Origin of the sequence: Enterocloster sp. OA13 (assembly GCF_022440595.1) — a bacterium.
GTDB lineage: Bacteria > Bacillota > Clostridia > Lachnospirales > Lachnospiraceae > Enterocloster > Enterocloster hominis.
Map to the genome: position 1 here is coordinate 2,306,862 of NZ_JAKNTF010000001.1, position 230,686 is coordinate 2,537,547.

General features: G+C 50.5%; 212 protein-coding genes, 4 tRNA genes, 6 pseudogenes and 2 riboswitches (2 of these 224 only partly in view). Of the genes and pseudogenes, 59 read left to right on the plus strand and 163 right to left on the minus strand.

Annotated features, from left to right (window positions below; genetic code table 11):
* From MCJ35_RS10225 to upp, 3 genes are all read left to right on the plus strand, one after another.
* Window positions 1–15 carry the end of a YczE/YyaS/YitT family protein gene (locus MCJ35_RS10225; protein ID WP_008716146.1) on the plus strand. Its footprint begins 630 nt before the window's first position, so the window shows 15 of its 645 coding nt (coding positions 631–645); its start codon lies beyond the left edge, outside the window; its stop codon occupies window positions 13–15.
* Window positions 16–94: 79 nt separating this feature from the next.
* The gene (locus MCJ35_RS10230) at window positions 95–913 is read left to right on the plus strand and encodes a hypothetical protein (protein WP_025487230.1); all 819 of its coding nucleotides are present in this window, start codon (window positions 95–97) and stop codon (window positions 911–913) included.
* 86 nt (window positions 914–999) lie between these two features.
* Complete coding sequence (gene upp / locus MCJ35_RS10235; RefSeq protein ID WP_008716151.1) at window positions 1,000–1,629, plus strand: uracil phosphoribosyltransferase; 630 nt, start codon at window positions 1,000–1,002, stop codon at window positions 1,627–1,629.
* A gap of 160 nt (window positions 1,630–1,789) precedes the next feature.
* On the opposite strand, the gene licT is transcribed toward upp, so the two are convergent.
* The 10 genes from licT to MCJ35_RS10285 form a co-directional block, all read right to left on the minus strand.
* Window positions 1,790–2,620, minus strand: coding sequence for a BglG family transcription antiterminator LicT (licT, locus tag MCJ35_RS10240; RefSeq protein WP_008716153.1), 831 nt, complete (start codon window positions 2,618–2,620; stop codon window positions 1,790–1,792).
* Between the two features lie 40 nt (window positions 2,621–2,660).
* Window positions 2,661–4,076, minus strand: coding sequence for a glycoside hydrolase family 1 protein (locus tag MCJ35_RS10245; RefSeq protein ID WP_025487229.1), 1,416 nt, complete (start codon window positions 4,074–4,076; stop codon window positions 2,661–2,663).
* Window positions 4,077–4,217, minus strand: coding sequence for a hypothetical protein (locus MCJ35_RS10250; protein WP_155858526.1), 141 nt, complete (start codon window positions 4,215–4,217; stop codon window positions 4,077–4,079).
* The gene (locus MCJ35_RS10255; protein WP_025487228.1) at window positions 4,217–6,106 is read right to left on the minus strand and encodes a beta-glucoside-specific PTS transporter subunit IIABC; all 1,890 of its coding nucleotides are present in this window, start codon (window positions 6,104–6,106) and stop codon (window positions 4,217–4,219) included. The genes MCJ35_RS10250 and MCJ35_RS10255 overlap by 1 nt, the downstream gene beginning before the upstream one ends.
* Before the next feature lie 271 nt (window positions 6,107–6,377).
* A complete protein-coding gene (locus MCJ35_RS10260) occupies window positions 6,378–7,118 on the minus strand; it encodes an LbetaH domain-containing protein (protein WP_008716159.1) in 741 nt (246 codons plus the stop codon).
* A 3-nt stretch (window positions 7,119–7,121) separates the two neighbouring features.
* Window positions 7,122–9,227: a DNA topoisomerase gene (locus tag MCJ35_RS10265; protein ID WP_025487227.1), complete on the minus strand. Its 2,106-nt coding sequence runs from the start codon at window positions 9,225–9,227 to the stop codon at window positions 7,122–7,124.
* A 199-nt stretch (window positions 9,228–9,426) separates the two neighbouring features.
* Window positions 9,427–10,485 (minus strand): aldose epimerase family protein, encoded by a 1,059-nt coding sequence (locus MCJ35_RS10270; protein WP_025487226.1) that lies wholly within the window; start codon window positions 10,483–10,485, stop codon window positions 9,427–9,429.
* Between the two features lie 19 nt (window positions 10,486–10,504).
* Window positions 10,505–11,590, minus strand: a complete 1,086-nt coding sequence (asd, locus tag MCJ35_RS10275) for an aspartate-semialdehyde dehydrogenase (protein ID WP_025487225.1) — start codon at window positions 11,588–11,590, stop codon at window positions 10,505–10,507.
* A 224-nt stretch (window positions 11,591–11,814) separates the two neighbouring features.
* Window positions 11,815–14,049: a DNA gyrase/topoisomerase IV subunit A gene (locus tag MCJ35_RS10280; protein WP_025487224.1), complete on the minus strand. Its 2,235-nt coding sequence runs from the start codon at window positions 14,047–14,049 to the stop codon at window positions 11,815–11,817.
* A 38-nt stretch (window positions 14,050–14,087) separates the two neighbouring features.
* Window positions 14,088–16,007 carry a DNA gyrase/topoisomerase IV subunit B gene (locus MCJ35_RS10285; protein WP_008716168.1) on the minus strand — a complete coding sequence of 640 codons (1,920 nt, stop codon included), beginning with the start codon at window positions 16,005–16,007 and terminating at the stop codon, window positions 14,088–14,090.
* A gap of 207 nt (window positions 16,008–16,214) precedes the next feature.
* On the opposite strand from MCJ35_RS10285, the gene MCJ35_RS10290 reads away from it, so the two are divergent.
* Window positions 16,215–18,545 (plus strand): InlB B-repeat-containing protein, encoded by a 2,331-nt coding sequence (locus MCJ35_RS10290; protein WP_240299469.1) that lies wholly within the window; start codon window positions 16,215–16,217, stop codon window positions 18,543–18,545.
* Window positions 18,546–18,651: 106 nt separating this feature from the next.
* Here MCJ35_RS10290 and MCJ35_RS10295 read toward each other — a convergent pair.
* The 6 genes from MCJ35_RS10295 to MCJ35_RS10320 form a co-directional block, all read right to left on the minus strand.
* Window positions 18,652–18,722, minus strand: a tRNA-Gly gene (locus MCJ35_RS10295).
* A gap of 184 nt (window positions 18,723–18,906) precedes the next feature.
* The gene (locus MCJ35_RS10300; protein ID WP_025487220.1) at window positions 18,907–19,638 is read right to left on the minus strand and encodes an amino acid ABC transporter ATP-binding protein; all 732 of its coding nucleotides are present in this window, start codon (window positions 19,636–19,638) and stop codon (window positions 18,907–18,909) included.
* Complete coding sequence (locus tag MCJ35_RS10305; RefSeq protein WP_025487219.1) at window positions 19,628–20,308, minus strand: amino acid ABC transporter permease; 681 nt, start codon at window positions 20,306–20,308, stop codon at window positions 19,628–19,630. The genes MCJ35_RS10300 and MCJ35_RS10305 overlap by 11 nt, the downstream gene beginning before the upstream one ends.
* Window positions 20,309–20,575: 267 nt before the next feature.
* Window positions 20,576–21,421 carry a transporter substrate-binding domain-containing protein gene (locus MCJ35_RS10310; protein WP_025487218.1) on the minus strand — a complete coding sequence of 282 codons (846 nt, stop codon included), beginning with the start codon at window positions 21,419–21,421 and terminating at the stop codon, window positions 20,576–20,578.
* 224 nt (window positions 21,422–21,645) lie between these two features.
* Window positions 21,646–23,613: a fructose-bisphosphatase class III gene (locus MCJ35_RS10315; protein WP_025487217.1), complete on the minus strand. Its 1,968-nt coding sequence runs from the start codon at window positions 23,611–23,613 to the stop codon at window positions 21,646–21,648.
* 94 nt (window positions 23,614–23,707) lie between these two features.
* On the minus strand, window positions 23,708–24,955 hold the full coding sequence (locus MCJ35_RS10320) for an AI-2E family transporter (RefSeq protein WP_025487216.1): 1,248 nt from the start codon (window positions 24,953–24,955) through the stop codon (window positions 23,708–23,710).
* Between the two features lie 253 nt (window positions 24,956–25,208).
* Here MCJ35_RS10320 and MCJ35_RS10325 point away from each other — a divergent pair, with 253 nt between their 5' ends.
* From MCJ35_RS10325 to MCJ35_RS32010, 3 genes and pseudogenes are all read left to right on the plus strand, one after another.
* A complete protein-coding gene (locus MCJ35_RS10325) occupies window positions 25,209–25,517 on the plus strand; it encodes a DUF3837 family protein (protein ID WP_008716175.1) in 309 nt (102 codons plus the stop codon).
* Window positions 25,518–25,538: 21 nt separating this feature from the next.
* Window positions 25,539–25,904 carry a DsrE family protein gene (locus MCJ35_RS10330; protein ID WP_008716177.1) on the plus strand — a complete coding sequence of 122 codons (366 nt, stop codon included), beginning with the start codon at window positions 25,539–25,541 and terminating at the stop codon, window positions 25,902–25,904.
* Window positions 25,885–25,956: pseudogene (locus tag MCJ35_RS32010) on the plus strand (hypothetical protein); the annotation flags it as partial. The gene MCJ35_RS10330 and the pseudogene MCJ35_RS32010, both read left to right, overlap by 20 nt.
* Before the next feature lie 3 nt (window positions 25,957–25,959).
* On the opposite strand, the pseudogene MCJ35_RS32015 reads toward MCJ35_RS32010, so the two are convergent.
* The 24 genes and pseudogenes from MCJ35_RS32015 to MCJ35_RS10445 form a co-directional block, all read right to left on the minus strand.
* Window positions 25,960–26,013: pseudogene (locus MCJ35_RS32015) on the minus strand (hypothetical protein); the annotation flags it as partial.
* 49 nt (window positions 26,014–26,062) lie between these two features.
* Window positions 26,063–26,344 carry a DUF503 domain-containing protein gene (locus MCJ35_RS10335; RefSeq protein ID WP_240299470.1) on the minus strand — a complete coding sequence of 94 codons (282 nt, stop codon included), beginning with the start codon at window positions 26,342–26,344 and terminating at the stop codon, window positions 26,063–26,065.
* On the minus strand, window positions 26,341–27,039 hold the full coding sequence (locus tag MCJ35_RS10340) for a helix-turn-helix domain-containing protein (RefSeq protein ID WP_240299471.1): 699 nt from the start codon (window positions 27,037–27,039) through the stop codon (window positions 26,341–26,343). The genes MCJ35_RS10335 and MCJ35_RS10340 overlap by 4 nt, the downstream gene beginning before the upstream one ends.
* Before the next feature lie 95 nt (window positions 27,040–27,134).
* Window positions 27,135–27,761 (minus strand): DNA-3-methyladenine glycosylase I, encoded by a 627-nt coding sequence (locus tag MCJ35_RS10345; RefSeq protein ID WP_488473296.1) that lies wholly within the window; start codon window positions 27,759–27,761, stop codon window positions 27,135–27,137.
* A 278-nt stretch (window positions 27,762–28,039) separates the two neighbouring features.
* Complete coding sequence (locus MCJ35_RS10350; RefSeq protein WP_025487214.1) at window positions 28,040–28,480, minus strand: zinc ribbon domain-containing protein; 441 nt, start codon at window positions 28,478–28,480, stop codon at window positions 28,040–28,042.
* Between the two features lie 143 nt (window positions 28,481–28,623).
* A tRNA-Thr gene (locus tag MCJ35_RS10355) sits at window positions 28,624–28,696 on the minus strand.
* Window positions 28,697–28,762: 66 nt separating this feature from the next.
* Window positions 28,763–28,834: transfer RNA gene (locus MCJ35_RS10360), tRNA-Glu, on the minus strand.
* Between the two features lie 9 nt (window positions 28,835–28,843).
* A tRNA-Pro gene (locus MCJ35_RS10365) sits at window positions 28,844–28,917 on the minus strand.
* 114 nt (window positions 28,918–29,031) lie between these two features.
* Window positions 29,032–30,129: a hypothetical protein gene (locus MCJ35_RS10370; protein WP_155858525.1), complete on the minus strand. Its 1,098-nt coding sequence runs from the start codon at window positions 30,127–30,129 to the stop codon at window positions 29,032–29,034.
* 39 nt (window positions 30,130–30,168) lie between these two features.
* A complete protein-coding gene (locus tag MCJ35_RS10375) occupies window positions 30,169–31,566 on the minus strand; it encodes an MBOAT family O-acyltransferase (protein ID WP_331472308.1) in 1,398 nt (465 codons plus the stop codon).
* Window positions 31,567–31,668: 102 nt separating this feature from the next.
* Window positions 31,669–34,041, minus strand: coding sequence for a heavy metal translocating P-type ATPase (locus MCJ35_RS10380; protein WP_240299472.1), 2,373 nt, complete (start codon window positions 34,039–34,041; stop codon window positions 31,669–31,671).
* Window positions 34,042–34,209: 168 nt separating this feature from the next.
* Complete coding sequence (locus MCJ35_RS10385) at window positions 34,210–35,682, minus strand: serine hydrolase domain-containing protein (RefSeq protein ID WP_025487212.1); 1,473 nt, start codon at window positions 35,680–35,682, stop codon at window positions 34,210–34,212.
* Between the two features lie 11 nt (window positions 35,683–35,693).
* Window positions 35,694–36,167: a PTS sugar transporter subunit IIA gene (locus tag MCJ35_RS10390; RefSeq protein ID WP_155858524.1), complete on the minus strand. Its 474-nt coding sequence runs from the start codon at window positions 36,165–36,167 to the stop codon at window positions 35,694–35,696.
* Between the two features lie 29 nt (window positions 36,168–36,196).
* Window positions 36,197–37,522, minus strand: coding sequence for a 6-phospho-alpha-glucosidase (locus MCJ35_RS10395; protein ID WP_025487210.1), 1,326 nt, complete (start codon window positions 37,520–37,522; stop codon window positions 36,197–36,199).
* A gap of 14 nt (window positions 37,523–37,536) precedes the next feature.
* A complete protein-coding gene (locus tag MCJ35_RS10400; RefSeq protein ID WP_025487209.1) occupies window positions 37,537–39,147 on the minus strand; it encodes a PTS transporter subunit EIIC in 1,611 nt (536 codons plus the stop codon).
* 256 nt (window positions 39,148–39,403) lie between these two features.
* Window positions 39,404–40,081 carry a MurR/RpiR family transcriptional regulator gene (locus MCJ35_RS10405; RefSeq protein ID WP_025487208.1) on the minus strand — a complete coding sequence of 226 codons (678 nt, stop codon included), beginning with the start codon at window positions 40,079–40,081 and terminating at the stop codon, window positions 39,404–39,406.
* A gap of 198 nt (window positions 40,082–40,279) precedes the next feature.
* Window positions 40,280–42,247, minus strand: coding sequence for a PTS sucrose transporter subunit IIABC (locus MCJ35_RS10410; RefSeq protein ID WP_240299473.1), 1,968 nt, complete (start codon window positions 42,245–42,247; stop codon window positions 40,280–40,282).
* A 103-nt stretch (window positions 42,248–42,350) separates the two neighbouring features.
* On the minus strand, window positions 42,351–44,051 hold the full coding sequence (locus tag MCJ35_RS10415; protein ID WP_025487207.1) for an alpha-glucosidase: 1,701 nt from the start codon (window positions 44,049–44,051) through the stop codon (window positions 42,351–42,353).
* Window positions 44,051–45,016 carry an HAD-IIB family hydrolase gene (locus tag MCJ35_RS10420; protein ID WP_025487206.1) on the minus strand — a complete coding sequence of 322 codons (966 nt, stop codon included), beginning with the start codon at window positions 45,014–45,016 and terminating at the stop codon, window positions 44,051–44,053. Before MCJ35_RS10420 ends, MCJ35_RS10415 begins: the two co-directional genes overlap by 1 nt.
* A gap of 155 nt (window positions 45,017–45,171) precedes the next feature.
* On the minus strand, window positions 45,172–45,927 hold the full coding sequence (locus MCJ35_RS10425; RefSeq protein ID WP_025487205.1) for a MurR/RpiR family transcriptional regulator: 756 nt from the start codon (window positions 45,925–45,927) through the stop codon (window positions 45,172–45,174).
* The gene (locus MCJ35_RS10430; protein ID WP_025487204.1) at window positions 45,905–46,687 is read right to left on the minus strand and encodes a MurR/RpiR family transcriptional regulator; all 783 of its coding nucleotides are present in this window, start codon (window positions 46,685–46,687) and stop codon (window positions 45,905–45,907) included. The genes MCJ35_RS10425 and MCJ35_RS10430 overlap by 23 nt, the downstream gene beginning before the upstream one ends.
* A 15-nt stretch (window positions 46,688–46,702) precedes the next feature.
* Window positions 46,703–47,191 carry a hypothetical protein gene (locus MCJ35_RS10435; RefSeq protein ID WP_025487203.1) on the minus strand — a complete coding sequence of 163 codons (489 nt, stop codon included), beginning with the start codon at window positions 47,189–47,191 and terminating at the stop codon, window positions 46,703–46,705.
* Between the two features lie 2 nt (window positions 47,192–47,193).
* Complete coding sequence (locus tag MCJ35_RS10440; RefSeq protein ID WP_008716207.1) at window positions 47,194–47,391, minus strand: helix-turn-helix transcriptional regulator; 198 nt, start codon at window positions 47,389–47,391, stop codon at window positions 47,194–47,196.
* 257 nt (window positions 47,392–47,648) lie between these two features.
* Window positions 47,649–48,155, minus strand: a complete 507-nt coding sequence (locus MCJ35_RS10445; protein WP_025487202.1) for a cysteine hydrolase family protein — start codon at window positions 48,153–48,155, stop codon at window positions 47,649–47,651.
* Window positions 48,156–48,260: 105 nt separating this feature from the next.
* Between MCJ35_RS10445 and MCJ35_RS10450 the strand changes: the two genes are divergently transcribed.
* Window positions 48,261–49,193 carry a helix-turn-helix transcriptional regulator gene (locus MCJ35_RS10450; RefSeq protein WP_025487201.1) on the plus strand — a complete coding sequence of 311 codons (933 nt, stop codon included), beginning with the start codon at window positions 48,261–48,263 and terminating at the stop codon, window positions 49,191–49,193.
* A gap of 100 nt (window positions 49,194–49,293) precedes the next feature.
* Here the strand turns inward: MCJ35_RS10450 and MCJ35_RS10455 are convergent, their stop codons facing one another.
* Together MCJ35_RS10455 and MCJ35_RS10460 are read right to left on the minus strand one after the other, a co-directional pair.
* A complete protein-coding gene (locus MCJ35_RS10455) occupies window positions 49,294–50,664 on the minus strand; it encodes a sodium-dependent transporter (protein WP_025487200.1) in 1,371 nt (456 codons plus the stop codon).
* Window positions 50,654–50,959, minus strand: a complete 306-nt coding sequence (locus tag MCJ35_RS10460; RefSeq protein ID WP_150825016.1) for a hypothetical protein — start codon at window positions 50,957–50,959, stop codon at window positions 50,654–50,656. The genes MCJ35_RS10455 and MCJ35_RS10460 overlap by 11 nt, the downstream gene beginning before the upstream one ends.
* Before the next feature lie 211 nt (window positions 50,960–51,170).
* Between MCJ35_RS10460 and MCJ35_RS10465 the strand changes: the two genes are divergently transcribed.
* Window positions 51,171–51,392 (plus strand): helix-turn-helix domain-containing protein, encoded by a 222-nt coding sequence (locus MCJ35_RS10465; protein WP_025487198.1) that lies wholly within the window; start codon window positions 51,171–51,173, stop codon window positions 51,390–51,392.
* An 818-nt stretch (window positions 51,393–52,210) separates the two neighbouring features.
* On the opposite strand, the gene MCJ35_RS10470 is transcribed toward MCJ35_RS10465, so the two are convergent.
* From MCJ35_RS10470 to pyrH, 13 genes and pseudogenes are all read right to left on the minus strand, one after another.
* Window positions 52,211–53,164 carry an ABC transporter permease gene (locus tag MCJ35_RS10470; RefSeq protein ID WP_025487196.1) on the minus strand — a complete coding sequence of 318 codons (954 nt, stop codon included), beginning with the start codon at window positions 53,162–53,164 and terminating at the stop codon, window positions 52,211–52,213.
* Entirely contained in the window at window positions 53,161–54,258 is a 1,098-nt protein-coding gene (locus MCJ35_RS10475; protein ID WP_488473318.1) for an ABC transporter permease, read from the minus strand. The genes MCJ35_RS10470 and MCJ35_RS10475 overlap by 4 nt, the downstream gene beginning before the upstream one ends.
* Before the next feature lie 179 nt (window positions 54,259–54,437).
* A pseudogene (locus MCJ35_RS10480) lies at window positions 54,438–55,964 on the minus strand (ABC transporter ATP-binding protein); the annotation flags it as partial.
* A 133-nt stretch (window positions 55,965–56,097) separates the two neighbouring features.
* Window positions 56,098–57,282, minus strand: coding sequence for a BMP family lipoprotein (locus tag MCJ35_RS10485; protein ID WP_025487194.1), 1,185 nt, complete (start codon window positions 57,280–57,282; stop codon window positions 56,098–56,100).
* A gap of 151 nt (window positions 57,283–57,433) precedes the next feature.
* Window positions 57,434–62,098, minus strand: coding sequence for a PolC-type DNA polymerase III (locus tag MCJ35_RS10490; RefSeq protein ID WP_025487193.1), 4,665 nt, complete (start codon window positions 62,096–62,098; stop codon window positions 57,434–57,436).
* A gap of 23 nt (window positions 62,099–62,121) precedes the next feature.
* Window positions 62,122–63,207 (minus strand): flavodoxin-dependent (E)-4-hydroxy-3-methylbut-2-enyl-diphosphate synthase, encoded by a 1,086-nt coding sequence (gene ispG, locus MCJ35_RS10495; protein ID WP_268886805.1) that lies wholly within the window; start codon window positions 63,205–63,207, stop codon window positions 62,122–62,124.
* Window positions 63,208–63,218: 11 nt separating this feature from the next.
* The gene (gene rseP, locus MCJ35_RS10500) at window positions 63,219–64,268 is read right to left on the minus strand and encodes an RIP metalloprotease RseP (RefSeq protein WP_025487192.1); all 1,050 of its coding nucleotides are present in this window, start codon (window positions 64,266–64,268) and stop codon (window positions 63,219–63,221) included.
* 40 nt (window positions 64,269–64,308) lie between these two features.
* Entirely contained in the window at window positions 64,309–65,460 is a 1,152-nt protein-coding gene (gene dxr / locus MCJ35_RS10505; protein WP_025487191.1) for a 1-deoxy-D-xylulose-5-phosphate reductoisomerase, read from the minus strand.
* 44 nt (window positions 65,461–65,504) lie between these two features.
* Window positions 65,505–66,305 (minus strand): phosphatidate cytidylyltransferase, encoded by an 801-nt coding sequence (locus MCJ35_RS10510; RefSeq protein ID WP_025487190.1) that lies wholly within the window; start codon window positions 66,303–66,305, stop codon window positions 65,505–65,507.
* Between the two features lie 92 nt (window positions 66,306–66,397).
* On the minus strand, window positions 66,398–67,117 hold the full coding sequence (uppS, locus tag MCJ35_RS10515; RefSeq protein ID WP_008716234.1) for an undecaprenyl pyrophosphate synthase: 720 nt from the start codon (window positions 67,115–67,117) through the stop codon (window positions 66,398–66,400).
* A 2-nt stretch (window positions 67,118–67,119) separates the two neighbouring features.
* Window positions 67,120–67,296 (minus strand): hypothetical protein, encoded by a 177-nt coding sequence (locus MCJ35_RS10520; RefSeq protein ID WP_155858523.1) that lies wholly within the window; start codon window positions 67,294–67,296, stop codon window positions 67,120–67,122.
* 125 nt (window positions 67,297–67,421) lie between these two features.
* Complete coding sequence (gene frr / locus MCJ35_RS10525; RefSeq protein WP_008716239.1) at window positions 67,422–67,973, minus strand: ribosome recycling factor; 552 nt, start codon at window positions 67,971–67,973, stop codon at window positions 67,422–67,424.
* Between the two features lie 67 nt (window positions 67,974–68,040).
* A complete protein-coding gene (gene pyrH, locus MCJ35_RS10530) occupies window positions 68,041–68,742 on the minus strand; it encodes a UMP kinase (RefSeq protein WP_240299474.1) in 702 nt (233 codons plus the stop codon).
* Between the two features lie 206 nt (window positions 68,743–68,948).
* Here pyrH and MCJ35_RS10535 point away from each other — a divergent pair, with 206 nt between their 5' ends.
* Window positions 68,949–70,322 carry a bifunctional diguanylate cyclase/phosphodiesterase gene (locus MCJ35_RS10535; protein WP_025487188.1) on the plus strand — a complete coding sequence of 458 codons (1,374 nt, stop codon included), beginning with the start codon at window positions 68,949–68,951 and terminating at the stop codon, window positions 70,320–70,322.
* 258 nt (window positions 70,323–70,580) lie between these two features.
* Here the strand turns inward: MCJ35_RS10535 and MCJ35_RS10540 are convergent, their stop codons facing one another.
* The 6 genes from MCJ35_RS10540 to MCJ35_RS10565 form a co-directional block, all read right to left on the minus strand.
* Window positions 70,581–71,390: a mechanosensitive ion channel family protein gene (locus MCJ35_RS10540; RefSeq protein WP_025487187.1), complete on the minus strand. Its 810-nt coding sequence runs from the start codon at window positions 71,388–71,390 to the stop codon at window positions 70,581–70,583.
* Between the two features lie 105 nt (window positions 71,391–71,495).
* A complete protein-coding gene (locus MCJ35_RS10545; RefSeq protein WP_155858522.1) occupies window positions 71,496–72,017 on the minus strand; it encodes a hypothetical protein in 522 nt (173 codons plus the stop codon).
* 24 nt (window positions 72,018–72,041) lie between these two features.
* Entirely contained in the window at window positions 72,042–73,955 is a 1,914-nt protein-coding gene (locus MCJ35_RS10550) for an ABC-F family ATP-binding cassette domain-containing protein (protein WP_025487185.1), read from the minus strand.
* 19 nt (window positions 73,956–73,974) lie between these two features.
* Entirely contained in the window at window positions 73,975–74,790 is an 816-nt protein-coding gene (locus tag MCJ35_RS10555; protein ID WP_025487184.1) for a hypothetical protein, read from the minus strand.
* A gap of 522 nt (window positions 74,791–75,312) precedes the next feature.
* Window positions 75,313–75,630, minus strand: coding sequence for a hypothetical protein (locus MCJ35_RS10560; protein WP_025487182.1), 318 nt, complete (start codon window positions 75,628–75,630; stop codon window positions 75,313–75,315).
* A 183-nt stretch (window positions 75,631–75,813) separates the two neighbouring features.
* Entirely contained in the window at window positions 75,814–76,311 is a 498-nt protein-coding gene (locus tag MCJ35_RS10565) for a GNAT family N-acetyltransferase (protein ID WP_025487181.1), read from the minus strand.
* Between the two features lie 392 nt (window positions 76,312–76,703).
* On the opposite strand from MCJ35_RS10565, the gene MCJ35_RS10570 reads away from it, so the two are divergent.
* Window positions 76,704–76,898, plus strand: a complete 195-nt coding sequence (locus MCJ35_RS10570) for a hypothetical protein (RefSeq protein ID WP_081739293.1) — start codon at window positions 76,704–76,706, stop codon at window positions 76,896–76,898.
* A gap of 136 nt (window positions 76,899–77,034) precedes the next feature.
* Window positions 77,035–77,496: a hypothetical protein gene (locus MCJ35_RS10575; protein ID WP_025487180.1), complete on the plus strand. Its 462-nt coding sequence runs from the start codon at window positions 77,035–77,037 to the stop codon at window positions 77,494–77,496.
* A 76-nt stretch (window positions 77,497–77,572) separates the two neighbouring features.
* On the opposite strand, the gene MCJ35_RS10580 is transcribed toward MCJ35_RS10575, so the two are convergent.
* Window positions 77,573–78,091: a hypothetical protein gene (locus MCJ35_RS10580; RefSeq protein ID WP_025487179.1), complete on the minus strand. Its 519-nt coding sequence runs from the start codon at window positions 78,089–78,091 to the stop codon at window positions 77,573–77,575.
* A gap of 216 nt (window positions 78,092–78,307) precedes the next feature.
* Entirely contained in the window at window positions 78,308–78,907 is a 600-nt protein-coding gene (locus MCJ35_RS10585; protein ID WP_155858521.1) for a hypothetical protein, read from the minus strand.
* Between the two features lie 412 nt (window positions 78,908–79,319).
* Here MCJ35_RS10585 and MCJ35_RS10590 point away from each other — a divergent pair, with 412 nt between their 5' ends.
* The 3 genes from MCJ35_RS10590 to MCJ35_RS10600 all read left to right on the plus strand — a co-directional run bounded on the left by MCJ35_RS10590 (window position 79,320) and on the right by MCJ35_RS10600 (window position 80,764).
* Window positions 79,320–79,751 carry a hypothetical protein gene (locus tag MCJ35_RS10590; protein WP_025487177.1) on the plus strand — a complete coding sequence of 144 codons (432 nt, stop codon included), beginning with the start codon at window positions 79,320–79,322 and terminating at the stop codon, window positions 79,749–79,751.
* 162 nt (window positions 79,752–79,913) lie between these two features.
* Window positions 79,914–80,324, plus strand: a complete 411-nt coding sequence (locus tag MCJ35_RS10595; protein WP_025487176.1) for an SRPBCC family protein — start codon at window positions 79,914–79,916, stop codon at window positions 80,322–80,324.
* A 107-nt stretch (window positions 80,325–80,431) separates the two neighbouring features.
* On the plus strand, window positions 80,432–80,764 hold the full coding sequence (locus MCJ35_RS10600) for an antibiotic biosynthesis monooxygenase family protein (protein ID WP_025487175.1): 333 nt from the start codon (window positions 80,432–80,434) through the stop codon (window positions 80,762–80,764).
* Window positions 80,765–80,811: 47 nt separating this feature from the next.
* Here MCJ35_RS10600 and MCJ35_RS10605 read toward each other — a convergent pair whose 3' ends face one another.
* Both MCJ35_RS10605 and MCJ35_RS10610 read right to left on the minus strand, forming a co-directional pair.
* Window positions 80,812–81,054 carry a hypothetical protein gene (locus MCJ35_RS10605; RefSeq protein ID WP_025487174.1) on the minus strand — a complete coding sequence of 81 codons (243 nt, stop codon included), beginning with the start codon at window positions 81,052–81,054 and terminating at the stop codon, window positions 80,812–80,814.
* Window positions 81,055–81,148: 94 nt separating this feature from the next.
* Window positions 81,149–81,616, minus strand: a complete 468-nt coding sequence (locus tag MCJ35_RS10610) for a pyridoxamine 5'-phosphate oxidase (RefSeq protein WP_034578467.1) — start codon at window positions 81,614–81,616, stop codon at window positions 81,149–81,151.
* A gap of 840 nt (window positions 81,617–82,456) precedes the next feature.
* On the opposite strand from MCJ35_RS10610, the gene MCJ35_RS10615 reads away from it, so the two are divergent.
* From MCJ35_RS10615 to MCJ35_RS10635, 5 genes are all read left to right on the plus strand, one after another.
* Entirely contained in the window at window positions 82,457–82,906 is a 450-nt protein-coding gene (locus tag MCJ35_RS10615) for a hypothetical protein (protein WP_025487173.1), read from the plus strand.
* An 11-nt stretch (window positions 82,907–82,917) separates the two neighbouring features.
* A complete protein-coding gene (locus MCJ35_RS10620; RefSeq protein ID WP_008716268.1) occupies window positions 82,918–83,259 on the plus strand; it encodes a hypothetical protein in 342 nt (113 codons plus the stop codon).
* A gap of 269 nt (window positions 83,260–83,528) precedes the next feature.
* On the plus strand, window positions 83,529–83,873 hold the full coding sequence (locus MCJ35_RS10625; protein WP_025487172.1) for a hypothetical protein: 345 nt from the start codon (window positions 83,529–83,531) through the stop codon (window positions 83,871–83,873).
* A gap of 73 nt (window positions 83,874–83,946) precedes the next feature.
* Entirely contained in the window at window positions 83,947–84,690 is a 744-nt protein-coding gene (locus MCJ35_RS10630) for a GNAT family N-acetyltransferase (RefSeq protein WP_034578454.1), read from the plus strand.
* Between the two features lie 88 nt (window positions 84,691–84,778).
* Window positions 84,779–85,180 carry a DUF6896 domain-containing protein gene (locus tag MCJ35_RS10635; RefSeq protein ID WP_025487170.1) on the plus strand — a complete coding sequence of 134 codons (402 nt, stop codon included), beginning with the start codon at window positions 84,779–84,781 and terminating at the stop codon, window positions 85,178–85,180.
* Between the two features lie 56 nt (window positions 85,181–85,236).
* On the opposite strand, the gene MCJ35_RS10640 is transcribed toward MCJ35_RS10635, so the two are convergent.
* Complete coding sequence (locus tag MCJ35_RS10640) at window positions 85,237–85,746, minus strand: hypothetical protein (protein WP_155858520.1); 510 nt, start codon at window positions 85,744–85,746, stop codon at window positions 85,237–85,239.
* Window positions 85,747–85,764: 18 nt separating this feature from the next.
* Here MCJ35_RS10640 and MCJ35_RS10645 point away from each other — a divergent pair, with 18 nt between their 5' ends.
* The 15 genes and pseudogenes from MCJ35_RS10645 (at window position 85,765) to MCJ35_RS10715 (ending at window position 95,081) form a co-directional block, all read left to right on the plus strand.
* Window positions 85,765–86,364, plus strand: coding sequence for a hypothetical protein (locus tag MCJ35_RS10645; RefSeq protein WP_025487168.1), 600 nt, complete (start codon window positions 85,765–85,767; stop codon window positions 86,362–86,364).
* 397 nt (window positions 86,365–86,761) lie between these two features.
* The gene (locus tag MCJ35_RS10650) at window positions 86,762–87,202 is read left to right on the plus strand and encodes an SMI1/KNR4 family protein (RefSeq protein ID WP_008716286.1); all 441 of its coding nucleotides are present in this window, start codon (window positions 86,762–86,764) and stop codon (window positions 87,200–87,202) included.
* A gap of 37 nt (window positions 87,203–87,239) precedes the next feature.
* The gene (locus MCJ35_RS10655) at window positions 87,240–87,569 is read left to right on the plus strand and encodes a hypothetical protein (RefSeq protein ID WP_025487167.1); all 330 of its coding nucleotides are present in this window, start codon (window positions 87,240–87,242) and stop codon (window positions 87,567–87,569) included.
* A gap of 160 nt (window positions 87,570–87,729) precedes the next feature.
* Window positions 87,730–88,473: a hypothetical protein gene (locus MCJ35_RS10660; protein WP_240299475.1), complete on the plus strand. Its 744-nt coding sequence runs from the start codon at window positions 87,730–87,732 to the stop codon at window positions 88,471–88,473.
* Between the two features lie 183 nt (window positions 88,474–88,656).
* Window positions 88,657–89,037, plus strand: coding sequence for a hypothetical protein (locus tag MCJ35_RS10665; protein WP_008716291.1), 381 nt, complete (start codon window positions 88,657–88,659; stop codon window positions 89,035–89,037).
* A 163-nt stretch (window positions 89,038–89,200) separates the two neighbouring features.
* The gene (locus MCJ35_RS10670; RefSeq protein WP_025487166.1) at window positions 89,201–89,437 is read left to right on the plus strand and encodes a hypothetical protein; all 237 of its coding nucleotides are present in this window, start codon (window positions 89,201–89,203) and stop codon (window positions 89,435–89,437) included.
* 34 nt (window positions 89,438–89,471) lie between these two features.
* Window positions 89,472–89,999, plus strand: a complete 528-nt coding sequence (locus tag MCJ35_RS10675) for a YgjV family protein (RefSeq protein WP_008716299.1) — start codon at window positions 89,472–89,474, stop codon at window positions 89,997–89,999.
* Window positions 90,000–90,262: 263 nt separating this feature from the next.
* Window positions 90,263–90,700, plus strand: a complete 438-nt coding sequence (locus MCJ35_RS10680; protein ID WP_025487165.1) for a hypothetical protein — start codon at window positions 90,263–90,265, stop codon at window positions 90,698–90,700.
* A 101-nt stretch (window positions 90,701–90,801) separates the two neighbouring features.
* Complete coding sequence (locus MCJ35_RS10685) at window positions 90,802–91,338, plus strand: hypothetical protein (protein WP_025487164.1); 537 nt, start codon at window positions 90,802–90,804, stop codon at window positions 91,336–91,338.
* A 442-nt stretch (window positions 91,339–91,780) separates the two neighbouring features.
* Window positions 91,781–92,056: pseudogene (locus tag MCJ35_RS10690) on the plus strand (GNAT family N-acetyltransferase); the annotation flags it as partial.
* A gap of 70 nt (window positions 92,057–92,126) precedes the next feature.
* Window positions 92,127–92,474, plus strand: a complete 348-nt coding sequence (locus MCJ35_RS10695) for a hypothetical protein (protein WP_025487163.1) — start codon at window positions 92,127–92,129, stop codon at window positions 92,472–92,474.
* Between the two features lie 127 nt (window positions 92,475–92,601).
* Window positions 92,602–92,793, plus strand: coding sequence for a hypothetical protein (locus tag MCJ35_RS10700; RefSeq protein WP_025487162.1), 192 nt, complete (start codon window positions 92,602–92,604; stop codon window positions 92,791–92,793).
* Between the two features lie 30 nt (window positions 92,794–92,823).
* Complete coding sequence (locus MCJ35_RS10705) at window positions 92,824–93,609, plus strand: CPBP family intramembrane glutamic endopeptidase (RefSeq protein WP_025487161.1); 786 nt, start codon at window positions 92,824–92,826, stop codon at window positions 93,607–93,609.
* A gap of 36 nt (window positions 93,610–93,645) precedes the next feature.
* Window positions 93,646–94,014 (plus strand): hypothetical protein, encoded by a 369-nt coding sequence (locus tag MCJ35_RS10710; protein ID WP_025487160.1) that lies wholly within the window; start codon window positions 93,646–93,648, stop codon window positions 94,012–94,014.
* A gap of 302 nt (window positions 94,015–94,316) precedes the next feature.
* Complete coding sequence (locus MCJ35_RS10715; protein WP_240299476.1) at window positions 94,317–95,081, plus strand: hypothetical protein; 765 nt, start codon at window positions 94,317–94,319, stop codon at window positions 95,079–95,081.
* Between the two features lie 230 nt (window positions 95,082–95,311).
* Here the strand turns inward: MCJ35_RS10715 and MCJ35_RS10720 are convergent, their stop codons facing one another.
* The 6 genes from MCJ35_RS10720 to MCJ35_RS10745 all read right to left on the minus strand — a co-directional run bounded on the left by MCJ35_RS10720 (window position 95,312) and on the right by MCJ35_RS10745 (window position 98,216).
* On the minus strand, window positions 95,312–96,001 hold the full coding sequence (locus MCJ35_RS10720) for a single stranded DNA-binding domain-containing protein (protein WP_025487159.1): 690 nt from the start codon (window positions 95,999–96,001) through the stop codon (window positions 95,312–95,314).
* Between the two features lie 121 nt (window positions 96,002–96,122).
* Complete coding sequence (locus MCJ35_RS10725; RefSeq protein ID WP_025487158.1) at window positions 96,123–96,347, minus strand: PF20097 family protein; 225 nt, start codon at window positions 96,345–96,347, stop codon at window positions 96,123–96,125.
* Window positions 96,348–96,379: 32 nt separating this feature from the next.
* On the minus strand, window positions 96,380–96,940 hold the full coding sequence (locus tag MCJ35_RS10730; RefSeq protein WP_227797193.1) for a GNAT family N-acetyltransferase: 561 nt from the start codon (window positions 96,938–96,940) through the stop codon (window positions 96,380–96,382).
* 19 nt (window positions 96,941–96,959) lie between these two features.
* Window positions 96,960–97,484, minus strand: coding sequence for an AAA family ATPase (locus MCJ35_RS10735; protein WP_025487157.1), 525 nt, complete (start codon window positions 97,482–97,484; stop codon window positions 96,960–96,962).
* 98 nt (window positions 97,485–97,582) lie between these two features.
* Window positions 97,583–97,993 carry a VOC family protein gene (locus tag MCJ35_RS10740; protein ID WP_008716319.1) on the minus strand — a complete coding sequence of 137 codons (411 nt, stop codon included), beginning with the start codon at window positions 97,991–97,993 and terminating at the stop codon, window positions 97,583–97,585.
* Window positions 97,994–98,042: 49 nt separating this feature from the next.
* Window positions 98,043–98,216: a hypothetical protein gene (locus MCJ35_RS10745; protein WP_227797194.1), complete on the minus strand. Its 174-nt coding sequence runs from the start codon at window positions 98,214–98,216 to the stop codon at window positions 98,043–98,045.
* Window positions 98,217–98,400: 184 nt separating this feature from the next.
* On the opposite strand from MCJ35_RS10745, the gene MCJ35_RS10750 reads away from it, so the two are divergent.
* Window positions 98,401–98,628: a hypothetical protein gene (locus tag MCJ35_RS10750; RefSeq protein ID WP_008716323.1), complete on the plus strand. Its 228-nt coding sequence runs from the start codon at window positions 98,401–98,403 to the stop codon at window positions 98,626–98,628.
* A 50-nt stretch (window positions 98,629–98,678) separates the two neighbouring features.
* On the opposite strand, the gene MCJ35_RS10755 is transcribed toward MCJ35_RS10750, so the two are convergent.
* Window positions 98,679–100,469 carry an AAA family ATPase gene (locus MCJ35_RS10755; RefSeq protein WP_025487156.1) on the minus strand — a complete coding sequence of 597 codons (1,791 nt, stop codon included), beginning with the start codon at window positions 100,467–100,469 and terminating at the stop codon, window positions 98,679–98,681.
* Between the two features lie 100 nt (window positions 100,470–100,569).
* On the opposite strand from MCJ35_RS10755, the gene MCJ35_RS10760 reads away from it, so the two are divergent.
* From MCJ35_RS10760 to MCJ35_RS10815, 12 genes are all read left to right on the plus strand, one after another.
* Complete coding sequence (locus MCJ35_RS10760; protein ID WP_025487155.1) at window positions 100,570–100,983, plus strand: hypothetical protein; 414 nt, start codon at window positions 100,570–100,572, stop codon at window positions 100,981–100,983.
* 57 nt (window positions 100,984–101,040) lie between these two features.
* Entirely contained in the window at window positions 101,041–104,049 is a 3,009-nt protein-coding gene (locus MCJ35_RS10765) for a hypothetical protein (protein WP_025487154.1), read from the plus strand.
* A 577-nt stretch (window positions 104,050–104,626) separates the two neighbouring features.
* Window positions 104,627–104,836, plus strand: a complete 210-nt coding sequence (gene dmpI, locus MCJ35_RS10770) for a 4-oxalocrotonate tautomerase DmpI (protein ID WP_008716329.1) — start codon at window positions 104,627–104,629, stop codon at window positions 104,834–104,836.
* 60 nt (window positions 104,837–104,896) lie between these two features.
* The gene (locus tag MCJ35_RS10775) at window positions 104,897–105,376 is read left to right on the plus strand and encodes an imm68 putative immunity domain-containing protein (protein ID WP_008716330.1); all 480 of its coding nucleotides are present in this window, start codon (window positions 104,897–104,899) and stop codon (window positions 105,374–105,376) included.
* 356 nt (window positions 105,377–105,732) lie between these two features.
* Window positions 105,733–106,041, plus strand: coding sequence for a hypothetical protein (locus MCJ35_RS10780; RefSeq protein WP_025487152.1), 309 nt, complete (start codon window positions 105,733–105,735; stop codon window positions 106,039–106,041).
* A 75-nt stretch (window positions 106,042–106,116) separates the two neighbouring features.
* Window positions 106,117–106,530 carry a hypothetical protein gene (locus MCJ35_RS10785; RefSeq protein WP_025487151.1) on the plus strand — a complete coding sequence of 138 codons (414 nt, stop codon included), beginning with the start codon at window positions 106,117–106,119 and terminating at the stop codon, window positions 106,528–106,530.
* A 146-nt stretch (window positions 106,531–106,676) separates the two neighbouring features.
* Window positions 106,677–107,078: a DUF5301 domain-containing protein gene (locus tag MCJ35_RS10790; protein WP_008716334.1), complete on the plus strand. Its 402-nt coding sequence runs from the start codon at window positions 106,677–106,679 to the stop codon at window positions 107,076–107,078.
* Between the two features lie 78 nt (window positions 107,079–107,156).
* Complete coding sequence (locus MCJ35_RS10795) at window positions 107,157–107,588, plus strand: hypothetical protein (protein ID WP_025487150.1); 432 nt, start codon at window positions 107,157–107,159, stop codon at window positions 107,586–107,588.
* Between the two features lie 28 nt (window positions 107,589–107,616).
* On the plus strand, window positions 107,617–107,826 hold the full coding sequence (locus tag MCJ35_RS10800) for a hypothetical protein (RefSeq protein ID WP_008716336.1): 210 nt from the start codon (window positions 107,617–107,619) through the stop codon (window positions 107,824–107,826).
* Window positions 107,827–107,873: 47 nt separating this feature from the next.
* Window positions 107,874–108,452 (plus strand): DUF1989 domain-containing protein, encoded by a 579-nt coding sequence (locus MCJ35_RS10805; protein ID WP_025487149.1) that lies wholly within the window; start codon window positions 107,874–107,876, stop codon window positions 108,450–108,452.
* Window positions 108,453–108,604: 152 nt separating this feature from the next.
* Window positions 108,605–109,024 carry a DMP19 family protein gene (locus MCJ35_RS10810; RefSeq protein WP_008716338.1) on the plus strand — a complete coding sequence of 140 codons (420 nt, stop codon included), beginning with the start codon at window positions 108,605–108,607 and terminating at the stop codon, window positions 109,022–109,024.
* An 84-nt stretch (window positions 109,025–109,108) separates the two neighbouring features.
* Window positions 109,109–110,101 carry a hypothetical protein gene (locus MCJ35_RS10815; protein WP_155858519.1) on the plus strand — a complete coding sequence of 331 codons (993 nt, stop codon included), beginning with the start codon at window positions 109,109–109,111 and terminating at the stop codon, window positions 110,099–110,101.
* On the opposite strand, the gene MCJ35_RS10820 is transcribed toward MCJ35_RS10815, so the two are convergent.
* The 17 genes from MCJ35_RS10820 to MCJ35_RS10900 form a co-directional block, all read right to left on the minus strand.
* Window positions 110,076–111,329, minus strand: a complete 1,254-nt coding sequence (locus MCJ35_RS10820) for a TniQ family protein (RefSeq protein WP_025487146.1) — start codon at window positions 111,327–111,329, stop codon at window positions 110,076–110,078. The two genes, MCJ35_RS10815 and MCJ35_RS10820, sit on opposite strands and share 26 nt — an antisense overlap.
* A complete protein-coding gene (locus MCJ35_RS10825) occupies window positions 111,323–112,441 on the minus strand; it encodes an AAA family ATPase (RefSeq protein WP_162158559.1) in 1,119 nt (372 codons plus the stop codon). Before MCJ35_RS10825 ends, MCJ35_RS10820 begins: the two co-directional genes overlap by 7 nt.
* A 321-nt stretch (window positions 112,442–112,762) precedes the next feature.
* Entirely contained in the window at window positions 112,763–114,556 is a 1,794-nt protein-coding gene (locus MCJ35_RS10830) for a Mu transposase C-terminal domain-containing protein (RefSeq protein WP_051400718.1), read from the minus strand.
* Window positions 114,546–114,953 (minus strand): hypothetical protein, encoded by a 408-nt coding sequence (locus MCJ35_RS10835; RefSeq protein WP_025487144.1) that lies wholly within the window; start codon window positions 114,951–114,953, stop codon window positions 114,546–114,548. The genes MCJ35_RS10830 and MCJ35_RS10835 overlap by 11 nt, the downstream gene beginning before the upstream one ends.
* A gap of 9 nt (window positions 114,954–114,962) precedes the next feature.
* Complete coding sequence (locus tag MCJ35_RS10840; RefSeq protein WP_025487143.1) at window positions 114,963–115,505, minus strand: hypothetical protein; 543 nt, start codon at window positions 115,503–115,505, stop codon at window positions 114,963–114,965.
* Between the two features lie 670 nt (window positions 115,506–116,175).
* The gene (gene tsf, locus MCJ35_RS10845) at window positions 116,176–117,111 is read right to left on the minus strand and encodes a translation elongation factor Ts (protein WP_008716349.1); all 936 of its coding nucleotides are present in this window, start codon (window positions 117,109–117,111) and stop codon (window positions 116,176–116,178) included.
* Window positions 117,112–117,147: 36 nt separating this feature from the next.
* A complete protein-coding gene (rpsB, locus tag MCJ35_RS10850; RefSeq protein WP_025487141.1) occupies window positions 117,148–117,894 on the minus strand; it encodes a 30S ribosomal protein S2 in 747 nt (248 codons plus the stop codon).
* Window positions 117,895–118,199: 305 nt separating this feature from the next.
* Window positions 118,200–118,988: a GTP-sensing pleiotropic transcriptional regulator CodY gene (gene codY / locus MCJ35_RS10855; RefSeq protein WP_008716353.1), complete on the minus strand. Its 789-nt coding sequence runs from the start codon at window positions 118,986–118,988 to the stop codon at window positions 118,200–118,202.
* A 154-nt stretch (window positions 118,989–119,142) separates the two neighbouring features.
* Window positions 119,143–121,248, minus strand: a complete 2,106-nt coding sequence (gene topA / locus MCJ35_RS10860; RefSeq protein WP_025487140.1) for a type I DNA topoisomerase — start codon at window positions 121,246–121,248, stop codon at window positions 119,143–119,145.
* Between the two features lie 50 nt (window positions 121,249–121,298).
* Entirely contained in the window at window positions 121,299–122,453 is a 1,155-nt protein-coding gene (gene dprA, locus MCJ35_RS10865) for a DNA-processing protein DprA (RefSeq protein ID WP_025487139.1), read from the minus strand.
* Window positions 122,444–123,973, minus strand: coding sequence for a YifB family Mg chelatase-like AAA ATPase (locus tag MCJ35_RS10870; protein WP_120055813.1), 1,530 nt, complete (start codon window positions 123,971–123,973; stop codon window positions 122,444–122,446). Before MCJ35_RS10870 ends, dprA begins: the two co-directional genes overlap by 10 nt.
* Before the next feature lie 182 nt (window positions 123,974–124,155).
* Window positions 124,156–124,941, minus strand: a complete 786-nt coding sequence (locus tag MCJ35_RS10875; protein WP_008716360.1) for a TIGR03915 family putative DNA repair protein — start codon at window positions 124,939–124,941, stop codon at window positions 124,156–124,158.
* A gap of 19 nt (window positions 124,942–124,960) precedes the next feature.
* The gene (locus MCJ35_RS10880) at window positions 124,961–126,571 is read right to left on the minus strand and encodes a putative DNA modification/repair radical SAM protein (protein WP_025487138.1); all 1,611 of its coding nucleotides are present in this window, start codon (window positions 126,569–126,571) and stop codon (window positions 124,961–124,963) included.
* Between the two features lie 169 nt (window positions 126,572–126,740).
* A complete protein-coding gene (gene galE, locus MCJ35_RS10885) occupies window positions 126,741–127,757 on the minus strand; it encodes a UDP-glucose 4-epimerase GalE (protein WP_025487137.1) in 1,017 nt (338 codons plus the stop codon).
* A 131-nt stretch (window positions 127,758–127,888) separates the two neighbouring features.
* Window positions 127,889–129,334 (minus strand): glycoside hydrolase family 3 protein, encoded by a 1,446-nt coding sequence (locus MCJ35_RS10890; RefSeq protein ID WP_025487136.1) that lies wholly within the window; start codon window positions 129,332–129,334, stop codon window positions 127,889–127,891.
* A 169-nt stretch (window positions 129,335–129,503) separates the two neighbouring features.
* A complete protein-coding gene (gene sigK / locus MCJ35_RS10895; protein ID WP_008716368.1) occupies window positions 129,504–130,133 on the minus strand; it encodes an RNA polymerase sporulation sigma factor SigK in 630 nt (209 codons plus the stop codon).
* An 83-nt stretch (window positions 130,134–130,216) separates the two neighbouring features.
* Window positions 130,217–132,079: an LTA synthase family protein gene (locus MCJ35_RS10900; RefSeq protein WP_008716370.1), complete on the minus strand. Its 1,863-nt coding sequence runs from the start codon at window positions 132,077–132,079 to the stop codon at window positions 130,217–130,219.
* Window positions 132,080–132,190: 111 nt separating this feature from the next.
* Between MCJ35_RS10900 and MCJ35_RS32025 the strand changes: the two genes are divergently transcribed.
* Window positions 132,191–132,367 (plus strand): hypothetical protein, encoded by a 177-nt coding sequence (locus tag MCJ35_RS32025; RefSeq protein WP_155858517.1) that lies wholly within the window; start codon window positions 132,191–132,193, stop codon window positions 132,365–132,367.
* 135 nt (window positions 132,368–132,502) lie between these two features.
* Here the strand turns inward: MCJ35_RS32025 and MCJ35_RS10910 are convergent, their stop codons facing one another.
* From MCJ35_RS10910 to MCJ35_RS10935, 6 genes are all read right to left on the minus strand, one after another.
* Window positions 132,503–133,840 carry an MATE family efflux transporter gene (locus tag MCJ35_RS10910; RefSeq protein ID WP_025487134.1) on the minus strand — a complete coding sequence of 446 codons (1,338 nt, stop codon included), beginning with the start codon at window positions 133,838–133,840 and terminating at the stop codon, window positions 132,503–132,505.
* 162 nt (window positions 133,841–134,002) lie between these two features.
* Window positions 134,003–135,181: a phosphoribosylaminoimidazolecarboxamide formyltransferase gene (locus MCJ35_RS10915; protein ID WP_008716378.1), complete on the minus strand. Its 1,179-nt coding sequence runs from the start codon at window positions 135,179–135,181 to the stop codon at window positions 134,003–134,005.
* Window positions 135,182–135,200: 19 nt separating this feature from the next.
* Entirely contained in the window at window positions 135,201–135,914 is a 714-nt protein-coding gene (locus tag MCJ35_RS10920; RefSeq protein WP_008716380.1) for an IMP cyclohydrolase, read from the minus strand.
* A 77-nt stretch (window positions 135,915–135,991) separates the two neighbouring features.
* A riboswitch (ZMP/ZTP riboswitch) is annotated at window positions 135,992–136,082 on the minus strand.
* Window positions 136,083–136,149: 67 nt separating this feature from the next.
* Complete coding sequence (locus tag MCJ35_RS10925) at window positions 136,150–137,556, minus strand: ABC transporter permease (RefSeq protein WP_025487133.1); 1,407 nt, start codon at window positions 137,554–137,556, stop codon at window positions 136,150–136,152.
* Complete coding sequence (locus MCJ35_RS10930; protein WP_025487132.1) at window positions 137,543–139,381, minus strand: COG1361 S-layer family protein; 1,839 nt, start codon at window positions 139,379–139,381, stop codon at window positions 137,543–137,545. Before MCJ35_RS10930 ends, MCJ35_RS10925 begins: the two co-directional genes overlap by 14 nt.
* Window positions 139,359–140,057 (minus strand): ABC transporter ATP-binding protein, encoded by a 699-nt coding sequence (locus MCJ35_RS10935; RefSeq protein WP_050927287.1) that lies wholly within the window; start codon window positions 140,055–140,057, stop codon window positions 139,359–139,361. The genes MCJ35_RS10930 and MCJ35_RS10935 overlap by 23 nt, the downstream gene beginning before the upstream one ends.
* A 517-nt stretch (window positions 140,058–140,574) precedes the next feature.
* Between MCJ35_RS10935 and pyrB the strand changes: the two genes are divergently transcribed.
* Window positions 140,575–141,498, plus strand: a complete 924-nt coding sequence (gene pyrB, locus MCJ35_RS10940; protein WP_008716388.1) for an aspartate carbamoyltransferase — start codon at window positions 140,575–140,577, stop codon at window positions 141,496–141,498.
* Window positions 141,492–141,923, plus strand: coding sequence for an aspartate carbamoyltransferase regulatory subunit (locus MCJ35_RS10945; RefSeq protein ID WP_008716389.1), 432 nt, complete (start codon window positions 141,492–141,494; stop codon window positions 141,921–141,923). Before pyrB ends, MCJ35_RS10945 begins: the two co-directional genes overlap by 7 nt.
* Before the next feature lie 156 nt (window positions 141,924–142,079).
* On the opposite strand, the gene MCJ35_RS10950 is transcribed toward MCJ35_RS10945, so the two are convergent.
* The 31 genes from MCJ35_RS10950 to MCJ35_RS11100 all read right to left on the minus strand — a co-directional run bounded on the left by MCJ35_RS10950 (window position 142,080) and on the right by MCJ35_RS11100 (window position 178,186).
* Complete coding sequence (locus MCJ35_RS10950; RefSeq protein ID WP_025487130.1) at window positions 142,080–142,523, minus strand: GNAT family N-acetyltransferase; 444 nt, start codon at window positions 142,521–142,523, stop codon at window positions 142,080–142,082.
* A gap of 10 nt (window positions 142,524–142,533) precedes the next feature.
* Window positions 142,534–142,995, minus strand: coding sequence for a DUF5684 domain-containing protein (locus MCJ35_RS10955; protein ID WP_025487129.1), 462 nt, complete (start codon window positions 142,993–142,995; stop codon window positions 142,534–142,536).
* Window positions 142,996–143,006: 11 nt separating this feature from the next.
* Window positions 143,007–143,375 carry a VOC family protein gene (locus MCJ35_RS10960; protein WP_008716394.1) on the minus strand — a complete coding sequence of 123 codons (369 nt, stop codon included), beginning with the start codon at window positions 143,373–143,375 and terminating at the stop codon, window positions 143,007–143,009.
* A 162-nt stretch (window positions 143,376–143,537) separates the two neighbouring features.
* Window positions 143,538–144,827: a serine--tRNA ligase gene (gene serS, locus MCJ35_RS10965; RefSeq protein WP_008716396.1), complete on the minus strand. Its 1,290-nt coding sequence runs from the start codon at window positions 144,825–144,827 to the stop codon at window positions 143,538–143,540.
* A gap of 144 nt (window positions 144,828–144,971) precedes the next feature.
* Window positions 144,972–146,594, minus strand: a complete 1,623-nt coding sequence (locus MCJ35_RS10970; RefSeq protein ID WP_025487128.1) for an amidohydrolase — start codon at window positions 146,592–146,594, stop codon at window positions 144,972–144,974.
* Window positions 146,595–146,605: 11 nt separating this feature from the next.
* Window positions 146,606–148,069, minus strand: a complete 1,464-nt coding sequence (locus MCJ35_RS10975) for an alanine/glycine:cation symporter family protein (protein WP_008716399.1) — start codon at window positions 148,067–148,069, stop codon at window positions 146,606–146,608.
* A gap of 106 nt (window positions 148,070–148,175) precedes the next feature.
* Window positions 148,176–148,381, minus strand: a riboswitch (Lysine riboswitch).
* Between the two features lie 48 nt (window positions 148,382–148,429).
* On the minus strand, window positions 148,430–149,296 hold the full coding sequence (locus MCJ35_RS10980) for a pyridoxamine kinase (RefSeq protein ID WP_008716403.1): 867 nt from the start codon (window positions 149,294–149,296) through the stop codon (window positions 148,430–148,432).
* Between the two features lie 13 nt (window positions 149,297–149,309).
* Window positions 149,310–149,930, minus strand: a complete 621-nt coding sequence (locus tag MCJ35_RS10985; RefSeq protein WP_008716404.1) for an ECF transporter S component — start codon at window positions 149,928–149,930, stop codon at window positions 149,310–149,312.
* 155 nt (window positions 149,931–150,085) lie between these two features.
* Window positions 150,086–150,736 (minus strand): thiamine diphosphokinase, encoded by a 651-nt coding sequence (locus MCJ35_RS10990; protein ID WP_008716406.1) that lies wholly within the window; start codon window positions 150,734–150,736, stop codon window positions 150,086–150,088.
* Between the two features lie 64 nt (window positions 150,737–150,800).
* A complete protein-coding gene (rpe, locus tag MCJ35_RS10995) occupies window positions 150,801–151,463 on the minus strand; it encodes a ribulose-phosphate 3-epimerase (protein WP_025487127.1) in 663 nt (220 codons plus the stop codon).
* 2 nt (window positions 151,464–151,465) lie between these two features.
* Window positions 151,466–152,344 carry a ribosome small subunit-dependent GTPase A gene (gene rsgA, locus MCJ35_RS11000; protein WP_025487126.1) on the minus strand — a complete coding sequence of 293 codons (879 nt, stop codon included), beginning with the start codon at window positions 152,342–152,344 and terminating at the stop codon, window positions 151,466–151,468.
* 9 nt (window positions 152,345–152,353) lie between these two features.
* Window positions 152,354–154,513: a Stk1 family PASTA domain-containing Ser/Thr kinase gene (pknB, locus tag MCJ35_RS11005; protein ID WP_025487125.1), complete on the minus strand. Its 2,160-nt coding sequence runs from the start codon at window positions 154,511–154,513 to the stop codon at window positions 152,354–152,356.
* Window positions 154,507–155,253: a Stp1/IreP family PP2C-type Ser/Thr phosphatase gene (locus tag MCJ35_RS11010; protein ID WP_008716414.1), complete on the minus strand. Its 747-nt coding sequence runs from the start codon at window positions 155,251–155,253 to the stop codon at window positions 154,507–154,509. The genes pknB and MCJ35_RS11010 overlap by 7 nt, the downstream gene beginning before the upstream one ends.
* A gap of 2 nt (window positions 155,254–155,255) precedes the next feature.
* Window positions 155,256–156,320 carry a dual-specificity RNA methyltransferase RlmN gene (rlmN, locus tag MCJ35_RS11015; RefSeq protein ID WP_025487124.1) on the minus strand — a complete coding sequence of 355 codons (1,065 nt, stop codon included), beginning with the start codon at window positions 156,318–156,320 and terminating at the stop codon, window positions 155,256–155,258.
* A gap of 78 nt (window positions 156,321–156,398) precedes the next feature.
* Window positions 156,399–157,739: a 16S rRNA (cytosine(967)-C(5))-methyltransferase RsmB gene (gene rsmB / locus MCJ35_RS11020; protein ID WP_025487123.1), complete on the minus strand. Its 1,341-nt coding sequence runs from the start codon at window positions 157,737–157,739 to the stop codon at window positions 156,399–156,401.
* Window positions 157,739–158,434 carry a zinc metallopeptidase gene (locus tag MCJ35_RS11025; RefSeq protein ID WP_008716420.1) on the minus strand — a complete coding sequence of 232 codons (696 nt, stop codon included), beginning with the start codon at window positions 158,432–158,434 and terminating at the stop codon, window positions 157,739–157,741. The genes rsmB and MCJ35_RS11025 overlap by 1 nt, the downstream gene beginning before the upstream one ends.
* 32 nt (window positions 158,435–158,466) lie before the next feature.
* The gene (gene fmt / locus MCJ35_RS11030; protein ID WP_025487122.1) at window positions 158,467–159,420 is read right to left on the minus strand and encodes a methionyl-tRNA formyltransferase; all 954 of its coding nucleotides are present in this window, start codon (window positions 159,418–159,420) and stop codon (window positions 158,467–158,469) included.
* A 52-nt stretch (window positions 159,421–159,472) separates the two neighbouring features.
* Window positions 159,473–159,961 (minus strand): peptide deformylase, encoded by a 489-nt coding sequence (gene def / locus MCJ35_RS11035; RefSeq protein WP_025487121.1) that lies wholly within the window; start codon window positions 159,959–159,961, stop codon window positions 159,473–159,475.
* A gap of 20 nt (window positions 159,962–159,981) precedes the next feature.
* Window positions 159,982–162,285, minus strand: a complete 2,304-nt coding sequence (gene priA, locus MCJ35_RS11040; RefSeq protein WP_240299478.1) for a replication restart helicase PriA — start codon at window positions 162,283–162,285, stop codon at window positions 159,982–159,984.
* An 89-nt stretch (window positions 162,286–162,374) separates the two neighbouring features.
* Window positions 162,375–164,399 carry a hybrid sensor histidine kinase/response regulator gene (locus MCJ35_RS11045; RefSeq protein ID WP_025487120.1) on the minus strand — a complete coding sequence of 675 codons (2,025 nt, stop codon included), beginning with the start codon at window positions 164,397–164,399 and terminating at the stop codon, window positions 162,375–162,377.
* A gap of 32 nt (window positions 164,400–164,431) precedes the next feature.
* Entirely contained in the window at window positions 164,432–165,751 is a 1,320-nt protein-coding gene (locus tag MCJ35_RS11050) for an MATE family efflux transporter (protein WP_025487119.1), read from the minus strand.
* Between the two features lie 12 nt (window positions 165,752–165,763).
* Window positions 165,764–167,092: a M18 family aminopeptidase gene (locus tag MCJ35_RS11055; RefSeq protein ID WP_025487118.1), complete on the minus strand. Its 1,329-nt coding sequence runs from the start codon at window positions 167,090–167,092 to the stop codon at window positions 165,764–165,766.
* A gap of 79 nt (window positions 167,093–167,171) precedes the next feature.
* Window positions 167,172–168,575: an APC family permease gene (locus MCJ35_RS11060; protein WP_240299479.1), complete on the minus strand. Its 1,404-nt coding sequence runs from the start codon at window positions 168,573–168,575 to the stop codon at window positions 167,172–167,174.
* 170 nt (window positions 168,576–168,745) lie between these two features.
* Window positions 168,746–169,723, minus strand: a complete 978-nt coding sequence (locus MCJ35_RS11065; RefSeq protein WP_162158558.1) for an ornithine cyclodeaminase family protein — start codon at window positions 169,721–169,723, stop codon at window positions 168,746–168,748.
* 35 nt (window positions 169,724–169,758) lie between these two features.
* On the minus strand, window positions 169,759–170,280 hold the full coding sequence (locus MCJ35_RS11070; RefSeq protein WP_025487115.1) for a 4Fe-4S dicluster domain-containing protein: 522 nt from the start codon (window positions 170,278–170,280) through the stop codon (window positions 169,759–169,761).
* The gene (locus tag MCJ35_RS11075) at window positions 170,280–172,436 is read right to left on the minus strand and encodes a molybdopterin-containing oxidoreductase family protein (RefSeq protein ID WP_025487114.1); all 2,157 of its coding nucleotides are present in this window, start codon (window positions 172,434–172,436) and stop codon (window positions 170,280–170,282) included. The genes MCJ35_RS11070 and MCJ35_RS11075 overlap by 1 nt, the downstream gene beginning before the upstream one ends.
* A complete protein-coding gene (locus tag MCJ35_RS11080; RefSeq protein ID WP_025487113.1) occupies window positions 172,429–173,706 on the minus strand; it encodes an NAD(P)/FAD-dependent oxidoreductase in 1,278 nt (425 codons plus the stop codon). Before MCJ35_RS11080 ends, MCJ35_RS11075 begins: the two co-directional genes overlap by 8 nt.
* A 12-nt stretch (window positions 173,707–173,718) precedes the next feature.
* The gene (locus MCJ35_RS11085) at window positions 173,719–175,191 is read right to left on the minus strand and encodes an MmgE/PrpD family protein (protein WP_120055767.1); all 1,473 of its coding nucleotides are present in this window, start codon (window positions 175,189–175,191) and stop codon (window positions 173,719–173,721) included.
* A gap of 154 nt (window positions 175,192–175,345) precedes the next feature.
* Entirely contained in the window at window positions 175,346–176,725 is a 1,380-nt protein-coding gene (locus MCJ35_RS11090; RefSeq protein WP_240299480.1) for an MmgE/PrpD family protein, read from the minus strand.
* A 19-nt stretch (window positions 176,726–176,744) separates the two neighbouring features.
* Window positions 176,745–177,452: a maleate cis-trans isomerase family protein gene (locus MCJ35_RS11095; RefSeq protein ID WP_008716448.1), complete on the minus strand. Its 708-nt coding sequence runs from the start codon at window positions 177,450–177,452 to the stop codon at window positions 176,745–176,747.
* Window positions 177,453–177,466: 14 nt separating this feature from the next.
* Window positions 177,467–178,186, minus strand: coding sequence for a maleate cis-trans isomerase family protein (locus MCJ35_RS11100; protein ID WP_008716450.1), 720 nt, complete (start codon window positions 178,184–178,186; stop codon window positions 177,467–177,469).
* A gap of 290 nt (window positions 178,187–178,476) precedes the next feature.
* Between MCJ35_RS11100 and MCJ35_RS11105 the strand changes: the two genes are divergently transcribed.
* Together MCJ35_RS11105 and MCJ35_RS11110 are read left to right on the plus strand one after the other, a co-directional pair.
* On the plus strand, window positions 178,477–179,937 hold the full coding sequence (locus MCJ35_RS11105; RefSeq protein WP_008716452.1) for an SLC13 family permease: 1,461 nt from the start codon (window positions 178,477–178,479) through the stop codon (window positions 179,935–179,937).
* Window positions 179,938–179,972: 35 nt separating this feature from the next.
* Window positions 179,973–181,040 carry an NAD/NADP octopine/nopaline dehydrogenase family protein gene (locus tag MCJ35_RS11110; RefSeq protein ID WP_008716454.1) on the plus strand — a complete coding sequence of 356 codons (1,068 nt, stop codon included), beginning with the start codon at window positions 179,973–179,975 and terminating at the stop codon, window positions 181,038–181,040.
* 75 nt (window positions 181,041–181,115) lie between these two features.
* Here the strand turns inward: MCJ35_RS11110 and MCJ35_RS11115 are convergent, their stop codons facing one another.
* From MCJ35_RS11115 to MCJ35_RS11130, 4 genes are read right to left on the minus strand one after another with little or no spacing between them, the layout of a single operon-like run.
* Window positions 181,116–181,352 (minus strand): 4Fe-4S dicluster domain-containing protein, encoded by a 237-nt coding sequence (locus tag MCJ35_RS11115; protein WP_025487110.1) that lies wholly within the window; start codon window positions 181,350–181,352, stop codon window positions 181,116–181,118.
* A 15-nt stretch (window positions 181,353–181,367) separates the two neighbouring features.
* Complete coding sequence (locus MCJ35_RS11120) at window positions 181,368–183,056, minus strand: FAD-binding protein (protein WP_025487109.1); 1,689 nt, start codon at window positions 183,054–183,056, stop codon at window positions 181,368–181,370.
* Window positions 183,057–183,111: 55 nt separating this feature from the next.
* Window positions 183,112–184,512 (minus strand): MmgE/PrpD family protein, encoded by a 1,401-nt coding sequence (locus MCJ35_RS11125; RefSeq protein WP_227797052.1) that lies wholly within the window; start codon window positions 184,510–184,512, stop codon window positions 183,112–183,114.
* Between the two features lie 30 nt (window positions 184,513–184,542).
* Window positions 184,543–185,301: a maleate cis-trans isomerase family protein gene (locus MCJ35_RS11130; protein WP_025487106.1), complete on the minus strand. Its 759-nt coding sequence runs from the start codon at window positions 185,299–185,301 to the stop codon at window positions 184,543–184,545.
* A gap of 97 nt (window positions 185,302–185,398) precedes the next feature.
* Here MCJ35_RS11130 and MCJ35_RS11135 point away from each other — a divergent pair, with 97 nt between their 5' ends.
* Window positions 185,399–186,313, plus strand: a complete 915-nt coding sequence (locus MCJ35_RS11135) for a LysR family transcriptional regulator (RefSeq protein ID WP_025487105.1) — start codon at window positions 185,399–185,401, stop codon at window positions 186,311–186,313.
* Here MCJ35_RS11135 and MCJ35_RS11140 read toward each other — a convergent pair.
* Complete coding sequence (locus MCJ35_RS11140) at window positions 186,310–187,773, minus strand: SLC13 family permease (protein WP_025487104.1); 1,464 nt, start codon at window positions 187,771–187,773, stop codon at window positions 186,310–186,312. The genes MCJ35_RS11135 and MCJ35_RS11140 overlap by 4 nt on opposite strands.
* A gap of 65 nt (window positions 187,774–187,838) precedes the next feature.
* Entirely contained in the window at window positions 187,839–188,918 is a 1,080-nt protein-coding gene (locus MCJ35_RS11145; protein ID WP_025487103.1) for an NAD/NADP-dependent octopine/nopaline dehydrogenase family protein, read from the minus strand.
* 367 nt (window positions 188,919–189,285) lie between these two features.
* On the opposite strand from MCJ35_RS11145, the gene MCJ35_RS11150 reads away from it, so the two are divergent.
* Both MCJ35_RS11150 and MCJ35_RS11155 read left to right on the plus strand, forming a co-directional pair.
* Entirely contained in the window at window positions 189,286–190,245 is a 960-nt protein-coding gene (locus tag MCJ35_RS11150) for a LysR family transcriptional regulator (RefSeq protein ID WP_025487102.1), read from the plus strand.
* On the plus strand, window positions 190,235–191,197 hold the full coding sequence (locus MCJ35_RS11155; protein WP_025487101.1) for a LysR family transcriptional regulator: 963 nt from the start codon (window positions 190,235–190,237) through the stop codon (window positions 191,195–191,197). The genes MCJ35_RS11150 and MCJ35_RS11155 overlap by 11 nt, the downstream gene beginning before the upstream one ends.
* Here the strand turns inward: MCJ35_RS11155 and MCJ35_RS11160 are convergent.
* The 28 genes from MCJ35_RS11160 to MCJ35_RS11295 all read right to left on the minus strand — a co-directional run bounded on the left by MCJ35_RS11160 (window position 191,157) and on the right by MCJ35_RS11295 (window position 228,753).
* On the minus strand, window positions 191,157–192,614 hold the full coding sequence (locus MCJ35_RS11160) for a UDP-N-acetylmuramoyl-tripeptide--D-alanyl-D-alanine ligase (RefSeq protein ID WP_025487100.1): 1,458 nt from the start codon (window positions 192,612–192,614) through the stop codon (window positions 191,157–191,159). The two genes, MCJ35_RS11155 and MCJ35_RS11160, sit on opposite strands and share 41 nt — an antisense overlap.
* 2 nt (window positions 192,615–192,616) lie before the next feature.
* Window positions 192,617–194,164, minus strand: a complete 1,548-nt coding sequence (locus tag MCJ35_RS11165; RefSeq protein ID WP_025487099.1) for a UDP-N-acetylmuramoyl-L-alanyl-D-glutamate--2,6-diaminopimelate ligase — start codon at window positions 194,162–194,164, stop codon at window positions 192,617–192,619.
* A gap of 63 nt (window positions 194,165–194,227) precedes the next feature.
* On the minus strand, window positions 194,228–195,898 hold the full coding sequence (locus MCJ35_RS11170) for a formate--tetrahydrofolate ligase (protein ID WP_025487098.1): 1,671 nt from the start codon (window positions 195,896–195,898) through the stop codon (window positions 194,228–194,230).
* A 35-nt stretch (window positions 195,899–195,933) separates the two neighbouring features.
* Window positions 195,934–198,900, minus strand: a complete 2,967-nt coding sequence (locus MCJ35_RS11175) for a DNA translocase FtsK (RefSeq protein ID WP_025487097.1) — start codon at window positions 198,898–198,900, stop codon at window positions 195,934–195,936.
* Window positions 198,901–199,085: 185 nt separating this feature from the next.
* Window positions 199,086–199,844 (minus strand): ClpP family protease, encoded by a 759-nt coding sequence (locus MCJ35_RS11180; protein WP_008716466.1) that lies wholly within the window; start codon window positions 199,842–199,844, stop codon window positions 199,086–199,088.
* A gap of 190 nt (window positions 199,845–200,034) precedes the next feature.
* Entirely contained in the window at window positions 200,035–201,663 is a 1,629-nt protein-coding gene (locus MCJ35_RS11185) for a C40 family peptidase (protein WP_008716468.1), read from the minus strand.
* A gap of 112 nt (window positions 201,664–201,775) precedes the next feature.
* On the minus strand, window positions 201,776–202,573 hold the full coding sequence (locus MCJ35_RS11190; RefSeq protein WP_008716470.1) for an ABC transporter ATP-binding protein: 798 nt from the start codon (window positions 202,571–202,573) through the stop codon (window positions 201,776–201,778).
* Window positions 202,573–203,532 carry an ABC transporter permease gene (locus tag MCJ35_RS11195; RefSeq protein ID WP_008716472.1) on the minus strand — a complete coding sequence of 320 codons (960 nt, stop codon included), beginning with the start codon at window positions 203,530–203,532 and terminating at the stop codon, window positions 202,573–202,575. The genes MCJ35_RS11190 and MCJ35_RS11195 overlap by 1 nt, the downstream gene beginning before the upstream one ends.
* 238 nt (window positions 203,533–203,770) lie before the next feature.
* A complete protein-coding gene (locus MCJ35_RS11200) occupies window positions 203,771–204,838 on the minus strand; it encodes an ABC transporter substrate-binding protein (protein WP_240299481.1) in 1,068 nt (355 codons plus the stop codon).
* Between the two features lie 155 nt (window positions 204,839–204,993).
* Window positions 204,994–206,394 (minus strand): sensor histidine kinase, encoded by a 1,401-nt coding sequence (locus tag MCJ35_RS11205; RefSeq protein WP_040379421.1) that lies wholly within the window; start codon window positions 206,392–206,394, stop codon window positions 204,994–204,996.
* 25 nt (window positions 206,395–206,419) lie between these two features.
* Window positions 206,420–207,106, minus strand: coding sequence for a response regulator transcription factor (locus tag MCJ35_RS11210; RefSeq protein ID WP_025487096.1), 687 nt, complete (start codon window positions 207,104–207,106; stop codon window positions 206,420–206,422).
* A 111-nt stretch (window positions 207,107–207,217) separates the two neighbouring features.
* Window positions 207,218–208,213: a dipeptidase gene (locus tag MCJ35_RS11215; RefSeq protein WP_025487095.1), complete on the minus strand. Its 996-nt coding sequence runs from the start codon at window positions 208,211–208,213 to the stop codon at window positions 207,218–207,220.
* A 103-nt stretch (window positions 208,214–208,316) separates the two neighbouring features.
* Window positions 208,317–209,978, minus strand: coding sequence for a SulP family inorganic anion transporter (locus MCJ35_RS11220; RefSeq protein WP_025487094.1), 1,662 nt, complete (start codon window positions 209,976–209,978; stop codon window positions 208,317–208,319).
* A gap of 115 nt (window positions 209,979–210,093) precedes the next feature.
* The gene (locus MCJ35_RS11225) at window positions 210,094–211,272 is read right to left on the minus strand and encodes an ABC transporter permease (RefSeq protein ID WP_130790097.1); all 1,179 of its coding nucleotides are present in this window, start codon (window positions 211,270–211,272) and stop codon (window positions 210,094–210,096) included.
* Window positions 211,244–211,978: an ABC transporter ATP-binding protein gene (locus tag MCJ35_RS11230; protein WP_025487093.1), complete on the minus strand. Its 735-nt coding sequence runs from the start codon at window positions 211,976–211,978 to the stop codon at window positions 211,244–211,246. The genes MCJ35_RS11225 and MCJ35_RS11230 overlap by 29 nt, the downstream gene beginning before the upstream one ends.
* Before the next feature lie 80 nt (window positions 211,979–212,058).
* A complete protein-coding gene (locus MCJ35_RS11235) occupies window positions 212,059–213,702 on the minus strand; it encodes an efflux RND transporter periplasmic adaptor subunit (protein ID WP_488473319.1) in 1,644 nt (547 codons plus the stop codon).
* A 210-nt stretch (window positions 213,703–213,912) separates the two neighbouring features.
* Window positions 213,913–215,079: an S-layer homology domain-containing protein gene (locus MCJ35_RS11240; RefSeq protein ID WP_008716497.1), complete on the minus strand. Its 1,167-nt coding sequence runs from the start codon at window positions 215,077–215,079 to the stop codon at window positions 213,913–213,915.
* Between the two features lie 997 nt (window positions 215,080–216,076).
* Window positions 216,077–217,627 carry a cardiolipin synthase gene (cls, locus tag MCJ35_RS11245; RefSeq protein WP_025487091.1) on the minus strand — a complete coding sequence of 517 codons (1,551 nt, stop codon included), beginning with the start codon at window positions 217,625–217,627 and terminating at the stop codon, window positions 216,077–216,079.
* A 254-nt stretch (window positions 217,628–217,881) separates the two neighbouring features.
* Window positions 217,882–218,316 carry an RrF2 family transcriptional regulator gene (locus MCJ35_RS11250; RefSeq protein WP_025487090.1) on the minus strand — a complete coding sequence of 145 codons (435 nt, stop codon included), beginning with the start codon at window positions 218,314–218,316 and terminating at the stop codon, window positions 217,882–217,884.
* 109 nt (window positions 218,317–218,425) lie between these two features.
* The gene (locus MCJ35_RS11255; protein WP_025487089.1) at window positions 218,426–219,970 is read right to left on the minus strand and encodes a VanW family protein; all 1,545 of its coding nucleotides are present in this window, start codon (window positions 219,968–219,970) and stop codon (window positions 218,426–218,428) included.
* 4 nt (window positions 219,971–219,974) lie between these two features.
* Window positions 219,975–221,435, minus strand: a complete 1,461-nt coding sequence (locus MCJ35_RS11260) for a redoxin domain-containing protein (protein ID WP_240299482.1) — start codon at window positions 221,433–221,435, stop codon at window positions 219,975–219,977.
* A gap of 25 nt (window positions 221,436–221,460) precedes the next feature.
* Window positions 221,461–222,837: an FAD-dependent oxidoreductase gene (locus MCJ35_RS11265; RefSeq protein ID WP_025487088.1), complete on the minus strand. Its 1,377-nt coding sequence runs from the start codon at window positions 222,835–222,837 to the stop codon at window positions 221,461–221,463.
* A gap of 178 nt (window positions 222,838–223,015) precedes the next feature.
* Entirely contained in the window at window positions 223,016–224,752 is a 1,737-nt protein-coding gene (locus MCJ35_RS11270) for a hypothetical protein (protein WP_025487087.1), read from the minus strand.
* Between the two features lie 123 nt (window positions 224,753–224,875).
* Entirely contained in the window at window positions 224,876–225,778 is a 903-nt protein-coding gene (locus MCJ35_RS11275; protein ID WP_025487086.1) for a hypothetical protein, read from the minus strand.
* Window positions 225,779–225,811: 33 nt separating this feature from the next.
* Complete coding sequence (locus tag MCJ35_RS11280) at window positions 225,812–226,186, minus strand: hypothetical protein (RefSeq protein ID WP_081739281.1); 375 nt, start codon at window positions 226,184–226,186, stop codon at window positions 225,812–225,814.
* Window positions 226,159–227,220, minus strand: a complete 1,062-nt coding sequence (locus tag MCJ35_RS11285) for an MFS transporter (RefSeq protein WP_240299483.1) — start codon at window positions 227,218–227,220, stop codon at window positions 226,159–226,161. The genes MCJ35_RS11280 and MCJ35_RS11285 overlap by 28 nt, the downstream gene beginning before the upstream one ends.
* 146 nt (window positions 227,221–227,366) lie before the next feature.
* Window positions 227,367–228,149: a nucleoside phosphorylase gene (locus MCJ35_RS11290; RefSeq protein WP_025487084.1), complete on the minus strand. Its 783-nt coding sequence runs from the start codon at window positions 228,147–228,149 to the stop codon at window positions 227,367–227,369.
* A gap of 1 nt (window position 228,150) precedes the next feature.
* The gene (locus tag MCJ35_RS11295) at window positions 228,151–228,753 is read right to left on the minus strand and encodes a TetR/AcrR family transcriptional regulator (protein ID WP_025487083.1); all 603 of its coding nucleotides are present in this window, start codon (window positions 228,751–228,753) and stop codon (window positions 228,151–228,153) included.
* 230 nt (window positions 228,754–228,983) lie between these two features.
* Here MCJ35_RS11295 and MCJ35_RS11300 point away from each other — a divergent pair, with 230 nt between their 5' ends.
* The 3 genes and pseudogenes from MCJ35_RS11300 to MCJ35_RS32545 all read left to right on the plus strand — a co-directional run.
* Window positions 228,984–229,244, plus strand: a complete 261-nt coding sequence (locus MCJ35_RS11300) for a helix-turn-helix transcriptional regulator (RefSeq protein ID WP_008716520.1) — start codon at window positions 228,984–228,986, stop codon at window positions 229,242–229,244.
* Window positions 229,219–229,680, plus strand: a complete 462-nt coding sequence (gene def / locus MCJ35_RS11305; RefSeq protein WP_008716522.1) for a peptide deformylase — start codon at window positions 229,219–229,221, stop codon at window positions 229,678–229,680. Before MCJ35_RS11300 ends, def (MCJ35_RS11305) begins: the two co-directional genes overlap by 26 nt.
* Window positions 229,681–229,720: 40 nt before the next feature.
* Window positions 229,721–229,915 (plus strand): annotated as a pseudogene (locus MCJ35_RS32545) (hypothetical protein); the annotation flags it as partial.
* Here the strand turns inward: MCJ35_RS32545 and MCJ35_RS32035 are convergent.
* Together MCJ35_RS32035 and MCJ35_RS11310 are read right to left on the minus strand one after the other, a co-directional pair.
* Window positions 229,868–230,020, minus strand: a pseudogene (locus MCJ35_RS32035) (DUF6783 domain-containing protein); the annotation flags it as partial. The pseudogenes MCJ35_RS32545 and MCJ35_RS32035 overlap by 48 nt on opposite strands.
* A gap of 80 nt (window positions 230,021–230,100) precedes the next feature.
* Window positions 230,101–230,686: the end of an O-acetylhomoserine aminocarboxypropyltransferase/cysteine synthase family protein gene (locus MCJ35_RS11310; protein ID WP_008716524.1), read on the minus strand. Its footprint extends 695 nt past the window's final position; the window shows 586 of its 1,281 coding nt (coding positions 696–1,281); the start codon falls outside the window, past its right edge; its stop codon occupies window positions 230,101–230,103.

Here is a 230,686-nt window from a genome sequence, read left to right on the forward strand (position 1 = left end):
TCCGTACTTCAATAATTTGTAAGTTTTTCTTCAAACCCCGTCCATGAATATCATGTATAATTATTTAGCATCGGAATACAAAGGAGGAATCATGATGGATACAAACAAGAAAATATTAATCGGCGCAATCAGTGCTGCCGTGGTAATCGGAGGGGTCGCCATCGGCCTGATCTTAAGCCGGACACCGGAGAAGGCAGACCTTACAACCATACACACGGAGGCGGCCACTGAACCGCCCAGGGAAACCCTGCCCCCCACCACCACGGAGGCAGAGACAGCCCCCACTTCTGAGCGCACGGATGCCGCTTCCAGCGTGACAGCGGATATAGGGACCTACACCTCAGGCAAGGTTTCAATCCAGTACCCCATCCTGACCATGGATGATACTCAGAATCAGGATAAGATCAACGCACTGTTAAAATCCAATGCCCTTTCCGTCATCAAGGCCAATGATATTGATGAGGCAAAGGACACCCTTTCCGTCAAATGCAAAATCATATCCGTTGACCGCAAGCGTGTCACCGCCACCTATACAGGCAGTGTTTCAAGGGATGGCGGAGCCTATCCGGTCAACCTGTTCTATGCCAACACGGTGAACCTCCTGCAGGTCCAGGATCTTGGGTTTGATGATTTTACCGATGCCTATACCATGGCAGGATATGTGCTTAGCGACGATGTGAAGTTCAACGGTATCTCCGCCGATGTGGAAGCCGCAGTACTGGAATACAGAAGTTCCCTGGATATCGACACACTGACAACGGTGTTTGACGGCGCGGATTTCCCCCTGTCATCTGACACCCAGTGGCCGGAGTCCTTCAGCTATGAGAAGCAGGGAACCATCTACTTCTCCATGCCGGTCCCCCATGCCCTGGGAGATTATGTCATAGTTGCATTTGACCCGTCAACCAAATAACCGTGGTAAAACATTCTGGTTGATATCATAAGATATTTGATATATAATTATCATTAATTCTAATAGATAAAGGAGCAGCTACAACTATGGATAACGTAATGATTTTTGACCACCCGTTGATTCAGCACAAGATTTCCATACTGCGCAACAAAGCTACAGGAACCAACGAGTTCCGCGCCCTCATTGAGGAGATTGCCATGCTCATGGGTTATGAGGCCCTGCGCGACCTTCCCCTGGAGGATGTGGAGGTTGAAACCCCCATTGAGACGTGTATGACGCCTATGATTTCCGGACGTAAGCTGGCCGTGGTACCCATACTCCGTGCAGGACTTGGCATGGTGAACGGTATCCTTGCACTGGTTCCCAGCGCCAAGGTAGGCCATATCGGTCTGTACCGCGACGAGGTGACACATGAACCTCACGAATATTATTGCAAGCTTCCCAACCCTATTGAGGAGCGCACCATCATTGTGACAGACCCCATGCTGGCAACCGGCGGTTCCGGTGTGGCTGCAGTGGATTTCATCAAGGAGCACGGCGGCAAAAAGATTAAATTCATGGCAATCATCGCTGCCCCTGAAGGACTTGAACGTCTCCACAAGGCACATCCTGATATTCAGGTTTATGTGGGCCATCTGGACCGCTGCCTGAACGAGAACGCTTATATCTGTCCCGGACTGGGCGATGCCGGGGATCGGATTTTCGGAACCAAGTAGGTTTAAGAAATTTTAAGGAATTACAATAGAAAAAATGAAATAAAAGATATAATGCCAAAAGGCAGAAGGATGCAACATAGGTTGCACATCCTCTGCCTTAATTGTTTCACTGAAATACAGCTGTTTCATCGGAATACAGTTTCACTGGAATACAGCTGTTTCACCGGAACACCCTCGTGATATGGATGGTCAGATACAGGATTTCCTCCCGGGTAATAAGGGTCTTCGTGGACTTTTCCACATATCCGCTGATTTTCATGGCGGCCTCCAGTTCATTGGGGTACTGGCGGCTGATCTGCTCATAGAGGAAGGAATCCGTCTCCTCCAGCATACGGCCTTCTAAAAGCCTTTGGACAAAAAACTGCAGATGGGTCACAAACCGTGAGAAGTACAGGCTTTCCGTATCCAGTTCCTTTTTCATGTGGAACTGGACCACGGTCAGGATGTCCTTTACCATTTTCACCGATGACATGGTGCGTTCCATGGTCATGCCTTCTGTCTGGGCATTGACAAGATGGAAGGCAATGTTGCCCGCTTCCTCTTCCGGAAGCTTAAGCCCCAGACGCTGGTTCAGATAGTCCACCGCATCTTTTCCGGCCCTGTATTCCCTGGGATAGAATTTCTTCACCTCCCAGAGAAGGCGGTTCTGGAGAACGATGCCCTTTTGACAGCGCTCCATGGCGTAGATAAGGTGGTCCAGAAGGGTAAAGAACGCCTGGCTGTCCAGGGGACAGGAAAGGCTGCTCCCCGCAGCGTCCACTGCCTCCTGTACGGCCTCCAGGGTTTCCTGGGGAATCTCTTCTATCATCCGGCTGTAATCCTTAAGGATTCCTCCCTGACCGGACACAAAGCGGCGCTCCACATCCTTTTCTTCCAATCTGCCTCCAACCTGGGTCTTGAAACGCAGGCCGCGTCCCATGACGATTTCCTCCTGGCCTTTTGCATTTTCAACCAATATGAAATTATTATTCAGTATTTTCAGGACCTTCACAATCCCACCCCCTTTGCAGATATGATTGTAACGGATATTTTTATTTCACACAAGCCCCATTTGTGGCAATCACGTCCCTGTACCAGTAAAAACTGTCTTTTTTATATCGTTTCATTTCCCTTAAATCAAACTCACCCCTGTCAACATAGATGAATCCATACCGCTTCCCATAGCCCTGATGGGTGCTTACCAGGTCAATGGCAGACCATGGACAGTATCCCATGACCTCCACGCCGTCCGTCACTGCCAGTCTCAACTGGTTTATGTGGGCGGCCAGATATTCAATGCGGTAAGAGTCGTGGATGGATTTATCCTCCTCCAGCACATCCGGAGCGCCGATGCCGTTTTCCGTTATGAGCACCGGCAGATGATATCGCTCATATACCTTGCGCAGGGTAAGGCGCAGTCCTTCAGGATCCACCACCCAGCCGTATTCTGTTTTTCCCACATAGGGGTTTTCCTCCGGGCGGTACACGCCCTGCTCCCCCAGCATGATCTGCTGGTCCCCTGCCCTTGGCGCCACATCAGAACCATCTCCCCTGCTGGCTCCGATGGTGGCTGTGGAGTAATAGTTCATTGCAATGAAATCCGGTCTGGCGCCGGACAGGATTTCCATGTCCCCGTCCATGATGGAAGGCGCGATTCCCCTGTCCTCCAGGTAGCAAAACGCCAGGCTGTTGTATCTCCCGTACATGGCAGCGTCCAGGAAATTCCAGCACCGGATGGATTCCCAGTTATGGGCTGCAATGGAGTCCCCAGGGCTGCACGTGAAAGGATACATGGCCGTTATATTTAAAGCCGGGCCGATTTTGGCGCCGGGACACATCTGATGCAGCAGCTTCATGGCCCGGGCCTGGGCCAGAAGCATGTGGTGGTTCTGCTGATACAGTGTTTTTTTGTCAGGAAGCCCCTTTCCCTTAGGAACCCCGATGGCTCCCGGATGGAGGATCATGGTGTTCTGCTCATTGATGGTAAGCCAGTATTTTACCCTGGAACCAAAGTGGGTATACAGTACCTTTGCATATTGGACAAATGCCTCAATGGTATCCCGGCTGCTCCAGCCGCCCTTTTCCTCCAGCACATAAGGCAGGTCGAAGTGGTACATGGTAATCACAGGTTCAATCCCGTGCTTCATGCACGCTTCAATCACATGGTCATAAAAGGCAATACCTTTCCGGTTCACCGTCCCCGTGCCTTCAGGCAGTATCCTGGTCCATGCCACGGAAAAGCGGTATGCCTTAAGTCCCATCTCCCCCATGAGCGCAATGTCCTCCTCCCAGTGGTGGTAGTGATTGCTTGCCACTTTAAAATCCGCTGTTCCGGACGGATGTTCACACATATCGATGATGGATGGCGATTTCCCATCCTCGTCCCATGCACCCTCCACCTGATAGGCTGAGGTGGAGGCGCCCCACAAAAAATCCTCTGGAAACTCTTTTATTCTCTGATAAATCATCTAATCTCCTGCTTCCTTTCCTGCATCCAAATTCATGCGTCTGCCAAAACCTGCGCCCGGACAGCTCCGGGAAAGCGGCTCCGGCCCATTGGTTCCTGCCAGAGCCTTCTTCCCATACCGTTTCCCTGGCATGTCTTTCATCAGCAGAGTTTCATCAGTTCCATCCCTGCTTCCACGTCCCGCGGCTGTGTCGTAAGCACCTCGGACAGGCTGCCATTGTTCACCACAAGGACGGGCGTGACCAGATCGTATCCCAAATCCAGGATTGCCTGGCGCTCAATCTTCACCAGGGGGGTCCCTGGCTCCACCAGGTCATCCACACTGGCAAGGGCGGTAAAATGTTTTCCCTGGAGATTCACCGTATCAATGCCGATATGGATCAGCACCTCCACGCCGTTTTCGCATGTGATGCCGATGGCGTGCTTTGTCTCAAAGAAAGCGGTTATCCGTCCTTTCACCGGCGATACGATGGTATCTCCTGTCGGTATGACCGCCATGCCCTTTCCAAGGACACCGCTGGAGAACACGGCGTCCCTGACCTCTGAAAGGGGAACCGCACGGCCGCTTACAGGGGATTGGATGGAAAATGCCTTCTGTCCGGCTGCGGCCTTTACGGACGGGCTTTCCTCTGTGCCGCCTTTTCCTTCCTTACCATTCCCTTCCGGCTCCTCAAATCCCATCACCCAGGCCGCTGCAAAAGCCGCCGCAAAGGCAATGACACAAGTAATGACCGCATGGACAATATTCATGGGATTCTCGCCGATGAAGGCGGGAAGCGCCGCCAGGCCAGGGGACACGAAGGCATACCGCACCAATCCGGACAGACCCGCATAGATTCCCGCAATGCCGCCGCCGATCATGGATGCAATCAAGGGGCGTTTTAACTTCAGTGTGACGCCGTACAGGGACGGCTCCGTGATACCCAGGACAGCAGTGATGCCTGTGGAGGTTGCCAGCTGTTTTAATTCCTGGTTCTTTGTCTTTAAGGCCACCGCCAGGGTTGCCCCGCCCTGGGCCACATTGGAGGCCAGCATGCCAGGTCCGTTAATCATCTCAGAACCCGTCTTGGTAAGCTGCATGGTGGCAATGGGTGTCATGGCCCAGGCTGTGCCGGATACCACCAGCACGGGCTGCAGCGCGCCCATAAGCGCGGGAATCAGCCAGCTGGCCTTTCCGTTGATGAACTCAGCTCCGGCTGCAATGACGTCATTCAGGAATACCCCGATAGGGCCTACCAGCAGGAATGCAATGGGCGCTGTCACAAATAATGTAATCAACGGCTTAGTGAAAAACTTTATCATGGAAGGGGATACCTTTTCCGCGAACCGCTCCACATGGGACATGATCCAAACCGTAAAGATGATGGGAAGCACGCTGTAGGAATAATCCGATAGGATGACCGGTATCCCAAAAAACGTAATGGGCGCCCCGGCTGACAGCATGCCGCTCCAGGTGGGATGCAGCAGGGTGCAGGCCAGCGTCATGGCCAGGATGGGACTGCACTCAAACTTAATTGCGGCGCCGTAAGCTAAAAGCACGGGCATGAAGTAAAATGCGCCGTCTGAAATCATGTTCAGCATCTGGTAGGTACTTCCGTCCGTGTTCACCAGGTTCATAAGGGTGAGCACTGCCAGCACCGCCTTGATCATACCTCCGCCCACCAGCGCAGGTATCACAGGTGTAAAGGTAGTGGAAATGATGCTGATGATCCTTGTGAGCCACTTCTCTTTTTCCGCGGATCCGCCTGCATGGGAACCGTCCGGCTGGGAACCGCCGCCCTGTCCTTCGCCGGTAATTTCCTTGATGGCCCTGTAAGCTGTCTGTACCTCATTGCCAATCACAACCTGGAACTGTCCCCCTTTGTCAACCACACTGATGACCCCTGGTATTGCCTCCACCCGTTCCCGGTCCACCTTCCCTTTGTCCCTGAACCCAAACCTGAGCCTGGTTGCGCAATGGGTCAGCATTGCCACATTATCCTTTCCTCCAACTGCCTCCAGGACCTCCAGCCCTGTTTTCCTGTAATCCATACCAATCTCTCCTCTCGCGGTTCTCAGATAAACTCATAAAAAGTGCACAAAAAAAGACCAAACATAACAGACACTATATGTGTCCATATGATTTGGTCTTGCCTGCATTACCAGTAACAGCCTCATTCACTGTTATTCAATTGATTGTCTTAAGACGTAATTAAGTTTATCAGACTGTCTTTGACATTGCAATATTAAATTCTGCCAAAATAGATAGGGCAAATTCGGTTAATATGCACAAGGGCAGGAATGCATTTTCAAACACGGCCTATTACTTAACGACCTTCAGTCCGCCTTTTCCCGGCTCGGCAGCGGGCTCAGCTGCTTCCTCTGTCTCCCTGGCTTCTTTGATTACGATGTTCTCCTGGTTCTTGTAGATGGAATCAGCAGGCACACAGCCCCTTACGCTGGACAGGGGATATACATTGGAATTCCTTCCGATGATGGTTCCCGGATTCAGCACGCTGTTGCAGCCAACCTCCACATGGTCACCCAGGATTGCGCCGAATTTCTTAAAGCCCGTGGTCACATCCCCATCCTCGGCATGGACCTTGACTAAGGACTTGTCAGACTTGACATTGGAGGTAACTGCGCCGGCGCCCATATGCGCCTTGTAGCCCATGATGGTGTCCCCGATATAGTTGAAATGAGGCACCTGTGCGCCGTCAAAGATGATGGAGTTCTTAATCTCACAGGAGTTGCCGATAACAGCGCCCTCGCCGATGATGACACGGCCTCTTAAAAATGCACTCTGGCGCACTTCTGCCTTGGCACAGATAATCATAGGTCCGCCCATGGCAATGGTAGGGGCAATCTTGGCAGATCTGTGGATCCAGATGTTCTTGCCCACCTTCTTATACTCGGTCTCCGGCAGGTTTGGCCCTATCTCCTCAATGAATGCCCCGATATTGGGAAGCACTTCCCACGGATATACCTGTCCTTCAAACAGCTTCTCTGCAATTGTATGGCTTGTGTCCAAAAGTTCTTTGATTGTCATCTGTTCCAGTTTCATAAATTAGTTCTCCTTTTTATTAGATTCCTGTCTTTTATAGTGTGCGGCAGCCGAATCAAAAAACCTGCGCATATCGTACTGGTTATTCATCCGGATTACATTCACTGTCCTGCCTGCCACAAAACGCTCCAGCTTCTCCATGTATTCATCTGAAGTGATGGAGCCCTCTGACACATAGGTAAGTCCCTTTTCCCAGCTGGCTGTCAGATCCGGGTTCAGAAGCTGGTGGATGGAATGTTCCACCACATCGAACACCATCTCGCCTAACAGGGCCGGGGTAATGACCTGGGTTTTCTTGTTAAGGCTCAGATACTTGATGTTAAACAGCTTTTTCAGTATCTCGGCCCTGGTTGCGCTGGTCCCGATACCGCTTCCCTTAATCTGGGCGCGCAGTTCCTCATCCTCTATGAGCTGGCCCGCATTCTCCATGGCCAGGATGATGGAACCAGAGGTGTACCGCTTGGGCGGGGATGTCTCCCCTTCTTTTATATTCAGATCCACAAGAGTAAGTATATCATTTTTTTTCAGATCTGCAAGCATTTGCAGCAATACTGTCCTGTCAACTTTTGGAGACTGTACCTCCGCCTCCCCGGTGTTTTCCTGGTTCTGGGCATCGTCCCCGGCCTTGCCGGACTGGCCCTCCTCAAAGGTTTCCTCCACGCCGGTCTTCTTAGCCAGGTTCACATCCGCCACCTTCAGGTATCCAGGCTCGGCCAGCACCTTGAAGCTGGCAAAGAAATGTTCCTTCATCCGCTCCAGCTCCAGGCTGTACTTCTGGTAGACGGCAGCCGGATAAAAGATGCTTAAGAACCTTCTGCATATGACCTGATATACTTTTTCTGAAAGCGGCGGCAGGTTCCTTGCCGACCCGGCTCCCTGTCCCGTGGGCACGATGGCGTAGTGGTCCGTAATCTGTTTGTCATTCACATACCTGGTTTTGGCTATTCCCTTAAATGAACCGCCATCCAGGATTTCCTGGGCAAATTCCGCCATGGGGCCGTAATTCTTAAGGCCGCCGATGTTCTTATATATCTCCTTGGAGACAGCGGTGGACAGCACCCTGGCATCGGTTCTTGGATAGGTGACCATCTTCTTCTCATAAAGCTCCTGGACCACCTTAAGGGTCTCATCCGGGCTGATCTTAAACATCTTGGAACAATCGTTCTGCAGCTCTGCCAGGTTGTAGAGAAGGGGCGGATTCTTTGTCTCCTTCTTCTTCTCCTTGGAAACCACCACTGCTTCCATGGGCGGTTCTTCCCTTAACATGGCAATCAGTTCTTCTGCGTGCTCCCTGTCCTTGAATCCATTATCCTTGTACAGATGTGGGGTGCCGAAATACCTGGAACCTTCCACTGCCTTCCACTCCGCGTCAAATGGGACAGGCGCCCCATCCTTTCCCGGTGACTCAAAGTTTCCGATGACACGGTAAAAAGGAGTCTTTACGAAATTGCGGATTTCCCGTTCCCTGCGCACCACCATGCCCAGCACGCAGGTCATGACGCGGCCCACGGACAGGACCGTGAACCTGGTCCCCAGGTAATTGGAAAGGGCCGGACCGTACTTCAGTGTAAGGGCCCTGGAAAAATTGATTCCCATCAGGTAATCTTCCTTTGCCCTTAAGTAGGCCGAGGCCGACAGGTTATCATATTCGGCTTCATCCTTAGCCTCCCGGATTCCCCTTAATATTTCTTCCTCTGTCTGGGAATCAATCCACACCCGCTTCTGCTTCTTATCCTTCACATCAGCCAGCTGGGCAACCAGCCGGTATATATATTCCCCCTCGCGCCCCGAGTCCGTGCACACATAGATTGTATCCACATCCGGGCGGTTTAAGAGACCTTTGACAATTTCAAACTGCTTTGCAACATTTCCAATGACCTCGTACTTGAATTCCTTGGGAAGGAACGGCAGGGTCTGAAAGCTCCAGCGCTTGTATTTCGTGTCATAGGCTTCCGGATAACTCATGGTCACCAGATGGCCCACACACCATGTGACAACCGCTGTATCCGATTCAATATACCCATCCTGACGCCTGCCCTTTATCTTAAGGGCTTCTGCAAACTGCTGCGCCACACTGGGTTTTTCCGCTATGTATAATGACTTTGACATCCAATCCCTCTTTTGCTTTCTCTGCTATACGCGGCGCAAAATGGGCAGATTTTCCAGTGCCCGTCACAGCGCGTATTCGTATAGTATACCATTAAATCCGGTCCGTGGCAATGATGGGAGGAATTAATTCATACTTTAGTTACATATTTGTAATAAATACAGGGGCGCCGGATTATCCATCAGCGCCCCTGCCATTGTCTTATACGGTCAGGAATTTATAGATTGTAGTGGTCTTATATTCCTGCCCCGCCTTTAAGATAGGGGAAGGAAATTCCGGCTTATGCACTGCGTCCGGGTAGTACTGTGTCTCGAAACAGAATGCATGGCGGTAATCATAGTGGGCATTGCCCTTTCCCGGCAGTTCATCATTCAGAAAATTGGCTGTATAGAACTGGATGCCCGGAAGGTCCGTATAACACTCCATCACGCGTCCGCTGGCAGGATCCATGGCCTTTGCAGCCAGGGCCAGCTCGCCTTCCGGGTGGTCCAGCACCCAGTTGTGGTCATAACCTTTTCCGAACACCAGGGCCTCGAAATCCTGGCCAATATCCCGTCCAATGGGCTTCATCTGCGTAAAATCCATGGGTGTGCCGGCTACCGGGACAATCTCCCCGGTGGGAATGGACACCTGGTCCGCAGGCGTGTAATGGCTGGCATTCAGCCATACCTCCTGGCCCAGCACATCCCCGCTGTCATGGCCCGCCATGTTAAAATAGCTATGGTTGGTAAAGTTGGCCACCGTGTCGGCATCGCACACCATATGATAATCCAGTACAAGACTGTTGTCATCCGTCAAGGTATAGCTCACGGTAATCTTTGCATTGCCCGGATACCCCTGGTCCCCGTCCGGGCTGTCCAGATAGAAATCCAGCCTGCTGCCCTTCCCTGTCTCAGAGGCATTGCACGCCCACACCCTGTCATGATACAGGTCCGGGCCGCTGTGCAGGTTATTGGGTCCGTCATTGGCAGCCAGGGGATAATCCTTGCCATCAATGGTAACAACAGCGCCTCCGATGCGGTTGGCATTGCGCCCTACCGGCGCGCCGAAATGGGGCGGGTTCTTCCTGTAGCTGTCCAAATCATCATATCCCAGTACCACATCCCCCAGTCTTCCATCCCTGTCCGGCACCATCATGGACACCCACACGCCTCCAAGGGTAATGAAGGAAGCCGATACCTTGTTCTTATTTACCAGCGTGTACTTGTAAACCTCAGTGCCGTCCGGCATTGTCCCGAATAGTTCCTTTGCGATTGCCATATGTTCCTCCTCCTGGTAATTATTTTGCCTGGATATAGCCCTTTGCAGTCAGCAGTTCCGCACAGAGCACAGCGCCTCCGGCCGCCCCGCGGACCGTGTTGTGGGACAGGCCCACGAACTTGTAGTCATATACCTTGTCTTCCCTTAAACGGCCAATGGAGATACCCATTCCATTCTCAAAATCCACGTCCGCCGTTACCTGGGGACGGTTATCCTCATTCAGATACTGGATGAACTGCTTTGGGGCGCTGGGAAGTCCAAGTTCCTGGGGAAGTCCCTTAAAGCTTACCAGCTTCTCAATCAGCTGTTCCTTTGTCACTTTCTTCCTGAACTTGACAAATGCCGCCGCCGTATGTCCGTTCAGCACAGGAACACGGATGCACTGGCAGGTGATGACAGGGCTTTCAGCCTTTACGATCACGCCGTCCTCCACCTTGCCCCACAGGCGCAGCGGCTCCTGTTCGCTCTTCTCTTCCTCCCCGCCGATGTAGGGAATGATATTGCCCTCCATCTCAGGCCAGTCCTTAAAGGTCTTGCCTGCGCCGGAGATGGCCTGGTATGTAGTTGCAACCACCTCGTATGGTTCAAATTCCTTCCACGCGGTCAGGGCCGGTGCATAGCTCTGGATGGAGCAGTTGGGCTTCACCGCAATGAATCCGCTCTTTGTGCCAAGGCGCTTTTTCTGGAACGGAATCACGTCAAAATGTTCCGGATTGATTTCCGGCACCACCATGGGGACATCCGGGGTCCAGCGGTGGGCGCTGTTGTTGGAAACAACCGGGGTCTCGGTCTTTGCGTATGCCTCTTCGATGGTCTTGATTTCTTCTTTGGTCATATCCACTGCGCTGAACACGAAGTCCACGCCTGCCGCAACCTTCTCCACCTCGTTCACATTCATGACAACCAGCTGCCTCACAGCCTCCGGCATGGGGGTGGCCATCTTCCAGCGGTCTCCCACCGCATCCTCATAGGTCCTGCCTGCGGAACGCGGGCTGGCGGCCACTGTCACCACCTCATACCATGGGTGGTTCTCCAGCAGGGAAATAAACCGCTGGCCAACCATACCCGTTGCACCTAATACGCCGACTCTTAATTTCTTTTCCATAGTCCCTTCATTCTCCTCATTGTCCATTTTTCATCCGCCAGTGGAGGAACCCTTCCTTAATCTGTGGGGGAATTATTCCTGTATCGGGGAATCTTTCCCTATCCTATACCAAATCCAGTAAAAATGCAACAGGAAATTCGTCTTTTGCGCACATTTGTATCCCGTATGCGGACACGTCCTGCCATTTGTATGCGGACAGGCCAATACAGGGGATAGGAAAATGCCTACAGGCGCACCTTGCTCCCTTTTCCGTCCCTCCTGGCCAGTTTCAGCCGGTTCATGTGGACTTCCTTGCCCTTATAATCAATGACAGGGTTATCCCCAATCAGGTATAATTTCTCCAGTTCCTCATTCTTGGCCAGCTTAATGCCCCTCACGCCCCTGGACGCCTTCTTTAAGACGGATATCTCCTCCAGCGGGAACCGCAGGAACACGCCGCTTGTGGTCTGCAGCACCACTTCCTCCTGTCCCTCCACCGGGAGGATGGATATGACCTGGTCGCCCTCCTGCAGCTTGGTGGCCGCAACCATCCGGTTATTGGTTTCAAACTCTTCTGCCGGGACCTGTTTCACCATGGCCATCTTAGTTGCAAACACAAGGGTGGCGCCCTTTAAATCCTGGGCGCATGTAAGATAGACAATGGAGTCCTTGGCGCCGTCATACTTGCTCAGGTTCTCAATGGGCACGCCCTTGTCCCTCAGCTTGCCGGCAGGCACATCCATGACCTTAATCTGATACAGGTTTCCGCTGGCGGCAAACAGGCAGATCTTGTCCGTGTTCAGGCAGCGGACTACATGGACCTGTTCCGTATCAACGGTTTCCTGGTTCCTCTCATAGGTGGACTTGTCAAGGAGTTTGCAGTATCCGAACCGGTCAAGGACAAAGACCACTTCCTGGACCTGGACCGCGCTCTCATCGTACACGGCTTCCGGGCCATCCTCAATAAGGGTGCGCCTTGGAACGGAGAATTCCTCCTTGATGGCGGCCAGGTCATCCTTAATGACCCGGTTCATCTCTCCCCTGCTGCCAAGGATCTTCTTATATCCAGCAATCTTCCTTAAGGTTTCTTTGTGTTCCTTCTCCAGGGCCAGGATTTCCAGGCCGATTAACTTGTAGAGCCGCATCTCCAGGATGGCGGAAGCCTGGCGCTCCGTGAAATGCAGTTTCTTCGCATCCTCCTCAAATCCCTGCACCTTAAACCGGATGTTGGACACATCGCCGGTTGTCAGGCATGCCTTGGCGTCCTTCAGGTTCTTGGAACCCCTGAGGATGGCAATAATCAGGTCAATGCAGTCGCATGCCGTAATCAGGCCCTCCTGCACTTCCTTCTTATCCATCTCCTTCTGAAGCAGGACATTGTACTTGCGCTCCGTGTTCTCATACTGGAAATCCAGGAAATTGCGCAGGATTCCCTTGAGGCTCAGTGTCTCCGGACGCCCGCCTGCAATGGCCAGCATGTTGACCCCGAAGGTATCCTCAAACTTAGTCTTCTTATAAAGGATGTTCTTAATCTTTTCAATGTCCGCGTCCTTGCGCAGCTCCAGCACGATGCGGATGCCTTCCTTGTTGGACTGGTTGGAGATATCCACCACGTCGGTCAGCTTCTTGCTCTCCACAAGATCTGCGATGTCCACCAGGAACTTATTGATCCCGGCCCCTATCATGGTATAGGGAATCTCGGTGATGACAAGCTTGTCCTTATCCGCCTTTCGCTTTCCAAGCTCCACCTCGAACTTGCCGCGCAGCTTGATTTTTCCTGCCCCGGTCTCATAGATGACCGGAAGCTCGCTTTTATTGGCAATGATCCCGCCTGTTGGGAAGTCCGGCCCGGGCATGTATTCCATGAGCTGTTCCGTGGAAATATCCGGGTCATCGATGTACGCCCTGACCGCATCCACCACCTCCCCCAGGTTATGGGGCGGGATGCTGGTGCTCATGCCCACCGCGATGCCTTCCGCCCCGTTAATCAGAAGGTTGGGCACCCTGACCGGAAGGACCTCCGGCTCCTTTTCCGTCTCATCGTAGTTGGGTATGAAGTTCACGGTCTTATCCAGGTCCTTCAGATACACTTCCTGGGCAAATTTCTCCAGACGCGCCTCCGTGTACCTCATGGCCGCAGCCCCGTCCCCTTCAATGGAACCGAAGTTACCGTGTCCGTCCACCAATGCCATTCCCTTTTTGAACTCCTGGCTCATGACAACCAGTGTCTCGTAAATGGAGCTGTCGCCGTGGGGATGATATTTACCCATGGTATCGCCCACGATACGCGCCGACTTCCTGTGGGGCTTATCGTGGTCCAGGCGCAGCTCGCTCATATCGTAGAGGACCCGGCGCTGTACCGGCTTTAGTCCATCCCTGGCATCCGGTATGGCCCTTGCAGTAATGACGCTCATGGAGTAATTCATGTAGCTCTTCTGCATTTCCTCGCTATATTCTGTCCTTATTATCTTTTCAGCCATGTTATTGTCTTCTCCTTGTCCTATGCGCTTGGAATGCTTTACGCATCAATCTCCGCCTCGTCCGCGTGCTCGTAGATGAAGGTACGGCGGGGAGCCACTTCGCTTCCCATGAGCATCTCCGTTATCTCAGAAGCCATCCTGGCGTCCTCAATCTCCACCCGCTTCAATACCCGGCGTTCCGGGTCCAGGGTGGTTTCCCACAGCTGCTCCGCGTCCATTTCACCAAGACCCTTGTACCGCTGGAGGGTGAAATCCCCGGTGTGGGTCTTGCGGTAGCGTTCCAGTTCTTTCTCGTCATACAGGTACTGCTCCTCGCCCCGCTTGGGAATCACCTTGAACAGGGGCGGCATGGCAATATATACGTGACCGTCATAAATCAGTTCCGGCATGAACCTGTATAAAAATGTAAGGAGAAGGGTGTCAATATGGCTTCCGTCCACATCGGCATCCGTCATCAGTATGATTTTATTGTAACGCAGCTTCGTGATGTCAAAGTCATTGCCATAGCCCTCTGAGAACCCGCAGCCGAAGGTATTGATCATGGTCTTGATTTCCGCATTGGCAAGGACCTTATCCATGGAGGCTTTTTCCACGTTGAGGATTTTTCCCCTGATGGGCAGGATGGCCTGATACCGGCGGTTCCTGGCTGTTTTTGCGGAACCTCCGGCAGAATCTCCCTCTACAATGAAAATCTCGCATTTATCCGCGTCCCTGCTCTCACAGTTGGCCAGCTTGCCGTTGCTGTCAAATGAGAACTTGGATTTGGTCAGCATATTGGTCTTGGCCTTTTCCTCGGCGCGGCGTATCCTGGCAGACTTTTCCGCACAGGCAATCACGCCCTTAAGGACTTCCACGTTGCGGTCAAAATACAGCTGCAGTTCGTCCCCTGTCACGGTGAACACGGCCTTGGTAGCGTCCGCACTGGCCATCTTGGTCTTTGTCTGTCCCTCGAATATGGGGTCCGGGTGCTTGATTGCCACCACTGCCGTCATGCCGTTGCGGGTGTCCGCTCCCGTAAAGTTGGTATCTTTTTCTTTTAATATCCCAAGCTCCCTGGCATAGCTGTTGATTAATGCGGTGAACTTGGTCTTAAACCCAGCCAGATGGGTACCGCCTTCCTGTGTGAAGATGTTGTTGCAGAAGCCCAGGATATTCTCCTCAAAGGTATCCACAAACTGGATGGCCGCTTCCACCTCAATCCTGTCCACCGTGCCCTTAAAATAAATGGGGTCATGTACCGCAGCCTTGCCCGTATTCAGTTCCTTTACATAGGCAATGATGCCCTCCGGCTCATGGTAGGTGATCTTCTCATTCTCGCCCGCCCGCTTATTCTCATAGCAGATGGTCAGCATGGGATTCAGGTAGGCAGTCTCATGAAGGCGGCTTTTCAGCCATTCGGCCTTGAACCTGGTCTTCTCAAAAATATCCCCGTCCGGAAGGAAATTAATCCGGGTGCCTGTCTCCCTGGTCTTGCCCACAACGGGAAGCAGCCCATTCTCAAGTTTGATGATGGGCTTTCCCTTTTCGTATTCGTCATGGTAGATATAACCGTCCCTGTACACCTTTACGTCCATGTGCTCTGACAGGGCATTAACTACGGAGGAGCCCACACCGTGAAGTCCTCCGCTGGTCTTATAAGCGTCATTATCGAATTTACCGCCTGCATGCAGGGTGGAAAGTACAATCCTGGCAGCTGAAAGCCCCTTTTTGTGCATCCCCACCGGGATGCCCCGCCCATTATCCCGCACCGTGCAGGAACCGTCTGCCTCCAGGGTTACCCAGACACTGCTGCAGTAACCGGCCAGATGCTCGTCCACCGCGTTATCCACGATTTCATAAATCAGATGGTTCAAGCCCTTTGAGCCAACACCTCCTATATACATGCCCGGACGCTTACGTACTGCTTCCAATCCTTCCAATACCGTAATACTGTCCGCATTATACTGTTCCTTTGCCATTGCAATCCTCCATATCCAATAAGTACATACGTACGTTTCATCTTATAGTATTAAAACATATTTAGTTTGTTTTGGCAAGTTTTGGGCGGAGAATTTTTCTCCATCCGGTTTTTGAAGGCGGCGCATACCCGCGCCGGTGCTGATAACAGACCCATTTTCACCAATGTCCATCCACGGACATACCTTAGGGTAAAAGGAGGTAAAACCATGAGCAACATGCCTTATGCCAATCCCATCCAGGGAAACCTGACCATCGGTAATTCCCTGATCATCTACGACGGAGGATACTATTCGCTGGACGGCGGCAGCACCGTCTCTTCCGACACCATCGGGCCGGATACCCTGATTACCGCCCCTTCCGTCAGCGCCGTGTCCATCCGGCTTCAGAACACACAGCCGGTCCGTGCAAAAATGATTTCAATCCCTAACGGCAGCCTGGAAATCACAGGCCCCGGAACCATACAGACAGATAACCAGGATACGCCTGTCCTAAGCCGCGCCAGCGGTATCCGCTCCTACGGCAGCCTCACGGTCAGCGGCGGCGCGTCCGTTGAAGCCGTGGGCCTGAATGACGGCATCTACTGCGCAGGACTCTCCAACACCCTCACTGTAACCGGAGGCAGTTCCATCTACGGAAAAACCACAGGAATGAATACTTCCATTCTCGGCGCCTCCAAATACGGGGTTTACTGCGGCGGCAATATCGTGGTCACGGAAAACAGCCGGATTTCCGGTGAAGGGGCCATGGACTCTTACAGTACCTACGGCGTTTTCTGCGATGCCGGACACGCCATGGCCACCGCCATGTCGGTCTCAGCCGGAAGCTCTGTCAGCGGCACCGCTGCGGTGGGGGTCTATCTTGGCGGCCCGGCGGTTGTGGACGGTTCCCTCTCAGGCACTGGCGGCGGGCTGAACATATCCCATGGGATCCAGGGCGATAAGGCCAGCATTGCCGTGGGACCCCTGGCAGATGTTACCGCAACAGCCCAGTCCGGCGCATATGCCGGTATCATCATGGTTTATGGATATGAAATCAACGGCGGGACCCTCACTGCGTCCGGCGGTATCTACGGCCTGCGCAGCATTTCCTCCGGCCCGGTCCGCGTCACGGACGGAACCCTTACCGCCACAGGCAGCCCCACCGCCGGCAGTTATGGGATTTATGTGGAAAATGAGGGGCTGGCTGCCGTAAACAGCCAGATACGCGGTGAAGGCAGCCGCTGCGGTATCTATACCGGAGGCAGCCTGACAGCCCGGAGCAGCACGGCGGACGGCTATACCTATGCCTACGGCGCCGATTCCCAGGGCAGCTACGGCGCCATTATAGCCGCAGGGAGCATAACGGCTGTGGATTCCCGTATCATAGAGAATTATTCCAGGACGGAATATTTCGACGAAGCATACCAGATTCCATATGAAACAGGAAAAAACATTACAGATTACAGGAACTACACCTGGAGCATCACCTCTGGATCCGGTGCAGTTGCCAGTTCTCCTGACGGCCAGGGTATCCATGCAGTTTTAAGCGGTTCCGGCATACTGACAGCCTTCCGCCAGGGTCCTATGGACAGCGGGATTGTGTCTTTGGATTCTGAGAGTACCCACACAATCCATATTCCGGTGGAACTGACAGCCGCTCCCCTTCCCGAATATACCGTAACATATGATGGGAACGGCGCTACCGGAGGCAGTATTCCTATGGATTCCGGCAATCCCTATTATGCAGGCAGCCTTGTGACGGTTTTAGGCAACACAGGGAACCTGGTGCGCGCGGGATACAGGTTCATTGGCTGGACCCTCACTCCCGATGGAAACGGAACCGTCTATCAGGGAGGGGACACCTTCCTGATGCCTGAAAACAATGTGGTCCTATACGCGCTGTGGGAAGCCGTCCCTCCCGTCTCCTACACGGTGGTGTATGATGGAAACGGGGCTGAAAGCGGCACAATCCCGGCCGGACCGGAAGCCTATGAGGCGGGCGATACCGTGATTGTCCTTGGGAATACAGGAAATCTCTCCAGATCCGGTTATGTGTTTGCCGGCTGGTCCATGGATCCGGACGGTTCCGGGCCTGTATACCAGGACGGGGATACGTTCCTGATGCCTGCAACAGATGTAACCCTTTATGCTGTGTGGGAGCCCTTTAATCCACCGGTTCCTCCGCCGGTCCCGCCTTGCTGCTGTCACTGCTGCCATCCCTGCTGTTATCCGTCCGGTTGCCGCCCTTCCCGGTACTGCTGCCCTGCTCAAGGCAACTGTACTCCATGGTGTGGCTGTACTCCCTGGTGCGGCTGCACTTCCAGGCACGGCTGTCCGGCTCAGTATGGGTGCACCCTCCGGTGCGGCTGTCCGGCTCAATATGGCTGCACTCTTCGATGCGGCCGTCCTGCCCACTCCGGCTGCCCTGCCCAGTACGGATGGTCACCTTGGTATGGCTGTCCTTCCCGGTATGGATGTCCTTCCCAGTATGAATGTCCTCCCCAGGGCTATCCTCTTCCGAACAGCCCTATGCCAACATACAATCATCCTATGCCATAAATGATATATGGGCCGATGATGGTTCCCGCTTTCCGGGCATAAACGCAAAAATAGCTTTCCATATCGGAAAGCTATTTTGCATTCAGGTCTGTTCTCAGACACTTTAAGCAGATGACGGGAATCGAACCCGCCTCCCCAGCTTGGGAAGCTGGTGTTCTACCGATGAACTACATCTGCGCAACAAGGATATTATACCATATATTTCTAGTATTTCAAGTATATTTTTAAATTTTCCTAATTTTCCTAAATTTTTCTTATTTTCTAATTGTCCGGAACAGGTCCGGAGCCAGTTTATCCTGCTCCAAACCCGTCCAGACCTGTCCACATCTTCTGTTCCCAGACCTAATCCGGTTCCTGTCTTCTATAATACCTTATCCAGGAAACTCCTGGTACGCTCTTCCCTGGGGTTACCGAACACTTCCTCCGGCGTGCCCTGCTCCACAATATAACCGTCATCCATGAAAATCACACGGTCGGCCACTTCCCTGGCAAATCCCATCTCATGGGTCACCACAACCATGGTCATTCCATCCGCCGCCAGCTGCTTCATGACCTCCAGTACCTCACCAACCATCTCAGGGTCCAGGGCGGAGGTGGGTTCATCAAACAGCATGATATCCGGGTTCATGGCCAGGGAGCGGGCAATCGCCACACGCTGCTTCTGTCCGCCGGACAACTGGCCCGGGTACACATCCGCCTTGTCCGACAGTCCCACCCGTCCCAAAAGCTCCAGCGCCTTTTTATCCGCCTCAGCCTTGTTCATAAGCTTCAGCTGGGTAGGCGCCAGCGTTATGTTGTCGCGGACCGTCAGATGGGGAAACAGGTTGAAATGCTGGAACACCATACCGATGTTCTCACGCACCTTATTGATATTGGTATTGGGGTCGGATATGGGGTGTCCATCCACCACCACTTCCCCGGACGTTATTTTCTCCAGCCGGTTTAAACACCTTAAGAACGTACTTTTACCGGAACCGGAAGGCCCTATCATGCACACGACCTCCCCTTCCCTTATCTCAATGCTGATGTCCTTTAAGACTTCCAGGTCACCAAAATTCTTCTTCAGCTGCTTTACAGAAATCTTATTTTCCATAGGACACTCTCCTCTCCACATATTTTGCCACCCTGGACAGGATGGTACAGATGACCAGGTAGAATATGGCCACCGACAGGTATATAGGCATGACCATGGAGGATGCGTTGGCAGCTATGATCTTACTGTTCTGCGTCAGCTCCCTTGGTCCGATGACCGATATTAAGGATGTGTCCTTTAAGGAAATGATGAACTGGTTGATGATTGTAGGCAGCATGGTACGGAACGCCTGGGGCAGGATTACCTTGCACATGGCCTTGCCATAGGAAAGGCCAAGGCTTCTGGCCGCCTCCATCTGTCCTTTGTCCACGGCTTCAATACCGCCTCTGATTATCTCCGCCATGTAGGCGCCGGCATTCAGGCTCAGGGTCACGCAGCCCGCCGAGAATGCCCCTCCTATCATGTTCCACTGGAATCCATACGGGCGCAGCATGCTTCCCACGCCATAGTACATGATGAAGACCTGTACCAGCAGCGGCGTCCCCCTTATGATGTCAATATAAATATTGGCAATGAATTTCAGCGCCTTAAAGTCAGATACCTTGAACAATCCGAAGATGACGCCAAGAATCGTGGCAAAAAAAAGCGAAATAACCGTCATCTGCAGCGTAACGCCAAGCGCTTTGAAAAATGACGGGTAATACTGGGTTAAAACGTTAATAATCTGCATACTATCATCCTTTTCTTTTTTTAATCTGCTGTCTGCAGGCTCCGGCCCCGGGAATCCTGTAAACCAATCCCCATCCCGCACCGGATTGTTATAGCCAAATTTAAAGCACTTAAGCCCGGCTTTCTGAATAACTGCTTTAAATTTATCCATAACCTTTCCGCACATTCAGGCGCCGGCCCCTGCTTCCAGGACACGTCTTAAGCGGCGTGCCCTGACAGAAACCGGCGTCCTCCTGCCGCCTGGCGGCGGCAGACATGATTCCATCAATTATTTCGCGATGTAGGTACTTAAGATTTCATCGTATTTGCCGCTGGCCTTGATGTTCTCCAGTCCCTTGTTGAACATCTCAACCAGTTCAGGATTGGCGCCCTTAAGGGTTGCAAAGCCATAGGAGGAACCTTTCTCCATAGGTGTGGGAAGGGTCAGGCCAAGTCCTCTGGAAATCTCATATCCGATAACAGGATAATCCTCAAAGCAGGCAACTGCCTCCCCGCCAAGCACTGCCTGGTACATATCGGAAGAACTCTCAAACTGGGTTACCTCAAAACCATACTGGTCTGCGATGGATTCGGCAAAGGTGCAGCCCTCCGTACCAATCTTAGCAGCAACGTTCTGCCCCTTTAACTGGTCATAGGACGTGATATCGGAACCCTGAAGCACCGCCATTCCAACACCGGAATCATAGTAAGGCTCGGAAAAGTCATACTTTGCAGCCCTCTCGTCGGTAATGGACATGCCTGCGATGACACCGTCGCACTCACCGGCCTCCAGAGCTGTTACTGCTGCGGAAAAACCAACCGGGATGACTTCATACTCAAAGCCCTGGTCCTCGGCAACCGCCTTCAGGATATCCAGGTCGATTCCCACCATCTCGCCCTTATCATTCTCAAACTCAAACGGTGCGAAGGTGGTATCTGTGTTGATCACATACTTCTTGCCAGCTGCTGATGCAGCCGCCTCTGATTCCGCAGCCGTGGTATCCTCTGCCTGCGCAGCCGTGGTGTCTGCAGACGCCTCGGTCGCGGCAGCGGTATCTGCCGCTGGTTTGGAGCCGCATCCCGCCATTGAAAGGGCCATAACTGCTGCCATTGATAATGCCATGATTTTTTTCATGAATATTTCCTCCTCTTACAATTAAAATAAGGGTGACTTTAATACATCATGTCGCCCTTGACTTGTGATGCACGTGCATCATGTTGTTTTACTATACCACAAAGGAGAAACAAAGTCAACTTATTGTGATTGCCACAGCAGAAAAGCTGTAGCATCACATTAAGATTCATTCATATCATTCCTTAAACTGTCCCCTGCCCTGGGAATGACGGATCTGGTGGATATCAGATTCCCCTGACAGGGAATTTTTCAACAATCCGACCTGTGTGGTACGCCTCCAGGAGCATTTCCAAATCCACGATTTTCGCCCTGAGCCGGCATCCGATATCCGTATCGCCCACAAGCTTACGGTTGGAGACACGCTTGATGATGATACTCTCCGAATGGATATCGCTCTCCTTCTCAATGGCTGCCTCCGTTGACTCAAAGGGTTCATGGGCGGCCAGGATCAGTCCATAGGAATTATAAATCAGCGTATAGCCTGCAATCCCTGTTTCTTTCTGATACGCCTTTGAGAATCCTCCGTCAATGACCAGGACCTTGCCGTTGCATTTGACCGGATTTTCCCCATTCTTCGACTTAACCGGCACATGTCCGTTGATGATATGCCCGTCCTCCTCGGACAGGCCGAATTCCCTGAGGATCCCCCGCGCCGTATCTTCCTCCTCCAGCAGGCTGTAATAAGGATTCTTCTTCTCCCTGTGTGTCTCCTTGTCCGCCAGGAAATACCGCTCAAAGGTAGCCATTTTATCCTTTCCAAACAAAGGGGAATTTTCATGGAGCCAGATATACCAGCAGATATCCCGGCCCTTTTTCCTTTCCTCGCAGTCAATGGCCACAAAGGCCTGCCGCACATAGCTGTCAAGACACTCATAAAGCGCTTTCCCCTTGCATTTCCTTCCATATATCTCCACTTCCCTGAAACTTCCGTCCTCGTTCAGCGGAATACAGCCATGATAGAGAAGGTTTCCGTTATATACCTTGTACAGGCTTCCCTTGGCCAGCAGGAAACGCATGTGCTGCTGCAGTTTTTCACAGTTCCTGAAGGCATTGACAAGACGTTCCATGATAAGCGCTTCCTCCGGCGTCAGACGGTAAGGGTCCTGAGGATCCACGGTGGGGAAATGACTGTCCAGCATTTCATATACCGTACCGTTGATGCAGATACTGCCGGTTTTGCAATCCACCAGGTGAAGCAGGTTCCTGTTTTCCAACTGGAACCCGGGATGCTCCTTTGCCAATTGTCCCTCCACCTTGAACTGGATGATGGAGATGGCCTTGTGCATCTTCATGTTCAGTTCCGTCTCGCTGGGGCTGCATGTATTGGTTCCTTTAAGCGCAAAACAGGCGCAGGGGTCATCCCCGTACATGTCCAGGGAAAATGTGGCCAGGGGCAGCAGGTTGATTCCATAGCCTTCCTCCAGGATATCCAGGTTGCCGTATCTTGCGCAGATACGGATCACATTGGCAATACACCCCTTCTGGCCCGCAGCGGCGCCCATCCAGAGCACATCATGGTTTCCCCACTGGATATCCAGGGAGTGGTAGGACATCAGTTTATCCATGATGATATGCGGGCCAGGCCCCCTGTCATAGATATCCCCCAGGATGTGGAGATGGTCCACAATCAGCCGCTGGATCAGTTCGCTGAGCGCCACAATGAATTCCTTTGCCCTTCCCACCCGTATGATGGTTGCGACAATGGCGCTGTAATACGATTCCTTATCCCTCACATCCACCTTTTCCGTAATCAGCTCCTCAATCACATAGGCAAACTCCGGCGGCAGGGCCTTGCGCACTTTGGAGCGGGTATACTTGCTGGCCGCCCGCTTGCTCACCTCAATCAGACGGTACAGGGTAATCTTGTACCAGTCCTCCCTGTTATGTACCTGCTTTAAGATCTGGTCCATTTTCTCCCTTGGATAATAGATAAGGGTCGCAAGGGTCTGCTTGTCCTGGCTGCTCAATGTGTTGCCGAACACATCGTTGACCTTGCGCCGTACTGCGCCGGAACCATTTTTCAATACATGGGAAAATGCTTCATACTCCCCATGGATATCCGTCAGGAAATGTTCCGTGCCCTTTGGAAGGTTCAGTATTGCCTCCAGGTTGATTACCTCCGTGGAAGCAGCCGCAATGGTAGGATACAGCTCGGACAGCCGCTCCAGATATCTTGTCTCAAGGTCGCTCATATGTTTTTCCTCCTCCCCGTCAAAAAGAGCCTGCCCCCATGGCAGGAGGGCAGGCCCTCAGGATAATCCGCACCTGACACGGACGGTCCGGCTGTTACTCAGCCCCGTCCCGGTCAACGTATATCTTCTCTTCCTCATCGATATGGTCCAGTTCCATATAATCCTCTGTCCGCGGGGACAGATCCTTCTTTTTCAGGTTATTGCTCACATAGGCGGATACCAGCCTGTATATGACTGCAAATGCAGGCACGCCGATGATCATTCCCACAAAGCCGAGAAGCCCCCCGAAGAGCAGGATGGAAAACAGGACCCAGAAGCTGGGCAGGCCCGTGGAATCCCCCAGGATCTTCGGGCCCAGGATATTGCCGTCAAACTGCTGTAATATCAGGATGAATATGAGGAAATACAGGCACTTCATGGGGCTGATCATCAAGATCAGGAAGGCGCTTGGAACCGCGCCGATGAAGGGACCGAAAAACGGTATGACATTGGTCACGCCGATGATTACACTGATAAGCAGCACATAGGGCATATCCATGAACTGCAGGGCAAAAAAGCACATGATTCCGATGATCAGGGAATCCAGCAGCTTCCCCGTGATGAATCCGCCGAATATGCCGTGGGCAAAACGCACCTCGCTCACAAGGCGGTTGGCATCCTTAAGCTTGAGTATGCTGTATACAATCTTCTTGGACTGGGCTGCCAGGGTATCCTTGATATTCAGGAAATACACCATGACAATCACGCCAATGAGTATGTTCTTAACCACGGTAACCACACTTAAAAGCCCGGTGGACAGCTGTCCTATGATCATGGACATGTTGGGAACCAGCTTTTCAGTCAGCCACTTCTGGAATTCAGATACCCCCTGCTCATAATAGGGCATGACAAACTTTTCAAAATCCTGGTTATCCTCAAACATCTTGTTCATCCACATGGTAAGGTTGTTGATGTACTCGCCAATGCTCTCCTGCAGCCGGATGATACTGTTGTAAATCTCCGGAATGATCATCCGGAACAGGCCTGCCACAATGGCAACCAGCACAACCAGGCTGACCAGGGTTCCGGCCGCCTTGGCAAGACGGTCCACAATGGACTGGTCCTTGATTGCCTTGCTAAGCTTCAGGGTTGTGTATGCCCTGGTTTTATTGTAGATGGGCAGCATCAGATATGCCAGCACCGCCCCATATATGATGGGCATTAAGATAGATGCAATCTTTCCAAGCGCACCGGACACCAGTTCGAACCGGGACAGGAAAAATCCAAATGCCACACTGAGGGCAATCACTGCCAGGGCCGTTGTCCCCCAGTAAATATAATTTTTGAATCTTGGGTTTTTCATGTATTCTGCTCCTATGTTTAAAGTATACCGTCATTTTTCCAGGTCATACACCCGGACTCAAGATTCAGTATAACATAAGCAGATGGTTCCAGCAATTGTGTTTTGACAAACCCGCGTATTCCGGGGGAATTTTTACACAATTTTAACACGCAGGCAGGAATACCGGCATCGGGAACAGGTGTGAAAGGAACTATACACAAACATCCGTTTTTGTGGTATGATAAGGAATACCAATCAATCGAGGTGTTAGAACATGTCTTATATAATTAAAATGGCCCTGGACATCAAAGCACGTTTTGAACCGCCTGCGCCCATAACCTCCCCCCTGGAAGCATACTGCGCCATCGGCACCATTGCAAAAGCCATGAAACTGGATATGCCTGCCAGGAAGGACACGCTCTTTGATATGCGGGCCCAGTTAGATACCGATATAGGCGGCGAGCCTGCGGATGAACGCATCGGCAAATTATACCGCATCCTGATGAATTTCATCCGCAACGATGAGACCACGGACCAGATGATGGAATATGTTACATATGGATATGAAAATGAAAAAGAATGAAATCAGAAGGAGGTAATGAAGATGGAATATAAAGTAATCTTCCATATTGATGAGAATGCCAGGTGGCAGATGCTCTTAGGAAACGTGGAAAACCTTCTTGCTGCTTCGGAATCCGGGCACATGACCGTGGAGGTCCTGGCCAACGGCGAGGCCGTGCAGAAGTACGCTTCCTCCATTTTGGGAAACGGCAATGAATCAGACCAAAGCCTTACCGCAAAGATGGCATCCCTGCACCGGGAAGGCGTCACCTTCGCCGCATGCAGGAATGCCATGAGGGCCAGCCATCTCACAGAAGAGGACCTACAGTCCTTTGTTGTCACGGTTCCTGCCGGAGTCATGGAACTTGTGACGCGGCAGTCCCAGGGATATGCTTATATCAGGCCCTAGGGCGTGTTTGAAAATTGCTTTCCGTCGGCTGTGCGTCCCACTTTGTGGGAGATTTGGTTCCGATGATGGAGGCGTAGCGGGCTACGCTGACTGAATCGGGGCCAAATATACCGCGAAGTGGGGCGTGCAGACGGCGGGAATGAATTTTCAAACACGCCCTAGTAAATTTCCCTTTCAATATCCAGTATCTCAGCTTCCGTGTTCTGTGCCACAAACTTTTCAATCTCTTCCTGGATACTGTCTGCCTGTGCCTGATGGGCAGCCACGGCCGCCAGTCCTATGACGATGATCTGATGGATATCCTGCTCACCCACTTCCGCTGCAGAAACATTGAATTTGTTCTGCAGCTTTGCAAGCAGGCTTTTTACAACCATCCTTTTTTCCTTCAGCGAATGCACCCATGGTGCATGAAGCCTGATCCTCAATGCTAATATTGTCATCCCTTATCCCCTTTCATTCCAAGAAATATGCCGGCTGCTGATACAAAGAACAAAGGCGGCACCTTTGCCAGCCGGTAACCTAAAAGCAGGCTGATATGGTTCAGTCCCATGAACAATTCATCAAACAGATGCACATCTGGCAACAGCAGCGGCAGAAGTACGCCCGATGCCGCTATGAAATAAAAAACCAGAATTCCGATGGATATCCCCAATACCGTCCTCCTCACCCATGCCTGTCTTATCCTGATATCCCCCAACAGTCCCATTATATTCATGAAGGTAACCGTTCCTGCAAAGAAACAGGCCGGACACAGGATGAGAACGGACAGGAAGCGCGGCAGACCGTCATAATAGTGCTGGGCCATCCTTTCCGTCCAGTCCTTTGTGAATACATAAATCAAGGTCCCTGTCAACGTTAATGCCCCCCACAAAAGGGCATTCCTGATACACTGTTTTTTCCGTGCCTGTCTTGTCTCTGCATCCGCCTCCTCCTGGCGGCGCCCGTATAAGACCATGAGGATATCCGTGTCAAAAGCTCCTGCAATGGCTTCCAGCGTTTCAATATCCGGCTGGGTTCTGCCGGTCTCCCAGTTGGAGACAGCCTGCCTTGTCACATGCAGAAGCCCTGCAAGCTGTTCCTGGGACATCTTCTTCTGTTTTCTCAGGTTCCTGATATTTTTCCCTATGCTGCTCATCCCAATTCCTCCCGGCACACTGTTTTATAGATTAAACATACCACAGAATGCCGGATTTGGTCACGCAACAATTCATTGCAGGCCCGAAATCCTCATTATTTGATGTTGTTATAGAGGAAACAGCCTGTGACATGGTCATTAACCATTCCAACGGCCTGCATAAAGGCATATATGGTCGTTGAACCGACAAACTTAAAACCAAGTTTTTTCAGGTCCTTGCTGATCCGGTCTGACAGCGCGGTTGTGGCTGGCAGATCCTTGATATTTTCACAGTGGCCCACAATGGGCGTATTGTCCACATACCCCCATATCATCTGGTCAAAACTGCCGTACCGGGCCTGGACTGCGAGGAATGCCCTGGCATTACTTATGGCCGCGTTGATTTTCAGGCGGTTTCTTATGATGCCCTCATCTGCCATAAGTTCCTCAATCTTCTTATCGTCATAACAGGCCACCAGTTCTGGCTTGAATCCATCAAAAGCTTTGCGGAATGCCTCCCTTTTCTTCAGGACCGTTATCCATGAAAGCCCTGCCTGCATGGTTTCTAATATCAGCATTTCGAACAGCCTGTCATCATCATGTACGGGGCGGCCCCATTCATTATCATGATAATCAATGTATATTTGGGAGTCTCCCGCCCAGGCGCATCTTACCTTTTCATCCATTCCTTTTCCTCCAATCGGTGTTTTGAACCCGGCTGTTCCATCCATGCTGTTTTCCATAAACAACCTGCTTTTTTCCGGATTGCTGCTTTCTGTACAAATCCATTATAACATGGAATAGTGACGGTTTCTGCCATTATTTTGTTTCCGCCCGTTACATGGACCATTTGCCCATATCAACGTTTAAATGTCAGGAAATCAAAAGAACCGCCCATGACCAGACGGTTCTTTTGATTTCCTGCTCAGCAGTGCTGCTGTAAGGATAGCGGTTATTCAGTTTTCAATGACTGTGTTACGCAATCGAAGCCTCAAAACGTCTACCGTGTAACAAAGATACATTATTTCCAGTGTTTCAATTTAGGAAGCTGTTCAGAAAAATATGCCCTTGCCTGTTCTGGAGTAAAATTGCCATCCGACATATGGCTTACCAAAAATTCAAGCAATCTGTCCATACTCTCATATGCAAACTGCCCGTCTGTATAACACCATTTGCAATAGTCCTCATTAAAGCTGTTATCTGTTTCCCGGCTGATAACACTATCATCTTCCAATGGCATACCGCAACACTGGCAAATGAGTTTTCTTGGACTTCCCAGTAATGTATTGATAGAAACATCAAATGCTATGGAAATCTGTTTTAATGTTTCTATATTCGGCGTTGAGTCACCGTTTTCCCAACGTGAAACGGCCTGACGTGTAACAGATAACCTTTCAGCCATTTCATCCTGGGTCAGCTTGTTTTTAACACGGATGTTTTTCAATACATCCTTTGTATCCATACTTTCACCCTCCCTCTATGGAATGAATCTATTATAGCGTATGTATGTTTTCCTTTCAAGCAATCGTCTATTGCTATTCCAATCGATAAATGGCAGCATATATATCAAAAAAAATCCCTTGATTTCTCAAGGGATTTTCGATAAGCCACTGGCCGGACTCGAACCGGCGACCCACGCATTACGAATGCGTTGCGCTACCAACTGCGCTACAGTGGCATCCGGACAGTCATGCTGTCCCTTAGATGAAACAAGACTGTCGCTCACGCAACAGCCTCTTCATCATGACCTGACCGGGAATCGAACCCGGGTTTACGCCGTGAGAGGGCGTCGTCTTAGCCGCTTGACCATCAGGCCTTAGGTGAATCGAGGCGACGTGATTCGAACACGCGGCCTCTGCGTCCCGAACGCAGCGCTCTACCAAACTGAGCCACGCCTCGATACCTTTGGTAGTATAATACAAATATGGCAGAATGTCAACCATAAATTGTCAAAGTTTTTAAAAAAACTCAGAATTTTATTTTGATGTAATCCTGCCCCATCCTGCATTCCCATTAATCGTAAATCCTGCCATAATCGTAGCTCCCATAAAAATCCCTGATTGTCTCAAAATACCGGTCCACATTATCACGGGTCAGCCTGTGCTCCCCTGCTGCCATCCACTCCAGTATCCGGTCCCCCACCTGCTCGGAGTAATGGATGACATCCATATAATTATCAAGGTCGCAGATGATGTCAAACTGGTCATCAAACCCAAACAGCCGGATATTGTCACAGGTAAGGAGCATATCCGCCATCAGGCGGAGCGCCGTAAGCTGGCGTTCAAAATCCCCCTTTGCCACAAGCTCGCTGTCCCAATACGCAATGCTGTAGGGAGGGATAAAGCAATAGAATGTAATATCAGGGTTAGCCCTTGCAACGGCCAGTATATTCTGTTCCACATTACCTTCAACCATCTGCCTGTCTTCCATGGTAAACGGTACCGGCTCCATGTTCCCTTCCGGGCGCACGAAGGTCTTAAGCACAGCCTCCCTGCCCCACTCCTTATCAGGCGCCCAGTGCATATATCCGTCAAAGGTGGTCATATCTGCCCCTGCCTTTGTCCGGTTCAATATGCTGCGTATATTGCCGAAAATCACTTCTTTATTCCATATGTAATCCACATCGTTCCACGGATTCCTGTCAAACAGGTAATCCGGCGCCGGCGCCGTGGGATTCCACTCATCCTTGTCATACATGAGGAAGCTTTTATCCAGGCTCCTGAACACCATCTTAATCTGCGGATGATAGGAAATGGCCCGCCACACCGCTTCATCCACTTCCTTATAATATCCCCCGCCGTACGGGATCTTGATTGCATCCACCCCGAACAGCTGATTAAACAGGGATACCTTGAAGTTCTCCGTCATGGATGTGCCTGTGAGCACCGCATCGTATGTAAAATGCCGGCTGATGCCATCGTTCTGGTAACGCTCGCTGTCCAATGTATATGCCAGCCCTTTCACTGGCCCATGATAATGGAAAAAGGGGTCCACCACTGCCACAAGCCCTCCCAGGGCAGCCAGCCCCAAAACGGTAAGCCCCAGCGTAAGGCCCAGCCATCTTCCCCAGTATTTCTTCTGTCCATCCCTGCTATCTGTCTGTATATCCAATGCTGTATCTCCTGTCAATACCGATAAAATTAAACATCCTTAAAATTGGAAATAAATAAAAGTGGTAATCCCGGCCAGCGATATGATTGACCACACAAGCATAACCGCTGTCCCGGCGGCCCTTTGCACCGTGGGCTTAAGCCCTGCCTCCGCCATGTTCCTGGTGTTCATCACCAGATGGATTGCAATGCCGTAAATCAGGAATATGGTCATGATCCTGTGATTTAAGAAAACCTGGGGCAGCTCCACCATCTTAAAACTTTCTATGAACCCCGGATTTATCTGCATGTTCCCAAAGCACACCAGTCTCTTAAAAAACTGTTTTGCCTGGGAAATGCTGTCAGCCCTGAATATGACCCAGCCCAGGTTCACGAACAGGAAGGTGGCCATCCACTGGAACGCAATGTGAAGCCTGTTCCACTGCCTGTCAAACATACGGTTAAGGCATTGTGCCGCCCCGTGGATCATACCCCACAGGATAAATGTCCAGTTGGCCCCATGCCACAGGCCGCTGGCCAGGAATACAGCCATCACATTCACATAAGTGCGCACCTTTCCCTTCCTGCTTCCGCCCAGGGGAAAATATATGTAATTGCGCAGGAACCGTGTCAAAGTCATATGCCACCGTTTCCAAAAATCCACCGGGGAAAGCGCCTTGTAGGGAGAATTGAAATTCTGGGGCAGTTCCAGATTGAACATCTGTGAAATCCCTACCGCCATGTCGCAGTACCCGCTGAAGTCAAAATACAGCTGGAAGGTATAGGCCAGCATCACAAGGAATGCATCGGCAGCGCTCAACAGTCCCACCTGTGAAAATCCCCAGGCCACCGGGCCTGCAAAAAACTCCGCAAGTATTACCTTCTTAAAAAGACCTGCGGCAAACACCATGAGTCCCTTGGACATATTCTCCGAATCCATCCTCCGGCGCGCCTCTTCCGTTAGCTGCGGAATGAACTCCCTGTGCAAAAGAATCGGGCCCATGGCAATCTTGGGGAAATACACCGTGAAAATGGCGTAATCAAGGAAACCGTACCCTCCTGTTTCACCTCTATAGGAATCCACCAGCCATGCAACCTGCTGGAACGTAAAAAAGCTGATGCCCACAGGCAGGAGGATCCTTGTCAGCAATAAATCCTGTTTCAGGAACAGGTTCAGGTTCTCCAAGAAAAAGTTGAAGTATTTATAATAGAAAAGAAGTCCCAGGTTGGCTCCGATGCCCAGTATGAGGATGGCCTTCCTTTTGCCTCCATCCCGGCCCGGGGAGGGGGCGGAACCGGCCTCCTTTACATTTTCCAGAAGCATCCGTGAAATTCCCCAGTTGAACCCGGTGCTGGCTAAGAGCAGAAGCAGGTACCATGGATTGCCATAAGCAAAAAACAGAAGGGACATGGCGGCCAGGAACAGCCTGGCCCCTGTCTTCCTTCCCAAGTGCTGCAATCCGAAATACCCTCCAATACAGGACGGGAGAAATAACATTATGAACAGATATGAATTAAACTGCATGATCCTTGTATCCTTTTTCATTTGTGATTTTTATGATCAGAGCGTCAGATTCCTGAGCCTGAGCGCGTTGCCCACCACACATACGGAACTTAGGGACATGGCCAACCCTCCCAGCATGGGACTTAAAAGCGGGCCGCCTAACAGATACAGGGCGCCTGCCGCCACAGGGATTCCCAGCGTGTTGTAGAAGAATGCCCAGAACAGATTCTGTTTAATATTGCGTATGGTTGCTTTGCTGAGTCTGATGGCACGGTACACATCCATCAGATCGGATTTCATCAGCACCACATCCCCGGATTCCAGGGCAATGTCACTGCCGCTGCCAATGGCGCAGCCCACATCCGCCTGGACAAGGGCTGGCGCATCGTTGATTCCATCACCTACCATCATAACTGTTTTTCCCTGTTTCTGCAACCGGTTTACCACATCTGCCTTATCTTCCGGCAATACCTCCGCCACCACCTTGTCCACATGGGCCAGGCGTCCAATATACTGGGCCGTCTTCTCATTATCTCCTGTTACCATATAGACCTGCACACCCAGTTTTTTAATCTTCCCCACCGCCTCCACGCTGGTCTCTTTGATGGTGTCCGCAACGCAGATCAGTCCGGCCAGACGGCCGTCCACCACAACATACATGGGGGTCTTGCCAATGCCTGCATATTCCGACGCCTGCTTTTTTGTTTCATCCGATACAGGGACATTCAGATGCTTCAGAAGGCGGCGGTTGCCAACAGCCACCTTCCAGCCGTTTAAGGAGGTCAGGATACCTGCGCCGGTCACGCTCTCAAACGACTCCGGCATGACCAGTTCCATCTGCTTCTCCCTGGCCGCCTGGACAATGGCCTGGCCCAGGGGATGTTCTGACATCTGTTCACAGGATGCTGCCAGGAATAGAAGGTGTTCTTTTTTCTCCGCATCGGAAGGCGCTGCTGCCTTTGTACTGTCTTTGAGGGTTCCGTCCTCCGTCTCATTGGGCGGTGTGACACCTGGCAGGGCCGCACTCTCCAGTTTCCACACCTGCTCCACCACCGAATCGCTGATTACGCTTACATCCGTCACCTTGGGCCGGCCCTCCGTGATGGTTCCTGTCTTATCCAGGATTACGGCGTCCACCTTATGACAGACCTCCAGGGCCTCCCCGCTTTTTATGAGGATGCCGTGTCCGGCCCCCACCCCGGTCCCCACCATGATGGCCGTCGGCGTGGCAAGCCCCAGCGCACAGGGACAGGCAATCACAAGGACAGCCACGAATATGGTAAGCACAAAGGACAGGTCCCTGCCTCCCACTATCCACCACATAAGGGCGGCTGCCAGGGCGATAACCATCACAGCCGGCACAAAATACCCGGCCACCGTGTCAGCCAGTTTGGATATGGGGGCTTTCCTGCCCTGGGCATCCTCTATCATCCGGATGATTTTAGACAGTGTGGTATCGCTGCCCACATGGGTGACCTCCACTTCCATTGCTCCGTTGTAATTCATGCTGCCCCCAATCACACGGTCCCCTGTCTGTTTCTCTACCGGAATACTCTCGCCCGTCAGCATGGATTCATCCACGGTACTGCTTCCCTGTACCAGGACCCCGTCCAGAGGAATCCTGCTGCCAGGCTTGATTAGTATATGCTGCCCCGCCTCCACCTGCCCGGTTTCCACCTCACGCTCCACACCATTTTCGTAAAGAAGGGCTGTGTCAGGCGCCAGTTCCATCAGCTTGCGGATGGCCTCCGAGGTCTTTCCCTTACTCCGGCTCTCCATGTACTTGCCAAGCATCACCAGGGTTACGACCACGGCGGCCGACTCATAGTACAGCTGGTGCGCCTTCATATGGTCGGCCGGGATTCCCAGGGTCATCACAAGGCTGTAGGCAAATGCGCTTCCCGTGCCGATGGCCACCAGGGAATCCATGTTGGGGCTTCCCTTTATGAGGGAACGGATGCCCACCACATAGAACCGGTAACCGCAGACCAGGATTGGCACGGTAAGGATCAGCTGCGCCAGGGCAAAGTTCAGCGGATTCCTGTCCATTTCCAAGAATGCAGGCAGGGGAAGGGAAAACGGAAGCATATGTCCCATGGAAATGTAGAGCAGCGGGATGGAAAAGCAGACAGCCGTAATCACACGGTTCCTGGCAGACTGCAGATGTTCCTCCTGCTGCTGCCATTCCTCTTCCTTCATTTTCCTGTCCGGCTCCTCCGCCACAAGGCTGGCGCCGTATCCGGCTTTGGATATGGCCTCACGTATCATGCCGGAAGTCACCTGATCCTCATCATAGGTTATCACCATCCGGCTGGTGGTCAGGTTCACATGGCTGTCCTCCACCCCTCCCAGTTTTTTCGTCACACGCTCCACCGCGCTGCTGCAGGCCGCGCAGGACATGCCATCTATGCGGTACTGTTCTGTCCTCATATCTTCTGCTCCTCTCATACCAGGATGTGTTTGGATTTTCCAACACGCTCCCGTATCAGTATGCCCTGCATGAAGCCGGTTTATCAATTTATAAATAAAAGGAACCTGCTGTTAAAAGCCATGTGTCATCTGGCTTTCCAGCAGGTTTCCCTTATTACCCTGTTGTTTTTATGGCATCAGCAGGATATTCTGCGTATGATAATCGTATCCTTCAATCAGATACTTAAAATTCTCATCCAGCCTTGCCATATAGCTGTCAAAATAAATGTCCCATTCATTGTATGAGGTATGGTCATTTAACAGGACCCGGATCCTCATATGGGAAGCCCCCAGCCAGGCATAGGAACCATAGGCTGACGGGGCATGGCTCCTGGGCTTTGCTGTCTGCATATAGCTTCCGTAGCGCATCAGATACTGGTCCAGGTCGGTTGCCCCGGCCCTGTATTCCTGTTTTCCCAGACAGCAGGAAAAGGTGCGGTCCCCTTCCCCGATTTCAAAACTGCAGTCATCTGAAAGAAAGGTAAGACGTATGTACTTATCCGCATCCCGGAAACGTATCTTCCTGCCATTGATGGAATCCTGGTAAGCAGGAATGGCGTTGCCCGTAACCGGCTGTGCGTCCAGGATATGGCTCAGCTCCAGGATTCTTTGCACATTTTCAGGACACTCTTTTAGCGGTTCATTCCCGATACACGGATATACGGTTTCAAAAAATGTATCCAGAAGAGGCTGCGAGCCTGCCGTGGATGAATTCATCACAAACGTGGTGTCACAATCCGGCAGCACCACGCACATCTGCCCAAATAATCCGGACGCACGGTATCCGTTGTGCGTACACCGCCACATCTGAAAACCATATCCCTGGGTGCTTTCTGTTTTATAGGCCGGATAACCGGGCGCGGTGTCTATCTGCTTAGAGGCTGCAAGCGCACACCATTCCTCTGACAGGATCCGGTGTCCATTCAGTACACCCCTGTTCAGGAACAGCTGCCCCAGCTTAATCAAGTCCGTTCCCTTCATGTAAAGGCCAACCCCGCCGATGGAATATCCGGAAGGGTCTTCCAGCCAGTCATAATCCTGAATCCCGCACAAATCAAAAAAGTTTTCTTTCAGGAATCCACATTGGCTTTTGCCTGTTATCTTTGTCACGATTGCCGACAGCATATGGGAGGCCATGGAATTATAGTAAAAACGGCTTCCGGGCAGATCCGTTACGCGTCGGTCAAATATACTTTCACACCAGTCCCTGCTGTCATCCCCTGCCGCAAACATATCAGGCCCATCCTGTCCCATGGCCATGGTCAGCAGATGCCGGATGGTAAGGGTTCCCAATCCATTTTCTGCATAAGAAGGATTGGAAAAATAGGGATGCACCGGTTCATCCAGGCGTAACAGCCCTCTGTCATGAAGGATGCCCACAGCCACGCATGTGAATGTCTTGGTAACCGAATTCTCCACATGCCTGCATGTATTCTTATATGGAAATGCATTAACCTGGGCAATCAGCTTCCCATGCCGTGCCATTGTGAACGTATGTAAATGGATATCACGTTCTTTTAATCTGCGAATAAAGGCTAGTATCCCCCGCGAATCCACCCCTTCCTTTTCACAGGTAGATTGCTCTAATTCATATGTTGGCACCGTACCCCCTCCTATTTCCTGACAACAGAGAAAATGGGTTCTCCTGCTGTCACTTCTTTTCCCAGCTGTTTGTTGACAACTGAAAACTTATCGGAGTCCAAAACCAGTATCGGGGATGTCAGGTCAACGCCCTGTTTTTTGAAATAGTCCATATCAGCATGGCATAACAGGTCCCCAACCTGGACCTGCTGTCCCACGGCTGCCTTCATATCAAATCCTTCTCCTCCATATTTTACGGTATCAATGCCATAGTGGATCATAAGCTCAAGCCCTTCATCCGTCTTCAGGCATATGGCGTGCCGTGTCCCTGCAATCAGTTCCACCCGTCCCGGCACAGGCGCGAACACATCTCCCGATGCCGGTATGATGGCGCATCCATCCCCCATCATAAGCTGTGCAAAGACAGGATCCCTGACCTCGGTCATATCCATGGTCCTTCCGTCAAAAGGAGCGCAGACACTGATTTTCTTTTTAAATATCCCCAACACCTTATCACCTTCCTACTTCATCCTCATTATTTCAGTTCCGGCCAGTATTCCTTGTTGGCTTCAATATAATCGTCCAGAAGCGCCTTGGCAACCGTGGCGCTGGGCACGCATCTGGACAGCGTGTATGCCTGCCACATCTTATGGTAAGAGCCTTCCTCCCATGCATCCACCACCAGCTTTTCCACTGCCACCTGCTGTTCCATCAATCCCTTTTGGAACGTGGGTATCCTTCCGATGGATAACGGCTCATAGCCATCCTTTCCCACCAGGCATGGTATCTCCACCATGGCATCATCATCAAAGTTAACAATAGCACCATTATTGGGAACAATCAACAGCATTCTTTCATGGGTGTTAAGGGCCAGGGCAATGCACAGGTCAACGATAAATGTCGCATGATTCGTCACCTCCAGATAGCTGCCCTTTGCAGTGCCCTTTTCGGCAATTTCCTTACAGGCCGTGAAAACCTCTGTCTCCCTTCCTTCCATGACCTCATTGGCCCGTGTATGGCCGGGGTCTGAGTGCGCAACCACGTAATCCGGGAAAAGGTAATACTTGAAATAACTGTTGGGAATCATGGTGGGGTCCAGGCTCAGGACATCCTTTGCCTTGTAATAGGTATCCTTCCAGCTGTATTCCTGCTGGTTGGATGTCATGGCCGGTGACACAAATCCCTTTTCCAGCATGTAATCCCTGACCTTTGGCAGCAAATCATTGCCGGCCTTGTCCCTGATATCACACCACCATCCAAAGTGGTTCAGCCCAAAATAGCGCACATCCATTTCCTTGCGGTCATTAAGCCCTGCAATGCTGGCTATGCTGTCCTCCAGGCCAATGGGCATGTCACAGATGTTGATGACCTTTGAATCAGGACGGAACCGCCTGGTGGCCTCTGCCACAATGGCCGCTGGATTGGAATAGTTGAGCATCCAGGCATCCGGGGAATATTTTTCCATATAATCAATGTTTTCCAGCACACCTGCAATGGATCGCATCCCATATGTAATCCCGCCAGGACCGCATGTCTCCTGTCCCACGCATCCATGCTTTAATGCAATCTTCTCATCTTTTTCACGCATGGGCAGTTTCCCTACCCGGATATGTGCCAGGCAGAAATCGATGTCCGTGTAAGCCTCTTCCGGGTCCACGGTTGCCAGGAACTCAATCTCAGGGTCCTTTTCCATGACCAGGATCCTGCATGCCTCTGCCAGCTGGCTCTGTCTTTCCTCATCATTATCATACAGTTTAATCTTCCTTAACGGGAACCTGTCAAGATGTGCAAGCAATGTGCATACAATCTCAGGTGTGTAAGTGCTTCCGCCGCCCGCAATCACTACTGAATACTTTTTCATTTTACATTCTCTCCTTAACTATTTTCCATTACCTTGTCAACCGTCTTCTTGATTAATGTCACGGTTGTCCCGTAAACAATCTGGATTTCATTGCCGCTTACTTTTACAATCCCGTTGCATCCCGTCTTCTTGAGGATTGCTTCATCAATCAGGGAGTAGTCCTTCACAACCACGCGGAGCCGTGACATACATGCTTCCGTCTCCATGATATTATCTTTACCGCCAAGACCCCTTACAATCAGCTGTGCCTTCAGCATCTCGGGATTCCTGGTATCCAGTCCGGCCGGTTCCCCTGTTTTTGCTGCCGGCATTTCAATATTGGCAATCTCAGCTGCAAATGCCAGTGAATCGTCATAATCTCCCCCTCGCCCCGGTGTCTTTACATCAAAATGTATGATCCACCACCGGAAGGTGACATAGCAGAGTATGAATTCCAGAACGGTAACCACGCAGACCACCCAAACATTGGAGCCGGGCCGCAAGAATCCATTGGTAAACAACCCGATGATGCTGGAATTAGCGCCGCCCACACCGCTGCCCAGGATAAAGCACAGAAACCAGCTTAATCCGGTATAGAGGCTGTAAACCACATAGAGAAGCGGTGCCGCAAACAGGAAGATGAACTCAATCGGCTCTGAGATGGCTGCGAATATGGCTGTCAGCGCCCCGGCTACCACCAGAGGCTTGATGCTCTCCCTCTTATCCGCATCCGCACATTTGTAGATAGCCAGTGCGATTGCCGGAAGCCCGCCCAGCATCATGGGAATCTGCGGCCCGAAATAATAGGAAACCAGCTGTGCCAGCGATGCGTTGGTGGGCACTCCTTCCACCAGATACTGTGCATATCCGGCAACCGTGCCTTCAGCCACTGCCCCGGAAGCAAAGGTATATACACCTGACACGGAGGTATTCCTTACAATCGTATTCCATATCTGATGCAGGCCCGTGGGAATCAGCGCCCTCTCCCCAAGCGCATAGACAAAGGGACCGAAGATGCCCAGACTGCCTAACACCTTTGCGAATGCATCAATCGCCCTCTGCACATATACCCAGAGGAACGGCAGCAGCTGTCCGACAAGACTGAGTACGATTAAAGATATGATTGGAACAAATCTTGTACCCTGATAAAAGGAAAATGCCATTGGCAGCTTGATATCCTTAAATTTGTTATGCAGGTTTGCAACGATAACACCTACCAGGATGCCTCCCATGATTCCTACATTGACGGTTTCCACCCCCAGAACCGTCGTGATGCCCGTCTCAGGGAACATGGCCCTTACGGTGGGGAAGGTCGTGATTAACAGGTTCATTGATTTAAGCAGGGCGAAATAACCGATAAACGCGCCCAGCGCCGCATACTCTTTCTTTTCCGCCGCCAGGCCGAAGGCCAGCGCCATGGCGTAAACCAATGCCAGGTTATGAAGGACCTGCACGCCTGTGGTTACCATCCAGTTCCCCAGATATTGAATGGGTGTACTGGCAAAAAACGGGACCATCTTAATAATCGCCGCATCAGTGAAAATACAGCCAATGGCCATGATAAGCGATGCTACACCTATCAGGGATACTGGAATTAAAAATGCTCTTGCTAACTTTTGGAAAAAAGCTTTCATACCATTAGACATGAATGATACCCCTCCTTATACATTACAAAGTGTCAATACATTTACCTGCGCAGGCTGTATTTTTTGTATTTTCAGTATAGTGACTCAGACTTTTAAAAGCAATACTTCCAGGGCATCCGTGAAACTCTTCATACTGAGTAAAATAGTTCACGTTTTCAGATAATTCATGGCGTGAAAAAACCGTTTATCCATTCAGTATCATGAATAAACGGTTTCCGGCAGTCATACAGCCACATCTGTATTATATTTTAAAACTTCATAATTGGGAAAACAGTAATTGAAATGCAATGATGGTATTAGATACAAACGTATTAATCTGCAGTTCATCCTCCCACTCCTCTTTAGGGATGATGACAGGCAGATCCACCATCTTCCTCAGGCGGCTGTTCCCGTTGCGCAGGAATGCAATGGTAAAATATCCATGCTGCCTGCATTTTTCCGCTTCATCTATCACCAGCTGGGTTTCCCCTGACTCTGATACCATAATGCCCACGTTATCCTTGAACTCAGACAATTCCCCCAGGCTTTCCGTATATATCAGCCGGTAGCCGTCCCTGACACACTTACGGCTGATATAATCAATAGCCACCATGGAGTATCCAACTCCCATGGCATATACGTATTTTTCCTTAGCCCCCTTCATGTGCCAGATGAAGGTATCCACCAGTTCTTCCGAATAGTTACTGATGATGGTGTTCCTGATTCCAGCCAGATTGCGGTCCTGGGCAGCAGGCGGGGATTTGTGGTCGGATTTGATGGAGAATATCAATTCCCTGTAACCGGAATACCCAAGTTTTTTTGACAGGTTCACCAGGAATGCCGGGGATATGTAGTGTCTCTTCGCAAAATCCTTAATGGACATATCGCTGTTTTTCTTGATGTCTTCTTTTATTTCGTCTAAAATCTGCCGCTGCAGACCATTCAGCTCATTCATCTGACCTACTCTCCCCTCAACACGGTTTGAGTCTATTATAGCATAAACTTTTAATTACAAAAGAAAAAAGTACGATTTCCCGGACAGGGGACGCCCATCCCCGGAAACCGTACTTCCCAAATGCCTGCCTTCCCAAATGCCTGCAGGGCCTGTCATAATGCTTCCGGGCGTTTATCGCCGGACGGCCCTGAACACTCCCTAGCCGTTCACCAGGCAGTCCAGCCTTTCCCCCGCCGTCACTTTCCCGTATTCCTTTAAAGCCACCGCTTCACCGGAAGTAAACAGCACGATGGTAGTCAGGTCCTTGCCTTTTCCCTTCACATAATCCATATCCACTTCCACCATCAGGTCCCCGCGTTTTACGTTCTGTCCCTGCTCCACACAGAGGCGGAACCCCTGGCCGCCCAGTTCAACGGTATCGATTCCGATATGGACCAGGATTTCCTGTCCTTCCTCCGTGCGGATGCCCACTGCGTGCCCCGTATCAAAGGCCGCGGCAACGGTTCCGTCCACAGGGGCCAGGATCCTTCCATCCGTAATATCAACAGCAAAACCATCGCCCAGGACTTTATTGGCAAACACCTCGTCCCTGACCTCATTGAGGGGAACCAGGGTGCCTGTGGCCGGAGAGGTTATTTCAGGCATTTCCCTTTGCATTGACTTCTGCATTGTCTCCTGCATTGTCTCCTGCATTGTCTCCTGCACTGGTTTTCCAGAATCCGATTCCACAGGAATGCCCCCCTTAACGTCCTCATCCTCCTGAAGCACTTCCTTCGGAATCCCAAAAAGGCAGGTCAGTACAAAACAGCACGCCACGGAGCACACGGAAATGATGAAATACCACAGCAGCTGGCTCCCTTTATAAATATACATAAGATAGGATGGCAGCACCGCCAGTCCATAGGAATTGGACTGGATTCCGAGCACGGACAGCAGCGCGGCCCCCATGCCTGAGGTGAACAGCATAATGAGCAGCGGCCTTAAATTATAACGCAGCTGGATACCGAACAGGACAGGCTCACTGATACCAAACAGCTGTGAAAGCATGGCGCCGATACTTGTTGACCGCACACTCTGCTTTTTGGACTTCACAAAAAATGCAAGACAGGTGCCCACATTGGCAAACCCGTACATGGCGCAGAGGGTGATGACAGGATTAAACCCTGTATTGGCCAAAAGGGATGTTTCTATCATGGTGTACGTATGGTGAAGCCCTGTAATCACAAGCAGGGGATACGTGGCGCCAATGAGGAACCCGCCGATTCCAAAGGGTAGATGGACCAGGTGCTCCACCACGGTCACCAGCTCAAGCTCCACCACATGCATGATTGGACCGATTCCCAGCATGACCACCAGGAAGGTCCCCAGCATGACCAGGAATGGGGTCATGATTAAATCCAGGGCATTGGGCATTATCTTCCTCAGCTTCTTCTCCATGGAAGCGCCCACGAACGCTGCCAGGATTGCCGTCAGCACACTTCCCTGGCAGCCCACGATGGGAATGCGTGAAAATGCCATGACCGCGCTGACGCCGCTGCCAGGGTCAGCCACCGCGTAGGCATTGGGCAGGCTGGGTGATACCAGCATCAGCCCGATGACCAGGCCGATGACCGGCATCCCTCCAAACACCTTGAACGCGGACCAGCAGATAAGTGCGGGCAGGAAGGCAAATGCTGTCTCCGTAAGGACATTTACCAGAATCACCACATAGTCCGGGATAATGGATGAGGACAGGCCAAAAAGCCCCAGCACATTGTCATTGAACACGCAGCCCTTTAATCCCAGGAACAGGCCGGTGGCCGCAATCACGGGAATGATAGGGATGAATATGTCCCCCAGCATACGCATCATGCGTTTTACGCCCGTTTGCTGGCTTTTAACAATTTCATCCTGTTCCTGTTTGGACAGTACGTTAAGCCCCATGTCCTGCATTTCCCCATAAACCTTATTGACAATGCCGGTACCCAGGATGATCTGATACTGTCCCGCGTTGAAAAACGTCCCTTTCACCAGCCCGATGGCTAAAAGGGCCTTTTCATCTATCCCATCCTTATCCTTCACAATCAGCCTGAGCCTGGTTGCACAGTGTGTTGCCGAAATAATGTTATCCTTCCCGACCGCATTTACGATTGCCCCGGCCGCCTGCCGGTACTGATTCCCTTCCATCCTGATTCCCTCCCGATTATATGAAAATGACTTCGCGTATATGTGAAAATGGTACTGGGCCTGTTTGAAAACTGCTTTCCGTCAGCAGTGCATCCCATTTCTATCAGCTGTGCGTCCCGCTTTGTGGAACATCCTGCTTCAGCAATATGGCCTGGAACGGTTTCAGGCATAGCATGCCGTCCCTTATCTCAGCATCCGTATCATTTCCCCAGATGCCCACCGCCCCTGCCGCGTCATCCGGCAGCCTCTCCTGTGTCCCTGTATGACTGAAATTGTAATAACACCAGATGGTCACATCATCCATCTGCCTCTCATAGGCGATTACATTCCCGCTGCTTTCGATGGGCCGTATGCTGCCGTATATGAGGCAGTCCCTGTACGGACCGTGCTGGCGGAATTGTATCATGGACTTGTAAAATTCCAGCACACTGTCCTGTACGCCTGACTGTGCCTCAGCATGGATGACAGGATATTCCATGGTCATCGGCAGCCAGGGCTGGGACTGGGAAAAACCTCCGTACCGGCTTCCATCCCATGGAAAAGGCGTCCTTGCATTGTCCCGGCTTCTCAGGTTCACGATTCTCAGCGCCTCATCCGGGTCCAGCCCTTCCTCCAGCGAACGCTGGTACTGGTCAATACTGGAAATATCGTTAAACAGCTCCGGAGACTGCCGCTCAAAGTTCACCATCCCCAGTTCCTGACCCTGATAGATAAAAGGTGTTCCCCTCAGGAAGAAATACATGGCGGCCAGCATCTTCACTGCCTGCGGATCATCCTGTGCCTCCTTAAGATACTTTGTGGCTGCACGGGGCTGGTCGTGATTTTCTATGAAATTGGCGCTCCAGCCATATTTCTGCACCGCCATCTGGCTGTCCATGATCTTCCCGCCCAGTTCCCTTACGTTCCAGCTGCGCCGTTTAAACCACTCGCTGCCTGACGCGATATCCAGGTCCGCATACCGGAAATCAAATATCATGGAAAAATAGCCGTCCGGTCCAATGAACTCATCCAAATCCTCATAAGGCACCCCCGGCGCCTCAGCCACAGTCACACAGCCGTGTTTATCAAAGGTTTCCTGTTTCAGTTCCTTGAGGAATGCCCCAATCCCGGGCTGGTTCCTGGAACCCTTGGTACATTTAGCCAGTCCGTCCACCCCGTCCGGTTCCCGGTCTGCAAAGGACAGGTCTTTTTTTATGAACGTGATGGCGTCAATCCTGAATCCCGCAATTCCTTTTTCAAGCCACCCGTTGACCATATTGTAAAGCTGTCTGCGCAGTTTTTCATTTTCCCAGTTCAGGTCCGGCTGCTTTTTGCCAAAGGCGTGGAAATAGTACTCATCCCTTCCCTCCACCTTTTCCCAGACGCTTCCGCCGAATATGGAGCGCCAGTTGCAGGGCGGTTTACTGCCTTCCCTGAAAATATAGTAATCATGGAACCCGCTGTCCGGGTGTTCGAGGGCTTCCCTGAACCACTGGTGTTCGTCAGACGTATGGTTGATGACCAGGTCCAGGATGATTTTAATCCCTTTCCTTCCTGCTTCTGCAATCAGTTCATCCAAATCCTCCATGGTTCCGAATTCCGGCGCCAGCGCACAGTAATCGGATATGTCGTAACCATTGTCATCCATGGGCGACTGATAGATGGGACAGATCCAGAGCATGGTTATCCCCAGTTCCTTCAGATAATCCAGCTTTTCCGTGATACCCCGTATATCGCCGATCCCGTCATTGTTGCTGTCCTTGAAGCTTCTGGGATAAATCTGGTATACTACTTCTTCCTTCCACCAAGTTCCTGAACCTGCCATTATTTTTCCCTCCTAAGATTTTCCTGATACTGCGTCCTACGCTGGTATTGTTTTTCCATATCTGCCCTGCGTTCCATACTGGCTCCATGCCTCATGCCGGCCCTGTTTTCCACACCGTACGGTTCCATGGAAATGATGCCTCTCCTCACCAGCTCCCGGTATATCCCATCCTCCATGGCCGTCCCGCACACAGCGTCTGCACGCTTCCTCAGTTCGGGATCCCCATCTGCCATTGCCACGCCGATGCCCGTGGACAGGATCATTTCGATATCATTCCTGCCATCCCCAAAGCTGATGGTGTCAGACGGGCTGACCGCCTTCATCCTGCACCATTCACGGATGGCCTCCCCCTTTGTGCATCCTGGGGGAAGGACCTCCAGATACCACCGCCCGTCCAGTCCTCCCTGCTGGACAATGGTTCCTGCCCGGGACGCCATACCCTCCATTTCCTCACGCTCATCCATGGGACTCCAGATACAGACCTTGTGGATGGCATCATGCCCTGGACGGTACCATGCCATGTTGTCCTCATAGCGGATTCCATTTTCCTCCCTTCGCCTCTGCCTTTCCCATGGCTCCAGCCCTTCCAGCTTCCTCTCAAAATCCTTCCTGAACCACAGGCTGGCAGCTTTGTTCATGAATATCCCCTGCTGGCTTTCCAGTGCAAAGGGTACTTCTTTCCGGACCAGGACGTGAATCATTTCCTTTATTTCCTCATATTGAAAAAACAGATTCTTCCGCACCCGGCCTTCCTCAAGTATAAGACATCCGCCCCCTGCAATGATTCCGTCCACGGTCAGCGCCTTTACATCGGGCTGGATGGAAGCCAGGTTCCGTCCGGTGCAGATGACAACCTGGATTCCCGACTCCCTGCACATCCCAATGGCCTGTACCGCACTTGCCGGAATCCCATGCCGTTCATCCCGCAGCGTCCCGTCTATGTCTAAAAAGACTGCCTTTATCATCCTTCCCTCCAATCAGTCCTGACTCCTTCCTTTGTTCTGAACCCATTCTATCACACAAAAAAAGCCCCATCAATAGGATGGGACCTCTTAAAACTTTTGTACACTTATAGTACATATTTTCCATAAATGAATATCTGTACACATCAATATGACCGTTATGGCAATTTCATGCAGAGGTAATCCTGATAGGCCAGGTACAGATACTCAATCAGGATGAAGTATGGGGTGGATATCTCATACTCAATGCCGTAACTGGCCGGGAGGGTAATGGAGTGGATATACAGGTTCTCATCACAGACAGATGCCAGTGTATTGTTCCCCATCCTTGTGATGGACAGCATGGGAACCTGTCTGAGCCTCAGCTCCTCTGCCAGGCCCACCGTTGCCCCGGATTCCCCGGACAGGGAGATGATTACCGCCATGTCCCTTGCCGTCACCACCCTGGAAAGGGCGCCCCGCATGTCGTGTCCGTTAATATGGAACATCTCCTTCACCGGAAGGAAGATGCGTTTCATTTCACTGGCAGCCCTGGTCTGCGCGGAACCGCTGCCATACAGGAATACACGTCTGGCCCTGTGCAGCTTTTCAAACAGGGAGGTCATATCCCTGCGCATCAGCTCATCCATCATCTTGTGATAACTGTCCGTCACAAGATCAAGCAGTTCCCCTTCCCGCCTGTCCCCGGTATCCTGCTCAAGCCTGAACCTGGCCTTTAATTCCCCGTATCCGGAGAGTCCGTTCTTCTTGGCAAAACGGACCAGCATGGACTCCGACACGTGGCACATTCCCGCAAACTCTGTTATGCTGAGCCTGATGCAGCTGTCCTTGTGCTCCAGCAGATACCTGCATATATATTGTTCATTTTCCGTAAACCTGTGATAATTCTCATTAAATCGTTCTTCCAGTCCCATGGCTTTCCCTCATATATTCCAGATAATTAACAGACAGGATGTCCAAGAGGATGTAAAATGCCGCCACCATCTCATATCCGGCGCCCTGCTTAACGCCCTCTCCCCCGCCTATCATCTTTGTCCCTGCATACAGGTTATACCGGCACATCCTGGCCATGGTGTTATTGGTCCAGCGGGTGATGGACAGGGTGCGTATATCCCTGCACTGGACAAACCGCAGCACATCGATGCCACTTTGTGATTCTCCTGACAGTGAAACCGCAATGAACAGGTCCTTCGCCTTAAAATTCCTGGAGGCATACTCCACCTCGCCGTAATCAAACAGGTCAATGCAGCATTTCCCGAACATCAGGAATATCCGCTTAAATTCCTCTCCAATCGCCTTCTGCTCATTGCCCGTGCCAAAGAGGTATATGGTGTCCGCCTCGTGGATTACCTGGCACACCGTATCATAATCATATGCCTTCAGGTCATCCACCATCCTGTGATAACCGGATAGGATTTCCTGCATATCCAGCCGGGATGCCGGGCCGCCGCCGGACTTCTCCTGTAAAAGCAGCCTGAACTCCGCAAACGTGGCAATTCCCAGCTTCTTAAACAGCCTTACCAGGGTGGTCCTGGATACATGGCAGTGGGCGGCCAGTTCCGGGCTGTTCATCTGTGTGGTCCTGTCCTTATCCCTCAGGATCAGGTTCAGCACTTCACGGTCATTGGCCGTCAGACGCTCATAATTCTCATTTATCCTTTTTTCCAGATCCATATCTGAGGGTTCCTCCTACATGGCCTTCTGAAGCAGCCGCCTGAACACAAACAGCACAACCGCGTAAAAGGCCGTCACTATCATAAGTGTCTTGGATACGGTCAGGCTGATGAACCCGCTGACCAGGATACCGATATAAAGGGTAAGCATCATGGTATATCCCGTATATGCCCAGCATCGCAGCCCCAGCATCCGGTTCCTCTCATCCGTCTCATAAATCTTCTGCTTCTTCCCCAGCTCCGGATTCTTCAGGTACTTCACATTCCTGATGATGGAAATGACGCCCGCCGCCACAAGCCCGGCCCCTGTCCCTCCGTAAAACCCCGGGATATAATCCGTATATCCCGGCTCCAGGTACATTACCATCACCCGGTTCCTGGCCACAAAGGACAGCACCAGGGCCGCCGCCCCCAATACCAGGAACATGACACCAATCCACACCCGGTTCCTGCATCTCTTCTCAAAATCAATAGGACTCTCAATAAATAACCGGTTCAGCCACATAATCATTCCTCCTCATATAAAAATATTTCTTCTATGCTTCGTTCAAAAAACCTGGCAATCTTAAACGCCAGCTGCAGTGATGCATTATACTTGCCGTTCTCCAGGGAAATGATGGTCTGCCGGGTCACTCCCAGCGCGGCCGCCAGTTCCTCCTGGGTTACCTTGTTCTGTTTGCGCAGTTCCTGTATTTTAGTCTTCAATCCCACCACCCTTTCATCCTTAAAACCTGGAGGCAAAAAATGTAAAGTAACTTTTACTTTTTTAGTATAGTTTACTTTACATTAAATGTCAAGCTTATTTTACATACTTGTTTAAAAAAGGAACTGCCACAGTGTAGCAGCTACTTATAACCCCCTTATCATCACATTTTGCTTTCAATATATTAAACAAACCCGATTCATTTTCCTGTTCCCGAATGTATCCAATCTTATCTATCGGCCATTCCATATCTTTTGATCTAATAATTTTCTCCTTGAATTAAAATATCATTTAAAGTAATGATTTTACTGCCCTTACTTTCATAATAGCGCAGCATTTCGTCAATTTTTCTTTTGTCATAACTGGTAATGCAATCTGATAAGACATTAACCTTATAATTGGCTTTACGTAAGTTATAACAGGTTGATTTTACACAAGCGGCGGCGTCTGCTCCCGCTATATAAAAATCACATATATCATTTTTACTAATAAAAGCTGCAAATCCTTCACTGGTTAATGCATTTCCTTTGCATTTCGTAAAAACATTTTTTGACACTATTTTCAGGTCTGAAACCAATTCAGCTCCCGGTGTGCCGGGCTTAAATGTCCTTGTTCCGGCTGATAAGTTTTCATGCCTTATATAAATAACATGAATCTTATTATCGACCGCCCAATCAACCGCCTGATTGATATTGCCAATCACATCTTTGTAATTCTTTGTTATGTCGTTTTGAATATCTATTATTACTAAAGCTTTTTTCTGCATACTGTTTCCTCCAAATGGCAGATTGATTTGTTTTCTTTTTTATTATACAATGTAATCGTTGACAACAGTATGGCAACAATTAAAAAATCAAACGGCGGTGGGCAGATGAAAATAGACAGGCTTGTTAGCATTATCATGATACTCCTTGATAAAAGGCGTATCGGCGCACAGGAGTTAGCAGATATGTTTGAAGTTTCACCCCGCACGATTTACCGCGATATAGACGCCATCAACATGGCGGGTATTCCTGTCCGCGGGGCATCAGGAGCAGGCGGCGGCTTTGAAATCATGCCGGAATACAAGATTGATAAAAAGGTATTTTCGGCCGCCGACCTTTCCGTTCTCTTGATGGGTCTTTCCAGTCTTTCTAACATGATACGGGGCGATGAACTGGTATGCGCTCTTGCCAAAGTTAAAAGTTTCATCCCCGCCGACAGGGCAAAAGACATTGAACTAAAGGTAAATCAGATATGCATAGATTTAAGTCCGTGGACAGGCAACAGAAACATACAACCATATTTGGAAATCATCAAAGCAGCTTTGCAGGAAAGCAGGCTGCTGACCTTTGAATATATAGCCCACCATGGAAATAAAACCGAGCGGACAGCCGAGCCATATCAGCTTGTATTGAAAAGCAGTCATTGGTATTTGCAAGGATATTGCCATAAAAGGAATGCTTTCCGCTTATTCAGACTATCCCGTATGTCAAACCTGCAAATACAGGAGGAAACTTTTACACCCCGGGATTATCAAAAACCAACTTTAAACTTTGCGGAAATGTGGGAAACAATGCAGACAAGAATCAAAATCCGTATCCATAAATCTGTCATGGACAGGGTGCTCGACTACTGTACTTATGATGATTTTTCACCAGATGGGAATGAGCATTATATTGTCAGCTTTCCTTTCATTGAAAACGGATACCACTACGATATCCTTTTAGGTTTTGGAAATAAATGTGAATGTTTGGAACCGTTACATATCCGTACGGAAATGAAGCGCAGAATCCATGATATAGCTGCCATGTATGAAAGTTGATACACGGAGAAACGGCATAGCCGAAGCTACGCCGTTTCCCGAAAATATTCCGATGCTGTTTTATCAGTGCCGCCTTTGTGACGGCGCCTTTTTACACATACTAGCCCACAAATTTGGAAGCATATCCCTGGATGAAGATACCCAGTACAATCAGAGGCAGGATATAACTCACATAAATCCTTGCCCAGGCAGGAAAATGGATTCCCTCCCCTTCATTGGCCTCCGCCATGAACTTCTTAAATCCCCAACCATACCGGCTGGTGCAGAATAAAAGATACAGCATGCTTCCGATGGGAAGCAGGTTATTGCTGAGGATGAAATCCTCCAGGTCCAGGACCGTGCTTCCTTCGCCCAGCGGAGCAAAACCGCTCCACAGGTTGAATCCCAGCACACACGGGATGGACAGGATGATGATTACCACGATGTTCCATACAACCGCCTTTCTGATGGAACAGCCGGTCAGGTCCGTTGCAAAGGATATGATATTCTGGAACACCGCGATGATGGTTGAAAATGCCGCAAAGGACATGAACAGGAAAAACATGGTCCCCCATATCCTCCCGCCTGCCATATGGTTGAATACATTGGGCAGGGTGATGAAAATCAAGGCAGGCCCTGATTTGGACTCAATGTTATAGGCAAAGCAGGCAGGGAAGATAATGAGTCCCGCCATAAATGCAACCATGGTGTCTAAAAGCGCAACACTGACCGCCTCCCCTGTCAGGGACCGCTCCTTGCCGATATAGCTTCCAAAGATAGCCAGGGCGCCGATTCCAATACTCAGCGTAAAAAAGGACTGTCCCAGGGCCGCGAACACGGCTTCCCCCACCCCGGCTTCCTTCATCTTGCCGAAATCAGGCTTTAGGTAGAACTCCAGCCCCGGACCTCCGCCCGGAAGGATCATGGAATGGACAGCCAGCACAATCATCAGCCCCAAAAGGCACACCATCATGACCTTGGTAATGCGCTCCACCCCCTGCTGAAGGCCCATGGCACACACGCCGAAACACAGCAATACCACGACCACCATAAAGCTTCCCATCAATGCGGGGTTTCCCAGCATGGTGTTAAATTCCCCTGCCACGGCCTCTGCCTCAAGGCCGGCAAAGTCACCCATGAGCATTTTGAAAAAATAGAGGACCATCCAACCGCCAACCGTGGTGTAAAACATCATCAGGATATAGTTGCCTGCCATGGCAGGATACTTTGTCAGATGCCATTTACTCCCTTTTGGTTCCAGCACATCAAAGGACAGGGCCGCGCTTTTCCTGCTGGCCCGTCCAACCGCAAACTCCATTACTACAATCGGCAGTCCCAATATCAGAAGGAATGCAAGGTAGACCAGCACGAATGCCGCGCCTCCGTATTCACCTACGATATATGGGAAACGCCATACATTGCCAAGGCCAATGGCACATCCTGCGGATATAAGGATGAAGCCAAGCCTGGACGAAAATTTTTCACGTTCCATGATTATATATCCCCCATCTCGTAATAAAAGCGCCTTCTACCAGAGCAGCTTCTAAACATGCTCTCAGGGCGCTTTCATATATTACCATATTATCACATAAATAGCAACCATATGAAACCACCCAAACCACTTTACTAGAGCCTGTTTGATTAGGGTTTATCAAGTAAAGTGTGTAAATTTTTAAATTTTCTGCCAGAGGTCTTATGACCTCCGATGTATAGATGTATATTATGGCTTTTGATTCCTTTGGCAGAGAATGGCTTTGTGGTGCTGCTCGGTCTGCTCCATCTGGCATTTGGTACCTTCTGGGCGATGGCTGTCTTTGCAAACTCAATGGTTAATACTCCATCGATTACCTCAACTGCCCTTTCACCCCCTGCTCTCATTCTCTGTCATTGCCGTGTCCTCCTTGATTTATTGTATCAACCTTATGTACTTATTATATACCCGATTTGAGTTGATACAATTAGTAAGAGGTGCTATAGTAGAAACAGAGTTAAAACTATATGCTAAAATACAAAATTGACATTCTTGCTGCATTAAAAGAAAATGAATATACTACTTATCACATACGACATGAGAAACTTATTGGCGAAGCACAAATGCAAAAAATCCGTAACGGTGAAATTGCAAGCAAGGAAACGCTTAATAAACCATGTGAATCGCTCAACTGTCAACCAGGAGATTTGTTGGAGTATATAGAGGAAGACCATTCAGCAAAAACATAATGAAATAAGCCCCGAGACTCAATTCGGGACAGCAGAATGACAATATAATATACTTACCAAGGGAACCGATGGGGCGATATGTCCAGCCACCTACTTATACAAAAGAAAGGGGCTGGTGCTCATGTATGTTACATATGGCGATTTATTCACCTTTGTAATTATGCTATGCGCAGTTATAACTCTTGTTTATCTGCATAAAAAATAGCGCCCCCACCTGGACAGTGTAGCGCTATTTAAGTAATTATACACCGAGGTGGCTAGGCTATATCTAGTCATCGGTTCTCTTGTTAAGTATATTATATCGGTTCGCCAAACTATTGTCAACACATTTTTGACTGGCTACCTAACCGTAACGGCTATGATACGACAGTTGGCTTTCCAGGCTCTATCTGTTATCCTAAAAGCTGCTACCCGACGCACAAAACCGCAACCTTTTGAGGGCTGCGGTTCTTGTTTTTTAGTGGGCAGGTATAAGGTAAGTATATCCATATAGAAGGATCTCGGGATTTTGTCATGACTGCCAGCATTTTCTCCAGTTCATTAATCTTTATATCCCCAAAAATCTTGGCATATAGCAATTTTTGCCTGTCCTTTCGGAGCTGACCTGACATAATCCGAAGCATGGTCTGAACCATTATCTTTTTCCAGCCCGTGCAAACATAATAGCCTGCTGACAGATATGTCTGACGTGTATCTCTAAAAGTGTCACAAAACCTCTCCCATGAAAAATATATCCAACATCAGAGCCTGTTTACAAACTGGCATTTTACAAAAAGAGAACATCCACTACGATTGATTTTAAAATCTAAATCGAACTCCTATCTCTGTCCCTTATCATACGGCACGCCGGATGCCCGCGGCGCCTGGGAATTCCTGGAGGTGAATACAAGTACAATCAGGGTGGCCAGATAGGGAATCATCTTATACACATAACTTGGTATACCCGTGGCTGCAAGGAAGGGGATACCGGAATAAGCCGCCGCCACCGCCTTCATAAGGCCGAAGAACAGGGATGCCCACATGATCCTCACCGGCTTCCATTGCCCGAATATAAGCACGGCCAATGCCAGGAAACCATATCCGGCCACGTCCGCATTAAAGTTGGTGGAGGTCGGGACCACGAACACCAGACCGCCCAGGCCGCCCAGCACACCGGATATCAGGACTCCCGCATACTGCATCCTGTACACATTGATTCCCGCCGCGTCCGCTGCCTGGGGATGTTCACCGCAGGAACGCAGGCGCAGGCCGAACCTGGTGCGGTACAGCACAAGGGTCGAAACAATCAGGATCAGGATGCCCAGATAGGTGGTGATATACGTATTCTGGAACAGCAACGGTCCTAAGAAGGGAATCCTTCCAAGCACCGGAACCGACTCAATGCGGAATGTATTATTGAACTGTATCTGCTGGACTCCCTGGATGACCCTTGCCACAAAGATGGCGAATGCAGGCGCAAACATGTTAAGCGCCGTTCCGCTGATGGTCTGGTTGGCCTTCATATTGATGGAGGCATATGCGTGGAAAAACGCAAAAGCCGCGCCTGTGGCCGTTGAAATCAGGATGGCCAGGAACAGCTGGAGCTGCCCGCCCATCTTTCCTCCGGTCATGTTCAGGAACAGGATTCCCGTAAATGCCCCCATGGTCATGATACCTTCCAGGGCAATGTTCACAACGCCGCTGCGCTCGGAAAACATGCCGCCCAGCGCCACAATCATCAGGGGAATCGTAAACAGCATGGTCTGCTGGAAAATAAAGTATACAACACTCATGACTGCCCGCCTCCTTTCTCCCTGTTCTTGTTGACACGGGTCAGGATGGTCTTCACAATCAGTGCAAATGCGCTGAAATAAATGATGACTGCAACGATGATATCAATGATTTCCGTGGAAAATTCAAAAAGCTGCAGATAGAATCCGCCCGCCGTCAGGTAGGCGATAAAAATACCCGAGAACAGTACGCCGATGGGATGGCTCAGTCCCAGAAGGGCCACGGAGATTCCCGTAAAGCCTTCGGACGCCAGCACATCCTTTATCTCAATGTGCTTCCCTGTCCCGGCCAGGTACAAAAGCCCGCCCGCCATACCGGCTATGGCGCCTGCAATCACCATGCTCATGATGATGCTTTTCTTCTCATTAATGCCCGCATACTTACTGGCATCCCGGTTAAAACCAACCGCCTTCAGTTCATATCCGAAGGTGGTCCTGTTCAGGATGACCCAGATAAGGATCACGGTTGCAATGGCAATCAGGATTCCCCCGTTCACACTGGATTCCGGGAACAGGCGGTCCATGCCCATCTTGGGAATCTGGGCCGTGGAAGCCACGTTCCTGGATTCATTCCTCAAGTTATTAAACAGGGGTTTATAGCTCTTCACAATCCAGTTAACCATATACATGCCGATGTAATTCATCATGATGGAGGCAATTACCTCATTTACATTAAAATATGCCTTCAAAAGCCCCGGAACCATACCCCACAGCGCGCCGCCAAGGACCGCCGCCAGAAGGGCCGCTGCCCAGTGGACAGGCCCCAGCCCCTTCCACATGATGCCCACATAGACCGCCGCAAATGCGCCCACAATGAACTGCCCCGGCGTACCGATATTGAACAGCCCTGTCTTAAACGCAAATCCCACGGAAAGACCGGTAAGGATAATGGGCGTTGCATAATAGAACACCTGCCCCACGCCCTTTAAGCCGTGGGTCAATGCGCCTGTAAGTATGGTAATGAATCCCGGCACTGCCTGGGAAGGATTACTGAAAAGCAGTATGGCAAATCCCACCAGCAGTCCGATGATGATTGCAAATACGGAGGATAATACCCCAACATAATCGCGCTTTTTCCGTGTCTTAGGCCTGCTCATCATGCATCACCTGCCTTTCCTGGAGTATCGCTGCCTTCTGCATCTTCTCCCTGTACATCCTGGCTCTCCGCGCCATTTCCCTGTACATCCCGGCCTTCCGCGCCATTTCCCTGTACATCCCGGCCTTCTGCGCCATTTCCCTGTACATCCTGGCCTTCTTCATCACGCCCGGCCGTCATATCCTGCCGCTTGGAACCAGCCATGTAAAGCCCCAGTTCCTGGACCGTGACCTCGCCCGGGTCAAGGTCCGCCACAATCCCGCCTTCAAACATCACAAGGATACGGTCGCTTAAGTTCATGACCTCATCCAGTTCCAGGGATATGAGAAGGATGGCAGCGCCCTCATCCCGCTGCTTCACAAGCATCTGGTGGATATATTCGATGGCGCCCACATCCAGGCCCCTGGTCGGCTGCACTGCCAGAAGGATATCGTGGTCCCTGGAAATCTCCCTTGCCACGATTGCCTTCTGCTGGTTGCCGCCGGACATGCTCCGCGTGACCGTTTCCGCGCCTTCACCGCTCCGGATATCAAAGTCGGCAATCAGCCGGTCCGCATATCTGTATATCTCATCATCCTGCAGGAAACCCGCCTTCTGGAACCCAGGTTCAAAATACTGCTGCAGGACCAGGTTATATGCCAGATTATAATCCAGCACCAGGCCGTGTTTGTGCCTGTCCTCAGGGATATGGCTCAGACCGGACGTGTTCCTGTGCCGTATGCTCTTCTTCGTCACATCCTCGCCGTTTAACAGGATCCGGCCCCGGGCAGCTTCCCCAAGCCCGGTGATGGCATGGACCAGCTCGGTCTGCCCATTGCCGTCGATTCCCGCAATACAGACAATCTCACCGCTGCGCACCTCAAAGCTTACATCGTTGACCAGGAGCTTGGTATGTCCCTCTATGTGGGACTGCACCGATACATGCTCCACTTCCAGTATAGACCTGCCGGGGGACGCCGGGGTCTTCTCAACCGTAAGGCTTACCTTGCGGCCCACCATCATCTCCGACATTTCCTCCTTGGAAATGGAGGCCACATCAACGGTACCTATGTATTTACCGCGGCGCAGCACGGAACACCGGTCTGCCACCGCCTTGATTTCATCCAGCTTATGGGTGATGAACAGGATGGACTTGCCTTCGGCCACTAAGCTTTGCATGATCTCCATGAGCTCGTCAATCTCCTGTGGCGTAAGCACGGCAGTGGGTTCGTCAAAAATCATGATTTCATTGTCCCGGTAAAGCATTTTCAGGATTTCCACCCTCTGCTGCATCCCCACCGTGATATCCTGGATCAGGGCGTCCGGGTCAATGTACAGGCCGTACCGCTCACTGAGTCCCACTACCTTTTTCCTTGCATCATCCATTTTCAAAAATCCATGCCTGACCGTCTCCATGCCCAGGACGATATTCTGCAGGACCGTAAAATTATGCACCAGCTTAAAATGCTGGTGTACCATGCCGATGCCCAGGGCATTGGCATCCAGGGGGCCTTTGATTTTCACTTCCTGTCCCCTGACCTTAATCACACCCTTTTCTGGCTGGTAAAGCCCGAACAGCACGCTCATCAGCGTGGACTTACCCGCTCCGTTCTCACCCAGCAGGGCGTGGATTTCCCCCTTCTTAAGCTGAAGGGTGATATTGTCATTCGCTATAATACCGGGAAATTCCTTTGTGATGCCCAGCATCTCAATAATATAATCGTCCATGCGGTTCCCCCTCGCAACAAACCAGCCTGTGCGGCCTTGCCTTCACCGCCCGGCGGGATGAAGGCCTGAAAATACCACAGGGCGCCGTTGTTATCCGGCACCCTGTGTGTCAATGAAGCTTCAGCCGCCTCTCCTACTCTACATATGTGACTTTGGTGTTGGTCAATCCCGTCAGATCCTTTGTCGGGTCATTGTTGTCCTCTGAGAACTGTACCAGCGTTATATCGCCGTCAGCCAGCTTCTTATATATGGCATCATACTGCTCCTGTGAGAACTTCTCAAACTTGGAGGTCTCCATGGGAAGTCCGACGCCGTTATTCCCAACCGTGAACACGGAGGTCTTGCCGCCCGGGAACCTGCCATCGTAGAAATCCTTTACCCCGTCATATACGGAGTTGGAAAGCAGCTTCATGGCAGAGGTGATGACCGTGTCGGATTCACTGCTCTGGTCAACGTCCACGCCAATGGTTTTGGCATTCTTCTCCTGGGCCGCCGCCATCACGGAATTGCCCACGGCGCCTCCGCAGCCGAATATGACCTCGGTGCCGTTCTGATACCAGGAAGCAGCCATGGACTGAGCCTCCGGGGTAGCTGCAAATCCGCCGGTATAATTGTACATGACCTCAACGCCTGTGATGCCGTCTTCCTCGGCAGCAAACTCAGCGCCCTGGACAAATCCGTAGCCGAAACGGATGACGGCCGGAACCGCCATGCCGCCCATGAAGCCCAGCTTTGTATAGCCGTCCTTCACAGCCGCATATCCGGCCAGGAAGCCTGCCTGGTCCTCCTGGAACAGGATGGGCATGACATTATCGCCTGTCTTGTAATTATATTCCGCATCATGAGGCTCCCCGTCCAGCAGGATGAAGTGGACGTCCGGATACTTATCCTGGGCAATGTAAATCGGCTCCTCAAACAGGAAACCGGGGCATACCACCAGCTTCGCGCCGCCCTCTATGGCCAGTCCGATGGTTTCCAGGTAGGCGTCCGTGGTGCCTTCCTGGGGCTGGTAATACTTATATGTGATACTGTTCTCTTCCGCATACTTCTTAAGGCCTTCCCAGGCTCCCTGGTTAAAGGACTTATCGTCAATGGTGCCAAGGTCGGTGACCAGGGCCAGCTCATAGCCGCCTGACTGGGATGCAGCTGCCTCCGTGGCCGCCTCACCCTCCGTCTTGCCCTCGTCCTTGCTCTCAGCAGCCGGTGCTTCTGTCCCGGCAGGCGCCTGTGTCGGCTCTGTCTTCGGTGAACCGCCGCATGCTGCCAGGGAACCGGCCATCACTGCCGCCAGCGCCATTGCCAATATTCTTTTTTTCATAAGCTTGATTCCTCCTCTTCGATTCCAGATGAATAGTGTCCAAGTACATTTCTAATTTACCATAAATTACAAATTATTGCAATATTTTAAGGAATTATTTGTAAATTATGCCGAACATGTTGAAAAATGCACATACACATCCCAATGTCCATTACAAATCAAACAGGGACAGCTGGTTGGAACGGGGCAGGTCCTTCAGCAGCCCCATATCCGCCATCAGGGTGCACAGGGTGCCGTTTACCTTGGCCCTGCTGCTGAAATCCTCAATGGACAGGAAGATGCCGTCCTTTACCGCATCCACCACTGCGTCCGCAGCTTTCTCGCCCAGTCCGTCAATACTGCTGAGGGAAGGCATCAGCTTGCCGTCTATGATCTGGAAATGCCTTGCCTTGGCCCTGTAGATATCCAGGGGCATGAAGTCATACCCCCTTGCATACATTTCCTGGACAATACGCATGTCCCTGAGGGTGTCCTGCTCCTTTTTAGAAAGGGTATCCGCCCGCTTCTTATAGTCAGCCAGATAATATTCCAGCTTATCCCTGCCCTGGCACATGATTTCATAGGAAAATGCGCTGGCGCGGATACTGAAGAACGCGGCATAATAGGCCAGTGGATAAAATATCTTACAGTAAGCAATACGCCACGCCATCATTACGTAGGCAGCCGCATGGGCCTTGGGAAACATGTATTTGATTTTCTTACAGGACCAGATATACCAGTCCGGCACGCCGTGGGCCGTCATCTCCTCCTCCCACTCAGGCTTCAGCCCCTTGCCCTTACGCACGCTCTCCATGATGGTGAAGGACAGGCCCTCTTCCAGGCCTTGGGCAATCAGGTAAACCATGATGTCATCACGCGTACAGATGGCTGTCTGGATGGTGGCCTTTCCTTCTTGGATCAGGGTCTGGGCATTGCCCAGCCATACGTCCGTACCATGGGCAAGCCCGGCAATACGCACCAGGTCCGAAAAATACTTGGGCTTGGTGTCCAGAAGCATCTGCATGGCAAAATCCGTGCCGAACTCAGGCACCCCAAGGGCGCCCAGTGGACACCCGCCGATGTCATCGGGCAGTATCCCAAGGGCCGAGGTGTCCTGGAACAGGCTCATGACCTCCCGGCTGTCCAAAGGAATATCCTTAACCGGGTCAATGCCGATCAGGTCCTGAAGCATACGTATCATGGTAGGATCATCGTGTCCCAGGATATCCAGCTTCAGCAGGTTATGGTCAATGGAGTGATAGTCAAAGTGTGTGGTCACCGTGGAGGTGGTCATATCATTGGCCGGGTGCTGGACCGGGGTAAAGGAATAAATCTCCTCCCCCAGGGGAAGCACGATAATGCCCCCGGGGTGCTGTCCCGTGGTACGGCGCACGCCCACGCAGCCCTGCACGATCCGGTTAATCTCACAGTTGCGCTTGCGTGTGCCCCGCTCCTCGTAGTACTTCTTCACGTAACCGAAGGCCGTCTTATCCGCCAGGGTGCCGATGGTGCCAGCGCGGAAGGTCTGCCCCTTTCCAAAGATGACCTCGGTGTAATCATGGGCCTTACTCTGGTACTCACCGGAGAAGTTAAGGTCGATATCCGGCTCCTTATCCCCCTTAAACCCAAGGAATGTCTCAAAGGGGATGTCAAATCCGTCCTTCTCAAGAGGGGTCCCGCACACGGGACAGGACTTATCCGGCATATCGCAGCCCGCCATACCGGAGAACTTCCTTACCTCCTCGGAATCAAAATCATAATAACGGCAGTTGGGACAGTGGTAATGGGGGCTTAAGGGATTCACCTCCGTGATACCGGACATGGTCGCCACGAAGGAGGAACCGACCGAACCTCGTGAACCGACCAGGTAACCGTCCTCATTGGACTTCCACACCAGCTTCTGGGCGATGATGTACATAACCGCGAACCCGTTGGTGATGATGGAGTGAAGCTCCCGTTCCAGACGGTCCACAACAATCTTTGGCAGGTTCTCGCCGTACATCTCATGGGCCCTGTCATAGCAGATCTTGGTCAGGGTCTTATCTGAATCCTCAATCACGGGCGGGCACTTGTCCGGGCGCACAGGCGCGATTTTCTCACACATGTCCGCAACCTTCCTGGTATTGGTCACAACCACCTCATGTGCCTTATCCGGTCCCAGATAGGAAAATTCCTTTATCATCTCCTCCGTGGTCCGCAGATACAGGGGCGCCTGGTCATCGGAATCCTTAAAGCCCTGTCCCGCCATGATGATCCTGCGGTACACCTCGTCCTGGGGATCCAGGAAATGCACGTCGCAGGTAGCGCATACCAGCTTATTGAACTGCATGCCAAGTTCCACGATTTTCTTATTGATTTCAATCAGGTCGGCTTCCGATTTCACCGTGCTCTTCTCATCCCGGAGCATGAAGGAGTTGTTGCCAAGAGGCTGTATCTCCAGATAATCATAGAAATTCACAAGCCTTGCAATCTCCGCGTCCGGCGCGCCGCGCAGCAGCGCCTGGTACAGTTCCCCGGCCTCGCAGGCAGAACCGATGATCAGGCCTTCCCGGTACTTATCCAGGATACTCTTTGGTATCCTGGGCCTTCTGGCATAATACTCCAGGTGGGACCAGCTCACCAGGCGGTACAGGTTGACACGGCCGATATCATTCTTGGCAAGGATGATCACGTGGTATGTAGGCAGCTTGCGGATGGTATTCGTATCCATGGTGCTCATTCCGTTGAGGGCTTCCAAATCAGTCACTCCCCGGTCCCGGAGCATCCTGACAAACGCTGCAAATATCTCAGCCGTTGCACCTGCATCGTCCACCGCCCGGTGATGGTTGGCCAGGGAGATATTCAGCGCCTTTGCCACTGTATCCAGCTTAAAGCGGTTCAGGTTGGGAAGGAGCAGCCTTGCAATGGTCACGGTATCCAATACCGTAGGATTAAAATGCAGTCCCTGTTCCTCTGCAAAATGGCTGATGAACCCCACGTCAAAGCTGGCGTTATGGGCCACCAGGACGGCATCCCCCACAAAATCCAGGAACTGCGGCAGGATCACATCGATTTTGGGGTACGGAAGCACCATGGAATCGTTGATGCCCGTCAGCTTCTCTATGTCAAAGGGGATGGGCACATCCGGATTGACGAAGGAGGAAAAACGGTCTGTTATCTTTCCGTCCACCACCTTCACGGCGCCTATCTCGATAATCCTGTTCTTCTTGGGGCTGAAACCCGTGGTTTCTATATCAAACACCACAAAGGTATCCTCAAAGCCCTGCCCCCCCGGATTCTCCACCAGCTGCTTCGTATCATCCACCAGGTAGCCTTCCACCCCGTATATGATTTTAAACGTGTCCCCCTTATCCAGGGCATGGTTGGCATCCGGGAAGGCCTGGACACATCCGTGGTCCGTCACCGCAATGGCCGGCATGCCCCACTGTTTGGCCCTCTTGATGATGCTCTTGACCTCGGACACGCCATCCATATCGCTCATCTTGGTATGGCAGTGAAGCTCAATCCTCTTATCCAGGCTGTTGTCCATGCGCTTGCTGGTAAAATCATCTGTTTTCTTGATTCCCACAATGGATCCCAGGGTCAGTTCGCCGTCAAACTTGTCAATGGTGGTCACACCCTTGACCTTGATGAAGATGCCGGGACTGATAACCGCCTTGACCTCGTCAAAAAGCTCGGGACGGATGAACATCTTCACGGTTATGGTATCCGTAAAGTCGCTGACATCAAAGGTCAGGATGAACTTGCCGCTGCGCAGCTCCCTGTTCTCACAGGTAAGCACCTTGCCCCTTAAGGTAACCTCCCCAATCTCCCCGTCAATCTTCTCAATCTCCATGGGTTCGTCCTCAAAGTCACGGCCATAGAGCACATCCGGGTTATTGGAACGTTTGACCGAATACTTCTTATCCTCGCCAAACCCATTATCCCTGTCCTTGCCCCAGCCCTTCCGGCCCTTGTTAAGCTGCGGCTTGTCCTTTTGCCCGCCTGCCTGTTTCAGGCCGGACGCCTGGGCAGCGCCCTTTGATGAGGTCCCGTCAAAGCCTGCTGCATTTCCCTGTCCTGTATCTCCATCGCTTCCCACGTCGCCTGCCGAGGCCTGGGCCATGAGCATGTCCCAGGGCGCGCTTTCAGGCACGCCTGCGCCTGGATCCATGAAGCCATTGCCTGCATTTCCCTGTCCTCCGGTTCCCTGGACCAGCTCCTGTCCCTCCAGGCCTTCCGTTGAAAAGGAACCGCCCATGGCAGCCAGTTCCTCCTTGTGGTTCTGCCAGTAGATGGCCTGGGCTTCCCGCTCCATCTTCAGTTCAATCTGCCTTCTGCGGTCATTGCCCTGGGGCGGCACAAAGGTAAATCCCACCTCAACCGGAAGGCCGCAGCGCTCCGTAAACACCTTCTCGATGACGCGCTTTAGCTCCCCTGTCCTGTCCCGGTTCACCATGGTGTCCTCCACGGACAGGACCATCAGGTCTTCCTTGTCAAAGTTAATCTGTGCCTTCCGGAACATGGTGTACTCAATGATGCTGTAGTTCTTAAGTTCCAGCAGTAGGCTCTCCTTATACATGTCCAGCAGCTTTTTAGGGGTATACTGGTCGGACAGCCTGTATTTTTCCTGAATCTTGATGGCCACCTGTTTGTCCGGGAACAGCTGGTCCTTAATCCCCTTTTCCAAATCATATATATTCTGTTTATGTATGAGCCTGGGGCTTTTCAGATAAATGCGGATAGAGCTTCTATCCCTGGTGGTGGTCACCTTTTCCACCTGCACCAGACCTAAAAGCTCTTTTAAGGGTTCCGCAATCTTTAAAGTTGGAAATACTTCCAGAAAACACTTTGCCATATATCCCTGCTTCTTTCTATAACTTAAACCTGTTTTTGCATGGCTTCCAGTTCCGCGCGCAGCACGGCCAGCAGATGTTCCTCCGGCACCTTGCGTATGATTTCGCCTTTTTTTATCAGAAGGCCCTCTCCCACGCCGCCTGCAATCCCGATATCCGCTTCCTTTGCCTCACCCGGGCCATTGACCACACAGCCCATGACAGCCACCTTCACATCCAGGTCATCAAACTCCGATACCATGGTTTCCACCTGGTTTGCAAGCCCGATCAAATCAATGCGGGTCCTTCCGCAGGTCGGACAGGATACCACCTCAATACCGCCTTTCCTCAGACCCAGCGTGCGCAGGATTAGCTTTGCCGTCTTAACCTCCTCCACCGGGTCGCCGGTCAGGGATACCCTGATGGTGTCCCCAATGCCCTGGTGCAGGATGATTCCCAGTCCCACCGAGGACTTGATATTGCCCGAATAAAGGGTTCCGGCCTCCGTGATACCCACGTGAAGGGGATATCCGGTCCTGGCTGCAATCAGTTCATGGGCTTTGACACACATCATCACATCCGAGGACTTGATGCTGATGACCAGGTTGTCATACCCCATGTCCTCTATTAATTTCACCTTGTCAAGGGCGCTTTCCACAATACCATCCGCTGTCACGCCTCCGTACTTTTCCAGCAGCGGTTTCTCCAGTGAACCGCTGTTCACCCCCACGCGGATGGGGATATCCCGCGCCTTAGCCGCATCCACCACTGCCTTCACCTTATGATGGTCACCGATATTGCCCGGGTTGATGCGGATCTTGTCAGCCCCATGCTCCATGGCCCCGATGGCCAGGCGGTAATCAAAATGGATATCCGCCACCAGCGGTATGTGTATCTCCTTTTTTATGCCGGAAAGGGCAATGGCGGCTTCCATGGTGGGCACCGCCACCCGGATGATGTCGCAGCCCGCCTGTTCCAGACGGTGGATCTGCTCCACCGTCGCCCTTACATCTTCTGTTTTTGTATTGCACATGGACTGGATCAGGATGGGATTCCCGCCGCCAATGACACGGCTTCCAATCCGTATTGTCTTTGTATGGTTCCTGTACATGTTTCTCCCTTCCTTTTGCATCTTGCTGCCGGTCAGAACAGCTTCCTCACATCGTTAAACAGGATAAGCACCATAAGGGCCAGCAACAGCATCATTCCGGCCATATGGACCATGCCTTCCTTTTCCTTGTCAATGGGTTTACCTCTCAGGGCTTCTATGATAAGGAACACAAGGCGCCCGCCGTCCAGCGCAGGTATGGGGAGAAGGTTCATCACCCCCAGGTTGGCGCTGAGCAGTACGGTCAGCTGCACCACCATGAGGATAATGGCCATGGCACCTGCAGGCGCCACCGCATCCACCGTCTTGTCAATCTCCACCACGATTCCCACAGGACCGCTGATATCATTGAGGCTTACCATGCCCCGGACCATCATGGACAGGGTGTCAAATACATATTGTATCTGGAACCGCACCTGATACAGTCCCTGTACCAGCAGTTCGCCCGGATTCTGCACAGCCCTCGGCATTGCATCAAATCCCACGCCTATGACGTAGCTGCCGCTGTCCTTAACGTAGATTGGCGTAACCCTGGCGCTGTGGGATTCCTCCTTGCCTGACGGGTCCGTCCTGTGCCAGGTCAGGTCAAGGTCCTTCTGAGGATGGGTAAACAGATACGCCTTGAACTCATCAAAGGAATGGACCTTCCTGCCATTGACGGATGTTATCACATCCCCTGCCTGGAGTCCCGCCAGCTGGGCCGGATACCCCTCGGTCACGCTGAGGAGCTTCGTGGTATTGTAACCCAGCGCGCCTACCAGGACCAGGGACAGGAGAAATGCGAGAATGAAATTAAAAACAGGCCCTGCTGCCACCACGGATATCCTGGTCCACACGGACTTGTTGTTAAATGCATGTTCATCCGAATCATTTTCATCCTCTCCCAGCATCATACAGGAGCCGCCGAAGGGCAGCGCCTTAAACGAATATCTGGTGCCGCCTTTTTCACAGCTCCATATCCTGGGGCCCATCCCCAGTGAAAATTCAATCACACCAATTCCGTTCAGCTTTGCAAATAAAAAATGGCCAAATTCGTGAATCATTATAATGATTCCCAGCATCAGCACCGCTATAATCAGACTCATCCGGCAATAACCTTTCTGTCTTAATCACTGTTTTTACATTCTATGCGTTCCATCTGTCCTTTATAAACCCATATGTCTCCTGTTCCGCTTTAAGGATTCCCTCCACATCCGGATCAGCCTGCACCTTATGGACGGCCATGGCTTCCCCGATTATGTCCACGATGTCCAGATATCCAATCCTGCCATCTAAAAACAGGGAGACCGCCATCTCATTGGCGGCATTGAATACCGTGGGCATGGAGCCGCCCTTCCGTCCGGCCTCATAGGCCAGTTTAAGCCCGCGGAAATTCTCCATGTCCGGGACTGAGAATTCAATCTGCCTGAGTTTTGTAAAATCCAGCCTGCCGCCAGGAAGATGGCGCCGCTGGGGATAATAGAGGGCGTACTGGATGGGAAGCTTCATATCCGGGGTCCCGAGCTGGGCAATTACTGCCCCGTCCTCAAACTCCACCATGGAATGGATGACGCTGGTGGGCTGTACCACCACCTGCACCTGGTCAAGGTCCACATCAAAGAGCCAGCGGGCCTCCATGACCTCCAGCCCCTTATTCACCATGCTTGAGGAATCAATGGTAATCTTATGGCCCATGGACCAGTTGGGGTGCTTTAAGGCATCCTCCACCTTAACTCCAGCCATCTGCTCCCTGGTCCATCCCCGGAACGGGCCGCCGGAAGCAGTCAGAAGAATCTTATGGACAGGATTGCCCGCCGCCCCCTGAAGGCATTGGAAAATGGCGGAATGCTCAGAATCCACAGGGAGTATCCTGACACCGGCCTTCTCTGCCAGGGGCATGATGATATGGCCCGCTGTCACCAGTGTTTCCTTGTTGGCCAGGGCAATGTCCTTGCCGGCTTCCATGGCCGCGATGGTCGGACGGATTCCAATCATGCCCACCACGGCAGTGACCACCATCTCAGCAGAGTCCTCCACCGCTGCCTCAATCAGGCCTTCCATCCCGCTTACCACCTTCACATCCAGGTCCGCCACCAGGGTCCTTAGAAGGGATGCCTTTTCCTCTTCCCACAGACAGGCCAGCCTTGGCCTGAACTCCCGTATCTGCTGTTCCATCAGACGTACATTACTGCCCGCTGCCAGGGCAGTGACGCGCAGGTCCTGATTGTATCTCACAATATCCAATGTCTGGGTGCCGATGGAACCAGTGGAACCCAGGATTGCAATGTTCTTCATCATAACTTATATTCTCCCTATCCTGAAGAAATACTCTTCTTATTCATTTATTTTAAGAATGTAAGGGCAAAATAAATGGCAGGCGCAGTGAATATCATGCTGTCAAACCGGTCCAGGATACCTCCGTGCCCCGGAATCAGCCGTCCGTAATCCTTGATTCCATGGTTCCTCTTAATGGCGGACGCAGCCAGGTCCCCAATCTGGGATATGACGGCCGCAATGGCGCATGCAACGGCACAGACAAGCTGGGGGTTATCCACCCCGGACATGTTCCTGCCGAAAAAAGCCGCATAGATGAACCCAAGAAGCGCGGCGCCCGCTGCTCCCCCCACGGCCCCCTCAATGGATTTCTTCGGACTCAGGACAGGGGCCAGCTTATGGCGGCCCAGCAGCATGCCGCTGCAGTAGGCGCATGTGTCACATCCCCATGAGCTTAAGAAAATCAGCCAGACCAGATAGGCCCCGTCATTCATGACCCTTGTCTGGTAGAGGAAGGACAGCATCACAGGCACATAACACACGCCGAAAAAGGCGGCCGTCACTTCTTCTGTCTTATACTTTGGAAATGTAAACACGTAAAGCGCCATCATCACCATCAGTGATGCAATGATCATTAATGTGATGTACTTCTGTCCCTCAAACCACAGGATCCCGTAATAGGAACACGCCGTGGCGTACCCCACGGCCGCCAGGGATTTCCGCTCAATGCCAAGCACCCGGTATAGTTCAAACAGGCCTATGGCGGAAATCAATGCTGTGACGCCGAACAGAAGGGCGCCGCCCTGTCCGACAACCACAACGGACAGAAGCACCAGTATGATTCCGCTTATCAATCGGGTCGTAAACATGGCCCTCTCCTTTCCCACATCCCAACACATCTTTGCTCAGGACCTTCCGCTAATACATACGGAAAATCAGCGCCTGCGCAAACATGGACTGGTTATTTTACCGTACCGAACCGCCGGTCTCTTTTATTATACTGCACGATGGCTTTTTCTAATTCCTCCTGATTGAAATCAGGCCACAGGCAGTCGGTGACAACAATCTCCGTATAGGCCAGCTGCCACAGCAGGTAATTGGAAAGCCTGAGTTCCCCGCTGGTCCGGATTAAAAGATCCGGGTCCGGCATACCGGCCGTGTCCAGATAAGATGAAAAGAGGGACTCGTCAATCTGGTCCGTATCCACCTTCCCATCCGCACAGTCCTTTGCCAGCCTGGCCGCCGCCCTGCGTATCTCGTCGCGCCCGCCGTAGTTAACCGCAATCACAAAGGTCAGTCCCGTATTATCCTTTGTCTGGCTTTCCAGACGGTTGATACCCTCTATGATGTCCGCCGCAAACCTGCTCCTGTCGCCAATCATCCTGACACGCACATTATTGGCAGATGCAATCTTCAGAAGACGCACCATATAATACCGGAAAAGCTGCATCAATGCCCCCACCTCTTCGGCGGAACGCTTCCAGTTCTCCGTGGAAAAACCATATACGGTCAAATAGCGGATTCCCATCCTCGCAGCTATCTCCACCGTCTTCTCCACCGTGACGCAACCTTCCTTGTGGCCCATGGTCCGGGGAAGCCCCCGCCTTTTCGCCCATCTTCCATTGCCGTCCAGTATGAGGGCCACATGCCCCGGTATCACCATATTTTCATCTAATGCCATACTTATCCGCCTTTCCTGTGTACTTTCCCGGCAGGTCCTTCCCTACTTCCCAACCGTTCCTGCCATACTTCCTGACAGGTCCATCTGTACTCCTCAACCGGTTCCTGCCATACTTCCCGACAGGTCCTTCTGTAATCCTCAACCGTTCCTGCCGCACTTCCCGGCAAGTCCTGCCACATTTTTCCTGAAACATCCTGCCTGTCCTGCCATTCATGTGAAGCTGCCGCCAGCCGGCTGTGCCGCGGCCCATTACATAGAACAGGAGGCAGGAGTCCCTCCTGCCCCCTGTATTCACTTATATGGATTAAACTGTCATGATTTCCTTTGTCTTCTCTTCAACAGCCTTGTCTACTTTCTCCACCATCTTATCAGTCAGCTTCTGCATCTTCTCAGTTGCCTCCTTCAGGTCGTCCTCCGACATATCCCCTGCCTTCTCTGCTTTCTTAAAAGCTTCATTGGCATCACGGCGGATATTGCGCAGCGCTACCTTGGCGCCCTCACCCTTTTTCTTTACATCCTTGGAAACTTCTTTTCTGCGGTCCTCTGTCATCTCAGGGAATACAAGTCGGATGCAGTTACCGTCATTGGTTGGGTTGATTCCAAGTTCAGAGGTCAGGATAGCCTTCTCAATGGGTTTTAAGAGGCTCTTCTCCCATGGCTGGATTACAATCATGCGGGCCTCAGGAACAGAGACATTGCCCACCTGCTGGAGAGGGGTCGGCGTCCCGTAATAGTCCACCTTAAGCTTATCCAACACATGGGGATTGGCACGTCCTGCCCGGATGGTTCCGAAGTCAGATAACAGCACATCCAGCGTCTTATTCATCTTGTCCTCATAAATTTTCAGTTCTTCCATAAGTTCCTCCTGTTAATGCAGTCTTGCCTGCTGCTTAATATTGTTCCTTCCCACTTTCAAATACACCCTAAGCCGTCACAATGGTGCCGTTGATACGCCCCTGCATTGCATTGGCAATTCCATCCTGCTCATTGAGACTGAATACCGCCATCGGCATCCTGTGCTCCATACACATGATGGATGCAGTAAGGTCCACCACGGCCAGCTGCCTGTCAATCACTTCCTGTATGGAGATGGTATCGTACTTCTTAGCCTGCGGATTAATCTTCGGGTCACTGTCATATACCCCGTCAATGGCCTTAGCCAGAAGGATACAGTCCGCGTCCATCTCAATGGCCCTCAGCGCAATGCCGGTATCCGTTGAAAAATACGGATGGCCTGTCCCGCCTGCAAAGAAAACCACCATGCCCTTCTCAAAGTACTTATTGGCCCTGTCCTTGGAAAACAGTTTAGTCATGGAGCCGCACTCAAAGGGGGTCAGTATCTGTGTCATCATCCCTGCGCCCCGGAATATTTCCGACACATAGATGCAGTTCATCACCGTGGCCAGCATTCCAATCTGATCTGCCTTTGTCCGGTCAATGGCCTCGCTGGTACGTCCCCTCCAGAAATTACCTCCGCCAATCACAATACCTACCTGTATACCTGCGTCTACAGAGAGCTTTACCTGCCTGGCCACTTCCTTAACCGTCCCTTCATCAAAACCGGTTTTTTTAGGTCCTGCCAGGGCCTCTCCGCTTAATTTTAAAAACACGCGATTCATCTTCATAAAGCCTTTTCTCCTTGTTGCAATATCTGTCGCTATTATAACATAGTTAGGTCAATTTGCAAAGAAAAAGAAATTATTTCTGTTTTTTTCCTTTTCGTCTCACATTTCATAAATAAAAATTGAGATTTTCTGGCTTTTATATTATAATGGAAGAAATGCAATTGCAGGCAGTCTGCTGTCTGTGAATTAAAAAGGAGGAAACAATCATGGGTTTGTTTCAGCACAAAAAAGATAAAACCACGGCAGAACTGCCGCCCACACCACCTGCATTCACTCCTGCGGAGCCAGCTGGGGAAGGAAGGGCCCTCTGTCTGCAAAGGCTGGAGGAAGTCTTGGGAGCCCCCTCTTCCAAGGGCGTTGTCCTGAAACTTTATTTGGAAAACTTTAAAAGCCTGAACAAGACCTTCGGTTATGACTACTGTGAAGAACTTCTTTCACAGATAAAGGGATACCTGGGTGAGATGGCCGAGGGTAACATATACCGCTACATAGGCGTTGAGTTCATCATCATCCTGGAACAATACAGCGAAGGCCAGGCTTCTGATTTGGCGGATGAGATACTGGAACGTTTTGAGAATGTATGGAAGATACGCGGCGTGGACTGCCTGTGCTCTGCACAGATAGGTCTCTGTTCCTATCCGGGCCATGCGGCTAACGTGGACGAGCTTCTTAAGCGGCTGGACCTTGCCGTTGCTTCTGCCGCCGAATGCGGCCCCAACCAGATGTCCGTGTATGACAGCAACATGCATACGCAGTTTGTGCGCCGCCAGTCCATTGCCATGTATCTGCAGACCGCACTGGAGAAGCACGAACTGGAAGTCCGCTACCGTCCCACCTACTGTCTGAAGGAAGGCCGGTTCACAAGGGCTGATTCCTACATGCGGATATTCATCCAGGGAATCGGTCTTGTGGGCGCCGCTGAATTCCTGCCGATTGCAGAAGACTCAGGACAGATCCGTGCCATTGGATACTATGCCCTGGACCACGCGGGAAAGAGCATTGCAGAGCTGCTTGCCTCGGGCAGTGAATTTGATTCCATCTGCATCCCGGTCTCCCCTATCCTTCTGGTACAGGAGGATTTCATAGACCAGGTAAAGCGGGTAATCGAGACCTACCAGATTCCGGAAGGCAAGCTGGCGCTGGAGGTGGATGACACCGCCCTGTCCAGTGTATACCTGAATGTGAACATCACCATGCAGGAGCTGTACGATATGGGCGTGGAACTGGTCATGAACAACTTCGGTTCAGGCTGCGCACCTGTGACCAGTATCCTGGACCTTCCGGTCAACACAGTCAAGCTGGAGCGCATGTTCGTATGGCAGCTGGAAACCAATCCAAAGTCCGCGTCCATTGCAGGCGGATTGATTCAGATTGCAAAGGAGCTGGGCATACATATCATTGCCGAGGGCGTGGAGACAGAAAACCAGCTGAATGCGCTCAACAGCTACGAATGTGAATACCAGCAGGGCTTCTACTACGCCCCTACCATGGAATTCGATGTACTTAAAAAGGTACTTGGAACCACATTGGATGAGTCACGGGTAACGATTGAGGAAGAAAAGCTGAAGATGAAGAGATAGGCAGGATTGACGGTTGATATGTAAAATGAATATATGATTATATAATGCAGGCTGCCCGGTAAATGAGTACCGGACAGCCTGTGTCTGTGTCTGAATCTGCAGTTCTGAATCTGTGTCTTCGGCCCTGCATCTATGTCTTCGGCCCTGCATCTATGTCTTCGGCCCTGCACCTGTGTCTTCGGTTTTGTATCTGTATCTTCGGTTTTGCATCTGTGTCTTCGGTTTTGTATCTGTGTCTTCGGTTTTGTATCAGCTTCATCAATTCCCATCTTCCGTATCCGTCACGACATGTACATGCCGGTACGGGATGGAAATGCCTTTTGCATCAAAATTCTTCTTAATCAGCCTCCTGATATCGCTGCAGGCTGCGAAATTATCGTCAAGATTCCTGGTCCATACCGTGGCCTTCAGGATGATTCCATCATCTCCCAGCTCCTTGACAGCCACGTTCACCTTATTCCCTTCGGTCTGGTCCGTCCGGATATCCGTCACCAGGGGATGGGATGCAATGGTATCACGCATGACTTCCATGGCTAGTTCCAGGTTACTTTCATAGCTGACCGCTATTTCCATATAATTACCGATATAATCATTGTTATAATTACTGTTTTCTATGATTGCCTTGTTAATCACGCTGTTGGGTATGATCATCCGGCTGTTGTGATATGTGCGGATGACCGTATGGCGCACCGTCATGTCCTCCACAATCCCCGATATCCCCAGACTGCTGATATTAACCTTCTCCCCCAGGTTAAAGGGCCTGGACCAGCTGAGCATGATGCCGCTGATCACATCGGCCAATACCTGCTGGGCCGCAAAACCCACGATGGCGACCAGGAGGGAAGAACTGGTCAGCAGGGTTGCGCTCAGCGCCTTTGTGGTGGTAAACAGGCCGCTGATACAGATACATGCCACAATGGACAATAAGACCTTTGACATGCTTCTTAAGAATTTGATGTGAATCTGTTCCTTGCGTTTCAGGATAATCCCGAATATTTTGTTAATAGCAAACATGCCGGCGCTCCAAAGTCCGCCAATGACTGCTATCTTAATGAGAAGTATTTCCATTCAGACATCCTTTCCTTTTATGACTGCCGCCTATCAGTCTATCATAAAGACCGGGAATTGACAATCCTGGCTTTCTTTAAGCCGGCATCCATATTCTTCCATCCCTCACCGTCTCAATCCAATTTTTCCCATTAATCCCCGTGCTAAACCACAAAGCTTTCCACCCCTTTTATCAGAATGGGGAATTACAACCATCTGCCCTGTCTTAACCTCTTCCCCGCAGAGCAGTTTATATTCATTCAGCCAGCCATCATTCCATAAATGGAACATCTGTCCGCCAAATCTGTCATAAAGCGCGCTCCTCCGCTGTTCCCTGGAAGCATAATACTTAAAATGCAGTCCGGCCCCATGCTCCAGAAAAGCGGCCAGTCCCCTGTCCGCCGTATGGCTTATGAGCATTTCCTCTTTGGTAAAATAGGTGAACAGCTCCATTCCCCGGATGTCAGTGAGAACCCATACCACATCATTGCCGGATACATTCGGTAAAAAATGTCCGCTCAGCATGACCGACATAAATCCTCCCCAGTCCAGCGTCCCGTCCAACATGAAATCCCGGCTGTTGTCAAAGCAGTCATCCCCCATGCATACGCTGTCGCGTGTCACATGAACCGATACCATAGATACCATACCAGCCATCACCCCCATACACATCTAATCAATCCCATCACCGATATCCATACAGTACACGCCGGTCTCCCCGGCCGTGTCCAGCCACTCCATACATGCTTCATGCCATCCCCTGAATGCTTCCTCATACTGTCCGGCAAGTTCCTGGTAGAGTCCCATCTCAGGCCAGTCCCCTCCTGCCCAGAAGGCCTCTGAGTCCAGCCAGCGCCCATATAATTCCTGCATCCGTATCTGCGCCGCTTCTGCCTTTTCCCCTGCCGCGGCAAGACGTTCCAGGGCCAGGTTCATTTTCCAGTCCGCATAAGCTGACTCAGTAGAAATTTCCCGGAGACGGTGGCGCTCTGCCTTTGGCACCGCACGCATACCGGCAATCAGGGCCTGCTCCTCGGCCTTAATCTGGGCCCCGATGGCGGCTCCCTCCTCCTGCTTCTTCTTCCGTTCCAGATAATGTTCGTATCCAAACGGATAATACATCACGGCCTGGTTTTCAAATATCAGCACGGCATCCGCTATCTGCCGTATGAAGTACCGGTCATGGGACACAAAAAGTATGGTTCCTTTATAAGCACGGAATGCGGATTCCAGGTTCTCCTTTGCCCGTATATCCATGTGGTTGGTAGGCTCGTCCAGGACCAGGAAATTCGGGCGGCTCTGCAGCAGTTCAGCCAGGACCAGCCTTGCCTTTTCCCCGCCGGACAGGGAAGACACCTTCTTCTCCGCCTCCCGGCCTCCGAACAGATAGGCGCCCAGAATGCTCCTGGCGTCCTTCTGCGTAAGGGAGGGAAATACACCTGTAAAATGTTCAAATACGGTTTTCCCTGACTGAAGTCCCGCGCTGTGCTGGTCAAAATATCCGATAGTGGTATGGTTCCCCAGTGAGAATTCCCCATCCACAGGCGGAAGGAAGCCTGCCACGGTCTTTAAGAACGTTGTCTTCCCTGCCCCGTTGGAACCAAGAATTGCTATTTTCTGCCCCTTGCGTATGCGCATTGTTATTTCCAGCAGCGCCTTGTCATAACCGACCTTCAGATGTTCAGAAGTGAACACCCACTTGCTCCCTGGGACCTCCGGTATTATCTCTCCAGTGAAGATATGGCTGTCATCCTCCTGGGGCCTGTCCACCCGCTCCATACGCTCCATGGCCTTGCGCTTTGCCCGTGCAAAGGATGCCTTATTGGGCTTATGCTTAAAACGCTCCACCAGGCCGCCCAGACGCTCCAGTTCCTCCTGCTGCCGCTCATAAGCCTTTTTCTGGATTTGTATCTTCTTAAGCTTCTCTTCCCTGTAATGCGTGTAATTTCCCGGATACCTTGTAAGCCTGCCCTCCGACAGTTCATAGACCACATCCGTCGTGCGGTCCAGAAAAAAGCGGTCGTGGGAAACCATCACAACCGCCCTGCCGTACTGTCCCATATAACCCTCCAGCCATTCACAGGTCTCCGTGTCCAGATGGTTGGTAGGTTCATCCAGCAGAAGGATATCCGGTTTTTCAAGCAGGAGGCGGATTAAGGCAATCTTGGTCTGTTCCCCTCCTGAAAACCGGGATATGGGCTTTTTCTTGTCCTCTTTTGCAAATCCAAGGCCGGTAAACAGCCTGTCATATTCCCGTTCATACTCAAACCGCTCCCGTTCAAAGCTGTCCCTAAAGGGGCAGGACCACAAAAGCAGTTCCTCCACGGTCCGGTGTTCATCCGCAAACGCCTGCTGGGACAGCATTCCGGTCATCACCTTCCTGGAACACAAAATCCCCGGCCCCATCCTTTTATCATCACGGTCCAGAGGGATTGCCCCTGCAATCACATTCAATAAGGTGGTCTTACCCGCCCCATTTTTCCCAACCACTGCAATCTTCTCTGTTCCGTGTATCTCAAAATCAATGTGGGACAGGATGACCTTTCCCCCTGCCGACACAGTTCCGTCCTTTATCTGGTATAACATATCGTTATCCTGCTCTTTCTTATACGCCGTCTGCCGGCATGATGCTTTCAATAAAATGCATGACCTTTTCTTCAGACTCCGGTCTGTCAGGATAGGAAAATGTCATATCCATAACCATATCATCCACTTTTCTTTTAAATTGGATATGACCATAACCCCAGCCGTAAAACCTGGTTGCGCTGAATCCATGTCCTCCTACCGTCAGTTCCATCTCCACAAACGGTTCCGGGTAATTGTACCGGTGTATCAAATCATAATTGTGTTTCCTCATCTGACTGGCTGCCGGTATCCCGGGTTCACTATCCTTATAATACCAGATGAACATGGAAAAGCTGCCCTGCTCATCCGTTGTAAGCATATTGAGGTCATAATGCTCCGGGTCCGCCTCCGTGGCCTCCATGTATGCCACCGTATCCTTCATATCACTGCCCGGAGGGATGACAATGCGGTAATCCGACCATTCATTGGAAAGGACGCTGCCATTTAAGGATGCCATGCCAAATGGCCTGCCTGTCCCATCCCGCTGGATTGTCCGGGTCTGCAGGACGCCATCCTCAACCCATGCCCCGGAGGAATCCACTGTATATCCATCGGGTGTAACCGTGTTCTGGTACATGCTGCCCTGTGCATCAAAACAATAGCATTCAGCCGTCCCATCCAGATTCCCGTCAATCCAGTACCAGTTGTCCTTTAACAAATCCCCGTCATGATACCTGTAACTCCAGATTCCCAGATTATCCTGCTCCCACTGCCCTGCCAGGGAAACCATCCCTGTCAAAGGAAGCATGATACATACAAGCAATGACATGATAACATTTTTAATTGCATTCCTCAAAACAATACACCTCCCTTTAAGGGGAATTATACCATAAATGATTATATTTCCACATCATATTTCATTTACAAACTTCTTACAATCTGTTCATATTTCATCTATAATCTGCTCATATTTGATGGATATACTAGAAAACATAAAGAACATTGCTTTATATGACATTGCTTATAAGACTTTTTTTCATAATACAGCCGGAGGGAGTAATCCCTGCCGGCTCCTCCCTTTTTATGGAGGCTTTCAAGTACATGGTATCCGCTAACCTGCCGGACTGCCTTTCCGCCGGACTTCTGTTCCGCCAGACTGCTTTTCCACCAGACTGCTTTTCCGCCAGACCGCTTTTCCGCCAGACCGCTAAGCCTCATCAAAACAGATATTGCCTTTCATACATTGTCGTGGTAAAATTATCCCATCACACCAGTTCCGGGAGGAGTGCGGTTCTGCCCGTATCGCAGGTGTCCGGTCTCACACTGAAAATCCCGGGAACACGCTGCGGCTGGTGTGATTTTTGTCTGCGCAGCCTGCTCAAAAAGTGTCTTTAATATGTTTTTCTATGAACCCATCCAAATCCCTGACAGGAATCCCCAAAGCCTCAGATAGTTGACCATACAGCAGTTCCCTGGCCCTGCCCGCTGATTCCATTTCCGCTTCATCCGGATATCGCCTTGCCGCCCTGTCGTTCTGCCGGATGTAGTTGGTTTTTATCACTTTAATCCATTCTACCGGGTCATTGGATGCCAAGGCACCCTGATACAGTTCCAGACGCAGTTTGTCATTTGCCACCATGATTGTCCTTATATACGGCATCCTCTCCACTAATTCCAATGCTTCTTCCCTGGTCATATCCTACCTCCATTATCCATTGCTTCAACTGACAGATACAAAAAACGGGCAGCCTGACAACTGGACTTACGCTGTCAGGCTACTCGCTGTGTTTATATTATAGTGGAGATTTCTGGATTTTTCCAGTCTTTTCTCAATTCAGCCATGCATTCCATGGTGCTTTACAGCAGGATCTGAAAATTTTCATATAATGGACAAGTTATGGTCCATTGATAACTCCAAGCACTTCCATTCCTCATTCATCACACGGTATGTTTCCACATGATTGGAAATCATATCCTGGAAGCCTACCGCTTTGTAACAATGATAGGCTGACGGATTATTCTCGAAGACCCCCAACGAAACCCTTCTGGCGCCATATATCTGAAATGCAAACTTTAATCCCTGCCGTATCATTGCCTTTCCGTATCCCTTGCCGCGCTTTTGCGGGTCTACAATCACAAACCCAAACCGCAGTTCATTTACTGATTTACCTGGATTCCGCAAAGTAAAAAAGCCGACTATACCAGACTCATCAAATGCTGTAAAGGGTATCAATGATTTAACAAAATCAAATTCCTTCCTCGTAATAGGATAAGTTCCAAGCACCCCGGCTGTCCATTTATAAAAATCCTCTTCATTATTGCACCAGGATAGGATTATATCAGCGTCTTCATCTTTATAAGGTCTTAATCGAACCATCTGCACTCCTCCCAATTCCGCTTCTTTATAACCACTTTCCTTGACACTGCAAAAACTTCTCTTTCTCTTTGCATTTTTTCTTTCTTAACCTGTCATGTACAGACAGTTTATCCCTATGCCAATCATAAAGCGGTATAAAACAAGCCAATCACACAAGCCTCTCCTGTCTCAGCCCTAATTAAGCAAAGTATAACAAATACGTCATTAAAAGTGAAGCATTTCATTTTCTGCAGGCTGGAAGCCAAGGTAAATGCCATGGTTTGACATTTTCCACATCTTTGTCATCCCGCTTGTCCATATCAGCAGAGACCATGGGCAGCCTGATTATCCATACTCCCCCACCCTGTAACAGAAGGATAAAAAGAACATAGAAAGATAGAACGAAAATGCGGATGGCAACATGGACGGTTTTTCCGCATTATGGTAAAATAGAAACAGGATGCCCATGGAAGAACCGGAAGGCTTACCGTGGCAAGATAGATGAATTAGATAAAATGGCGCAGATCAGAGACATCCATCTGTTCCGTCCATCTTATCCAAAAGCAATTGCAGATAGTTGGAACCATTCAAATCCATTGGCAATCTGATTGCTGGAATTATCCGGGCTATATCGGAACCTGTAATCGTATCAAGGCATCTTATAGCTTATACGGATATTGATCAGGACATAAAATCAATATTTACGTATAACCATATTCTTTATCTTAAAGGAGGAATTCATATATGCAGGATTTTTTTGAAGCCCTGAGGAGTGAAGGAAAAAATACAGCGCTGCCCGAAGAGTTTGATTATTTTGGAAAACTGATTGGCAGTTGGCAGATTGACTATGTTGAGAGTAACAGTTCCCGCACAATCAGAGGCGAATGGCATTTTTCATGGGTTCTTGAAGGAATGGCCATACAGGACGTCATCATCCTGCCTGATTATGAATACGGAACATCACTGCGGATCTTCAATCCTGATACACAGGCATGGGATGTCGCTTATGGTTATACGGGGAAGATAATACGGCTTGAAGCAAGAAAACAGGGAGAAATGATAGTCCTTACATATATCAGTGACCAAAATAGAAAGTGGGTTTTTGTCAAGATTGATGAGGATAAATTCCATTGGCAGAATGTTACTGTCAAAGATGATGGCGAATGGCATATAAATGCAGATATATACGCCGAACGTATCAAATAAGCATGTCTGAACGTGCAGGGTAATCCTCATGCGGCCAACAATATTACCATCCCACTCATTTTTACTTTCTGTTATATCATTTCCGTAAAAATAAAAGGCCCTTCCTCCCCTTAACCATATGCCGGATATCATATATGGAATCCTCATGGCTGATTCCCATATCCTCCACAATGGCAAAGGGGCAGGTATGCGGGCATCCGCCTCCAGCTAATTTTGTAAGGCTGGCTGACCCGTCATTGCCTTCCAGGCCTGTCTGTATGGCCTTGACAGGTAAAAACTGCCATATACACCTGGAAAGTCCCAGAAGCTCCCCAATCTTATCTTCTTTAAATCCAGCTGATTCCCCTTCTTCCAACACATCTGATTCCGGTATGATGATTTCATAGGTAAACGCCCCATCCTCCGGGTAATTGTTCATCCAAAAGCCCCGCACCTCAGAATAACCGCCGAACCCATATATCACCTGTTTATAATCATGTGAATGATGTTCCGTGAACCCAAGGTTAAAATCGCCTTCCAGCTTCCTTTGGTTCCATTCAATGTTTTCCTCCAGGGTATCATTTTCAAAACCCCAGTAACCTGATTGGAAGGCCATGCCGTCCTTACAGTATCCGTCGCTGCAATTTTATCCATGCTGCTGGCTGTGATGAGAAACCGGGCTGCGGTGTAAAGAAAGCTTGATTTCGCGGTGGACGGTTTACTGGCGGAAACGCGTTCTTCTCCCCATTGGGATGGCGGACAGGGGGAATGGGTGTTTTATGACACCGTCTATCAGGTGTATAATGACATTCTGCTCCATACTTAATCCCATCTATTCTTTTAGTTTTTTCCGTATAAAGAGCGCCGTTAAAAGGTCTAACCCAATAACTACAGAGAAAATCAGGCCGAAAATTGTCTCCGATAATCCTAGTTTCTGTGTTTTCCTCAAATGAAGGATTAACGGTATTGCATAAAATGCACCTGATAGATTTAGGGCGGGCAGGGAAAGTAAGATTGAAAGAAATATATGCTCATTCCTGCTTGGCCCCAATAAAAAGAATATTCCCAGAATCATCCCCCAGAATAATGCAGGATAAAGCAGAATGGACATGAAACGGATTCTGTAAAATGCGGATTGTAAATCCGCAATTCTTTTTTTGAGGGACAGGGAGACAGCATTCCCAAGATTTACAAGCACTGCCATCACAAGCATACTATAAAGCAGGAAAGGTATGTCCTCAAGAATCAGATCCATCAAATCATCATATAAAGCTATCTGGAAAAATGCCTCAATCCAAGCAAAAGGCAACATTATCAGGGTAAAAGGCGGGATAAAGAGAACCAAAAAAAGCATTGGACAGATGATGACCAAATCAGGAAATAACAGGTTCCATTTTTCTGTGTTAGTATTCATCATCATTTCCCTCTTCACACATGCAGGACACCTCTCCGTATTTAAATATGGCTTTTATGGAATCCTCATCTTATATACTGTAGTCAAAATAGTTTAGAAAAATCCATTCAAACAAAGTATAACAAAGAAGGGTTTAAAAGTGAAGCATTACCTTTGCCATATATGCAGCTTATCCTTCCTCCCCTCTCCCACTGACAAATCTCCTTTCCTGCAGAAGGTAAAAAGCGCGGGCGGCATAGACGGATTTACCGTATTATGGTAAAATATTTATGATAGAAACAGCTTCGTGACAAAGTATCTGGCCCTTTGGGGCTATCTTCTTAAACTTGAATAAGTGGATCAGTTGATTCAGATATGCGAAAGGAGGCCCCCTTGGATACACATAATACATTGGAACAAAGAAAATGTCTATACCGGTTAAGGGGGATTCATGCTATATCAGCTCATATTGACAGACCTGGAATTATCTTATGACAATTTCTCAGAAGATTTTCATATCGGTTTATTCGAAACTGAAAGACAGGCTGAGGATACGGCCCTGTATTATCTTAAAAACATAAAAGGCTTTTGCGATTTTCCCTGTACATACCGCATTGTAAAAAAGGAGGTGGTTGGCGGCTTCAACAATCGTAACCCTGATTTTATATGGATGGTGCAAGGATGGAACCTGAATGAAAATCTCGATGAAATAGATATAATAGAAAGTCCATGTTTTCTGACAGAAGAGCAGGCTGGTTCTGAACTCCAGGTTTTAAAGGGAAAATATCAACGGGCGGAATGGTCTTTAGACAAATACAGAATAGGCGCATTGGAATGGTGTGACGGATTTGTCAGGATGGCTGGTGGTGTGCCCGCCAATTAGGTTTTAGTTTATAGGGATATTAAAGGATATGCCCTGGGGATGCCATGCCACCAGAGAACATCCTAAAGACGATTGGATTATCAGGAAACGGTAATTCCCTGTTTACGGAAATATTGGACAGGGAGCAGCATAGACATTTTAACTCAGAAGGAGGATCTGAATATGACTACATACAATGTAAAGACTATGATTCAATGTGATATTCATAAAGTCTGGGAAACCATATCGGCAGTAGGGCGTTATCATGAATGGCGGAGTGATGTAAGCAAAACAGAATTGACAGATGGGAAACAGTTTATAGAATATACCCAAAATGGCTATTCAACTATGTTTACAATTACCAAGGCTGAACCGCCCAGACGTTGGGAGCTTGATGTGGAAAACAGCCATGCAAAGGGACACTGGAGTATCGAATTTACGTCCAAAGGCAGTGAAACACAAATCGACTTTACAGCGTCCGTGGAAGCGAAACAGCTTTCTACGAGACCGGTTGGTAAAAGTGTATTTGAACAAACGTATTTGAAAAAGGCGCAGACACAATTTGTAACGGATTTAAAGAAGGCTCTTGCTTAACAACTTCCAGGAGCCATATTGATTTGCCATAAAAGGAAATTTGATTCCAGCTTAATTTACAAGTATTGAATCGAGCGTGACATCGGGATTTCAAGGAGGATAACAACATGAGCATTACTGTAAACATATATTATACAGGTGTAAATGGAAATGCGCATAAATTTGCTGAAGAAATGCGGACAAGCGGAACCGTTTCTAAAATCCGCAGGGAAGATGGAAACCTACGATATGAATATTTCTTCCCCATGGATGACGCAGAGACAGTGTTGTTAATTGATTCCTGGGAAAACCAACAGGCACTCGACAGGCACCACGCCTCTCCCATGATGGAAACAATCACCGGACTTAGAATGAAATACGATTTGCATATGAAGGTTGAACGATATTTATCAGACACGGACAAGATACCCGAAACAGACAGGAAATTCATAAAAGAATAGCACCAACACGCCCTACGGCGGAATTAACAGTAAAAAAACAGTCCTGTTTAATTGAATATGTATGGAATCGTCGGAAAAAGTAATTTAGTATTCTGCATTGGGATAATCCGCATAGTCTGTCCCGGCACGACCAGCTGCCATGAGCAGCTGCCACGGCCGGCTGCCACAGTCAGGACCATCACATTGTCACGGGGATGGAATTTATGAATCACGGTGCCAACCTGCTTTACCTTGTTGATGGTCTCTTCTTCTGCTTGTTTTGCTACAATAACATCCTGATGATTCATCATGATAGGGTAACCGGAATTGTAAGTGCTCCTTATCCCAATGGAGTATTCATTAGATAGCGTTTAACACCTTATTTATTTGATAAACTTATTTAACCTATACCTTATTTACAAAATCCAAATTATATTGCACAGCACCGTGGTTTCTAAATATCGTTGCACTTGTAATACGGATTGCCAAAATAACGCAGTTTTCATCCTGTTCATTATTTGCATCGTCATACCAGTCTGCAAATACTTCACGAAGTTTTGTTCTTAGCGCAGCGTTTTTGGGTTCTAAAACCCAGCCCAGGTTTTCTCCAATGCCATGTCCGTATATCCCCTCAAAGTTAACTGAAAATGCAACTTCTTTATTTTGGGTTATCTGCTGTATTTTATTTGATTTTGCTGACGTTGTAACATAAAACACACCATCTTCATAATAAGCGCTTACATCACGGACACTAGGACGAGGAAAACCATCAGCACCCGGTTCCGTAGCAATAGTTGAGAGCGCGATGACATTATCTTTCTTGTTGCCACAACTTTCTTCGATTAATTTCATTCCTTCTTCATACCTGTTCATTGTCCATTCCTCCATCAATTCCGATTTTGCAGACTGATAAATAAAATTAATGCCTATTACTGCCTATCCAATAGCATCCGGCTGCCAATACAGAAGCCAATAACTCCGTTGCACGGGCATTGATATCATAACCCCCGGAACCCATAAGATAGGGCGAACCCCAGAATACAATAGCAAAAAGCATGAGTGCAATAACAATCCGCTTAATTTCTTCCTTCGTCGCAAAACACCTCCATTCAATTCCAATTAAACAAAGTATAGCAAAGAAGCCTTTGAAAGTGAAGTAAAACCCTCCAGGTAAGCGAAAAGTCTGGTATCAGCCGTGGCTTTTTGTATCTTCTAATCTTGACTATGATTTCCAGCGTTTATATACTTATCCATATATGAAAAAATGGAGGGGTTAAATGTATCGCAAAAGAAAAGAATTGACCAGCTTTTAGACGAATACAATCAGGAGCAGGAATGGGGGTCCTGCCTTGATTGTGGCGATGATGCATTCTGCGTGTACGATGAATATGACAAAGGCTATTCATTTAGCTGTCACAATGAAGACTGTCCGCACCATTGGCCCCAAAAAAATTGCAAAGAACAAAGAGGATGTACCTGATTGGTTTGCATGGCCATTACCATAAATATAGTATAAGACAGAATGCCCCGGCATCAGCCAGGGCTTCCATGAAAATCAGAATGTAATAATCTTCGCCTCGCCGCTCACGGCAGATGCCTTTGCCGCCCGTTCCAGGCTTTCATTGGCGCTGGCGGCGGTTTCCTGGACGAAATATCCGCATTATGGTAGAATGAAATTAATATAAGAATCGGAATTTGACAAGGAGAACGTATATGAGAGAGATTTTAAATTATCCACCTATTGAGAAGACGGAACTTGAAACAGTTAAGGCTTTGATAAATAGGATTGCAGAAGCAACATCTGATGAAAATTGCAGCAGGGAATTAAGTGAATTAAACCGTATTACTGGAAAGCTGCATGAAGCGATAGAGTTTGCAGAGTATTGGGGATGGACAGACTTAGATACATTAGCAGAAAAAGTCCTGACAGCAGAGCCACCCTATATCAATGACTTAACGAAAGATGAAATTGCTGAAATTGTATCAATGACAAAAACATGCTTATTGTCAGGAGAGGACAATAAGGCAGACTATTATATGGAACTGCTTCATAAATCTTTGCCATTAACAGATGTAATGCGTTATATCATGTCAGAAAAGGATGAGGAAACAATAGTAAATGACATGATTAAAGCCGCTTCAAATTCAGTCATTGCTTTATAAATGGAGGAAAAATGATTTTATACAGGCCTGTAGGCACAAAAGAATTGGAATTAATAAAGAAAAGCAATTATCGTAGCTTTCCACCCAGATTACCGGAACAGCCTATTTTTTATCCTGTCCTGAATGAACAGTACGCAACAGAGATTGCTTCCGGCTGGAATGTGAAATATAATGATGACCATAAAGGTTACGTCACAAAGTTTGAAGTTGACGATAGTTATTGTGGACAGTTTGAGGTCCATCAGGTTGGGGGCGCACATCATAAGGAACTATGGGTCCCGGCAGAAAAGTTAGAGGAATTTAATGAACATATTGTTGGAGAAATACAAATCATCAGCGAATTTTCAGAGTGAGGGATTTTTTTGGATACACATGATGCCTTGGAACAAATCCAATTGCTGGATACGGAAAGCCAGGACAGGCGCAAGCTCCTGCTGGGAAAACCGGATAAACAACAGGCTGCTCTCCTACCAACCAAAGGGCAGCCTGTTGTTTTTCTTCATACCCTGCCCTGCGGCAGGTAAAAAGTATGGATGACAACATGGACTGATTTTCCGTATTATGGTAGAATATTTGACATAATGATTGGTTTGGCTATTTAGACAAGGCGCAAAAACTGGAATTGAAAGATGATTTTGAAATCATGTTACAGTTTTCTAATGGAGTATTATCAAAACAACGTATTGAGCTGTTAAAACATGTATTACAATATTATGAAAATTACACATCCATAGCAATTAAACCATTGAAATCATTCAATATTGATATGGGAGATGATTACTTTTCCTATTGTGTTTATATTGGAGAATATAGTTTTGGAACTCACGTCTTTCATATATTTGATGGCTTCACAGTTAGCTTAAAAAGGGAAATGGGGGAAGCCGATGATTATCTTAATATGAGAGTGTATACGGTTCAGTTCAAAAATGATGGTCGGCCGCTAGGTATTGATTTGTGGTTTGAATGATAATTTATTGGACGGTTAAACAGAACATAAAATCGGAATTGATTGAGTAAAATAAAGATTGATGGTGTAGATTATGAAAGAGATTATTAAGAATAGAGTTGAAGAATTACTGGAAAAGGAATATTATTGTAGTTCAAAAGAACTGAACGCTGACGATATTGTTTATTCCATTAACACAACAGCGACTAAACCGTATATAAAAATAATGGCATATAGGAATAGTGTGGTTATATGTACATCAAAAGATATATCTGCAAAAATACAATCACTTTTATTTAACAAAAACAGGGATGAAATTTTTGAATTACCATTTGTTTATGGTCAGACAATCCATTATGTGCCAGATAACGATTATAAGGATATTAAAGCCACATTTTTAGGCTACGAATTTCAATTTCTTTTCGATAAGGACATTTTAACACTTAAAGGATTAAAGGGATTTGAAAATTCTTTAGCATTTAATGATAATGGTTTTACGCCAACAAGAGCCATTTGCATTGCAAGAAATCGAAAACAGATTGTCGGAATTTCAGGTGCAGCTTTGTCATCAGTAGATGGTCTATGGGAAATAGGGGTAGATGTTTTTCCAGTATACAGAAACTCAGGAATTGCGACATACTTAGTAAAGAGATTGACGCAAGAATTGTTGACACAAAATATAGTTCCATTTTATTCGGCCTCTGTTACAAACATTGGTTCTCAGATGGTGGCAAGCAGATGCGGCTATATTCCTACATGGATTGATACATTTGGAACTGTTTTTGATGGAAGCTGCGCGTATAGCGATATTACAAATGCTTTAGTTAGGGGATTTTAATATAACAAATACCAGTTTAAATAATTTACACAATTCCAACCTTTCTTTAATATAAATAGCAATTAAATAATGCTTGGAGGAATTAACAATGGATGAAATATTAAAACAATTAACAATCGAGTATTTAGAGGCTGTTGAAAATAGGTGTAGTCTTCTTTTTCAAGCATTAAACGTAAAGAATAAGTTTGAATTAGGTCCTATTATGAGGCAGTGTCAAGAACCGCGAAAAGAGTTTTTTGTGAACGGAAAACGGTATGAAGCTTATTTGCATGGTAGAGGGTGTAATGTATTTGATGGACAAATAAATATTGATTGGGATTTTGATGCTGTGGGTTATGGTATCAACCCACATATGCTATCGTATTATATTGAGCAAAGTGCACCTGAGTTAAATGAGTTATATCCTGAAGAAAGAATAAAAAATGAGTTTGAAAAGGCATTAGCCACTGGAGAATTAGTCAAGAGATGTTTTCTTTATTATTTTGCATAAATTTATGACAAAGTTCAGGTAGCTCCTGAGCTTTTCAGACTGTAGACAAAGCGGCTCTAGGATTTGTATCCCAGAGCCATTTTTCTATTATTATCCGAATTGTGTATAAAACAGCAATTTCGCTTAAAATGCCAGCCAATGCCACAAACAACGCCTATCATATCGGGATGATTACTGGGAGAAACCTGTTCCCCATAAATATGTTTGGGCGGCTCTGGTAATTCCCGGATATGTTTAATGTCCGGACTGCAGGCAGTTTTAGGCAACGTAATTACCACTTTACCGTTTTCATCTGTTTCGTATTGGATAACCTTTTGAAATAATCCATCTTGTATGACTTCACTGTCAAGGCATATCCCCCACATACAGGCTTCCTCCTGAATACTTTTCCTCTGTAAAAATCCAACTAAACAAAGTATAGCAAAGAAGCCTTTGAAAATGAAGTAAAATTCTCCAGTTAAGCAGAAAGCCCCAGCATCAGTCAAGGCTTCCATGAAAATCAGAATGTAATAATATTTGCCTCGCCGCTCGCGGCCCACGCCTTTGCCGTCCAGATTATCCAGCATGAGGATGAGGAACATCTGGTGGACCTGGTGGAAGCCATCTGCGAGGGTGACTGGGATTCCGTGGGGAACATGCTCATGGACAGCTACTTTGACAAAATCGAAGCCCAGCTCTCCCCTATTGAACATGTGGCGGATTATCTGAACGACAGGTTCGACTCTGAATGGCAGGCGGATTCCGAGGCCATCAAGAAGTCCATCTGTGAACGCCTGGAGGGGATATCCAATGTTTCCTTTATAGACCGTGTCTGCGACATCGCGGAAACCCTGAGCAACATCTTCCATGGGTTTGACGTCACCCTTGCCCAAATCGGTAAATCCTATGCTGGCCAGGATGTTGACCGCTTTGAGGCGGAACCCCAGAACATTGAGGTTCCTGAAGCAGACACTGCGGTTGACCGGCATATCAGCGATGCGGCGCCGGACATCCCAACCAGCCTGGATATGGAAACGGATGATTTTGATATGGACATGGAGCTTTCCTCCCAGGTTGAGAGCCCACGGGACTTCTTCGCAGACGTGGAAGGCATCACAGCCGGGGCTGAATCCGCCACCACGGCCGAGGAGCTGGAAGCCTCCTGGGGTCATCAAACGCCGTTCGCGCAAAGAGTCCAAACCTAAGCGCCCCAGGAAAACCGGCAGGAAGCTGCACAGCAAAATCCATAGGCAGGAAGGAGAATCCTTTTCCGAGTTCCGCTGCCATGAGACCTCTCAGGACCATACGGATACGGCTGTAAAGGCTATGGGCAGCCAGGACAACTCCTACAGCTATATAGCCAACCATACACAAACATAAAGCTACAGGCTGCTCTCCTATCGACCAGAGGGCAGCCTATAGTTATTTACATCGCCACTGTCAAAGTCTTTGTGTCCTGTGATGGGATGACATGGACGAAATATCTGTATTATGGTAAAATGATATTGCTATAAGAACCGGTTTCTGATGGTTCAAAACGAAATCGACATCATTATGTTGGATACACACCAGCACGAATCGGAAGTTGATGGAGGGAAAACAATGTTTACAAATGAAATACTGTCTACCTGCGAAAAAGCTTGCGCAGACGATTTGTCAGAACTTGAAGAGGTATACGGTTTCAAATTCCCTAATGAAATGAAATTGTTTTATCTTCAATATAATGGCGGTAATCTGAAGCGAAGGGAAGTTTGCCTGCAAAAGGAGGATTGGAAAAGCAGCACAAGTTTCCATAAATTCTATACGGTAAAGGGCGAATTTGAAAACATATTAAAAGAAGTCTATTTTGAAGATTGGTGGATAAAATGGTTGATTCCATTTGGACACGATGATGGCGGAGAACACTTCTGCTTTAGCACCAGGGATTGTGATTATGGCAGTATCTACTATTTTGTAAGCGAGTGTATTGATGATGAAAACCCAGAGAATGCATTAGTAAAAGTGGGCGGTAATCTTATCGAATTTATTAACAATATGAAATAGAAAATATAAGCAATCGGAATTTGACGGAGGCTTCATTGTGTTAGAAACTTTTGATAAAATGGGTTATGAAGAATGGGACAAACAAGGATTTGTAACACCTAAAGACATTTTACTTGATGAGAATAACAAATTGCACGAAGCGATAGATGTATTTTACATTGCCGGAGGGTACGACTTCTTTAAGGTTATAAATCCGGCAAAATATGCTTCAAACTGGTTGGACTTTGTTGGAAACCTATATTCTGAAATTGTAGATGGAAAATACAAACCAGATGGTAAATATCATAAAAATCCACTAACAGAAAAACAGAGAAATTCACTTATCGAACAAGGCGTGCCGGAAATATTTACAACTGATATAGAATAAATTCCGGTTTGTATCGGTGGGTTAAACAGAGCGAAGAAATCAGGATTTGTTTAATAGAAAATGGAGTGATTATATGAAAGAGGGCTTTTATTGTTATAGAAACAATATATACTACGGTTCTTACGATGAGAAGCAAGTTTCAGGACGGATGCGTATTTCAATGATTTCAACGAACAAATCTGAACGGATTCGGACAAATCATCCGATATCCGAAGATGACTGGGCCGTCCGGTTATGGGACAATCACAGCCTGCTTGAACCGGAGTATGCGGATTTGCAGGAAATGTTCTTGAAAATGAGGGCGTTCATGAACCTCAGCACAGACCAGGAGGTTGATTTTTCTGCTGTGGAGAATCGGCTTGATATTTCTTTTCCCAGGGAACTAAAGCAAGTCTATCAGGCCATTCAGAACCAGGAGGAGTATTTTACAGGCACGGAACATTTCCTGCCCCTGGATGAAATATATGTGGAGCAGGGAATCATCGTCTTCTTCAAAAAGAAACGGACGCCCATTGCAGGTTATGATATAGAGAATGGATGCCTTGCAGAGTACTACAAAAAAGATTGGCATATAGAAAGGGGCGGAATCTGCTGTTATCAGTTCTGTGCGGGCAGAATGCTTACAATCGCCATTGAGAATAAGCCCGTTTTCAAAAAGGGACGATGTAAGGGTAAATTTGTGACAACACTCAACATTAAACAGGAATTAGAAAATTTCTGCAATGAGAATTATCACCTTTTGTCAGAGTTCCATGTGTATGGGATTGCCGTGATGTATTCAGACAATGGGCTCATCGCCTGGATTCGGAGCAATGGATTTTATGCGGATATCCATGCAGGGGCAATGGATGAGGCCCAGCTGGAAGCACTTGCTGAACATCTGGGCGCTATGGAGTGGAAATAAAAATGATTGTGTCGGTTCCGCCATCATGGTGTCTGAGGAATGAGCCCACAGGCATAAGGAATATATAACAAAAGTCTGCCTGGATTTGATTAATGACAAAGGATACAAATTATGTTGAGGATATCGGTTACATTTTTAACAGCTTGAATTGCATGAGAACCCGGAATTGAAAGGATAGACAGTATGATTACAACAAAAAAATTTCCACTAAACCGTTTCAATTTTTCAAATCTCATTGAACAGATTAGAACAGACGTGTTGATACCAAATATAATTACTGATAGTGAAACAGGAATAGAATTTTATGGTGCGGATACCATTTCAAAAAAAGCACTGATAGATTTGCTTGAAAATTTTAATATGATTGATAACCTTGCTCAACAAGACAACAGACATGAATATGAAAAGCACACACAACTTGATATTAAAAATTTTCAATTTGAACCGTCATGGGTAGAGATTACTCCTAACAATATTACCGTTGGATATGTTGGCATTTATATCAACTCTGATTTCAGTTTAACCTTTTCAAAAATCAACGATGGATGGGTTTTGATAAAATAACAATGCAACAGAGATTGCTTGAAGCGCAGGGATGTGCGGAAGCAGTTTTTGGAATTCATCCTGAAAAGGGGGCTGAATTACACTGGAAAATGCCATCCACGCCTGTGAAACGCTGCCGTAGGGAAGGCCCCGGCGCATTGAGGTCTCGGCGGTGTCTTCCCCTATGTTCTGTGCCGAGTTTGCCAACACCTGTGACGGGACTGTGGTATTTGACAGCGACGGCCTCCCCACCTCCTCCGAGCCGGAGCACGACGTGGGCACCCGCAGCATGACCGTCTTTTTCACAAAGCACACGGCGGTATACCAGTACAGCGTGACGGAAGACGGGATGTTCCAGCTCCGGTTTCTTATTAACCGCTCCCATGAACAGGATGGAGGGGCGTCTGGCGTGAAGACATAAAAGTTCAATAGGGATTTGTGGGAGGAAGTTTAAGTTGACAAAATCATACATAGTTATTCAAATTATAGGCTTCATTGGAGCCATATTGTTCTTTGTATCGTTCCAGTGCCGAAACAATAAAACATTATTCCGATTTCAATTTCTATCTTACTTGTTATATACAATTCATTTACTTCTTTTAGGAGCTATAACTGGGGGAGTAAGTTATATTATAAACGCCATTCGTTCATTTTGCTTAAGCAGCAGGTGGGACTTTGGCAGAAGCCAAAAAATGTGCATAATTCTCTGCTTTATGCAGGTTGCTGCCTTGATATTTACCTGGGTCGGATGGATTAGTATATTACCTGTTGCAGCAAATATAGCAGTTACCATTGGAGCATATACTTATAATGCGAGAACAATACGGTTGGTGACCATGCTAATTAATTCACCCCTTTGGATTATTTATAATATTATTGTTGGAACGTGGGCGGGAATAATTGATGAAGCGGTAAGCGAAATTTCCATCGGAATTTCTATTGCCAGGTATGGCTGGAAAAATCTCGGAAGTGAACAGGAATAAATTCCCATTTATCGGGCTGATAAATCGGGAATCATGGGTCCCAGATAAAACAACAGGCTGCTCTTCCACCAACCAGAGGGCAGCCTGTTGTTTTTCTTCATCCCCGCTCTGCGGCAGGTAAAAGTGTGAATGGTAACATAGACGGATTTACCGTATTATGGTAGAATATTTGTTATAGAAACAGCTTCGCAACAAAGTATCTAGCACTTTGGAGCAGACTTGAATAAATGGAATAGAAGTCGGTATTTTTTGAGGTATATGCCATGGAACTGATAAAAGAAGAAAAACCAGCTGAGCAGGAATGGCAATGGTGTCTTGTCGGCAATATCGTTGGGGAGCATATATCTGGGGAAAGCCACGAATTAAAGTATGGGAATAAACAGTTCCGTCCACATGCGAAGGTATATATAAATCTAATCTATGCTGGAATGGGCCATGAAAGCATACTTGTCTTGGGTATTCCCAGACATTCCTCCAGATACATAGAAATTGTAATCGCAAGAAAGTATGTAGAGAACTTCCGTCTGCAAAAAGTTTTCAAACCAGTCGTATTAAAACAAATGCACCAGTCGAAATGGAATTGGTGGGGAAATACCGATTCAGCCCGAGACCGCTTGATTCAGTTTCTTGAATGGATAAATCCAGGCGAAGCAGAAAAAGCAAAAAGTAAGTATATAAAACCTGGCTTACCAGAATGCTGAACCGGACCTCGGCCTTATAGCTGGATGGCTGGTTAAATGTTTCCAACGGTTATGCAGAACTGTTTGATAAGATTAGCTTAACTTTATGGGGGTAAAACAGTATGCTGCCACAGAACACAAAAGAATCTGTAAAAGAGAGACGCATCTTCCGATATACCCTGGCTGATGCATGGGAATATACAATATCACAAGTGGATGTGTTGGAAGGTGTGGAAAAAGGAAATGTTCGATGCCTATATTTTAATACGCCCGGGATGCATGCTGACACAAACGTTGATTCCCTTATCATTACGATTAGCCAAAACTATATAGACATGATTAAGAACGCCATGCTCTCCCACTTGGATGTCTGCAGATACAAGGAAATTGAATTTCCGATGGTGCTGGACGGGTTCATCAATACGTTTGAATTTGCGCCCAAGGAATCCTTTTCCAACATAATTACTGTTTTCAACATTTTCGCATTCAGGGATGCGGCTAATGTGGGCATAGTGGGTAATCCGCCATATAAAGGGAAAGAGGTTCTGAAATTGTATGATGATATTTCTAAAATACTGTCGGATAATGGAGTGGACCAAAAATATCTGTCGTTGGATTACCAACTGCCGCGACGACCAGAGGAGAGATTGAAGAAATAGAATATGGAAAAAATCTGATAAATTTAAAAACTCATTCCTTACTTCGTATAAGCATTGACTGGCAGGATAGGTGCAACCCCCTGCTGGAAAGCCGGATAAAACAACAGGCTGCTCTCCTATCAACCAGAGGGCAGCCTGTATTTTTTCTTCATCCCCTGCCCTGTGGCAGATAAAAAGTGTGGATAATGACATGGACGGCTTTTCCGTATTATAATTGTAAGATAATTTTAACTTTCTTCGTACCATATTTCTCCATCTTATATCTTATAATAAAGTATACTAACCGCATGTTTTGATGTTACTATAATTAATGCAAAACAGGGGGGCTTTTGATGAAAATCAAATACTTTATAGCAGGTGTGGCCGTATATTTCTTTTTTAGTTTGCTTAAGGCTATATTATAGCCACAAATCAAACATGCTAAGGTACATTTCCGTAATCAAATGCACTATCAAAAACGTTAAACATAAGCGCCTATGAAAATGAAACGCTGGTGGGCTGCCTGCGGATTCTTTCAGATGACTATTTCTTTGGAACTATTACAGAACTGCTTGTTCTTCCTGAATATCAGAAACAGGGAATCGGCAGCAAACTCCTCCAACTTGCCAAAGACAATACACCGACCTTGCTATATTTTGTCGCACAACCAGATGCGGAACAATTTTACGAAAAAAATGGATGCCACAAGAGCCTACAATCCTACCAAATAGAAAAATAGCGATAGTTATTTAGTTTTCTGTTTACTGTGAAGTTACCCGAAGGACAAATTGGGCATTGAGGAGGGAAAGATGAAAAGAAAATCTTTTATCTATACAATCATAAGCATATTCGTAATGATTAGTTTGGGAATACTTTTGAGTCTTTTTGTTATAGGAGAATCGATTGATGGAAAACAACTATACTGCACTACTTCCCTGAACGGACAAACTTTAAACTTACGAGTAGAGCCTGTAGAGTCAGGCGTTGCGCTTCGAGGCTGGAAATTCAGGAAAGATAATAATATTTTATATATCAGCGCAAGAAAAGTATTGGTATCCCCACTCTTTCATGAAGGAACTTACGAAACATCGATTGATTTAGAGCCGATTGAAAGTGTTATGGTTGGTGGTCAAACAATTTGGTCATATGCAGATTAAACCGTAGAAGGATGGAAAAATATGAATGGATTCCCAATGACTATACCGGACGTGATTAGGAATAGCCTGATGAAATAGTTTGACAACGTGGGTACAAAACCTACATCATAGAAAAAAGGAGAGTTTTATGAAGCGATTTATGCTACTTGCACTTATGAAAGCACTTGTCCTTACAATAGGGACCGGTTTTTTATATGTTCTATATGGTTTAATATTTGAAAACCATTTTGAAATAAACTTAAAAATTGAAATAATACTTTTCCTGGTAATATTCTTTGTTAGTTTAATTGAATATGCATGGAAAAACCGAAAGAAGTAACGTTATGCCACAACGTTAGGAAGTGAATTCATGATAGACAAAAAGATTGCAGGTCAATTTACTGTAGTAACATTCGTCCTTGCTTATGCAACAGCAGGTATACTGTTTTTCTTTGGACAGTTTGGTTATAGAGTCTATAACTTTACAAACACATTTAAGCAGTTTGCAGCGAATATTCCTTTTGCCATCTACATTCTGTCGCCAGCGATTGCTTCTTACTTTGTTCTGAAGAAAAATAAAAGAATCACTTGCCTTATAGAATGGCTGAAAAATGTATTTTATGTGAAAAGCAACTGCTTTCCCTATTTATTTATTGTATTAGGGTTAGTGATGTATTTTGGCATACACCTTGTTGTTTCGGGCCATGCATTAACAGAGTTTCCATTTTATATATTTTTACTTTCTTTGCCGGGCAATCTTATTATCGGCGGTTTAGAAGAATCGGGCTGGATGTATGTATTACAACCACTGCTTGATAAAAAGTACGGATATATTCTGTCATCTGTTTTTACCGGGGTCATTTGGATTTTTTGGCATATTCCTCTTTTCTTTATCCCTGGGACAAATCATGAATATGGGCTAATTAATTTGGGGATGTTTGCTGTTCAGTGTATAGCTTTGCGATTTTTCTTTGGAGCAGTCTACAAAGTATCAGGGAAAAGCTACATATTTATGTGTGTGCTGTTTCACACAATGTTTAATGCAGCATCCACTATCTTTGGAACGATAACGATGAACTGGACAGGTACGATTGTTGCAAATGCCGCGATTATTTTTGTTTCTATTACAACCATTAAGATATTATCGGACGGTTAAACAGAGCAAAAATCGGAATTTGAAAGGAGTACCACTATGAAAAAGAAACTCAAAATATCTTTGGGAATAATATTAGTTCTTGCATTAGCAATAGTATCTTATAAGCTCATCGCTAGTAATAGTATCAAAGACAAAACCTATTCACATTTAGAAACTATTGGATATACTCAAAATGATATTGACAATGTAGAGATAAAACATTCCTTTCTCAATAAATTATTAGGATATAACGAATGGCGAATTTTTGTTGAGTTTGAAAGCGAACCTGATATTATTTTTGCTTTTACATATCGAGATAAGCAAATTATAAGACAGGGTATAACAAGCAAAGTTACTCAATTAGACATAGCTGAAATTGAAGAATATGACAGTAAGTTTGATAATGGGGAATTAAAGAACAATTAGTAACTTCATGTTTATCGGGGAGCTAAGTAGAACGCAAAATCGATATTTACGGAGGGAGGCCATCTACCGGACTTGTTCCTTATGATAAAGCGGTAGCTGAATATCAGTTTGTAACCGGATTGGGGGACTTATACAGACAGCGCCCTTGCTTACAAGAGATAAAATGAGAAGGGGGATATGTTGTGAGTAAAATAATCTGTATGTTTGTTTGTATCTCTTTGTTGCTTAATCTAAGCTTTACATCATATGCATCGAAACGCTTGATACCTTCAGAGGGAAACGAGTATCAGGAGATTCTTTCTATGAAGGATGATGTTTTATATCATATCAATTATGGAGGAGCACGTACAGAACTCAACCGGGATGTGGAAGCGGATGAGGTGAAAATGGAAGGCGCATATAAAGTTTATGCCAATTCTGAGCTGTTAGAAACAAAAGATATTAAGAAATCATTGGAAACCAGTTATTATAAATGGCAAATTCCCGTATACATAGACGGTTTTACGATTTTGGTTGATATAACCAAGGTAACATCCATTCCTGATGATATTCCGGAAGATGCAAAAGAAACGCTCAGACAGAAATTAAATATTTGGACTGTGGGAGCTGTCTATGTATACGATGCAGAAACGATTGATTATGACAGTACTGTAGCAACTTCTCTTGACAAGGCGGGGTACAACAGTGATGAATATTCATACGAAGTTGTTTCAGGACTTCCCGGAATCAGATATCCTGTAGCCATCATATTTAATGCTGATGAAAAACCTGAATTCGTGATTCCTGCGCAGAAGTCTACTACACATGCATTTATTGGGGAATGGCCCACAGCAGCAAAAAACAGGGAAAAGACAACTGCATCTTCAAATACGCAGAATATTAATAATGATAACACAAACGGTTTCTCCGTTTATTATTATGATGATGTTGTAAGGACATCAAATTCCTACAATCAGTCAGGAATAGGACTTTCTTACAAAAAGGATATCTTTAAAAAAAATGCCATAGCAGTGTTGATATTCGGAGCTGCCGGAATCTTAATGATTATAGGAAAAAAAAAGAAATAAGAAGAGTGGTATATGAACTGGAAAAATGAGCTATTACCATTTTAAGTGCCATACTAACATTGTCTATCGTGAGGTGGTATCTGAAAGAGAGATAAATCTGTAAAATTATGATTTATAAAGGCAGTCATATTCCCTGTAACTTTGTAGTTGACGTATATGCTGACTAATATGAAACAGCCGATTTCACCGTAGGCGTTTGGCTGCGCTACGAGTGATAGGACCAGCAAAAATCAACTTCCGGTTTGTCGGACTGTTGAATGGCCTATCATCGTTTCATAGCGCTGCGTCTTCCCATCGGGTCCCTCCCTGCGCTTGGTCTGGATGGAAGCCGCGATGCAGACGCAATCATTTTCGGCAAGCTTCGCTGCCTCCTGGCCGACCAGCCCAAAGCAGGTCAGCCTTGGGAAATTCACCCTGCCGTTATCAACCGTCCTGAGAGTCACGATGGTCCCAATCGGGGAACAGCCGTTGGAAGGGATTTCATATATGCCGATTACCTTTCCAAGGATGCACACCTCATTGCAGCCTTCCAGCTTACGGGCTCCGATATTCTTTTTTCCTGTCAGGTACTCAAGGTTTGTGGGCGCCCTGCTCAACGTATGGCCAACAATGTTCTGATAATACTGTGTCTGGCCGTTCATAGTGCGGCGCGTGGTCTGGACCATCCCTTCGATGCACACCCTGGGATAGTTCCCCGGGGCTACTTCAATCGTTTTGTCAATAATTTCAGCTACTTCCCCGTAAAACACCACATTGGGGTAATCTGCATGGTCTGTTCCGGCACGTCCTGCTGCCACGGTTAAGACCATCCCATTGTCACGGGGACGGAATTTATGGACCACGCTGCCAACCAGCTTTACCTTGTTGATGGTCTCTTCTTCTGCTTGTTTTGCTACGATAACATCCTGATGATTCATCATGATAGGGTCCTCCTTCATTTAATTGGGGGTGTTTCGATATAACAGTATGTCAGAACCCTATTGAGAATTGAAAAAGCCCCGGATTACACCGGAGCTATGATATAGACAATATACTTTCCTTTTATTTTTCCTCGTAATCAGATGTTGAATAATCAAGGAGCACTTTTTTACATGACTTACAAATATATGCCTCAAAGGAAAGGCCCTCAAAATCGTTATTTTCCAATAATACTTCACATTTTTTTGTAAGCAATGATATTTTGTGTGGAGTTTTTATCCAAACCATTCGTTGACCACTTTGTAAAAAACCCGGTTCCATCTCTTCTCCACATACGGGACACCGCATATTGCACCTCCTCCCTACAAACATGAAGTTGTCTAATACTTATTGTATGTGTATACATCAACAGTTACAATTTCTTGACCTCCCCAATTTTTTTCTTGCACAGTAAAATCCTCTTTTACAAAGCCATTGTTTAATAGCACTTTTGATGAATATAAATTTTCTGGCATAACAAATGCATGAAGTGTTGTAATATTAACTTCATTTACTAAATATTCAACCATCAATTTCAAAACATTTGTTGCAATTTTCTTATTCCAATAATCCTCATTTAGACGATAACCCACTGTTATTTTATTTTCTCTCTTTTTATAGTCAAACATTTCTGCTAAACCTACAAGCCTATTAGGATTATCTTTTAAATAAACTCCTGCAATTATATACTTTTTCTTTTCAAAATCTCTTCCACCAAGATTTTTGATTGCATTCTCTAATGCTTTGTTACTTTTCTTATATAAGAATGGCGATATATACTTATAAACATTCTCGTTCTTGCTTATCTCGGACAAGGCTACAACGTCATTTAATTCCATTTTTTTTATAATAATTTTTTCGTTTTCTAAATATGGAAATACACCAAATAATTCTGTCATCATAACCTCCATAAATTCTAATTCAGAGTCTTATTTGCTCCATAATAAGATTTGTATTTTCTCCGATGGACTTTGTTCCATCCACTCGTATAACAGGACAGCTTAAAGATTGCAGCCATTCCTCAACATCATTTTCAGCTCTGGATTGAACACGATGAAAGAAGTTTTTTTCCTGCTCATATAAATCTCCACCCGGCAGCATTCTATTACCGAATTTCTGAAAAGAACGGTTTTTAACGCGTTGTATCCGAACATCTCTCGGAACATCAATCAAAACGGCATACTGAAAACAGGGATAGAGCCATTCTCCGTAATCCCCTTTTACGGAAGCAAAAACAAAATTTTCATACATTTTAATTTCATTGAAAAGGAGTTTTGCCGCTTCTTCATGGGTGCGCGGATAAGCATAACTATAAAGAGGGTCCGCCGTAAGAAAATACAGACTCTCGCTGTCAATAAAATGAAAATTTAATCTCTCTGCCAAAACTTTTCCCAACGTACTCTTTCCAGTCCCGTTTAGACCACATACAATTATTCCTGTTCCCACAAATTTCTCCCCCCTAAACAGCGGTCTGCCGCGCTGTTCAGTTCTCCGACAAATTCTAATTTTTCAGTTTGACAAACATGAATTATAGAGTTTCTGGCCTATGTTTCACTTGTACTTCCAATTTCAAGCAAATTCCCCTCTGGGTCAGCTACATAAAAATTGCGGATACCGAAAGGATAAGTGATGGGTTCTCCCGTGGGAAACTGCACACCCAACTTTGACAGACGCTCATACTCCAAATCTACCTCAGCAAAATTGGATAGCCAAAGGGCGATTTCAAATGTCTGATTGATACCCTTTGGAAGTACATAGTCTTCTCCTATTGCCTTTACAAATTCTTTCCTGCTATACATAAATAAGGATAGTTCTCCACTTGCAGTTTCAAAATCCGCAAAAGGTCCACCATTCCATTGAGTTTGAAAACCTAGTGTATCTCTATAAAATCGAACCATATTTTCCATATCACTGACCAGCAAACTCACACCGATACGTACATCTTTTCCATTCATTATCAATACCTCCTCTACAACTTCCGATTTCATAGACTGATAAATAAAATTAATGCCTATTACTGCCTATCCAATAACATCCGGCTGCCAATACAGAAGCCAATAACTCCGTTGCACGGGCATTGATATCATAAACCCTGGAGCCCATAAGATAGGGCGAACCCCAGAATACAACCGCAAAAATCATGAGTGCAATAACAATCCGCTTAATTTCTTCCTTCATCGCAAGACACCTCCATCCAATTCTAATTAAACAAAGTATAGCAAAGAAGCTTTTGAAAGTGAAGCGGAACTCTCCAGGTAAGAGGAAAGTCTGGAATCTGCCATGGCTTTTTGTATCTTTAAATCTTGACTATAATTTCCAGCGTTTATATACTTATCCATATACGAAAAAATGGAGGGCTTATATGTATCGCAAAAAGAAAAGAATTGACCAGCTTTTAGACGAATACAATCAGGAACAGGAATGGGGGTCCTGCCTTGATTGTGGCGATGATGCATTCTGCGAGTACGATGAATATGACAAAGGCTATTCATTTAGCTGCCATAATGAAGACTGTCCGCACCACTGGCCACCACAGATTGTAAAGAACAAAGAGGAGGTACCTGATTGGTTTGCATGGCCGTTACCATAAATATAGTAAAATGCGGAAAGCCCCGGCATCAGCCAGGGCTTTCTTGAAAATCAGAATGTAATAATCTTCGCCTCTCCGCTCACGGCCGACGCCTTTGCCGCCCGTTCCAGGCTTTCATTGGCGCTGGCCAGGAACACATGGTCATAATCCTCCAGGTCTCTTTCTATGAGTCCAAACAGCATCTGGCACGAGGTATCATCCAGGCCGTCCAGGTTATCCAGCATGAGGATGCGGAACTGGTTCAGGGCGTTGAACATGCTCATGAGCACATAGGCTGCACGGAGCTGTTCTCCTTTGCTCAGGGATTTATAGTTTATCATCCCTCCGCTTTCCTTATCTGCAAAGAGAACCCGGAACCCGTCGCTGGTATCCAGCACCATATCATACTTGGGAAGCACATCCTGCATTTTCTCATTGCAGTAATCCTGCAGCGGCCGGATGTGGTATTCCAGGACCTTCTGCCGGACGCCCCCTTTGGGGGACAACTGTTCCACCAGCTCCTGCTGGATGGCGGTACTCTTACGCAGCTTAACACTGCGCTTCTCCGCCTCCTGCGCCCTGGCATATTTCGTTGCGTCATTCAGTTCATTCTTCAGTTCCATCTCCCTGGCCTGAAGTTCTGTCAAAAGCCCCAGGTCCGGTTTCACAGGCGCTGTAAGGCTGACCTTCTGCTCTTTCTCGTACTGCTCCAGGTAGACAAGCTTTGACTGATAGTCCCGCTCCTGCTTTGCAATCGCCTCCCTTTTCTTTTCCAGTTCGGCCAGTTCCTTTTCCAGGCGTGCCTTCTTCATGCGGCCACAGGCGGCAATTTCCTCCTTCTGCTCCACGCCGTCCTCCAGCTCCGAGCGGATGCCGGTCTTATCCGTGGAACACACCAGCTTATTGCTGATAGGGCAGACAGGTTTGGCCAATGCATCCAGGACCTTTCCCATGAAGGCAATGTCCTTCTCCGCAACCTGGATGCTGGACTGTACTTCCTGGAGCACATCCCGCTTGTTCTTAATCTCTTTCTTCACGGATTCCTGCCCTGTCTTCGGCGGGGCCTTGACTTCCTTATACGCCTCCAGCTTTTCCGCAAGGGATTCCATTGCCTTTGTGTATGCGTCATAGGCAGCCTTCAGTTTTGTATAGGAAGCAGATTCCGCTGATAACCGGCCGATTTGCTGGGAGACAGATTGCTTCTCCGTGTTGATGTCCTCCACAGAGCGGGTCGGGACAGGGCCGGCATATTTGGCTGCAGCCTCTGCCTCCACAAGGGACTTCTTGCGTTCCGCCCTCGCCGCAAAACACATATCGTAGGCTTCCTGGATATCCCCAAGGGTAATCTTCTCCGGGGCCTCCGGCAGGAGCATCCGGAGTTCATCTTCCGCGTCCTTTGAGAGGGAACACAGGGACAGGAGCTTTTCTATATCCATATCATTTTCCAGAAATCCCTCGTTCAGCAGGTATTCCGCCAGGTCCGCGCCCATCATCTGCTCCATGAGCTCTGACGAGAACATCATGTTCATTGTCCTGCCTGAGCACCCAAGGATATCCCCCAGGTCCCTTGCGACGTCCTTTGCCGTCGTGGCCTTGCCGCACATCAGGGTCTTTGATTTTGAAGGGGTATACCTCCGCTCAATGGTGCCCAGCTTTTCAAGCTCCACGGCAACAGAGCTTTTGGAAGCCCCCATCGCCATATAGTCGTCCGGGGTTTTGCCGGTGATGGCGCAGCGTATCCCTTCCAGCATGCTCGTCTTCCCCATCCCATTGGGTCCGGACAGGATGTTGATTCTTGCCGGCTTTACCTCCAGATTTTCAATTCCTTTAAAATTCATAATTTTAATATTACTGATTTTCATAAGGTACTCTTCTCCTTTCATCGTTAAGCACTGCAAATGAGTATGTCAGATTCCCGCGCCTGGAGAACTTCGTACATACTGGACAAAAGGAGGTGCTGATATGGACGAATCAACCAATCTAAACGAAATTAAGGCTGAACCGGAAAGCGACGCCATTGTAGATACACCCGATGAGGCAGCAATAGAGCCTACGGCTAACGAAGGTGCTGAACAGACCACAGCTGATGATAACCACGATGCGGATATACCCGAGGAAGATAAGGAACTTTTCACAGAGTTCGGGGAGGTCATCAGTGAAGCCATTGTAGACGCCCTGAAGGAGGTTTACGGTGAGGAAACCGCCGATGAACTTTGTACCGGCATTGCCCAGGAAGCACGGGATTCTGAGCAGCCCATCCAGGAAATCATCAGTGAGAAGGTCGCCGAGCTTGCCGGCATAGATTTGGAGGCGCGGGTAGACACCCCCTCAATGGATATAGAGCCCCCTGCCGAACCGGAGATAAGCCGCTATTAGTCCCTGAAGGAATGCTATGATTCGGATAAGGACAAATATCTGTTCCGCAATACCTTCGTGGTCCTGGAGCGCCTGGAGCTGAACATCGAGGCCTATAAGACCGGCGAGGATGGCGACAAAGGGCGGCCTGTCTCCGGCGGCGACATCGCCATGAACATCATAGAGCTGACGCGGAGCAATGTGTGGGAATCCATGGTGGAGATTGCAGTCCGCACCTATTTCGACGAACATTTCCCGGCAAAGGTGGATACCGGGACCACCGTGGAGGAAAAACTGGATATAGAAGCTGAACCGCCCAAGGTGGACCGCCCCGACCTGGTAAGGGACGCAAGCGGCACTGTCCGGGATGACGGCCTTGTCTATGGGCGCAACGTGGACTTAAAAGAACTCGGGATTGACAGCAAAAACCCCCTGGCCGGACACTACATGGGCGTGGACATGACCAAGGCCCCGGACCCGAAGATGTCCGATATCAGCATGGACGTCTGGAAAACCGGCCGTGGCGTCACGGATACCGTGACCATTGACAGTGAGGCAAGCACCCTGCGCATCCCGGATATCCGGCTGGTGGAATTCAACGATGACCACTATCTCGTAGACCCCTTCGGCAAGGTGGTAGCCAGCGATGTTGACCCCACGGAAAAAGAGCCCACAAACTACTTCAGGAGCCTTGATATCTCCAGCTTCCGGTATAATACGCCCATGGTTGAGGCCGCTGCCCAGGGCAAAGGCATTACTGTAGAGGAATACAAGGAACTGGTTTCGGATAAGGTCAAGGCGGATTTCACGGAACGCACCCTGGCAGGTTTTGACGCGCATGCGGCATACCTGAAGGACCAGATACCTGATATCAAAGGAACCATTGAAGCGTATACAGAAAAAATCGAAGCCCTCCCTGCAAAGGAAGAAGAACTGAAGGCCGGCATTGAGCGCATTGACAGCCTCCCGGCCGAATCCATGACCCCAAAGGATGTCAGCACCCGGGAATCGTACGAAAAGAACCTGGTGGACATTGTGGAGGCAAAGGAAAAACTGGCCTCTGCCGTTGAAAAAATGGACGCCCGGGCCGAAAAGCTGGAGGCTACCATTGAGGGATACTCACAGGCGAAGGCCGTCTGTTCCTCAGGGGCCACGGATGTGGACTCCTCCCTGGCCGTCGTGCTCCGGGCAGACATGGATGCCGGCGGCCGGACCGGCAACGAGGATTATGGCCTAAGCGTAGAGGATATTGAGAAAATCAGCAGCGCCCTCTCCTCCCTGGAAGCCGGAGCCCCGGATGATGTAGAGGTCAAACCAGAGGACTTGGAAGCCAATCCGGACAGCCAGGAGGATAACGTGGGCACCCAAGAGGATAAGCCTCTGGATTTAGACACCGGCGCCGCCGATATGGAATCTTCCAGGGAACCAGATGCCCAAACTGCCCAGGCTGACACAGACGCACAGGTAATTGCTGATACCGAAAAAATAGATACACAGACGGAACCTGATATTGAGGATGAAGATATCGGCATAGAACTTCCCCCGTCCCCCTTTGATGAGGAAATCATTGAGGAAGCACAGGGCTATCCCTATGTTGACATAGATACTTATCAAGATGAGGTCCTGGGGCCGGATGAGGATTATATCTCTGCTGATATGGACGCCTATAAGCCGCTCCCCTACGATGGTCCTACGCCCGTGACTGAGGAAGACTGGAAATCCGCACAGCTGGAACATATTCAGGAATCCATCTATGGACTCCAGACAGAGGGCTATTACCAGAAAATCAACATCACCAATGATATCCAGTACCTTGGGTATCAGGAATTCGACCTGCAGCCGGACTGGCTCTATGAAAACCTTGGGGACGATGTGGCGGATGTCCTGGCTGACTATAATGGGATGAAGGCAACCATTGAATCCATTGACCAGCGCATGGAGACGACCGACACTTATTTAGCGCTCCTGAGTAACCCGGATGTCAGCGACGACGATAAGCTGGCAGCCTTTGACCGTATGGCCGGGAAGATGGGATTCACAGAGGAAATGCTGGAAACCGTGTACATCAGCCGGCCGGAAGAAACCCCGGATGTGGATATCCAGACAGATGATAATGTGGATACACACGAACCTGACGCCATAGCTGCAGACGACATACCGGATATGGCAGGAACAGTACCGGATTCACCCCCTGATGAAGATGACGCCGTCATTGTGGCCTCTGAGGAGGAATCTGTGGGTTATGAGGAAATCCGGGAAGCCCTGGACCGGTTCATTGACCAGGGGCCTGATGGCACGTTCTCCCTGAAGGAAGATTTCCTGGACAAATATGCAGGGGAAATCCCGGAACAGGACTTCTTCTCCGCCTTTGCCGATAAGGTCAAGGAGATTGAGGATGAGGCAAAGGACGAGGATAAGGATGTAGACGCCAATGCCATTGAGCGCCTGGCCGATGCCTTCAGCGACATTGAAGACGCCGCCATCAGCAGCATAACTTACCAGGCGGAACATCTGGTGGACCTGGTGGAAGCCATCTGTGAGGGAGATTGGGATTTCGTGGGGAACATGCTCATGGACAGCTACTTTGACAAAATCAAATCCCAGCTCTCCCCCATTGAGCATGTAGCAGATTACCTGAATGACAGGTTTGACCCTGAATGGCAGGCAGATTCCGAGGCCATCAAAGAGTCTATCTGTGAACGCCTGGAGGGGATATCCAATGATTCCTTTGTGGACCGTATCTGCGACATCGCGGAAACCCTGAGCGACATCTTCCATGGGTTTGACGTCACCCTTGCCCAAATCGGCGAATCCTACGCTGGCCAGGATGTTGACCGCTTTGAGACGGAACCCCAGGACATTGAGATTCCTGAAGCAGACAATGCGGTTGACCAGCATATCAGCGATGCGGCGCCGGATATCCAAACCAGCCTGGATATGGAAACTGACGACTTTGATATGGACATGGAACTTTCCTCCCAGGTCGAGAGCCTGAGGGACTTCTTCGCTGACGTGGAAGGCATCACAGCCGGGGCAGAATCCGCCACCACGGCCGAGGAGCTGGAAGCTGCTATTGCCGCCGTATAGGAAGGAGGACAACATGGTCACAGGATATACCGTCACACTCTTCACTCTGCTCCTGCTGGGCTGCCTCATCGGGATTGCTGCTGGTTTCCACATGGCGTACACGGTGCCGATACGGATGGCCCGGCGGACCGGAAGCCTCCTGGGGTCATCAAACGCCGCTCGCGTAAAGAGCTCAAACCTAAGCGCCCCAGGAAAACCGGCAGGAAGCTGCACAGCAAAATCCACAGGCAGGAAGGAGAATCCTTTTCCGAGTTCCGCTGCCATGAGACCTCCCAGGACCATGAGGAAACGGTCTCAAAGGCCATGGGCAGCCAGGACGACTCCTACAGCTACATAGCCAATCATACGCAAACATAAAGCAACAGGCTGCTCTCCTATCAACATGAGGGCAGCCTATTGCTTTTTTCATATCCCACTGTCAAAGTCTTTGTTCTGTGGTGGGATGACATGGACGAAATATCCGTATTATGGTAGAATGAACTTAATATAAGAACCTGTTTCTGATGGTTCAAAACGGAATCGACATCATTGCGTTGGATACCTGCCAGCACAAATCGGAATTTGAGAGGAGAACAAAATGCCTTATATTACAGTGGAAAGTGGAGCTTTATCTGATGAACAAAAGGAACAGTTGATAAAGCGTTTAACAGAGGTATCTTCTGAAATCATGAAAGTACCAAAAGAATTTTTTACAATTACCATTAAAGAATTACCAGATAAAAATTTTGGCATTGGCGGTAAAACGATTGATAAAGTAAAGGCTGAATATATGCAGACGCATAAGTAACTTCCCATTTATCGGGGAGTTGAACAGAGAGAAAAATCGGTATTGAAGGAGAAATACAAAATGTATATTGAAAAATACTGGGGTAATTATATCGGGGGTACGGATGACAGCCTAACATTGCTGGATTATTTAATTGATAAACAGAAAGCCGAAATACCTCTCAGCGAAATATTTGCGGACACTGGCTTAGATAAGCTAAACTGGAACTTTCACACAACAGACGTAGAACTTGAGTACAAAGGCCATGACGGCAGAGCACATGAGTTTGACTTTGCTATTGATTTGTTTACTGATTTGGCAGCCCTAATGCTGGAGTGCTCTATGAATGGCAGCGTGTCTTTGGGGGAACTATTGAATGATGAGAATGGCAATATTGTCCGTATTACTTTCACCCAAGAAGAAAAAAAAGCTATAAACAAGGCACTGGCTGACTTTGCTAAAGACCCGCTGACTTATGACCTCCATGAGATGGTACCGGACGAGGATATGCAAGAAATGGCACAGGACTGTGAAAGTCTCCGTAAAGAACTGTGTGAATAATTCTCCGTTTCAACTTCCAGTTTGTCAAGGAGCTAAGTAGAACGATTACCGGAACAGCCCATTTTTTATCCTGTCCTGAATGAACAGTACGCAATAGAGATTGCTTCCGGCTGGAATGTGAAATATAACGAGGACCACAGAGGTTATGTCACAAAGTTTGAGGTAGACGACCAATATTGCAGACAGTTTGAAGTCCATCAGGTCGGGGGCGCGCAACATAAGGAGTTATGGGTCCCAGCCGAAAAGCTAGATGAATTTAATGAGCATATTATTGGGGAAATACATATTATTAAAGAATTTCCAGATAAATAGCACCTTATCGTGTTGACTGGCAGCCGAAAAATATGGTGGATAAAATGACCAATTACACATTTGAGGATATAAAGGGATTGTTACTAATAAGCATCCAAGAGTATGGTTTTGAATCAGAATTACGCTTATGCTTTCATGACAACCCGAATGAATACATGATTATAATTTATGATGACCATTGCTCTTTCCAACGATGCGGCAATCCAAAAAAAGCAAGCGGCGAATATAATTATGAATCATTGGATGAGCTGTATAAAGCCCAACAGGTTGATGGGATTGTTTTAGAAAGGGACTGGGGAAAGATTAAGGACTTAGAGTGTACCGATTTTGACATATTGGACCTATGGGACTAATGGCGGATTGAACACCCTCTCCCCTCTCTGCCGGATGTGAATGAAATAGAATTTATCAGGAGATGAAAATAAGCCATGGAAAAATATGTCCCTTTTTCAGAAGTCAGCATTGTACTAGAGCAATTAAAACACGCCCCCTTTCTCTGCAAACTGGAGGAAGCAGATGATAATGAACTGCACATCACCATCATGAGCGCCACAACAGGTGGCTGCGCAGACGTGCATGAAGTCTGTGAAAACACAGCTTTAGAACAAATACTGTCCCACTGCAAACCAATCGAAGCCAACCCAGAACAGAGTTTTGAAATCATTTTTGAAAATTACATCCTGTATCAAGTGCGCAATGAATCATTCTGTTCCTATGATGCGGATGAAATACGTTCGGGAAAATTCATGATTGTTTTTGAAAAGTCGAAATTACTGGATTATCTTATGGTTTCAACGGACGCCTGCCAGCTTGACGATGGGATGTTCTATCCCGGAGAATGAAAGCATTACGGCATATACACGCAAAGCCACATAATTGATGTGGTAGCGTTGGATGAGCCTAAGGTGTTTTGCAGGGTTCAATAGCCTGTCGCACGTAGATACCCTTACCACAAAGTAGCGGCTAAAACATAAAAAAGAGGTAATATATGAATAGAAAGCTTGTAAAATTACTTATCGCCATTACCAGTGCTTTTCTCTGTCTTACAGGTTGCAGAAGAAACACGGCTGAACCGATTATTCTTCCCACTGTTGATGATATCTGCTCCATAAATATCGAACTGATTGATGGGAGGCAGATGTCTTACGAAAATTCCGAAAGCATCAAACAGATTATTTCAGCCATCTCCATAGGAAAAGCAACCAACAAGGAATCCGTGCAGGATTTTCCGTCAGAAGATGAATATGGAACGATAAACATAGAAAGTAATGATGGGACAACCACTGTTTTTTATTATGTTAATAGCGGAAAATACTTTGTGGAACAGCCATATCAAGGTATTTACGAAGCAGTGGGCAACCTTGAAAATTCCCTCATAAATGTCAAATAACAGGAATATATAATGGATACTGCTCTCTGACTGGTAAATTCCATAAAGAAATCTATATCGCTTTAAAAAGGAGCTCTTATGCTATTTCTGCTGATATTGACTGACCCGGAATTATCTTATGATAATTACTCAGAGGATTTTTATATTGGCCTATTTGAAACTGAACAACAGGCTGAGGATACTGCCCAGCATTATCTTAAAAATATAAAAGGGTTCTGCGATTTCCCCTGTACATACCGTATCGCGAAGAAGAACGTTATTGGCGATTTTAACAGCAGGACATCTGATTTCCTATGGACTGTTCAAGGGTGGAACACAAATGAAGACCTAGATGAGATAGACATAATCGAAAGCCCATGCTTCCTCACAGAAAAACAAGCAGACGCTGAGCTTCTGGTCATGAAAAAGAAATACCAACGGGCAGAATGGACTGTAACCAGATGGAAATTAGGCGCATTGAAATGGCATGATAGATTTGTCAGAATGGTTTATGGTGAGCCTGTAAACTAATCGTTATATTAAAAGTAGACAAAGAACAATGAGCAAATATAATGCCCTATGGGAATATGTACAGAAAAACGGAAGCCAATCTATTAAATTGACTTTTGATGAAATTGCTGATATTGCAGGCATAGCCATAAACCATTCATTTTTGAAATATAAAAAAGAACTAACGGAGTATGGTTATCAAGTTGGTAAAATATCTATGAAAGAGCAAACGGTCATTTTTAATAAAGTCGAAGAGTAATTTCAGTTTGTCAAACTGGAAAATTGGAATTGATGGAGGCGAGAATAATGAGCAAAGAGTATATAATACCAGCGTGTTCAGGAATAAAAATTGATGTTCAGCAAGGACAAAATATTACAGTGGTTGACATTGAGGGCGGTCAAGTGGTTGATTTTTTTGCAGAAGTGACGGATAAACCAAATGAATTTCTTTCAACCGGAGTGACGATTGACTGTAATGAATCTTTGAAATTAAAAATTGGGGATACTATTTATACAAACTTATATACACCTATGATGGAAGTCCTTTCTGATGATGTTGGCGAACATGATTTATTACACCCATGTTGCCGACCAGAAATGTATGATTATTTCTACCATAATGGTAAAGGACATCGAAACTGTTTCGATAATATCAATAATGCCCTTAAAGAACAACGGCCAATTATTACACCTGTCAATCTATTTATGCACACGAAAATCAATACTAACGGCAATATCTCAGTAGAAAAGCCTATTTCTGAAGCTGGAGATAAAATTATATTAAAAGCATTGTTGAATATCACATTGGGAATTGCTGCTTGCAGTGTTTCTGAAAGCCAATGCAATAGTGGCAAATGTTCATCTGTAAAAGTAATCATTGACTAACGCAAATTTCCATTTGCAAGCTGACGATTTAAACATAAGGAGAATAGAATCCTAAATGAAAACTATATATAACTGAACGGGTTTATAATATTTTATTTTGCAAACGGTAGAGTGAAGTAAAGGACAAATCGGGATTACAAGGAGATTAAATAGTGAATTTCATTGATAGGGCATTTAAACAAAATTTATCAGGCGATGACTTCTTACAGGCTATGGCAGATATTTATTCAGAGCCAGAAGTTTATAGAATTTTAAACCAATATCCACCCTTTGTAGCAGATGTGATTTCGATTATTGATTATGATACCGCTTTACAGATGGATGGATTAGACGATATTATAAGCGGCAATTTAAGTAGCAGGTATGCAGAAATCCTAAATGCTCTTAAACAATGTGGTGCCGAACAGGAAGCTGATATCTTAAAGCACGCGAAGGAATTATACGATTCAGACGAAGATGGTTACAATGAGGAATACGATAACCTGAATAGCCAGATTGCCTTACATAATGATTATAATGGATTTTGGGACATTGTCCGGGCATATATTGATAAAAATTTGAATTTAATCTAATCTGCACAGGTAGGTCCTTTCCATCCTGTAAAAGGGCCGCCGCCCTCATCCTGACATACTGGATGAAAGGCGGTGATTTTTTTTATGCGTGATTTTATACGGAACCCTAAAAACTGGATGGCCCTCTGTGTTGTGCTGGCTGTCCTCTTTGCGTTGATATACTCCTTCCTTTCCTCCACCAATGCAAACCTACCCTCCTACGTGGAGCCCCCTGCCACACCAGCCGAGCAGACGCCGGCCGTTGACATTGAGACCGTGCAGTTTGCGGCCGAGGGCATCAATCTTACCATGTCGGCCCCGGCCAAATGGACCCATGTGATACGGCAGGGGGCGGATGCCTACATAAACCCGGCCGACGGCGCCACCCTCTTCTTCCATATCAGCGGCTACGACCCGGGCGTCAACATGGTGACCGAGGAGATTATTGCCTCGGAGCTCTCTGCCTCCGGCGGCCTCCTGGGCGGCTTTTCCAGGAACGGCAATAGCGCTTACCTGGCTATTTACGAGCAGGGGGCTGTAGATTGCTTTGAATACACCACATGGGATTTATCAACCCTGGTACGCATCTCCCTGCAGGTCCCTGCCGAGCGGTATACGGACTACTATGACACGGCAATCTTCCTGTTCGACACCCTCAAATGGGAAAAGGAGAACCCCATTCCGGAGGGATTCTCCTTGTTCTACAGTTCCTATGGGAATTTTGAGTTCGGCGTCCTTGATGGGTGGAATGCCGCGATTGACAACGGGGCTTATATTGCCACGGCTGCCAGCGGCTCCTGCCTAACGGCCTCCGTCACCCAGTCCGGCCTGGACCTCTCCTCCCTCAGCCAGCTGGATTACGTGGGCGCCGCAAGCCAGGGGAAACAGAACTACCTCCTGTCCACCTATTCCAACGCCGGTTCCACGCTCATTGCAGAAGCCACTTATACCAAGGATGGTGAGACCTGGGTCAACGTGAACAACATACTTGCCACAGGTTCCTATCTGTACGAGTTTTCCTTTGACTGTAAGCAAAGCGAGTATGAGACCGACGGCCCCAGCTTTTTAACCGCTATGAAGCTGTTCCGGGTGTTTTAGGCTCATCCAGTTCCATTATCCGGTCCAGGGCGTAACGCACAAACTCCGATGTGGCATGGAACCCCTTCTTTTTTGCATACTGGTCAACGCAGGTTTTCCCCGCCTGGTCATAATAGGCCTTGACGTATTTATTCATAGACCCGGTACCGTCATTCCCCTTTTTTGCATTGGACCAGAAAGGTTCCATGCCATACCTGCCCAGGAGGAAGTCCAGCTGGTGGGGCTTTACGTTCATCTGTTCTGCTATTCCCTTTTTTGTAGGGGGTACTTCCTGTAAGGATAGCTTCACCAGCCTCTCCTCTATCCTGTCCGGTATTGGCTTTGCGCTGAAGGTCGTCCTGGGTGCCTGCCCTATCATGGTTGCAAGCAGGGCATAACGTTCCGGGGAAAGGACCGTCCAGTTTCCTATCCTGCGCAGCTGATAAGGCTTGACCTTCTCCCCAAAGCAGCGCCGGACCAGTTCCGGCCCATAGAACCCCTCAAGCGCCTTCTTTACCATATCGGAATCAAGGATGGTGTTGAACCGTTTCGCTATCGTCATATACCCCTTGTTGCAGAAGGCCTGCACAAGGTTATTCACCCCCTCTGTGGGACCAACCCCAAGGGGCATGTCCAGGTAGGCCAACAGGGTCTTTGCCAACGGCATCTCATATTTTTCTATATGAGCATTTGGCTCTATATCCTTACAGTACTCGTTTGGTATAAAGAACTTTTCGTTGACCTGTCCCCGGTTGAACGGTATCCGCTCCAGGCGGCATCCATGCTTCGGGCAGACAGACATAAAAGGAATCTGATGGACGGTATGCCAGTAAGTTTCCCCATACAGGCTTACGTCCTCCTGCCGGCACAGGGGACAGTACCGTAATTCAGACGTACCGTTGGCACTGCTGTCCGTCTTCCAGAGCCATGTAGGCGTTATTGCTGTCCCCTCACACAGCTCCTTTAACGCCTGTTCCTTCTTTTCTACCGGGTTGATACGGTAAAAGTAGGGAAACAACGTATGGTTCAGAATGATATCCCTGATATCCAGCAATCCGGGCGGAAGCTGCCCGAGGATATCGTTTATGGCCTTGGTCGGGTAGAATGTCCCCATGGCCGCGTGCAGCCTGCCGTCAAACAGCTCCTGTATTGTAGTGGCGGATTTCGTATGGCCTGTCCTCATGTGGTAGCGGCACAGCACGCTGTACCAGAGTTCGCCCGGATAAGGCGTAGGAAAGAAATTCAGCACTTCACCACCTCCAGCATGTTGTATTTGTCCAGGGCCGACATCATTGCTTCCGGGGACCTGGCCAGCTTCAGCAGCTCCAATAAGTCCATGGGGTCACGCTGCGCCTTCTTCCTCCCCCTGGGCTTTGCATAGAGGCGTGGGACGGTCCCTTCCAAGGCTTCCGGGCCATCCGTATCAGCAATGGCCTTAATGCCCCCATTCATCCCCTCTGCAGGCCCTTTTACTTCCTCCACATCATCAACCGGCTCATATCCGGCCTCATCCGTGAAATCGGATATATAGGAGCCTTTGGCATACTTCTTCGGTATCTCGATGGACAGCAGCCTGACCGCCCTCATGATGACCGGCTCGTCTATAATCTCCTTCCCGGTCAGGATTGCCTGCACCTGTGCCTCCTGGAATATCTTGCAGATATAAGCCGGGATGCCCCCAGAATAGTCATATATGAGGTTTGCAAGCCGGTCCGTCAGCCCTGCCCTTTTCCGGGTGAACTGATAGGCCCATATGATTTTAAGGAAATCCCGGTATAATCCCCCTGGCTTCAATGGAAGCAGCCGCAGGCCCCTGGTACGCCGCTTCAGATGCTCCTGGGAAATAAACAGTTCCTCGGCCATCGGGGTGCCCACGAAATAGATACTGGTGCTTGTATCGTTGGTCAGCTCCACCAGGAACTTAACCAGCGGCTTGACCTGCTTATTCCTCTGTGCCGTGGCCACGGCGTTCTGTATCTCGTCAATGACCAGTAGCCCGATATGGTGGTTCAGGCAGATGATTTTGACCTGTGTGGCCAGGGCGCTGGCGGATGTGCTCCGTATCCTTGTGGATGCCTCATAATACTGGGACCCCATGGCCCGGTCCACGGCCTCAATGATGTTGAATGCCAGGGTCTTCACGGAACAGTCGCTGGGGCATTCCACCACCAGGTGGGTTATCTGTTTCTCGTAAAACGGCCTCCCGTTGTATTTGGTATGTATAATGACCTGGGGTATGAGGTCCAGGCACCGCCGGATGGTCGAGGTCTTCCCAATCCCCGGCACGCCGAGGATGGACCCGCTTTCCCCCTGGGTGGCAAAGGAAGGGCCGTTTCCCCGGGTCCCCCCTGAAATCCTCATGGATGGCATTCAGCTGCCTGACTGATTCCATGGTGGTCCTGGTCGTATAGGTAGTGGTGACTGCCCGGTATAGTGTATCATAGATGTTATACATATAGTCCATAGGGTAATAGACGCTCTGGAGGACCGGCAGATGCCTCCTCCGTTCCTCCCCACTGAGTTCCGCCAGGTCATAGGGCATCGGCGGCAGGCTTGCAATCTTCTCAAAGAACCTCCCCTTATCCATCAGTTCCGGCATCGCTTCCAGGAAAGGGTTCAACACCTGGCCTCCGGAGCCGACCTTATCATATATGGCTGATACCACTGTCTTTTCCTGATATTTCATGTCAATTTCCCCCTTTCATCCGCACGGTTCTCCCTTATCTCCGCGCCCTTCTGCCTTGGCTTCTCAACACCGTCAATCTCGTCCACTATCTCCTGGATGCTCTTGATGACCGCGACCCTGGCCTCCGTATCCTGCTGTTCCAGCTCCTTCTTCTGCCCCTTCACCTTGTCCCTGGCCATTTCATACTCCATCTGGGAAAGACCGTTAAACTGGGCGGAGGACAATGCCAGCGGGAACTGAACATACTTCCCATCCCTCACCCAGTACACGGCGTCAATTCTGGACGGGTCATAGGCAACCGTAATCTCCTTATCCATCCCGACCTCCTGTAAATACCGCCTGTATTCATTGTTCATATAGCTGATTCCATCACGCACAATCCCCTTGCGCGTGAACTTCGTAACTATCCGTGGAAGGGTCATCCGGTACAGGTCCTCCCCGCCTGCAGGGATGATGTCCGCCTTCCCCTGCCTCTCATGCCACTGCCAAAGGGCTGCGGGTATCGGCTCCACCCGGTCCGCGCACATCTCCGGCGTAGGTATGAAGTTCTTCAGTATCCTGTGCGAATTGATATAGATGACGCAGTGCAGGATGACCCTGGTAAACTCCGTCAGGTTCAGAAGGGCCTGCGACCGGTAGTCCGTAGCCCAGCGCTCCTGGGCATCCCCCTCAATGACCCCCTTGCCGCGCAGGAGGGGCTTGTACTTCTGCTGCAGCACATCGAACGTCTTTTCCACCAGCCCCTTCTCGTCCGGCCGGAACGGCGGCAGGGCCTCTCGCTCCATGCCGTATATGGTACACAGCTCCCCCACCCTTGAGGTGATGAACTCCTTCCCCTGGTCCGTTATGATTTCCCCGGGCAGCCCCATGTTCGGCCACTGCTCCGGGGTTATTTCAATCCCAAAGCGCCTGCAATACTGCACCTTGTCGGAGGCAGCGTTTGCCAGGCAGGCCATGACTGCGGTCTCCCCGGCATCAAGCCCTATGTTGATGCCGGCAATCAGCTGCGTGGCCGTGTCCACTGCCATGTAGATGTTGGGGCGCCCCACCACGGCCGTGCGGTCAAAGCGGGACACCAGGTAGATATCCGCCTCTGTCGCATCCATCTGGAAGGCCCCTATCCTGTCCTTCCACTGCATGGTGGCGCCGTACAGGGGCCGCTCATTCCTCTGGTAGTTTGACAGGCCACCCCGCGATACAGAGCATTTGATGGAGCGGTTATACCCATGCCGGTAGTAATAGTGGCGGAACCTGTCCCATGAAGGGGCTGAATCCATCAACTTCCCCTCTGGCGTCATATACCGGCTTGCCAGCATATGGTCATAGGTATCCCTAAGGGACATCCGTTTGGCGCTGAAGTAGAACTTCCGGATGGCCCAGGCAAAGTTTTTCTCGTCTACCCCAGGTTTCCTGTCCCGGCTCCCTTTCTCCATAAGGGTGTTCCTTGCCATATACCGGTAATATATGCGAAGCACCCTCTTTTTTGTTGTCCCGTTCTCTTTCGCTATTTTCTTGGCCATATCCAGCCGGAATTTTTTGTCCGTAATGCAGCTGGAATCCTCCAAAAGTGGTTCAATCAGGGCAAGGCGCTTTATCCCGGCCTTTGTCAGATACTTTGCCTGCTCCAGGGCAATCCTGTAATCCTCCGGCATATCCGCTTTCTCACAGGACTCCAAGAGGCTGTTTTCAATATAGCGCGGCGGCCCCGGTTCATCATATGAAATAACCCAGGCCCCACGGTCCAGGGCAAGCAGCCGTCTGAATACTTCACCATTTATCCTATAGAACATAGCCATCCCCTCCCCTGGCCATTACCACGACCTTCCAATCATCTACATCAAGGCGTTTCCAGTACCGCCTTGAAAGCTCCAGCTTCTCAATGGATGCCCTCCTGGTCAGATATTCCGCTGGAACCACTTCCCTTATACTGATGCTGCCATCTGCATTTTCTATCCTAAAGTCAGACGCCCAGGCTGCCTCAAAGTAATCCGGACGTATTTCCAGCCTGGAGATTTCCCCTAAGAATGCTGGGTCTAACGGCTGGAGGCATTGATATCCTGCCACATTTGGGCTGTCCTCCAGGATATCAGCATATGTTTTTGCATCACGGGTATGTACTGATATCAACATCTGGTTCTTCTCACTGTAAAACTGTATATCCCTGTATTTTGACTCCGTCTTATCCATATGTACTCCTTACTCCCGTCCTGGCCATTCAATGACCTCATAATCTCGGAAGGCGCCGCACCTCGGGCATGGGGCGCTTCCCCTCTGAATCATCTCCTCGGTCACCTCGCATATCTCCCTCTGACAGCAATCCACCCTGACTTTGGGGAACCGTCTCCCCTCCAGCACCTCCGGCCGAAAACGCCTGTTGAAGCGGAGATAATCAACCCAGCCCTCGCTGTCAAATATCCGGTTGCTGTGCAGCTCCAGGGCCATCTTGTGCACATCAAAACCATGCCTTGGGTAATGCTTCATCTCCCGGTACCACGTCTCCAATGCCTCAAGCAGCCATGTCTCACCATGCAGCCCAATCACCTGCTCCGCCAGCTGATACCAGACGTCCTCCCTGATATCACCGATTTCTGTCTGCACCCCCTTACGGAAGAATTTCTCCTTGTCCCTTCCCCTGCCTTTGGTCATTCCCATCCCAGTCCCGAACATGAACTGGATATCCTCCAAGCTAATAGAAGGGATGTCGATATCCGTAAGCGCATTAATTTGCCGTCTGTCCATCCTTGAATTCCTCCTTTCCGGAATTAATCCGAGTTTTTGCAATTAATCCGAGTTTTTGCATGAATTAATTTGAGTTTCTGCAATTAATCCGAGTTTTTGCACCTATTAATTTGAGTTTTTGCCGAAAAGACCCCTTTTTCATGCAAAAACTCGGATTAATTCTAATTCTAAGTGCAAAAACTCGGATTAATTCTATTTAATTAGAGGGTCTATGTTGTTGTGCCAAGTAAAACAGGCACTTTCTGCCACAAAATGGACATATATGACAGAATTTCAGCCTCCCGGCCCCCTGCCGCCCATCTCCCGACCCAGGGCTTCTGCCTCATATCCAACATATTCCCTCTTCCTTTGGTTCCTTTTTCCTCCCCTTCCCTCCGGCCCCAGGCAGTCCCGTAACTGCCAGAAAGCCTTTGTTTATGCGGGTTTTCAGCCTTTGCCTCCCTCTTTTTCTCCCTATTATAAACGGCATATGGCCCGGTGCCAGGCTTGACGGCCGATGGCCCCGGTGGGTGCCGGAAACAGGGGGCCAGGGGGTGGTTTTGCACACGAAAAAAGGACCCAAAGTATGGTTTTACATACCTTAGGTCCTTATTTTATCCTTTTTTTTGCCTCAAAAATGGTCCATTTTGTGGCATAAAGTGACTATTTTAGGTGGCAGGATGACAATCAATTACATCCCCATCTGCTTCGCTACTTCTGCTGCAAAGTCCTCATTCTTTTTCTCCAGGCCTTCTCCGGTCTCGAAACGGATGAACTTCTTAACCTTGATGTTAGCGCTGTTAGCCTTAGCTACAGAAGCAACATACTGGGAAACGCTCTGCTTGCCGTCTTCTGCCTTAACATAAACCTGATCCAGCAGACAGGTCTCTTTCAGCTCTTTGTTGATACGGCCCTTAACCATGCCTTCGATAATCTTGTCATTGGCATCCGGCTTCTCGTTCTTAGCTGCTGCTGTAAGGATTTCAGTCTCTTTTGCAATATATTCATCGCTAACTTCATCCCTGCTGGTGAACATTGGCTTTAATGCAGCTGCCTGCATAGCTACGTTCTTAGACATATCTTTGATTTCGTCATTGATAACGTCTGTCTCAACATCAATCAGAACACCAATCTTACCGCCTGCATGGATGTAGGAAGCAACAAAACCATTTGCCTCTTCAACCTGCTCAAAGCGGCGGATGTTCATGTTCTCGCCGATAATTGCAATCTGGGATGCCAGGGCTTCCTTCACAGTCAGTGTCTCATCCTTAGCCCACTTCTCTTCCAGGAACGCATCCAGGTCCTTAGCGCTTGTAACAAGTGCCTGTGCTGCCACATCAGCAACATAGGTCTGGAACTTCTCATTCTTAGCAACGAAATCAGTCTCAGCGTTAACTTCAACTACAACTGCTTTCTTATGGTCATCGGTTAATGCGGTAGCCACGATACCTTCAGCCGCAATACGGCCAGCCTTCTTAGCTGCTCCGGCAAGTCCTTTTTCCCTCAGGAACTCAACGGCCTTATCCATATCGCCGTCAGTAGCTGCAAGTGCCTTCTTGCAGTCCATCATTCCGGCACCGGTCATTTCCCTTAAATCTTTTACCATTGCTGCGGTTACTGCTGCCATTTCATTTTCCTCCAATTATAAGTTTTAGTTTTTTAATTAAGCTTCTGCTGCCTCAAATGCTTCTGCAGAAATCTCAATCTCCATTGCACCTTCTAAAACTTCGCCCTGCTTCGCCTCAATTACAGCGTCAGCCATCTTGGAAACAATCAGCTTAACAGCCCTGATGGCATCATCATTGCCAGGGATGACGTAATCCAGTTCTTCCGGATCACAGTTGGTATCAACGATACCGATTAACGGAATACCCAGGGTGTGTGCTTCCTGTACGCAGATATGCTCTTTCTTAGGATCTACAACGAAGATAGCATCTGGCAGTTTCTTCATATCCTTGATTCCGCCAAGGTTTCTCTCTAACTTATCCCACTCTTTTCTTAACTCAATGACTTCCTTCTTCGGAAGGACATCAAAGGTTCCGTCCTCTGACATGGTCTCAATCTGTTTCAGTCTTGCAATACGGCTCTGGATGGTCTTGAAGTTGGTCAGCATGCCGCCCAGCCATCTCTCATTAACATAGTACATACCGCAACGCTCAGCCTCAGCCTTGATTGCTTCCTGGGCCTGCTTCTTGGTACCAACAAACAGGATGGTGCCTCCCTCAGCAGCGATATCGGATACTGCCTTGTAAGCCTCGTCTACTTTGCCCACGGACTTCTGTAAGTCGATGATGTAGATACCGTTTCTCTCGGTATAGATGTATGGAGCCATCTTAGGGTTCCATCTTCTTGTCTGGTGACCGAAATGTACACCAGCTTCCAGTAACTGCTTCATTGAAATAACGCTCATGTTCTTTACCTCCATTTGGTTTTAGCCTGCTACGTTTCACGTAAGTTCAGGCACTTCCGTCCGCTTCTCATGTTTCCCGGAAGACCTGTCCGGATATTGATTCCCAGTTAAATGATGGTTTCCAATATACTTCAAGGCACCGTCCCGTAGAATCCACAGACGTGTTTTTTGTCAGCCTTATCAATATATCACAAAAAACAGCAGCTTGCAAGCACTTTTACGTGTTTTTTGCAAACTGCCGTTCTGTTTTGGCTTTTTATGTTATATAATGTGGTCTGACCTGACATTACTGTATCATGGGGGTGCTATTTCAGATTTGTGTTGGAGGCCTTAATTGCCTTCAATTCGTCAAATACCACATCATTCAGAACCTTGATATATGTTCCCTTCATTCCGGAAGAACGTGACTCAATCACACCGGCACTTTCGAACTTGCGAAGGGCATTCACAATGACGGAACGGGTGATTCCCACCCGGTCAGCAATCTTGCTGGCTACCAGGATACCCTCGTTTCCATCCAGTTCCTCAAAAATATGGATGATTGCTTCCAGTTCAGAGAATGACAGGGTACTGATGGCTGATTTAACAATCTGCACCTTCCTTGTCTCTTCCGCATTCTCTTCATTCACGGAACGCATCATCTCCAGCCCCACAACCGTGGTTCCGTATTCGCTTAAGATGATATCATCAATATCATACTGGGAGTCTGACTTGTAAATAAACAGGGTGCCCAGGCGTTCTCCTGCAATATCAATAGGGGTGATGATGGCCTGATACTTCCTTACATTCTCTTCTGCAAAGCCCAGGGTAGCCAGATTCACATTCTCCTTTGTCGATAGCACGCTGAGGAGGCGTTCATTCAGCATCTTATCCACGTACCCTCCAACCTGGTCTTCTATCAGTTCCTCTATCTCATCCACATCGGAGTTGATACTTACACCCAGAACCTTTCCCTTCTTACTGATAACAAGTATATTGGATAACAATATCTCACTTAAAACCTTACATATATCGTTAAATACCACTTTATGAGAATTGTTGTTATGCAATAGCTTGTTGATTTTTCTGGTTTTGTCCAACAATTGAACACTCATAATCGAAAACCTCCTTATCCAATTTGTATAACGCCCCAAAATACTCTACTAATAATTGAATTTTAACACAATTTTTAAGCAATAACAAGAGTTTTTTGAAGTTTTCGATTATTTTAAGATTTTAATAATTTTCGGTTCTGTTTTACAATTTTTTCTATTTATCCGTGCTATCCGGCTGATCCTTCTTATCCGTGCGGTATCCGCAGGTCTCGCTGGAACAGAGCAGTTTATTTCCCTTTTCCACCATGTAGGAACCACAGTTGGGACACTTCTGGGTGGACGGCTTTTGCCAGGACATGAAATCACATTCCGGATTATCCTCACATCCATAATACAGGCGGCCCTTCTTGGTCTTCTTAAGGACCACTTCCTTACCGCACTTGGGACAGGGTACCCCAATCTTCTCGAAATAGGGCTTTGTATTCTTACAGTCCGGGAAACCGGGGCAGGCAAGGAACTTTCCATGGGGGCCATACTTTATGACCATCTGGCGGCCGCAGAGGTCGCAGACCTCATCCGACACCTCATCTGCAATCTTGACGGATTCCAGTTCCTGTTCTGCAATCTTGACAGCCTCATCCAGGTCCGGATAAAAATTGCTGACCACTGTTTTCCATGCAACGGTCCCGTCTGCCACCTTGTCTAACAGGGATTCCATATTGGCCGTGAAATTCGGATCCACAATGCTTGGGAAGGAACGTTTCATGATGCGGTTCACCACATCACCAAGTTCCGTGACATAAAGGTTTTTGCTTTCTTTTACAACATACCGCCTGGCAATGATGGTGGTGATGGTCGGGGCGTACGTACTTGGACGGCCGATTCCCTGCTCTTCCAGTGCCTTTACCAGGGAAGCCTCCGTATAGTGGGCAGGGGGCTGGGTAAAATGCTGGCTTGGCTTAAGTTCTTCCAGCTTAAGCATAATTCCTTTTTCCAGGTTCCCAAGGACCTGGTTCTTTTCCTCTTCATCGTCAGCTTCCACATACACTGACATGAATCCTTCAAAAGTCAGTCTGGAAGCAGATGTTGTGAATATGTGGCTGCCTGCCTCAATTTTCACGGAAGTGGTCTCATATACAGCAGAAGCCATCCTGCTTGCGGTGAAACGTTTCCAAATCAACTGGTACAGGCGGAACAGGTCACGCTGAAGGGATTCCTTAACAATGGTAGGTGTCAACGTAATGTCAGTTGGACGGATTGCCTCATGGGCATCCTGTATCTTACCATTTTCCTTCTTCACCTGGTTACCCTGGGCCACGTAGTCCGCCCCATAATGTCCCTTGACAAATTCCCTTGCGGCCGCATCTGCCTCATCCGCAATACGGGTGGAATCCGTTCGCAGGTATGTGATAAGACCCAGTGTCCCATGTCCCTTTACCTCAACGCCTTCATAAAGCTGCTGGGCAAGACGCATGGTCTTCTGTGTGGAAAAGTTCAGCGCCTTGGATGCTTCCTGCTGCAGGGTACTGGTGGTGAAGGGGATTGGTGCCTTCTTGATACGCTCTCCCTTTTTCACTTCCTCTACCTGATAGGTGCAGCCTTCCAGTTCTTTCAGGATATGGTCCAGTTCCTCCTTATTGCGGATAGTGGCCTTTCCTCCTTTTGTATCCCTAGAACCATAATACTTGGCTGCCAGAGGCTTCTTGCTTCCCTTCATCAGAAGGTCGGCCTCCAGGTTCCAGTACTCCTCCGGGATGAATGCGTTAATCTCATCTTCCCGGTCACAGATCATCCTGAGGGCAACAGACTGTACGCGTCCCGCACTTAAGCCTCTTTTTACCTTTGCCCAAAGCAGGGGACTGATTCTGTAACCAACCATGCGGTCCAGCATCCTTCTGGTCTGCTGTGCGTTCACCAGGTTCATATCCAGGGTTCTGGGGGTTTTAAAGGAAGCCTTCACCGCATTCTTGGTGATTTCGTTAAAACTGATACGGTAAACATCTTTTCCCTTCTGCTCATCCAGCTTCAGCGCTTTCATGAGATGCCAGGAAATGGCCTCTCCTTCACGGTCAGGGTCAGTGGCCAGATAAATCTTATCAGCCTTTTTCACTTCCTTGCGCAGCTTGGCAAGCACATCCCCTTTTCCCCTGATGGTGATATACTTGGGTTCATAGTCATGTTCCGCATCAAATCCAAGCTGGCTTTTGGGAAGGTCCCTTACGTGGCCTCCGGAGGCATCCACCTCATAGTTATTGCCCAGAAACTTCTTGATGGTCTTTACTTTTGCTGGTGACTCCACAATTACCAGATAATTTGCCATTGTAAAACTCCTTATTCCCTCTTCATATATTGATAAATACGTAATAATGCTTATGGTTGTGTCATCCGCCGGATATAACACTGACCGTTGGTCCGCAGTGCAAATCCACCCAGTTCCAGTTCACAAAGCGTGCTCATGCACTGGCTTACAGGAATCCCTGTCTGCATGGCAATCTGTTCCAGGTGCCTGGGTTCGGAATCTAGGCAACTATACACCATTTTTTCAAACTTGGCAAGTCCCTTATCTGCTTTTTCGTAAGAAAACATTGGTTTTTCGTAAAAAATGCCCATAGATTCCAGCACATCAACTGGTGATGTGAGTATCCCTGCACCGGCCCTTATCAGATAATTGCAGCCTTCGCTCAGGGCATCGGTTATCCGTCCCGGAAGGGCAAATATCTCTTTTCCCTGCTCCAGCCCCAGCTGGGCTGTTATCAGTGAACCGCTCTTCTGCCTAGCTTCCATCACAAGGATGACGTCCGACAATCCGCTAATGATTCGGTTCCTTGCAGGAAAATTACGCGCCCGCGGTTCTTCATCCGGTGGGTATTCAGACAGGATACCTCCATTTTCCAGTATCTGCTCAAATAATCTGTAATTGGTTCTTGGATAACAGATATTGACGCCGCAGCCCAATACTGCAAATGTCTTTCCCCTGCCTTTTACAGCACCTTCGTGGCCAGCCCCGTCTATCCCCAGTGCCAGCCCGCTGATAATCTGTACGCCTTGTGCGGCCAGTTCCCTGCCCATGTATTCGGCGGATTGCTTTCCATATGACGTACAGTTCCTTGCTCCTATGACAGCGGCCGACGGATATCCGTCCCCGGGCAGTTCCCCTTTTACATAGAGTCCCATGGGATAGTCATAGATATGCCGGAGCCGCTCCGGATATTCCGTGTCCAGGGGTGTAATATACCGGATTCCCTTTTCACCAAGGGTATGATACTCTTGCCGCATTGGCTCCAGCTGTTTCTTCCAGGCATCAAATTCCGGGCATTGTTTTGCACTGTAAAGGATTCCCATACGGTATAATTCCATTCCTTCTATATAATATACGGACTCAAAACTTTCTGCCTGCTTCCATATCTTTTGTACCGTAACCGCGCCAAAACCAGGGCACCTGGTCAGCCAGTAAAGGAACTCCCTTTCCCTCTCTGTCCTGGCTGCGGTATACTCCATCCCATCCCATCGCTGTGCTATCCCCATAACCGTTCCTCCAGCATTCCATAGCCCAATGCTTCTGATAAATGTTTCCTGCTGATCAAACCGCATCCATCCAGGTCCGCTATGGTCCTTGCTACCTTTAATATCTTGTGGTACCGCCTGGCGCTGAGCTGCTTTGTCTCATAAACCGTTTTCAGGAAAGAACCTTCTTCCTGACCCAATGTACAGTATTCCTGCGTTTCTTTCATCCCCATCCTGCTGTTAAACCGTATCCTTGTGCCGCTGAACCTCTCTGCCTGGATATTCCTGGCCCTCTCTACCCTGCGCCTGATGGATGCGGAGTCTTCCCCGGTTCCTCCTGCCCCATTCAACTCCTCATATGTCACAGGCGAGGCATCCACACATATATCAAACCGCTCCAGGACAGGCCTTGGTATATGGTCCAGATATCTCTGGATCTGCAGTTCTGAGCAGCTGCATCTTGACCTGTCGGGGTAAAAACCGCATGGACACGGATTAGTAGCAGCCACCAGCATAAAGTCGGCCGGGAACTCATAACTGCCATGGACCCTGGTAACCGTAACCTTATGTTCTTCCAGGGGCTGTCTCAGAATATCAATTGCACCCCTGCTGAAATGCGGAAGTTCATCCAGGAACAGGATTCCGCCGGATGCAAGGGAAAGCTCCCCTGGACGCGCCTGGGCTCCGCCGCCAGTCAACGCCAGCGGTGTGATGGTATGATGGGGACTCCTGAAAGGACGGCGGGATAAAAGCGGCCGGTCAGGAGGAAGAAGGCCGCAGATACTATATATCTTTGATATCTCGATATCTTCCTCCCTGGTCAGGGAGGGCATGATGGTGGGAAGTCTTTTGGCAACCATTGTCTTACCGGTTCCGGCGCTTCCGTTCATAAGAAGCCCATGCATACCGGCGGCGGCAATTTCAGCGGCCCGCCTCAGTACCAGCTGGCCTCGTATATCCCTGAAATCCACATCATAAGTCTCTTCCAATACTCCTTCTTCCATCGATGGTGTGCATTGCCCTATGGATGACGGCTGTCTGAGCATGGCGGCCATCTGGCCCAATGATTCCACCCCGATGATTGACATGCCCTCAATCATCATTCCTTCCCTGACATTAGCCGCGGGCAGGAAGCAGCGTTTCAGCCCATATTCCCTGGCTGCATCCACCAGAGGCAGTACGCCGCTTATAGGTTTCACGCAGCCGTCCAATCCCAGTTCCCCGATGACCAGGCTGTCCTTAAGTTCCCGGGTGTCAGCCTGTTCAAAAGCGCCCAGTACTGCAATTGCTATGGGCAGGTCATAAGCAGTCCCTCCTTTGTGTATGCCTGCCGGTGACAGGTTAACCGTTATTTTCTTTGCCTGAAACCGGAACCCGGAATTGCGCAGCGCCGTGCGCACCCTTTCCTGGGATTCCCTTACCTCGGAAGCCAGCTGGCCTGAAATGGAAAATCCCGGCAGACCGTTGGAAACGTCCGCTTCCACGGAGACGACATAGCCCCGGACAGCCCGTATGCCTCCGCTGTTGATTTGTGTAAACATCCATATGCCCCCTTCTCTTTGATTGGTCTTACATACTTACATACAAACAGTTTGGAATGTGGCGTAAATACCCGCCGGATGACTTCTTGACAGAACAGGAAGATACCTGTTCCAATGAAATACAGATAGTATTACTATACTAAAAGAACAACAAAAAGACAAGGGGCATGATTGGATTCATTTTAACGTTCTCTTTGGAACTCTGTCATATAGGCCCTGTAACGCAGGGGCAGGTGGTTTCTCTGGCAGATTGGATTTGTCCTTTCTTTAATTGCAATGGTATGGAAAAAGGAAATCCACAAATCCTCGTATTCCCGCTCATCCGTTTCCTGCTCCAGGCACAGCTGCCATATATTGTCCCCATCCGGCTGTTCCAATGGATGATTAACCAGAATCCACGGTTTTCCCTTGGGGTGGACAGCTGCCTTCTCCCGGTTAACGTCATAAATAATCCAATTTTCTTCCGGCAGCCGGTCTGCAAAATGAGGCGCAAGAAGGGTCATCACATCGTTTTTCGGTCCAATCCTTGACACCAGCACACCGCCCGCTGCCTGGGAAAACCGCAGGAATTCCACCAGAAGATGGTTCTCATTATAAACATTGCGGCACAGTTCAAATATATCACAGTTCTCAGGAATCTGAAGCTGGTCCAGTATCCCCGGTCCAATGCCAAATGCCTGTACAAGGAAACGGTATATCTTGTCCGCCCTCTCCGTATCCTGGCTTAAGGATGCAACATATATCTTCTTATATACTTCCTGGGAAAGCTTACTGCACACAGACTTAATTACCTTATGGGCCTTCTCATGGGTGGATTCCGGCTCCACATACTCGCTGAACAGTTCCAGTTCATGGTACGTCCCCTTTAACTCCAGGCGTACATTGTCGTGGCCTTTCCGGCTCATCCATGCATCATATATGCCGCAAAGGATTCCCTCAAAATCCGGCACGCATAAATATATGGTCATTCCCTATCCCTCCCTTATCCTAAAAATGCCCGGCTGCCGCGGCATAGTGGTCATCTCTGGTTACAGGCATCTCCATATGCATATCGTCAAACAGGGAAAGCTGCCTGAAACTGTCCCTGTGTTCTATATCCCATCTGGCCCGCTGCTCATCGCCCACAAGGCAATTGGTAATATAATCCTGGTCCAGCCTTGCCCCCTCCATCATGCGCCCGGAACAGGTAATGAAATATCTGGCCCTCTTCAAGACCACACCCATCTTCTTCAAATCCTCAAACCCAAGTCTTCCGCTTCTTCTGGCAGCAACAATCCTGGAAGCTGACTTGACCCCCATCCCCGGTACCCTGAGAAGTTCATCATAAGGTGCCAGGTTCACTTCTACCGGAAAGCCTTCCAGATGGCGCAGGGCCCAGTCACACTTAGGATCCAGAAATACGTTGAAATTCGGCCTGTCCTCCGACAGCAGTTCCTCAGCCCTGAAGCCGTAAAAACGCAGAAGCCAGTCCGCCTGATACAGCCTGTGTTCCCTGAGAAGGGGCGGGCCTCCTGGAAGGCTTGGCAGACAGCTGTCCTCATTCACAGGAATATAGGCAGAATAGAACACCCGCTTCAGTCCAAAGTTCTGGTACAATGCCTGGGTAACCGACATCATCTGATAATCATTCTCCGGCGTGGCTCCCACAATCATCTGGGTACTCTGCCCAGCCGGTACGAATGCTGACTTCTTATATTGGGAAGCAGGAAGCACAAGACGGCTTTTAATGCATCCGGGGCGGGCATCCGGTTGGGTGGTATACATATCGTTATGTGAATCTCCCCCCGGCACGCCCTGGTCCGTTCCTGCCAGTCCTTGGGACTCTCCCTGCCCAGTAACCTTCGCGGATATCTTCCTGTCCAGTGCAGCACCCGGCGCCTCAGCCAGTTCCGGGCGTATCAGGGCAGCGCCTCCTGCAAAGCCGGCGCGCTCCGTGCTGTAAGGCTTCTTATATCCCCTGTCATATCCCAGTAAATGGCTGGACACGGAAATCCCCTGCTGAATCTGCCGCATGGGTGCAAGTATCTTATCCCGGGTCTTGCCCGGAGCCAGGTCCTTAAGCCCCTGAGCGGTTGGAAGTTCCAGATTGATGCTCATCCTGTCTGCCAGGAATCCGGTGCGCTCCACCAGTTCTGCATCCGTTCCCGGTATGGCCTTTACATGGATGTAACCGTTAAAGTTCCATTGGTTCCGTAGTTTATATAAAGTCTCGTATATCAGTTCCATGGTGTGATTGGCATTATAGAGGATTCCGGAACTTAAGAACAGTCCCTCAATATAATTCCTCCTGTAAAACTCAATGGTCAGTTTACACACCTCGTCCGGCGTGAATGCCGTCCTGACCACATCATTGGAACATCGGTTGACACAATACTTGCAGTCATAGATACACTGATTGGTAAAAAGTATCTTCAAAAGGGATATACATCTCCCATCCGCGGCAAAGCTGTGGCAGATTCCGGCCTCCGATGTATTCCCAATGCTTCCCGCCTTTCCCTTCCGCTTCACGCCGCTGGAAGTACAGGCCACATCGTACTTGGCTGCATCTGTAAGTATCTTCAGTTTTTCCTGTATGGACAGATTCTCCTGTATTAACATGGCACCGCCTCTTTCGAACATATGTTTGTTCATACAGTTTATCATATCCGGACACTTAAATCAAGGAGAAATCAGAACATTCGTTCTTTTTGCACAAAATCTTTTTGAACAGAAAGCCTGCGGCCGGAATCATGTTCCAGCCGCAGGCCATCCTGTTATCTGTATTTAATTAATCCCTGTATCCGTCCGGGTTCATGGACTGCCATTTCCAGGAATCAGCACACATTTCCTCGATTCCCTTTTCAGCAACCCAGCCCAGTTCCTTCTTTGCCTTGGCGCAATCAGAGTAACATACGGCCACATCCCCGTCCCTGCGCGGCTTGATTTCATACTTCAGTGTCTTACCGCAGGCTTTCTCATATGCATGAAACACATCCAGCACACTGTATCCAACGCCTGTTCCCAGGTTGTAGATGCTGACGCCCTCCCTGTCAGTAAGCTTCTTCACAGCCTTTACATGGCCCTTTGCCAGGTCAACCACATGGATGTAATCACGCACACCAGTGCCATCGGGGGTATCATAGTCGTTACCGAATACATTCAGGTATTCAAGTTTCCCAACAGCAACCTGCGCAATATAGGGAACCAGGTTGTTGGGGATTCCCTTGGGGTCTTCCCCAATCAGGCCGCTTTCATGGGCGCCGATGGGATTGAAATAGCGCAGAAGCACCACATTCCACCCGGCATCCGCTGTATGTAAGTCCGTAAGAATCTGCTCCAGCATGCCTTTGGTACGTCCGTATGGATTGGTAATCTCACCCTTGGGGCAGTTCTCGGTAATGGGTATCTCAGCAGGGTCGCCGTATACGGTTGCGGAGGAACTGAACACGATATCCTTTACCCCATGCTTCCTCATCTCATCACAGAGGATCAGGGTTCCTGTTATATTATTATGATAGTATTCAAGAGGCTTATGCACGGACTCCCCCACTGCCTTAAGTCCTGCAAAATGAATGACGGACTCTATTGTTTCCTTATCAAACACGTCCTTTAGCGCAGGCTGGTCTAACAGGTCCACCTCATAGAACTTAACCTTCTTACCTGTAATCTGCTCCACCCTCTGAAGCGCCTTCTCACTGGAATTGTAAAGGTTGTCTACTACTACTACATCATAACCTGCATTTAAAAGCTCCACACAGGTGTGGCTTCCGATATAACCGGCGCCTCCAGTCACTAAAATCGCCATTGTTTTTCCTCCTTCATGAACACTTGGTTGCAGCAAGAAAGGCAGAACAGGTGCTGAACCGCCGGTTCTGCCTGCTATGAATAGTATAAGGGCATTGCTTCGATAAAACAATGCACAATTCTTCTATCTTTTTATAATATTTTTCGAATTTCAGCTTTCAGGCTTAAAATGCGCAGGACCGATGCATCCAGACGATCCAGCGGTATTTCCCCATTCCCGGCCCCTTCCACCACAGCTTCGTAGGCAGACGGAAAATCCGCCGGCATCAGAAGCATGTCCACACCAGCCTGCAGCGCCATCACCGCCGCCTGACCGGAGGGGTAGTGGTCCTCAATGGCCCCCATGTTCAATGCGTCCGTGATGATGATGCCTTCATATCCCATCCTGTCCCTGAGATATCCCTGGATTACCTGGCCCGAAAGGGAACAGGGAAGGTCCCCGCCTGTGATTGCAGGCAGCGAGATATGACCTGCCATGATAAAAGGCACCTGGTTCCCCACCATGGCATAAAATGGTTTCAACTCAGCCTCCTCAAGCTCTTCCCATGTTTTATCCGTATATGCAAACCCTTCATGGCTGTCCCCCTTTGTGGCTCCATGTCCAGGAAAATGTTTTGGCGCCCCATAAACCCCCTGTTTCCAAAGCCCCTCAAGGTATGCCAGGGACATCTCTGTAACCAGCTGTGGATCCCGGCCAAAGGAGCGCGTCTTTACCACTGTATTGTCCGGGTTGGTCAGAACATCCGCATCCGGTGCAAAATCCAGATTCAATCCATATTCATGAAGATATGCACCAATGGTACTGCCCGCCCGATATGCCTGAACACGGTCCCCGGACGCACCGATTACATCCATGGACGGCACCTGCGCTACCCGGAAGCCATCATGCTTCCCAATCCTGGCAATATCCCCTCCCTCTTCATCAATGGAGAGGAACAGCGGTATCCCGATCTCCTCCATAGCCATCTTCTGGGTATCTCCGGTCATTGTCTTTAACTGGCCGGCATCCTCCAGATTATTGGAAAAATAGATAAGGCCTCCAACCGGATACTGTCTCAGCGCTTCCCTGGTAACCTCCCCGGCCTGGGTAACCTGGCCGCAGCCTGTAAGCTGTTCCGGCGTGATGATGAATAGCTGCGCCGCCTTTTCCTCCAGGGACATACCCTCCAGCTGTTTCCTTGCCCATTCCTCCTGGCTGCTTATTCCGCCTATTCTTATGCCTCCCCCATCATCCCTGTCTCCCATCCCATATTCCCTGTCTTTCTCCTTATCGTTCCTGTCTTTTGCCCCATATTCCCTGTCTTTCTCCTTATCGTTCCTGTCTTTTGCCCCATATTTCCTGTCTTTCTCCTTATCGTTCCCATCTTTTGCCTCATCACTCCTGCCTTTTGCCTCATCACTCCTGGTTTCCACCCCATTTATCCCTGCTTGCGGTCCACGGCCCCCATTTGCCCTGACTGGAAGCCGGTCTGCGGAGTAAAGGGCCGCCACAAGTAACAATGTAACCGCAGACACCCCGGCCAGACGGTTTTTCCACACTTTTTTGCTGTCTTTTCTTCCAGAACGCCCTTTTCCCATGAACTGCTTGTCTCCTTTTGCCTTCTTAATCAAGATGCCGGCTTTATTTTATATAGTATAAATGATTCAGCCCCTCAGGGTAAAGGGGGAATTCACGACAAAAGACAGCATAAAACAGCATCGGAACCATAATCAGTCCCGATGCTCCGTATTTTCCAACCTTCATTGCTTATCCATGTCTTGAAAACTCCGCCCGTATCTTCTCAATCGCCTTCTTCTCAATCCGGCTCACATAGGAGCGGGAAATGCCCAGATTGCCTGCAATCTCCCGCTGGGTATGTTCCTTGCCCCTGTACAGCCCGTAACGCATTCCCAATACGGTTTTTTCTGTCTCCGTCAGACAGGATTCAAAGGCCTCATACAGTTCTTTCACATCCTGCTTCAGTATCATGGTATCCAAAGTTTCTTTATTGTCCATCTCGATGACATCTACCAGGCTCACGGTCTCGCCGTCCTTGTCTACCCCGATGGGCTCAAAAAGCGATACTTCTTTGGAAAATTTCTTGCTGGCACGAAGGAGCATCAGTATTTCATTTTCCACGCATCTGGCTGCATAGGTGGCCAGTCGCGATCCTTTATCGGCATTAAACGTATTCACGGCCTTGATAAGGCCGATGGTCCCAACAGACAGCAGGTCCTCCATATCATAATCAGAGCCCTGGTACTTCTTTACCACATGGGCTACCAGACGCATATTATGCTCAATCAGCATATCCCTTGCTGACTGGTCGCCCTCTTTGCAGCGCTCCAGATACTCTTTTTCCTCTCCTGCTGATAATGGTTTTGGAAAAGTCTTCAAAGAAAGCCACCCTGCACATTCTTAATTTCATTCTATGCGAGGGCAGCTTGCCAAGTGCTTTTACAATTTTTTCGGGGCTTATACTATTTTACGACAAACATGTCTTTATACTTTTTCCGGTCCAGACTGTGGTTGTACACCAGCGCTTCATAGTCCAGGACCATGTCCTGGTACGGGCAGCGCTCCGACTCAGCCTTGGGCCAGTAATAATAATTGCCTTCCCTGTCGTAACAGCCAAGGAAATGCACCACTGGCAGGACTTCCTCCAGCTGGAGAAGGAAACGGTTATATGGCGTCATGTCCAGGTTTGCTCTTTTCAATACCTCCGTGGAAAGGTAGACGGCGCCCAGTTTCCCCATGTCCTCAGAAGGCATGTCATAATTGGTCCAGATAATGAAAGGCGTCTCATACCACATCAGACGGTCCTGGACCGGCACCTGGCTGCTGGGCATGCCCGCGATGGCGTCATAGAACTCATCCTCCACGCTGGGCTGATGGTCGCCAAACATGACAATCATGGTTGGTTCATCCACCTGGGAAAAATATTCCAGCAGGTACTGGAATGCCTCGTCTGATTTTTTCATCAGGGACAGATACTGGTCCGTCTTGGGGTATTGGCCCTCATATTTACCGGTAAGCCATACCTCCTGTTGGAAATTATCATATTCGCCTTCATAGCCCCCATGGTTCTGCATGGTGACATTGAAGATGAACAGCCTGTCATCCGGTGATTCCTTGCCCTCCACCACATCAATCAGCCTGTCATAATCCGCCTTATCGCTGACATAATTGCGCAGCTGTTCACTTTCCTCATAAAATTCCTCATCCAGGAATTCATCAAATCCCATATTCTGGTAACACTCCACACGGTTCCAGTTCTCCCCAGGATAAGGATGCATGGCCACCGCAGAGTAGCCCTGGGACTTTAATGTGCTTACCAGGGAATAGGTATCAGGCTTTACATTAAATTGGTATGCAATGGAATTGGCAGGCAGAAGGGCCATGGAATCCCCTGTAAGGAACTCGTACTCCGAATTGCTTGTCATGGAACCGAACACAGGCACGGTCAGGCTGCCCTTCACCGTATTCTCCTTAAGGCTGTTAATGAATGGGAAATACTCCACATTCGTGGTAAAATCCCCTGCCGTCCTAAGGTCTGACAGACTTTCATTCATGATACATATCAGGTTCACAGGCGTGATATCCCCGCTATTGTCAGTCTGTACATTGTCCAGGGATGCAAGCTGCACCTGCCCTTCTTCCTCCAGACGGCCATGAATCTCCTTCAGCCGCGCGGTGCTGTAGCCATGGGGCGGCTTCTTAACCACATACTGCATGGAAACCGCAGTGGACAGCACATATCCATATTCCTTATAGGAGTCATTGACCTCCCACATATTGATGCCCCATCCACGCCCCGGCACCAGGGAAATAAAAAACCACGCAGCAAAACCGCCTGTGAGGGCAGCCACCGCACCTCCAGCCGCCAGACGCTGTCTCCATCCCCTGACCCGCCGCGGGGCAAACCACAGGCCTGCGTTCATCAGCACAACTGCCATGCACGCAAGCTTCATTTCATGCGAAACCACGAAGGCATAATTCCCCGCCACCGTGGCCGCGGTCTTGAAAGCCATCACATCCCAAAGCATGATGGGCCTTCCCCTGAACTCCACCACAAACGCCTCTGCCATGGATATGATAAGCAGTGCCGCGGAAATAACCGGAACAGCAATCCGGCTGGTCCCGCTGACAGCAAAAGCGGCAAGATAAAGCACATACATCCATGCGATATTCCACACCGCCATATCACCTGGAACCGTGGCCAGATTACCTGTCACATATTCAAACAGGACATACGATACACAGGGTACCAGTATAAGGCACACGGTTCCAAACACATTCCATATGGTTTTTATATATTGTTGCAGCTTTTCCTTTGTCACCAATCCCGTCCCTCTGCAGCGTTTGCCCGATTTTCAGGGCATGTCCCACTCGCTGCATTCCTCTCTGACTGAGTCTTTTTCAGTGCGGCTCTTTCGGAGGCATCTCTTTCCAACATGCCTCTTTCCAATGCGTTTCTTCCGAACGCATCTCTTCCAAACACATGTCTTCCAAACGCATGTCTTCCAAGCACATCTCTTCCAAGCACATGTCTTCCAAGCACATGTCTTCCAAACACATCCCTTCCAAATGCATCCCTTCCCCGCACGTCTTCATTAACAAACATATCCTAGCACAAACATTTTTCAGGTTCAAGAGACAAATGCTTCCATTGGGGCGAATTCACAAAAGCTTCACATTTCCAGAACGGTCTTGATACGCCGTAGATGCCCGGCTGAAAATAACAGGACAAAAACAGATGATTCCAACTACAATCGGATACAATACTTCCCGGTAACAATCCTCCTGTAAAACACAACCGTCAGCACAGTAGCCGCAATCCATCCAAAAGGCCAGGCCATCCAGATACCCATGCTGCCAAAGTATCCTGTGAGGATATTGGCCACGATGATGCGCAGGATCAAATCCGGCACCGTGGCCAGCACAAAGTATGCCATTGCCCCGGAACCCCTGATGATCCCATCCGTCATAAGCTTGATGGATATCATGAAGTACATGGGGCTTACAATGCGCAGGAAGCCCACGCCGGAGCGGATTGCCTCCTCACTCCCGTCCCCCAGGAACAGTCCCATCATCTGTCTGCTGAAGCCAAAGTACAGTACAAAGAAGGGAATGGTCGCAAGGATGGACAGCCTGACGCCTGTCTTAAAGCCAAGGGGAAGCCGCTCCTTTTTACCGGCTCCCAGGTTCTGGGCCGTGTAGCTGGACAGGCAGCCGCCTAAGGACATGAAGGCGTTGATTGCAAATGTATTCAGTTTGATTGCGCCGGAATAGCCCGCTATGACGGCGGAGCCGTAACGGTTCACGATTTCCTGGACAAACATGTTCCCAACGGAAAGCACGCTCTGCTGCATGATGCTGGGGACAGCGATGGCAGCAATCTGGGACAGCAGCAGAAGGTCAAAAAGCACCACCTTCCGGCTGGTCTTTATCCCCTTAAGCCTCAGGGCCAGGGTGACAAGGGCCAGTCCAGCCGATATGCCCTGGGCAATGAAGGTGGCCCAGGCAACGCCTGCCACGCCCCAGTGGAACCCTGCAACGAACCAGTAATCCAGCAGGATATTGCCGATGGACGAGCCGATCAGGAAGTACAGGGGCGTCCTGGAGTCCCCTAAAGCAGTGAAAATCCCGGTACACACATTGTAAAGGAACAGAAAGGTAAGGCCGAACACATAAATCTTCAGGTACAGTTCCCCATCCCCGAATATATTGGACGGCGTATGTATCAGACGCATCATGCTGCCGCAGTACACATATCCCAGCGCGGTGAGGATCAGACTCATGACGCCGCAGGCAATGAATGCGGTGTAAACAGCGGATTTCATTTTCCCAATGTCCCTTGCGCCAAAAAGCCGGGATACCACCACGGACGCGCCCAGGTTGCTGCCCACTGCAAATGCCATGAAAATCACCGTGATGGGATAGGAAGCCCCCACGGCCGCCAGCGCGTCCTCTCCGGCAAACCGTCCGGCAATGCTGCTGTCCGCAATGTTGTAAAGCTGCTGGAACATGACGCTTACAAACATGGGCAGCACAAACCGCCACAATGTATTTTTAGGATGTCCCACTGTTAAGTCCGTTATCATACAACATATCTCCTCATTCAAGACACTTGCTTCATTATACCCCTGTGCATGGATGAAGGCAACTGTTTTTATACAAGGGATAAGGCATGGAAAAAGGCCGGAAGTCCTGAAACTTAAGCCTTCCCGCCTTTTCCCTGTATACCAGAAAATGTCTGTAAACGATTAGTGGTGGAACAATCTGATTCCTGTGAATGCCATGACCATGCCGTACTGGTTGCAGGTTTCAATTACCTGGTCATCCCGCACGGAACCTCCTGGCTGGGCCACGTACTTCACGCCGCTTTTATAAGCCCTGTCAATGTTATCGCCAAATGGGAAGAAAGCGTCCGAGCCAAGGGACACGCCGGACATGGTATCCAGCCAGGCCCTCTTCTCCTCCCTGGTGAACACAGGCGGTTTTACCTTAAATGTCTTTTCCCATCTGCCGTCGGCCAGCACATCCATGTAATCCTCACCGATATAGACATCGATCGCATTGTCCCTGTCCGCGCGTCTGATGCTGTCCACAAAGGGAAGGTTAAGGACCTGTGGGGCCTGGCGCAGATACCAGTTGTCGGCCTTGCTGCCGGCCAGGCGGGTACAGTGTACCCTGGACTGCTGTCCGGCGCCAATGCCAATGGCCTGTCCGTCTTTTACGTAGCAGACAGAGTTGGACTGGGTGTATTTGAGGGTAATCAATGAAATCATAAGGTCAACCTTGGCCTGTTCCGTCAGCTCCCGGTTCTCTGTCACGATATCCTGAAGGAGCTCCTTGTTAATCTCCAGGTTATTGTGGCCCTGCTCAAAGGTAACGCCGAATATCTGCTTGCGCTCAATGGCAGCCGGTTCATAATCCGGGTCAATCTGGATGACATTATAATTGCCGTTCTTCTTGGACCTGAGGATTTCCAGGGCTTCCGGCTCATATCCAGGAGCAATGACGCCGTCTGACACCTCCCTCTTGATGATCCTGGCCGTAGCCGTGTCACACACATCGGACAGGGAAATGAAATCGCCAAATGAAGACATCCTGTCAGCGCCCCTTGCCCTTGCATAGGCGCTGGCCAGGGGTGACAGTTCCCCCATGTCATCCACCCAGTATATTTTCTTCAGTACATCATCCAATGGCAGGCCCACTGCGGCCCCTGCCGGTGAGACATGTTTAAAGGAAGCAGCCGCAGGAAGCCCGGTTGCCTTCTTAAGTTCCTTCACCAGCTGCCAGCCGTTTAACGCGTCCATGAAGTTGATATAGCCCGGCCTGCCGCTGAGGACAGTGATGGGAAGCTCCTTATCCCCTTCCATAAAGATTCTGGATGGTTTCTGATTGGGGTTACAGCCATACTTCAGTTCCAGTTCTTTCATAACAAATCCCTCTCTCTTTTTATTTGTTCTTATTGACAATCCTTGTCTCATAGGTTCCTGATGCTATATCAATGAAGCGGACAAACAGGGATACCTTGTTATCCTCATTCAGGCTGTTCCATACCATGTCCGTAAATCCGTCAATGGTGCCGGATATGCCCACCGGCTTTGGTTCGCCCTCAAAACTTGGAAGGGGGGTCCCGTCATGCATATAGGTATGGATGAAACGTCCTTCCCCCGGAGCCGGGTTCTCATAGGCGTATGTAAAACGCAGGCATGAGTCAGGATTTCCATGATTGCTCTTTAAAATGGACATGGCATAATTATAGCCGCTGTTTTCAATGTGCATGATACCGGAAATACGCGGTGTGTAATTGGGGGCATCCGGTTCAAACTCCCTGGACCTTAAGGACTGCTCAAAGGTCATCTGATGGTCCATCCCTTCGTAGACCGTATCGGTCTGGTCGCCGTTGGTCACAATTGTCTTATTGCCAAGAACCCTCACAGGAGCATAAATAATGAGGCTGGGGTCCTCCAGCTTTGCCGGGTCAAATGCCTGGGTGCGGATGCCCTGTCCGTCCTCCACGAACACGCGGTTGCGGCTGTTGGCGCTCCTTCCCATGATGAAATAGGCGGTCACTGCCTTGGTCCCGTCCTCAGAACGTCCTATGACAATTCCACGTCCGGGATATGCATTGCTTCTCAATTCCTGTTCCAGCGACATCTGCTTCATAGTGTTTCCTCCATTTGCTGTGATTGTTTATTCCTCTGTAAATATAAAAAGAGCCGGCCCGCCGGGCACGCTAAAAACACACGTGCCCAGGCGGTCGGCCAAATCTCCGTAATACGGTCCGCGTGCTCCCTGTGGTTCATCCACTATCCGCCAGTCACACGCCCTGTTATTACTATATATCATTTATTCTAATATTGCAATAGTTTATTAGAAGTTTTACTACTGAATTATCCAATCAGTCATTGCGGATGGCTGCCAGCGGGCTCAGCTTCATGGCCCTCATGGCCGGCATGAATCCTGCCGCCATGCCCACAAAGATGGCAAACCCAATGGCGGATATGGAAAGCCAGGGCGGAATCCTGGAAAGGTTGCCCACCAGCCCATTGGTTTCTTCCAGACTGACAAACTTATTGATGATGCCTGAAATCCCGTAACTCAGGCCGATGCCGATCACGCCTCCCATGAATCCGATAAAACCGGACTCAATAAGGAACATGTTGCGGATGTTGCCCATGTCACAGCCCAGGACCTTCATGACGCCGATTTCCTTTGTCCGTTCATAGATGGACATCATCATGGTGTTGGCGATGCCGATGGCCGCCACAAACAGGGACACGGCGCCGATTCCGCCAAGTACTGCCTGTATCATCTGGGACTGCTGCTTGGAACTTTCCATCCAGTCCATCCTGCTGCTCACCTGAAAGCCCATATCAGCCACCTGGGCCTGGACATCCTTTACATATTCCATATCGTCCACATAAATCTGCGCCCGGCTGTATACCAGGTAGGGCAGCGCTTTTCCCTTTTTGTTGGTGGGCTGTCCCGGGATGACGGTTCCCTTCTTGAAGGCCTTGCGGAGCTGTGCCTTCAGTCCGTCTATATCGGTAAACACACCATAGGAATACGTGCCGTAATCCTGTGGGCCACCCTCCACCAGCCCGATTCCGTCCATCATATACTTCTTGGGAGGCTTGACCCGGGTCTGGCTGTCATCTGAATCGCCAAAACTGCCCGAATTGTTCCTGGACTGGAAGTATGCATCCATATCAAAGATTATGAAAAGGGGCTTGTTAAGGAAGTCCACGTCCGGAAGTTCACCGGTATCCCAGTATCCCCTTCCGGTCTTGGAGTTATAAAAATCCTGCTGTACCGTATTGCCAAAAACCAGCCCTGTCTCCCCCGGTCCCGGCAGGCGGCCTTCTCCCAGAGGAATCTGTTCCAGGAACTTCTGTCCCACTCCCCTCAGGGTCATGTACTGCGCCTCATAGGCGCCCTGGCGGATGACCACGTTCATGTCCAGGATGGGCGAGACACCGGACACATGGTTCAGGCGTCCGAATTTCTCCATCACCTCATCCGTAATATAGGTGGGGTCTGATGACTTGCCGCTGCCGCCGCCTCCCACCATGACGGCCCCGCCGCCGTAATATGAACCGCCGGAACCGCCATACACATCAATGGTGGTCAGGCTTCCCCAGGAGGACAGCTGCTCCATGAACATCTGGTCCAGGCCGATTCCCAGGGATACCATTACCACGATGGAGGCAGTGCCGATGATGACCCCCAGCACGGTAAGGACCGTCCTGAGTTTCCTCCGCCTTAAATTGTTAATGCTCATGATCAGAAGATCAGGAAATCTCATCGTCCACATCCTCTTCCCTGGCTGCCTTGCGTTTCTTCTTAATAACCATGGCAACAGCTGCAATAACAGCCACTGCCGCCACTGCTCCGGCAATCACCAGAACTTTATACTTGCCCCAGAAGGAAGGCGGCTCTGCCTCCACGTCCATGGCGCCCGCCTCCATACCGGCATCCATGCCAAAGGGATCTTCCATCTCCTCTGTCACAAAGAGGGTCAGTTCCTTTTCCACAGGCTCTGCGGCCACGCCGTTTTCATCTTCATAGGTAATCGTTATCTTTATGGTCCCGTCATCCATGGTGGGTGCCACGCCCGTTAGCATGATGTCCACATTGCCCGTGTCGCCCGGTTTGATATTGCCCACATAGGCGTCCGTGGTTTTAATGGAATCCCCTTCAAATGCAGCCGTCACATTATAAAGGATGACTTTTCCCGTGTTATTGATGCCAAACATCACATTGGACTCAGAGCCAACCGTCATGCTGTCCGGCATCACGTCTATGGTACTGGTGCTCAGCTTGGCATACTGCTTCACCGGTATGTCCACCACGATACTTTCTTCCGCGTTCTTAAACTCAGGGCTGTCATATTTTTCCTTGATGGTGATTGCATAGGAGCGCTGGTCCACGCCTGCCCTGGCCGTGAACCTGACCCGCACCTCGGTGCTCTGTCCCGAACCCAGGTCATTGACCACCATGGAGGAGGACCCTGACTTGGTTGTGAATACCGCGCTGTCCGATACCTTTTCAGATTCCAGGTTAAACAGGATATTGCTGGCAGGAACCGAGGTGGACGCATTCTTCATGTTCAGCACCAGTTCGAATTCATTGCCGGCATAGACCTGCTCAGGAACCGTATAATAGCTGTCCACGATGAGTCTTGCCCTGGTCCTGTCATTAGCGTCAAAATCGCCCAGATTGTCCTCTTTGTCCTTGGACACGATATGTACGTAAAAGGTCCCCTCTTCCGTGTGCAGGTCGCCTTCCGAACTCAGGCGGAAGGTAATGGTATACTTTATGGGATAATAGCCGGTGTAGGAGTCCTTGCGTATGGCCATGCTGTACGGGGCCGAAACGGTTTCACCTGACTGCACCCGCTCAAAGGTCCTGTCATAATTGCCGTCATTAATCTCAAACGGGAACTTGGTGTCATCCTCTGACAGCTGCATGCTGATGGTTACATCCTGGGCCGTGGTATTGCGCTTGTTGCGGAAATTAACCGTATAGTCCATCACATTGGGATACACGCCCCGGGGGGTTGCCTGATTCTCTCCGATGACAAAGTAATTGCCTTCTTTTTTATCCTCCTCATCGTCTGTCCCGGATGATGTGTCCGTTGAAATCCAGATATTGATATAGTCGATATCCGTACCGCCGTCCCACTCCAGAAGTATGGGGATGCTGTAATAGCCCTGCTGTGCGTCCCTGCGCACATTGGCCGACAGGGATACGCTCTTAATATTGCCCTTCTTGATATTGCCCACATTCTTAGCCAGGAACGTGGTTTCCATGATTTCAAAGGGATAGTAGTCAACCGTATAATCCCCGTTGCCCCGCTCTTCAATCTGCTGGAAGTCATTGGTCTGAAGAAGGCTTATCTTCAGGTTGTCCATATCCTCATCCGTGGCCCTTACCCGGAAGGAAATGGACATGGACTTGCCAATCCTTCCCCTTGGCGCCTTGGTTGTGGAAATATAATCATTGTCACTGGCGTTGGTGTTATAGCCCAGCTGATAGCTGCTGGCCATCACGCCGGACGGACGTGCCCCGGCCATCAGGAATACCATTGATACCAGTATAAGACCTTTACGAATTTTCATTGGTTTCATTCTCACATACTCCCTTTTCTATATGGGTCTCCTCAGCCAGCCTGCCGCCGGTCTCTATGCCCACGATTTTCCCATCCACGATCCGGATCCTCCGGTCCGCATAGGAAGCCAGGTTGTTGTCATGTGTAACCATGACCAGCGTCTGCCCCTGCTCCCTGACAATCTTCTGCATCAGCCGCAGCACCTCCATGGTGGTCCTGGAATCCAGGTTTCCCGTTGGCTCGTCCGCAAATATGATCTGCGGGTTCACCACCAGGGCCCTTGCTATACCCACCCTCTGCTGCTGTCCGCCTGACATCTGGTTTGGCATATGCCTTGCCTGGTCCCCCACGCCTACCAGGTCCATGAACTTCCTGGCCTGCTTCAGCCTGTTCCGTTTTGACACACCCCTAAACGAAAGGGGAAGGGCCACATTCTCAACTGCATTCATGGTGTTCAGCAGATTGTAGGACTGGAAAATGAATCCTACCTTTTCACGGCGGAAGGTCACCAGCTGCTTTTCCGTCATCTTTTCTATATGAGTGCTGCCTATCTCTATCTCGCCCCTGGTGGGCTTCTCAAGACCGGCCAGCATGTTTAAAAGTGTCGACTTGCCTGATCCGGAGGTTCCCACAATCGCCACGAACTCCCCCTTATATATCTCAAAATCCACACCGTCAAGGGCACGGACCTTCATCTCACCCACACGGTAAATCTTGTACAGGTTCTTCACGCTTATGGCCACTTTCCTGCTGTCCGCTGCCGTCAATGCCTCTGCCGCCTCCTGCTTTCCCGTCACCGGCAGTTCCCTTTTATCCGCTTCTGACGTACCTGTCTGTCCTGCCAAAGCAATGCTCCTTTCCTGCATATTCCTGTGCCATAGTGTACATTTCCCTATTTTTGTACAGTATAGCACAGGCTCAAGTTCCTGTTCTTCTGTATTTTCCTTAAAGTTCCTTAATAATTCCTTACACGGGCCCATGTCCCCATGCCTCCCGGTCACATTTCCATGGAATTCCCTGCTGTGACAGTATATCATAAAATTTTAAAAAAGCCACGAAAAATTACTTGACTTATATTGCATTCTATGTAAGAATATGACGAGGCACAAATCAGTGCCATATCTGGCAGGTTCCGGCTATCGCACTGGTAGGGTGCGAAGTATTTCCCAAAATCAAGATTTTAATAAATTCATAAAGGCAAAGGAGAATCCCATGAGACATTTATTGAATCCCTTAGACTTCTCTGTGGAAGAAATCGATGACCTTCTGGCTCTTGCAAGGGACATTGAGCAGAATCTTCCCCAGTACGCCCATGTGTGTGACGGCAAGAAACTGGCCACCCTTTTTTATGAGCCAAGCACAAGGACACGTTTAAGCTTTGAGGCTGCCATGCTGAATCTGGGCGGCAATGTATTAGGCTTTTCATCCGCCAATTCCAGTTCTGCTGCCAAGGGCGAAAGCGTTGCCGATACCATCCGCATGATTTCCTGCTATTCCGATATCTGTGCCATGCGTCATCCAAAGGAAGGCGCCGCATTCGTGGCAGCACAGAAGGCCCAGATCCCTGTCATCAACGCAGGCGACGGCGGCCATCAGCATCCTACCCAGACCTTAACCGATCTTATGACAATCCGTTCCATGAAGGGACGCCTTGACAACCTGACCATCGGCCTTTGCGGCGACCTGAAATTCGGACGCACCGTACACTCCCTCATCAACGCCATGGTCCGATACCCCAACATCAAATTCATCCTTATATCCCCGCCTGAGCTTCGTATCCCGGATAATATCCGCGAGGACGTGCTCACTGCCAACAACGTGGAATTCGAGGAAGTAGGCAACCTGGACGAAGCCATCGGCAAGCTGGACATCCTTTACATGACACGTGTGCAGAAGGAGCGTTTCTTCAACGAGGAAGATTATATCCGTTTAAAAGACTGCTATATCCTGGACAAGAAAAAGATGAAACTGGCCAAGGAAGACATGTATGTACTCCATCCCCTCCCAAGGGTAAATGAGATTTCCGTGGAAGTGGACGACGACCCAAGGGCCGCTTACTTTAAGCAGGCACAGTATGGGGTATATGTGCGTATGGCCTTAATCATGAGATTACTGGAGGTGGAAAAGCCATGTTAAATATCAGCGGATTAAAGGAAGGCATTGTTTTAGACCACATCGAGGCAGGAAAAAGCCTGGATATCTATTATCACCTGGGCCTGGACAAGCTGGAATGCCAGGTGGCCATCATCAAGAATGCGCGCAGCAACAAGATGGGCCGCAAGGATATCATCAAGATTGAAGGCGGGCTGGATACCCTGGACCTTAAGGTCCTTGGCTACATCGACCACACCATCACGGTCAACATCATTAAGAATGACAAGATTGTTGAAAAGCGCTTATTAAAGCTTCCTAAAAAGATTACCAATGTAATCCAGTGCAAGAACCCGCGCTGCATTACTTCCATCGAGCAGGAGCTTCCCCATATATTCTATCTGGCTGACGAGAAGACCGAGACATACAGGTGCCAGTACTGCGAGGAAAAGTACAGCGAATTCAAGTAGGATACTGGATTTAGAAGGATACGGCTTCAGCAAATATAAGGCTTTAAAAGTATAAGGCTTTAAAAAAGATAAGAAAAAAGCCCGCCGGGATACATGGATATGTATTCCGATGGGCTTTTCTATTACGCGGTACCACGGCAGGCAGATACAGGACAATCACGCCCTTCTCCTCATATGGAGGATGGGGAACGGGTTCCCCTGCCCGTCCAGTCCATCCCTTTTATAGACCTGGAATCCCATATGTTCATAGAATCCCCTGGCGCCGGGATTCTGCTCATTCACGCAGACCTCTGTCACGGAAAAATCCCTGAACATGGATTGGACCATTGCCTTGCCAATCCCCTGATTCCTGAAGTCAGGCGAGATAAACAGCATTTCCAGCTGCTCCTTGTCAATACCTGCAAACCCGGTGATGACACCCTGATCCTCCGCCACCAAGAGCACCGGGATGCTTCTGAGCGCATCGGGAACATAGGCTGCAATCATGTCGATGTCTGCCGGCGTCAGGAATGTGTGGGTGGCTGAAACGGAATCCCTCCAGATACGCATCAGTCCGCTGATCATCTCCGGGCTGCGCTCCGTACATATTCTTATCTCCATGTCATGTTCCCTAATCCCATCCCTGTCCCACTGACTGCGGGCGCTTTCCCTCCGGCCCGATGTAGATGGAGCCGTCAAAGGCCAGGATCAGCAGGAAGATGGGATTCAGCAGGATAAGGCCGATTGCGAATCCCGTTCCGTGGCCAAAGGACATGGACATCTTGACACAGGCAATGATGTTCATCACAATCGTCCCGATGGATGCGGCATAATACAGGAACAGCATCCCGTCCATATTCTCAAGGATGGCCGTGGCAACGGCAAATGCCATGAACACGGCAAACATCTTCGTATTCCAGACCAGCTTATATTCGGTATAGGTGCTGTAGATGGGAATCAAGGCTTTCCAGCCCGGCTCCCCTGCCTTGTTGAATATCATCCAGTAGGCAAGGATATAGATGATGAGCAGGACCACACCTATAAAGAACAGTAAAACCCCAAAACCCAGAAGCAGCATGACAAGTTCTTCCATTGTGTCTCCTCCTATCCTCTGGCCGGGACAATCTCAAGCCAGTAGCCGTCTGGATCCGTGATGAAATAAATACCCATGCCAGGGTTCTCATAGCAGATGCATCCCATCTCTTCATGATGCTTGTGGATATCATCAAAGTCATCCACGTGGAACGCAAGATGGAATTCACATTCCCCCAGGTTGTAGGCTTCGGTCCTGTCCCTTAACCAGGTCAGTTCAAGGGTGAAGTCAGTTTTACCGTCACCCAGGTACACCAGCTTAAAGGATCCGTCAGAAGCTTCTTTTTCCCTTACCGGCACCAGTCCCAGGGCTTCCTTATAAAAAGCAAGGCTCTTATCCAGGTTCAGTACATTAAAATTAAAATGGTTAAATGTTATCATAGAATTCCCTCCTTATCGTGAAATAGTAAATCCGCATTGACACGTTGTTATTATAGCACATGGTTACCTGAATTACCATATGCAGGAAAAAAGCAGACCGGCTCCACATATATGGGCCGGTCAGGCTGGTTCATATGAAATCCGTCAGGCGGAAACCACCCATCACTTCTTCGGGACCATGACTTCCATTCCGCCCATGTAGGGACGCAGCGCCTCCGGAATCTTCACGCTGCCGTCAGCCTGCAGGTTGTTCTCCAGGAAGGCAATCAACATACGCGGCGGTGCAACCACGGTATTGTTCAGGGTATGGGCCAGGTACTTGCTTCCATCCTCTCCCTGTACACGGATCTTCAGGCGGCGGGCCTGGGCATCCCCAAGGTTGGAACAGCTTCCCACCTCAAAGTACTTCTTCTGTCTCGGGGACCATGCCTCCACGTCCACGGACTTAACCTTAAGGTCGGCCAGGTCACCGGAACAGCACTCCAGGGTACGTACCGGGATATCCAGGGTCCGGAACAGGTCAACGGTGTTCTGCCACAGCCTGTCGTACCACATGGGGCTTTCCTCCGGCTTGCAGACAACAATCATCTCCTGCTTCTCAAACTGATGGATACGGTAAACGCCCCTCTCCTCAATGCCATGGGCACCCTTCTCCTTACGGAAGCATGGGGAGTAGCTGGTCAGGGTCTGAGGAAGCTGGGCTTCCGGCGTGATTGTATCGATGAATTTACCAATCATGGAGTGTTCGCTGGTACCGATCAGATACAGGTCCTCCCCCTCAATCTTGTACATCATGGCGTCCATCTCCGCAAAGCTCATGACGCCGGTCACAACGTTGCTGCGGATCATGAAAGGCGGCACACAGTAGGTGAATCCACGGTTAATCATGAAATCCCTTGCATAGGAAATGACAGAGGAATGAAGCCGTGCAATATCGCCCATCAGATAATAGAATCCGTTGCCTGCAACCCTTCTTGCAGCGTCCAGGTCAATGCCCTCAAAGCGCTCCATGATCTCGGTGTGGTATGGGATCTCAAAATCAGGAACCGCCGGTTCCCCAAAACGCTCCACCTCCACGTTCTCGCTGTCATCCTTTCCAATGGGGACGCTGGGGTCGATGATGTTGGGGATGGTCATCATGATCTTCATGATTTTCTCAGACAGTTCCCCTTCCTTTGCCTCCAGTTCGGCCAGACGGGTGGAGTTGGCGCTTACCTGGGCCTTGACGGACTCAGCCTCCTCCTTCTTCCCCTGTGCCATCAGCTTCCCAATCTCCTTGGACAGTTTGTTACGGCTGGCACGCAGGTCGTCTGCTTCCTTCTGGGTGACGCGGTTTTCTGCATCCAATGCAATCACTTCGTCCACCAGCGCCAGTTTGCCCTCCTGGAATTTATTTTTAATGTTCTGTTTGACGATGTCCGGGTTTTCTCTTACAAACTTCAAATCTAACATGGTATTCCTCCTGGGTTTCCTTGATGTAATGCCTTTTATTGCCTTCCATTAAAAGACAGGCATTCCTGTACTGTTACAAAGTATATAACATTTTCCAGGTAAATAAAAGCCCCTTTTTACTGATTTTTAGTGCATCCCATGACATCAGCCCTGTTTCGCATAACAGCATACGCCGTCCACATAGGTGGCCTCCACCTGAATCCGGGCCAGTTCATGGACAGGCACATCAAAGGGGTTGGCGTCCAGTACCACGAAGTCCGCGGCCAAGCCCGGCGCAATCCGGCCTTTTTCATTTTCCTCAAAGGAAGCATGGGCGCCTTCGATTGTAAAAGAATCAAGGGCCTGCTTAACGCTCATGGCCTGTTCCATGAGATACGGTCCCACATGATCCTTTACCGTTGTCCTGGTCACCGCACACTGGATGCCCTTCATCACATCCGGCAGTTCCACCGGACAGTCGGAGCCATTGGATGCATGGGTTGTCTCATACAGGGTCTTAAAGTTATAGCTGGATGCGGCCCTCTCCTTCCCGATGCGCTCTTCCACGATATGGATATCGTAATCCAGGAAAATGGACTGGATATAGGCGTGCAGGGACAGCTCCTCAAATTTCCTTAACTGGTCCGGCCTTGTTATCTGACAGTGGACGATACCGTGGCGGTGGTCCGGCCTTGGGCACTCTGAAAGGGCTTTTTCGTATGCAGCCAGTATGTCATCCAGTATCCCGTCGCCGATGGCATGGATGGCCACCTGCATCCCACGGGAGTTGGCATACCCGGCCATCTCCTCAAACTGTTCCCTGGTAAATATAGGGATACCGCAGGTAGACGGGTCATCGGCATAGGGGCTGCTTAAGTATGCGCTCCTGGCGCCCAATGAGCCGTCCCCCAGCATTTTTAATGGTCCGATCTTAAACCACGGGGTTCCCCATCCGGTATTATACCCTTTTTCCAGAAATCCTTTCAGGTCTTTTAAGGTTGTGAACTGGGACTGCTCATATACCCTGACCGTCATGCGGCCTTCTGCCTCCAATTCCCTGTATGCTTCCAATACCCGCTCATAGGGCACATTGTTAAAGGCCAGCAGGTCATCGGTCTGGGAAGAAGTGACCCCGTAGCGGTTCAGGGCGCGGGATGCGGCGAGGATCATTTCCTTGATATCCTCCTTGTCCGGCTCCGGCAGGCGGCTGTATATCAGATCCATTGCGTTCTCACGGAAAATGCCGTTTGGTCCTCCATCCGCATCCACCTCGAACCGTCCGCCATCCACCTGGGGCGTGTCCTTTGTGATTCCGGTAAGTTCCAGGGCCTTGGTGTTGACCACGCACGCATGGCCGCAGGTCCTGGTCAGGCAGATGGGGTGATCCTCTGATATTTCATCCAGGTCATGACGGTCTGGGAAACGCCTGCCGTCCTCAAAGTAATCATGGTTCCATCCCCGGCCCTTGACCCAGGTTCCCGGCCTGATGTTATTTTCAAGGATGAAATCCTTCATATATTCCTTCATGGCGCCCATGGATGAAGTGTGGGCAGACAGATCCGCCATGCGCAGCGCATTGCCGTAGTTCAGGAGATGCATGTGGGAATCATTGAATCCGGCACAGACAAAACGGCCGTCCAGCTTCCTTACCTCATCCCCTTCCTCCTTAAAGGCCATGGCGCCTTCATTGGTCCCGGCGTATACGAACCGGTTCCCTTCTGTCACAAAGGCCTCACACAGGGGAAGTTCCCCTGTGTACACGGCCCCGTTCCGGTATATTATCCTCATTATGTGTCTCCTTATTCTGTCTTTTCCAGTTTCTTCTTATCCTCATAGAACAGGGGGATATCCTCATCCAGGGTTCCGATGCCCATGTAGCGGGCCTTATAATCCTTTAACAGCTTGAAGTAGGTGCCGGACAGGATCAGCACGACAAACACGTTGATAAAGGTAGGGATGCCGCTTGTGATATCCACCAGGGTCCAGATGCTCAGGTCCCCGACGTTAATCAGGTACAGGGTAAGGAGGAACGGCGGCAGGGCGTAAAAATACTTGAACAGCATAAGCAGCCATTTCTTCAGCACCGGATGGTCCTTGGCCAGGTGGCGCAGGGTAACCTCATAGTACACATACCAGCCCCCGGAAGTGGTAACGGAGAAAATGACCATGGTGGCTGTCATGAACACGGTCCCGAATGTTCCCAGGCTGTGCTGGAACACATTGAGGGCCAGGGTCGCATTGGTTGCGCCGGAGGTCCATTCCCCTGTGATCAGTACGCTGAGGGCCGTGATGGTACATACGATGAAGGTATCCACAAAAACCTCAAAGGAACCCCAAAGCCCCTGCTCCACCGGATGCCTGGTCTTGCTGGAAGCGTGTACCATGGGGCTGGTACCCCAGCCGGCTTCGTTGGAGTATACGCTTCTCTGCATGCCTGTGGCAATGGCCTTTGACACGGTAACGCCTGCAAATCCGCCCATGGCAGCGGTTCCTGTAAAGGCATTGGTAAAAATGGAGGCAATGGTGGGAACCAGGTTCCCTATGTTAAGGATGATGATCAAGATACCGAACAGCATGTAGCCAAGGCTCATCACAGGCACCAGCTTGACGAAGATCTTGCTCAGGTTCTTAACGCCCCTCCAGATCAGGGCATAGATGAAGATGACCAGCATCAGGGAGGCCAGCTCCTGCTTTACCCCAAAGGACTGTGCCAGCACCTCGGAGGTGGTAAAATTAGATGCGCTGATGAAAAAGGTGGAAAAGATGCCAAGGCCGAATATAAATGCCAGGGGCAGCCATTTCTTTCCCCAATGGCGCTCCTCCCCAAGCCCGTACTCCATATAGTAGGTGGGTCCGCCGTAAGGGTTGCCCTCCTCGTCGGTGCGGCGGTAATAAACAGCCAGGGTAACCTCAACCTGCTTAATCAGCATGCCCATGAAGGCGGTAAGCCACATCCACAGCACGGCGCCCGGTCCGCCCGTGGTCACAGCGGTTGCCACGCCTGCAATGTTGCCAAAGCCCACGGAACCGCCTACCGCGGTGGCAATGGCCTCATAAGGGCTTAAAAGTCCCTTATCGTTTTCATCCTGAACATGGTCCTTGCGCAGGATGCAGCCCAGGGTGCGCTTAAAGATGTAACCCAGATGGCACACCTGGAAAAACCTGGACCGCACCGTGACGTAAACACCGGTAATGATGATCAGTGCGATTAATGGCGGCCCCCATATGATCTCACCGTTGAGCCAGTTTAAAAAATCTGTCATTTGTTGAATCCCCCTTGTCTTTAGTCTGGATGCTGATGTGGATTTTCGGCAAAGAAAAAGCAACAGCCAAGGCCATTGCTTCCATATCCGGTATCCTCTGACGGAACCAACCAATAGCGCCACCACTTTGATTAAGTGAGAGTACACAGCCTGTTAGACTGTATCCCAACACATCCCGCCGGCAGACGGAACCTGTTTCGGCGGAAAACCCTTTCCCTGTACGCCCGGCCTGCCGGCCGTGGAACGTATGCATACGCTCCCTGACTTATGTCGTGTACGGGTACTGATGTTTACCGCGCCTCTATCGCATCCTATTTTATTAACGATTCATTAACATCATACTATCAGAAGCCGGAACTGTCAACATTTTTCGCTTTCATGCCTGCTGCTGACCGCGTGGATCAGCACGTCCATTACTTCCTCAAAGCACACCCCGTTGGCCGTGGGAATGTTTAATTCCTCGGAACGCCTGATGCACTGCTTGACAAAGGAGGCTGCCAGGCGTACCCCTTCCTCAAGCTTCCATCCCCTGACGGCTGCCGCTGCCACCACGGAGGAAAACACGTCCCCAGTTCCCGGCCTTTCCTGGCCCACCCGGATTGTCTTTGGGAATGAGATCTCCCGTTCCCCTTCCGCCACCACATTCACAAGATAGCCGCCCTGGTTCACGCCGGTTATGACCACGGAGCCTGGTCCCATGGCCTGGATATCCCTTGCCATCTCCTTTAGCTCCTCCCTTGTCCAGCCCTTTTTGCGGAAAGGCCTGTCCGTCAGGATACAGGCTTCGGTCAGGTTGGGGGTGACGATGCTCCCCATGGATACCAGGGCCTTCATGCGCCTGCACATGGCCTGTGTATAGGTGGCATAGGTCTCCCCGTGGTCGCCCATGATGGGGTCGATGATGATTTTTGTGTCCTCATGGCCAAAATCACGGATCATATCCATCACTATCCCAATCTGGTCCTCCGAGCCCAGGAACCCGCTGACAATCCCGTCAAAGGACAGATCCAGCTCTTTCCATTTTTCAATATATGCCGGCATCTTCCCGGTATAATCGTCAAAGAAATAGACCGGGAAACCGGTATGGTTGGAAAGGATGGAGGTGGGGATGGGACAGCACTGCACCTTCATGGCGGATATGATGGGGATAGCCACTGTCAGGGAACAGCGGCCATATCCGGATAAATCGTTTATCATTGCAATCTTCTTTTGACGGTATCCACTCATATATATCTCCTAACTATCGTAGCCTGTCAAACAGTCCGGCCCGTATGAGGGCGCTGCGAAGGGGCATGTAGATTGCCACGGAAACAAGGGTGGAGGTCACGGCATTGATGGAGGTGCTGGTAATGTTCCATGCCAGTACCAGCTGGGCCGCGGGCTTCCCCAGTATCAGCAGCTTATAAAAATATCCCACCATGGGGTCAAATACCACGTTGAACAGCAGTCCGCACACAGCCGCAGCCAGTACATAGCGGAATACCTTCTTCTTATCACTGATTTCGTTAATCCTGCCAAGCTTATGGGCCACCAGGCCGGTTATCAGGCCGATGCACAGCTTGAGGATGAATGTCTTGGGCGCATATACCACATAGACCGGGTCAAACAGGTCACCGATGGTCATGCCGATGGCTCCGCCCAGGCCGCCGTAAAAACCGCCTAACACAAGGGCGCCCAGCACACACACCGCATTGCCCAGATGAATGGACGTGGCGTCCCCGCCCGGAAGGGTAATCTTAATCTGCAAAAAGGTAAATACAACATAGGACATGGCTGCAAACAGCCCTGTCAGCGCCAGCTTATATAGATGCTTATCCTCCGCCCCCGCATATCCCCTGGCTGTTATCTGGTTCACTTTCATACTCTTTCACTCCTTGGACCGCACTGCGGTTTATTTTTATGATGATTCAATCCATGGACTTCATGGTCCATATCTTATCACCGGAGTGGAGTGTTATAAATATCCAGTTTTATGCTTTTTAACCAGTCCAGTTCTGTCAGGGCATGGATGCCGTCTCAGTCATGGGATTCCACCACAATCAGCACGCCGTCCGTAAAGCTGATGGTGCCTTCCTCCCCGGTCAGCTCATTGCTGATGCACAGGCTGGTACCGATTTCAATATCCTTGTCGGAAAGAGGATATTTGAATCCGGTCAGCGTGATGCCGTCCACATGTTCGGTCAACGGAAGGAAGGAAACGTATCTGCCCCACAGCCCGCTGCTCCTGAAGGTATGATAACCATCAATCAGGTATATCCGGTTCTGGCTGTCCAGGATATAGGCCTCTATCCCTTTCTGGAGGCAGGGGAACAGCAGGTGGATATTGCCCAGCATGTGGTCCATGCGCCCGCCTGTGGCCCCCAGTATCACTATCTGGGTACAGCCCGTGGCCTGGGCCTTCAAAAGCGCCAGTTCGGTGTCGGTCTCGTCCTTTTCCGGCTGGTGGGTATCCCAGATAATGTGTTCCTTCTGTCTGTAATATTCAAGTATACCGGGCTTCACCGTGTCAAAGTCCCCGACAATCATGTCCGGTTCCAGCCCCAGGGCCTTTACGGCCTCCAGCCCGGCGTCCACCGCGATTATTTTATCAAAATGTTCCTGTTCCAAAAAAGAGCCGGCGAAAGCCAGGTCCAGTTTTCCGCCGGTAATGATCAGACATCGTTTCATATCACTTATTCCTTACTTGGTCAATCATACTTGATTCATCCATTGTCCGGGTTCCTGCAAAGGCTCATTCCATGGAGCTGAATATCTCCAGGAACTCCTTTGTCCTTGCAGCCGCATCACCGCCAAACACAGCGGAACCAGCCACAAACACATTGGCGCCCGCATCCATGATTTCCTTCACATTGCGGGCGCTGACGCCTCCGTCCACCTGGATATCCACAGGAAGTCCCAGCTGGTCAATCCTTGCCCTGAGCCCCCTTACCTTGTCAAGGGTGTAGGGAATGAATTTCTGGCCGCCAAAGCCCGGGTTCACGGTCATGATAAGCACCATGTCCAGCTGGTCAAGGATACAGTCCAGCGCCTGGATGGGCGTGGCAGGGTTCAGGGCAACGCCTGCCTTTAAGCCCAGATCCTTAATCTGGTTCACCACACGGTCCAGATGGGTACAGGCCTCGGCATGGACCGTTATGATATCCGCCCCGCAGGCCTTCATATCCTCCACATACCGTCCCGGCTCCTCAACCATCATATGGACGTCAAAAACAGCGTCCGTGCAGGAACGCAGGCTCTTGATGACCGGCATCCCAAAGGAAATGCTGGGCACAAAGGCCCCGTCCATCACATCCAGATGGATGTATTCAGCCCCTGCCTGGGCCACGGTCCTGACCTGGGCGCCCAGGCTGCCAAAATCAGCCGCCAGGATTGACGGCGCCAATTTATAGTACATTGTTAATACCTCCTCTTTTTCTTAAGCTCATCATACATCAGAAGATAATTCCCATAGCGGCTCCGGCTCAGCCTGCCGTCCTTTAGCGCTTCCTTTACCCCGCACACCTTCTCGCCCACATGGACGCACCCAAGGAACCTGCAGTCTTCCTCATACTGGGCAAACTCGGGAAAATAATCCTTCAGTTCCCCTTCTTCCAGATCCGGGGTGAACATGGAACTGAATCCCGGGGTGTCCATCATATACGTATTTTCCTCCACATAGAACAGCTGGGAGTGGCGGGTGGTATGCTTTCCCCGCTCAATCTTGTGGCTGATATCCCCTGTCTCCATGGCTGCCCGGGGCTGGATGCAGTTGGTCAGTGAGGATTTTCCCACACCCGAAGGGCCTGCCAGGACTGAGGTTTTTCCTCTGAGGATTTTCCTCACTTCTTCCACACCTGTCTCGTCAATGGCGCTGATGAATTTCACCTCATATCCAGCTGCCTCATAGATGCTTCTGTAGGTCCCCATCAGCTCATCATCCCCTAAATCCATCTTGTTGAAACAGATGATGACCGGAACCTGCTGGATTTCCATCATGACCAGGAAACGGTCCAGCAGGTTCAGGTTGGGGGACGGGTGGGTCAGGGAGAAGACCACCAGGGCCTGGTCTATATTGGCCACTGCCGGGCGCACCAGGGCATTGGCCCTGGGAAGGATGGCGTCAATATTGCCCTCCCCCTCAGCCTCGTCCAATACCGAGAACTCCACATTATCCCCTACCAGGGGCTTTATCTTTTTATTCCTGAAAATTCCTTTTGCCTTACACTCATAAATCCGGTCCTTACCATCATGCACATAATAAAAACCTGCAATTCCCTTAATTATCTTACCAGTCATAAACTCCTCTTATCCCACCGGGAAAAATGTTACCGGATAGGATGCTATTACAGTCAGGTCCGCACTTCCTGCGTCCACCACTTCCACGGTACCGCTGTCCACGCCATAGGCGCCCTTAATCCTGGGAATCACCACAGGTATGGTCTGCGCCCCTACTACAAGCCTTTCCTTCATGAGCGGTGTGTATACCACATCCCCGTTAACCGTCTGTTTCAGCCGGATCATCACCCGGACGCTGCTGGTCTGGGATGCCGGGCCTATATAATTGCTCAGGGAACAGGTGGTGTCGATGGAGCTGAGATAGTACTGGGACGCCTCTGTCTCCGATGCGTCCGGTTCCCCGCTTATCACATAATCCACAGGAGTGCCCGGGGCCAGCATGGTATCCGGCAGCGGCACCTGGTTGATGACCAGTCCTTCCGCCACCGTATCGCTGCGCTCCGTTGTCACATTGCCGGTCACAAGCCCTGAACCAGCCAGGAGGGCGTCCGCCGAAACCCGGTCCTGTCCTATGAGGTTGGGCACCCTGCCCTGCTCATTCTCCACTCCCTTGCTGACAAAAAGGGTCACACGCTCCCCTATCTTGGCAGTCTCCGGACTGAAGCGCAGGATGGTTCCCGCTGCCGCCGTATTGCTGAATTCTTCCTTTACATCCACCACAAGTCCCTTTTCCTCCAGAAGCCTGGATGCATCCAGGACAGTCAGCACCGTAAGGTTCAGTGTGCCAAGGTTTACTTTATCGCTCCCCTTGCTTAAGGTGACCCCCACCGTGCTTCCTTTATCCACAACCGTATCCTGGACAATGGTCTGGGCCATGACCTGGCCTTCCGCATAATTATCCGAATAATCACTTCCCGTCACTTCCAGCTTCAGATCCACCTGTGCCAGCTCTTCCCTGGCCTGCTGTTCCGTCATGCTGAGGATATAGGGCACATAGGTCTGGTTATCCGTAATGTTGACCTCCAGGCTGGCAGTCTCCGCTTCCGTGCTTACAGCCACCGTGGGTTTTTCGCTGGTTCCCGCCCGGAACAGGCCTGTGAGCCTTGAAAACACGAACAGGACCACGGCCACGATGATGATGGCCGCCACAATGCCGATGGCAGTGACAATGCGCTCAAACTGCGTGCTGACGTCCTTGTCCTTCTGTCTGGATGTCAGGTGGGAAGGGCCTTTGCGTTCCCTGCGGTTTCTGGATGAAGGATCGGGGTGGTCATCCCTCAGTTCCTCCTCGCCAAGGCTTCCCCTGGCCGGTTTCCTGCTTTCCTGAAGGTTAAGCAGTTCTTCCCTGGATATGGACCTGGTCCTGCCAAACTCATCCTCCTCCTCTTCCTGTGCGTAGATATCGCAGTCAGGCTCCATCAGCGCCTTCCTTAAGTCGGCTATGACATCCGTTACATTTGAATAGCGGCGCTCCGGTCGCTTCTGGGTGCATTTGAGGATGATCTGTTCCAGGGCATGGGACACCTCGGGCACATATACCCTTGGGGGCGTCACCGGTTCCTCCAGATGGGCCAATGCCACGGTAATCGTGTTGTCGCCTTCAAACGGGACCTTTCCCGTCACCATCTCATACATGGTAATGCCAAAGGAGTAAATATCGCTGCGCTCATCGCAGTAGCCGCCCTTGGCCTGTTCCGGGGATATATAATGGACCGATCCGACGGCAGTGGCGTTCATGGTCTGGGTGGAAACGGCCCTGGCAATCCCGAAATCCGCCACCTTAACCTTGCCGTCCCTGGATATGATCATATTCTGGGGCTTGATATCCCGGTGTATGATATGCTGCTCATGGGCAGCCCCGATTCCCTGGGCAACCTGGATGGCAATGCCGATGGCTTCCTTACTCTCCAGATGTCCCTTCTTCTCAATGTAATTCTTAAGGGTAATGCCCTCAATCAGCTCCATGACAATATAGTGCAGCACATCCTCATCCACAACGTCATAAACACTGACAATATTAGGATGGGACAGGCGTGCCGCTGCCTGGGCCTCCATCTTAAACTTGCTGACAAAATTCTCGTCAAAGGCAAATTCTTCCTTTAAGACCTTGATGGCAACCAGACGGTTTAATGTATGGCACTGGGCCTTATACACAACAGACATCCCGCCTGAACCGATGCGCTCCAATATCTCGTACCTGTTCTGCAGGTATGTTCCGGGGTTCAGCATAAGCCATCCTCCCTTCCCAGCGGATTCACAAGCACCACCGCAATATTATCAATACCGCCCTGGCGGTTGGCCTCCTGAATCAGGCGCGATGCCTTTTCCTTAAGGCTGCCCTCTCCTGTTATGATCCTGCGTATGGATTCATCATCCACCATGTTGCTCAGTCCGTCCGAACAGAGAAGGATGTAATCCCCCTCTTCCAGGTCCACCTCAAAGAAATCCGGCTCCACATCCCTGCCGATGCCCATGGCCCTTGTAATGATGTTCTTGCGGCTGTTGTAATCCGCGCTGCCCCGGCGCATCTGCCCCATGGCAACCATTTCCTCCACATAGGAGTGGTCCTTCGTGACCTGTCGGATGGTTTTGTTATGTATCAGGTACAGGCGGCTGTCCCCCACATTGGCAACATAGAGCAGGTTATCCTCCACCACCCCTGCCACCAGGGTGCAGCCCATGCCTTTCAGTTCTTCCCTGAGGAGGGATTCCTCATACAGCTGTTCATTCACGATTCCTATCCCTGTCTTCAGCTGCATCACAGGGGAGCCTTTTCCTTCCCTGTTAATATAGATTACCAGGTTCTCAACCGCAAACCGGGAAGCATAGTCCCCGGCCTGGTGGCCTCCCATCCCGTCCGCCACCAAAAACAGGTTGGGCAGGGAGCCAACCCTCTCCGGCGACGAGTAGATATAATCCTGATTCATGGATCTGACCTGGCCTATGTCTGTCAACGCATATGCTTCCATGCTTACTCCGCCCCCTTTTCCATATAGCTCTTTCGCAGCTGGCCGCAGGCTCCGCCTATATCCCGGCCCATTTCTCTTCTGATTGTAACATTTATACCGTTTTTTTCAAGCAGGTCCTTAAAATCTGCAATGGCCTTCCTGCCTGACTGCACGTAATCCCGTTCCTTGATGGGATTCACCGGGATCAGGTTCACATGGCCATGCTGGTCCTTAATCAGGCGGCTCAGCGCCCTGGCCTCATCCAGATTGTCATTGACCCCCTGGACCAGGCTGTATTCAAAGGTAAGCCTGCGCCCTGTCTTCTCATAATAGTAATGGCAGGCCTCCAGCACATCCTTTAACTTATAACGGTTGGCAATGGGCATCAGCGTCTTGCGCACCTCATCATTGGGGGCGTGGAGGGACAGTGCAAGGGTGACGGCCAGACCTTCCTGGGCGAACTGCCGTATGCCCGGCACAATGCCGCAGGTGGAGACGGTCAGGTTCCTCTGGCTGATATTAAGCCCTTTTTCGTGGGAAATCAGGCGCAGGAAACGGATTACATTGTCGTAGTTGTCAAAGGGTTCTCCTGAACCCATCACCACCACATTGGAAACCCGCTGGCCTGTGTGGGCCTGTATCCGGTAAATCTGGTCCAGCATTTCCGAAGGCCTCAGATTCCGCTCCAGCCCATCCAGGGTGGATGCGCAGAAACGGCAGCCCATCCTGCACCCCACCTGGGAAGAGATGCATACGGAATTCCCATGATGATACTGCATCCACACACTTTCTATGATATTGCCGTCCTCCAGGCAAAAGAGATACTTCCTGGTCCCGTCAACCTGGGATATACGTTCCTCCGTGATGGAAAGGCATGTAAGGCTGTAATTGTCCTTCAGTTTCTGCCTCAGTTCCTTGGACAGGCTTGACATGCCGTCAAAGCTTCCAGCCAGCTTCACATGTATCCAGTCGTAAATCTGTTTTGCCCTGAAGGGTTTCTCCCCCAGGGCCGCCATCTCCTCTGTCACTTCTTCCAGTGTCATGGATTTTATATCCTTACGGCCTTTGTTATCCGTCAAATCCAACATAGCATAACTCCTGTTTCTTTCATTATCATCCATCTGTCCCGGACCCATACACGGTTCAGCCCGCAGGAACCACGGTTCTCAGACGCGCCTGAACACACTGATGAAAAAGCCGTCAAAGGGGTGGATTCCAGGAAGGAACTGTATCCGTCCATCCTTAAGGGATGGTTCATCAAAATCCGCCCCCAGCCTGCCGGATAAGTCCACTGGCTCAAGCGGGAAATTTTCTGACAGCCACATGGCATTCCCTTCATTTTCCATAGGGTCGATGGTGCAGGTGCTGTACACCAGGGTTCCTCCGGGCTTCACATACTGCCATACCACGGAGAGGATATCCCGCTGAAGCCTGGAAAGCTCCCTCATCTTATCTATGGTCATATTGTACTTGATGTCCGGCTTTTTGCCGATGATCCCAAGTCCGGAACAGGGCAGGTCCGCAATCACGATGTCCGCCTTTTCCCTGGCATCCTCATCAGGCACAAGGGCATCCCAGACCACCGCCTTGATATTGGCAGCGCCGGAACGGGCCACGTTTTCCTCAATCAGGGCTGTCTTCTGGTAACTTAAATCCCTCGCCTCCACCATTCCCGTTCCCTTCATCTTATCTGCCAGGTGCAGGCTTTTGCCTCCGGGGGCAGCGCATACATCGATGATGTAATCCCCCTCCTTCGGGTCTGCCAGTTCCCCCACAAAGGCGGAGGTGGCATCCTGCACCTGGATCCATCCGTTTTGGAAGCATTCCAGTCCTTCCATATAATCATAGCCTGAAATTGCCAGCACGGAGGGCAGACAGTCAAGTTCCTTCACCATTACCCCCTGGGAATCCAGGGAATTAAGGATTGCCTCCCTTAAAGCCCTGCTGAGGTTGCAGCGCACCCACGTGGGCCTGTCTTCAAGAAAAGAGGCGGCAATCATCTCCGCCTTTGCGCTGCCATATTCTTTTTCCCACATATCGTACATCCACTGGGGAATGCTGTAGGCCAGGGAGGGGGAATCAAACACCAGGGAAGCCTTTTCCCTGGATATGGTCCTTAACACCCCGTTCACAAAACCCTTAAGCCCGGTGAAACGGCGTTTCACCGCCAGCTTCACGGCTTCGTTGCAGACCGCGGAATCCGGCACCCTGTCCATGTATAAAATCTGATACACGCTCATCCGCAGAAGGTTGCGGATAAGCGGTTTCATCTTGTCTGTCTTTGTCTTTGAATACTTATTAATAATATAGTCAATCTGCAGGAGATATTCCAGGGTTCCTTCCGTCACCCGGGTGATGAACGCCCTGTCCGACTTGTCCAGGTACTGGTACTTCTGAAGGGCCTGGTTCAGTACCAGATGGACAAAACTGCCCTTATCCAGCACTTCCGACAGTATATCCAGCACAATCCCACGGTTTTCCATTCCCCTGTCCGGATTCCCAGCCATCAGTCCCTCCTTCTGTTGAAAATCATCAGCAGGCGCAGAAGCTGGAGGATGGAGGCCGCTGCCGCCGCCACATAGGTAAGGGCCGCTGCATTCAGCACGCTTCTGGTCTGGCCCACTTCCTGTCCTGCCAGGATTCCCGTGGAATCAAGAAGGGTAACCGCCCTGTGGCTTGCGTTATATTCCACAGGCAGGGTCACCAGCTGGAACAGGACCGCCAGTGAAAACAGTACGATACCCGCCATGGCAAGGCCGGAACCGCCGCTTCCAAGGAGCAGGCCTATGAGGATCAGGGGCCATGCCAGCTGGGAACCAAGATTGGCGGCAGGCACCAGGGCTGCGCGGATCCTTAAGGGTGAATAGTCCGTTGCGTCCTGCATGGCGTGACCGCACTCATGGGCAGCCACACCGATGGCGGCAATGGACGTGGAGCCATATACCGCGTCTGACAGGTTGACTGTCTTAGACCTGGGGTCATAATGGTCGGTCAGGTTCCCCGGCACGCGTCGTATGGTCACATCATAGATGCCCTGGGAATTCAGCAGCCGCTTGGCCGCCTCGGCCCCCGTCATGCCGCACATGCTCCTGACAGCCGAATAGCGCTGGTATGTGGCATTCAGTTTGGCGGACGCCATCATGGATACGATGACGCCAATCAGTACCAGTATATAGGTTGAATCATAAAATGGATAAAACATGGTTATTCATCACTCTCTTTCATTATGCAAAGTTACTGTTGTGTCCTGTTCACAAACACATCCCCGGCCGGTATGGGATATCCGCGCAGGAATGCCTCTATATCCATGCGCTTCTTTCCTTCCATCTGGAGTTCTTTGATGGAAAGAAGGCCGTCTCCTGTCCTGACTGCCAGGCAATGCCTGTCAGACAGAGCCACCCCTCCGCAGGGCAGGCTGTTTGCAGGGGCCTCATCCTTAATGACATCCGCGGCCCAGATTTTGATGGTCTTTCCGTTCCACATGGTGTAGGCGCTTGGCCACGGATTAAGGCCCCGTATCAGGCGTTCGATGGATACGGCGTCCTGATTCCAGTCAATGTCCCCAAGGGACTTGGTCAGCATCTTCGCATAGCAGGTCCCCTCCTCTGTCTGGGGCGTGCGCACGGCCGTACCCTCCTCCAGTTTCCTGAGTGTGGAGAGAATCAGGCTTCCCCCTGCCAGGCTCAGCTTGTCGTGAAGGCTTCCCCCTGTCTCCTTTTCATCGATGGGTATGACCACCTTCTCCAGCATGTCGCCGGTATCCAGGCCCACATCCATCATCATGGTGGTTATGCCTGTCTCTTTCTCGCCGTCAATGACACACCACTGGATGGGAGCCGCCCCCCTGTACTTTGGCAGCAGGGATGCATGGATGTTGACGCAGCCATACCTGGGAAGTTCCAGCACGGCCTTGGGAAGGATCTGGCCAAAGGCAATCACGACAAACGCATCCGCCTCCAGTTCCCGCAGCACCTCTATGAACGCCTGGTCCCTTACCTTCACCGGCTGGTATACGGGTATCTTATATTCCAGCGCCTGGACCTTCACAGGCGTCATCTGCATCTCTTTGCCCCTGCCCTTTGGTTTGTCCGGCTGGGTTACCACGGCAGCCACATCATGTCCTGCTTCCACCAGCGCCTTAAGCGTGGGTACGGAAAAATCCGGTGTTCCCATAAATACAATACGCATGTCCACACTCCTGTTCCTCAATCATATCTGTAAAACCCTGCAATATACGTTCCTACTCAGCAATCTCTTCCTCAGGCTCAGCGCCGGCGTCCACCAGCTCACCTTCCACCAGTTCCACATACATCTGGCCTTCCAGATGGGCAACCTCATGGCAGATGGCCCTTGCCAGAAGTCCCTCGCCCTCCAGCTCAAAAGGCTCCATGTTCTCATCCAGGGCCTTAACCTTCACGTAGTTAGGACGTGTCACGATACCGGATTTGCCTGGAAGGCTTAAGCACCCCTCATATCCGGTCTGGCTGCCGTCCTGAGCGATGATCTCTGGGTTGATCAGCACATACTGGTTGCCGTCGTCCACATCAATGGTCACAATCTGCTTCAGCACTCCAACCTGCGGGGCGGCCAGGCCGCAGCCATTGGCCTCATACATGGTTTCAAACATATCTTCAATCAATTCCATGGTCCGCCCGGTCATCTCCTTCGCAGGCTTGCACTTCTTTGTTAAAATATCATCTCCCATAATCCTTATCTGTCGAACTGCCATTTTCTACCAATCTCCTTTTGTCATGTTAAATCATACTGTATTGTCAGGCCAAAACGGCCCTCGGCCTCCTTAAGGCGGAGTTCTGCCATTTTCCTAATCTGTATCAGTATATCATAATTTTCATGCTTTATATATAAAATTTTTCTATAAATATCATTAACTTTGTAAACAGGCGCATTCACGGGACCGATTAACTTAAGGTCCCTGCCGGGTCCATTCCTGTCCTGTCCGGCCTTCCATCCTTCCACCCATCCGGCGGTGCGGCCGGCCGCCTGTTCCACCACATCCTCCCTGGGACATGCCATCTGGATGGTTAAGAGTCCCACGGCCGGGGGATAGCCAAGGAGGCGCCTGTAGGCCATCTCCTGGCCGTAGAATGCCTCGTAATCCTGCCTTGCGGCTGCCTGGATACAGTAGTGGTCCGGCTGGTAGGTCTGGATGACCACATTGCCCTCCAGTTCCCCTCTCCCGGCCCTGCCCGCGGCCTGGGTCAGAAGGGCAAATGTCTGCTCCCCGCACCGGTAGTCCGATGCGAAAAGGGAAAGGTCCGCCGCTAAGGCGCCCACCAGGGTGACCTTGGGGAAATCATGCCCCTTCACAATCATCTGGGTCCCGATAAGGATATCCGCCTCCCCCCTTGCAAAGGCGGATAGTATCTCCTGATGGCCTCCCTTCCTGGACGTGGTGTCCAGGTCCATCCGCAGGATCCCTGCATCCGGGAACAGCCCGGCCGCCATGGCTTCAATCTTCTGGGTCCCTGTCCCGAAGGGGGCGATATACCGGGAGCTGCAGGAAGGACATACCTTTGGCTGTTCCATGGAGTAGCCGCAGTAATGGCACATCATGCGGCCGTTCCTGTGAAGGGTCAGTGTCACATCACAGTGGGGGCATTTGATGGCCTCCCCGCAGGAACGGCAGGATACGAAGTTCGCATATCCCCTGCGGTTGATGAAGAGCATGATCTGTTCCTTTTTTGCAAGCCTGTCCTCCATCAGTTCCTGAAGGCGGCGGCTGAAGATGGAACGGTTGCCTGCCCTCAGTTCCTCCCGCAGGTCCACGATTTCCACCTTGGCAAGGCTGGCATCTGCCTTCGCCCTCTCCTTCATGGTAAACAGGCCGTATTCCCCCCTCAGCGCCTTTGTATAGGACTCCAGGGACGGGGTGGCCGAACCGAGGATCAGGGACGCATGGTTCGCCTCCGCCCGCACGGCGGCAGCCTCCCTGGCGTCATACCGCGGGGAAAGTTCGCTTTTGTAGGCATTTTCATGCTCCTCATCTATAATGATGAGGCCAAGGTTTGAAAACGGGGCAAAGAGGGCGGACCGGGGACCAATCATGATATCAATATCCCCGGTCCTCGCCCTTTCATACTGGTCATAGCGTTCCCCGGCGGACATCCTGGAATTCATCACGGACACCCGGTTGCCGAAACGTGTGTAAAACCGCATCACGGTCTGCCATGTAAGGGATATCTCAGGAATCAGGACAATCACCTGGCGCCCCGCCTGGAGCACATGGGCAATCAGCTCCATGTAGACCTCCGTCTTGCCGCTGCCCGTGATTCCATGGATCAGATAGGTCCTTCGGATTCCCTCCCCATAGTCACGGAGAATGGAATCTGCAATCTCCTGCTGGGCCTGGTTCAGGGCCGGGAAGGTGCCAGGGTTCCCAGCGGTGCCTCCGCCAGCAAGGGTGTTCCCTTCCCGGGGCATGCCGGCCAGCCGCTGCATCTCCAGCAGCGGATTCCGGTACCGCTCCACCACCTCCACCTTAAGGACGCCGCCCTCCTCCAGCGGCTTAACCACTGCTGCCGTCAGGCTTAAACGGTTCATGGCTTCCTCATACGGAATCACCGGCGCCGAGAGAAAGGCTTCCAGAAGCCGGAGCCTTGCCTTATGGTTCTTCCTCCTGGCCTCCTCCACGGCCCGTAGCAGCCCCTCCTGGTCCAGAAGACACTTCAACTGCCGCTTTGGCGCCTCCTTTACCTTCTGCTTCACTGGAAGCACTGTCTTTAATGCCTGGTTCATGGTGGATCCATACCGCTCCTTCATCCACCATGCAAGCCAAATAAGCTGGGACTCTGCAGTCACGCTTCCCTGCACAATCCCAGCCACATCTTTTATCTTATTCTCGTCTATCTCCGCCTGGTCAGTCAGCCCCACCACATAACCTTTGCGCTGCCGGTTGCCCTGACCGAAGGGGATATAGACCTGCTGCCCCGCATGAATGCTCCCGGACAGGTGTTCCGGTATCCTGTACTGGAATGTCCTGTCCACGCTTTCATGGGAAATATCTATGATAATATTGGCATATTCCTGCCCCACCTGCGTCACCTGTCAATCTGAATCCATTATAAGTTCCTGACTATTATACATGACATCAGCTAAAAATGCAAATTACGGGGGAATATACATCAGGCCAGACACTTTTCCAGCACGTCAAAAAGCCGTTCATAGTCAATGGGTTTGGCAACATGGTCATTCATTCCGGCGGCCAGCGCTTTGGCAATATCCTCTGCAAACGCATTGGCTGTCAGGGCAATCACCGGGATGTCCGCCGCCTGCGGGTGGGTGCTTTCCCTGATTTTCCGGGCCGCCGTATACCCGTCCATCACAGGCATCTGCAGGTCCATTAAGATGGCCTGGTAATACCCGTCCCCCGATGCCTGGAATGCGTTTAATGCCTCCTGTCCGTTGAAGGCGCCTTCCGTACTGATTCCTGCCTCCCCAAGGATGGTCCTGACAATCTCCATGTTGAGTTCATTGTCCTCCGCCACCAGCACCCTGATGGTCCTGCCGGAAAATGCATCCCTGCGCCTGCCCACGTCCACGATTTTCCCGGACGCTTCCTCTTCCTTCTGTTCTTCTTCATCCAGTTTCAGGCTCAGCGTCACGGTAAAACGGCTTCCCCTGCCAGGTTCGCTCTCCACCTGGATGCTGCCCTGCATGGCGTTTATGATGCCCTGGGTAATGGGCATGCCAAGCCCCGTGCCCTGAATGTGTGTTTCCCTCACCTTTTCCTCCCGGAGAAAGGGCACGAAAATATACTTCCTGAACTCTTCTGTCATGCCGATCCCGCTGTCTTCCACGATGAACACGAAATTGCCGAAGCCGGCAACCCTCTGGGCCACTTCTTTTACGGTCAGTTTCACGGTCCCGTTCCCAGGCGTATATTTCACGGAATTGGACATGAGGTTTAAAAGTACCTGGCGCAGGCGCCCGCTGTCCCCTATGAGGCGGCGGTGCTTAAGGTCTGCCGTATCCACCTTCAGGGAATGGCCTCTTTCCTCCGCCGATGGACGGATGATGGTAACCACCTCATCTACCAGCTTATCCATGCAGAAAGGCGCGTCCATAAGCTGCATCTTCCCCTTTTCAATCCTTGACATGTCAAGGACATCATCAATGAGGGCCAGCAGATGGCTGCTGGACATATTGATTTTCTCCAGGCAGTCCTCCACCCGCTCCGGCTCATGGCTGTGGGACATGGCAATGGCTGTCATTCCTATGATTGCGTTCATGGGGGTGCGGATATCATGGGACATCTGGGCCAGGAAACTGCTCTTTGCCTCGCTGGCCTCCTTGGCCGTCTCATAGGCGGTCATCAGCGCCTTCCTGTTTTCCTCTTCCTGCTGCATCTCATTTATCTTCTGCTGGTGGATGTTCATATTGGCAAATACCACCTTTGACACACTGCCGTCCTTCATCTGGGCCACACTGAACCGGGAGCGCACCCACTGGACACGGTCCGGGTACTGGCGCCTGAAGTCAATGTCATACACGGGCCGTTCCTCGGACAGGATCTGCTTTAAGAATCCGGGACTCCCTGCCCGGCGCATCTTCTCCTGGTCCTGGGGACATACATGTTCCCGGATGAACTTTTCATAATATACCTTCAGGCTCCCCTTGGGAAATGCCCCTGTCTTCTCTATGTAATCCTCCTGCCATACAGCCTCCTCCACGTCATTGTCCAGGTCAAACAGATAGATGGAATAATAGCACTGGCACAGGTTGGAAAGCACATTGTCCCTGAGCCGGGCCTTCTCCCTGAGCATGATGGTATCGGTGATGTTCTGGTGATATCCCCTGAGGCATATCCCATCTTCCTGGCTTTCATCCCGGACGCCCCCGCAGCGCACATAGATGGTCCCCCACAGGGGATGTTCCCATGGATACTGGACTTCCGCCCGCTTATTGCGGATCATCTCATCCACCCCTGTCTCTATCATGGGATAAAAATCATGGTCAATCCGGTCATACCATACCCGGTAGCATTCCTCCGGGGACGGCATCCCATCCAGGCCAAGAAGCTCCATCATGGCCTTATCCCCGTACATCCTGGGTTCCTTCCCCTCCTCCAGTTCAATGGTCCATAACCCGGTGCGGGCCATGCGCAGAAGTTCCTGCATACTGGCCATATCCATAAAATGCTCCTGCATACACACCTGCCTCCTCCTATGTTTATTATCAATCAGACCGATATTGCCCGTTTTTCAAATCCCTTGAACCTCAGTGAGAACACAACTGCCCTGAAAATCCAGTCTATGAACATCCCATACCAGATTCCCATCACCCCAAGCTTAAATATGTACACGAACAGGTATGCGAACCCGATGCGGAAAGCCCACATGGAAAATACGGACACGGCCATGGTAAACCTGGCATCCAGGGACGCCCTCAGGGTATGGGGAATGGTAAATGCCAGAGGCCATACAAGCATGGCGATGCTGTGGGCCGTAATCAGGTCCCGGGACAGCCGGGACGCCTGCCCCGACAGCTGGTAAATCCCCACCAGTTCCCCTGAAAACAGCACCATGGAGGAGCTGAGCACCAGCAGGATGGCGTAATTCACCCCTATGAGGGACTTGGCATAATGCTTTGCCTCAGAGAGCCTTCCTGCCCCCACGCACTGTCCCACAATGGTGATAAGGCCCAGCCCGATGGCGGTTCCGGGCAGGTACAGGATGGTGACCAGGTTGCTGGCAACCGCATAGCCTGCAATGGAGGCAGTGCCCAGGGAGGACACAAGGCTCTGCAGGAATATCTTGCCGAACTGGAACATACCGCTCTCCAGCCCGCCCGGTATGCCGATGGAAAGGATGTTCTTAATCATGCCCATATCCGGCACCAGTGACTTCATGCTGTTCAGGCGGATGGAATTATGGCGGTTCTGTATGAGGACAAACATCATGGCCGCCGCAATGATGCGGCTGAACAGGGTGGGATAGGCAACCCCTGCCACCCCCATCTTAAGGCCGAACACGCAGATGGCATTGCCCACGATATTGATGATGTTCATCACCAGGGATGTCATCATGGACACCTTGGAATTACCCATGGAACGGAACAGGGCCGCACATGCGTTATACAGCCCGATAAAGGGATATGACAGCGCCGTTATCCAGAAATAGGTCTGTGCATTGTCCATCACGGACAGTTCCACCTTGCCGAATATGGCGCCCAGGAGACGGCGGTTGCCTATGATTGCAATAAGGGTCACTATCAAGGACAGGGTCAGGGTAACGCTGACCAGCTGTCCCGCCGCCTTACGGGCGTCCCTGGGCTGTTCCTTTCCAAGATACTGGGCGGAAATCACCGCGCCTCCCGTTGCCAGGGCGCCCATGATCTGTATGATCAGGACGCTGATGGAGTCCACCAGGGATACCCCGGACACGGCGGCCTCGCCCACGGCCGCCACCATCACCACGTCCACCATACCAACCAGCACCGCCATGATCTGTTCCACAATCAGGGGGGCCAGCAGTTTTATCAGTTGTTTTTTGGAAAACATATTACGCCTTTCTTATACTATCTCATAACATCCGCCCTCCCCTGCCCTGATACAGGCAGAGTAAAAGTGTGCGGCTGCCTCCGTAAGATAGCATGTATCCTTTATGCCGGCCGTCTCATAGGGTGAATGCATGGACAGCTGGGGAAGGCCGATGTCCACCGTGTTCAGGGACACATGGGCATTGCTTATATTGCCAAGGGTAGAGCCTCCCGGCATGTCCGAACGGTTGGCAAAGGTCTGGAAGGGCACCCCGGCCCTTTGGCACAGGGCTTTGAACATGGCTGCGGACACCGCGTCCGTGGTGTACTTCTGGTTGGCATTGTACTTGATCACAATCCCCTGGTTCATATAAGGACGGTTGGTGGGGTCTGCCCGGTCCGGCAGGTTTGGATGGACCGCATGGGCATTATCCGCCGATATCATGAAACTGGATGCCAGCGCCATCAGGTATGCCTCCTCATCCCTGCCAAGCCCGGTGTTGATCCGCCTCAGGGTATCCTCAAGGAATGTGGAATCCGCTCCCTGCTTGGTCCCGCTGCCCACTTCCTCATTGTCGAACACGGCATGGACCGCAATCCCCTCCGCGGGTTCACCCTCCAGGAATCCCTTAAGGGACGCAAATGCGCACTGCAGGTCGTCAATCCGCCCGCAGGAGAAGAACTCGCCTTCAGCCCCCCATATGGTTCCCGGCATCCTGCTGTACAGGAACAGGTCGTGGCCCAGGATGTCCTCCTCATGGACGCCTGCAGCTTCAGCCACAAGCTTCATGAACGTCCCCTTGGAGCCGTGGCCGCCAAACAGGGGAATCATATCCACCTGTGGGTTATACTTGTATCCATCATTGACCTGACGGTTAAAATGGATGGCCAGGTTGGGAATCATCAAAAGGTCACGGTCCACCTTCACAAGCTTTGATACCAGACAGTTCCCTGTCTTCACCACCAGACGCCCTGCCACGGACAGGGGCCGGTCAAACCACGGCGCGCACAGCATGCCGCCATACTTTTCCACATTCAGCCTGATATAATGGCCTTCGGATTCCATCTCCGGGTTTTCCTTAATCTTAAAGGACGGGGAGTCACTGTGGCTGGCCATGATCTGGTAGCCCGAACAGGTTCCGGCCGGTATCCTGAACGATATGATAGATGACTGGTTCCTGGTCACGAAGTAGGATCCCTTCTTTTTCAATTCCCACTTCTCACCTTCATGAAGCTCTGTAAACCCTGCTTCCCTGAGGATTCCTGCTATATTTGCCACTGCATGGAAGCTGGTGGGGCTGTCCTCCAGGAAACGTATCAGTCCTTTGGTCAGCTGGATGCATTCCGCCTTCTCTATACTCATCATGTATCTCCTTTGTCAATCATTTCCTTTTTATACCATCTACTGTACCACAAACCGGTCCATCAGGCAATAGAGCCGTTTAATTCTCCCTGGCAGCCAGCCAGGGCAGGATGAACCCAAGCCCCACCAGCACAAATGGGGTTACGATGTTGAGCACCAGCTGGAACAGGTCATCGGAATAGATACCTGTGATACAGGCAAATGCCGTAAAGCCGAAACACCAGATTCCCACCAGGGTACCGGCTGTCCTGCCCTTTAAGAACCGGTACTGGGCGTGGAAGGCATCCCCCGCCCTCTTAAGCGCGATATAGGCCACGAATACCCACAGGTAACGAAGGGGCATGCAGACCGAGTTGACCTTTACCAGCCAGCGCACCAGCACGTCCACATTCCGGATGCCGAAGGCAGGCACGATGATCAGGACGCAGACAATGAGCATCACCAGCCTGTGTCCGTTTACATAGGTGCCGTGTTCATTTTTCTCAAACATCTTCCTGGGTATGAAGCGCGTATCCGCGCTGTCAAGGAGCATGCGCAGGGGGGCGTCCACGGACAGCACCATGACGGAAAACTGGCCGATCAGGTTGGTGAGGGCGTATACAATCACAAAGAAATTCCCCATATGATAGTATTCCCCAAGCCTCTGGAAGGCGTAATAGGCGCCGTTTGTCATCAGGTCCGCCGGGATATGGTCTGAATCAAACATCATCCCAAGGGCAATGGTGCCAAGTATGGCGGTCACTGCCACCATAAGGGCCAGGGCCGCCATTCCCTTGGAGAAATCCCTGGACGGGTCCTTCATCTTGTTGACATAGGGGGATATTTTCTCGCATCCCCCCACCGCGAAGACCAGGATGGAAAGTCCCATGAAGAAGCTTAAGTCAAAGCTGGGGATGAAGGTCCTCCATGACCAGTCAATCGACATGAAGGTTCCTCCTGTCAATACCGGGGCAGCCACCATCATTGCAATGAACAGCATGGACATGATGAACATGGTGGAACCGGCCAGGGCGGACAGGCGCTTAAGCACGCCCATGCCCTTGCTGGATAGGTACATGGCAAACAGGAATATGACCAGACAGATTAACTGCATGACCGTGGTATCCATACTGCTGGCCCTCTTGTCCTGGAACAGCGCCCAGCTGGCCGCAATCACCGTGGAATTGGGCTTCTGGGAAATATATGGCATGTGCACCACCCAATAGGTCCAGCCAGCATAGTATGCCATCCTGGGACCTATGGTTTCCTGGATCCAGGAACTGACGCCCCCGCCCGCATCCTTGAAGGTGGAGCCAAGCTCGCCTACCATCAGGGCATACGGCACAAAATAGATGGCAAATATCAGGATCCAGGACACAATCGCCCTGAGGCCCCCGTATTCCGAAAACCCGTTGATGACATTCCCAAAGCCCCAGACCGTGGAAAATGCCATGAATGCAAGGGTATGCCATAAAATCTTTTTATCCTTGTCCCTCTGTCCCATATAAGTAGTTCTCCTTTTCCGGTTAAATTGTCTCCCTGAAGGATTATTCTTACCAGAAATATGAAAGATATGAGCCGGATACCTGTTTTTTCATTCTTTGGGGACCGGCTGAAAAAGGCAGCCCCGGACCGGTGTCATGTGACGCCGGCCTGAAGCTGCCTTTACCAGACCTAAAAAACCATCTTCTGTCCAATCCCCATTTCCAGCGCCCGCTCATAGACGGTCAGGGCGCAGTTCACATCGTGGGCCCCCATGCCCATATGCGTGGAAACTATGATTTCATCCTCCCGTTCCCGGCCAGGTACCTTTCCGGTGAGAAGTTCCGTCATATCGCCGGATACGTCCCCTTCTTTCAGCAATCCGCCTGGATTCAGCCGTGGTGACCGTAAAATATGGGCGTCCGGCCTGCGGTATCCCAGGTACCATTTGTCTGCCCTTTTTCCAATCTGCGGGTCCAGGTCCCGGAATCCCTCGATTCCAATCACGGTTGCGCCGGGCTTTAGCATATCCCAGGTAACAAGGGGTGTCTGTGCGCCGGATGCCATAAGGATTAAATTGCTTCCGGTTACTGCCTTTAAAGGGCTGTCACAGGGTATCACCTCCACCCTGTCCTTCAGTTCCTCCCTTACAGCCTCTATTGGCCCGGTACTCCGGCTGAAGATACGGACCTGCCTGATACAGGGGAACTGGGTAAGCATCCCCCTGATGCCGGACCTGGCCTGGGCACCGCATCCGCAGACCGAGAGGACCTTTGGCCCTGGCAGGCACAGGTGCCTGGCCTGTACCACGCCATGGCCTCCGGCCGTGCGCATGGCAGTGATGTTCATGGCCCCTACAAGGGCTATGGGGGACCCGCTTTTTGTATCACTTAAGATAACCAGGGTTCCGTGACAGAATGGATAGCCGGGCAGCGGGTCCGCATACGTGCTGATCCATTTAACCCCTGCCGCGTTTCTGTAGTGGAGGATGGCAGGCATGGAATGAAAATTGTTCATTTTCGCTTCATCCACATACATGAGCGCCATATCCCCCACCGTGATGTCCCCCAGGCCGATATGGAGGAAGGTGTCCTCTGCTGCTGCAATCGCATCAGCCGGGGTCAGCAGGGAACACACGTCTTCCTCATTTAAAAATAGCATATGATTCATTTTCCTACCCCCGCTTCCTACATCTGTAATTAACATCAGGTCCGCTTCCTTATGGATTGGATCAGTAGGTTGCATGCCTTGTCACTTCCGCTGTCCCGGTACTCCTCCTCAGTCACACAGGTCAACGCCTCAAAGGAACAGGCCCTTACACAGGCCGGCTGCAGCCCATGCTTCACCCGCTCATTGCAGCCGTCGCACTTGACCATTTTCCCATCCGTGACACGGTATCTGGGGGCGCCGAAGGGGCAGGCCATGGCGCAGCTTTTACAGCCGATGCAGTTGGTGTTATCATAAACAGTAAAACCTGTTTCCGGGTCCTTGCCCAGGCATCCTGCCGGACAGGCATCCACACAGGGAGCATCCGTACAGTGCATGCAGGCCGCGGACAGGTAGGCGCAGGTATTGCTGCCGTCCGCCTCCTCTATCTCCTGGTCAAAGGTTTTACGGTAACAGGTATCGCCTGCCGTCAGGTCAATATCATTCTGGTCCATGCAGCCCATCATACAGGCAGAGCAGGCACAGCACTTATCCGGATTAAATACAAAAACATGTTTCATTATTCAACCTCCTGGCATTTGCGGATATTACAGCGCATTCCCTTGAATCCGGGAAAACCGGAATAGGGATCCACATGATTGCGTCCTATCAGTTCGTTTACATTGGCCTCCGTATAACCGTGGAGCGTCAGGATGACACCCGGCTTTATCTTTCCCGTGACCTTGGCCTTCATGAAAATCTCGCCGTAAGGACTTGATAATTCAACCCTGTCCCCTTCCCTGATTCCCAGCCTCCTGGCATCCTCCCTGTGGATCTCACAGGTGGGGTCGGGCCGGATACTGCGCAGCCACGGGGTCTCATGTGCCCTGGAATGGATGGCATGGGCCAGCCTTGCGCCGGTGCATAGATAGAATGGATATTTCTCCTTTGTCCCAGGGTCATTCTGGTCTTCCAGTGAATCCCGGTAATCCGGCAGCGGATTCAGGCCAAAGGCAGGGTCTATGGATGCAATGGCAGTGGAATAAAACTCAAACTTCCCTGTGGCGGTCTTAAATCCATTCTCCAGGCACGTTCCCGGCTTCACAGGCCACTTGGCGGCAGGGACCTTCACCGGCAGGCTGCTTGCCTTTAAATCCGCAACCGTCAGTCCGCAGCCCTCAATCATCCAGTCCGCCGACGCCTCATAACCGGCCTTCAGGTACGGGTCATCCAGGTCCATGATGCGGGTCAGGCCGCACAGGATATCCACATCGGATTTAGACTCATAAAGGGGCGGGATTACCGGTTTTGTAAAGGTCAGGTAACCGCCCTGATACGCCTTTAATTCCCCTCTCTCAACCGAGGAGCAGGCCGGCAGGACAATATCCGCATACTTGGCTGTCATGGTCATGAACATGTCCGTGTCCACAAAGAAATCCAGCTTATCCTTCATGGCAGAGAGAAGCTTATCTGTCTCAGGAAACATTTTGGCGTTCATTCCCAGCGCAAAAATGGCCTTTACCGGATAGGGTGTGCCCTCCTCCAGCTGGCGGAGCAGGTCCATTGCCTGGAATTCATCAAACTGGGCATTCCACAGGGGGAACCGCCCCGCCCCGATACGCTCCCCGTCCTTGGGATAACGGTCGGACCTGAACTCATGCTCCCTGACCTTAAAGCCGGCGGGCTTATGCAGGTAGGTCGGCGGATTGGGGACATTGCCGCCCGCCCTGTCAAAATTGCCGGTAAGGGCGGACAGGCACAGGATGGCCCTGTGGGAGTTAAACCCGTTAATGTGATGGACCAGGGCGGAGGCGGAAAAGTTGGTACAGGCCGGCCCGTTTGTGGCATAGAGCTTTGCCGCCTCATAAATCAGATCGGGTTCAAGACCTGTGATGCCGCTTACCCTGTCCAGGGGATACTGGTCCACCATTTCCTTATACTGGTCAAAACCGTATGTATATTTTTCAATGTATTCCCGGTCCGCCCAGCCATTGTCAATAATCAGCTTTGCCATCCCTAAGGCCAGCGCCCCGTCGGTACCCGGATTGATTTTCAGGAAGATATCAGCCAGGTTCCTGGATGCCGGGGTATCCCGTATGTCGATGATGATGACCTTCCCTCCTCTCTCCCTCAGTTTCTGCACGCCTGCCACGGAGAGATGGGAGGAATAATAGCCATCGTAATTCCAGCCTAAAAATGTATTGGCATGGCCCATGTCAGGTCCTGCGCCGCATCCTGCGGTCACCTTATCCGCAATTACCTTTGAGGCGCTGCAGGTACTGTCATCCGTGCCAAAATTCACGCTTCCGAACACATGGGCAAAGCGGTGGAAAATAGGGCGGTACCACTTGCAGTAACCGCTGAAGAAGGCCACGGAATGAGGGGAATAGGTTTCCTTGACCTGATTCAGCTTTTCTGCAATAATCCGGTAAGCCTCATCCCAGCTGATCGGTTCGAACCTGCCTCCCCCCCTTTCCCCTATGCGCTTTAAGGGCGTCCTGATGCGGTCCTCCCTGTAAATGTAGTTTCTAAGCGCGGAACCTTTCGTGCAAAGCCTGCCATGGTTATAGGGATGCTCCGGCGTACCCTCCACCCGGATGATTTCCCCGTCCTTCACATAGCAGTCCACACCGCAGTGATGGCCCGGACTGCAGATTGCGCACAGGGAATGTCTTATTTCAATTCCGGTATCTTCACCCGGAATCTTTGCCTTTATTTTTTTCTCAAGTTCAGTCAACGGATTTTCCTCCTAAAAATTCTATAAAGCCTGCCGGAAAGCCCTTATCCATCAGATAACAGATGCTCTGGACATCTAGACCGGCATCCGGGCTTTTCAGTGATTTGATGAAAATGCTTTTTAACAGGCCATTGCTGTCCGAAGAGTTAATGACATTGATACACTGGATCCTGCCCTTGTTTTTCGTCCCGCGGATATAATATGTTTCATCCTCATATTCATAAACCAGGTCCTCCGGGCCGCAGGCGCTGATATCCCCGATGCTGATAAAATCATAGTCCAGATAATGGGCCAGGTTCACAAGCACATTGGCGTCAAATTCCATCGGCACACCAGCCATGTTCGCCCCGGCTGTCCGTCCCTGTTTGACGGCATTCAGCCATACCCCTATGTTCCTGGTTTTCCCGCTTTGGGTGTCAATGGCCTCGCAGCAGTCCCCGGCCGCATAAATCCCCTCATAATTGGTCCGCATCCTGGAATCCACCACAATTGCCCGTCCCATTGCGAGTCCGCTGTCCCGTACAAATGCAGTATTGGTCCGCACGCCCACGCAGACCGCAATCAGGTCGGCCGTAAACCGTTTTCCGCTTTCCATGACGGCTGACAGGCGTCCATCCTCCTCCTGCTCAATGGCCGAGAGCATCTGGCCGCAGGATACGGCCACCCCCTTTTGTTCCAGGTCTGCCTGGACCCTTTGGGCGGTTTCCTCAAATGCAGCGGTATAAAACATCCAGGGCGCCCCGTCCACCAGGGTGCAGGGAATGTTCCTGGACCTCAGGTCCTCCACCACCTTGATTCCCACCCAGGATGCGCCTATCACCACACAGCTGCGCACCTTTCCCGAGTCCAGCTTCTGCTTAAGATCCACGGCGTCCTCCGGGGTCCTCATCTTAAATACGCCGGGCATCTGGATTCCGGGGACAGGAGGCATGACGGCAGACGCCCCGGTGCTGATTAATATTTGATCATAACCCTTCCGGCTGCCGTCTGAAAGTATTATCTTCCGCTCACCGGGAACCAGTCCTGCCACCGGCGTCCGGCAGTTCACATTCAAATCAAGGGTTCTTGCAATCTCCTCAAGGGTCCCGAAGGGAAACATCCCCTCATAGGAAAGGGAGTCCTTCACATAATAGGTTGTGAGCATGGGATTGCACGGCCCTGTATCCGTATCCGAATACACATCAATGACAGCCTGCGGATCCAGTCTGCGTATTTCCCTGGCAGCGCTGTAACCAGCGCCGCCAAAACCGATAATGGCTATTCTTTTCATAAAGTCCTCCGCTTAGGCAAGCATTCCGCTGACAGAAGCAATATCGTCCACATGTTCAATATTGCAGATTGTCTCAATGACCTGCTCCAGCTTTTCTCCCTGCAGCACAGGGGATGCCTGGATACGGAACCTGCTTACAAACTCGCCGCGTTCCATCATATTGGCCGGATGGCCCGGATGGCAGTCCATGGAGCCGGTAAAGGTCCGTCCGTCCTTTAACGTTACCGTGATTGTCTTCATGGGATAAGAACCGTTCCGGAACTGCTTAAAGCCCGTCATAGGCGAATCCTCGGGAGAGGTTCCCGGCTTCACCCTCTTAGCCAGTGCAATGACCTCCCTGTCCTTCATCATCTCCGGCGTATACCAGTAGGCGCCGGGATTGGGATGCAGCAGCATGGTGGCGATTACATAGGGGGCGGAGAACTGGGCATGGGTTACGGAGGTAAAGCCTTCATCCGGAGCCCACATGCGGTTGCGGATAGGCGGGTCCAGGATGATTTCCTCAATGTCATCCGGTCCGAATCCGTGTTCCTTTGCCATGCCGTTCACCAGTTCCACCGGGGTCTGCACCCACATATTGGCGGGCCAGTGCTTAAGCAGGGTATCCATGATCAGATACCGCTCCCCCAGCTCCCTGGTAAGCCAGGACAGGTCTGCTTCCCCGGATCTGATTGTGGTATCGGCTGAACCGTTGGAGCCGTCATCCCCGCAGATGACGCCGGTGTAGCATCTGGGCTCATCCAGGGCATCCCTCTGGTTATGGATTCCTTTCTCCACGGACTTGGCAATCAGGAAGCCGTCCCTGGCCCGGTAACCGTGCTCATAGTGATAGAAATCCGACATGGTAGTTGCATGGTAGGCAACCGGAAGGGTGCTGCACTCACAGCCCATTCCGATGGCCTGGTTGATCTTCCTGGCATCCAGTCCGTAAATCTTGACAACCGGCAGGATGCAGGCAAATATCTGCCAGCTGGTCAATCCCCAGCCCTTTGTCTTCCACCGTTCGTCCGATGGCTGGACCGCCATGGCAATGCGCTGGTATACCTCGTACCCGGCCACGATGGCCGTAATCAGGTCCTTGCCGCTTTTATGCTTTTCCTCTGCCGCCAGCCATGCGCAGGGAATAACGCCTGCCGCCGGATGACCGGTCCAGGAACAGTCCTCCCAGTCCAGGGCATCGCTGATGGTACCCAGGACAAGGGCCGCATTGACCGCAGCCATTTTCCCATCCATGCCCCAGACCGTTGTAGGGCCGCCGGGGCCGCCGTTGGCCTCCCTGGCCATTTTCCCTGCTTTTTCTGCAATGGGGGTTCCCTTGGCAGCCAGGGCCGCGCCAATGGTCTGAAGCAGGATCATCTTGGCCCGCTCCACCACCTCCGGCGGGATGTCCTCATAGGATAATTGTTCCGCATACTCCGACAGTTCCTGGGTATATGTAGTTGGAGTAAGGAAATCATTGTCTTTATATAACCGGTTATACCGCATACTTGTACCTCCTCGTTATGAGCACTCAGCGCTTGTCTTTTAGGCGCTTACGGCGCCTGTTTTTGCGCTGATGTGCAATACATTCCACTGATATGGAGCCGGGTCTTTTACCAGCTTCCCGCAGTGGCTGAATGATAAAAAATGGAACGCCGGATTAATGGAAGAAACCGGGAAGCACGGACGCATCCGGGCATTCCTCCAAATGACAGATGCACTCGATGGTGCCTTCTGTTTTCTCCTTGGACAGGATATTTTTTGTCTCCAGGCGGAAACGTTCCTTAAATTCATCCCTTGTCAGCATGTAGCGCGGGTGGCCCGGATGGGTGAAGGCACTCTCCGTATACTCGGTCCCATCCTTTAAACGGACAATCATGAACTTCTCCGGATGCTTACCGTCAATCAGGTCCTTAATGAATTTCATCCCCGACATTTTCACAAATCCATCTGCCTTTACCTTGTTCATCAGGGCGATGATCCGCGCATCCTTCATGGTTTCGGGCTGATACCACAGCGCTCCCGGCTCCGGATGATACATGGCGCAGGCCGTCACATACGGAATGGAGAACTGGGCCTGTGTCAGGGACTCATATCCTGTCTCACTGTACCAGTGGCGGAAGGCAACGGACGGGCGTATGATGATTTCGTCCACCTCATCCGGGTTAAAACAATATCTGGTCACCAGACGGGAAGCCAGCTCCGCATAGGTCTGGACAAATACATTGGCAGGCCAGTGCTTTACCAGAAGCATATCCATCATCATCCAGTGGGTCCCCAGTTCCTTTGTGAGCCATTCCGGTTCCTGATATCCGCAGTGGGCCAGGTATGCGGTGGGGTCGTCAAAGGCGTCCTCCATGTTCTCGATACCATTTAAGGCGGTCTTAATCATGGTCACGCAGTTCTCCATGCGGTAGCCGTACAGGTAATTCAGGGAATCCGACATGGTGATTTCGTGGACATTGGCCGGTATGATGGCACAGGCGGTTCCCACGCCAAAGGCCTGGTTCATCTTCTCTTCAGGCAGGTCCAGGAGCTTCATCAGCACCGGCAGGATCCCAAAGATATTGTAGCTGGCAATGCTGCTCCTCCCCGCCAGCGCCACCCTCTGGTACACCTCGTATCCAGCCACCACGGCGGTCAGGAGTTCCTTCCCGCTCCGGTGCAGCACCTCCGAGGCAATCACGGCTGCCGGGATCACACCTGCGGACGGATGCCCTGTCACGGAACAATCCTCCCAGTCCAGGGCGTCCCCCATTGTGCCTGCCGTAAAAGCAGCAGCCTCCCAGCTTACCTTCTTACCGTCCGCCCAAAGGGTGGCGCAGCCCTCTTCCCCCGGGCTCATTTCCTTGGAGATTTCCATTGCATCCCTGACCTGCTTTAGCTGTGCGCTGCACAGGCTGACGCCGCAGGTCTGCATCACCATCATTTTCGCCTGCTCAATGACTGCAGGCGGAATATCCTCATACTTCAGTGTCTTTATAAAATGACACAGCTGTTTCGTCATATCCGTTGTTATTTCATGAACATTAAAACCCATTTTCCATCCTCCTTGTTACCTAAATTGTGAACAGCCTGCCCAGCCCGTCAATCTTATCATTTACCCTGCAGTGGCGCAGGCAGGACCACAGGCTGGCCTGATGGCTGGTAATGACCGGCATCCCAAGATCCTCCTCCAGGATTTCTACCAGCTCCATGGTGGCCAGCCCCATACAGCTTAAGAAAAACACCTCGGCCCCTTCTGTTTTCAGTTTCTTGGCCTGGCGGTATAAAAAGGCCTTGCCCGGATGGGAGTATTCACCCACCCGGTTGAATCCCACTCCGGTAATGGAGGTGACCGTGATTCCATTGTCCTCCAGGAACTTTTTCTCAGCCTGGTTGGTTTCTTCCGGATAAGGGGTCATGACCACGGTCCTGTTAAGCCCCAGGGCCCTAAACGCCTCTAACACCGCCGTGCTGGTGGTCAGCCCCGGCCATCCGCAGGCCCTCTCAATCCGTTCAATACATTCCTTATCGAATCCATAACCTTTGATGCAGCTGCCTGAGGTACAGCCGAAAAGCACCACATCATGACGCTTTTTCTTATACATCCTGGCGGCTTCCTCCAGCTGGTCCGACAGATAAATCAACCCCTCCGGCGTCGGGCCGGGGAAGGAAAGCCGGGTACTGTCAAAGGAGACCCCTTCCGGGGCATATTTATTAAATGCATATTCCACCTGATCGTCCAAGGGGGCGATCACACCGATTCTTGCCCGTAAACTATACATGTCCCATCCCTCCTTCAAAGCGTAAACAGTCTGCCCATTTTAGGAAGCTTTGCCCCTACCCGGCAGTGGCGCAGCGCGCTCCATAAAGTTGCCTGATGACTGGTGACCACGGGTATCTTAAGGGCAGTCTCCAGATCATCGATGATTTCCATGGTAGTCAGGCCCATACAGCTTAAGAAAAAGGTATCTGCCCCCTTTAAATCCATGTTGATGGCATTGCGGTAGAGGAAATATTCATCCGCCTCCTCAAGCTTATGTCCGTCCCGGCGTATAGAGCTTACGTCCATGCCGATGATGCTTGTAACCTCATATCCATTGTCCTCTAAAAACTTCTTTTCCGCCTCATTGGTTGCCTCCGGATAAGGGGTTAATACAGCCGCCTTCTTTGTTCCCAGCGCCTGAAAAGCCTCCAATACCGCGGTGCTGGTGGTAAGGCCCGGTATATTGCAGGCATTTTCTATCCTGCGGATGCATTCCTTATCCCAGTTGGCGCCCTTGATGCAGCTGCCGGATGTGCAGCCGAACACCACCAGGTCCACATCATATCCTTTATACCTGGCAGCCGTCTCCTCCAGCTGGTCCGTTAAGATCATAAGTCCTTCCGGGGTCGGCCCCGGGAAGTTGATTTTCATCGATGCAAAGGAAACTCCTTCCGGTGCATAAATGTGAAACGCATGCTCGGCATTTTCACTCATTGGGGTAATCAGCCCGATTTTCGCTCTCCAACCATACATAATTCGCTTCTCCCATTCCTTTCCTGTAGTCATGCCCCTGACCCTGTCTGCTCCTGCCATCATTCTAGCAACCCTTGGCATCTTTTGCCATCCGATATTTTTGGTATCCATTAGCAAAGAAACATGCAGGCAGATTCTTTGGAATGTCTTTTATTTTTCCGCACAGATGATATAATAGCCCCAACCTGCTCCTTGCAACATTGTCCTTGCACCCTGCCCCGGGCGCCGGACAAATTAACCGGCAGATTAATGCTTCATCTAGTGATACAAAGAATAAGGAGAAGATTGGTATGAAGAAAGGTTATTCACCTATGATGTATGTGCACATCATCATCACGCTGTTTCTTATGTTCGGCTTTGGTTTCATTCCGCCCTTTGCCACCCTTACCCCCATGGGTATGAGGCTGTTAGGCACGTTCCTGGGCGTTATTTACGGATATTCCACCTGCGAGATCATCTGGCCCTCCCTTTTCGCCTTCATCGCTTACGGCTTAAGCGGGTTCCCGGGCAGCATGAACGCGGGTATATCCGCCACCATGGGAAGTTCTACCGTGTTCCAGATCATCACCCAGTACTTTACCGCAGGGGCCATTGTAATATATGGTTTTGGGAAATGGTTCATCCGCTGGTCCCTGTCCCAGAAGGCATTTAAGGGAAAACCGCTGTTTTACACATGGTGCTTCATGTTCATCTTCATGTGGTCCGCCATTGTATTGAGCCAGATAGCCATGGCCCTGCTGCTCTACGCCATCTGGACGGATATCGCTGATTCCTGCGGCTATGACAAGGACAGCACATTCCGCTATTACGGCTTTGGCGGCATCCTTTTGTCCATGGTCATGGGCGGAGGGATGATTCCCTATAAGAGCTGGATGCTGGGCCTTGCAACGACCTGGGCCGATGTTACCGGGGAAATCGTCAACCTGGGATTCATGTTCCTTCTCACCGGGCTGGTGGGGACCATCGTGATGACGGCTTACGTCATCCTGGGCGCCAAACTTTTCAAGGTGGATTTCAGCATCATGAAGGGCTTTGACGTGGAAAAAATGGGTGAGGACAGTAAGCATTTAAGGCCCAGGGCCAAACGCATCATCATTGTTTATGTCATCATCATGCTGCTATCCATTTTTGCCGGGACCTTTACCAAAAACCCGGTTTCCAATTTCGTCAACAATACCCTGACCGTGGGCGGTCTGTACTGCCTGTGCTCCGCCATCCTGATGGTCCTTCCCAGCGGCGAGGGGGACAAAAAGGCAGCCATTGTGTTTAATGACATCAAGCACTCTGACGCAGCGGTCAGCTGGCCCGTCATCATGATGTGCGCAATCACCATCCCCCTGGCCACTGCCATGACCAACGAGGCAACCGGGATCCTTCCCTGGCTTACGGGAATATTCGAACCCTTATTTGCCGGAAGGGGTCCGCTGTTTATCTTAATCTTCACCATCATCGTGATGATGATCCTTACCAACATCGGGTCCAATATTGCCTTCGGAGGGGCCATGATTCCCGTGGTCAGTCCCTTTGTAATGGCCGCGGGCATGAACCCGGTCATAGCGGGCGCTGCCCTGATCTGGATTGCCAACATCGGGATTGTCCTTCCCGGCGCATCCGCCCCGGCCTCCATTTTCCATGGGCGGAGCGAGATACCGGATGCCGCCATGCGTACCAAGGTGGTCTGCTTCGGCGCGCTGCTCATCCTTATAACAACTACCGTTGTATTCTCCATCGCCCAGCTGATTGCGGGATGAATGATAAAATCGTGTAAGAAAGAGAGGAATTCAAAATGATCCAGAATATTACTGTAATCGGAGCCGGTTCCACCGGTCATGCGGTTGCCGCCATCATGTCGCAGAGGGGCTTTCAGGTAACCTTCCATGATGACGCGCGTTTCCAGAAGGAGCTGGATGCCGTAAAAGAAATGGGATTCATCCAGCTGCGCGGCAAGGTCCACGGGACCGGCACGCCGGCAAAAATCACATTGGACCCAGGGGAAGCCGTTGAACATGCAGAGGCCATCTTCATCCACGTCCCCTCGGACCGCCACGAGGAAATTGCACGCCGGATTGCCCCTTATGTCAGGGACGGACAGCACATCCTCATCATTCCGGGAAACCTGGGATCGTTCATTTTCAGGGATGTGTTTAAGGAAATGGGTGTTACTGCAAAGGTCACCCTGACGGAAAAGGAAGGCAACTTCTGTCCCTGCCGTCTCTCCGCCCCCGCCGAGGTCACGGTCGGCATGCCGTTAAACTTAAAGGGAAAGGCAGCCTCCCTTCCCGCCTCTGACACGGAAAAGGTGCTGAAAGCATTAGAAGGCGTAGTGGAATACACTGCCAATGAGAATGTATTTGAAGGCGTGGTCAATGCAGGCAATGTCATCAACCACATCGCCAGCACCGTCCTGTCCACTCCTGAAATCGACCGAAAGGGAAATCAGTTTTCCTTATTCAAGTATGCATTCACCCCCTCCGTGGTCCGCTGCATACGGAAAATCAGCGAGGAAAGGAAGCAGGTGATTGAAGCCATGGGCCTGACGGTCCACGGCAATCCCACCGGGATGATTGACAAGGTACTGGACCTTGACAATCACCCGGAGGTTCATGTATTCTATGAGTATATGGACGGCCCCAATGCCGTAGATCATCGTTATCTCCATGAAGACTGCAGCTGCGGAGGCGCATTCGTCCTCTCCGCTGCCCAGCGTCTCGGCCTTGACATGCCGGTGTTGCGCTCCTTTTTAGGCGTGGCCGGTGCAATCAATGACCGGGATTATATAAACGGCGGCCGCACCCTTGGGAATCTGGGGTTTGCAGAGGATATGGGGATGGAGGATATCTACAAGGAACTCTGATACATATCAGGCTGCCGCATCAAGCCAGTGCCGCCCGGCGTATTTACGCCGGGCGGCACCATGGCGTGTTCCTGCTTATCCATCCTTCTTCGGTGCATCCACAAACACCATCATGGCAGGCAGCGGGACACGGAGCGTGCACGCCTTGGCAGGACATTCCAGTACACAGGAATTACAGTGCCAGCACTCATCAGGATAGTGAACCACTGGATAGGCTGCTTCCTTTTGCTGATGGCCGAATGCATCAACAGGGCAGATTGTGACGCAGTTCATGCAACCATTACATTTACTTTTATTGATAATAGGTGGCATAATCCATCTCTCCTTTCACTTACGCATATTGCGGATTCCAGTAACAAGTTTTCCATCTATCTTCTGAACCGTCATCAGCTTTCCATCATAAGAGGGATCCGTAAATGGGTAATCCGCACGTTTATGCGCACCCCGGGTCTCTTTTCGTGAACGCGAGGATTCCATACACAATTTCGCTACCTGCACCGTATTCATAGCCTCAAGACACCGAAGGAACTCATGGTTATTTTCACAATGCAGGGTCTTAATCTTCTCCTCCAGACGGCTAAGATGTCCAATTCCTACTGTAAAAAGTTTCTCACTGCGGACACCGCTTCCAAGATAATCCCACATGGTCTGTTGGATTGCAACAATTGCTTCCTGCCAGGTAGGGGTGGCGGTACCGACTTCATTGGAAAGGATCCTATTGTAATACGCCATTGCCTCCGCAACGATATCCATATCCTCTGCCGCCTCTATTTCACGGTTCCTGCAGTATTCTGCCGCACTGCGGGCTGCAATACGTCCGGTCGTTGCTGCCGGCCCTATACCGACCATGCCGTTACCGCTTGAAACACCGGCTGCATACAGGCCCTTAACAGTGGTTTCACCATTGGCATATGTATCGATGCCCACTCCCTTTCCACCGCCTCCGCCTTTCTTGGCATTAAACTCAACCATGTGTTTTCTGAAGTCAAAACCCTCGTCCTCAAGGTGCTGGAGGGTTGCACCGTTGCCCTCATGAAGCAAGGCCCATTTCATATATTCAATATCGTAGTCCGTACCCTCAGAACAGTTCATAAATACAGGATTTCCCTTTTCAAAGTTCATATTGAACATCTGCGGGAAGATATCCGCGGTAAAATCGCCATATCTGTAATCAGGCTTTTTAACAAAAGGCCCAAGAGGATTTCCGTCTATATCGGTATAAACCCCAACCCATGTGGCTTTGCCGCCCCGGTTAAAATACTTGCAGCCGGATACACCGATGGGCGCGACAGCCCCGTCCAGGCAGACCAGCCTTGCACCCGCCCGGTATGCAGCCGCAGTACTGACGCCAGTGCTTGCAGGACATCCAATCATGTTAAACATCCAGCCCATGGAACTTGAACCGTTCATCATCATGGAACCCGCAGTTGCAATAAGCACGCTCTTGGCACGGATGACCTGTACCATCGGCTCCTCTTCATTCAGATCAATGCAGATGCCGCCGCAGACCTCATCCTGTTTATTTGTGATGACTTCGGTGAGAGGACAACGGTTCAGAATCGTAACCCCTCTCTTTAATGCTGCTTTTGTGAGCAACGGTTTCTGGTTCAGGCCTTCATACTTAAGATAAATCCCCTGTACGCCCGGACGGCAGTGCCCTGTGAATTCCCAGTCACCGTGAGGGCGCATCGGAATGCCGTAGGACTCCCAGGCCTTAACAACATCAAAACTATTGCGCATAAATGCCACGAGATAATCCTTGTCCTTACCGCCCTTTGCTTCCTGGGCATAGACAAGATGGTTCATGAAGTCCTGTTCTGAACCATGAATTTCCGGAATGTAGACCATAAAATGATCATTACCGGTAGCACCATTACCGCTGCGCCTGGTATTTGCCTTTTCAGCGACAATTACCTTCAAACCAGCTTCAGCAGCATCAATTGCTGCCTGCATACCGCCAGCGCCGCCACCGGCAATCAGTAAATCACATTCCATCACTTTCTTTTGAGCAATCATAATTTCTCCTTTCTTATTGTTATCACATGAACAAGCGGTCACGGCCGCAATGCTGTTACTTTAGAAGCTGGCTGAACATGGACATATCCTCTATCTTTTCAATATTAAGAATAAAATCCATCATCTTTTCCGTTGCCTCCCGTGACAGCACATCCTGCGTTTCCAGGCGGAACATCTCACAAAACTCTTCTTTTGTAAGCATATTGGCAGGATGTCCTTTGTGTGCAGACATGGAATCCACATAGACCCTTCCGTCTTTCGTACGGATGGTTGCGGTCTTCTTTGGATGGCTTCCTCCCTGATAGAGATTGAAAGATGCAATCAATGTATGCTCCTGGCTGGGACCACCTTTAATGCGCCCTGCCAGTTCAATCAGCTTCGGATTCTTCATCATATCATCCGTATACCAGTTTGCTCCAGGTACAGGATTCAGAAGTGACGCAGCTACCACATAAGGCATGCTGAACTGCGCTTCGGTAAGGGATGTATAACCATCTTCTTTAAAACGCATGCGGTACTGGGTGGGAGGGTCAATCATGATTTCCTCAATATCATCCACATTGATACCATAATCCCTGACCATGTTGCGTGTCAATTCCACAGGGGTCTGCACCCACATATTAGCAGGCCAGTGTTTTACCAGGATGTCCATGGTATAATAATCTTTTCCCAGGCCACGGTCCAACCACTCACGGTGCACCTCCGGGGTATACTGTTCACAGAAAGCATATGGTATATCCAGCCCATCCTCCATGTTATGTATGCCAGCCTGTGCGCAAAGCGCTGCTATACAGCCGGAAATCGCGGCAGAACCCTGCTCGTATTTATATCCGTCCGACATGGTTGCCTGGGAAATATTACTTCCATTTTTTGCAAGGGAACCGGCAAGACTGACACTCTTGTTTGTCTGCGTTTCATCGAGACCAAGGAGTTTGCCAGCAGTAATGTTAGAAGCAAAAATCTGCCAGCTGCAAATCGCCCACCCTTTCATATGGTCAAAATCAGGAAGCGGCTGTACTGCCATGGCAATCCGGTTGTAGCCTTCCAGTCCTGCAACCAATGCCGCAAGGTAATCCTTCCCGCTCTTTTTTCCAGCCTCTGCAAATGCAATGCCTGCGGGGACCGCCCCGCAAAGAGGATGCCCTGTCCATGCACAGTCCTCCCAGTCAAGTATGTCACATGCAACACTATTGGCAAATGAAGCCAGTGCCGGTGTGACCTTCTTGCCATTATACCAGATGGTTGCATCCCCGCCCTGACCGCCGTTCATATTTTCTGCAATCATCGCCGCATCCCCAGCCATCTTTATCTTCGAAGCCGCAAGGGAAACCCCCAATGCATGCAGGGTCAGCAATTTTGCGCGTTCCAGGACCTCTGCAGGTATGTCTTCGTATCTGAGGTTGACAAAATACCCTGCCAAGGTCTTAGTATAATTTGTTGCAAAATCCGTATTCATATATTTTACCTCCAAATGTTAAATCGTTCATTAAGTATCAGCAAATAAACGTCCAAGTCCGGGAATACAGGTTCCTATGCCGCAGTGCCTTAACGCACCATACAGGCTTGCCTGATTGCTGGTAATGACCGGAATCCCCAAATCCTGCTCCAGCAAGGAAATGATTTCCATGGTGTTAAGACCTGTACAGCTGATGAAAAGGCACTGTGCATCCCCTAAATCCATCTCACGTACCGCACGGTATATCTGACTGGGTTCAATATCTGCCATATCCCCCTTTACACGCACGATTCCCTGGGATATATCCGGTACCCCGAACTGGCGTATGGGACTGCAGTCCATTCCGGCAATTGACGTAACGTGTACGCCATTATCTTCCAGAAACCTCTTTTCCATGGCATTGGTTTCATCCGGATAAGGTGTGATCACGGCTGTCTTTGGCATTCCTAAACAATCAAATGCTTCAAGGACCGCTGTGCTGGTAGTGATGGAAGGAACCCCGCTTGCAAGCTCCATGCGGCGGATACACTCCTTATCAAAGCCATAACCTTTTACCATGCTTCCTGATGTACATCCAAAAACCAATAACTCATGGCGCTGTTTTTTATACATTCCCGCCGCCGTTTCAAGTTGGTCTGACAAATACACCAGACCTTCTATGGTAGGACCAGGAAACCATAATTTTGTTGAATTAATGGCAACCCCCTCCGGTGCATACAGATTGAAAGCTCTTTCAATGCTTTCCCCTATAGGACATATCAAACCAATCCTTGCGCGCCATCCTGACATGAAATCCCCTCCTTTTTGACTTGCAAATTCTTTAACAATAAGCTATTCTTAAAACAGTTCCCATCATTCCGGCATATGACCACATGGAGCATGGATTATGAAGATTGAATTACTGCAATATCTTGTTGTTACCGCGCAATGTACATCGATTACCGATGCAGCTGACCGTCTTTTCCTTCACCAGACCACTTTAAGTTCAGCAATCAAGAATATAGAGACCACTACCGGTGTTGAAATCTTTACCCGCAATAAAAACGGGATTGTTCTTACAGATGCCGGCAAGGAACTCGTCTCCCTTGCCCAGGAAATCATAGACAAATGGGAGCAGATCCTGTCACTTTCGCTTAAACAACCGGAAAACCAAAATTCACTGCTGCTTACCCCCACTATCATAGCCGACCAGTATTCGCTTCTTTTTCTCAGTGCATACCGGAAGCTTGCGCCCCAGGGGAGCCTGTCCATTGCCACAATCCTGCAGAATGATTTCATCCCTCAGATGCTGACAGGGAACTTCAAAATGGGTATCGGATTAACTGCTCCGGATGACATGGTTCATGTAAAAGCCTTATTTGTAAAAAACAACTTCCATTTTATCCCTTTAGGCATACATGAAACCTATCTGTATGTAAACTCAATGTCCAGGTTTGCCGGGAGGGAATCCGTATCCCTTTATGAACTGTATGGTGAGAGGCTGGCGATTTCCGAAAATGGCTACCATACCTTCCATACGCCGGAACACGCCAAGGTCCTGGGGAATCCGGTTATCCTTGCAAATATACATCTTGTTCGCAAAGCCGTTGAACAGGAAAATATGATTGCCTTTTATATTCCCTGTACAAGCCAGAAAACAGACTGGTTCTGCAGCGGTACCTCCATCAAAAAGATTAAACTTCTTGATGGACCACCCAGCTGCACGAAACATAGTTTTCTGGTTCATAAACATGGTAACTGCCTATCCGAGGCAGAAAATGCCCTGCTTGAAAAAATCTCAGACATCTTCGAAAATAATTAAATAATCTTATCTAATATTGGAAATACAATAGCGCCAACAACAAAATAAAACAGAATGAACACCGCACTGTATCCCATGATATCCTTAACGCTGACTTTAAGCTGGTCCTTACTGCCGAAAATAAGCGCCGCGGCCGCAGAACCACCAGGAGTCATAAGTCCAAAGCATGCAGACATGATACAGCAGATACCAACCACAAACTTATTAGCACCAGCTGCATCTGCCACAGGAAGGACAATCGGAAGCAGCATCATGCCAATGCCCGCATTGCTGGCAATATTGGTCAGGAGTGTCGCGCAGACCATAACCAACAGATAAATCCTAAGGGTTGAACTGGAACTGAAGGTCGGTCCAAGCACGGAGGTAAGCCACACAGAAAAGCCAGTGCTCTCACTTATCAGGGCAGAAGACAATGGGATTGCCGCTGCGATAATGAAGAAGGATCCCCAGAATGCACCAGGTGCCATCGTTTTTTTCCAGTCAAGCATAGGGCGTCCATCTTTATCGCGAAGTAGAATAAGGACTGCAACCGCAACGCTGAATACACCTGCCATGGTAAGGGTCTTTGAAATCCTACACAGGATATTTGTCGTTGGGAATATATATCCGGAAAGACCAATGATGATGGAGGCCAGCATGGCCAGGAAGTAAGCGGTCTGCCTGCTGTTCAGCCTGGTACTCCCTTTTGCTAAGGATTCATTGTCCATATCCTTCATAAAGGATACATCGATTTTTGCCAGCTTTATGAATAGAACACATGCCAATTCCGTTAGGGTGCCGAATATGAATACAATTGCCAGATATGTCATGAAATTCAGTTCCGAACCCATCATCTCGCCAAACGCATTCCACATGGCAGTAAGCCATGTTTTAAAGGGAATGATCATATCACCGTTCACGCAGGTCACCACCACGAACACCGTCATACAGCGGAAATATTTCTCAGACAGATCCTGATCCAGAACATTTGCAACCCCCTCAATAATCGCCCAGCCAAGCAGAATCATGCCAAGCGGATTGCTGACAGCGGAAATCATTCTTAAAATAAACAGGAAAATGAAACTGAACAGCAGTGGTCTGCCCTGCATGGCCTTCCGGCTAAGCGCCCATCTGGCTACCAGTTCACCTGCGCCACTTTGGGCAATTGCAGAAGCAAGGGTCAGACACATCATTACCTGCCAGATGGTACTCTGCCCAATGGCAGCCGTGATTGCGTTTCCAACGGTTGTATACTCTGTAAGCCCCAGGGCTATGATGCCAAGTATGCTGGGCCAGACAATTCCGCCAACCGTGGACCATAAGATGACCATGGATACAAAAATACAGAGAATCTGCATACCTGTCTGTGTTATTTCAGAAGCAAAGGGAGGTATTATGATTCCTCCAAAAAACATCAGGAAGAGACTCGCCGCAACTATCATGTAATAAGAAACGTTTTTGTTCAAACTCCTGTTACCCATTATTCTCCCTCCATATACATTCATGATCTTCCTGGTACAGCCTTGCGTAAGGCTGTACTAGCTATCTACCCCTCAAAAAGACGATGATTGATTTCTGTTGGATCCATCCCTGCAAAGCCGAGCTTTTCCAAAGTAATACCCTCCCGTCTATAATCCTTTCCATTTACAGCCGATATGATTGTAACAGCAGAGGACATCAAAGGCATCTTCATGCCAACTGCATCTGCCATGGATAACAGCAGACAATTGCCGGCATATGCGTCCTCTGTGTAGTAACGGTGTGCAACCCCATCAGGTCCTGTGGTCGTAAGATAAAATCCCAGCAGTTCCGGTTTCGGTGAATCCACATAGTTAAGGCATGCATTCATCATTTCCATATTGCTGCGCCCGCTGAAACCAAATTTCCCAAACACGGCATCCCGCTCCTTTTCAACCGCTTCAATCAACTTCACAACTGAAGCAGAAAGACCATCCCTGTACAGCCTGAAATCAGCCGACCGCTCAACCGCAGCTATATTAACAGTGGAAGCAATCAGATGGATTGCCACATTCGGAGCATTTAAAGCTATCTCTAAAACATTCTTTTGAGGAATGTCGGGATAACAGACGCAGTCATAACACTCTTTCAGGCTTTCCACAAAACGCCTGCTGTCTTTGGCAGGATATGCGGCAACCCCTTTCGCCTTTTCTGCCACAGGCATACAGTAATATACAACTGCATTTCCGCGATACCTTATGGAAGAATACGCCCCCATTGTCTCCCCGACCAGAATATCCTTCCCCCCCAGGAAAGGCTTAAGGAAGATTGAGCCGCAGTTTCCATTAAAAAAGCATACTGTCTGGCCATCCTTTAAATGTGGCGCCATCAGTCCGCAAAGTTTCGGATGACGGTTTGCCACCGTAGCGACAAATACAATGTCCGCATCATCCAAAGCCTTCCCCATCTCCGTGGTAAGTTCAGGAAGCGGGACATCCTGCTGCTTACAGCATCCTGCTTTATGTATGCAGCCCGCTTTCCTCAAATCATCTAAATTGCTGCTGCATTCAGGTTCTTCAAAAAGGATTACCTTATGACCACCTAACAACATGTCTGCCGCCAGCGCGATACCTGTCGCTCCCGCGCCGATAATTCCAATTTTTTTCATGAACAACTTCCTTTCCTCAATAAGTAGTACACCTGCCATCACTCCTTTTGATATGGCTTTATTATGGAAACGACTGCTGCAGTCAATCATTTTGCATATTTTTTTATGATTTACATATTTTTTTTGGTTATTTTTCACATCTCTTGTTATAAATATAACACTATAACTTTGATTTGTAAAAAGGAGGAATTAGTACTATCCAACGAAAAAAATGGTAGATAAATAATGGGATTTGAAAGGGCAGATATGCTGCGCAGAAGTTTTACACACTTTATTTTTATTTCAAAATGCGTTACACTAGACAAAGGGGTATTTTCTCATATTTATTTTGGGACTTATCCTGATACGCAAGGAGGTCACTGCTTTCATGAAACTAGAACATTTTCATTATCTGTTGGAAATCCACAGGTTCCACTCCATCTCAGCCGCTTCCCGTAAGCTTCACATCGGCCAGACAACCCTGAGCGCGATTGTCAAGGCGGCTGAGGAGGAGGCCGGGTTCCAGATTTTCCAGAGGGCGCCGGAAGGAGTATTGACCACCTCAGCAGGAGAAAAATTCATGACCCTTGCCTGGGAAATCAATTTACAGTACGAAAAGCTGATGGCGCTCAAACGCCGCACAACAGCCGGGGCCCCATCCATCAATGTGCTGATGGCGCCCACCATTTCCGTGCGCCTGTCCATACCTCTCCTGGAGCAGTTTTACCGTCTTAATATACCGGGCGGCCTGTCCCTGGAAGAATGTTCCAGCGAGGACATCCCTGGTTTTATTTTGGAACACAGGGCAAATATAGGCCTGCTTTACCTGTCCGGAGATACCATCTGCCAGTTTAGGCATGGCAGCGGGAATCCGGCCCTTTCCATCAAACCACTGCTGGAAGACAGCCTTTACCTGCTTGTATCCAAAAACCATCCGCTGGCCGGACTCAGGGAAATTGATGCCCGTTCCATTCCCCTGGAACGGCTGGCCACCATAAAACTGATGAAAAATGATATGGTGCTCGGTTCCCTTCCCTCCCTCTGCCCCAGCGTCACCAGCTTCGCAGACATGAGTGCCATGTATCAGGCAATACAGAACCAGGGAATGGTTGGTTTTATCCCCGGATTTTCAGCGGGCGGTGAATCTGCTGAAGATATCAGGGACTTTTCCATGATTTCCTTAAAAAACACGGAACATCCAAACCAGCTCTACCTCTGCATGGTCACATGCAGCGACCGGAAGCTGAAGCACCAGGAAGAAGTCCTGGCCACATGTATCAGGAGATATTTCCGAACAGTCAGCCGGAGAAAAGACAATGATCAGGAGGAGACAGCGCGTGAAGATTGAACAGCTCAAATATCTGATTGAAATCGGGCGCAGCCGCTCAATCTCATCCGCAGCCGGGAAGCTATACCTGAGCCACACTACCTTAAGTTCCATCCTGAAAGGTGCTGAAAAAGAATTGGGATTCCCCCTGTTCCAGAGAGTACAGGGAGGTGTGAAGGTGACCACTGAAGGCGAGGAAGCCCTGGCCCTTATGGAAGAAATGTATCGATGTTTTGAGGATATACAAAAGCTCAGTACGGTCAACGCCCTGCTTACCCAGCCCGTGTCCATCGTCATATCCCCCAGTATCCACAGCGCACTGGCGGTTCCCATCAACCAGCTGTTCTGGGAGCAGGAATCCAGGGGAAGGCTGGAATTCCAGATTGTGAAGGGAATGGACGTGGGGTCCCGTCTGATTAAAAATAGCGGTAATCTTGGCCTGACCTATTTTACGGAAGAAAGCCAGGAAAATTACCGCATGATTGCATCCCGTTACCAGATACGGACAGACTGCCTGTATACCGACCATTTTTACCTCCTGGTGCGAAAGGACCATCCTCTGGCAGGAAGGAGGCAGATTTCCCAGGAAGAACTGCAGAACATTGACCTGGCCATGTTAGAACACTATGTTGCATCGGAAACCTGTCCGGTCTATCTTAAAACCCTGGGACCGGACAACCGTTACACTATTTTCAGCAACATTGCCCTGATCAGGCGGAGCATCTTAAGCCAGAACATGGCTGCCATCCTGCCCGGCCTGGCCATCTGCAGCGCGCCCGGAGATAACCATCATCTTTTTAAAGCAATTCCGCTCATTGAAACAGAGCAGAATCCCAATACCATGTATTTGTGCCTGCTCCACCGCGGGGCAGCCAGTCTGCGTGACCAGGAAAAGACTGCTTTAAACTGCATCAGGAACTATTTTAAGGATCTTAAGAGCCTTCCCGCCCTTTCCATTCTTCCAGATGCCTGACCGCCTGTGAAAGCTTCATGCTGTTGGACCCTTTGAACAGGACACAGTCCCCCTGCTTCAGGTTCCCATTAAGCCACTGCCCTACCTGTTCCAGTTCCTCACAGAACACCACGGGCACCGGGGATGAGGATGCGCATAGCCCGTGTCCGATTTCAGCCGCCAATCCGCCTAAAAGAACTACCTGGTCCACCGGATGTACTGCTATGTATTCCCCGATTTCCCGGTGGAACCTAGGCGCATCCGGTCCCAGCTCCTTCATGTCGGCCAGCACTGCAATCCTGCGCCCGGTTCCTTCCGGTTCCATGGAACCAAGGACTTCCAGCCCGGCCTTCATGGACACAGGGCTTGCGTTGTAGCTGTCGTCGATGACCGTTATACCGCCCTTCAGCGTGAAAATCTGCTGGCGTCCCTTAAACCCCTCAAATTCTTCCAGCTTGGCGGCGGCGGCTTCCATGGGTATCCCATATTCATGGGCCACTGCCAGGGCTGCCAGGGCGTTGCTTACCATGTGGCTTCCCATGACCCGCAGGCGGACCGTGACCCTCTTGTTTTCATGGACCGCGCTGAACACCGGATATCCATTCACAAGGTGCAGGTCCTCCCCCCGGTACTGGCAGTCATCCGACATGCCATAAAGGATTTTCCTCCTGTTCCCCTCGGGGATGACGGACCTTAATAATCCGTCATCCCCGTTTAATATCAGGCTTCCGTTTTCTGCCATCCCATCCTGTATATGCAGCTTCTCCTTCAGGATATTATCCTGTGAGCCGAGCTGCTCGATATGGGTGACTCCGATATTGGTCATGACGGCGCAGTCCACCCTGGCTATCCTGGCTATCCTTGTCATCTCCCCGGGTTCACTCATGCCCAGCTCAATGACGCCGATCTGGGCCTGCTTTGGAATCGCTGCTATGGTGATGGGGACCCCCACCTGGCTGTTGCTGTTGCCCGGTGTCTTATAGACGGTAAAGCCGGCGCTCAGGGCAGCCGCTATCATCTCCCTGGTGGTGGTCTTGCCCACGCTGCCGGTAATCCCCACTAGGGGAAGCTTCTGGCGGCTCCTGCAGTATATACCGAAATCCTGAAGCGCCTTTTTGGTATCCGCTACCCCAATCCAGGCAGCGGACATGGCAGCTTCCATCCTGGGGACATCGTACCCGCACTGTCTGATGATATCCGCCCTGACCTCCTCCGGCTGGCGGTGGCGGCTGGTGAATACCGCGGCGGCCCCATTGACGATGGCCTGGCAGAGAAATCCGTGGGCATCCACATTTTCACCGATGATGGGAACAAAGAGGTCATCCCCCTCCATCTTCCGGGAATCCAGACTGATATGCCGGATGGGCGTATCTTCCTTTCCCAAAAGAAGTGTTCCTCCTGTCGCCAGGACTAAATCCCTGCACGTGAATCCATCCATGCTCATGCCTCTCCACCCAGCTTTCCCACCACCTCTTCTATCACTTCCCTGTCCAGGAAATGGTGGCGTACTCCGTTGATTTCCTGGTAGTCCTCATGTCCTTTGCCGATGACTGCAATCATGTCCCCGGGCATTGCATGGCTTATGCTGTACTCAATGGCCTCCCGCCTGTCGGGTATCTCAAGGAACGCGCCTCCGGTCTTCTCGATGCTTCCCCTGATATCCGCAATGATGTCCTCCACCTTTTCATAGCGGGAATTATCTGCTGTCACGATGCTTAAATCAGCCAGCCGTCCGCCAATCTCGCCCATGGTATACCTGCGGTCCTTGGAACGGTTCCCCCCGCAGCCAAAGACCACCACCAGGCGCTTCGGATGATACTGGCGCAGGGTGGTCAGCAGGCTTTCCATGCTTACCGCATTGTGGGCATAGTCCACAAGTACGGTGCACCTGGCAGAGGTGTGTACGATTTCCATGCGGCCGTTGACACGGATATGCTCCAGGGCACGGCTGACGCACTCTTTCTTAAGCCCCAGGAAACTGCACACGCTGACTGCTGCCAGGGCATTATCCACATTGAAAAGTCCCGGGATCCCAAGGCGGACATCCATCTCATATCTGCCCTTTACATCAAATTCAGTGCCCACGAAATCCGGCTGGGACACATAACGGACATCTGAAGCCGTAAAATCAGCCCCGGACTCCCCGCTTCCGTGAAGTCCGCCCCTTTCTTCCGTCACGCTGTAGGTATAAAGCTCACAGTCCGCGTCCTTAATGATATCCTCAAAGTGGCTGTCATTCCGGTTTACCAGGCCAATCCTGCACATATTCAGGAGCCTGGATTTACAGTACAGGTATTCCGCAAAATCCGCATGTTCATCCGGCCCGATATGGTCCGGGGAAATGTTGGTGAAAATACCGTAATCAAAGGTAATCCCATCCACCCGGTGCATCTTGATGCCCTGAGAGGAAACCTCCATGATCATATACTGGCAGCCGCTGTCTGCCATCTGTGCAAATGCCTGGTGCAGCTGCCAGGATTCCGGGGTGGTATTCATGGTCGGGGTCACCTTATCGCCTATGACGGTGCCCGTGGTGCCGATCATCCCCACCTTTTTGCCTGCCGCCTCAAGGATTGTCTTAATCATATGGGTGGTGGTGGTCTTTCCCTTGGTGCCTGTGACGCCGATGGTAACCATCTTTGTTGCCGGATAGCCGAACCTGGCGGCTGACAGAAGGGCCAGGGCATGCCGTCCGTCCCCTGTCTGAAGGACCGTGACCTCAGACAGATCTTCCTCTGTCAGTCCGCCTTCCTCCTTTGCCTTCTTAAGTTCTTCCTCAATCCCCCGCTCCGTCACCAATACCCGGACGCCTGCCTTCAGCACATCCGGCACAAACCGGTGGGAATCCACCCTGGTTCCTGCCATGCACACAAACACCGCCCCCGGCGCAGCCTTTCTGGAGTCATAAACCACTTCCGATACTTCCGTGTCCAGGCTGCCCCTGATACACTCATATTCAAGTCCTTTAAGCCAATCTCTTAATACCATTATGAAGTCCTCTCTGTCTGTTCTGCCTTGGGCGTGTTTGAAAATTGCTTTCCGCCAGCTGTACTAGAAAAGTCCTGTTATCCTTCCATTCTTATCCACATCAATATTCTCAGCCGCCGGTTTCTTAGGAAGTCCCGGCATGGTCATGATGGAGCCTGTGAGGGCAACCACAAAACCTGCGCCTGCCGACACATAGGCATCCCTTACATTGATGGTAAAGCCAGTGGGCCTGCCCAGCTTTGTCTGGTCATCGGACAGGGAATACTGGGTCTTTGCCATGCATACGGGCAGGTTGGCGAATCCCATGTCCTCTATGTTCTTTAATGCCTTTGAGGCAGCTGGCGCATAGGACACACCGTCCGCTCCGTAAATCTCCGTGGCAACCGTGTGGATTTTATCCTTTAATGATATATCATCGGGATACAGCACACGGAAATTGGACGGCCTGTGCTCCAGGGTTTCAAGCACTTTCTGTGCAAGGGCAATCCCGCCCTCGCCGCCCTTGGCCCAGACCTCGGAAAGGGCGAACTCGCAGCCTCTGTCCTCGCAGAACTTCTTGATATAAGCATATTCTGCCTCTGTATCGGTTATGAAGGAATTGAGGGTCACGATGACAGGCACATCGTACTTCTGGATATTCTCAATGTGTTTTTCCAGGTTGACGATACCGCGCTTTAACGCATCCAGGTTCTCCCCGGACAGCTGGTCCTTGGGAACACCGCCATTGTACTTAAGCGCCCTTACCGTGGCAACCAGCACCACTGCGTCCGGCTTAAGGCCCGCCATGCGGCACTTGATGTCCAGAAACTTCTCTGCCCCAAGGTCGGCGCCGAACCCGGCCTCTGTCACAACAATATCCGCCAGCTTAAGGGCAGTCTTGGTGGCCCTTACGCTGTTGCATCCATGGGCGATATTGGCAAATGGTCCGCCGTGCACCAGGGCGCCTGTGTGCTCCAGGGTCTGGATCAGGTTGGGCTTTAAGGCGTCCTTTAAAAGGGCTGCCATGGAGCCGGTTGCATGGAGGTCATCTGCGGTTACTGGCTGTCCTGCAAAATTATATGCCACGATGATCCTGCCCAGACGGGCCTTTAAGTCCTCCATATTGTCAGCCAGACAGAGGATTGCCATGATCTCGGAGGCAACCGTGATGACAAAGTGGTCTTCCCTCACCATGCCGTCCGCCTTTGCCCCCAAGCCGATGACGATATTGCGCAGCGCCCGGTCATTCATATCCTCGCAGCGCTTCCACATCACCTGTCTTGGGTCGATTCCCAGTGCATTGCCCTGCTGGATATGGTTGTCAAGGAGGGCTGCCAGCAGGTTATTGGCCGAGGTGATGGCGTGGAAATCCCCTGTGAAATGCAGGTTTAAGTCCTCCATGGGAACCACCTGTGCAAATCCGCCTCCTGCAGCGCCTCCCTTGATTCCAAAGCAGGGTCCTAAGGACGGTTCCCGCAGGGCGATGATGGCGCTCTTCTTCATGCGCCCGAATGCCTCGCCCAGGCCCACCGTTGTGGTGGTCTTACCCTCTCCGGCCGGGGTGGGGTTGATGGCCGTCACCAGCACCAGCTTTCCGTCCGGCCTGTCCTTAACCTTGTCCCACAGCTTATCTGTCAGCTTGGCTTTATACTTACCATACAGTTCCAGGTCATCCTCGGAAATCCCGTAAGACGCCGCAACCTCCTTAATGGGCTGCATTACTGCTTCCTGAGCAATCTCGATATCTGACTTCATGGGTATATCCTCCTTGTTTTTTATATCATTTATGTTTACTGTTCCATAAACTCCTCAAACTCCTGTGCGCTCATAAGTATCTTCCTGGGCTTGGTTCCTTCCTCCTCCCCCACCACGCCTGCTTCCGCCAGCTGGTCCATGATACGCGCGGCACGGTTAAATCCAATCTTGAACATCCTCTGAAGCATGCCGATGGATGCCTTGTCCTTTTCTATGATGAACCTGGCGGCCTGGATGAAATACTCATCCCTGTCGCTCTGGCTGCTTCCCGCGTCCATGGAAGGCGAGGATACCCTGCTCTCCACCTCAGGACTGTACTCAGCCACCATGCCCTGTTCCGTAAGGAAATCCACTACCCGGCCCACTTCCTCATCGGACACAAAGGCGCCCTGGACACGCTGGGGCTTTGGAAAGCCTGCCGGATAAAAGAGCATGTCCCCCTTGCCCAGCAGCTTCTCAGCCCCATTCATGTCAATGATGGTCCTGGAGTCCACGCCGGAAGATACGGAAAATGCAATCCTGGACGGCACATTGGCCTTGATAAGGCCTGTAATGACGTTAACTGAAGGCCTCTGGGTGGCAATGACCAGATGGATGCCTGCTGCACGGGCCAGCTGTGCCAGACGGCAGATGGCATCCTCCACCTCGCCTGGGGCCACCATCATAAGGTCTGCCAGCTCATCCACGATAATGACAATCTGGGGCAGTTTCTGAGGTTTTTTCTCATCCTCAATATCCTTAATCTTTTCAACCCTTTCATTATATCCCTTCAGATCCCTGACATTGCATTCCGCAAACTTCTTGTAGCGGTCCGTCATCTCAGCCACGGCCCAGTTAAGGGCGCCGGACGCCTTCTTGGGGTCCGTGACCACCGGGATCAGCAGGTGCGGGATTCCATTATAGACGCTCAGTTCCACCACCTTGGGGTCCACCATGATCAGCTTCACATCCTCAGGCTTTGATTTGAAGATGATGCTCATGATCAGGGTGTTGATGCACACGGATTTACCGGAACCCGTGGCGCCTGCAATTAAAAGATGGGGCATCTTGGCAATATCCGTCACCACCACCTGCCCGCCGATATCCTTGCCCACTGCAAAGGCCAGACGTGACTTGTGGCTGATGAATGATTCCGCCTCCAGAAGTTCCCTAAGATAGACCATGTTGTTCTCTTTATTGGGCACCTCGATGCCCACTGCGGACTTGCCTGGTATCGGCGCCTCAATCCTTATGTCTGCGGCAGCCAGGCTCAGCTTGATGTCATCGGTCAGGCCCACGATCTTGCTGACCTTAACCCCCTGTTCCGGAAGCAGTTCATATCTTGTCACCGCAGGACCGCAGCTTATGTTGGTCACGGTAACGCCCACCCCGAAGTTGTGCAGGGTCTGCTGCAGCTTGATGGCCGTGGCCTTGTATTCTTCACCTGAAAATGCGCCTGCGCTCTTGCTGCCCTTCTTGAGCAGGGTGGTGGGAGGAAATACATATTCCTTCTTGACCACCTCTTCCTTCTTCTTAATCTCCTCTGCCACGGAAATCTCCGTATCCCCTTTGGCAGTCCCTTCTTTCTTTTTCTCTATCTTTTTCTTAAGCAGTTCGGTCTCTGTTTCTATGACCTTGCCGGAAGCGGTCACCACACGTTTTGGTTCCTCCGGCACAAACACGCTGTCATAATTAAGCCCCTGTTCCGAGTCATCCTCCATATATGTATCCGTTTCAGGGAAATCCTCCTGCTGCCCTCTGGCGCCGTCCCCTGTCCCTGGGTCCTCAGTCCCTGAATCCCACGGGACCTCCTCTTCGGGCCAGCCGTTCCCCTGTGCAGCCACAGCCATATCCATTTCTTCCAGGGTGCGGGAATCCTTATGTACATGGATGACATCCTGGCTGCCTTCCAAGCCAAATCCATCTTCCTCCACGGTTATTCCGGTCACCACCGGAGCATCTTCCCTCCTGTGTCTGTGTCCTTCGATGGAACGGGCCAAGGCCCCCACGTCATCCATGTCAAAGGAGGCATCTTCCCCGGTCCCATGTTCCAATGGCGGGTCGAATTTACCTCTGAATTCATTGACCGGCGCAGCAGCGGCCCCGCGGTCCAGGGACGGCGCAGCGGCAGCCCCCACACGGCCCAGGGAAGCCTCGTCCTCATATGGTTCCTCCAGCGGCTCCAAATCCGCGCCGTATTCCCGGTCAAATGCCTCCTCGTCATACTCATCGTATCCGCCGTCCCCGTCGTATTCATCATAGGCAGTCAGCCGGGTAGCGTCCAGATTGACTCCCCGTACCTTCTGCTCCTCCCTGAGACGCTTCCTCTCTTCCGCCCTCTGGGCGTGGATTTCCCTGCGCCTGTCCATGTCTTCCCTTGCATACTGGTAAGCCTTGTCACCGCCCTTTTTCACCACGCTGACAAAGGAACGCTCCGTGATGCACACCATGCAGATGATGAACAGCACGGCAAGCACCAGGAAGGTCCCTGGCTTACCCAGGCCCACCACCAGGAAGGAGGTAAGGATACCGCCCAGGAATCCGCCTCCCACACCGCTGAGGGTGGACTGCTTATAATAATCCCCCCAGGGCGCCCCTGCCGGGGTTGTCCCGAAAAACAGCTGCAGCAGGCCGCATATCACCAGGACCGCCACCACCACGGCAGCCAGCTTCATGGCTGCATGGAGGTTGCCCTGGTTGGAAAGATGGAAGCAGGTACCCACGAATATCAATATGGGCAGGAGATAACCCACCATACCAAAAATCCCCAGCTGTACGCCCCTCAGCACATCGCCGACCACGCCGCATAACTTAAAGTTGCTTAAAAACAAAAGAATGGCAACAGCAAAAGAGCAGATGATGACCACTTCTGCTCTTATAAACTCTGTATTCTCTTCCGTATACCCTTTTTTACCTGAGGCTTTGCGGCCCTTTGAGGGAGTTGTCTTCTTCCCTGCGGTACTGCCCTTTGGCCTTCCCGGTTTTCTGTTCCCACTCTGCTGTCGTTTACTTGATTCAGCCACAAACATAGCCCCCTGTCATTCTCTTACAAGTCTTTTTGCCAGGCCCGCGTATCCGGCATATCCATTTCTTCCATTTGGGCCCAGGTACATTTAGTATACAAAAAAATCATAAGAAATGCAACTTTAACATTTTGGGGCTGTCTGTATCCGCCAATCTCTCCGTATCCGCCAATCTATCTGTAACGCTATCTGTAACGCTTTCTCCCGTCAATCATCTCATAAAGTTTCCCAAGGGCTTCCTTAATCCCGCCAACCTGGTTGATGAGCCCTGCCTCCACTGCCTGTTCCCCCACCAGCACGGTTCCCAGGTCCCTGGTCAGCATCTTTGTATTGTGCATCAGGTCCCTTAACTGGTCATATGCAATGTCGGCGTGGCTGGCCACAAAGGTAAGGATCCTGTCCTGGATCATTTCAAAATACTCATAGGTCTGGGCCGTGCCGATTACCATGCCGGTCATGCGCACCGGGTGGATCATCATGGTCCCTGAGGGCACGATGAAGGAGTAATTGGTGGAAACAGCCAGCGGCACACCGATTGAGTGGCTGCCGCCCAGTACCAGGGATACTGTGGGCAGGCTTAAGGATGCAATCATCTCGGCAATGGCCAGGCCCGCGTCCACGTCACCGCCCGACGTGTTAAGCAGGACCAGAAGGCCATCCACGCTGTCATCATCCTCTATCTCAGCCAGCTTCGGGAGGATATGGTCATACTTGGTGGTCTTGCTGCTGCCGGAGGAATTCTCATGTCCTTCCACCTCGCCGATGATGGTAATCAGATGGATTTTCCTCTGCTTCTGGTTGTCCTCCAGGATAACCTGTCCGTATTCCTCCAGACGGTTGTCCTCTTTTTCTTCTATCTCACGTTCCAGTCTTTTAGCCTCGTCATCCTTTTTTACCGGCTCCTGGTCATCCATTTTCTTTTTGCTGTTTTTCGCCTGTCCCATGGTCGCAACTTCCTTTCATGAATCATCCTGTGTTGGTACACTTTATCCATTAGTCTGCACTTCCGGGACGAAAATATGCATGATATGTTTTCATGAAACAGAAAACAAAAGAAAAAGCAGCCAGCCCCATGTCTGTCCCATGAAGGCTGGCTGCTGCCGGAAATCTTTATTTCATCCATTCTTTATCTCATTAATCGCCTAACACGTTCCTGATAGCCACCGGGGACCTGTAGTTCCAGGTAGATATCTTGATGCCGCTCTTGCGGCTGGCTGCATGGACAATCTGTCCGTTGCCGATATACATGGCCACGTGGTTTACCTGGCCGCCGCTGCCCGCGTAGAATATCAGGTCGCCGGGCCTCATGTTGCCTGAGGTCACCGCCTTGCCCATCTTGGCCTGTGAGCCTGAATAATGAGGCAGTGACACCCCGAATTTGGACAGGACGCTCATGGTGAAACCGGAACAGTCCGCGCCCTTTGTCAGGCTGGTGCCTCCCCATACATATGGATTGCCCACGAACTGGAGCGCATAGTTGACAATCTGTGAACGGCGGGACGCGGCATTGTTGGCCGCAACCTCTGCCGGCGAGAACTTGATTGCCTCGTTAAGGGCATAGCGCACCTCCACGTTATTATCCCTTGTGGAAATGTAAGCCTTGTCCGTGGTGGTTCCGTCTTCTTCATCCACGGAATCCAGTTCAATCTCCACCCATCCGTCCAGCTGGGCCACAACAGGATAGCGCTCATCCTTAACAATCTGGGTCCATATCTTGGCATCGGTGGTTGGTTCCGTACGCACGTTCAGCACGTCCGTGTTGATGACCGCACGCAGGGTTGCGGTCTGCATGGCAATGTCCTTGGCCTCCTGCCCTGTCGCCGTGTACTGGGGGTCCGCGGAAATATATCCGATGATGGGGCCGGATTTAATCTTATACCAGCCGTCCAAGGTCTCTAGTACCTCTCCGGCCGCCTTACTGGTCATCTTACCGATGATCTTGCCGTCGCTCTTAGGTTCCTCGCGGACATTCAGATAATTATTCACCTTGGAAATGACCAGGTTATCATACTGGTTGATGGCCATGGCCTTCATATCCAGCTTACGGCCTTCATTCAGGGAATAGGATACTTCTGCGTAATCAGCGGAAATATATCCTTCTTCTATCTGGATCCATCCGTCCTGCTGTCCCAGGACCACGTAGCGCTCGCCCATCAGCGCCTGTCCCACCACATTGCTGGGGTCCAGTTCCGGGGCCTGCCTGATATTCAGGTTATCGGTCGTGACCGTGGCCCTCAGCTTCACCAGTTCCTTTGCCTTTTCCCTGGCTTCATCTCCTGAAATCAGGTACTGGTTGCTGATATAGCCGTCCACGCCGCCTGACGTGATATGGGACCAGTCGCCTTCTGTCTGCAGGATCTCACAGGCCCCGTCACCGGAAAGCTTGCCTATGATCTTGCCGTCCGTACTGGGCGTCTCGCGGATATTCAGATATCCGGATACCTGCACGATACCCAGGTTGGAATAGGAATCAATGGTCTTTTGTATCTCCTCCGCTTCCTTTCTGGCTGCTTCCTCCTCCGGCGAAGGCTCGCTGGCCGGCTGGGCATCGGAGGCGGTTGCTGCCCCGGCTTCCTGTACCGGCCTGTTTCCGGATGCACGGCCTGAGGCCGGCTCCTTCATGGCCGCCTTTACACCAAGTACGATGATTCCAACCACGATGACTGCCGCCAGCAGAATCAGCAGGTATCTGGGGTCTATGTTCTGATTGCGTTTCTTCCTGGCCTTGTTCAGGCTCGAGATATAATCCTTGTGTTCAAGCATGATTCCATTCGTCTCCAACTTTGTTTTTCGGCATGTAAACTCATACAGCGTAAAGTATATCATAGATCCATGGGCTAAAATATGAAAATTTTCTTAAATTTGGAGACAGGCCTTATTTGGCCAGCATCATGCGGTCATTGGCAAACTCGCCGCCGCTGGCTTCGGCGAACTTTTTAAGCAGGTCATCCACGGTCAGGTTTTTCTTTTCCTCACCGGATACATCGTAAATGATGCGTCCGTCATGCATCATGATCAGGCGGTTGCCGATCTGGATGGCGTCCTTCATATTGTGGGTTACCATGAGGGCGGTCAGCTTCTGTTCGGTTACCATCTCATTGGTAAGGTCCAGGACCTTTTTGGCTGTCTGGGGATCCAGGGCAGCGGTGTGTTCATCCAACAGCAGCAGCTTCGGCTTCTGGAGGGTAGCCATGAGAAGGGTCAGGGCCTGCCTCTGTCCCCCGGACAGCAGCCCTACCTTGCTGGTCATCCTGGTCTGCAGTCCCAGACCTAAACGGGTAAGCATGTCGCGGTAATAGTCCTTTTCCTTGGCCCGGATGCCCCAGCCAAGTCCGCGCCGTTTGCCGCGGCGGAATGCCAGGGCCATGTTTTCCTGGATTTCCATGCCTGCCGCGGTCCCCTTCATGGGGTCCTGGAACACCCGTCCAATGTATCTGGCCCGCTTATGCTCCGGCTGTCTGGAGATATTGATGCCTCCGATTTCTATTTTCCCGGAATCGATTGGGTATACGCCTGCAATCATGTTGAGCATGGTGGATTTACCTGCCCCGTTTCCCCCGATGACCGTTACGAAGTCCCCGTCATTTAAGGACAGGCTGATTCCGTTTAAGGCTTTCTTTTCATTGATGGTGCCTTTGTTAAATGTCTTGCGCACGTTGGTAAGTTCAAGCATTAGTTTTCCCCTCCTTCTGAATAGGCCTGATGTGCTTTCCATTTGGCGGCAGCCACAGGTACACACAGGGCCAGGGCCACGATGACAGCGGAAAGCAGTTTCATGTAGTTGGGGTTCAATCCCATCTGAAGCACAATGGCACGGATGACGAAGTAGATGACGGAACCGATTACCGCCGCCGCCAGCTTACATGCAAAATTCCTGAACCAGCCAAAGAGCACCTCACCGATGACAATGGCTGCCAGGCCGATGACGATGGCTCCGGTCCCCATCTGGATATCCGCGTATTTCTGGCTCTGGCATACCAGGGCGCCTGACATGCCCACCAGGCCGTTGCTGAGCATCAGGGCCAGCAGCTTGGTGAACTTGGTATTGACGCCCAGGGCGCGTATCATGTCTTCGTTGTTGCCGGTTGCCCTAAGGGCGCTTCCGATTTCCGTCCCAAAAAACCAGTAAAGGATGGCCACCACAATGACAGCCACAACTATGCCGATGACCTGGGAGGACTGGGCCTGGCTGAGCCCGGCTGTGCCGGACAGCCTGCTGACCATGGTATCCACCTTTAACAGCGGCAGGTTGCTCTTATTGCCCATGATCCACAGATTGATGGACCACAGGGATATCTGGGTCAGGATTCCCGCCAGGATGGAAGGAATCTCAAATACGGTGTGCAGGATGCCGGTCACAAATCCCGCAGCCATGCCTGCCAGGGTTGCCACCACCAGGGCCGCCACCGGATTCCTCAGGAACACCGCCACCGGGTGCATGGACTTGTTTAAGATCAGCATGGCGCATACACAGCCTCCCAGGGCAAAGCTTCCGTCCACGGTCAGGTCCGCTATGTCCAGCAGCTTGTATGTGATATATACGCCTAATACCATGATTCCCCAGAGCACGCCCTGGCCCACCGCGTCCAACATCGCAGGGCCCATGCCCTGCAGTGCATTTAAAATGTTCATCTATATAACCTCCATATGTACTGTTAACTCCTGTCACTGCCCCGCTGTCTTAATAAATAGCTTGCCCAAACAGACCACATCCTCACCAGACGGCTTGAGCAAACCATCTATATGAAACCATCAGGCCCCACCGGTACGACCTAAAACGGGTGCCGCGTAAGGCGGGAATAAACCCGGCCTCACTGCGGCACCGCCCTTTCATCCACCTGCATTTCCATTCAATCTGTAAAATACTGCCTTATTTCAGATTGGATACATCAATACCAAGTGTTGCTGCTGTCTCCTCGTTCACGGTCAGTTCACACTTTTCTGCCGGAAGATATTCAATCGGCATATCAGCAGGTGATGCCCCTTCTGTAAGGATCCTTACTGCCTGCTGTCCGGTCATGTAGCCCAGCCGATAGTAGTCGATGCCGTAGGTTGCAAGTCCGCCGTTATCCACCATACCGGACTCGCCGCAGATAACAGGAAGGTTATTGTCGCCTGCCACCATGCCTACGGTTGTCATACCGGCTGCGATGGTATTGTCAGTAGGCGCATAGATGGCGTCCACCTTGCCCACCATGGACTGCACCACGGTCTGGATTTCGTTGGAACTGGATACGGTGAAGTCCTGGCTTGTCATACCGGCTGCCTCGATTGCTTCCCTGGCCATCTGTGCCTGGATTTCAGAGTTGGACTCTGCGGAGCAGTAAAGGATGCCTACCTTCTTTGCATCGGGAAGGATCTGCTTTAACAGGTCAATCTGCTCCTTTACAGGAGTCAGGTCAGAGGTTCCCGTCACATTGCCCCCTGGCTTCTGGTTATCGTCCACAAGACCGGATTCAGCCGGGTCTGTCACTGCGGTAATCAGGACCGGTGTGTCTGTCACCGCGCCTGCCACTGCCTGTGCGGCCGGTGTTGCGATTGCAAGGATTAAATCCTTCTTGTCATTGGCGAACTTGGATGCAACGGTCTGGCATGCGGACTGGTCACCGGATGCATTCTGGGAATCCAGGTCATATTGGATACCTGCCTCATCCAGGGCTGCGAGAAAGCCCTCGTTGGCAGCGTCCAGGGCCGTGTGCTGTACCAGCTGAAGGATGCCGATCTTATAGGTTGTGCCCTCTGCGGTCTGTCCCTCACCCTCTCCTGCCTCGGATGAAGCCTCTGTGCCTTCCCCGGAAGATGGGGCTGTCACTGCCTCAGTGCTTTCTGTTCCTGCTGCTTTTGTGGTTTCTGCGGTGCTGCCGCCTGAGCATGCGCCCAGGGACAGGACCATGGCTCCGGCCAAGACCAGAGACATGATTTTTGATGTCTTTTTCATAATGCTCTCTCCTCTTTTAACCCAAATATTGCTCCCATTCAGGGATGTTTCCTATCATACTACAAAAAAATTCCGCCGTCAATTTTATTGCTTTAAATTCCTGTGGTTTTAAAGCAATAAAGTGTATTTTTTTCAGTACAATGCAAAAGGAAAGCTTATGCCCTGGCCTGATCCATGGGAATGGTCACCACAAACTCCGTGCCCTGTTCCAGCTTGGAAGTCACATGGATGGTTCCCTGGTAGAAATTCACGATGTGCTTTACGATGGACAGGCCAAGGCCCGTACCGCCCTGTTTGCGGCTGCGCCCCTTATCCACCCGGTAAAACCGTTCAAAGATACGGTCCAGGCTTTCCTCAGGGATTCCCATTCCGTTATCCCTTACCCGGATTACCATGTTGCCGCCCTGCTCCCGGATATTGATCCACACCTGTCCGCCCGGATGATTGTACTTGACCGCATTGCTGAGCAGGTTGGTGAGAAGTTCCTTCATCTGCTGCACATTGGCCCGGATGCACAGGGGCTGGCAGTCCGCGTGGAGGAACACCTGGCTGGACGCTGCCTGGGGCTTCAGGCTGTCCATGATTTCCTCCAGCAGCACGCTGATGCGCACATCCGTCACCACCACCTCGGCGTCTTTTGCCTCAAGCTTTGAGATCATCAGGATGTCGTTGATCAGGCCGGTCATATTGACCGCCTCCTTCTTAATCCTTCTGGCAAAATCCATTTTCATGGATTCATCCTGGATCAGACCGCTTTCCAGCAGCTCCGCATATCCCTGGATGGAGGTGATGGGTGTCTTAAGCTCATGGGAGGCATTGCTGAAAAACTCCTGGCGTATCTGTTTTTCCTTTTCAATCTGGCTTAAGTACTCCTTGACATTCTGGGACATGTTGGTGATGGTCTCCGCTATGACGTTGATTTCCGGATACTGGTACCTGTCAAAATGAAGTTCGGTGTAATCCCCCTTAACCTGGAGCATTTTCCCGGAAATGTCCCTCATGGGACGGGTCACGGAGGAGACAAACCTCTGGGTGGTCACCAATGAGCATATGAGGGCTGCCAGGAAGCTTACAAGGGCTGCCGGGAACAGCATGGGCAGGTATTCGCTGATGCCGGAATAAGGCACGGCCAGGCGCAGCACCATGTCCGCATGGTCTGAACGGCAGGCCACATAGAGCATGGTCTTCTTAAGGGTGGAGGAATACCTCCTGGCATATCCCACCCCTTCCTCCACCGCTTTCCTGATTTCCTCCCTCCCCAGATGGTTGTCCAGGTATTCCGCGTCCGCGTCGGAATCCGTTATCACGGTCCCATCCGTCCGTATCAGGGTAATCCGGCTGGAGTCCATGTCGGTAAATGCTTCCAGATGCTGCATCTGGCCCATTAAATCCCCATCATAATCCAGTATGCTGTCAATTGCCTTGATGGTATATCTCATATCCCTGCTGGATGTATTCAGAATCATGTTGCTGCTTGCAATATAAAATATGACGCTGTGAATACACAGCGCCGCTAATAACACAAGGACAAAACGTTCCAATATGGCCTTACGCATGATTTCCTCCTTTGTTCCATTCCCACTAAGCATCCGCCTTGATGACGCGGTAGCCCACGCCCCGGACCGTCTTGATACAGGAACCGCCCTCATCGCCCAGCTTCTGGCGCAGGGTGCGGATGTGCATATCCAGGGTCCGTGTCTCCCCGTCGTATTCGTAGCCCCATATCCGGTTTAACAGTTCATCCCTGGTAACCACCCGGGACTGGTTTTCCAGCAGATAGACCAGGAGTTCGAATTCCTTTAAGGTAAGCTCGCACGGATGCCCGCTGCTGATTACCTCCCTTGTCTTACGGTTTACCGATATCCCCTGATAGGACAGGACGTCCCTGGACTCCTCGCGCCTTGTTCTGCGCAGCAGGCTGCGGATGCGGGCGGAAAGTTCCAGCACCCCGAAGGGCTTCACCATGTAATCATCCGCGCCGCAGTCCAGCCCTATGACCTTATCCAGTTCCTTTTCCTTGGCCGTCAGCAGCATGATGGGGATGTCCTTAAGGCCGTCGGTCTGCCGCACCTGCTTAATGGCCGTGATTCCATCCATCCCGGGAAGCATCCAGTCAAAGATAGCCATGTCCGGCTGTTCCTCCTTCATCCGTTTAAGGCCCTCTTCCGCTGTCTCAAACCCCTCAGAGCCGTAACCGAATCCCTCCAGGGCAATCTTTAACAGGTTCCTTATATTCTCATCATCCTCTATGATGTAAATCTTCTCCATTCTCCGCTTATCCGCCTTTCCCGGCATGCCTGCCTGTTCTATGTAAACAGCATACCAAATGCAAGTAAAATCCGCTCCATAGGAATGTAAAATCCGCGTAAATTTTTCAAATCAGAGGATTTCCCTGTAAACGCGAAGCACATTTTTGTAAAATACAGCCTCTATATCGGACTGGCTGAACCCTTCCCGCTTCATGGCATCCGCCAGCATGGGCACCATGGACGCGTCCTTCATCTCCAGTTCGCATTCAATGCCGTCAAAATCCGACCCCAGCCCAAGACAGCCGATTCCTCCCACCTTACGGATGTGCTTCATGTGTTCCACCATATAGGATACCCGGCTGACCATTGCCTCATCCTTTCCAAAATCCCTTAAGAAACAGGTATAGTAATTGATTCCCATGACGCCGCCCCGGTTGGACAGTTCCCGTATCATGTCATCGGTCATGTTCCTTGGATGGGAAGCCACTGCCCTTGCATTGGAATGGCTGGCCACAAACGGCTTCTTCGTATGCCTGAACACATCCCATATGCCTGCATCGTTCAGATGGGATACATCTATGATCATGCCCAGGCGCTCCATCTCCTCCACAAACCCAATCCCGGTCCCGGTCAGGCCATTGGACCTGTCCGGCACCACACAGGTGGTCCCATCCTCACGCCGTTCCCTTTTGTTGGGGAATCCCAGTTCATTGGGGAAATTCCAGGTCAGGGTCATCATCCTGACACCCAGACGGTAGAAATCGCGCAGGAACCTAAGGCTGCCCTGGCATACGCCGCCCTCCTCGATGGTCAGTAAGGCCGACATCTTCCCCTTCTTCCAGTTGTCCTCAATATCCCGGTAGGACCGCACGATGCCGATCATGTCACTGTGCGCCTCCATCTCCGTATAAAATGTGTCCAGAAGGCCCATGCAGTATTCAAATGGTTTTCCCTCCGCCCGTTCCAGGCTGGTGAACAGTGCAAAATTCTGGAGTCCGTAATCCCCTGCCTGCATTTTCTTAAGGTCTATCATCAGGCTGTTCTCCAGTATGGAGGCGCTGCCTCCCTTCAGATGGTCCTTATGTAATTCAGATATGGTATCACAGTGCATGTCGATGACTTTCATCCTATATCCTCTTTTCGCGTTCTCGTATTGACAATCTATTCCCGGCAGCATGGGTTTATGCCCGTGGGCATAGCTTCTTTCCATCTGCCCGGTCATTTCCAGTCTATACTGATCCACTGCTCCTGTCAATGGCAGAGGCGCGCAGAAGGGCCGCATCTATGGAGGCGCAGATATTATCATGTCCGATTTCCCGGTCAAAGCCCGACTTGGCCATGACGGACATGGGCTGTTCATTGACATGGGACAGGATCATGGTCACATGCGCTTTCCTGCAGCGCCCATTAAGCTTCTTAAGGCTGTTGAGGGCCGTGGCATCCATGGCCGGAACGCTGCGCATCCTGAGTATCAGCACATTCTTCCTGGAATCAAGGGGTATCTGGGCAATCTTGTCCGCCGCGCCAAAGAACATGGGGCCGCTGACCTCGAATACCATCACATGCGCGGGGACCGGCTTTAAGTCAATCCGCTCCCCGTCCTCCCCTTCCCTGTAATCCTCCGCATACTTCCATCCATAGATATCGGACACGTCCGCCATCCGTTTCATGAACAGCAGGGAGGCCAGCACAAGCCCCACGCCGATGGCCAGCACAAGGTCAAAGACCACGGTCAGGAAAAATGTGATTAACAGCACTGCCGCGTCACTTTTAGGCGAGGTTTTCACCACATCAATGAATTCCCTCCACTCGCTCATATTATATGCAACCATGAAGAGGATGGCGGCAATGGCGGGCATGGGAATCAGGGCCGCATAGGGCATCAGGAAGATAAGCACCAGAAGCAGTACCACGGAATGGACCATGCCGGCCACCGGTGTGCGTCCCCCGTTCTTGATATTGGCAGCCGTCCTGGCAATGGCCCCTGTTGCCGGGATCCCGCCAAACAAAGCGGATGCAGCATTGCCTGCGCCCTGGGCAATAAGCTCCATATTGGAGTTGTGCTTTCCTCCCACCATGCCATCGGCCACCACGCAGGATAAAAGGGATTCAATGGCAGCCAGCACTGCAATGGTCAGGGCATCCGGCATCACCTTCTGGATCAGGCCAAATGTAATATGGGGCATATGGAACACCGGCAGGCTGGAGGATATGGTGTACAGGTCCCCAATGGTATTCACCTTCAGGTCCAGCCCCTTCACAAGGGCCGCCGCCGCAATGACGGCCACGAGGGACGGGGGAATCTTTTTGACGAATCTGGGCCATATGATGAGGATTGCCAGGGACAGTGCGCCTATGAGCACTGCCATGGGGTTTAAGGTATCCATGCATGCAAGGACTTCCCTGAGTTTTTCCATTGTCTCCACCGGGGAATGTAAAAAGGTAATCCCCATGAAGTCCTTAATCTGGCCGATGAAAATGGTAACGGCTATGCCTGTTGTGAATCCGGTCGTGATGGTATACGGTATGAACCGTATCAGGCTCCCCAGGCGCAGCACGCCCATGACAATCAGCAGGATGCCGGCCAGTATGGTGGCGACAGCCAGGCCTTCCATGCCGTTTTTCAGGACAATCCCGGCCACGATGGTCGCAAATGCAGCGGTGGGGCCTGCAATCTGGACCTTGCTGCCTCCTAAAAAGGAGATGATGAAGCCAGCCACAATGGCAGTATAAAGGCCCTGCTCCGGCGTCACGCCCGAAGCAAGGGCCAGGGCGATGGACAATGGCAGCGCAATGATTGCCACGATGATGCCTGATATCACATCTGCTGTGAATTGCTTGCTGGAATACTGTTTCATGGACAGAAACAGCTGTGGTGTTAAATCTTTCATACTCATTTCCCTATCCTTTGTTAAATATAAAATTTTCATAAACAATTTAACTATATATGGAAATGGGTGGTTCCTTCAAGACCTTTGCGCAATGTTTCTCATCTAATACAAAATCCTACTCGCTCCTGAGGGCATCAATGGGATTTAAGTTAGCTGCCCGGTTAGCAGGCATATAACCGAACAGCAGCCCGATCCCCACCGACACGCTGAAGGATATGATGACGGCTGCCGGCGTGGGCGTTGCCGATATCCCCACGGCCGTCCCCACCAGGGTGGTTGCAACGCAGCCAATCAGGATTCCCACCACGCCCCCCAGGGAACTGGTCACGGCAGCTTCTATGACAAACTGGCGCATGATGGTGCCTTTGTCAGCGCCCAGGGACTTCCTTATGCCGATTTCCCTGGTGCGCTCCGTGACAGACACCAGCATGATATTCATGACGCCCACGCCGGCCACCAGCAGGGAAATGCCTGCAATCCCGCCCAGCATGCCGCTCATCATGGCAATCTGGTCATTGAGGGAATCCAGCATCTCGCTCATGGCGGTCACACGGTACAGGTCATCGTCCTTGAATATCCCATAGAGATGGTTTTCAATGGCAGTCTTGCACTCATTTGCCTTGGTGGTGTCCAGGGCCGTAAAGGTATAGTTGCTGATATTGGCGTTCCTGGACATCTTGACGGCAACACTGTAAGGCAGCCATATGAAGTCATCGGTTCCCCCGTCTTCCATGCCATCCTCTTCCTGGGCTTCCACCACGCCTACAATCTTAAACGCATACCCATCTATCTTTATGGTTTCATCAAGGGCCTTCTCACTGCTGCCGTAAAGTTCCTGGGCAACATATGCCCCAATGACACAGACCTTCTGCCTGGATGCAATATCCGCATAGGAAATATTGCGCCCTAACTTAAGGTCGTAGTCCTTGATATCCAGATACTGTTCACTGCGGCCCGCCACGCTGGTGCTGGACATGGTGTCGGTCCCGTGCTTGACCGTGGAATTAAGGGTCACGTTGGGGCTCAGCCCGCCGAACAGATCCGTGTTGTCCTCGTAAAACCCATACATCTGGTCCACGCTTAAGGACCTGGAGCTTAAGTTGGTAACATTCACGTTAATCTGGTTCACGCCCATGCTGGCAAAGCTCTCCACCACGCTGCCCATGTAGCCGTTGACCAGGCTTACCAGGATGATGACAGCCGCAACACCAATGATGATGCCCAGCATGGTAAGGAAAGAACGCATCTTGTTGCCCCATATACTTTTAATTGCCAGCTTGAATGATTGCAGCATAGTCTTTCACATCCCCATCAAAATTAATCTGTCCGTCTGTAATGCGCACCACGCGCCTTGCTTCCATTGCAATGGAATTGTCATGGGTAATCATGACAATGGTATTGCCCTCTTCATTTAACTGTTTCAGGAAATTAAGCACATCCCGGCTGGTTTTGGAGTCCAGCGCGCCTGTAGGCTCATCCGCCAGGATCAAGGACGGGCTTCCCGCCAGGGCGCGTGCAATGGAAACCCTTTGCTGCTGGCCGCCGGAAAGCTGGTTTGGCATGTTCCTCCATTTTTCCTCCAATCCCACCTTTTTAAGGGATGCCATGGCCCGTTCACGGCGCTCGCTGCTCCCCACCCCGGCATACAACAGGGGAAGTTCCACATTTTCCAGAAGGTTCAGTTTGGGAAGAAGGTTATACTGCTGGAAAATGAAACCAATCATCTTGTTGCGTATATGGGCCAGCTGCCTGTCGCTCATGACGCCCACGTCCTCGCCTCCCAGCAGGTATTCGCCATCCGTAGGCACATCCAGCGCGCCTATTATATTCATCAGGGTGGATTTCCCGCTTCCCGACTTTCCCACGATGGCCACGAACTCGCCTCTGTGTATGGTCAGGTTGATATCATCGTTGGCCCGCACTTCCTCGCCGCCCAGATAATATATCTTATGGATATTCCTAAGTTCAATCAACGGTCCGTCCTGCTGCCTGTCATCCATGTTAATCCGGCTCCTTATCATTTTTCTCAGATAGATTCATTATTGTTTGTCCAGCCGCCACAGGGTAACCGGATGGCATTTTATCTGGCTCCGCCCATACCGCCGCTGCGGCTGCTTCCTCCGCCATTACTCCGGTTTCCGCCGCCTGACGGGCCGCCCATGCCTCCGCCCATGCCGCCTTCCCGCATCATCATGAAGCTGCTGCCGCTGTTCTTGCTGGACTCGGCCACATAGACCACATCCCCTTCTGAAAGCCCGCTCCTGATTTCCACATAGGAATCATTGGTAAGCCCGGTTTCCACCTTTACCGCCCGGAACCCGGCCGGAACCGGACCCTGCTGCTCCGTCACGGTCTCATCCTTTACATAAACCTGGTTTCCGCGCATCAGGGCATCCACCGGAACCGTAAGCACATCCGAAGCTTCTTCAAGGGTAATGATCCCATCCACATTCATACCTGGAATCAAATCGCCCATCTCATCCATTGTCACGGTCACCGGGTAGGTGCTGACGCCGTTGGAATACGTACTTTCCAGGCTTACATTGGTAACGGTGCCTGAAAATGTCTGCCCCTCCATGGCATCCGCCGTAATGACCACCTTCTGCCCCACCTTCACCTTCTGGATATCCAGCTCATCAATGGACATCTCAAAGGTCAGGCTGGACAAATCATAAATGGTAGCCAGGACCGTTGTGCTCGAACTGTTCTTTGTGATATTGTCCCCCACCTTGAAGTTCTTGGCAATGACCTGTCCGGATATGGGTGCTGTTATGGTATAGTTATCATAATTATCCTGGCTGCTGTCCAGTTTGTTCTGGGCCGACTCCACGCTTTCCTCTGCCTTGTCCAGTGCGTCCTTGTAACTGCGCACCAGCTTATCCGCTGACTTTTCCGTCATTCTGAACAGGGGGGTCCCCTTTGTCACATAGTCCCCTTCGTTCACCAGAAGGGCCTCAACCTCCACACTGGTGGACAGGTCCGCGTTCATGGTGGTGTCCACGGACGCCTCAAATGCGCCGTCCTCACTGCCCACAAATTCCCCAATCTGCGCCGTGGCCTTCATCGTAGTGGTAAGACCGCCCGGATTGGTTACAGTGATGGTCACATTCCTTACGATACGTCCCCCGGTCAGGGTAATATCCTGGTTTGCAACCGCCTTGACCGCGCCTGCCAGCTGCTCCCCCGTATCAGTCAGGGTGAGAACGGCTGGCGAACCAGGTCCAATGAGGGCTGCCTCGCCGGACAGGAAGGGAATCCTGATTTCCATCACATCGTCGCTATAGACATCCGCAAGCTTGGTGCTGCCACCCACCTTATCGCCCACGTGTATGTATAACTCCTTAATATAGCCCGTGTCCGTGGCCTTGTATGTATTGCCGCTGTAATCACTGAGCGCATCCTCATAATCTTCCCTGGCATCCTCATAGGAGGTCTGTGCCCTGGTCAGGGAATTGGTGGCGCTGGTCAGTTCCGATTCCATGCTGGACTTATCAATCTCATAAAGGACCTGGTCCTTTTCCACCTGGTCCCCTTCCTCAAAATCAGCGGAAAGCACCTCGCCTTCCACCATGGAAGTAATGTTATATGTATCCTTTGCCGCCAGTGTGCCGGAGGATGACAGTTCCGAGGAAATGCTCCTCTTTTCCACAACCGCCGTATTCTGCGTCTGGGCGCCGGCCGCTGCCGCCGATGCCTTCATGCTGCGCCGCACCAGGATGACCATTATGGCGGCCCCAATCAGAAGGAGCACCAGGACCGGCTTCAGCCATTTCCGCTTCTTCCCTTTGGATTTCCCTGCTTTCTTACCGGTTTTGTCCCGGCTTCCTTCATTGTCACTTCCTGTATGATCCCGGCCCTTTTTTCCGGGAAACGGTATCTGTCCCGCTAAATGCGCCAGGCCCTTTTTCTTCTCTTCCATCCTGCACCTCAACCATTAATATTCGATTGCGTCTACTGCCGTATAAGTGGAACCGCTCTTATTGCACACCATCACAACCTCATCCCCCACCTCGATGGAGCCATAGATGGAGAACAGGTACTGAAGCTCAGAGGAATCCAGGTTAATGGTCAGGTATCCGTTCTCATCCACGGAAGCATCATCAAAATCACCGTCCGAATTGTCCTCGTCGATTTCCAGACGGATGGAAGTGGGTGTCATCACATCCGTTGACTTATAATATATGTTCTTGACCTCTCCCTTTAAAAGTGCATACGCATTATTCCCCTCCAGGTCATCCTCGTCCCAGCCCCTGGTAGTATACGCCCATATGGTCTTTGACTTCACATTATAGTAAATAACCGCAAATCCCGCCTCCTGCTGGGATGACTTCACATTCGCCAGTGTGCTGGCCACACCGTTAAGGAACACATTGGCATTATCAGTGTCAAAGGGTACGGACTGTGCCACACTGAAGCCCTTGCGCACCAGGATCGGTCCTTTGCGCTCGTCATCCAGGATGGTGATGGGATTGATTTCCCCATCTGAATTCAGTTCACAGTCAAGGACCGCGCCATATATCTCATTGCTATCCTTTTTTTTGGTCTTCAGCAGGTTATAGAATATGTTCATGCAGTCCGTCTGGTTCAACACCTCCTCCGGCTGCCGGCTCACCTCTTCATTAAGCTCCAGGTAATTGAACTTGGAAATGCGCGAAGACGCCAGATCCCCGGTAAAATCCTCATCCGTATACCCCAGCATGGTCAGGGCCGCCTTCACAGCATCCCTGTAGGTTATGTACTCACCGGGCTTAAACAGCCCGCCCAGGAATCCGCTCATCCATCCCTGGGATGCGGCAATCCTGATATAAACCGCATTGGGATCCGTTGACGGGACATCCGCAAACACAGAGACATTGGAAACCGGAAGGTTCTCACGGTAACTGGAAGCATGGACCAGCATCCTCGCAAACTCCCCCCTGGTGACCTGTTCCGTATAATCCGTCACGTTCAGGATTCCGGTCAGGCTGACCACCTGCTTACGCATGTCAAAATTAGCAGATGATGTATTGGCCATCACTGTGATAGGTGCTGCCTGGGTAAATGCAGTGATAAATGCAAGTGAACCGCCAAGATACCGGCAGGCTGTGCATCGTCTGTTCATAGTTTTATTGCTCCTCTCAGATTAGTGGAATGGATTATTTTCTCATACTTTATCATTAGAATGTGTTTATTTTGTGATGGGGTGGACTTTTTTTAAGGGCAGAAGGGCGGGGGTGGTTCCGTCCGTGAGTGGAATGGGGATGGGGGCTGCGGATACGGCTGCGGGACTAGTGGCTCTAAGGCTGAGGAAAACGGCGCTGGACAAGAGGCTGGCTGCCGAACTCGCGCTTAGGTATCACCAGCCATCTGGATGTTGGGCTCAGACAAGGGCGCCAGCCTCTTAGCACCGTTTCCCTCAGCCTAAGACCCACACGTCCCTGTAGATGCATCCACAGCCCCCATCCCCATTCCACTCACCCGCTACGTTTTTCCTTCGCTTCTGCATCGCTTAAATCTGCGTCGGGGAATTGTGCCGCAAACCCAGGGGGATCCTTTAGTGAAATGACATGTGCATTAAAGGTGTGGTATGATTTGACGTAATGACAGTTTCTTTATATGTTGTACATAGAAAAAAAGGGGGGATATGGATACTTAGAACTGACAGACTTTGCCAATACCCAAAAATCTATCCTACTTCCAGAGCGGGTGTTTTTTCGTACGTCATGGCTGGAATTACCAGTCCGGGGAGCGGGCCAGGGCGGGGCTTGTGTCTGGGGGTGGGCGGCGGCGGGGAGGCCTTCGGGCATTGGCGGTCCGGGCGCATAGTGGAGGAGGGTGCAGCTTCTTAGGTCCTGGCAGTATAAAAGATGGGGGTGGACGAATGCATCAAAGCATAAGTCCAAGGTGCTCTGAGCTGAGAAAGTCCTTCAGGATTTCTCAGCGAATAGCACCGGTCCCCCATCTTTTATACTGTCAGGGCCTTAGAAGCTGCCCCTCCGGAACTTGGCGTCCGGACCGCCAATGCCCGAAGGCCTCCCCGGCACCGCCCGCCCCCGGGCACAAGGCCCACCCTGGCCCGTTCCCCGGACGTCCCCCATGAAAAAAAACACCCGCTCCTCTCACATCAACGGAGCAACCAACCGCATCAGGCGCCCCAGTTTCTTGCCGCCCCAGCTATAATCCCTGCAATTCTCCATAGTAATCCGGCTGCATTTGCGCAGGGTATCCTGATAATCCTTTTCCACATCCAGTACCACAGGGTTCCGGTATATATATGTGGCGCATTCAAAATGCAGATACAGGCTTCTGAAATCCAGGTTAATGGTCCCTACCACCGCCTTCTCATCATCGCTGACAAATACCTTGGCGTGTACGAACCCCGGCGTATATTCGTATATCTTCACCCCTGCCTCAATCAGTTCAGGATAATAGGTCCTTGCCAGAAGATACGCATACTTCTTATCCGGGATATGGGGCATGATGATGGTCACGTCAATGCCGCGCTTCGCAGCATAGCAGAGCGCATTTTCCATCTCGTCATCCAGTATCAGGTAAGGCGTCATGATATGGACGTAATTCTTGGCCTGGTTCAGGATATCCAGATAGACCCTCTCCCCAACCTGTTCACGGTCCATGGGGCTGTCCCCATAGGGAAGGACGAATCCGCCTGTCTCCCCTTCGCCCGTTTCTGCAGCGCCTCTGGGCAGTACATAGCGGCCAAAGTCATCCTGTTCCCTCTCCGTCACGTTCCACATCTGCAGGAACATCATGGTGAAACTGTTGACCGCGTCCCCTTTAAGCATCACGGCCGTATCCTTCCAATGGCCGAACCTCACCTTCCTGTTAATGTACTCATCCGCCAGGTTCACCCCGCCTGTGAATGCGGTCTGGCCGTCAATCACGACAATCTTGCGGTGGTCACGGTTATTCTGGTAGGTGGACAGGGTCGGCCTGATGGGTGAGAACATCTTGCACCTGATTCCCTTGCCCTCCAGTACCCTGGGATACCGGTACGGCAGCAGCATCAGGCAGCACATCCCGTCATACATGACGCGGACCTCCACGCCTTCCTTTACCTTTTCTTCCAGGATTTCCAGGATACTGTCCCACATATATCCCCGCTCCACAATAAAATACTCCATGAAGATGAAATGCCTGGCAGCCCTCAGCTCCCGCTTCAGGGCCTCGAATTTATCCTCTCCCAGAGGAAAATACTCCACGGAGGTATTTTCATATACAGGATATCCCGCATAATCCTTCATATAATCAATCAGATGGCTGCTCCTCTGGCTGGACCTCCTGATTTTCTCCTGTACCGCCATGTCCTGATTCAGATAGGGCGCCGTGGACTTTATGGTACTCCTGAGACGCCTGGCCAGAAGCTTGGTCTGAAACTGCATCTGGACAAAGATATAAAGCAGCACCCCGAATACCGGGATTACCAGTACCGGTACGATCCACGCCATCTTAAAGCTGGAATTGATAGGTTCATTGAAAATATATATGATGACGCCTGCGCTGAGCAGGATGGATACCGCATATATGATATGGACATAATCCTCCAGCCATCTGAACACCCCAAACAGGATACCCAGCTGTATGGCCATGAACAGGATTACAAATGCCGTCCGCCCAAATATGATCCTGAATAATCCCCGCAGTTTTTTCATCATCCACTCACTCCTCTTATGTCTTTTCCGATTTTCCTATTATCTCATGACTTGGCCTGTTTTGCAAGCCGTCCGCCCTATGCGGGGAAATGCGGTCCCTTATACTACCGAACATTATTTCCAAATCTGTCTCATTCAGCAGCCGCAGCTTCACGGACCCGGCTTCTGCGGATCATAAGCCTTTTCATACCGGTAGCGGATTCCATTCCCAACCTGTTCCTGAAAAATATAAAGGCGCTGCGGCCTGGCCGGAATTACCCGGTCATCGCCGCTGCGCCTTTCCCAAATATCCTTTGGTCTAAATCAGCTATTGTTACGTGACTCAGCCGCTCCCTGCAGCAACGGTCCAAATCACCATATAATTCATCCATCACTCCGGCCATGCCTGAGGCAATCATGCAGCTCATATGAGGATCCCCGCTTTTCCATGACACTGTCACAAACGGGGTGTCAAGGGCCTCCGCCACCATGGACAGGGTTATCTCCCGGCTGTCCCGGTGGAACAGGTATCCGCCGTCCACGCCCTCCTTTGTCTTCACTAAGTCAGCCTTTTTAAGCTTTGCCATGACTTTGCGGATTCTCGCTGCATTGGTACAGACGTTTTCTGCCAATCCCTCACTGGAATATACCTGGGCCTTATGGTTGAGAAAAACCAATGCATGGACTGCAATTGTAAATTCGCTTGTCACTTTATCACTACTCCCCTTTCACATCAAAACATCTGGTACATCTTTGTAAATAATACCATTAATTCCAGAAAAATGCACTGGTTTTTTCCATATTCCAGAGAATATTTTATCATTCCCCACTGCCCGGTCCGGCCAGGTTAAGGTCCGGCACTCCCTGGGCCGGCATGCTCTGGATTACAATCTCCTGGCTTTCCGCTGGAAGCCCGGTCCCGTCCTGAGTCTCATTTCCCTGGGTCACGGCGCCCTGGTCTGCGTTCTCCTGTCCTGATGTCTCCTCAGGGGGCACTGCGGCGGAATTCCGCTGTATCTTTGCAGCCTTTGCCTTATACGTGCTGGTGTGCAGCGCTGTCTCTTCCAGCAGCTCACCATTCTTCTTTATCTGGCGGTATGTCTTCCACACAGAGCCTGGCTGTGCCTGTTCGATTATCCGCTCCTCCCCGTAAGCCAGTTCAGGATTCTCCTCATATAACGGCTCCGGCGGCTCCAGGTCTTTAACCTTCTCTGAGCGCATGGATATGGTTTTTCCGTCCTCCAGTACCGGCAGTCCCACGATTGACAGTTTCAGTTTGTTATCTGCAAACGCTGCCCTCAGTCCGATGGATGTGCTGCCTGTATTGACAAACCGAAGGTCCGGGCCTGCGTAGCCATCAAAGCTGACCATGGCATCCTGCCCCTTTTCAATATAGCTGGGGGCAAAGCTGTGGAAATTGCGTTCCGTGGTCTTAAAACCCGACTGGATGATTGCATGGTACAGGGTGGTGGAAACCTGGCATACGCCTCCGCCCGGCTCCTCAATCAGCACCCCGTTCCGGTACGCGCCCGCTGGCTGGTATCCCTTATCACTGGTACGGTTCCCGGTTGCCATGTTAAATGAAAACTCCTCACCCGGTTTTAGCACAAGCCCGTCAATGGCGTCCGCTGCCAGGCGGATGTTCTGGTTCCTGTTCTTATTGCTGGTGGTGGTGGTGGAAAATGTGCCTATGACCTTATACTGCTCCTTTGCCTGGGCCTTTGTCCTTACCGGGGCAACCGACAGGAATGACGCCTGTACTGTCGCATCGGGCCGGGCATTCTCCTGCCCGTTTCCTTCTTCCTGTCCTCTGCCCTGTGCATTTTCCTGCTTCCATGCCCTGACTGCCTGGAACAGTTCCTCTGCCAGCCTGCCTTCATCCAGCGCCCGCCCATACACCTCATCTGAATAAAGGTAAGTGCCTGTATCCTTATCAAATGCTTCCATCTGGGAATCTACCGGATCCCGGTTCCATTTTGCAGCAATCCGGGAAGCTTCTTTTTCCAGGGATTCCCTTATAAGCGCATCATCCTTTTCCTGATACCATCTGGCCGGAATCTCAATCATTTCCGTATCATTAACATCCACTACCCGGATACTCCACTCCTGTGGGCCCTGTTCCTGTTCCATGCCGTCCCCGGCACTGCTGTTCCTGTCATCGGCCAGGCTCCTTGCTGCAACGGAACCGGAGGACGGCATCTTCACACTTACCTGTGCATTCTCTGCCGTCTTCTCCTTTCCCGTCCTCAATTCCACGATTCCGTATATTACAGCGGCAGCTGCCAGCGCTGACAATAACCAAGTCTTGCGCCACATATGTCTTATTCTTTTGTTACGGTTCCTTCTGCCCCTGCCTCTTTTCATGTCTTTAACTCCGCTTTCCTTCCATTGTCTGTTTGATTATGCTTTTCATCATATCTTCACTCAGCTGTCCGCTGGCATATCCGAATACATTTCCATCCTTGTCAATCATGAACGTGGTCGGATAGGAAAATACACCGTAGTTCATGAAGATATCGCCTGTGGTATCCATCAGCACAGGGTAGGTATATCCGTGTTCATTCAGGAAATCCTTAATCCCTTCCTCAGAGCGCTCGCTTCCCATTCCCGGAGCGGCGATTCCCAGTACCACCAGAGCGTCATCCCCTTCTGTTTCATAGGTTTCATATAATTTCTGTATATCCGGCATCTCAGCGCGGCACGGCGGACACCAGGTTGCCCAGAAGTTAAGGAACACTGTCTTTCCTTTGTAATCCGACAGGGTGTGGATATTCCCATACTGGTCCGTCAGGGTGAAATCAATGGCCGGAAGCGTCTGCTCATCTGCGGCGCCGTCAGATGCCGTTTCATTATCCTGTCCGGCTCCCTGGTTTTCCGCCGCCGTCCCGTCCTGGCCTGTCCCTGTATCGTCAGAGGACCTCTCTGCTGAACCTGCATCTGCAGCGCTGGTGGCAGCTTCTGCTTCCTGCATGCTTTCATCTGCAGCGCCGGTACCAGCTTCTGCTTCCTGCATGCCTTCGTCCGCAGCACCCTTTTCCCGGGAATCATCACCGCCATTGCCGCCGGCTGTTTTATCAGCTGATGTGCTAAAAGGCGCCTGGAATGTGGAAAGGTATCCGGTCACGGCATTCATCCTGCCTGTGAACATCAGAAGTCCCATGATCAGCATCAGGACGCCTCCCGCCTTAACCGTGTACTTCACCACATTCACATGTGTCTTAAAGAACTCCAGAAGCGTGGTCGTGAACAGACCCACTGCCAGGAACGGAAGGACGAAACCGATGGTATACACACCAATCAGTCCAAAAGCCATTGCCTTGGTGCTTGCAGAGGCTGCCATCAGCAGCACGCTGGCCAGGGCCGGACCCACGCATGGCGTCCATGCGAAGCTGAAGGTAAATCCCATGAGCAGGGCCGTGAACGGCGACATTGCCAGGGCATCCAGCTTAAACGGCAGCCTCCGCTCCCTGCCCAACACCTGGGAGGTTCCGAAAAATCCCAGCTGGTACAGTCCGAAGAGCACCACCAGGATGCCGCCGATCCTGGCAAACATCAGCTGGTTGCTTTTAAAGAAGCTTCCCATGGCTGAAAAGCCGAATCCCAGCAGGAAAAACGCAAAGCTTACGCCAATCACAAAACACAGGGTGTGGAGCATGACTTTTTTCCGCTCATAGTGGATGCGTCCGTCCTCCCCGCGTTTTCCGGTGCCGCCTGACAGATACCCGATATACAGGGGTAAAAGCGGAAGCACGCATGGTGAGAAGAAACTGACCAGGCCCTGAAGGAATACGGTCAGGACAGGTACGCTTATATCTAATGAAAATCCCATAAAGTAATCTCCTTATATATGAATGTTAAACTGCAAATAAATCGTTGAATGCCTCGCTCATGGTCGGATGTGTATAGATGGTATCCCGCAGGACGGTGTAGGGTACCTTTGCATCCATGGCCAGCTTAATCATATTGATAAGCTCATAGGACTCTTCACAGAACAGATGGGCCCCCAGGATCAATCCTGTCTCCTCATCAATCACTGCCTTTAAAAGTCCGGCCGGCTGTTCCAGGACCTGGGCCTTGGGGATGGCCGCCGCTGCCAGCTTTGCCACCTTTACCTTGTACCCTGCTTCCAATGCCTCCTTCTCACTCATGCCCACCCTTGAAAATGGAGGATCCAGGAACACACTGTAGGGCACCGCGCCCCTCTTCTTCAAATCGTAGCTTCCATCTCCCAGGACACTGGATTTCACAATCCTGAAATCATCCAGGGAAATGTATGTAAACTGGAGTCCGCCCCTCACATCGCCCATCGCGTATATATGAGGCGCCGTGGTCCTAAGTGAATCATCGGTAATGATGCCGCCCCTGGCATTGACCTCAACGCCCGCGGCTTTGAGATTCAGGTCCTTTGTGTTTGGCCTGCGCCCTGTGGCCACCAGCACTGCGTCCGCTTCCAGTTCCACCAGGCCGTCCCTGCCCTCCAGGTCCACGATTGCCTTTCCTCCGCCCTGGCGCACGGCCTTTGTCCTGACTCCGGTCAGTACACGGATACCTCTTGCCTCCAGTGACTTTTTCACTTCCCCTGCAATCTCAGCATCTTCCCTTGGCAGGAAAATATCCCCATCCTGAAGTATGGTCACTTCGGAGCCAAAACTTGCATAAATGGAGGAAAATTCTACTCCAATATATCCGCCGCCTATGATAACCAGTTTTTCAGGCAGTTCCCTGCGGCTTAGAAGCCCTTCACTCGTATAGACATAAGGGTTATCCTTCAGGCCTTCAATGGGCGGTACAAAGGCGCTGGAACCGGTATTGATGAAAATCATCTTCCCTTCTACCTCATACCGTTCCCCGCCGTTCACCACCTCCACCACATGGGGTGATACAAAACCGGCTGTGCCATCCAGGACCGTGATATTCGGATTGCTGTCCAGCTTGTCATAATTCTTTTGCCTAAGCTTTGCTGTCAGGCTGTCCTTCTGCGCCATGGCTTCCCTGTATGCATCTGCCTTATCTTTAAAATCCCCTCCTCTTGCCAGGGCAAGGCCGGCGCGATATACCAGTGACTTGGTAGGAATACATCCCACGTTAATACATGTGCCGCCGTACATCATGGAAGAACGTTCAATCAGCGCAACCTTCCTGCCTGCCGCCCCAAGGGCTCCTGCCATGGTCTTGCCGCCTTTGCCAAATCCTATTATAACTGCATCATACTGATTCATTCTCTCCATCATTCTTTTTCTCCTTTATAGTGTAATCGTATTTGTTACAGTTCTTACTGTAACTATACATGATACAGTTATCTTTGTCAAGGATATTATTTAAAAAATCAAAATGCATCTGCCGGACAGAAAAAGCCTGGGGAATATCCCCCAGACTTTCCACTTGTGCAGGTCATACCGCTTCCATCCATCATGGTTCTTCTATCTGGACCGGAACCAGGTATTCCTGTTTCCAGTCATACATCGCCCCGCTTATCTCCAGTTCCACCATGGACTCTCCTTCACGGCAGCTCACTTCATAACCCTTAAGCCCTGCGCTTCCCGTATTTCCCCCGTCCGTTCCAGCCCCTTCATAAACCGGCCTTGCCATTACGGAGCCTGGGTATGACGCCGGGTTTTCTACCGCCCTGTGCATGTTAAGCCTTATAAACTTCCTGGAACTGTCCTTCATCCTTACCTCCGCCCCCACGAACACAAAAGGCCCTTCCTCATCTGCTCCCCAGACATTCCCAAGGACCGGCTCCTCCGACTTCCTGGCGCTGGTAAATTTCACCGTACATCCTCCCAGCTCAATCACGGCATCCATATCTGAACCCCCGTCCCTTATGGGAACTGACAGGCGCTCCGGCTCCCCGGTATAAATCATATTGACAGAGTCAAACCCAAGCCATATCCTTCCACCCCTGGCCGATGGCGCCAGGTCGTAGGAAACAGTCTGCCCCTGCTTTCCCTCAGGTATCCCGCTTATGTAATCCCATGAGTCATTGGCGCTGTGTCCACTGTCCCTCAGCCGTCCTTTTCCTTCCATGTCCCCATTCTCATAACTGAGTCCCGAAATAACGGGATACATGATATAACCTTGTTCCGGGTACGTATAATAGGTTATGTCCAGGCCATCGTCCGCCCATTGCCCTTTTGCCAGGATTCCCATCCCTTCCTGGAATACAATCCCCGGTATATCTTCTACCGCCGGATACTCCCTGGCTTTCACGAACGCGAAAGATAATGTCTGCTCAAATCCCGGTACATGAAGTTCATACGTCCCCTCAGGAGTCAACGTATCAAGGACTTGATTTTCCGTGAAATAATCCCAGTACATGGTTATGTATCCTTCTGTCCCATAAGTCCCGTATACAATGGAACCGGTGCGTTTGGTGGCCGTGATCCTGCCTCCCGGGATTCCGGCGCCTTCAATATAGTCTGTCATGGATTCCGTTGTCCGGTCATAGAAGCCATGCCCCAGCCCGGTCCGGTCCAGGAATCCGCTCCTGCCGTACACCCCGCCCTCATAATCCAGGACAAAATAAGGCTTCTTCCATTTTACCGGTCTGCCCTCTTCCTGAAGCTTACGGTTCTCATCTTCCTCTTTAAGAAGTACCTTTACCTCATCATCCGGTATGACCGTGACTGAATAATCCTCCACCTTCACACGGTAATACCATTTACCATCCTGGTAGGTCACGGACTCAAGCCATGCCTTGGCTCCCTGCGTGCTTATGGGCTGCTGTCCCGGCTCCGCATAATAAACAGGAGGCTTTCCAGGCGCGCAGATACCATGTCCCTCTACAAACTGGACTCCGCTTACATGCATTGGTTCCAAAGAATCCGCCCCATCTGCTTCCGGCTGGCCTTCACCGGCTTTAGCATGGCCTTCATCAGCTTGGGCCTGGCCTTCCTTGTTCTCCGTACCTGAAACCATACCCTCTTCAGATGCAGTCCCGGCCATCTGTCCGGAAGGACTGCCTCCCCGGGCATTCCCCATATCCGTCCCTTGTCCGCAGCCGCCTAAAAACACTGCCAGCAGTATGATTCCAGCCACAAGGAACCTCCTCCATCCATGCTGATTGCTGTCCGTATGCCGGGGACATGCCCATCCATATCTCAATCTGCACCTGTTTTCAAACATATATCCAATATCCTGCCTCATGGCCTTCCTCCTTTCCTGCAGCCTTCCCCATCTGTATTATCAATGGCCCTTACTGTCCTGTTTGACCGACATACTGTTTTATCAATGGTCCTTACTGCCCTGTTTGACCGACATACTGTTTTATCAATGATCCTTACTGCCCTGCTTGACCGACATACTGTAAATCACTGCGCCTGTCACCACGATGACAAGCACAATCATCCCTCCCACAACCGCAGGCAGCGGTACCTTATCCTGTCCTGTCCTGGGAAGCCCGGCCAGGTCAGACCGGTTCATGGCCGGAACCAGCTTTGGGGGTTGTATCCCCATTGCTTTGGGATGTTCCTCCCCGGGATTGCTGATATTCACCCAGAAGTCCTTATATCCGTAATAATAGGCGGAGTGTCCCCACAGATTTCCGTCCTCATCCTCATATGTCTTATCAAATTCCATCTTCCCTTCCAGGGAATCCACCTTGCCGTACCATTCCCCGGAGCCGGGATACTCCCAGAGATAAATCACACCATTATCCGGAATGGACACCTGAGGCATATCCTCTTCACCTGTTTTTTTAATCCCAGCCTGATGTTCCTCTGCAAAGCTCAGTCCATCGTAAACCGCCACAAGGCTGTCCATATCAATCCAGCCGACCGTGGCGTCATCACCCCAGCTGTAGTCCTCCACAGGCCGGCCGTCTCCGTCCATCTTATATTGGACCAGTCCCCAGGTATCCGTGATACCCCTGCCATAAGACATGGACACATAGAATATTTCCCCATTGGAAATGTAGTCCAGCACGTTCCGGCTTCCAGGCTCCTTCACCACAGACACGTATCCCTTAGGACCATTGGCATAATACCGGCGTCCCACATAATCACAGGCATTGTAATTCTTTTCATAAAATGAATCCTCCGGCGTCCAGATCACATCCGCCCATGCAGTTGCGGCGTACATCCCGCACAGGCAGAATGCCAGGATAGCCGCGCGTATGGCAGTTCTCCCAAAAATTACAGCCCGCATCATTCCTTTCCTTCTTTTTCCATCCATCACAATATACCTCCCTAATTTAGTCAAGTCATCTTATATCAGCATGGCCAGTATGGTTCCCATCATAAAAGAAAACAGGTTGGCCCCGGCCGAGAACAGCCATGGATGCCTTATGCCGCGTCCGGCTGCCCGATAGCACAGGCCTTCCGCCGCAACCGCCGCCATCTCCAGGAGTACCGTGACCAGAATCCGGTTCCAGCCCGCATATATTATATTTACATGATATAAAAACACCACCGCCGGGTTCGTCAGGACATTCACAAGTCCAACCAGCGCCATATCCCATCTGTTCCTGACTCCCAGCATCCAGCCAAACGTCCCTTCCAGCACAACGGTAAGCCCCAGGGACACTGCCAGTGCCGGAATCATCCAGGCTCCCATCATTCCCTCACCTGCCTTATCCCCCATGTCAAAAGCACCATGGACAGGATGGCCATCACAGCCATACCAACCGGGGAGGCAGCCGCCTCAGCAGCTCCTCCGGTCCGTATTCCGGCTCCCGCCAGATATACGGGGCAGAATCCCAGAAACAGCCCAAAGGTCAGGAGACCGAACCCAAACCCCTTTGCGCCTGGGAACATCCTGGAAACCGCCCACAGGGTAAGGGGCATGGACATATTCCAGCAGAATACCCCAAGGATTCCCGTCAAGGGATACATCAGGCAGATGAATCCGGCCGCTGCCGCGCACATGGAACGCTGCGCGGCCTGCGCCACCCCAATGCGGTCTGCAAGGAACCCGCCTGCCATTTTACCCAGGACCACCGCACAGACCAGGAACCAGGTGCTTCCGGCCAGCTCCTCCTTCCATGGGAAGTCCTGTACCATTCCGGAATAAGAACGCAGTATGACCACTCCCAGGAAGCATATCACTGCCGCCAGCCGGGGAAAGGTCAGATTCCCATAGGAAACCGGCCCATTGCCCGACCGCCTCCATATCCCCTGCCTTCCTGCCATGGCATGGATGGCCGCGGCAGACACAGCCAGCGCCAATGCCAGGACAATGCCCACCCACATGGTTCTGCCCGTAAGCCCGTTTCCTCCCCTGCCAATGCTGCTTCCCAGTGCAATCCCCAGTGCCCCCGGGGCCACGAATACTCCCAGCAATGCCGCCCTGTCCCCGCTGCGGTTCAGCACATCGATGCCGCCTCCCACATGGAAACATGCATTTCCGGCTCCTGCAATGACACATGCCATGGCAGGCATCCCGGCCATGGCCATGACCAGGCCGCAGAGCACGCCCCCGCAGCCGCCTGCGGCAACCAGGCTGTTCCGGTCCAGCCGGTCAGCCCAGGCCCCGATGGGCATCTGCAAGGCAAATGCACAGAAATTGTAGGCCAGCAGCCAGATATACCAGTGTTCCCCTCCCGCCACAAAGGCGTACATCAGGAAGGCGCAGGATAAATCCACTGCCATATGTGCCAGCGCATAGATTCCGGTCATGATTCCCCTCCGTTTTCATATTCTTATCTTCATTCTACCACGGCAGGAAAAAGGATACTTTACGTTTTTCCTAATATTTCCCTACAGGTTATGGCCCAGGGTGTGTTTGAAAATTGCTTTCCGTCAGCTGTACGGCCCAGGCCCCCTTACAGCCGCAAAGCAGCCTCAAGGGCCAAAGCCATATACTTATCCGCGCTTTCCAATCCGTAATCCGTCAGGTCCCGGGGCTGCCATACATCGTTATCCAGGCAGTCGGCGCCATAGAAAAACTGTGCAAATCTGACCCCCCTGAAACGGGCGGCAGCCAGAAGCGCGGAATACTCCATATCAGTACCGATGCAGCCTGCCTCCCTGCGTTCCCTCACAAGGTCCTGCGTCTCCCTGTATATGGCATCATTGGTCCACATCTTTCCCAACACAACAGGGCAGCCGCACCTCATCAGGCAGTCCTTTAACAGCGCGGTCGTCCCTTCATCCGCCTCAATCTCCGCGCTGGGAGGAAGATAGTGGTAGCTGGTGCCCTCGTCCCTCACGGCTCCGGTGGGAACAATCAGGCTTTTTCCAACCTTCTCCTCATTAAGGATGCCGCAGGAGCCAAAAAACACGAATTTCCTGGCTCCCATTGCGATTACCTCCTCCAGGCCGCAGACACAGGCAGGCGCACCTACCAGCGAAAGATAAAGCCCAAACTCCCTGCCCCCATATGTAATCCTATACACCGGGTTGGCCCCATTGGCGGTATATAATACTGCTATGGCCTCCGTCTGCTCCATTGCCGCATAACGCTGGATGATTGTCCTGGAAAATGTAGACACACACGTCTCCGGGAAACCGGGAACCGGCTTTATTAAATCGGATGGATGGATCATTGCCCGTGAATCCCCAAGCCCATCCGGTTGTGCACTGTTTCTGTAAAATACGGTTTTCATCTTATATTTCCTCCTTCTTCCCATGTGCCCCAATCAGCATTTCCTTAATCTGCCCTGTAATCCTCCGGGGGATTGCCCTGTCAACCGGCATCAGTCTGCTGTACATCCTTACCCCCTGGTATGAAAAGACAATCACATCAAATACAGCCTCCGGTTCCACTGCCCTGAATTCCCCAGTCCCAATCCCATATTCAATCAGCCCCACCCACATCTTTTTAGAAGCAAGGTATTGCTGCATGATGGAATGGCTGCATCCTGCCGCCGGGGGATTGCTGAAAAACTCATAGATGGCAAGGCTCAGGGAACTGCCGCTGTCCATCATCTCTTCTTCATACCGGCAAAGGACTTCCTCCAATATCATTGCCGCAGGTACCTTGGCCTGCATCTTTCCTGCAAATTCATCCTCCTGGCTTGCCATAAGATACGTGATGATTTCCTGGAAAATCTGTCCCGTACTTTCATAATGACGGTACAGGCCGCCCCTGCTAAGCCCGGTTTCCATACAGATATCCTGCATCGTCACATCCTTATATCCCTTTTTTGCAAACAGCCCGTAGGCGGCCCGGCATATAAGCTGCTTTGTTTTCTCTCCCTTGATTCCCATCTTTTTCCTCACATATCCATGATTCATTCTTTTTTTGCGACATCAATGTCTCTTTATATTATGCGACATCAATGTCGCAATGTCAAGCACTTATATTACCATCTAAAAAACGTAAACCAGCATACAGGCTATCCATTACCATTCTTTTTAAGTCCAAAATGTAAGGTTGACATTACTAAAATAAATGTCTATACTAGAGTAAGGTTAACATTACAGAAAGGAGCATATCATTGAAAAACAGAATTAAGGAACTGCGGGAAGAAAGAGGATTGACGCAGGAACAGTTAGGCCAGATGGTTGGTACATCAAGGCAGGCAATCAACGCCATAGAAACAGAAAAATTCGAACCGTCCATATGGCTTGCTTATGATATATCACAGGTGTTCAACTGTTCCATCGAGGAAGTGTTTTTATTTGAGGATAGTACGCGCAAAACAAGGGCTGACAGCAGCAGGAGGGATAACAATGGCGATAAGAAACATCCGGTATGACAATGATCCGATTCTGAGGAAAAGATGTAAGGAAGTTAAAACGGTGGACGATAAAATCAGACTGCTTCTTGATGATATGGCAGAAACCCTGCATCATACTGAAAACGGGGCTGCATTGGCAGCCAATCAAGTCGGAATCTTAAAACGCCTGGTTGTGATAGATTACTGTGATTACCATCTCAAATTAGTAAATCCACAAATCATAGGGTATAGCGGCGTTCAGGAATGCATTGAAGGATGTCTTAGTTTCCCAAACCGCTTTGTGAAAACAATCCGTCCGCAAAAAGTCACAATCCAATCGCTGGATGAAAATGGTAAAGAGATTATCATTACGGGAGAAAATGAAATGGCAAAATGCTTTTGTCATGAGTTAGAACATTTAGATGGAATCATTTTTTTAGATAAAGCCATAGAAGAGGTAAGACTGGAACCATGATCCAGGTAAGACATTAACATACACGGAACGACAGGATGGGATGCGGGAACCGATTAAGGGGATACTGCGTCTTTTACGCGGAACCAAAACAGGGGGGCTAAAGCTAATTCCAGCCGCCGGCATACGTCACTGCCGGTACGGCTGGAATCAGTACACTTCTGTTTACATGCATCCCCTGGCTAGAGCGTGTTTGAAAATTGCTTTCCGTCGGCTGTGCGTCCCACTTTGTGGGAGATTTGGTCCCGATGATGGAGGCGTAGCGGGCTACGCTGACTGAATCGGGGCCAAATATACCGCGAAGTGGGGCGTGCTTTGTCCTAAGGGGGTACCTATGGTGGATTCCTTAGGGCAGACGGCGGGAATGAATTTTCAAACACGCTCTAAGGCACCCGCCGTGCCCAGCCATGTCACAGGCCCGTCTTAATCCTCCAGTGCCTGTCTGATATCCTCGATGATATCTGCCGCATCCTCAATCCCGCAGCTGAAGCGGATCATGGACGGATCCACCCCTGCTTCCACCAGCTGCTCATCATTCAGCTGCCTGTGGGTATGGCTGGCCGGATGGAGGACAGCTGTCCTGGAATCAGCCACATGTGTCTCAATGGAACACATTTTCAGCTTATCCATAAACTCAGCCGCAGCCTTGCGGCCGCCCTTTAAGCCAAAGGAAATAACACCGCAGGTTCCCTCCGGCATATACTTCCTGGCCAGTTCATAATACCTGTCTCCGGGAAGGCCGGGATAATTCACCCAGGCCACATCCTCCCTGGCCTGAAGGTACTGCGCCACCCTCATGGCATTTTCACAGTGCTTGGGCATCCGCAGGTGAAGGGTCTCCAGCCCCACATTGATAAGGAATGCGTTCTGCGGGGACTGGATGGAACCCAGGTCGCGCATCAGCTGGGCTGTTGCCTTCATGATATAGGCCATCCTGCCAAACTGCTTTGTATATACAACGCCGTGGTAGGAATCATCCGGTTCCGTCAGACCTTTATACTTGTCATGC

Excerpts from the sequence above, each read along its gene's own strand:
- MCJ35_RS10975 (WP_008716399.1), bottom strand. The coding sequence starts at position 148,069 with ATGACAGATTTTTTAAACTGGCTCAACGGTGAGATCATATGGGGGCCG.
- MCJ35_RS10760 (WP_025487155.1), top strand. The coding sequence starts at position 100,570 with ATGGACGAATCAACCAATCTAAACGAAATTAAGGCTGAACCGGAAAGC.
- rlmN (WP_025487124.1), bottom strand. The coding sequence starts at position 156,320 with ATGTTGGATTTGACGGATAACAAAGGCCGTAAGGATATAAAATCCATG.
- MCJ35_RS10255 (WP_025487228.1), bottom strand. The coding sequence starts at position 6,106 with ATGGATTACAGGAAAACAGGGCTGGAGGTCCTGGAGGCAGTTGGAGGA.
- dxr (WP_025487191.1), bottom strand. The coding sequence starts at position 65,460 with ATGATGAAGAACATTGCAATCCTGGGTTCCACTGGTTCCATCGGCACC.
- rpe (WP_025487127.1), bottom strand. The coding sequence starts at position 151,463 with ATGTACTATAAATTGGCGCCGTCAATCCTGGCGGCTGATTTTGGCAGC.
- MCJ35_RS10575 (WP_025487180.1), top strand. The coding sequence starts at position 77,035 with ATGCAGGATTTTTTTGAAGCCCTGAGGAGTGAAGGAAAAAATACAGCG.
- MCJ35_RS10950 (WP_025487130.1), bottom strand. The coding sequence starts at position 142,523 with ATGGAGATAAGAATATGTACGGAGCGCAGCCCGGAGATGATCAGCGGA.
- MCJ35_RS10340 (WP_240299471.1), bottom strand. The coding sequence starts at position 27,039 with ATGAGCAGCATAGGGAAAAATATCAGGAACCTGAGAAAACAGAAGAAG.
- MCJ35_RS10640 (WP_155858520.1), bottom strand. The coding sequence starts at position 85,746 with ATGCTGGATAATCTGGACGGCAAAGGCGTGGGCCGCGAGCGGCGAGGC.
- upp (WP_008716151.1), top strand. The coding sequence starts at position 1,000 with ATGGATAACGTAATGATTTTTGACCACCCGTTGATTCAGCACAAGATT.
- MCJ35_RS10915 (WP_008716378.1), bottom strand. The coding sequence starts at position 135,181 with ATGAAAGAACTGGAACTGAAGTATGGCTGTAACCCCAATCAGAAACCA.
- MCJ35_RS11140 (WP_025487104.1), bottom strand. The coding sequence starts at position 187,773 with ATGGGTAACAGGAGTTTGAACAAAAACGTTTCTTATTACATGATAGTT.
- MCJ35_RS10910 (WP_025487134.1), bottom strand. The coding sequence starts at position 133,840 with ATGATAACGGACTTAACAGTGGGACATCCTAAAAATACATTGTGGCGG.
- MCJ35_RS10415 (WP_025487207.1), bottom strand. The coding sequence starts at position 44,051 with ATGGCAGGTTCAGGAACTTGGTGGAAGGAAGAAGTAGTATACCAGATT.
- MCJ35_RS11290 (WP_025487084.1), bottom strand. The coding sequence starts at position 228,149 with ATGAAAACCGTATTTTACAGAAACAGTGCACAACCGGATGGGCTTGGG.
- MCJ35_RS10725 (WP_025487158.1), bottom strand. The coding sequence starts at position 96,347 with ATGCGGTGTCCCGTATGTGGAGAAGAGATGGAACCGGGTTTTTTACAA.
- MCJ35_RS10775 (WP_008716330.1), top strand. The coding sequence starts at position 104,897 with ATGTATATTGAAAAATACTGGGGTAATTATATCGGGGGTACGGATGAC.
- MCJ35_RS10610 (WP_034578467.1), bottom strand. The coding sequence starts at position 81,616 with ATGAACAGGTATGAAGAAGGAATGAAATTAATCGAAGAAAGTTGTGGC.
- MCJ35_RS11205 (WP_040379421.1), bottom strand. The coding sequence starts at position 206,394 with ATGCGTAAGGCCATATTGGAACGTTTTGTCCTTGTGTTATTAGCGGCG.
- MCJ35_RS10730 (WP_227797193.1), bottom strand. The coding sequence starts at position 96,940 with ATGATGACAGAATTATTTGGTGTATTTCCATATTTAGAAAACGAAAAA.
- MCJ35_RS11185 (WP_008716468.1), bottom strand. The coding sequence starts at position 201,663 with ATGCTTGAACACAAGGATTATATCTCGAGCCTGAACAAGGCCAGGAAG.
- MCJ35_RS11195 (WP_008716472.1), bottom strand. The coding sequence starts at position 203,532 with ATGAACATTTTAAATGCACTGCAGGGCATGGGCCCTGCGATGTTGGAC.
- MCJ35_RS10710 (WP_025487160.1), top strand. The coding sequence starts at position 93,646 with ATGAAAAAGAAACTCAAAATATCTTTGGGAATAATATTAGTTCTTGCA.
- MCJ35_RS10520 (WP_155858523.1), bottom strand. The coding sequence starts at position 67,296 with ATGTGGCAGGACTTGCCGGGAAGTGCGGCAGGAACGGTTGAGGATTAC.
- MCJ35_RS11060 (WP_240299479.1), bottom strand. The coding sequence starts at position 168,575 with ATGGGACAGAGGGACAAGGATAAAAAGATTTTATGGCATACCCTTGCA.
- MCJ35_RS10620 (WP_008716268.1), top strand. The coding sequence starts at position 82,918 with ATGATTTTATACAGGCCTGTAGGCACAAAAGAATTGGAATTAATAAAG.
- MCJ35_RS10260 (WP_008716159.1), bottom strand. The coding sequence starts at position 7,118 with ATGAAACTGGAACAGATGACAATCAAAGAACTTTTGGACACAAGCCAT.
- MCJ35_RS10740 (WP_008716319.1), bottom strand. The coding sequence starts at position 97,993 with ATGAATGGAAAAGATGTACGTATCGGTGTGAGTTTGCTGGTCAGTGAT.
- MCJ35_RS10925 (WP_025487133.1), bottom strand. The coding sequence starts at position 137,556 with ATGAGATTTCCTGATCTTCTGATCATGAGCATTAACAATTTAAGGCGG.
- MCJ35_RS10840 (WP_025487143.1), bottom strand. The coding sequence starts at position 115,505 with ATGGACAGACGGCAAATTAATGCGCTTACGGATATCGACATCCCTTCT.
- MCJ35_RS10750 (WP_008716323.1), top strand. The coding sequence starts at position 98,401 with ATGTATCGCAAAAAGAAAAGAATTGACCAGCTTTTAGACGAATACAAT.
- MCJ35_RS10960 (WP_008716394.1), bottom strand. The coding sequence starts at position 143,375 with ATGATAACATTTAACCATTTTAATTTTAATGTACTGAACCTGGATAAG.
- MCJ35_RS10650 (WP_008716286.1), top strand. The coding sequence starts at position 86,762 with ATGTTTACAAATGAAATACTGTCTACCTGCGAAAAAGCTTGCGCAGAC.
- MCJ35_RS10320 (WP_025487216.1), bottom strand. The coding sequence starts at position 24,955 with ATGAAAAACCCAAGATTCAAAAATTATATTTACTGGGGGACAACGGCC.
- MCJ35_RS10280 (WP_025487224.1), bottom strand. The coding sequence starts at position 14,049 with ATGGCTGAAAAGATAATAAGGACAGAATATAGCGAGGAAATGCAGAAG.
- MCJ35_RS10875 (WP_008716360.1), bottom strand. The coding sequence starts at position 124,941 with ATGACCATATATTTATGCGTGCCGGATTTTGAGGGAATCCTTTGCGGC.
- MCJ35_RS11150 (WP_025487102.1), top strand. The coding sequence starts at position 189,286 with ATGAAACTAGAACATTTTCATTATCTGTTGGAAATCCACAGGTTCCAC.
- MCJ35_RS10955 (WP_025487129.1), bottom strand. The coding sequence starts at position 142,995 with ATGGAAGAACTTGTCATGCTGCTTCTGGGTTTTGGGGTTTTACTGTTC.
- asd (WP_025487225.1), bottom strand. The coding sequence starts at position 11,590 with ATGGAAAAGAAATTAAGAGTCGGCGTATTAGGTGCAACGGGTATGGTT.
- MCJ35_RS10695 (WP_025487163.1), top strand. The coding sequence starts at position 92,127 with ATGAAAAGAAAATCTTTTATCTATACAATCATAAGCATATTCGTAATG.
- MCJ35_RS10460 (WP_150825016.1), bottom strand. The coding sequence starts at position 50,959 with ATGCCAGATGGAGCAGACCGAGCAGCACCACAAAGCCATTCTCTGCCA.
- MCJ35_RS10405 (WP_025487208.1), bottom strand. The coding sequence starts at position 40,081 with ATGAATGAGCTGAATGGTCTGCAGCGGCAGATTTTAGACGAAATAAAA.
- frr (WP_008716239.1), bottom strand. The coding sequence starts at position 67,973 with ATGGAAGAACTGAAAATTTATGAGGACAAGATGAATAAGACGCTGGAT.
- MCJ35_RS11080 (WP_025487113.1), bottom strand. The coding sequence starts at position 173,706 with ATGAAAAGAATAGCCATTATCGGTTTTGGCGGCGCTGGTTACAGCGCT.
- MCJ35_RS10705 (WP_025487161.1), top strand. The coding sequence starts at position 92,824 with ATGATAGACAAAAAGATTGCAGGTCAATTTACTGTAGTAACATTCGTC.
- MCJ35_RS10315 (WP_025487217.1), bottom strand. The coding sequence starts at position 23,613 with ATGAGCGACCTTGAGACAAGATATCTGGAGCGGCTGTCCGAGCTGTAT.
- MCJ35_RS10880 (WP_025487138.1), bottom strand. The coding sequence starts at position 126,571 with ATGTTAATACAGGAGAATCTGTCCATACAGGAAAAACTGAAGATACTT.
- MCJ35_RS10455 (WP_025487200.1), bottom strand. The coding sequence starts at position 50,664 with ATGGAACGTGAAAAATTTTCGTCCAGGCTTGGCTTCATCCTTATATCC.
- MCJ35_RS10785 (WP_025487151.1), top strand. The coding sequence starts at position 106,117 with ATGGAAAAATATGTCCCTTTTTCAGAAGTCAGCATTGTACTAGAGCAA.
- serS (WP_008716396.1), bottom strand. The coding sequence starts at position 144,827 with ATGTTAGATTTGAAGTTTGTAAGAGAAAACCCGGACATCGTCAAACAG.
- MCJ35_RS10230 (WP_025487230.1), top strand. The coding sequence starts at position 95 with ATGGATACAAACAAGAAAATATTAATCGGCGCAATCAGTGCTGCCGTG.
- MCJ35_RS11190 (WP_008716470.1), bottom strand. The coding sequence starts at position 202,573 with ATGCTTGAACTTACCAACGTGCGCAAGACATTTAACAAAGGCACCATC.
- MCJ35_RS10465 (WP_025487198.1), top strand. The coding sequence starts at position 51,171 with ATGCTAAAATACAAAATTGACATTCTTGCTGCATTAAAAGAAAATGAA.
- fmt (WP_025487122.1), bottom strand. The coding sequence starts at position 159,420 with ATGCGTATTGTATTTATGGGAACACCGGATTTTTCCGTACCCACGCTT.
- MCJ35_RS10985 (WP_008716404.1), bottom strand. The coding sequence starts at position 149,930 with ATGAAAGTGAACCAGATAACAGCCAGGGGATATGCGGGGGCGGAGGAT.
- MCJ35_RS11120 (WP_025487109.1), bottom strand. The coding sequence starts at position 183,056 with ATGATTGCTCAAAAGAAAGTGATGGAATGTGATTTACTGATTGCCGGT.
- MCJ35_RS10435 (WP_025487203.1), bottom strand. The coding sequence starts at position 47,191 with ATGTGGCTGAACCGGTTATTTATTGAGAGTCCTATTGATTTTGAGAAG.
- cls (WP_025487091.1), bottom strand. The coding sequence starts at position 217,627 with ATGAAAAAACTGCGGGGATTATTCAGGATCATATTTGGGCGGACGGCA.
- MCJ35_RS10935 (WP_050927287.1), bottom strand. The coding sequence starts at position 140,057 with ATGAAGGTCCGTGCCCTTGACGGTGTGGATTTTGAGATATATAAGGGG.
- MCJ35_RS10800 (WP_008716336.1), top strand. The coding sequence starts at position 107,617 with ATGAGCAAATATAATGCCCTATGGGAATATGTACAGAAAAACGGAAGC.
- MCJ35_RS10270 (WP_025487226.1), bottom strand. The coding sequence starts at position 10,485 with ATGGCAATCGCAAAGGAACTATTCGGGACAATGCCGGACGGCACTGAG.
- MCJ35_RS10700 (WP_025487162.1), top strand. The coding sequence starts at position 92,602 with ATGAAGCGATTTATGCTACTTGCACTTATGAAAGCACTTGTCCTTACA.
- MCJ35_RS10380 (WP_240299472.1), bottom strand. The coding sequence starts at position 34,041 with ATGAGGACAGAACAGTACCGCATAGATGGCATGTCCTGCGCGGCCTGC.
- def (WP_025487121.1), bottom strand. The coding sequence starts at position 159,961 with ATGGCAGTTCGACAGATAAGGATTATGGGAGATGATATTTTAACAAAG.
- MCJ35_RS10815 (WP_155858519.1), top strand. The coding sequence starts at position 109,109 with ATGCGTGATTTTATACGGAACCCTAAAAACTGGATGGCCCTCTGTGTT.
- MCJ35_RS10475 (WP_488473318.1), bottom strand. The coding sequence starts at position 54,258 with ATGAGCAGGCCTAAGACACGGAAAAAGCGCGATTATGTTGGGGTATTA.
- MCJ35_RS10310 (WP_025487218.1), bottom strand. The coding sequence starts at position 21,421 with ATGAAAAAAATCATGGCATTATCAATGGCAGCAGTTATGGCCCTTTCA.
- MCJ35_RS10470 (WP_025487196.1), bottom strand. The coding sequence starts at position 53,164 with ATGAGTGTTGTATACTTTATTTTCCAGCAGACCATGCTGTTTACGATT.
- MCJ35_RS10570 (WP_081739293.1), top strand. The coding sequence starts at position 76,704 with ATGGCAACATGGACGGTTTTTCCGCATTATGGTAAAATAGAAACAGGA.
- MCJ35_RS10325 (WP_008716175.1), top strand. The coding sequence starts at position 25,209 with ATGTCTTATATAATTAAAATGGCCCTGGACATCAAAGCACGTTTTGAA.
- MCJ35_RS11045 (WP_025487120.1), bottom strand. The coding sequence starts at position 164,399 with ATGCAGGAGCATTTTATGGATATGGCCAGTATGCAGGAACTTCTGCGC.
- MCJ35_RS11160 (WP_025487100.1), bottom strand. The coding sequence starts at position 192,614 with ATGGATGGATTCACGTGCAGGGATTTAGTCCTGGCGACAGGAGGAACA.
- MCJ35_RS10590 (WP_025487177.1), top strand. The coding sequence starts at position 79,320 with ATGCTATATCAGCTCATATTGACAGACCTGGAATTATCTTATGACAAT.
- MCJ35_RS10510 (WP_025487190.1), bottom strand. The coding sequence starts at position 66,305 with ATGTTTACGACCCGATTGATAAGCGGAATCATACTGGTGCTTCTGTCC.
- MCJ35_RS11220 (WP_025487094.1), bottom strand. The coding sequence starts at position 209,978 with ATGAAAGATTTAACACCACAGCTGTTTCTGTCCATGAAACAGTATTCC.
- MCJ35_RS10660 (WP_240299475.1), top strand. The coding sequence starts at position 87,730 with ATGATTTCAACGAACAAATCTGAACGGATTCGGACAAATCATCCGATA.
- MCJ35_RS10535 (WP_025487188.1), top strand. The coding sequence starts at position 68,949 with ATGGGTTTGTTTCAGCACAAAAAAGATAAAACCACGGCAGAACTGCCG.
- MCJ35_RS10445 (WP_025487202.1), bottom strand. The coding sequence starts at position 48,155 with ATGCAGAAAAAAGCTTTAGTAATAATAGATATTCAAAACGACATAACA.
- ispG (WP_268886805.1), bottom strand. The coding sequence starts at position 63,207 with ATGCAAAAGGAAGGGAGAAACATGTACAGGAACCATACAAAGACAATA.
- MCJ35_RS10635 (WP_025487170.1), top strand. The coding sequence starts at position 84,779 with ATGGATGAAATATTAAAACAATTAACAATCGAGTATTTAGAGGCTGTT.
- MCJ35_RS10430 (WP_025487204.1), bottom strand. The coding sequence starts at position 46,687 with ATGGATCTGGAAAAAAGGATAAATGAGAATTATGAGCGTCTGACGGCC.
- MCJ35_RS11270 (WP_025487087.1), bottom strand. The coding sequence starts at position 224,752 with ATGAGGCAGGATATTGGATATATGTTTGAAAACAGGTGCAGATTGAGA.
- MCJ35_RS10980 (WP_008716403.1), bottom strand. The coding sequence starts at position 149,296 with ATGAGTGGATACCGTCAAAAGAAGATTGCAATGATAAACGATTTATCC.
- MCJ35_RS11100 (WP_008716450.1), bottom strand. The coding sequence starts at position 178,186 with ATGTATGGTTGGAGAGCGAAAATCGGGCTGATTACCCCAATGAGTGAA.
- MCJ35_RS11115 (WP_025487110.1), bottom strand. The coding sequence starts at position 181,352 with ATGCCACCTATTATCAATAAAAGTAAATGTAATGGTTGCATGAACTGC.
- galE (WP_025487137.1), bottom strand. The coding sequence starts at position 127,757 with ATGGCGATTTTAGTGACTGGAGGCGCCGGTTATATCGGAAGCCACACC.
- MCJ35_RS10825 (WP_162158559.1), bottom strand. The coding sequence starts at position 112,441 with ATGAGGATTTCAGGGGGGACCCGGGGAAACGGCCCTTCCTTTGCCACC.
- MCJ35_RS10680 (WP_025487165.1), top strand. The coding sequence starts at position 90,263 with ATGGAACTGATAAAAGAAGAAAAACCAGCTGAGCAGGAATGGCAATGG.
- MCJ35_RS10245 (WP_025487229.1), bottom strand. The coding sequence starts at position 4,076 with ATGATTTATCAGAGAATAAAAGAGTTTCCAGAGGATTTTTTGTGGGGC.
- MCJ35_RS10615 (WP_025487173.1), top strand. The coding sequence starts at position 82,457 with ATGAGAGAGATTTTAAATTATCCACCTATTGAGAAGACGGAACTTGAA.
- rsmB (WP_025487123.1), bottom strand. The coding sequence starts at position 157,739 with ATGGCTGGGAATCCGGACAGGGGAATGGAAAACCGTGGGATTGTGCTG.
- MCJ35_RS10335 (WP_240299470.1), bottom strand. The coding sequence starts at position 26,344 with ATGACAATATTAGCATTGAGGATCAGGCTTCATGCACCATGGGTGCAT.
- MCJ35_RS10835 (WP_025487144.1), bottom strand. The coding sequence starts at position 114,953 with ATGGATAAGACGGAGTCAAAATACAGGGATATACAGTTTTACAGTGAG.
- MCJ35_RS10920 (WP_008716380.1), bottom strand. The coding sequence starts at position 135,914 with ATGAAGCAGATGTCGCTGGAACAGGAATTGAGAAGCAATGCATATCCC.
- MCJ35_RS11090 (WP_240299480.1), bottom strand. The coding sequence starts at position 176,725 with ATGGGTTTTAATGTTCATGAAATAACAACGGATATGACGAAACAGCTG.
- MCJ35_RS11105 (WP_008716452.1), top strand. The coding sequence starts at position 178,477 with ATGAAGAAAGGTTATTCACCTATGATGTATGTGCACATCATCATCACG.
- MCJ35_RS11170 (WP_025487098.1), bottom strand. The coding sequence starts at position 195,898 with ATGAAGTCAGATATCGAGATTGCTCAGGAAGCAGTAATGCAGCCCATT.
- MCJ35_RS11055 (WP_025487118.1), bottom strand. The coding sequence starts at position 167,092 with ATGAGTATAGAGAAGGCGGAATGCATCCAGCTGACCAAAGGACTGATA.
- pyrB (WP_008716388.1), top strand. The coding sequence starts at position 140,575 with ATGAGACATTTATTGAATCCCTTAGACTTCTCTGTGGAAGAAATCGAT.
- MCJ35_RS10285 (WP_008716168.1), bottom strand. The coding sequence starts at position 16,007 with ATGGCAAAGGAACAGTATAATGCGGACAGTATTACGGTATTGGAAGGA.
- MCJ35_RS10970 (WP_025487128.1), bottom strand. The coding sequence starts at position 146,594 with ATGAGGATAATATACCGGAACGGGGCCGTGTACACAGGGGAACTTCCC.
- pyrH (WP_240299474.1), bottom strand. The coding sequence starts at position 68,742 with ATGAAGATGAATCGCGTGTTTTTAAAATTAAGCGGAGAGGCCCTGGCA.
- MCJ35_RS11135 (WP_025487105.1), top strand. The coding sequence starts at position 185,399 with ATGAAGATTGAATTACTGCAATATCTTGTTGTTACCGCGCAATGTACA.
- MCJ35_RS11125 (WP_227797052.1), bottom strand. The coding sequence starts at position 184,512 with ATGAATACGGATTTTGCAACAAATTATACTAAGACCTTGGCAGGGTAT.
- MCJ35_RS10265 (WP_025487227.1), bottom strand. The coding sequence starts at position 9,227 with ATGTCAAAGTCATTATACATAGCGGAAAAACCCAGTGTGGCGCAGCAG.
- MCJ35_RS11230 (WP_025487093.1), bottom strand. The coding sequence starts at position 211,978 with ATGGATGACAGGCAGCAGGACGGACCGTTGATTGAACTTAGGAATATC.
- MCJ35_RS10715 (WP_240299476.1), top strand. The coding sequence starts at position 94,317 with ATGAAGGATGATGTTTTATATCATATCAATTATGGAGGAGCACGTACA.
- tsf (WP_008716349.1), bottom strand. The coding sequence starts at position 117,111 with ATGGCAGCAGTAACCGCAGCAATGGTAAAAGATTTAAGGGAAATGACC.
- dmpI (WP_008716329.1), top strand. The coding sequence starts at position 104,627 with ATGCCTTATATTACAGTGGAAAGTGGAGCTTTATCTGATGAACAAAAG.
- MCJ35_RS11110 (WP_008716454.1), top strand. The coding sequence starts at position 179,973 with ATGATCCAGAATATTACTGTAATCGGAGCCGGTTCCACCGGTCATGCG.
- MCJ35_RS10755 (WP_025487156.1), bottom strand. The coding sequence starts at position 100,469 with ATGAAAATCAGTAATATTAAAATTATGAATTTTAAAGGAATTGAAAAT.
- MCJ35_RS10630 (WP_034578454.1), top strand. The coding sequence starts at position 83,947 with ATGAAAGAGATTATTAAGAATAGAGTTGAAGAATTACTGGAAAAGGAA.
- codY (WP_008716353.1), bottom strand. The coding sequence starts at position 118,988 with ATGAGTGTTCAATTGTTGGACAAAACCAGAAAAATCAACAAGCTATTG.
- MCJ35_RS10600 (WP_025487175.1), top strand. The coding sequence starts at position 80,432 with ATGAGCATTACTGTAAACATATATTATACAGGTGTAAATGGAAATGCG.
- MCJ35_RS11260 (WP_240299482.1), bottom strand. The coding sequence starts at position 221,435 with ATGGGATTTTCATTAGATATAAGCGTACCTGTCCTGACCGTATTCCTT.
- MCJ35_RS10490 (WP_025487193.1), bottom strand. The coding sequence starts at position 62,098 with ATGGCAAAGTGTTTTCTGGAAGTATTTCCAACTTTAAAGATTGCGGAA.
- MCJ35_RS11275 (WP_025487086.1), bottom strand. The coding sequence starts at position 225,778 with ATGGATGGAAAAAGAAGGAAAGGAATGATGCGGGCTGTAATTTTTGGG.
- MCJ35_RS11145 (WP_025487103.1), bottom strand. The coding sequence starts at position 188,918 with ATGAAAAAAATTGGAATTATCGGCGCGGGAGCGACAGGTATCGCGCTG.
- MCJ35_RS10345 (WP_488473296.1), bottom strand. The coding sequence starts at position 27,761 with ATGGAAAACAGCATGGATGGAACAGCCGGGTTCAAAACACCGATTGGA.
- MCJ35_RS10300 (WP_025487220.1), bottom strand. The coding sequence starts at position 19,638 with ATGGAAAATAAGATTTCTGTAAAGCAGCTGAAGAAGAATTTTGGTGAC.
- MCJ35_RS11240 (WP_008716497.1), bottom strand. The coding sequence starts at position 215,079 with ATGAACAGACGATGCACAGCCTGCCGGTATCTTGGCGGTTCACTTGCA.
- MCJ35_RS10290 (WP_240299469.1), top strand. The coding sequence starts at position 16,215 with ATGAGCAACATGCCTTATGCCAATCCCATCCAGGGAAACCTGACCATC.
- MCJ35_RS11165 (WP_025487099.1), bottom strand. The coding sequence starts at position 194,164 with ATGGTATTAAGAGATTGGCTTAAAGGACTTGAATATGAGTGTATCAGG.
- MCJ35_RS11065 (WP_162158558.1), bottom strand. The coding sequence starts at position 169,723 with ATGAATCATATGCTATTTTTAAATGAGGAAGACGTGTGTTCCCTGCTG.
- MCJ35_RS10560 (WP_025487182.1), bottom strand. The coding sequence starts at position 75,630 with ATGACCAGGGAAGAAGCATTGGAATTAGTGGAGAGGATGCCGTATATA.
- MCJ35_RS11070 (WP_025487115.1), bottom strand. The coding sequence starts at position 170,280 with ATGAAACATGTTTTTGTATTTAATCCGGATAAGTGCTGTGCCTGCTCT.
- MCJ35_RS10595 (WP_025487176.1), top strand. The coding sequence starts at position 79,914 with ATGACTACATACAATGTAAAGACTATGATTCAATGTGATATTCATAAA.
- MCJ35_RS10550 (WP_025487185.1), bottom strand. The coding sequence starts at position 73,955 with ATGTTATACCAGATAAAGGACGGAACTGTGTCGGCAGGGGGAAAGGTC.
- MCJ35_RS10350 (WP_025487214.1), bottom strand. The coding sequence starts at position 28,480 with ATGGATACAAAGGATGTATTGAAAAACATCCGTGTTAAAAACAAGCTG.
- MCJ35_RS10425 (WP_025487205.1), bottom strand. The coding sequence starts at position 45,927 with ATGGGACTGGAAGAACGATTTAATGAGAATTATCACAGGTTTACGGAA.
- MCJ35_RS11265 (WP_025487088.1), bottom strand. The coding sequence starts at position 222,837 with ATGATGGAGAGAATGAATCAGTATGATGCAGTTATAATAGGATTTGGC.
- MCJ35_RS11085 (WP_120055767.1), bottom strand. The coding sequence starts at position 175,191 with ATGCGGTATAACCGGTTATATAAAGACAATGATTTCCTTACTCCAACT.
- MCJ35_RS10580 (WP_025487179.1), bottom strand. The coding sequence starts at position 78,091 with ATGGCCTTCCAATCAGGTTACTGGGGTTTTGAAAATGATACCCTGGAG.
- MCJ35_RS11130 (WP_025487106.1), bottom strand. The coding sequence starts at position 185,301 with ATGTCAGGATGGCGCGCAAGGATTGGTTTGATATGTCCTATAGGGGAA.
- MCJ35_RS10790 (WP_008716334.1), top strand. The coding sequence starts at position 106,677 with ATGAATAGAAAGCTTGTAAAATTACTTATCGCCATTACCAGTGCTTTT.
- MCJ35_RS10410 (WP_240299473.1), bottom strand. The coding sequence starts at position 42,247 with ATGGAAGGGAATCAGTACCGGCAGGCGGCCGGGGCAATCGTAAATGCG.
- MCJ35_RS10945 (WP_008716389.1), top strand. The coding sequence starts at position 141,492 with ATGTTAAATATCAGCGGATTAAAGGAAGGCATTGTTTTAGACCACATC.
- MCJ35_RS10670 (WP_025487166.1), top strand. The coding sequence starts at position 89,201 with ATGTTCTGTGCCGAGTTTGCCAACACCTGTGACGGGACTGTGGTATTT.
- MCJ35_RS11235 (WP_488473319.1), bottom strand. The coding sequence starts at position 213,702 with ATGGTCATCCTGGTGCGGCGCAGCATGAAGGCATCGGCGGCAGCGGCC.
- MCJ35_RS10720 (WP_025487159.1), bottom strand. The coding sequence starts at position 96,001 with ATGATGAATCATCAGGATGTTATCGTAGCAAAACAAGCAGAAGAAGAG.
- MCJ35_RS10420 (WP_025487206.1), bottom strand. The coding sequence starts at position 45,016 with ATGATAAAGGCAGTCTTTTTAGACATAGACGGGACGCTGCGGGATGAA.
- MCJ35_RS10565 (WP_025487181.1), bottom strand. The coding sequence starts at position 76,311 with ATGGTTCGATTAAGACCTTATAAAGATGAAGACGCTGATATAATCCTA.
- MCJ35_RS11210 (WP_025487096.1), bottom strand. The coding sequence starts at position 207,106 with ATGGAGAAGATTTACATCATAGAGGATGATGAGAATATAAGGAACCTG.
- MCJ35_RS10665 (WP_008716291.1), top strand. The coding sequence starts at position 88,657 with ATGATTACAACAAAAAAATTTCCACTAAACCGTTTCAATTTTTCAAAT.
- MCJ35_RS11255 (WP_025487089.1), bottom strand. The coding sequence starts at position 219,970 with ATGAAAAGAGGCAGGGGCAGAAGGAACCGTAACAAAAGAATAAGACAT.
- MCJ35_RS10605 (WP_025487174.1), bottom strand. The coding sequence starts at position 81,054 with ATGATGAATCATCAGGATGTTATTGTAGCAAAACAAGCAGAAGAAGAG.
- MCJ35_RS10395 (WP_025487210.1), bottom strand. The coding sequence starts at position 37,522 with ATGAAAAAGTATTCAGTAGTGATTGCGGGCGGCGGAAGCACTTACACA.
- MCJ35_RS10990 (WP_008716406.1), bottom strand. The coding sequence starts at position 150,736 with ATGAAACGATGTCTGATCATTACCGGCGGAAAACTGGACCTGGCTTTC.
- MCJ35_RS10805 (WP_025487149.1), top strand. The coding sequence starts at position 107,874 with ATGAGCAAAGAGTATATAATACCAGCGTGTTCAGGAATAAAAATTGAT.
- def (WP_008716522.1), top strand. The coding sequence starts at position 229,219 with ATGGCGATAAGAAACATCCGGTATGACAATGATCCGATTCTGAGGAAA.
- MCJ35_RS10830 (WP_051400718.1), bottom strand. The coding sequence starts at position 114,556 with ATGTTCTATAGGATAAATGGTGAAGTATTCAGACGGCTGCTTGCCCTG.
- pknB (WP_025487125.1), bottom strand. The coding sequence starts at position 154,513 with ATGCTGAACCCCGGAACATACCTGCAGAACAGGTACGAGATATTGGAG.
- MCJ35_RS11200 (WP_240299481.1), bottom strand. The coding sequence starts at position 204,838 with ATGAAAAAGACATCAAAAATCATGTCTCTGGTCTTGGCCGGAGCCATG.
- MCJ35_RS10450 (WP_025487201.1), top strand. The coding sequence starts at position 48,261 with ATGAAAATAGACAGGCTTGTTAGCATTATCATGATACTCCTTGATAAA.
- MCJ35_RS10400 (WP_025487209.1), bottom strand. The coding sequence starts at position 39,147 with ATGTCTAATGGTATGAAAGCTTTTTTCCAAAAGTTAGCAAGAGCATTT.
- topA (WP_025487140.1), bottom strand. The coding sequence starts at position 121,248 with ATGGCAAATTATCTGGTAATTGTGGAGTCACCAGCAAAAGTAAAGACC.
- MCJ35_RS10795 (WP_025487150.1), top strand. The coding sequence starts at position 107,157 with ATGCTATTTCTGCTGATATTGACTGACCCGGAATTATCTTATGATAAT.
- MCJ35_RS10890 (WP_025487136.1), bottom strand. The coding sequence starts at position 129,334 with ATGGGAAAAGGGCGTTCTGGAAGAAAAGACAGCAAAAAAGTGTGGAAA.
- MCJ35_RS11095 (WP_008716448.1), bottom strand. The coding sequence starts at position 177,452 with ATGTATAGTTTACGGGCAAGAATCGGTGTGATCGCCCCCTTGGACGAT.
- MCJ35_RS11010 (WP_008716414.1), bottom strand. The coding sequence starts at position 155,253 with ATGGAAGCATATGCGTTGACAGACATAGGCCAGGTCAGATCCATGAAT.
- MCJ35_RS11295 (WP_025487083.1), bottom strand. The coding sequence starts at position 228,753 with ATGGGAATCAAGGGAGAGAAAACAAAGCAGCTTATATGCCGGGCCGCC.
- MCJ35_RS11180 (WP_008716466.1), bottom strand. The coding sequence starts at position 199,844 with ATGGGACAGGCGAAAAACAGCAAAAAGAAAATGGATGACCAGGAGCCG.
- MCJ35_RS10485 (WP_025487194.1), bottom strand. The coding sequence starts at position 57,282 with ATGAAAAAAAGAATATTGGCAATGGCGCTGGCGGCAGTGATGGCCGGT.
- MCJ35_RS11280 (WP_081739281.1), bottom strand. The coding sequence starts at position 226,186 with ATGGGGGATAAGGCAGGTGAGGGAATGATGGGAGCCTGGATGATTCCG.
- MCJ35_RS10330 (WP_008716177.1), top strand. The coding sequence starts at position 25,539 with ATGGAATATAAAGTAATCTTCCATATTGATGAGAATGCCAGGTGGCAG.
- MCJ35_RS10745 (WP_227797194.1), bottom strand. The coding sequence starts at position 98,216 with ATGAAGGAAGAAATTAAGCGGATTGTTATTGCACTCATGATTTTTGCG.
- MCJ35_RS10250 (WP_155858526.1), bottom strand. The coding sequence starts at position 4,217 with ATGAAAGACATGCCAGGGAAACGGTATGGGAAGAAGGCTCTGGCAGGA.
- MCJ35_RS10870 (WP_120055813.1), bottom strand. The coding sequence starts at position 123,973 with ATGTTTACACAAATCAACAGCGGAGGCATACGGGCTGTCCGGGGCTAT.
- MCJ35_RS10780 (WP_025487152.1), top strand. The coding sequence starts at position 105,733 with ATGACCAATTACACATTTGAGGATATAAAGGGATTGTTACTAATAAGC.
- MCJ35_RS11225 (WP_130790097.1), bottom strand. The coding sequence starts at position 211,272 with ATGCTGCAATCATTCAAGCTGGCAATTAAAAGTATATGGGGCAACAAG.
- dprA (WP_025487139.1), bottom strand. The coding sequence starts at position 122,453 with ATGGGGATAGCACAGCGATGGGATGGGATGGAGTATACCGCAGCCAGG.
- MCJ35_RS32025 (WP_155858517.1), top strand. The coding sequence starts at position 132,191 with ATGCCTCTTTCCAATGCGTTTCTTCCGAACGCATCTCTTCCAAACACA.
- uppS (WP_008716234.1), bottom strand. The coding sequence starts at position 67,117 with ATGGCATTAGATGAAAATATGGTGATACCGGGGCATGTGGCCCTCATA.
- rseP (WP_025487192.1), bottom strand. The coding sequence starts at position 64,268 with ATGAGTCTGATTATAGCGGTGCTGATGCTGGGAATCATTATAATGATT.
- MCJ35_RS10305 (WP_025487219.1), bottom strand. The coding sequence starts at position 20,308 with ATGCAGATTATTAACGTTTTAACCCAGTATTACCCGTCATTTTTCAAA.
- MCJ35_RS11050 (WP_025487119.1), bottom strand. The coding sequence starts at position 165,751 with ATGTTTTCCAAAAAACAACTGATAAAACTGCTGGCCCCCCTGATTGTG.
- rsgA (WP_025487126.1), bottom strand. The coding sequence starts at position 152,344 with ATGACTGGTAAGATAATTAAGGGAATTGCAGGTTTTTATTATGTGCAT.
- MCJ35_RS11215 (WP_025487095.1), bottom strand. The coding sequence starts at position 208,213 with ATGAAAGTCATCGACATGCACTGTGATACCATATCTGAATTACATAAG.
- MCJ35_RS10545 (WP_155858522.1), bottom strand. The coding sequence starts at position 72,017 with ATGGTATCTATGGTATCGGTTCATGTGACACGCGACAGCGTATGCATG.
- MCJ35_RS10540 (WP_025487187.1), bottom strand. The coding sequence starts at position 71,390 with ATGGAAATACTTCTCATTAAGATAGCAGTCATTGGCGGACTTTGGAGC.
- rpsB (WP_025487141.1), bottom strand. The coding sequence starts at position 117,894 with ATGAGCGTTATTTCAATGAAGCAGTTACTGGAAGCTGGTGTACATTTC.
- MCJ35_RS11025 (WP_008716420.1), bottom strand. The coding sequence starts at position 158,434 with ATGTTTTATCCATTTTATGATTCAACCTATATACTGGTACTGATTGGC.
- MCJ35_RS10930 (WP_025487132.1), bottom strand. The coding sequence starts at position 139,381 with ATGAAACCAATGAAAATTCGTAAAGGTCTTATACTGGTATCAATGGTA.
- MCJ35_RS10685 (WP_025487164.1), top strand. The coding sequence starts at position 90,802 with ATGCTGCCACAGAACACAAAAGAATCTGTAAAAGAGAGACGCATCTTC.
- MCJ35_RS11285 (WP_240299483.1), bottom strand. The coding sequence starts at position 227,220 with ATGACCGGAATCTATGCGCTGGCACATATGGCAGTGGATTTATCCTGC.